Consider the following 226830-nt stretch of genomic DNA (forward strand, 5'->3'; position numbering starts at 1 on the left):
GCTGACGCCCGGCAGTCACGACCACGGGCACCCCATCCGACCCGCCCCATGCGACAACCCCGCAACACCGTCGCATCCGCACTCCTCTTCAACGCGCCCCGAAACCCGCTATCCAGTTACGACCAGCGGTCCCATGACTAGCTATGACTGCCTCCATGTCGAAGACCTGACGGCGGGCTACGGTGGACCGCCGGTCATCCAGGACGTCTGCCTAGGCGTCGACAAGGGCCAGATCGCCGTGGTTGCGGGCCCCAATGGAGCCGGCAAGAGTACTCTCGTCAAGACGATTGTTGGTCACCTGCGTTGCACCGGTGGCCAGGTCAGGGTAGGCGGGGAGGACGTCACAAACCACAGCCCGGAGCGGATCGCCCGGGGACGGGTCGGTTACGTCCCGCAGAACCAAGACGTCTTCGGGACCATGTCGGTAGTGGAGAACCTCGAAATCGGTGGCTACCTGCTGAAGAAGCGGGAGGTGGCCGGCCGCATTGAGGAGGTTCTCGGATTGTTTCCTGCTCTGGCCGCCATGCGACACCGCACGGTCGGCCGACTCTCCGGAGGCGAGCGAAAGATGGTGGCCATTGGCCGGGTGCTGATGCTCCGCCCCGCCGTACTGGTCCTAGACGAGCCCACCGCCGGACTGTCGGTCGCGCTCACCGTGGACCTATTTGAGAAGTACCTTCCAGAGCTTGCTGCGACAGGGGTAGGGATCCTCCTGGTCGAGCAGAAAGCCACTGAGGCCCTGCGCAATGCCGACTGGGGCTACATCCTTGTCTCCGGGCAGGTCCACGTATCCGAGTCGGCGGCCACCATCTTAAGCCGTCCGGACCTGGGCGAGGTGTTCCTCGGTGGTTCCGCATCCCTTTCGGCTGATGCCGATCTGACTAATTGAGTGACCCCAGAGCACTGGCTCGACGGATGATGCGGCGACGACCACCTTCCTCACGTCGCCCCTGCGCATAATTGCACTTATCCGCGGCCAGCTGTCATGACAGCTCATGTCGGGACGGATCTCAAGGTTTGAGCGCCCGTCCCAAGCGCCCTGGGTCGATGGATGCGGTTAGCCGGTTGAGGGCTCATCGGTTAGAGCCTTGATGATTTCTGGGGCTAGCCACCGGAGTTGTCAGCGAACGCCGCCTGGCGCCTCGCGGAGGATGCCGAGTTGTTCGAGTTGGCGTAGGGCGCTGAGGGCAGCGGGGCGGGTCACTCGGAGCCGGCTCTCCACGACTCGAGCGGTGAGGATTGGCTGGGCGAAGGCGAGGCCGACGAGCTGATTGGCGATGCTGCGGGTATGGACCCCGACAGCCCGCCGGTACTGCTCTTGGAGGTCGGTGAGCTGCTCAGCCCGATGGATCCAGACCGCTACGCCGACAGTGTCTTCGGGGCCGCTCGGCGCTGTTCCAGCCCGGCGGAGTAGATGGGCTCTGGGAGCGATTGCCAATTTCCGACGAAGACGACGCGCTCGCCCAGGCTCGGCTGGCCGGACGAAGTGCGTCGAGGTTGACCAGGTGTGCCGCCATCTCGGGCCCGGCGGCTCTCCCTACCCAGCCTTGGCAGCTGAACCGCGTGAGGTTGGTAGCAGGGCGTGCGTGAAGTTGGTAGCGTGGTTGGCGTGAAATTGGTAGCGGATGACCGGTAGCGCTGAGCCAGGTGGTGGCGCCGGATACCGGCCCAGGCTCGTTGACGGCTATCTCGCAGAGCTGTGTGCCGACTTCCCGGCGGTCATGGTCACCGGGGCGCGTGCGTCGGGGAAGACGACCACCGCCGCTCAGCACGTCGAGCAGGTCGTCCGGCTGGACGAGCCGGGTACCGCTGCGGCGTACCGAGCAGATCCTGACGCAGCGCTGCGTCGAACGGCCCGGCCGGTCCTCTTGGACGAGTGGCAGGAGGTGCCTGAGGTGCTCGCGGCTGTGAAGCGGTCCGTTGATCAGGATGCAACCCCCGGACAGTTCGTCTTGACTGGAAGCGTCCGTGCTGAACTGACCAACGAGACGTGGGCTGGCACGGGTCGGATTGTCCGGATGAGCATGTACCCCGTCGTGGAGCGGGAGCGAAGAGATGTCCCCGACTTCGCCCGGTCGTCGTTCCTGGACCGGCTTGCAACCTCGGGCCTCGACGACATGACGCTTCCCGCAGCGCCGCCGACCATCGACGACTACGTGCACCTGGCGCTGCGAGGTGGCTTTCCCGAGGTCGCCTATCGGCAACGGAGCGACCGTGCCCGGACGACATGGCTGGCCAGCTATCTCGATGACCTGGTCACGCGGGACGCGGCGATCGTCGACACGATGAAGGATCCAGCCAAGCTTCGTCGTTACCTGACGGTTCTAGCCCTGAACAACGCCGGCATGCCGTCTGACGCCACCCTGTATCGAGCTGCAGGCGTCAACGCCAAGACGGCCGCCGGCTACGACCAACTCCTCACGAACTTGTATGTCCTCGACGTGGTCCCCGCTTGGACGAACAACAGGCTCAGCCGACTTGTGCGGCACGGCAAGCGTTACCTCGTCGACTCTGGCCTCGCCGCGGCAGCCGCAGGCCTCGATGCCATGACGATCCTTAACGATGCCGAACTTGTCGGCCGCATGTTCGACGCGTTCGCGACCTCGCAACTTCGACCTGAGATCGCTGTTCGCTCGCCCCGGGCGACACTGCACCATCTCCGTCTCGAGGCGGGGCGCCGAGAGGTAGATCTCGTTGCGGAGGTGGGCGCTGGTCGGGTGGTGGCCTTGGAGTTTAAGGCCGGTGTAGCGCCCGACCAAGCGGACGCAAAGCATCTGTACTGGCTCCGCGAGCGACTCGGGCGTGACTTCGCAGCGGGTGCGGTCGTGCATACGGGGCCGGGCCTCTACGAAATGGGGGACCGGGTGTATGCCATCCCGCTCTGTGCCGTCTGGTCATAGACTCCTCTCCGGCCCTGACGCCCGGGCTATGAACATTGACAATGGCGTATCGTGTCGAGCCTATATCCAGTTCCACCAGTCGTTCTCAGACTCGTTATTTAGCCCGTCCATGGCGCATCCATGGCGCAGCTCCTGACTTCCGCCACTGTCCGTGGAAGTTTCAGAACCCTCCTGAGCAGGTAATACGACTCTCCGTGGACGCCCAAAAGCCGCAAATGGGTGCTTCCCAAGCTGAGAACGCGGGTTCGATTCCCAGCCACCTGTGGTGCCGGGATGCTTGACCTGGACGCGTCGCCGCTTTCTGGCTGTTGCGGAGTGGGATCACCGGGTGAAGGTGAGGTGGGTGACTCCGCTTGACGTCGTGACCGCCTCCACGTCGTATTGCTCCTCTAAGGCTTCCAGGTTGTCCCACAACCGGACACCGCGACCAAGCAGGATCGGCACCAGCACGATGTGGAGGTGGTCGACGAGACCGGCGGCGATGAAGGCGCGAGTGATGGTGGGGCCCCCGCCGATGCGGACGTCCTGACCGGCGGCTGCGTCCCGGGCCGCCTTGAGTGCGTCGGCTGGCGTGGCGTCGAGGAAGTGGAAGGTGGTGCCGCCTTGCATTTCGAGCGATGGGCGCGGACGGTGGGTTAGAACGTAGGTCGGTGTGTGGAATGGTGGGTTCTCTCCCCACCAGCCGCTCCACTCCGGGTCGTCCTGCCAGTTGGGCGGCCCGAACTTGCCCGCTCCCATGATCTCGGCACCGATGCCGGGCCCCCAGTTGCTCGCGAACGCGTCGTCGCTTCCTGTGGTCCCTCCTGGCTGCCCCAGCATCTGCTGGAACGAGCGAGTGGCGAAAAACCATTCGTTGAGTCGGGTCCCGGCGTGACCGAAGGGGGTTTCGAGGCTCTGGCCTTCGCCGGTGGCGAAGCCGTCCAGCGAGACCGAAAAGTTGTGGATGCGGACGCGGGACATGGAGGCTCTTTCGGTGGTTGGCGGTAGGTCAGCCTGTTTCATGTATCTGGCGGAGATCCCATCCGTGGAGGGAGTCACGTGGCACCGAGATGGTTGGCGAGCTTCTGCATCGTCTGAAGTCCGAGCTCGACGGCGCCGAAGCCGAGTTTTTCGTTTCGCTGTTCCGCGGTTGGGTGGAGCTTTCGCAGGGTTAGGACCGTCTTTCCGTCGGCCTGTTCGTCGAGGGAGACCGTTACCCGGAAGCGGGCTGGGTCAGCGTCGACGTCGGAGCCGTGGTCCATTACCAGCCTTTCGCTTGGGACGACCTCGAGGTAGTCGAAGCGATTCGTGAACACGGTGCCGTCTGGGGCGGCCATGTCGAAGCAGGCCCGGCCTCCAGGGCGCACGTCCATCTTTTTGACGGTGCAGATGAACCCGTCGGGCCCGAACCATTGACAGAAGGCTTCGGGGTCGGTCCACGCCGCGAACACCGCGTCGCGGGGAGCGTCGAGGACTCGAACGAGGACGATCTCTCGCTCGAGAGCCGACGCTGTCTGGTCTGGGATGCGCGGGGTCGTGGTCACCTGGTCTCCGATGTCGGGCGGGGTGCTGTTCGCTCCGACGCTCGGCGGAGGTGCGCGTCGAGGCGATCGAGACGCTGCTCCCACACGGCTCGGGTGTGCTCTGCCCACGTGGCGATATCGACTAGCGGCTCCGGCCGCAGCTGGCACGGCCGTCGTTGGCCATCTCGGCTGCGACTGATCAGACCAGCCTCCTCGAGGACTTTCAGGTGGCGGGAGATGGCCGGGAGGCTGATCGGGAACGGTTGAGCCAACTCGAGCACCGTTGCCTCTCCATCGGCCAGGCGACGCACGATCGAGCGTCGCGTCGGGTCCGAGAGGGCGGCGAAGACCATATCGATCCGGTCTGGGTCCCTGACGGTCATCGTGGCCGGCGCTGCCGCGGATACTTCACAGATAGGTTATTTAACACAGTGGCTACATGTGGTCAAGGGACTTGGCCCGGCGGTCGGCCTCAACGAGGTCGGGGACTTCTCACGGCCACAGGTGGGGACTTCTCACGGCCACAAGTGCGGACATCCGGTGGCCACCAGCGGGGACTTCCGCCTGGCCACGGACATAGGTATGGGGTCCTGGCTGAGGTTCACCTGCGGGGCCCATGGCCTCGCCAGCCTGAGCGCCGTCGATGGCAACAGGTCGTTGGTGTTACAGATGGCACCCGGACGCTCCCACACGGCCTGTGCAATATCTGGGCCCGGGGGAGCCATCAGTGCTCGAGGATCGCCCAGCGATGGTCCGCTGATCCAAGCCATCAGGTCTTGGCGTCCTGCGACATTCTCGGAGGCGCCGAACTCCATCGACCCCTTTTGCTGGCCGACCTGGTGCGCGTGACGGCAGGTCGGGGTCGAGGCTGCAGGGGCGGAGGGCAGGTTGGTGCGTGGGCCGGTGGTGAAGCCGGTGAGCTCTCCCGTCCCGAGGAGCGCAACTACTGGCATAGCGTGGGGTCCGATGGGTCTCTTCGCACGCCGCCAGGAGCAGGACGCCGTTCCGGCGACGGTTAGCGCTGGCGGGGGTCCTCGCGGGTCCGACGCTGCGCTGCCGGCCCGGTTTCAGGTGGTGTCGGTCGCGCCCGGTCGCTCCGACGGCGAGGCGTCGATAACGGGTGTCGTGCTCAGCGCCCTGCCCCCCCGGGTCGGCCAGCTCGCGGTGCAGTTGAGCCGGCCGAACTGGCCAGACGCCGCCCAGGAGCTCCCGGCGGTCGTGGATCCCGCTGCACCCGGTCGATTCGCCGTGAGCTGGGCGGTTGTCGCGGTGGTGGGCGGGTCGGAGCGGACCATCACCGCCACCCAGTGGAACGACCCGGACCGGGCGTGGGACCCAGGTCCCGACGGCGCCCATGACCGAGCCCTGGCAGGCTGGCTGACCGAGCACGCCCACGGGCCCGGCGGCCTCGTCGGTACCCTGGAGCCGGCCTTATTGGCGCGGCTAGCTGCGCAGGGCTTGGATCTGTAACCCGATTGTCGCCGGCGGAGCGAGATCGGCGGCGCCGTCGGAACTCGTCGTGGCCGCCGGCTGGGGGGTCCTCGGCATCGTCGCCTCCACCAGGTCCGCCACACGATCAAACGGGTCGCCGAGACGGACCCAGCAGCGCAGGTCCAAGACGACCTGAAACGCCCTGCCGCCTACAGGGCGGCAAGACCACGCAGAACGGCACGCATGGTGTCTCCTGGTGATGCCCGGTAGGGGTCCGTGTCGGCAGCCGACGTCGGTGTGCGGGCAGTTCGGCTGGCCGCCAGCGCCCGCGAGATCAGAGTCGACGTATTTCGAAGCGTCCGAGTTGAGCGGCGAGGGTCGCCATGTCGCCCGGGTCCGAGGTAAGGATCTCGAGCGGACCTCGCTGGGCGGCTCGGCCAGCAGGCCGTTCCCCGGTGTCGCCTTGGACGGCGGCGTGACGAGCAGACGATGGTGTGGAAGCTCGAGGAAGCTGCCGGTGGAAGCGACCTCGGCAACGGGGGACGTCGAGTTCGCCTCGCGTGGTGTGCGCTCCAGTCGCCCGCGTCGTGGTACCGGCGGTCCCGGCCCGCGCCGACACCCGACGCCCGCGCCCGGTGTCGGAGGCGGGGCCCCGGGGGCACGCCCGGGTCGGGGCCGCGAAACGCCGGCCGATCGGCCGCCGCCAGGCGTCATCTGTCAGCAGTTCCGGCGGCTCGCCGCCCTTGTACGGGCAACGTCGCCAGCGGATGACACCAGCTTCGCCCGACGAATGGGGGAGGGGACTCCGCGCGTGGGGCACCATGACGTCGTGGTGCGCCCGCTAGTAGTCTCCGGTCATGAGCGGCCGTTCGGAACGGTTGAGCGAGGCTTACGAGGCGCTGGGCCGTGGCGATCTGAGCCCCTGGGTGCGATTGCTCGACCCGCGGGTGGTGTGGCGTGCCATCGACCTTCCGGAGGTCCCGGACACCCCCACTTGAGGCAACCGGCAGGCGGTCGTGAACCGCCTCTCGATGCTGCAGGAGAACGGACGGCGCTTCGAGGTGATCGAGGCTGTCGAGCGGGGGTCAGCGGTCGCGCTCGGTCTGCGGGTATCTGAGCCCGGATGGTCGGGAACGGCGGAGGTGTTCAAGGTATTCACTTTCGACGTGGCTGGCGCCAGCGTCGTTGGCATGCAGGACTGCGACTCCCGGCGGTCCGCGTTGGCCGTGCTCGAGGATCGCTAGGCCGGGGCCGAGGGCCGTGTAGCACCATGAGGTGGGAGGGTTGCCCGTGATCTGCGACATCGCGGTCCCGGCGGGCTTGGTGGTCGCGTTGGCTTTCCTGTGGTTGATCAGCCGCCGGTGGTCGTCGCTATCCACGCTTCGCGATAACCGTCGAGACGCGCGAGCAATGGGTTCTCAGGGGCGTTTGTCAACCAGGACCTTTCATGGACCAGGCGCCGGCAACAGTCCGGCTCCCAGCCGGACGGCGACAACCCTCGATAGTCAGACCGCGCGCCACCGGTCCTCGCGTAAAGGTGCCGCGGTCGTACGTGCGGGCCGGCGCTTCCCGGAGGCGGCGTGGTCGGGCCCAGCGGCGGTGACCGCGTCCCCGAGGCCGGCAGCCACCTGCTCACCCAGGCCCTCCCTCGGTGGAGGAACCACGGGCGAACCTCGACCCGAGCCGGACACCCGCAGCTTCGTGTCATACTGAGTGACGCCAATTGACCGGCTCTCGCCGGCGGGCGCGCAGGGGGAGGACGGCTCATGCCCACGACCGAGGCCGCCGGGGTCTACTACGACCCCTACGACGTCGACATAAACCTGGACCCGTACCCGGTGTACGCCCGCCTCCGCGAGGAGGCGCCGATCTACCGCAACCAGGCTCACAACTTCTACGCCTTGTCCCGCCACGCCGACGTGGAGCGGGCCCTCCACGACCGGGACACCTACATCTCGGGGCGGGGTGCCATCCTCGAACTGATCACCGCCGACATCGAGTTCCCGCCCGGAGTGATCATCTTCGAGGACCCCCCGATCCACACCCGTCACCGCAGCCTGCTGTCCCGGGTGTTCACCCCCAAGAAGATGAACGCCCTGGAGCCGCAGATCCGCGCCTACTGCGCCCAGAGCCTGGACCCGCTGGTCGGGGGCGGCAGGCTGGACTTCATCGCCGATCTCGGCTCCCAGATGCCGATGCGGGTCATCGGCATGCTGCTAGGCATCCCCGAGGCCGACCAGGAGGCCATCAGGGATCAGGTTGACGCAGGCCTTCGCACCGAGCCGGGCCAGCCGATGGCACAGCGCGCCGACAGCTTCTCCTTCGAGGCGTTCGAGCAGTACATCGACTGGCGGGCCGACCACCCCTCCGACGACTTGATGACCGAGCTGCTCACCGCCGAGTTCGACGACGAGCACGGCGAGCGCCGAACCCTTCGGCGCGACGAGGTGCGCACCATGGTCACCGTCATCGCCGGGGCCGGCAACGAGACCACCACCCGTCTGATCGGCTGGGCCGGCAAGCTGCTCAGTGACCATCCCGACCAGCGCCGGGAGCTAGCCGCGGACCTGGCGCTGGTCCCCAACGCCATCGAGGAGATCCTGCGCTTCGAGCCGCCCGGCCCTCACGTGGCTCGCTGCGTGGCCCGGGACGTGGAGCACTACGGCACGACGGTCCCGGCCGGCAGCGCCATGCTGCTCATTGTCGGGTCGGCCAACCGCGACCCCCGCCGCTACCCAGACGGGGACCGCTTCGACATCCACCGCAAGCCCGGGGCTCACCTGACCTTCGGCTACGGAGCCCACTTTTGCCTCGGGGCGGCGCTGGCGCGCGTCGAGGGGCGCATCGCCTTGGAGGAGGTCCTCCGCCGCTTCCCGGACTGGGAGGTCGACCTGGGGCAGGCCCGGCTGTCGCCGACCTCCACCGTGCGAGGGTGGGAGACCCTGCCGGCCCGCCTGCTTTGATGCGGCCCTGAGCGGGGTGACCGGGCCGGCGAACGCGGCGAACGGTGCGGGCCACGGCACGGCGCGCCGCTACGACAGCCCGGTGCGCCGCCTGCAGATGGCCGAGACCCGGGAGCGGATCGTGGCCGCCGGGGCGGCGCTGCTCCACGAGCACCCCATCTGGGACTGGCGGGTCCTCACCGCCCGCGCGGTCGCGGCGAGCGCCGGCGTCAGCGAGCGCACCGTCTACCGCCACTTCTCCACCGAGCGCGCGCTGCGTGACACCGTCCTCGAGCGGCTCCGCGAGGAGGCCGGCATAGACATCGGGGACATGTCCCTCCACGACGTCGCCGGTGTCACCGACCGGATGCTGCGCTTCGTCGCCGGCTTCCCGATCGAGGCCCGCACCCCCGGGGATCCCACGCTGGCGGCCGCCAACGAGGCGCAGCGCTCCGCGCTGCTGGCGGCGGTCACGGGGTCCGCAGACCGCTGGACCCCCGAGGATCGGGCCGAGGCGGCGGCCGTGCTGGACGCCCTGTGGAGCGTCGTGACCTACGAGCGGCTGGTGGCCGGCTGGGAGCTCCAGCCGGATGCCGCCATCCGGGCGATCACGTGGGCCATCGGGCTGGTCGTCGACGCCATCGACGGAGGGAACCGGCCCGGCCCGGGGTAGGACCGGGGCATGCCCAGCGTCCACGTGCAGCAGATCCCCGAGACCGGTGCCGACCTGGAGGCCGCCGAGCGGGACATCCGGGATCCCGGCCGCGGTGAGGTGCGGGTCCGGGTCGAGGCGTGCGGGGTGTGCCACAGCGACGTCCTTTCGGCGCAGCTGGCCGCCAGCTACCCGATCGTCCCCGGCCACGAGATCGCCGGGGTCATCGACGCGGTCGGCGACGGCGTCGACGCCTGGGCACCGGGCCAGCGCGTTGGGGTCGGCTGGTACGGCGGGATCGACGGGACCTGCCCGGCCTGCCGGGCCGGGGACTTCATCGACTGCGCCAACCTGCGCACTCCCGGGCTGGCCTACGACGGCGGCTACGCCGACGCCGTGGTGGTACCGGTGGAGGCGCTGGCGGCCATCCCCGACGCCCTCAGCGCCGTCGACGCCGCCCCGCTGATGTGCGCCGGCGTCACCACCTTCAACGCCCTGCGCCGCAGCCCGGCGCGCGCCGGGGACCTGGTGGCGGTGCTCGGCGTCGGTGGCCTCGGCCACCTGGGCGTGCAGTTCGCCGCCCGGATGGGCTACGAGACAGTCGCCATCGCCCGGGGCGCCGACAAGGAGAGCGCCGCCCGGGAGCTGGGGGCCCACCACTACATCGACAGCACCGCCACCGACGTCAGCGAGCGGCTCCAGGCCCTCGGCGGCGCCACCGTGGTGCTCTCCACGGTGACCAACTCAGCGGCCATGGCCGCCACCATCGGCGGCCTCGGACCCCGCGGGCAGCTGGTGGTCCTCGGTGTAGACCAGGCCAGCATCGACGTGGCTCCCTTCGCTTTGGTGAGCCAGACCCGCTCGGTGGCCGGTCATCCTTCGGGTACCTCGAAGGACTCCGAGGACACCCTGCGCTTCGCCGCCCTCACCGGCATCCGGCCTGTGGTGGAGACCATGCCGATGGCCGACGCCGCCAAGGCGTGGCAGCGGGTCCTGGCCGGCCACGCCCGCTTCCGCATCGTCCTCGAGAACGCCTGATTCCCTATGGGAGATCGGTTGTCAAGGATCCGCGGCCGCCTCCGCCACCGTCGCCCGCCTGACACAAGGGAGATCGGCGCTGCTCCCGGGGCCCGGTCGGCAATACTGGCGGCATGGACCGCCCGATCCATCCTGACGTCGAGCCTCTGGGGTTCCTGCTCGGCACGTGGAGCGGCGAAGGCCAGGGCCAGTACCCGACCATCTCGCCTTTCGGTTACCGCGAGACGGTGACGTTCGCACACGTCGGCAAGCCGTTCATCTCCTACACGCAGCGGACGGTCGCGGTCGATGACGGCAGGCCTCTGCATGGCGAGGCCGGGTACCTGCGTTCACCCCGGCCCGGATGGGTGGAGTTCGTGGTGGCCCACCCGACCGGAGTGGTGGAGGTGGAGGAAGGCCCGTTCAGCGGGCCTTCGCTGCGGCTGCGCTCGATCGTGGCTGCCGGCACGGGCTCCGCCAAGGACGTCACTGCCATCGAGAGGGATTTCGACTTCGAGCCAGGACTCATCACCTACTCGTTGCGGATGGCCGCCGTTGGCCAGTCGCTTACTCACCACCTCCAGGCTCGGCTGCAACTGGAGGGATGAGCTGGCCGGCGGGCAGCGGGGAGTGTGAGGATCGACAGGCGGTCGCCCGCCGGCACGACCGCCGATGGTTGCCCGGTCGATGTCTACGCCGCGCTGCCCGATGACCCCATCGCCGAGGTGATCGCCGGCCGGTTGACTCCTGGCGCCACTGTTCTTGACCTGGGAGCTGGGACGGGTCGTATCGCCGATCCTCTGGCCCGGGCACCACCTACCGGGGTGTGCTCGGTCGAGTCGAGACCGAGCTTCATGTGCACGAGCGCGACGGCGGTCTACTCCGCGCCACAGTGAGGTACCGGGCCGACGGGCAGGCATGGGACCACCATTTCTCCACCCTCCTCCTCCCGACGCGGAGTTCACCGCCGCCTTGGGTGACGCCGGCCTCGTGCTCGAGGCAGCGTTGACCGGCGGCCGCGGCGGATGGCTCATAGCTCGTGGGAGAAACCGTCGCGCCGGGCAGGAGGCGCGGCGGTCGGCACCGAACAACCGATCGTGCGTACTGCGGGGGAGCAGAAGTTGGGGGTAACGGCGCGTCGGCGGCTTGTGACTGGTGCCGGGGCGGCCGCGCTGGTTGGCTCGGCCCTGGCCATGACCGGCATGGGGGCCGCCGGAGCTGCCACGCAGCCGGCGTGGCTGCAGGCCAAGCAGGCCGCGCTGGCCTCGTTCCGGCCGCCCCCGCCGGCGAGCGTGGTGGCCACGCCCGGGCCGTCCGCCAGCTACTACACCAGCGAGCTGATCACCGCCACGGTCCGCAACCTCGGCCCGGCGCACACCGCCACCTGCACGATCAAAGGCGAGCTGCTCACTCCCACCGGCGTCAATGCCGCCCATCCGGCCCCAGCAGTGGTTACGACCAACGGCTTCGGCGGATCGTACGACGACAGCACCACCCTCGGGTCGGCGCAGAACGCCGCCTACGACGGCTACGTGGCGCTCACTTACTCGGGCTTGGGTTTCGGCGGCAGCAGCTGCGCGATCGAGCTCGACTCGCCGGCTTGGGACGGCGCGGCCGCTTCGCAGCTGATCTCGTGGTTGGGCACCCTCCCGCAGGTGACCAAGGACGACCCCTCGAAGGACGATCCCCGCGTCGGGATGATCGGCGGCTCCTACGGCGGCTCGATCCAGTTCGCCACCGCGTCCATCGATCCGCGGGTCGACGCGCTGGTGCCGATCATCACCTGGAACGACCTGGCCTATTCCCTCGCGCCGAACAACGCCACCGACGGGACGACGACGACTTCGCGCACCGACGCCGAGCCCGGCGCGCTGAAGTATCAGTGGACCGGGTTGTTCTTCGGCGACGGCATCGTGTCCTCCGCGAAGTACGCCATGCTGGCCCAGCAGTTGGCTACCGGCTGCCCCGGCTTCGACCCGGCCATCTGCTCGGCGTTCGCCCGCACCGTGGCGGCGGGCTACCCCGACCCGACCACGACCGCCTTGCTCCACGGCGACTCGATGGTGTCGTACTACCGGACCGTCCACATCCCGGTGCTCTTGGCTCAGGGCGAGGACGACAGCCTCTTCAACATCCAAGAAGCGGTCCGCAACCTGCGGGAGCTGCAGGCCAACGGCGACCCGGCGCAGCTGGTGCTGCAGAGCTGGGGTCACAGCAGCCTGACCCCGGCGCCGGGGGAGCTGACATACGCCCCGCCGTTCGACGGGTACGAGAACGTGTTGATCAAGCACTTCTACGACCGGTGGCTGCGCGCCACGCCCGGGGTGTCGACCGGTCCCGCCGTGCAGTACTTCCGGCCGTGGGTGTCCTACACCGGGAGCGCGGCTGCGGCCTACGGAACTGCGCCATCGTGGCCGGTCGGCACCTCCCGCTCGCTGTACCTCTCCGGCGGTTCGCCCGCCGCCGCTGGCGCCTTGGTGCCCTCGAGCGAAGCGGTCGTGGCCGGCAGCCAGACGTTCCTCAACACCGGGCCGACCGGGACCAGCTACTCCGAGACCAGCGCGGTGCAAGACACCCAGCCGTTCTCGTCGATACCGCCGAGTGACACGCCTGGGACCTTCGCGGCGTACTCGAGCGCGCCGCTGCCGAGCCCCGTCGACGTCGTAGGCATCCCGAAGCTGACGGTGCGCCTGACCTCCTCGGTCGGCACCGGCACGCCGACGTCGCCCGCGACCGACCCGGTCGTCTACGCCAAGCTCTACGACGTGGCCCCCGACGGGACCCGGACCCTCGCCGACCGCCTCGTCGCCCCGGTGCGCGTCACCGACACCTCGAGGCCGGTGACCATCACCCTCCCCGGGGTCTCCGCCCAGTACGCCGCCGGGCACCGGATCGAGCTGGTGATCGCCTCCGGCGACGACGCCTACTTCGGCAACCGGACACCGGAGGCCTACACGGTCAGCGTGGCGCCCGGCACGCCCGGCTCGCTGACCCTTCCGGTCGTGCCCCAGTCGGCGCAGCGCAGCGGCGGGGAGCCGGTCAGCGCGCCGTAGTCAGCGGTCAGCGGTCAGCGTCGCCGGTCAGCGGCCCAAGGAGCTAGAGGCCAGGTAGGCGTCAGCGCTAAGCGCCGTCAGTCTCGTGGTGGCCGGCGGCAGCGTCGACGGGCACGGGCGCGGCCTCGTCTAGGTGTTCGAAACCGCCTTTCGGTTTGGCCGGCCCGAACAGCAACCCGTACAGCCCGGCGTTCGCCAACTGGAACACCGCGGATAGTTCGAAGGGGGCGGCCAACCCGACCTCGTCGAAGAGGTAGCCGGCGAGCACCTGGCTGGCTGCCATGGTGCCCTGGGCCGGCAGGAGCGACAGGGCGGCGACGCTGGAGCGCTCGTCGGGGTGCGCCAGATCCTGGGTGAACGACTGGCGAAGCGGCATGCCGGTGCGCTGCGCCATCATGCGCACGAAAAATATGGCGCCGGCCAGCCAAAATGTCGGGGCGAGCACCATCGGGATGGTGAGAGCCCCGCCGATGGCCCGTACCGCCACGATGGCCCGCACGGTGCCCAGCCGGCGACCGACGCCCGCCGCGGTCAACGTCGTCACCAGCGACCCCAGATTGACGAGCGCGAACAGCAGCCCGATGGTCCCCGGGCCGGCCCCGTAACGGCGGGCCAGCCAATAGCTCAAGAACGGTCCGAGCAGGCCAATGCCCAGGCCGTTAACGCCGTTGGTCACCCAGAGCCGCCACAGCGCCGGCCACGACCGGCGAGGCCACGAGATCAAACTGCGCCGCGCCGGGCCGGGCGGCACCGGCCCGGCTAGAACAGCCTCATTCTCGGGGCTGGGCGAGTTCGTAACCGACGCGGGTCGGCCCGCCTTCTCGGCCCTAGCCGGGCCCGGCGCTGGCACCGCCGCGGATCGGTTGGCGGGCCGGCCTGGCGCCATCGGGGCCGGGAGGGGACGCCACCTCCAACGCCCGCTTGGCTCGCGCAGCCACAAGGCGGCGACGGCCGCCACGGCCGCGAGCGCTCCGGCGGCGATGAAGGCGGGACGGTAAGAGGCCATCGCCGCAGCGGCCGACATGCGCCGATGGTCACGGGCCAGGCCGGCAAGCAGGCTGCCGACCACCGCTCCGGCCGATGCCACAAACGCCAGCCGACCGAAAGCCGCAGGGCGGGCCGAGGACGGCACGGTCTCGGCCACGAAGGCCGATTCGGCTGGCTGGTAAGGGCCGACCGTGCCGCCGCCTGCGCCCTGTCCGCGACCGAAGCTCCCCAGCGCGGCGAAGACGAAGAGCAATACCGGGTTTCGCGACAGGGCAAAAACGCCGGCCGATACCGCTGCTAGCAGGGGCACACCCACCAGATACGGCTTGCGGCCCACCCGATCTGACGTCATACCGACGGCGGTTGAGATGACGGCCGACACGACCGTTACCACCAAGAACAGTGTGCCGATCTCCAACGCCGAGAACCCGACGGCGGCCAAATACAGGGCGGTCACCACGCCCGCTATCGCCCGGGCCACGCTCACGGCGCTGCGACCGATCAGGATGATGCGTAGGTTGCGGTCCACCCAGTCCGGCCATAGACGCCTCCACCAGCGGCCGATCACCGGTTGCTGCCGACCAATTGGGCCAGCGCCTCCAGCGCCGGCAGCGCCGCGCTGATGGCCCGCTGCTGGGCTCGCGGGAGCTGATCGAGGTGCTGGCGCAGCGCGGCCGCTCGCGCTGCTTGCAGCTGCTGGTGCAACTCGCGCCCCCGAGGGGTCGCCGACACCAACGCCACCCGCCCGTCATTCGGATCCTCGTGTCTGGTCACCGTGCCGTTCTCCACCAGACGCCCCAACAACCTGGACAGCATGGTCGGGTTGAGCGCCTGATGGCGGGCGAGATCCGACGGCCGGAGAGGACCGTAGCGGTCAACCGCGGCCAGGACGCCCAGTTCCGAAGGCGTCAACCCCGAGCCGGCATCGATGCTCCTCAGCAGACGCCCCAAGCGCAGCAAGGCGACCCGCAAACGGGCCGCTTCATCGAAGGCGGCGTTGCCGCCCGGCTCGCCGGCCGGGGGCCGCGCAGCTGGCGCTTGTGGGCTACCCATCCCGCCACTATATATGCCTGCCGTGAAGCAACTATATGGCGCCGGTTTCGCCCTTTGCGCAACGCCGAGCCGCATGGTGAACGCCGTCCACGCCGTCCACGCCGCCACGCCGTCAACGGGGTGGCGGTGGCGGAGGCGGCCTGCAGTAGGGTCCGGCCTCATGAAGTCCCTGATACTGGCCGCTGGTCTGGCCTGCACGTCACTACTAGCTGCGTGCGGAGGGTCGGTGAGCGTGGGCAGCGGGCAGGTGGCGCAGAGCGACGTGGAGTCCACCGTCGCCAAGCAGCTGGCGTCGACGACCAACCAACCGGTGCCTTCGGTCGCCTGCCCGGGCGGTCTCGACGCGAAGGTCGGAGCGTCGATCGACTGCACGCTCACCCCGCAGGGCGGAGGAGCGACGTTGCCGGTGCACGTGACGGTGAACTCGGTCACCAACGGCACCGCGCACTACACGGCGCAGGTCGGCCAGGCGGCTGGTGGTGGCAACAAGACGACGTTTTGCAACGACAACGCCACGCTGGACAAGGCGACCGCGGCCGCCACCCAGCCGTCGGACCTGGTGCAGATCTTCAAGGACAACTCCAGCGTTGTCAGCGACTTCGAAGCCGAAGCGCCCGCCGACATCATCAGCGATGCCAGCACCCTGGCCAACGCAGCCAAGGCCGCTATCAGCTCCGGTGACGCCACCACGTTCACCAACCAGTCGCTCGTCGACGCCGGCAAGAAGGTCGACGCCTACTGCGGTCAGAACTCCGATGGCTCCCCGCTGACTGGCGACACCAGCTCCACCACCGCCGGCTCCTGACGGGCCCGCCCGCACAAGCGAAGCGTCAGCCTCGCCTCGGCGCTACCGTTCGGGAGGGCGCCGTCACGAGACACGACGCCCCCGAGGTGGGGGGAGGGGCGATGTATCCAGCGGACTGGTTTGTTGACCCGAGCGACAGCCGCCAGCTCAGATACTGGGACGGCCAGACCTGGACCGCCTACACCCAGCCGCGGGTGCCCGGCGCTCCCGTGCCCGGCTCTCGCGCGCCCGGCCCCTTTCTTCCCGGCGTTCCACCGCAGTACCCCGGCAATGGGTACCCGGGTTTGCCTCCTGTGGGCGTGGCTGCGAAGAACCCGGCGTTGTCCATGCTGGTGTCGTTCTTCCTGCCCGGGGTGGGTTCCATGATCAACGGTGACGTCGGCACCGGCATCGCCATCCTGGCTATTTGGCTGATCAGCTTCCCGCTGATGTTCGTGTTCGTCGGCTTCTTCACCGGGGTGGTCGCGTTCGTCTGGGGACTGGTCGACGCCTTCCAGGGCGCTCGTCGCTGGAACGCCCGCCACGGGATCGTCTCCTGAGCTTCTCCCTTAATGCGACGGTAGTTGCTATAAGCGGCCGACTCGGGTAATTTCGGGACGTGGGCGACCCGGGCGATGCGCCGCGACGCCGCAGCCGACCGGACAGCGAGGAGGTTTTCGGTGGTCGATCTGACCGGCAGGGTCGCTATGGTCACCGGGGCCGCCCGAGGCATGGGCCGAACCCACGCAGTGGCCCTGGCCGAAGCCGGCGCCGATGTCGTGCTCTGCGACAGGTGCGCTGACCTACCGACCGTCGCCTACCCATTGGCCGACGAGCAAGACCTGGCCGAGACCGCCCGGCTGGTTGCCGCCGCCGGGCGAAGCGCCCTGTCCATGGTCTTCGACGTGCGCGACCGAACCGCCGTGGCGACCGCGGTGGCCGACGCGGTAGGGCGGCTGGGTCGTCTCGACATCCTCGTCGCCAACGCCGGGGTGAGCGCCCTCACGCCCATCCAGGGAGGGGACCCTGCGGTGTGGGACGACGTGCTCTCCACCAACCTGACGGGCGTCTACAACTGCATCAGCGCGGTCGCTCCGATACTGGCCGAGCAGCGCTGGGGGCGTATCGTGGCCACCGCCTCCATGCTGGGACGGTCCGCCGCTCCGGCCCAGGCCGCCTACGTTGCCTCCAAGTGGGGCGTGATCGGCCTGGTCAAGTCGGCCGCGCAAGACCTGGCTTCCGCGGGGGTCACGGTCAACGCCTTGGCCCCCGGCAACGTCGACACCCCGATGGTCCGCAATGATGCCCTGTTCCGGCTGGTGCGCCCCGATCTCGAACATCCCACGGCCGATGACGCCGCGGTGGTCCTCCAAAGCCTCCACCTCCAGCCGATTCCTTGGATCGACCCAGCCGAGGTGACCGAAGCGCTCATGTTCCTCGTCGGGGCCGCCCACATCACCGGCTCCGTCATCGACATCAACGCCGGGGCGTCGGCCCGCTTCAGCGCCTGATCGGAACGTCCAGTGGGCGACGACGACACGCCGGCGTCCCTAGCCGGCGGTCACCGAACGCAGTTCTTGCAGCGACTCGTTGATCAACCGTCGGAACGCCGTCGGGTCATCCTGGTGCACCCAGCGGGCGAAGGCGACGTGGAACACCGTCACGCCCGCCTGTGCTGCCAGCACCGCGGCGTTGGCGGAGTATCCCCGGCTGAGCAGCATCGCCTCGATCGAGGCAGCCAGATTCTGCAGCTTGATGAGCTCGCGCTCGCGAAGCTCGGAGTTGGCCTGGATGATCCCGGCCCGCACCCCCGCGAAGTGGTGGCGTTCGGTGAACATCTCGGCGACAGGACCCAGCCCTGCGATCACCGCCCCGAGCGGGGTAGCCCCCGCTGGCGCGGCGGCTACCCCGTCCAGCCACACCCGCTCGAGTTCTGCTGAACCGCTGAAGAGCACCTCGCGCTTGTCGGAGAAGTAGCGAAAAAACGTGCGCTTGGTCAGGCCGGCGCGCGCCGCGATCTCGGCCACGGTGGTCGCCTCGTACCCCTGCTCTGCGAACAGGGTGATGGCGGCTTTCGTGAGGCGGCCCGCTGGGTCCGGTTGCCAACGTGACATCTGCGGGGAGCGTAATCCATGACACCGAGTGCCATGATTGGTGGTACGGTGATGGCACCAAGTGACATACCGTCTAGATGGGAGCTCCACATGCGCATCTTCGTCACCGGCGCGTCAGGCCACATCGCCTCCGCCGTCATCCCCGAACTGCTCGGGCACGGTCACCAAGTCCTCGGCCTGGCCCGCTCCGACGCCGCCGCGAAAGCGGTCGGCGCGCTGGGTGCCGATGTCCGCCGCGGCGACCTCGACGACCTCGAAGGTCTCAGGGTCGCCGCCGAGGAGGCCGACGGCGTGATCCACCTGGCGTTCAAGCACGAGGCCATGCGCACCGGGGAGTTCATGAGCGCGGTCGACTCCGATCTGGCAGCCACCCGGGCGCTCGGCGACGCCCTGGTGGGCACCGACAAGCCCTTCGTGACCACGAGCGGCACCCTGATGCTGGCCATGGCCGGGGTCAGCGGCCGCCCGGGCACCGAGGATGACCAGTCAGAGGGCGGTCCCCGGGTGGACGCCGCCAACTACACCCTGGCGCTGGCCCGCCAGGGGGTGCGCTCGTCGGTCGTGCGCCTTGCACCCATGGTCCACAGCGACCTCGACCATCACGGCTTCACCTCCGCCTTGATCGGCTTCGCCCGGGACAACAAAGCCGCGGCCTATATCGCCGACGGCGCCAACCGCTGGCCGGCCGCCAACTCCTACGACATCGGCGTCTTGTACCGCCTGGCGGTGGAGAAGGGGCTGGCCGGCTCGACGTATCACGGCGTGGGCGACCTCGGCATCCCTTTCAAGGTGATCGCCGAGACGATCGCCGGCGCCCTCGGGGTGGAGACCAAGAGCGTGGCGTTGGACGAGGCGCCGCAGTACCTCGGCTTCCTCGCCGGCTTCGCTCACCTGCACAACCCGGTCACCAACGACAAGACCCGCCAGGCGCTCGGGTGGGAGCCGACCCATCCCGGCTGGGTCGAGGACGTCCAGACCGGCCACTACATCGGCTGAGGCCCCCTCGGGCGCGGAAATGACCTTGCGGCGCCCGCCGCCACCGACCACGATCGGCCATGGTCCTGGTGCGCCGGATTCGCCCCGGCGAAGCGAGATCCGGATGATCGCGTGCCTGCACGATCCGGGGTCTAGCGGCGGCGCCCCCGGCGGACCGGACGGCACCCAGCGCGACGCAGCCGGTCTCCGGGATCAGCCGGCCTGACGGCGCTGTTGGAGCACCGCGTCGGCGATCTCCACCTTCACTGCGTCTTCGACCAGTTCGGCGCGCAGCCCGAGCGCTTGCAGGGCGTGGCGGACCGGCCCGTCGCCAGAGACCGTCCCGATCAGGAGATGTTCGGTCCCTATGTAGGTGTGACCGAGGCGCAGCGCCGCCTTCAGCGCCTGGCCGAACGCCTCCCGGCACGCAGCTGTGTAGTCCAGCCCTCGCAGCTCGGCGGGGTCGGGATCCGGCCCGGCGGTCGGGCGCCCCACCCCCAGCGCGTCTTGGGCCCGGTCGGCGCCGACCCCGAGGCGGGTGACCGCCCGCGCCGCGATACCGGCGGCGTCGAGCAACGTCGCCGCCGCCAGGTGCGACACGTCCACGGCCTCGCCCCCGCCCTCCGCGGCCAGCCGGGCGGCCGCGGCGACGGCGACGAGGGCCCGTGGCGTGAAGCGGTTGAACGCTTTCGCCTCCGGCAACAAGGGCTCGTCCTTGGCGGTGAACCGCTTCTGCGCCGCCTGCTTGGTCACGCCCATGGCGCCGCCGATCTGGCTCCACGACGCCCCAGACACCCGTGCCTGGTCGACGAAGTGACCGATCAGGGCATCCGCCTGATCGTTGAGCTCTTGGGCGGTGACCACGGCATCGGAGAGGTGCTCGAGCGGGCCGCCTTCTGGGTGGAGGGACCGCACGAACCCGATGAGGTTGTCGAGGGTGATCGGCATCGGCGCCATTCGTCAATCGTAGGTTGTCGGGTCTCTGCCGTCAATGCCAGGTTGACGTTGAGGGGTCGGTTGCCAGGCGGAGCGCAGCGTTTTCGGCCCGCCCAGCCGAATAGTCCTTTAGGCGGGGTCCGGGCCCGCCGATCTTCCCCCCAGACACCGATTCCGCTACCTGTTCGAGGGCGGCGGCCGGCCGGCCGTTAGGGCCGTTAGAGGAGATCCCGTGAAGACCTTTGCTTGTGGGGACGTGGTCCCGGGCTGCACCGCCTCTTGGAGCTGCGAGACGGAAGAGGAGATCCTCCTCGGGGTGGCCGAGCACGCCGCCGTGGCCCACGGGATGCGCACCATCCCCGCGGGCGTCGTCGCCGAGGTCCGGCAGCACATCTTCGCGGGGTGACCGCCGTCCCCGCTGCGACGGCGCCCTCCGGCCCGGACCGCTCGCAGTCGGCGTGGCGGCGCCGCATCTCCGGGGTGCTCAACGAGAAGGCGGTGCGGATCGTCTACCAGCCGATCATGGACGTCCGGGCCGGCACCGTCGCCGGGTACGAAGCCTTGGCCCGCTTCGACGAGCCGGGCCTGTCGGTAGAGGAGTGGTTCGCCGCGGCCCGGGCCGCGGGGATGGCGGCCCAACTCGAGGCGGCGGCCATCAGCCTGGCGTTGGCCGCCCGCCCGTCGCTGCCAAACAACTGCTTTCTCACCGTGAACGTCTCACCAGCGGAGCTATCCGAGCCGCTGGTCCAGCAGGCGCTGGCCGCGGCCGGTGACCTCGCCGGGGTGGTTCTCGAGGTCACCGAGCAGACGGTGGTCGAGTCGTACCCCGAACTCGAACGCCAGCTGCGGCGCTGGCGCAACTCCGGCGCCCTGGTCGCAGTCGACGACGCCGGAGCCGGCTACGCCGGGCTCCGCCACCTCCTCGAGCTGCGTCCATCGATCATCAAGCTCGACCGTCACCTGGTCGACCGGATCGACCGGGACCCGGCCAAACGGGTGCTCGCCGAGATGATCGGAACCTTCGCCGATCGGACCGACGCGTGGGTGCTGGCGGAGGGGATCGAGCGCCGGCCCGAGCTCGACGTAATCGCCGAGCTCGGCATCCCGCTGGCGCAGGGCTACTTCGTCGGCCGGCCCGCGCCGGGGTGGTCCGGTCTCGGCGAGGCGTCGACCTGGGCCGCCTACCGGGAGGCGCCGGTCCGGGCCGCCAGGCCGGGGACCGTGGCCGCCCACCTGGTCGCGTGTCCCATGGCGGCGGACCTGGCCGCGGCCTCGGCGCTCCTCGGCGCCGACGACGACCTCGACTGGGTGGTCGTCGCCGACCGCCTGGGCCGGCCTTCCGCCGTGGTCAGCCCCGATGACCTGGTGGCGAACGGCCCGGGCGCCGGTCAACAGGTCAACGCCGGGACGCCGGCGGCCCAAGCCCTGCGCCGGGCCATGGCCAGGAGCGCCGGCCAGCGCTTCGCCCCGTTGATCGTCATCGACGAGGTCGGCCGCTACCTCGGTATCGCGCCCATCGACCGCCTCGTAGACGGGGTCGCCGCCCAGGCCTGAGCGACACCGCCGACGCGGCCGACCAAGACGTCAGCCGCCCGCCGCCTCGTGGCTCAACCATTCGTCGAACGTGGTCGGCATGATCCGGGCTCCCGGGCCGGGCAGCAAGACGTTGCCGGCCATCGTCACGTCGAAGGGGCCGTCCCACGTCGGCACCAGCCGCACCTGTCGGTCGCGGGCGGCGAGCGTCCGACGGGCCATGTCGACGAGATCTTGGGTTTCGGGTCCGGCGACGTCGAGGCGCCGGTGCTGGGGCGCGCCGAGTCCGACCTCGGCGAGGACGGCTGCCACGTCGGTAGGAGCGATCGGCTGGACGAGCAGCGGAGGGACGGCAGCCACCCCGTCGCTCTCGCTCCAGCCCACGACGGTGGCCGCGAAGTCGTGGAACTGGGTCGAACGCACGATCGTCCAAGGCACAGGACCTCCGACGACCGCGGCCTCCTGGGCCAGCTTGCCCGCGTAGTGGGGGTTGCGGGCCGGCTCGGCGGGCCCGACGATCGACAGCACGACGTGGTGGCCGACGCCGGCGCGCCGCTCCGCCTCAAGGAGGTTCGCGGTCGTGGTGGAGAAGAACTCCACCGTCGCGTCGCGGTCCCGGGTGGCGGCGTTGGTGGCGTCGATGACCGCCTCCACCCCGGCGAGGACGCCCTCCAAACCGGCGCCGGAACGCAGGTCGACGCCCCGAGCCCGGCTGATCTCGACCACGTCGTGGCCGCCGGCGCGCAGCGCGGCGGCGGTCAGGGACCCGATGTGGCCGGTGGCTCCGGCGACGGCGACCGTCCTCGGCGCGGGGGGCACCCCTAAACGATACGGGCCGGCCACCGGCGTCCCCAAAACTTCATTCGCAGCGCCGAGCGACCCGCAGGACGGCGAGGTAGCGCCGGGGCACCCGGTCGCCCATTCGGGTGCGGATCCGCTCGGCGATGGCGCCGAGCAGCGCGCCTCGGGCATCCGGGTCGAGCGAGCGGTAGATCGAGACGGACAGGAGCAGATCGGCGAACCCCTCCCCGTTGAACCACTGGACGTGGGGATAGAACCGCACGGTTGGTGCCTCGAACAGGGGGCCGGGGTCCTCGATGCGCTCGAGCGTCCCCCAGCCGGGGCCTGCGGCGCGGACCTCCTCCTCGAGCGGCGGGTGCCCCCAGTTGGGGTTGCCGGGGCAGTACCGGTCGTGGAGGTCGGCGGTCGCGGCGTAGACCTCCGGCTCGCCGGGCCGGCGGGTCACCACGTTCGAGAGCAGCGCGACCGACCCTCCGGGGCGGAGGAGGTCACGGGCCCGGGCCCAGCCGACCGAGGGGTCGACCCAATGCCACGCCGACGCCGCGACCAGCGCGTCGAAGCGCCTGGCGCGCTCGTCCCACTCCTCGAACGTCGAGGTCTCGACCTCGACGTTGGGCCGGCCGGCGACGTTACGCCGGGCGAGCGAGGCCATCCCCGGGCCTGGCTCCACGGCGGTGACCGAGCATCCCAGGTCGGCCAGCGGGCGGGTCGCCTGGCCGGTGCCGCAGCCCACCTCGAGCACCGAAGACCCGGCGCCGATGCCGGCGAGGGCGGCCAAATCCTCGAACAGCTCCGCGGGGTAGGAGGGCCGCACGCGGTCGTAGAGATCGGGTGCCTCGTCGAAGATCCGGCCGAGGCGCCGGTCGGGTCCGGTCATCCCGCCATGGTGCCCTACCGGGCGGCGGGCGGCGGGCGGTGGAAGCGGCGGGGTTGCTCCGGCTTGCGGCGTGTCAGCCGGGCGGCCGAACCGGGTAGCGCAGGTGCAACGCGCGGGCGCCTTGGACCACGACCGGGTCGTCGAGGAGGACGTGGCCGCCGGTCAGCTCGGCGAAGTAGCGGACACCGGCCCCGAACAGGACCGGGACCAGGCTGACGCAGATCTCGTCGACGAGGCCGAGGTTGAGGGCCTGCTGGATGATGTCGGCGCTGGCGATGGTCACGAACTTGGCTCCGGCCACGGACTTGGCGGCGGTGACCCCATCGGCGACGGAGCCGGTGAAGGTCGTGCGGGGGAACCGCTCGGCCGCGTCGGGCGGCGGCGGGCGGTGGGTGACGACGACGACCGGGGCGCCGGCAGGGTGGTTGTCGCCCCACCCGTCGGTCTGGTCGAAGAGCCGGCGGCCGGAGACGATGGCGCCGCAACCCGACGTGAGCTCCTGGAGCATCGGCGCGCTGGCGGCGTCGGTGGAGAAGCTCATGGTGTCCTGGGCGCTCGGCACCGTGACGTCGCCGCCCCAGTACCACTCGAACAGCTCGCCGGGGTTGTCGTCGGGTTGGGCGACGAACCCGTCCAGCGACATGCACATGTGGGTCAGCACTTTGGTCATGCCTTGATGACTGCGCCGGCCCCGTAAATCATCGGCGGGCGGCCAGCTGGGGGTGGGCGGCCAGGTAGCCGCTGAAGCGGTCGTCGACCTCCTCGGGGCGCAAGCCGAACTCCTCCAGGGTGTAGCGGTGCGCCGGGCGCCCGGCGCCGGCGTGCAACAGGCCGTCCATCGCGGCGCGAGCCCCCGGGAGCAGCGGCTGGCCGACACGGTCGTAGATGGTCTCGACGGTCCGGAGCGGGTCGGCGACGAACTCGTCGTAGTAGACGTCGAGGAACCGGTCCGGGTCGTGGCCCTCCCGGTCCCGCTGGAACGTGTCGGCGCCGCGCCCCCACAGCTCCAGTTGGGCGGCGCCTACCGTCGGGCCGGCGAACACCGACGACCAGCCGTCGGACGCTTGGGCGTTGAGGCTGCACACCGAGGCGATGACCGAGCGGGGCGCCCGGTGGGTCTGGACGACGAGGGCGTCGGGGTACACCGCCATCAGCGCGTCCAGCGCGAACAGATGGCTGGGGTTCTTGAGCACCCAACGCCGCCCGGCGTCGGGCAGGCCGATCAGCTGCAGGTTGCGCCGGTGGCGGGCGTACGCCGCGGTCCAGTCCTGGCGTTCCAGCCACGCCGAGTAGGTCGGGATGTACGCCAGGCACTCGTAGGAGATCGACATCGCCGACTGGCGGAGCAGCTGCCAGCACTCCTCGACTTGCTCCGCGGACATTTCGTGGGCGCCGAGGAACTCGGGGTGCGCGACCTTGTGCTGCTCGTAGCCGGCCTGGATCTGCTGGAACACCGGGTCGTCGGCCCACCTCTCCCGGGGTGGGCGGGGCTGGGGAACGTCGGTCAGCCACACCTCGAGGCCTTGGTTGGCCGGGTCGGCGGCCAGCAGGCGGTGCAAGGCGGTGGTCCCCGTGCGCGGCAGCCCAGTCACCAACACCGGCCGGTCGATCGCCACGTCGGCGTGCTGCGGATGGCGCCTCCACCCGTCCTGGCTGAGCAGGCGGGCGGCCAGCGCGCCGCGGAGGAACGCCCGCTTCACCTTCCGTCCGAGCGGGGTGAGGGCGGCGTCGCGGTGATAGGAGTCGAGCAGCACCCCGAGCCCCTCCCCGTAGTCGCGGTCCCCGAAGTCGTCGAGGCCGGTAACCCGCGTCGCCGCCTGCTCCAGGTCCTCGACGGTACCGACGTCGTCTCGCATCGCTGTCCCCTCCAGTGGTGGTACTGGTTCAGTGGTGGTATTCGCCGCAGTTGACGTCCAGGCACTGGCCGGTGACCGCCCGGGCCAGGTCCGAGAGCAAGAACACCACGGCGTCGGCGACCTCGTCGGGCTCCGGTAGCCGCCGCAGGTCGGTCGACGACGCCGCCTCCTCGTACACCTGCTCGGGGGTTGTCCCTTGCCGCTCGGCCAGATGGGAGAACCACCACTTGAGGTTGTCGCCCCAGATGTAGCCCGGCGCCACCGAGTTGACCCGCACCTGGCGCGGCCCGAGCTCGGTGGCGAGGGCCTGGGTGGCGGCGAGCAGCGCGGCCTTGGTCACCTTGTAGGGGCCGAACCCCCGCTGGGAGTGGCGCAGGACCGCGGAGTTGATCATCACCGCGGCGCCGCGGGCGTCTTCTAGCGCCGGCGCCAGCTGACGGGTCACGCGCAGCGCGCCGAGGACGTTGGTCTCGAACGCGCCTCGCAGCTCGACTGGGTCGACTTTCCCCAACTCCCTGATGGGCGGCATCGCGAACGCGTTGTTGACCAGCCCGTCGACGCGCCCGAACCCCTCGAGCGCCTGAGCGGCCAGGCGGGCGGGGGCGGTCTCCTCGTTGATGTCCGACGGCACCGCCAGCGCCCGCCGGCCGAACCCGGCGACCTCCTTGGCGACCGCGTCGAGGCGGTCCGCGGTGCGCGCCGCTAGGACCACGTCGGCACCGGCCCGGGCGCACTGCAAAGCCAGCGACCGGCCGAGGCCCGACCCCACCCCGGAGATCACCACCACCTTCCCCTCCAGGAGCATCAGCCGAGCATCCGGGCGCCGACCGCCGCCCGCCGGGCTTCGATCCGGGCCGCGAAGTCGTCGGGGCCGATCGTGGCCTGGTCGTAAAACGCCAGCACCTTCGGCAGCTCGTCGATCCGGCACAGCTCCACCGCCGGGCCGTCGCCCGGCCCCAGGTCCCGGGACAAGCGCTGCCAGCGGATCTGCACGTACCCCCGGCGGTGCCCGGTCCGCTCCAACCAGTTGGCCACGCCGGGGTCGCGCTCGCTGATCACGAAGCGGATGTTGCCGTCGGGGTCGACCCGGGCCTGGTCCGCGGTGAGGCTGGTCTGGTGGTTGATGTAGTCCAGCGAGACGTACCACATGGTGCCCAGCTGGATCCCCTGGTACGGCGCGTCGGACTTGGGCACGGTGACGACCATCACCTGGTCGTAGTCGAGGTCGTAGTGACCGACCGACGAGAACTGCGTGCTCAGCCCTCCGGGGGTGCGCCGAGGCTCGGTCAAGGTGTTCACCGGCAGTTCCAGGTAGAACCATTTCGGGAACTCGAGGAACGTCCGCAACCTAGACAGCAGCATCTTGCCGGCGACGCGGTAGCGCTTTTCCATGTCCGGCATCGACAGCGGAGCCGGCACCCGGCCGGCGCTGCCGACCCTACGGATCCGGATCGTGCCGCGCTGCTCGGTCGCCCAGTCGCTGTACACCTCCCGCACGACGAGCATCGCGGAGCCCGGCCCGAGCGTGAAGCGGTTGTCGCCCGCTGGGCCTGGCCCGAAGCGGATCTCGTAGCGCCCGTCGTCGTCGACGCGGATCGCCCGGTCGTCGAAGGCCGTCAGGCTGTCGGGCACCTCGACGGGGGAGTAGTCGCCGCCGAGGACCTGGAAGCTGAGGTCGCGGGTCGTGCCTCGCCGGCCGGTGACGACGTACTCGCTGTCGTCTCGGACGTAGGAGTGGAAGTACAGCGTGTCGGGGTTGTCTAGGCCCATCTTGGCGTAGGGGCCGGTGGACTGCACGAAGAACGGGAAGTCCCGCTCATGGGCCCACGCCATGTGCAGCGACGCCTTGATGCTGCCGGCCAGGTAGTCGTAGCCCTCGACCAGGTCCTGCTCGTCGCGCACGTGCGGAGCGTCCTTGATGATCTGCTCCGCCTCCCGCAGCGCCCCCGCCAGGGAGTCGGTGAGCATGTCGCCTGACCTCCAGTCCATGCCCCGCAGCATGCCCCGAAAAGGCGACCCGAATCAAGAACAAGTTCTAATCATCTGGGATCCGGGTCCACGCCTCGGCTATGTCGGCCAGCGCCCGAGCCGTGGCCAGCGAGTCGTCGGTCGCCAGGTGACGGGGCGCCTCGTCGCCGCGGACCGCCGCGGAGATGTGGCGGAGCGCGCCGGTGAAGCTCCACCGGTCCAGGCTCGGACGCTCCACTATCGGGTCCTGACCGGGCCGGCGAATGGTGATGGAATCGGACGGCCGGGCGTGGTACGGGTTGGTGAGGACGATGGTGCCGGCGTCGCCGAGCAGCCTGGCGAAGATGTCCGTGGCGCGGCGGAAACCGCAGGACAGCTCCAGGCGCCGTTCGCCCGGGTAGTCGAGGATGGCCGCGGCCTCGACGTCCACGCCGAGCTCGGCGGGGACGACGGCGCTGGCCACGGCCCGGGTGGCCGGCGCCTCGAACAGCAGTTGGGCGAAGCGGACCGGGTAGCAGCCGACGTCGGCCAGGCTGCCGCCGCCGAGCCCGGGCTGGAGGCGGATGTCGCCGGTGTCCATGGGAAGGGGAAAGTGGAACGCGGCGCTGATCTCCCGCAGCTCGCCGATGGCCCCGTCGGCGAGCAGCGAGGCGAGCCGGTCCCACTGGGCTTGGAACGGGAACACGAACGCCTCCCAGAGGAGGGCGCCGCCGGCGCTGGCGTCGGTCAGCAGACGCTGCGCTTCGGGGACCGAGGTGCAAAGCGGCTTCTCGCAGAGGACCGCTTTGCCCGCTGCCAGCGCCGCCGCCGACCACTCGGCGTGCAGCGAGTTGGGCAGCGCCACGTAGACCGCGTCCACGCCGGGATGGGCGATGGCCTCCTGGTAGCTGCCGACCCCAGCAGCGATGCCCGTCTCCGCGGCGAACGCCGCGGCCCGCCCGGCGTCGCGCGAGCCGACCACGAGCGGGGCGCCGCCGGCTTCGGCGAGAGCCGGGAGGAACGCGGAGCGGACGATGTTGGCCGTCCCGAGGACGGCCCAGCCGGGCGATCTGGCGGCCGACTGGTCCTCGGGCATGGGCGCTCTCCTCGCCGGGCGCCCCTGCTCGTCGGGCGCCACCTGGCGGGCACCCTACGCCGGTCTGCGTCAGGTGAAGATGATCTCCCCGCCGGCGGCCTTCTCGTAGAACTCGCCGACGGTGATGATGTCGCAGACCTGCGGGATGAAGTCGCCCTTGTCCAGCCCGAACAGGTCGACCGACGCCTTGCAGGCGTACAGGGCGGCGCCGGTGTCGGCGATCATCTCGACGAACTCCGGGATGGGGGGGATGTCGAGCTTCTCCATCTTGCGGGCCATGTAGGTGGTCATGACCGACGACACCCCCGGCAGGCCGCCGAGCAGCGTGGCGAAATGAAGACCCGGGTTGCCCACGGTGGCCAGCTTGATGTGGTCGTGGCGTTCCTTGTGGATGACGTCGAGACCGAAGAACGTGAAGAACAAGTTGGCCTCGATCCCCTCGGCCCGGGCGCCGTTGGCCATGATCAGGCCGGGATACACCCCCTCCAGGGAGCCCTTGGACACGATGATCGAAACCTTCTCAATTGCGTCGGGCATCGAAGGATCCTTCCGTTTCTAAGTGCAGCTTCTATATGCAGCCACGCGGCTTGGGGATCCCGGCGATCTTGGCCGCCAGCTTGGCGGGACCCTTGGGGAACAGCTGGTAGAGCTCCTTGATGCTCACGCCGGAGGTCTTGCCGAGGGCCCGGACGCTCGGTCCGCTGCCCTTCTCCTCGTACTCGTGGCGCATGAACTTGATGACCTGCCAGTGCCGGTCAGTGAGCTCACCGACTCCTTCCTCGGCTGCGATCTCAGACGCCATCGGCTCCCGCCACTGAGACGGGTCGGTGAAGAACCCCTGCTCGTCGACCGAGACGTCAACGCCGTCATAGCTCTTCGTGGGCATGTGCGCTCCTTTCAGCCCGCGCCGGAGAGCACTTCGAGGTGCTTTCCGGCGTGGGGCATGTCCGTGCCGATACCGGGAATGTCGAGACCGGGGAGCAGGCCGTGCCAGTACAGCTGCTGGAACGCCAGCTTCCCCATGTGGTTGAGGCGGGACTCTCTGAGCAGCGGCAGGCCCACGCGGCTCGGGTACCGGCCCGGGACCGGCTCGATCTCGTAGTTGTAGTCGATGAGCAGGGCCTTGCCGTGGCCGCTCTCGATGAAGCAGTTGGTGTGGCCGTCGAAGCGCGCCGCGAGGGGCTGGCCGGCGAGGAAGCTGCACACGTTGCGGGCGACGATGTCACCCTCGAAGTGGGCGACGGAGCCGGCCTTCGAGACGGGGATGTCCGCGGCGTCTCCGACGACGAACACGTTCGGTCGGGCTCGGCTCTGCAGCGTCGCCTCGTCGGCCGGGACGAAGCCGAACTCGCTGCCGAGGCCCTCGGAGCGATCCACATAGGAGGCTCCTCCGTGCAGGGGGACGACCACCGCGAGGTCGAAGGGGATCTCCCGCCCGTCGTAGGACACCAGCCGCCGCCCCGGTCCGTCCACCTCGCCGGTGTTGAACTCGGTGACGACCTCGATGCCTTTCCCTTCGAGCAGGCCGGACAGCTCCCGGTTGCACACCTGCTTGGTGAACGCTCCGTCCAGGGGGGTGGCGAAGACGATGGTCACCTGCTTGCGGATGCCCCGCTGGCGGAAATACCAGTCGGCCAGGAACGAAAACTCGATCGGGGCGACCGGGCACTTGATCGGCATGTCGACCACGTTGACCACTAGCCGGCCACCGTCGAAACCGGCCAAGGCGGCGGACAGGGCGGCGGAGCCCTCCAGGGTGTAGAAGGAGTGGGCGCCGCGGCCGGCCAGCGCCTCGCTCAACCCTTCGGTCTCGTCGGGTCGGAGGCTGGCGCCGCTGGCCACGATCAGGGCGTCGTAGCCGAGCGGGTCGCCGTCGTCTAGGACCACGCGGTCCTCGTCGAGCTCGACCCTTTCGATCCCGGCCCGGCGGAACTCGATCCCGGCCCGGAGCTGGCGAGACCGCGACCGGACCAGGTCCGCGGCGGCCGCCGCGCCGAAGGGGACGAACAGCAACCCGGGCTGGTAGACGTGGCGGTCGTCGCGGTCGACCACGACGATGTCGACGCTGGCGTCGAGCGCCCGCCGCAAGCGGTTGGCCACCAAGGTTCCGCCGGTACCTCCACCCAACACCACGATCCGCTTCTTCACGCCTCAAGCCTCCTCCCGCGGCCGGGGGCAGCCCAGGGCCGGAGGTCACCACTTGGCCGGGATCCCGGCCGTGCCGGGCGGTGCCGGCCGCGAGGAGGGGGCTGGCAGACTGGTGGCCGTGGCGACTATCGCGGACGAAGAGCAGCGGGCCGTCGCGGTGTCCGCCCGGGGACTGGTCAAGTCCTACGGCGATATCCAAGCGGTGCGGGGCATCGACCTCGACGTGTTCAGCGGGGAGACCTTCGGGTTCCTCGGGCCCAACGGCGCCGGGAAGTCGACGACGATCTCGATGCTTTGCACCCTGCTCACGCCGAGCGCGGGCAGCGCGCAGGTCGCCGGCTTCGACGTGGTCCGCCAGCGCGACGACGTGCGCCGCCACATCGGGTTGGTGTTCCAGGACCAGACCCTCGACGGCTACCTGAGCGCGCAGATGAACCTGCGCCTCCACGGCGAGCTCTACGGCGTGCCCGCGTCGGTGCTCCCGGAGCGCACCGAGCGCATCTTGAAGATGGTGGGCCTGTGGGATCGTCGAAAGAGCAAAGTCAACACCTTCTCCGGCGGGATGCGCCGGCGCTTGGAGATCGGCCGGGGGCTGCTGCACTCGCCGAGGGTGCTGTTCCTCGACGAGCCCACCGTCGGCCTGGACCCTCAGACCAGGGCGTCGATCTGGTCCTACATCCAAGAGCTGAAGGCGACCGAGGACATCACCATGTTCATGACCACCCACTACATGGACGAGGCCGAGTACTGCGACCGCATCGCCATCATGGACGACGGCCGGATCATCGCCCTCGAGACCCCAGAGGCCCTCAAGGCCAGCGTCGGCAAGGACCGCATCCGCATCACCACCGACGACGACGCCAAGGCCATCGGCCTGCTCGGCGAGCGCTTCGGTCTCGAGGCGAACATGTCGGAGGGAGAGGTCACCTTCTCCGTCGAGGAGGGCGAGCACTTCGTGCCCCGGCTGTTCTCCGAGCTCCCCGTCGCCATCCGGTCGGTCAGCGTCGCCCGCCCGACCCTCGACGACGTGTTCATGGCCTACACCGGACGCACGATCCGCGACGCGGAGGCCAGCGCCAGCGACATCAACAAGCAGATGATGGCCCGCATGGGCAGGAGGCCCCGATGACTGTCACCCTAGAGCCGCCCACACCAGCCCGCCCGCCCGCCTCGGTCGCCGCGGTGCGGGTCCCCAACCGCACCACCGGCGGCGAGCTGCGGGCGATCAAGATCGTCTTCTACCGGGAGCTGCTGCGCTTCCTCAGCGACCGGATCCGGATCGTCACCGCGCTGGTCCAGCCGGTGCTGTTCCTCTTCGTGCTCGGCAGCGGGCTCGGCACCCTGGTCAACCTCGGTCCCGGCTTGTCGCTGCGGACCTTCTTCTACCCCGGCATCCTCGGCATGTCGGTCCTGATGACCGCCATGATGGCCGCGGCGTCGGTCGTGTGGGACCGGGAGTACGGGTTCTTGCGGGAGATGCTCGTCGCCCCGGTCCGGCGCGGGTCGCTGGTGCTCGGCAAGTGCCTGGGCGGCGCGGTGATCGCCGGCTTCGAGGGCCTGGTGGTCATCGCCATCGCCGGGCTGGTCCAGGTGCCCTACAGCCCGACGCTGATGATCGAGGTGTTCGGGATCCAGCTGCTGCTGGCGTTCACCATCTGCGCGTTCGGGATGATGATGGCGGCGCGGATCCAGCAGATGCAGTCGTTCATGGCGCTGAACATGCTGCTGATCATGCCGATGTACTTCCTGTCCGGATCGATGTTCCCGTCCCGGCACCTGCCGACGTGGCTCACCGTCCTCAACCGGATCGACCCGCTGACCTACGCCGTCGACCCGCTGCGGCGACTGGTCTTCGACCACCTGCACGTCACCGCGGCGACCCGCGCCAGCCTCGACGCCGGGGTGAGCTGGGACGGGTGGCACGTCCCGACCCTGCTCGAGGTGGGCGTCGTCGCGGTGATGGGCGTCTTCATGCTGGCCGTGGCGATCGCCGCGTTCAGCCGCAGCGAGTAGCGCCCGCCGGGGTCACAGCGTGGCGAGGTAGTCCGACGCCAGCCGGCCCGCCGCGGCCACGTCGAGCGGTCGGGCCAGGAGGAATCCCTGGGCCGAGTCGCAACCCAAGCTGATCAGGCGCTCCTGCTGGTCGGCGTATTCCAGGCCCTCGGCCACGGTGGCCAGCCCCAGGCTGTGGGCCAGGCTGACGATCGTGGCGATGAACGCGGTGCCCTCGCCGCCGGGGTCGACGAGGGGGTCAACGAAGGACTTGTCGATCTTCAGCAGGTCGAAGGGGAACTGGCGCAGGTAGTTGAGCGACGAGTAGCCGGTCCCGAAGTCGTCGATGGCCAGGCGGACACCGGTCGCTTTCAAGTCGGCCAGGACCCGCAGGCTCTCCTCGCCGTCGACCATGAGCACGCTCTCGGTGATCTCCAGCACCAGCTGGGAGGGCGGCAGCCCGCTCATGGACAGCGCGGTGCGCAGGTCGTCGACCAGGTTGGCGTCGGTGAGCTGACGTCCCGACAGGTTGACCGACATCGTGAGGGTCGAGCCGTCCGCCGACCACGCCGCGCCCTGGCGGCACGCCTGCTCGATCACCCACCGCCCGATCGGCACGATGTGTCCGGTCTCCTCTGCCAGGTGAATGAACCGGTCCGGCGCGACCAGGCCGAGGGCCGGGTGGCGCCACCGGAGGAGAGCCTCGAAGCCCTCCAGCTTGCGGTCCTGCAGGGAGAACTGAGGCTGGTAGTCGAGGTAGAACTCGCCTCGCTGCAAGGCACCGGCGAAGGCGTTGGTCAGCTCGAGGCGCTCCAGGATCCTCGAGTGCATCGCCTCCTCGAACACCGTGAAGCGGTTACGGCCCGACGCCTTGGCCTCGTACATCGCCGAGTCGGCCTCGCTCAGCAGCTGCTCGGCGGTGGAGCCGACGTCCGCCACCGCCACGCCGACGCTGACCGACAGGCTGATCTGGCGGCCGTTGAGGTCCACCGGCTGGCGCAGCACCGACACGATCCGCTCCGCGACCGCGGTGGCCGCGCTCGGGTCGGTGATCCCCTCCATCAGCACAGCGAACTCGTCTCCGCCCAGGCGGGCCGCGGTGTCACCCGGACGCACCACCGACGCCAGGCGCTTGCCGGCGGCGACAAGGAGCTGGTCGCCGGCCAGGTGGCCGAGGCTGTCGTTGACGGTCTTGAAGCCGTCCAGGTCACAGAAGCACACCGCCACGGTGCTCCTGGTGCGCACCGCCCCGGCCAGGGCGTGCTCGACGCGGTCTTGGAGCAGCGTCCGGTTGGCCAGCCCGGTCAGCCCGTCGTGGAGGGCCTGGTGGCGCAGCTCCGCCTCGAGGTCGTCGCGGTCGCTAAGCGACCGGCGCAGCGACGCGGTCTGGCGGGTGATCCGCCCGAGCATCCAGCGCATCCGCTGCACGACCAGGGCGAAGAGAGCCATGGCGAGCACGGCCATCACCGCGACGTCCGACTGGCTGCTGCGCACCCCGCTGACGAGGAGGATGACCGGCGCGACGAACCCGGCCAGGGCGATCACCGGCAGGCGCCGGCCGCCGTCGCGCTCGCCGCTGGCCCCCCCCGGGGCGAGGGCCATGTCCGGGTGCAGGGCGGCCACGCCGACGAGCACGTAGTTGAGCAGCCAGCCGGCGTCGATCGGGTTCCCGGTCGAGTACGTGTTGTGTAGGACCAGCACGTCGTAGGTGAAGTCGGCCACGATCATCGACACCATCGCGGCGGCCAGCAGGGAGTGCACCGACCGGCGGGCCGCCCCGGAGAACAGGCCCTGGGCCAGGATGAACAACACCCCGAGATCCATCACCGGGTAGGCCAGCTCCACCGCCCGCCCGAACGCGTCGATACTCGGATCTTGGGCGTAGGAGCCCATCAGCAGATGCCAGAACAGCGCCAGGGCCGCGATCGAGACGATCCCGGCGTCGGCCAGCCCCTCCCGGACCCCGTTGCGGTCGTCGCGACCCCGCTGCGTGAGGCGGAGGATGCCGTAGATCAAGAACGGGTAGCCCGCCAGGTAGAACGCGTCGGCGACCGAAGGGAACGGGGCGGCGTGATGGAACAGCGACGGGTAAAGCGACAGCACCCCGTCGCCGACGACGAACAGCAGGTTGCCCGTCGCGATGGGGTACCACCCGGATCGGGGGGCCGGGCGGTGCATCCGCATCCCCGCCGCCACGCAGCACACCGACGCCACGCCGATCATCGAGTACCCGACGTTCTTGGCGTCGGTGCCGGGCAGCACGAAGTAGCTGGCGACCGCGACCAGCCCGACCCCGAGCGCGACCTTCCACGCCGCGGGCGTCGTGGCCTTCGTCTTTCTCGCCATCGTCTGCTTTATCGGCAGGGAGCCCACCCGACTTGACCTGTAGGGTCGTCGGCCGGCGCGGGCGGGTTCCGGAGGCCGCGGGCGCGCGCGACAATCGAGCCCGGACGATTTCGACGAGGCGAGGGGGTGAGCGGCTGGTGCGACGTGCAGCGAGACGATCGGGGCGGCGGCTGATGCTGCGGCGCATCGGATGATCGGCGCCGGCGAGGTGGAGCTTCCTGGGGCGGGAGCCCTTGACGTTGTGGCCTCGGTCACCCCCGACGGTCTGGTGGTCTGCGACCCCGACGGCACGGTCACCTACGTCAACCCCATCGGCGCGGCGATGGCCGGACGGAGCGTGGAGGACTGCATCGGCCTGCACGCGTCCGAGGTGGTGCACCCCGACGACCTGGCGCTGACCCTGTCCTCCCTAGAGGCGTGCGCTGGCAAGAACCGCGGTACCCCCGTCGAGATCCGGTTGTGCCGCCCCGACGGGACCCTGCGCTGGGTGGAGATCGTCGGCCGGGACTGCCGGGACGTCCCCGGCGTCGGCGGGATCGTCTGCACCGCCCGGGACCTCACCGAGCGGAGGATGTGGGAGGTCGCGGGCAGCGACGTCACCCGTTTCCAGCAGATCGTCCAGCACGCCGCGGCCATCGTGATGTGCCTCGGGCCGGGCGGGGTGGTGACCAGCGTCAACGGTGCTTTCGGGCGAATTCTCGGGCACGACCCGTCGGTGGTCGTCGGCGCTCCCCTCGCCCGCTTCGCCGCCGCGGGCTACGAGGCGGTGGTCCAAGGCTCCCTGGACGGGACGCCGGCGGGGGCGGGGGTGACCATCGACATCCCGATGCGCCACGCCCGGCGCCCCGAGGCGGTACCGGTCCGCCTGGAGCTGGTGGACCTGAGCGACGACCCGGTCGTGGCCGGTGTCGTGGTGACCGGCCAGGACATCACCGAGCTGCACCAGACCCGCCTCGACCTGGAGCACCTCGCCACCCACGACCCGCTCACCGACCTGGCCAACCGGGCGCTGCTCGACACCCACCTGCGTCTCTTGCTGAAGGGGGACCGGCCGGTGAGCGTGACCTACTTGGACCTCGACGGGTTCAAGGCGGTCAATGACACCCTCGGCCATCACGCTGGCGACGAGCTGCTGTGCGCGGTCGCCGCCCGGCTGCGAGGCGAGGCCGTCGGCGGCGTGGTGGCCCGGCGGGGCGGCGACGAGTTCGTCGTGGTCGCAGAGGGGATCCCGACGCGCGCCGGGGCCGCGGCGCTCACCGAGCGGCTCACCGCAGTCATCGGCTCGCCTTACCAGCTGGCGGCGGGACCGGCCCGGATCCAGGCCAGCGCCGGCACCGCATGGTGGGACCCCACGGCCGAGCCGGCGCCGACGGCGGCCGCCATCCTCGCCCGGGCCGACGCCGCGATGTACAGCGCCAAGGCCCGCCGGCGGGGCTAACCCTCGGGGGCCGCCGAGCCGAGCAGCTCGGAGCGGGCCTGCTCCTCCACCCGCTTCTGCTCGGGCGTCACGGTGGGGTAGTGGGGGTCGATCTGCATCAGGGTGTGGGCCAGGATGTGGGACACGCAGATGCGGGCGAACCACTTCCGGTCGGCGGGGACCACGTACCACGGGGCGTGGTCGGTGCTGGTGTGAGAAAGCATCTCGGAGAAGGCGTGCTGGTAGCGGTCCCAGTAGCGCCGTTCCTGGACGTCGTTCACCGAGAACTTCCAGTTGTGAGCCGCCAGGTCCAGCCGGCGCAGGAACCGCAGCCGCTGCTCCTCCTTGGACAGGTTCAAAAACAGCTTGAGCACCGTGATGCCGTTGTCGGTCAGGTAGCGCTCCCAGTCGTTGATCTCCCGGAACCGCCGCTCCCACACCGACGTGCCCTTGGCCGCGGCCGGGAGCCGCTGGCGTTCCAGCAGCTCGGGGTGAACCCTGACGACCAGGACCTCCTCGTAGTGGGACCGGTTGAAGATGCCGATCTCGCCCCTGGCCGGCAGGCGGCGGGCGTAGCGCCACAAGAAGTCGTGGGACAGCTCCTCGGCGGAGGGCACCTTGAAGCTGCTGACGTGAACGCCCTGGGGGTTGACGCCGCTCATGACGTGGCGGATCGCTCCGTCCTTGCCGGCCGCGTCGAGAGCCTGGAGGCAGACCAGGAGGCCTGTGGTGTCCTGCGCGGCGAGGCGATCCTGGTAGGCGGAGAGGATGGCGACGCCCCGCTGAAGGACCTCCTCGGACTTCTCTTTGGTGACCAGCCCCGCCTTGTACGCCGGGTCGAAGTCCCTCGTCAGGTCGACGTCGGAGCCGGGCTTGACCCGCAGCGGCTCGATGAACTTGGCGATCTGCTTGGCGTCGCTGTCGGCCACCGCTCGGACGCTAACAGGAGACCCGGGCGGCGAACGGCTAGGAGCCTCCGGAGCGGGGCCTGACCAAAGCGGTGCGCTTGTAGGTCTTGACGATCGGCACCGATTCGATGGCCCGCACCGCGGGGATCTGCCCGAGCTGCTCGGTCAGGTACCGGTAAAGGTGCGAGGCGTCGCGGCACGTCACGCTGACCAGGAGGTTGGCCGGTCCGGTGATGGCGGCGACAAAAGGCGCCTGGTGGTGGCGGGCGATCTGGCGTCCGGTGGCGTCGAGGGCACCCGGGTCGACGCTCAGCCACAGGTAGGCGGTGGCCTCGATGCCGATCGCCTCCTCGTCCAGGTCGACATCGAACTGCAACGCACCCGACGACGTCAGCTGCGCGATCCGCCGGCGCACGGTCGACTCGTGCCATCCCGTCGCCGCGGCCAGGCTGGCCGCGCTGGCCCGGCCGTCGGCACGCAGCAATCCGACCAGGGCCTCGTCGGCCTCGCTCAGGCGGGCCCGGCCCGCCGCCGGGTGGCCCGGGTGGTCGGGGTGGTCAGGGTGGTCGGGGTGGCCGGGGGCGTGGCGGGCCAGCGCGGCGACCTCCTCGTCGCTCAGCGCCGAGGACAGCCACGACCAGGCGTCCGGGCTGAACACGTTGAGCATCAGGTTGGCGCTGATCCCGACGACCCGCCGGCCGGTGCGGAGCCGGTCGAGGAGCAAGCCGGTGCGGTCGAGCAGCGCAGAGCGGTCCTCGGGGGTTCGGGTCTGCATCGCGCAGAGGACCTGGGTCCCGCCCGACGCCAAGCGGACCCACGAGGTGTCGCGCCGGGCGGCCAGCGTCTCCGCCAGCGGGACGGCCGCGTCGGGGGTGGCGGTCACCCGCACGGTCCACCTGTCCCACCCGAGGCGGGTCTCGCGAAGCGATCCACTGACCCGCAGGTCCAGCTCGGCCTGCATGGTCCGGTAGCGGCGGGCGACGGTCTGGTCCGACGTGCCGAGCACCGCCGCCAGGTCCCGGAACGACGCCCGCGGCGCGACCAGCAGCGCGTGCACGATCCGGCGATCCAAAGGGTCCATGAACTGTGGTTCCACGGCGACAAGCGTAGATCTTGTCGAGATCAGGCGAATCTCGGCGGGGACGTGGCAGTGGACCGGCTCCTTTCCCCATCCTTGGGGCATGGAAAAGAAGTGGTGGACCCTCATCGCCGTTTGCGCCGGCACGTTCATGTTGCTGCTCGACGTGACCATCGTGAACGTGGCGCTGCCGAGCATCCAAGGCGCGCTTCGCGCCGGGTTCGGGGACCTGCAGTGGGTGGTCGACGCCTACGCCCTCAGTCTGGCGTCGCTGCTGCTGACGGCCGGGGCGCTCGCCGACCGCTTCGGGCGGCGGCTGCTGTTCGGGATCGGCCTGGTGGTCTTCACGGCCGGGTCGCTCCTGTGCGGGCTGGCGCAGAGCCCCGAGATGCTGATCATCTCCAGAGGCGGGCAGGGGATCGGCGGGGCGATCGTGTTCGCCACCTCGCTGGCGTTGCTGGCGCAGAGCTTCCACGGCCGGGAGCGGGGGACCGCGTTCGGGCTGTGGGGCGCGGTGACCGGAGTCGCGGTGGCCCTCGGTCCGATCCTCGGCGGGGCCATCACCAGCGGCCTCTCGTGGCGGGGGATCTTCCTCGTCAACGTGCCGATCGGCGTCGGCGCGGTGTTGGTAACCGCGTACAAGGTCGAGGAGAGCAAGTCGCCCCACGCCCACCGCCCGGACTTCGCCGGGTTCGTCCTTTTGACCTTCGGGCTGGCCGCTTTGGTCTACGGCATGATCCGGGCCGGAGAGATCTCCTGGGGTGACCCCGGCGTGTGGGTGTCACTGGCGCTGGCCGTGGTCTTCCTCGTCGGGTTCGTTTTCACCGAAGCCGTCGTCGCTCACCCGCTGTTCGACCTGTCGCTGTTCAAGATCCCGACCTTCGTCGGCGGTTCGCTGGCCGCGCTGGCGATGAACGGGTCGCTGTTCGCCATGCTCCTCTACATCACCTTGTACCTGCAGGACCTCCTCGGGTTCTCCGCCCTCGGCACCGGCGTCCGGCTGCTGGTCCTGTCGGGGATCACCCTGGTGGTGTCCACGGTGGCCGGTCGGCTGAGCGCCCACGTGCCGGTGCGGTGGCTGATCGGCCCCGGCCTGGGGCTGGTCGGGGCCGGGCTGCTGCTGATGTCGGGCGTCGACGCCGGGACGGCCTGGACCCACCTGATCCCCGGGCTGCTCGTCGCCGGCGCCGGGTCCGGGATGGTCAACGCGCCGCTGGCCTCCACCGCAGTCGGCGTCGTCCACCCGATGCGCTCGGGCATGGCGTCGGGGATCAACACCACCTTCCGCCAGGTGGGCATCGCCGCGAGCATCGCGGCGCTCGGGTCGGTGTTCTCGGCCCGGCTCAGCCACCTGATCAGCTCCGGGGTCGGCGACCCGGCGGTGGCCGCCCGGACGCTGGCGGCGGTGCGCAACGGCCAGGTCGGGCAGGCCATCGCCTCGGTGCCGGGCCCGCAGCGGGGCCACCTGGGCGCGGTGATCCACAGCAGCTTCGCCTCCGGGATCAACGAGCTGTTCGTGATCACCGGCATCGTGGCCCTCGCCGGCGGCGTCGCCTCCGTGGCCCTGATCCGCTCCCGGGACTTCGTCCACTTCGTCCCTGAGCCGGCGCTCGCACCGAGTCTTCATCCTCAGGCTGCCGGGGGGACCGGCGCCGTTCACGTCCCGAGGCCAGCCTGACCGGCGCAGCGCAGCGTCCCGCCGAGCTGACCACCAAGGAGTCGTCCATGACCCAACCGCGCCGTAATCGCCGCGTTCCCCGCCGCGTCCTCGCCCTGCCCGCCGCGGTCCTGGCCGCCGTCCCGCTCGTCGCCACCGGGGCGGCCAGCGCCGGCCCCCACCCGGCCAAGGCGCCGGCCAGCGCCAAGCTGATCCCCGGCGACCTGCTCGTCGCCACCAGCGACTACCAGTACGACCCGAGCATCGTCGCCGGCCAGACCCAGCTGCCCCCCGGCTGCCAGGCCGGCTCCACCACCAACCCGTGCTCGCCGGCGCTGACCGACGGCGGCTTCCCCGAGGTGTTCAACAACTCCAGCGCCGACGGCAGCTTCGGCATCACCTCCAAGATCGTCCTCGACGAGATGTCCCCGACCGGCAGGCTGGTCGGCACCGTCGAGGTGCCCAACAGCACCCAGCCCGGCTACACGCCCGGCGCCGACCAGATGGTCACCAGCTACTCGTCGAAGTCGGAGCTGGCCCTCAACCTGTCGCCCGACGGCAAGCACCTCACGTTCATGGGCTACGACTCGCCGGTCGACGTGCTCGACGTCTCCAACTCCAACACCCCCGGCGTCGACGCGCCCGGCACCAACCCGGCCGCCGCGCCCCACTACCGGGTGGTCGGCGAGGTCGGCACCGACGGCAAGTTCCACTTCACCCTGACCAACGCCTTCTCCGGCGACAACGGCCGGGCCGCGATCCTCAACCCCGCTGCCGGCCAGCTGTACATGGCCGGCAACGCCAACGACAGCGCCGGCGACGCATTTATCACCAGCGCCGGCGCTCAGATCACGCCGTTCCTGCAAGCGTCGGAGGCCAAGCAGGCGCCGGGCGCCCCGACCCCGGTCGCCAGCTTCGGGGTGAACGAGCTCGGCCTGAGCGAGAAGGGCGACGTGGCCAAGGAGAACAACTACCGCGCCGTCGCCATCGAGAACAACGTCCTCTACTACGTGAAGGGCAGCGGCGGGAAGGGCATCAACACCGTCTACTTCGTGGATACCACCGGCAAGGCATGCCCCAACGGTTACGGGGTGCCCCAGGCCGGAGCGGCGCTGCCGACCACCGCGTTGGCGGGCGGCAACTTCAGCGTCCAGGGCGGCCGGCTGACCCCGTTCAACATGTGCGTGCTGGCCGGGTTCCCCCAGATCCTCAACGGCTCCAACCCCCTCGCCGGCTACCCCTTCGGGATCTGGTTCGCCAACCCCGACACGATGTACGTGGCCGACGAGGGCAACGGCAACGGGCCGGTCAAGGGCAGCTACAGCGCCACCGACCCCACCAACAACCCGACTGCCGGGCTGCAGAAGTGGGTGTTCGACCCCTCCGCCCAGGCCTGGCACCTGGCCTACACCGTCCGCGACGGGCTGGACCTGGGCCAGCCCTACGCCGTGGCCGGCTACCCGAAGGGTGACAACAACCTCCCCGGCGGCACCGGCGAGCCGTGGGCGCCGGCCACCGACGGCATCCGCCAGCTGACCGGCCGGGTCAACCCCAACGGGTCGGTCACCCTCTACGCCACCACTTCCACCGTCAGCGGCTCGGGCGACCAGGGCGCCGACCCCAACCGGCTGGTGTCGGTCACCGATCAGGTCGCGGCGCTCACCCCCCGCCCCGACGAGGAGTTCAAGACCCTGGCCACCGCCGCCGACGGGACCCTGTTCCGGGGCGTGTCGTTCGCGCCGGGGACCGCCAGGTAGCGGGGTTCCCCCGAGCCGGCCCCGGCGCGACGGCGCGCCGGGGCCGGCAGCGGCATCGCTTATCGGCGGGCCCGCCGGTTCAGAGGGTGACGAGCACCTCGTCGCCGAACGCGGGTGCACCCGATGACACCGTGGCGGCCGGCGCCTTGTGGAACCGGCCTCCTTTCATCACCACCTTGATCCGGTCGGCGTCTTGGAGCAGGGCGATGTCCGCCAGCGGGTCGCCCTCGACCAGGAGCAAATCGGCGAGGTAGCCGGGGCTGACCAGCCCCAGGTCGTTGGGCTGGCCCATGATCTCGCCGCCCTGCCTGGTCGCCGCCACGATCGCCTCCATCGGGGTGAACCCGAACAGCTTGACGAAGTGCACGAGGTCGCGGGCGTAGGTGCCGTGCGGGGTCCACGCGAACCCGTAGTCGCCGCCGGGCAGCACCCGGATCCCCCGCCGGTGGGCTTCGCGCATGCCCTCGACGGCGATCTCCAGCTCCCGCTTGTAGCCGACCTGCTCGGCCAGGTCCGGGGTGAACCCCCACGGGCCGGCGTCCTCCAGCGTGGCGATGATCCAGTTGATCCCGGGGGCGACGAACACCCGGTCCTTCTGGCGTTCCAGCTCGTCCATGCCCTCCTCGTCGATGAACGACGCGTGGTAGATGATGTCCACGCCGGCGCGCAGGCACATCTTCACCGACTCGGCGCTGCGGGCGTGCGCGCAGACCCGTACCCCCCGGTTGTGAGCCTCCCGGACGGCCATCTCGACCTCCGCGTCGGTGAAATAGGTGTCCTCGGCGCGCTGCGAGCCGGTGATCTCCTCGCCGGAGAGGATGAGCTTGATCAAGTCGACGCCGAGACCGATCAGGGTCCGCACGGTTCGGCGCATCTCGTCGGGGCCGTCCACGAAGTTGGTGATGCCCGGCACCAGCGCCCCGCCCGTCGACGCGATCTCCTTGGCGTTGGCCAGGTAGCGGGGGCCGGGGATGTCACCGGCGTTGATGGCGTCGCGGATGACCACGTCGATGCGCTGCTTGGCCGACGCCGCCCCGACACAGGACGTGTAGCCGCAGTCCAGGTAGGTCTTGGCTGAGCGGGCCGCGAGGAGGGTGTGCTCCTCGACGCCCATGTCGGCCAGCGCGTCGAGGCTGGCCCCGTTGTTCCAGGTGAAGTGGGCGTGGGCGTCGCAGAGGCCCGGCATCACCGTGCCCCCGCCGCCGTCGACGACGTGCACGCCCGACGGCCGGCGGGTGATGCCGGTGCGCCCGACCGCGGCGATGCGCTCGCCCTCGACTAGCACCTCCCCCCGGTAAGGGTCGGCGCCGGTGCCGTCGAGCACGGTGACATTGGTGAAAAGGACCTGATCGTCGCTGTTCATGGTTCCCCCCCAGGGAGTGCGGTGAATGTTTGGTCAGTTGAAGAAATCACGCAGCGCGTCGGTGACCCGTTGCGGCGCCTCCAGGGCCGTCCAGTGGCCGATCCCCTCGATCACCTCGTAGCTGGCGTTGGGGAACTCCTCGAACATGGCCTTGGCGCTGTCGGGCGAGCCGACCTTGTCGTCGCTGCCGGTGAGCAGCAACGTCGGTGCTTCGATCTTGGCGATCTCCACCGCGGTGGCCGCGGCCAGCGCCTCGCAGTGCGACGCGTACCCCTGCGGGTCCTGGCCCATCAGCAGCTCACGAACGAACGCGGCGACGACCGGCCGTTCCTTTCGGGTCCGTTCGGAGGTGGCGGCGCCGACGATGGCGTCGGCCACCGCGATCATGCCCTCGGCCCGGACGGTCGCGGCCCGTGACCTGGTGGCCTGCTTGGCCGCCTCCGGCTGCTCGCGCACCGGGCCGAGCAGGGCCAGCCGGCGGACCCGTTCGGGCCGGGTACGGGCGAAGTGCGCGACCGCGATGGTGCCCATGGAGTGCCCGACGATGTCGGCCCGCTCGACGCCGGCGCGTTCGAGGACCGCTTCCATGTCGTCGGCGAAGCTTTCGATGGACACCGAAGGGCGGGTGGGGGAGCGCCCGGCGCCGGGAAGGTCGAAGCGGATGACCCGGTGGTGGGCGCTCAGCGCGACGGCCTGGGGCTGATAGAAGTTGGTGGTACCGCCCAGGCCGTGCACCATCAGGATCGGGTCTCCCGACCCCTCGATCTCGACGAAGAGGTCCGTGCTGCTGCTCATTAGGTTGGTCCTTTCTCTGCGGGGCCGGCCACCCGGTTGTGGAGGGTGCCGAGCCCGGTGATGGAGATCTCCACCTCGTCGCCGCTGTCTAGGAACCGGGGCGGGGTGAACCCGATCCCGACCCCCGCCGGCGTGCCGGTGGCGATGACGTCGCCGGGCTCGAGGGTCAGCCCGGAGGAGATCTCGGCGATGAGGGTGGGGATGTCGAAGATCAGGTCAAGGGTGCTGGCCTTCTGGCGCAGCTCCCCGTTGACCCGGCAGGTCACTTCCAGGTCGGGCCGGCCCCGACCTTCGGGGTCGACCTCGTCGGCGGTGACCGCCCACGGGCCCATCGGGCAGAACGTGTCGAGGCCCTTGCCGAGGAACCACTGCTTGTGGTCCCGCTGGCGGTCCCGGGCGGTGACGTCGTTGACGATGGTGTAGCCCCAGATGTGGGCGGGGGCGTCCTCCGGACGGATGTCACGGCCGGGCCGGCCGATCATCACGGCCAGCTCCGCCTCGTAGTCCAGCTCGTCGGTCACCGCCCGGTGCCGGTCGATCTCGGCCCCGTCGCCGATGACCGAGCTGGGCGGCTTGGTGAAGACCACCGGCGCGTCGGGCTCCTCGGCCCCGCCTGAGCTGCGGTCGTAGCCGCTGGCCGCGAACTCCCGGGCGTGGTCCCGGTAGTTCTTGCCGACGCAGAACACGTTGCGCGCCGGGCGCACGATCGGCGCCAGCAGCTCCACCCCGTCCACGGCGAGCGCCGGGCCGACCGCTTCGAGGGGGGCGGTACCCGCCGCCGCGGCGATGACGTCCGCGACGCTGCGGGCCGCCAGGGGCTGCACCCGCCCCTGCTCGTCGAGAATCCCCGCCCTGGTGCCGGCGCCGTCCCGGTACGTCACGTACTTCATCGCCGCAGCCTCATTGGTGGACCAATCTCCCGCTTGGTTTGCCGTTGGTCGCGACGGTATGCCAGGTTCGCAGGGGCGTCAAGGGCAGGTCCGGCTATCATTGGGCGACCATTCCTCTTTCCCTCGCTGGTGACCGCCCGATGACCACCCCCACCCCCACCCTCACCCTCACCCCCACCCGTACTCTGCCGGCCGAGCTGGCCCTGGCCGGCGAGCTCGACGCGGCCCGCCAACGCGACGACGGCCGCCTGCCCCCGGAGCGAGAGCTGGCCGCCCGCCACGGGCTGAGCCGCACCGCGGTGCGGGCGTGGCTGGACCGTCTGGAGCACTCGGGGGCGGTGGTCCGCCACGTCGGGCGGGGCACGTTCGTGGCCCCCGCAGTGACCCAGGACCTGAGCCCGGCCCAGATCATGGCCGTCCGGCTCCTCCTCGAACCGCAGATGCTGGGACTGGCCGTGGCCCACGCCACCGCCAGCGACATCGCCGAGATGCGCCGGTGCCTGGCCGAGGGACGCGCCGCGCCGGGCTTCGACGAGTTCGAGGTGTGGGACGCCCGGCTCCACGCCGCCATCGCCGCGTCGACGGCCAACCCGCTGCTGGTGCAGCTGTTCGAGGTGTCCAACGCGGCACGCGACAGCCCGGTGTGGGGCAACGCCAAGCGGAGGGCGTTCACCGCGGCCCGCCGCGACGACTACCAGCGCGACCACGAGGCGCTGGTCGAGGCGATCGCCGACCGGGACGCCCCCCAAGCCGCTGAGGTGATGCGCCAGCACCTCCTCCGGATCCGCACCAGCCTGCTCGGCGATCCCGGCTGAGCCGTCCGTCGGCCATGCTGTGGGGATGGCAGGGTTCGACGGCAAGGCCTACCAGGAGCGCTTCGACGAGCTGGCGGCGCGCGGCGTGGACGTGCACGGCGAGGCCCGCCTGGTCCTGTCCCTGTCGCCGGCCTCGGTCCTCGACGCCGGCTGCGGGACCGGGCGGGTGGCCATCGAGCTGGCCGGCCGCGGCGTAGACGTCGTCGGCGTGGACGTCGACGAGTCGATGATCGCGGAGGCCCGCCGGCGGGCCCCGGGCTTGGCGTGGCGGCACGCCGACCTGGCCACCCTCGACCTGGGCCGGACCTTCGAGGTGGTGGTGCTGGCCGGCAACGTGCCGCTGTTCTGCCCGCCGGAGGACCGCCCGGCGCTGGTCGCGGGGTGCGCGTCGCACGTGGCCCCCGGCGGGGCGATGGTCGCCGGCTTCCAGCTCGATGGCCGGTACCGCCTGGACGAGTGGGACCAGTCGTGCGCCTCGACCGGCCTGACCCTCGAGCAGCGGTGGTCTACCTGGGAGCGGAACCCGTTCGGACCGGACGCCGGCTACGCCGTGTCCCTCCACCGCCGCCCTTCAGCGCAGGGCTAGACCGCTGGCCGCGGCCATCGCCGCCATCCCGAGCACCGCCCAGGTCAGCTGATCGCCTAGGTGGCCGCGGTGCAGGTCCCGCAGCCACCCGGTCCCCCGGCCCAGCACCGGCGCGATCCGCCGGCGGGACACGAGCGCCGCGGCGGCGAGGACCGACGCCGCGGCCTCCGCCCCGTCGATCACCAGCGGCTCGACGCCCCCGCCGCCCGTCCCGGGACGGGCCACGGCGCGGCGTGCCGCGCCGTACACCGCGGCGTGGTAGCCGGGACGGTCGGCGAAGGACGCGGCCGCGCTCGCCGCGTGGTCGGCCAGGTGGGGCACCAAACCCAACCCCAAAGCGGCGGCGAGCAGCACCACGGGCGGCGCGAGGAGGGTGACGTTGCCCCACCCCGCGGCGGTCTCCGCGGCGTCCTCCGACGGCGAAGGGTTGTCGACTGCGTGCCCCTGCCACACCTGGACCGCGCTGGCAAGGATGGCCGCCCCCGAACCGACGACGGTCACCGCGATCACCGCCTCGACCAACGGGCCGGCCGACCCGGCCGTGGCCACGAGGAGGTCCTTGCCGACCGAGGAAGAAAACGGCGGCAGGTCCGACAGGCACAGCACGCCGAGGACGATGACCCCGGCTGCGATAGTGATCGCCGGCCCCTCCCCTCGCAACGCCCGGGCGCCGGTCGCGCGGCGGTGCCGGCGGATGATCCCGACCGCCAGGAACAACGCCCCCTTGACGAAGCCGTCGCCGGCGGCGAGGAGGGCGACGCCGCCGAGCGCCGCGGTGCGAAGCAACGAGAAGCCCAGCAGGTACACGCCCAGGTGGGCGATGACCACGAACGCCAGCAGCCGGCGGGGATGGTCCTCCGCCAGCGCCATGGCGGTGCCGACCAGCGCGGTGAGGACCCCCAAGGCGCCGAGGACCAGCCGGATCCGCTGCTCCGCGGACCCCGCGACCGCCCCGGAGAACACCGTCTCCCAGGTCCGGGCCAGACCGAAGAGACCCAGCTCGCTGGTCACCCCGGCGATGAGGATGCTCGCCGGGGCCGGCGCGGTGCCGTAGGCGTCGGGGAGCCAGAAGTGCCACGGCACCGACCCGGCCTTGACCAAGAACCCCGATGCCAGGAGAGCGAAGGCCACCACCACCAGCCCCCCGGGGCGGTGACCGGCGAGGGTCTGGCCCATCTGCGCCAGGTTGAGGGTCCCGGTGTGCCCGTAGAGCAGCGCGACGCCGGTCAGCACCACCAGGCCGCCGACGGTGTTGAGCACCGCGAAGTTGATCGCGCCCTGCAGCGGCGCCTCCTCCTCGGCGTAGAAGCCGGTGAGGATGAAGCCGGTGACCGCGACCAGCTCGAACGCCACGAACATGTTGAACAGGTCACCGGTCCACGCGAAGTCGATGCTCGCGGCGGTGAACACCAGCACCAGCGCCGGGTACCGGCCGCCGGTCTCGCCGAAGAACCGCCGGGAGTAGACCAGCGCGGCGAGGGCCAGCACCCCGGCCAGCACCGCCAGCGCGCCGCCCATCGGGTCGACGGCGTAGTCCACGCCGATGACGGTGCCGTGCACCGGGCGCCACCCGCCGAACCAGTACACCACCCGCCGGTGCGCGGCTTGGGACAGGACCACGCCGGCCAGCACCGTCGCCGTCGCGGCGGCCGCGGAGCCGAGCAGGTCACGCCACAACGCCGGGATGCGCTGGTTGGCGCCGGCCAGCACCGCGGCCGCGGCCAGCGGGACGGCCACCGCCAGGGGGGCCAGCACCGTGCCCGGCGCCGGGTGCGCCACGGCGGGGATCACGACCGGTTGGGCTCGACGGTGCGCAGCTCGTCGGGGTCGAGGGTCCCGGTCCGCTTGTGGACTTGCACGCTCAGCGCCAGCAGCAGCGCCGACACCGCGGCGCCGAGCACCACGTCGGTGAGCGACAGGGCTTGCATGATGGAGTCGACCGTCGGACCGGGATGCTTGGGCAGGTCGACGAACACCGGGGCGTGGCCGTGGCCCACGTAGCCGATCTCCAACAGCAGCAGATCGGTCGCGGACTGCGCCACCGACAGGCACACGACCAGGTGGATCAGGTTGCGGCTGGTGACCATCCCGTAGAGGCCGACGACGAACAGCCACACGACGACCGCGAAGGCCAGGACGGTCACGACCTTCGCCCGCCGCGGTCCTGGCGGATCACCGCGGTTTGGTCCAGGAACTCCTTGGCCAGCAGCACGAAGCCGCCGGCGACCTCCACGGCGACCACCGCGTTGAGGATCGGGATGGTCCCGCCGGAGATCAGGTTGCCGGGCTGGCCGAGGCTGACGGTGTTGGACAAGAACGCCGCGCCGGCGAGCAGTCCGACGACACCGACGATCACGTAGCCGCCGGCGCCGGCGCCGTCGGACGCCTCGAGCAGGCCGCCGGGCTGGAAGCGCTCCGCCCTCGAGTAGCTGGTTGCCAGGTACACGACGAACAGCGCACTGGCCAGGACCACGCCGCCTTGGAAACCGCCTCCGGGCGACACCTGGCCGTGGGTGACCGTCTCCAGGCCGGCCACGACCAGCAGCGGGGCGAGGATCGTGCCGAGCAGGCCGACCGCCGGCGACGGCGGCGGTACCCGCCGGTCCGGGGCCTGGTCCTCGGGCATCTCCCCGATCTCGTCGCTGAGCGGGCGCAGCAGGATGGAGACCCCGGCCACCGCCGCGAAGAGGATGAACTCCTCGAAGAGCGTGTCGATCCCCCGGAAGTCCAAGGTGACCGCCGACACCGCGTCGGTGGAGCGGCGCAGCGGGACCGCCAACGCGTTGATGACGTCGGCGTAGGTGGACGCCGGCGACCCGAAGCGGGGCAGGCCGGCGAGGCCGACGCCGAGGGCCACGGCCAGCCCGGCCGCGGCGACGAGGAACACCCGGAGGCGGGTGCGGTCGGTCACTCCGGCTTTCTGACCTTGGCCAGGCTGAGGAGGATGACGAACGGCAGCGCCACCGCCCCGACCACCAGCTGGGAGAGGGCCACGTCGGCGGCCTGCATGGCCAGGTACAGCGACGCCAGGCACAGCCCGAAGAAGCCGGCGACGAACGCCTGGTGCAGCGGGTCGCGGGTCAGCACCACCGCCGTACCCGACGCCGCGACCCACACCAACGCCAACGCGATGACCGCGTCTCTCACTGCTCCTCCTGGCGGCGCACCGCGATGGACCGGGCGGTGGCGTGGCTGACGAGCGGGCTGGTGGCGGCCAGCACCGCGGCCAGAAGGATCGCGGAGAGGCCCGACGCGTCCAGCCCCTCGTGGACCACCACCGCCGCGCACACCGCCCCGACGCCGAGGGTCGACGCCGGCGTGACCAGATGCACGCGGTCCATCGGGTCGGTCAGGACGGCCATGCCGACGCAGGACACCACGATCACCAGCAGACCGAGAGCGAGCAGGGCAATGGCGAACCCGTCGCGCACCGCCTAAACCCACCGCTCGAGGAACCGGGCGAAGAGCAGGGTCCCGGCGCTCGACATGACGGCCAGCACCGCGCCGAGCGACGCCAGCGCCGGCTCGGCGAACCCGACGGCGAGGGACAGCAGCACCAGCGCCTGGACCGTCCCGGCCATCCCGAGCGCGACGAGGCGGTCCTCCGGGCTGCCGCGCCAGCACACCCAGGCGCACGGGCCGAGCGCCCCCATGAGGACCAGCGCGGCGACGAGGAAAGCGGTCACCCGTCGCCTCCCCTGGTGACGAAGTCGTGGACGGCAGCCGTGCCGGTCTCCGCGTCGATGTCGACCACCACCGTGGCGGGGGTGAACGAGAGCAGCGCGGCCTCCACCGCGCTGCGCCGAGACGAGCGCCACCCGCCGCCCCCGGCGTCGGTCGGTACCGTCCGGTAGCCGCCCGGCTCGCCTCGCCCGCGGGCCCGCCGCCACGTGGCGCGGTACACCGCGACGGTCTGGGCGACCAGCTGCGGGCCGAGCAGGACCAGCCGGCGAAGATCGCCGGCCCGCAGCTGCGGGACCGCCCGCCCCCGCGCCGCGACCAGCCACCCGAAGAGCGCGCCGGCGCCGGAGACGCACAGCCCGGCCAGGTTGTCCTGGAGGTCGGCCTGCCCGACCAGGGCGATCCAGACGCCGAACATCAACCCGCCCGACACCAACGTGACCGCGACCAGGTACGCGACCCGAGGCCGTTCGTCGCGGTCGCCGCCCGCCGGGGCTTCGTGCGCCATGCCCCGAACGTATCTACAGGCTCCGCCGGGGTGGGGGATGCGCCGGCCGGCGGGGGAGCCGGCCGGCGCCGGCCTCAGGGCGAGTCGCTGGCCACGACCCGCTGCAGCAGGCTGCGGGCCGCGGCCATGACCGTGTCGTGGTCGTGGGTCACTGCGTACGCGAATCGACGGTGAAGGTCAGGGCCGGTGTCACCGAGATCCTGGGAGATCAACGCGCCGGCGTAGTGGTCGCCGACCACCACCACCGTCCACTCGTCACGGAGGGCGTCGTCGGGCTCGAGGTCGGCGCCGCGCACGCCTGGCGCGGGGGCGGCGGCCAGGCCGGCGCCGATCACCGCCACCAGCGGGCAGTGGGCCGCCAGACGCCGGTAGCGCACCTCGGTGAAGGGGGTGAAGTGCCTCGCCTCCTGGAAGGTCGACAGCACCACGGGCGGCGGGTCGAGGGCCAGGACCCGGTTCTCGAGGTGGTGGGAGATGGCCAGCAGGAGCCCCTTGGGGGCCACCCGCAGCGGGCGGTCCTCGACCAGCGAGAACGGCGTCGGCGCGGAAGGGGGCGGGGGCCCGGCAGCCGACAGCCCCGAACCGGCCACGACCGGGCGCCCCGACGGTCCCGCCGGCCGGCCCAGCAGCCATCCCTGCCCGAGGGAGGCGCCGAGGGCCAGCGCCTGCTCCCTGTGGGCCTCGGTCTCGATGCCTTCGGCCAGCACCACCGCCCCCGACCGCTCGGCCTGCGCGGCGACCGCAGTGAGGATGGCGGCCTGCTCCGGGCCGGGCCAACGCTGGATCAGCGACAGGTCGAGCTTGATGACGTCGGGCCGGACGAAGGGGAGCAGGGTGAGCGACTCCGGAGCCGCCCCGACGTCGTCGAGGGCGATCCCGCAGCCCGCGGCCCGCAGCTGACCGACGGTGCGCAGCAGCTCGGCGGGCCGGCGCAGCAACGCCCGCTCGGTGATCTCAGCCACCAGACGCAGCCGGCCGCCGGCGAGGGCCAGGATCTCGGCCGCGTCGCGGCTGGTGAGCGCCGAGGGCTCGATGTTGACAAACAGCGTCACCTCCGCGGCGAGCGTGTCGACCGCGCCGGTGATGGCGGCCGCCCGGCACGCCCGGTCCAGCTCGGCAACGCCACCGACCCGGGCCGCCCACTCGAACGCCTCGCTCGGATCGATGCCGAGGGCCGGCCAGCGGGCCAGCGCCTCGTAGCCGACCGTCTCGCCGCTCATCAGGTCGACGACGGGCTGGTAGGCCGGCGTGAGGTTGCGCCGGTCGAGCACGTCTTCGAACGAGATGGTGGAAAGCCCTGATGCCACTGTGATCCGCCTTCTGGGCGCGCCATGCCGCGCCGCCGCCGACAACTGTCCTGCCTCTCTGTCGGCCGGTACCGGTCCCTCCTTGAGCGGCCGGCGCTTCCGGAGCAATGCCGCCGGCGCGAGGGATGACGCCGCCGGGGGTGGGTACCTCTCGACCATGCCCGACTACAAGGTCAACGACGCCGCCGTGAAGAAGGCCCGGCAGCTCATCGCCGACGGGAAGGTCGACACCGACACGTCGTGGTCTGACGACTCGCCCTCCACCGACGAGCAGAACGCGATGGTGGACCAGCACGGCTACGACGCCTTCGGCGAGTGGCACCTGGCGATCGACCCCGACGCAGGGGAGGAGACCAAGAGCCGGTACCGGTTTCCCTACGGCGACTTCACCAACGTCAGCCGGGCCGGGGTGATCCACGCCAAGCAGCGAGCCTCCCAGAACGGCCACCGCCAGGTGGCCGAGGCCGCCGCCGACCTGCTCCGGCGGATCGACGACCGCGGCGGCGCCTAACCCGAGGTGGCCGACATGAAGGCGATGGCCACCGTGGAGCCGGCGCCGGGGTCGAGGGTGGCGATGCGCCGGCCGGCCTGCACCGCGTCCTTCGCCGGTCGCAGCGCCGAGCCGAGGTAGCGGCCGGTCGCGTCCAGGTCGGAGACGGTGAACGCCAGACCGTAGAAGCCGGCGGGCCCGGGTCGGGAGTCGCGCAACGCCCCGACCACCTCGATCACGATGTCGCCGAGCTTGAAGAACGCCTGGGCTCGGGGACGCTCAGCGGGACCTAGCTCCCGGATGCGCCGCAGGGCGACGCCTGCCGCCTCGAACGCTTGGACCGTGCGGTCGAGGTCCGGTGTGCTCACCACGACGTGGTCCAGGGCGATCACCCCGTTGGGGTGAGCCGGCAGCGACCCGCCGGGCCCGCCGGGCGGCGCTGCCCCGCCCGGGTCGGGATCCTCCCCGACCGGCAGCTCGATGAGGTCCGGGGCGCCGTCGATCGTCCAACCGGTGATCCCGGCGCCCGACCCCCCGAGCCTGATGGCCGCGTCGCTGACCCAGCACACCCCGCCGGCGACGGCGAAGCCCATCGCCTCCCACACGTCGGGCCGGTCGGCGACATCGAGGGAACGCAGCGTCGCCACGGCGCGCAGCCTACCGGCGCGGTCGCGACGCCCGCCGGGTGCTCAGCGGGTCGTCTTGCGCCGCCGGCCCCGCAGCCGAGCGCCGAGAAAGATGAAGTCCAGCAGGAACACCACGATCCCGATGAACAGCAAGAACAGCAGCCCCTTGACGACGACGCCGATCAGGCCCAAGGCGATGGCGACGATGACGATGAGAAGAAAGAGAGCCATGATCGTCAGCGCCGGGCCAGCCGGCGCTCGCCGCTGGCGCCCGGTGCGTAGTCGAGGGCGTAGTGCTCGAACACCTCCGGCTCGTCGGTGGCGGCCAGCTCCCCGTCGGTGTCGATGCTGAAAGCGTCTTTGACCAGCTTCTTCGGGTAGCGGACCCGGACGTGACCGGGCGCCACCGTCGCCCCGAGGAGCGGGACGAACGTCAGGCGGTGCCGGCCGGGGAACCCGACCCGGACGGTGGCGAACGCCGGCTCGTCGGTCGCGGTGTCGACGTAGACGGCCTCCAGCTCGCCGATCTTGTCGCCGTCTTGATCGACCACGTCGTGGGAACGCCAGTCTCTGATGTCATCGGCGGGGAACATGCGACCTCCTGGAAGCGTGCCGTTGCTGTACCCGCATACGCAACGACGTACTCCGGGCACCCCCGACGCGAACACCGTCGCGAGGAACATCGTCGCGAGGAACACCCTGGCGCGGATCCGTGTTCACTGGTGGCAGACAAGACACGAGGAGGTCAGCACGTGACAACCGAGCGAGCAATCCTGGCCGGCGGCTGCTTTTGGGGGGCTCAGGACCTGCTGCGCAAGCGGCCGGGCGTGATCTCCACCCAGGTCGGCTACTCCGGAGGCGACACCCCCAACGCGACGTACCGCAACCACGGCGACCACGCCGAGGCGGTCGAGATCATCTTCGACCCTGAGGTCATCTCCTACCGGGATCTGCTGGAGTTTTTCTTCCAGATCCACGACCCGACGACCAAGAACCGCCAGGGCAACGACGTCGGCCGCAGCTACCGCTCGGCCATCTACTACACCACCGACGATCAGAAGGCCGTCGCCCTCGACACCATCGCCGACGTCGACGCGTCGGGGCTGTGGCCGGGGAAGGTCGTGACCGAGGTCGAGGCGGCCGGCGACTTCTGGCGGGCCGAGGAGGACCACCAGGACTACCTGCAGAAGTACCCGCACGGCTACACCTGCCATTTCGTCCGCCCGGACTGGAAGCTCCCGCACCGCCAGGCGCCCGCCGCGTCGTGATCGCCGCCCCGTACGGCACCTGGCCGTCGCCGATCACCCCGGCGCTGCTCACCGAGCGAGCCGTCGGGCTCAGCCAGGTGGGCGTTCTCGGCGACCGGGTGGTGTGGAACGAGGCCCGCCCGAGCGAGGCCGGCCGCCAGGTCCTCGTCGCCGCCCGGCCAGGGGAGCCAGGCGAGGACCTGACCCCGGCTGGGTTCTCGGCGCGCACCCAGGTGCACGAGTACGGCGGCCGCTGCTGGACCGTTGCCGGCGACGCGGTGGTGGCGTCCAACTGGGACGACCAGCGGCTGTGGCGCTTCGCTCCCGGCGCGCCCCCCGAACCGCTGACCGAGGAGCCGCCCCAGCCCCGGGCGTTCCGCTACGCCGACCCGGTCGCCACCCCCGACGGACGCTGGGTCATCGCGGTACGGGAACGCCACCACGACGGAGCGGTCGACAACGACTTGGTAGCCGTCGCCCTCGACCGGCCCGCCACGGTGGTCGTGCTGGCCGACGGCCACGACTTCTTCTCGGCGCCGGCGCTGTCCCCCGACGGCCGGCGCCTGGCCTGGCTGAGCTGGGATCACCCCAACATGCCCTGGGACGACACCGAGCTTTGGGCCGCCGACCTCGACGCCGACGCCCACCTCTCCGCGCCGCGACGCGTCGCCGGCTCCGCCGGAGAGTCTGTGCAGCAGCCGCGCTGGTCGGGGTCGGGGGTGCTGCACTGGGTTTCGGACCGCTCCGGCTGGTGGAACCTCTACGCCGACGGGGCGCCGCTGTGCCCGGCGGACGCGGAGTTCGGCGAGCCCGGGTGGGTGTTCGGCACCTCCACCTACACCTTCACCAGCGACGGGCGCCTCATCGCGGCGTGGTCGGGTCCCGACGGTTCGGGGATCGGCGAGGTCCGGGACGGGAAAGTCGACGCATGGGACCTGCCCTACGCCGGCTACTCCGATCTGCGAGCGTTCGGCGACGGCGTCGTCTGCCTGGCCGCGTCCCCGACCTCACCCCCGGCGGTGATCCGGATTGACCGGGCCGGACGCCACCAAGTGCTGCGCGCCAGCCGCGTCGTCGACGTCGACCCCGCGTTCTTGTCCCGGCCCGAACGGCTCACTTTCCCCACCTCCGGCGGGGAGCGGGCCTGGGCGCTGGTGTACCGGCCTGCCAGCGCGACCCATGAGGGCCCGCCCGCCGAGCGCCCGCCCCTGGTGGTGATGTCCCACGGCGGCCCGACCTCGGCGGCCAGCTCGTCGCTCAACCTGGGCGTCCAGTACTGGACCAGCCGAGGCTTCGCGGTCGCCGACGTCGACTACCGGGGCAGCACCGGCTACGGCCGGGAGTACCGCAACCGCCTCCGCGGCGACTGGGGGGTGTGCGACGTCGAGGACTGCGCGGCTGTAGCCCGGTGGCTGGGAGAGCAGGGGAGCGTCGACCCGGCCCGCTGCGTGATCCGCGGTGGCAGCGCAGGGGGTTTCACCACCCTCGCCGCGTTGGCGTTCAGCGACGTGTTCGCCGCCGGCGCCAGCCTCTACGGCGTGGCCGACCTGGCCGCGCTGGCCCGCGACACCCACAAGTTCGAGTCCCGTTACCTGGACCGGATGGTCGGTCCGTGGCCGGAGGCGGAGGCCGTCTACCGGGCTCGTTCTCCGATCCACCACGTCGAGGGCTTCGACCGGCCGCTGATCCTGTTCCAGGGGCTCGAGGACATGGTGGTCCCGCCCGCGCAGTCCGAGATTATCTACCACGCCTTGCGGGACAAGGGGATTCCCGTCGCTTACCTGGCCTTCGAAGGCGAGCAGCACGGTTTCCGGAAGGCCGAGACCATCCAGGCGGTCGCCGCCGCGGAGCTCAGCTTCTACGGGCGGGTCCTCGGATTCGAGCCGGTCGGCCGGGTCGACGTGGAGATCGACAACCTGCCCTGACCCGCCGGGGTACGGTGCAGCCGACACGTAGCCGGACCGGGGGAGGGTCGTCGTGACAGATGCAGCGCTGCGCACGGTTCTAGACCAGAGGAGCTTCCTGGAGTGCCCCCGATGGCACGAGGACCGGGTGTGGGCGGTGGACTTCTACACCCACCAGGTGCTCTCGGCGCGCGAGGACGGCAGCGACCTGCGCGTCGAAGCCGAGGTCCCCGAGCAGCCGTCCGGTCTCGGCTGGCTCCCCGACGGGCGGCTCCTCGTCGTGTCGATGCGCGACGCCACCCTCCGCCGGCGCGAGCCCGACGGCACCCTGGCCGTGCACGCCGACCTCCGCCCCTACGTCGGCGGCCATCCCAACGACATGGTCGTCGACGCGGCGGGCCGGGCGTATGTCGGCAACTTCGGCTTCGACCTCATGGCCAGCGCGGACCTCGAGCCGACGGTGCTCCTCCGGGTCGACCCCGACGGCGCGGTGAGCGTCGTGGCCGACGACCTGTGGTTCCCGAACGGGAGCGTCATCACCCCCGACGGGGTGCTGCTCGTCGACGAGACCTTCGGCAACCGGGTCACCGCGTTCGACATCGGACCCGACGGGACCCTCGGCAACCGGCGGACGTGGGCCCAGTTCGGGGAGCTGCCGACCACCCGGGCGGTCGCCGACGCGTTGGGGCAGCTCGTCGTCGCGCCCGACGGATGCGGGCTCGACGCCGAAGGGGCGATGTGGATCGCGGACGCAGCCCACGGGCGGGCCATCCGGGTGGTGGAGGGCGGCGCGATCGTCGACGAGGTCCGGGCCGGGACCGGAGTCTTCGCGTGCATGCTGGGCGGGAGCGACGGACGGACCCTGTTCCTGTGCGCGGCTCCCGACTTCGACGAGCACGCCCGCAGCACGCATAGAGAAGGCCAGCTCCTCGCCGCACAAGTGGACGTCCCCCACGGCGGCCTGCCGTGACCCCCCTCAGATGGTGAAGGCCAGCGACCCCGCCACCTTGGCCCCGAGCCCCTCGTCGCCGGTGTAGGAGACCGGGACGTCGCCGTCGCGGGCCCGGCCGCAGGCCAGGGCGACGAAATCGGTGCTGCCCAGGTGGATGGTCACGTCGGCGGGACGGTCCAGCTCGGCGACGACCCCGGCCCGCTCGTCGACCGCCACGTGGAGACGGCGGGGCGCGGCCCCGGTCAGGTCGAAGGTGATCCGGCTGCCGGCCGGCGCCTTCGCCTTCTTGCCGACGATGTAGCCCAAAGACCGCTCGATCTCGTCCAGTGACGCCTCGGCGGCCGGGCCGCTGGCGTGACCGGGCTGATCGACGGCGCGGCGGATGTCCTGCTCGTGGACCCAGCAGTCGAACACCCGGATCTGCATGAAGCGGCGGTAGGTGGCGTTGCCGACCGGGGTCCAACTCGGAGCGTCGAACTCCTCGGCTGTCATCGCGGTGAGCATCTCGAGCCGCTCGGCGGTGATCGCCCGCCACTCCTCGAGCATCTCCGCCGGGGACCGGTCGCGCCGGGAGTCCGCCCACGCCTCGTTGAGGGCGCCGATGTCGTTTTTCACGTGCTCGCCCCACGCCCGTCCGGGAGCCGACGGGGTGTCGCGCCCCGCCAGCATCGACTCGGTGCCGATCATGTGGGCGACGATGTCTTGCACGCTCCAGCCCGGCAGGTCGGTGGGGCGGGCCCACCCGGCCGGCTCGAGGCTGGCCAGCAGGGACGTCGTGGCCCCCCACGTGTCGCGGAACTGCTCGATCAGGTCGTCTCGGGTGTCGCCGGCGGTGGTCATGCGACGGGATTCTGCACGCTGCGCCAGTCGCGCGCCTGCAGGTACGGCGAGAAGAGACCCTCGATGTGCTCCCAGTCGGCCGGGGTCTTCGGCCGGCGCAGCTCGTAGAGGTGCGGGTACTCAGCCCACCCGGCGACCAGGTCCCACAGTCGGCCGGCGGCTTCGCCCGTCGGTGCCGGCGCCACCACCGGCCCGAACAGCGGGGTTGTCCCGTCGAGCACCATCGTCGGCACGCCGTAGCCGCCCAGGTCGACGACCCGCTGGTGGTCGGCGCGCACCTCGTCGTCGACGCTGCGGTCGCGGACGCTCTCCTCCACCGCGCCCACGTCCAGCCCGGCTTCTCGCATGACCGCTTCGAGGGTGTCGCGCTCTTGGACCCGCCGGCCCTCCACGTGCAGCGCCCGACCGGCGGCTTCGTAGAACCGGCCGACGTCGTCGTTGCCTCGTCGCCGGAGGACCGCCGCGACCCGCAGCATCGACCAGCCGTAGGACCACGGCCGCTCCCACGGGTGCTTCTTGCCTTCCTCCCGGTTGACCTCCTCGAGGGAGAACAGCCGCCAGGTCACGTGCAGGTCACGCTGCTTCTCGGCTTCCCTGATCCACACGCTGGTCTGGTACGCCCACGGGCACATCACGTCGAAGTAGAACTCCACCTCGGTCACGACTGAAACCGTAACCTCTAGGCTCGGGCCGTGACTGACAAGGGCATCGACATCGGCATCATCGTCCGCGACTCCGACGCCGCCCTGGCCTTCTACCGCGACACGTTGGGCTTGGAGCACGTGGCCGACGTCCGGTCGTTGACCGGCATGATGCACCGCCTCCAGTGGGGGACGTCGCTGGTCAAGCTGACCAGGCCCGACGAGCTGCCGGACGCGGCCAACCCGCCTGGCGGGCTGTACACCGCTTCGGGGATCCGGTACCTGACGCTGACGGTGCCCGACCTCGACGCCCTCGTGGCGCGCACCGAGGCGGCCGGCTACCCGACGGCGGTCCCCCGCAAGGAGGTCCGGCCCGGGGTGTTCATCGCTATCGTCGAGGACCCCGACGGCAACTGGGTCGAGTTCCTACAGGCGTCCTGACCGCCGGGTCAGGCTGGCGGGCGGTCAGGGTGGCGGCCTAGAGCCGGTTGACCACGGTGAACGACACCAGGAGCTGCCCGTCGTCCCCCATGAGCACGCACTCCAAGCCCTTCGGGAGCATGGCGATGAGATGGCGGTTGGGTTCGTTCAGGTCGTCCTCGTAGGGCGAGAACGCGCCGACGGCCGGAGGTCCGGGGATCACCGTGACGCTGTAGGTGACCGCGCCGGCGTCTTGGATGACCGTCGACTTGGCCAGCTTCTCCACCTGGTGCAGGTGCTCGGAGTTGGCCGTCTTGGAGATCGGAGCCAGGTTGCGCAGATCGTTGCCGGGGCCGCCGAGGTTGTCGTTTAGCAAGTGGCCCTGCACCATGTACTTCGTCCACCAAGGGTCCCCGGTCGGCCACCAGGACGGCTTCACGCTCGGAGAAGTGCCGTTGGGGGTGTGGTTCCAGTCGAGGATGTCCACCGCCATGCCGGTGGCGTAGCCGCTCACCGGGTCGATCGGGCTGAACTCCGACTGCCCGTAGAGCGGGGTGCCCCCGCGCGACTGGAGCTGGCCGACCACCGAGAAGTCAGGCTTTTTGCCCTTCTTACCGGAGATCACCGCCACCATCGCCCGCGAGCTGGGCGCCTTGGCCTTCTTCTTGGTCACGCCCTTCGAGGCGGTCTTCTTCTTCGTGGTAGCCGCGGGGTTCGACTTGGCCCGCTGCACGAGCAGACCGGCCGGCGGGCCCTGGCCCTCGGCGAGCAGCCGGTTGGCGACCCGGTTACCGGCGAGGCGCTGGAGCTGGAGCAGGGGCGCGGCACCTTCCCAGGGGCGACGCGCCGCGACCTCCGCTTTCCCCGCCGGGGTGGTCGACGGACTTGCGCTCTGACGCTGTTCGTGAGTCGCGATGCGCCGGAGCGTACCTGTCCTCAGCCTCGGCCGGGCGGGCGAATCTCCACGGTGTCGGGGTTGGTGCCCGACACTTCCACGCCCTTCCAGAACGCGACGTAGTCCTTGATCGGGGCCGCCGCCTCGAACGGCTCGGGGTAGTACCACGCGGCGTCGGGGTTGGTGTCACCGCCGGCGACGACGCTGTAGTAGCTGGCGTCTCCCTTCCAGGGGCAGTGGGTGTGGGTGTCGCTCGGCTTGAGGACCCCCTCGGCGACGTCCGACGCCGGGAAGTACTGGTTGCCCTCCACCAGGATCGTGTGGTCGCTCTCGGCCAGGGTGGCGCCGTTCCATGTGGCCCGTACTGTCATGCCCAGTACAACGCCGGGCCGGACCGGCCATTCCCTCGGGCCGGCCATTCCCTCGAGGCCGCCATCTCACGGCGGCCATTCCGGTGGTGCCGCTGTAGCGTCGGCTCCGTGATGGAGTATGCGGTGGCAGGGGTCGAAGGGGCGTTGGCGGCCGGAGCCCGGTACGCCGACGCCCGGGTGATGATCCGCCGGAGCGAGTCGATGTCGGCGCAGAACGGCCACATCGAAGGCCTCGACCAGCGCGAGCAGGCCGGTGTCGGCGTCCGGGCCCTGATCGGCTCGTCGTGGGGGTTCTTCGCCACTGCCGAGCTGACCGCCGCCGCGGCCCGGGCGGCGGGGACCGTCGCCGCGGAGACGGCGAAGGCGTCGGCTCTGGTGCCGGGCCCCCCTCTGGAGCTGGCACCGGTAGAGGCGGTGCAGGCCCACTGGGAGAGTGTGTGCGTGGAGGACCCGCTGTCGGTGCCGCTGTCGGAGAAGGGCGACCTGCTCGTGACCGTGACCGCAGTCGGCCGCCACGCCGGCGCGCAGCTGGCCCAGGCCCACTACGAGGTGTGGGACACCGAGAAGTGGTTCGCCTCCAGCGAGGGGGCCCGCATCTCGCAGCGCATCCGCGAGTGCGGCACCGGGATGTCGGTCACCGCGATCGGTGACGGGGAGACCCAACGCCGCTCCTACCCGGGCATCCGGGGACAGGTCGGGACGCGGGGATGGGAGCTGATCCGGGAGATCGACCTGGTGGGAAACGCGGCGCGCATCGGCGAGGAAGCCGTCGCGCTGCTCTCCGCTCCGGTGTGCCCGGAGGTCACCACCGACCTCATCCTCGGTTCCGAGCAGATGGCTCTGCAGATCCACGAGTCGGTCGGCCACGCCACCGAGCTGGACCGGATCCTCGGCTGGGAAGCCGCCTTCGCCGGGACGTCATGGCTAGACCTGGCCCAGATGGGCTCGCTGCGGTTCGGCTCGGAGCTGATGAATATCACCGCCGACGCCACCATCCCCGGCGCCCTCGGTTCCTTCGGCTACGACGACGAGGGCACTCCGGCCCGAAGCGTTGACATCGTCAAGGACGGCATCTGGGTGGGCGTCCTCTCCGGGCGGGACTCCGCCGCGCTGGCCGGGATCCCCTGCGGCGGGATGGTGCGCGCCGACGGCCACGACCGGATCCCGATGGTGCGCATGACCAACATCGGCCTGCTGCCCGGCCCCCACTCGCTCGAGCAGATGATCGCGGAGACCGCCGACGGGGTGATGATGGACACCAACCGTTCGTGGTCGATCGACGACCGGCGCCTCAACTTCCAGTTCGGCTGCGAGATCGGCTGGGAGATCAAGGACGGCCGCCGGGGACGCATGCTGCGCAACCCGACCTACACCGGTATCAGCCCGCAGTTCTGGGGGTCGATGGACATGGTCGGCGGCCCCTCCGAGCTGGTCGCCTGGGGAACGCCCAACTGCGGGAAGGGCCAACCCATGCAGGTAGGCCACACCGGCCATCCGGCGGTACCTTGCCGGTTCCGGGGTGTGCGCGTCGGCGTGCGCGGCTAGGCCGAGCTGGCATCATGGGGTCGTGGCCCGGGGGCTCCAGCTCACCTTCGACTGCACCGACCCGCACCGCCTCGCCGGCTGGTGGGCGGCGCTGCTCGGCGGGAAGGTCGAGGACAACCATTCGAATCGACGGCGGCTGTTCTTCGCCGGAGCGGGTGGTCGAGGCCGGCGGGACCTTCGTCAGGTTCGCCAGCCATCCCGGTCACCGCTGGGCGGTCATGCAGGACCCCGAAGGCAACGAGTTCTGTCTGCACTAGGCGGACCGCCAGTTTTCATGTGAAAACTGGCGGGGTCGGCGTCGCCGCCGGTGCCGGTGCCGGTCGGACTGTCACAGGGGGATCATAGAATTGGGGAAGTGATCGGCCCCGGCGGGCCCTTGCATCCGAACGGTGTGGAGGGTCGCGGGATGGTCGAGGTGGTGGGATCGGGGGAGTGGCTGGTCGAGGGCCGCCGCCGGCTGGATGTGGGCGAGGCGGCATGGCTGTCGGGGCTGGCGGTGTTCGACCGCGAGGAGGGCTGGGCGCTCGACGGGTACGCCTCCTGCCCGGATTGGCTGGTGGCCCGGGCCGGGATGGGTCGGAGCGTCGCCTACGAGAAGTGCCGGGTGGCGCGGGAGCTGGCCCGTCGCCCGGTGCTGGCGGCGGCGTTCGAGGAGGGGAGTGTGTCGTATTGCGCGGTGCGGGCGATGACTAGGGCGGAAGGTACCAGCACGGAGGTGGACGAGGCGCTGGTGGACGTCGCGGTGGCGGGCACTGTGGCGGACGTCGAGGCGACGGTGAGGACCTACAAGCTGTACCAGTCGCAGGAGAAGCGCCCGGGGGCGGCACGCCGGCCGTCGCGGGGGCTGAAGATCCGGCCGCTGCCCGACGGGATGGCCCGCATCGAGATCGTCGTTTCGGAGGTGGAGGCGGCGGAGGTGGAGGCGGCGCTCAGGGCGATTACGGAGCGCCCCGGCGCCGACGGCGGTGAGACCGGTGAGACCCGTGAGACCGGTGAGGAGTTTTCACGTGAAGACTCGACGGCGGGGCACGAGGAGAGGCCGTCGTGGTTCGAGCTGCGGGCGGACGGGTTCATGGAACTGGTCCGCGGCGGCCTCGGGGATTGGGCCAGTGGCGCCGACCGTCACATGGTGCACCTAGTGGTGCGGGAAGGGGTCTGCCGGGTGTTGGGCGGCGCCCCTGTGGGGCCGGCGGAGACGGCCAGGATCATGTGCGACTGTTCGCATGTCACCCATGTGGAGTCGCCCGCCGGCGAGCCCCTAGCGCTGGGCCGAAGGCAGCGGGTGTGGAGCGTCGCGCAGCGCCGGGCGGTGACGGTGCGCGACTCCGGGAGGTGCCGGTGGCCCGGATGCGACCGGACCCGTGTCGACATCCACCATCTGCTCCCCTGGGACGACGGCGGGGTGACCGACGTCGGCAACGGTGTGGCGCTGTGCCCCCAGCGCCACACCTGCCTGCACTCGGGGTTCTACGCGACCGGCGACCCCAACGGGACCCTGGCGTTCCACCGGCGCTCCGGTCTGGCTATTGGCACCAGCACCGCCGGTATTGCCGGTAGGGTCCCGGCATGGCTGCCGTGAGGCGGAGAGCCGGCGGGTGATCAGGCACGCCGACGAGGAACGACTCCGACGCCTGGTCGGGGCGGCCACGATGGTCCGAGGGCTGCGCTACGCGGCGACGGGCCGGGTGACCCGCTGCGAGTGGGACGCATCTGGGCTGTCCGCGGTCGGGGAGGTGACCGGCACGTCGTCGTCGCCTTACAAGGTGTCGGTGCAGCTCACCCGCCGCAGCGACTCGACGCTGGCCGATGTCGAGGCCCGCTGCACCTGCCCGGTCGGGTTCAACTGCAAGCACGCAGTGGCGATCATGCTGGCGGACCTCCCCAAGCACGCCGCCGCCGACCGGCCCCCGGCCCCTTCCTCCCCGCCAGCCCCTTCCTTCCCGCCAGCCCTGCGCCTGCTCCCGCGCGACGCCAGCCCGGCGCCGGCGCGGGAGTCGGGGTGGGACGAGCCGCTCCGGGCGCTCCTCGCCTCCGACCGGGAGCCACCCGTCGGCCAAGACGCCGACGGGGAGGGCGCCGGCGAGCTGGCGATCCAGTTCGAGCTGGTCAGCGCCAGGCCGTCCTACGGGTACCGCCAGGCGGGGCGGGGGCCGGGCATCCGGCTCCGGCCGGTGGTGCGCAGCCACGCCGGCAACTGGGTGCGCACCGGGATCTCCTGGGGGCGCCTCGACTACTACGGTTACGCGGAGTTCCCCTCGCCGGCACGGGCCGCGCAGCTGGCGCTGCTGCGGGAACTGCGGGCCCTGCACCACGCCGTAGGCGGCGGCTCTCCCTGGGCGGGGGCCGGTGACGAGGTGGTGTGGCTGGAGTCGGTCAACAGCCGGCGGCTGTGGGACCTGCTGCGCCAGGCCGGCGAGGCCGGGATCCCGCTGCTGCGAGCCGGGCGCGACGCCGGCCCGGTCGACCTGCGCACCAGGGCCGTCGACGCGGTCCTCGACGTGACCGCCAGCGACGAGGACACGACCGGGCTGACGGTCCGACCGGTGCTGGTCGACGGCGACGCCATGGTCGACCCGGCGCGCAGCTTGCTGATCGGCGCGCCGGCCCACGGGGTGGTGTGGTGGGGCGCCGGCGGCGACGCCAACCGGACGCCGGAGCTGCATCTGGCGCCGCTGTCGCGCCCGGTGGCCCCGGAGGTGGCCGGCTTGTTGCACGCCGGCACCCTGCGGATACCGGCCCGGGACGTCGAGCGGTTCCGCGGCGAGCTGTACCCGCAGGTCCGCCGGTGGATACCGGTGCGCTCCAGCGACGGGTCGGTGGACCTGCCGGAGCCGGCGCCCGACGCCGTCCGTCTGCGGGTGCGCGCCGTGCCCGGCCCGACCCTCGACCTTATGTGGGCGCTGGTCGGGACGGGGGGCGCAGCGCGGGACCTGAGCGCCCAGCCCGACGAGGGCGCGGCCAGGACCCTCGACTCGCTCTCCGCGCTGGTGGCGGGCGGCCACCAGGAGCTGGTGGTGCAGGCGCCGGCCGGTCCCCGCCTGGCGCCCTCCGCCCGCCTGGTCGGGCTGGACGCGGCCCGCTTCGTGACGACCCTCCTGCCGGGCATCGAGGCGGTCGAAGGCGTGATCGTCGAACGGCTCGGCGAGATCCCCGACTTCCGGGAGGTCACCGAGGCTCCGGTGGTCCGCCTCGGCGGCGAGGCGTCGGGGCAGGGCGACTGGTTCGACCTGCAGGTGGAGGTCACCGTCGGCGGGGAAGAGGTCCCCTTCACCGCCCTGTTCTTGGCGCTGGCCGAGGGAGCAGCCCACCTGCTCCTGCCCTCCGGCGCCTACTTCGAGCTGGACCGCCCCGAGCTGCGGCGCCTGGCGGAGCTCATCGCCGAGGCCCGCGCCCTGCACGAGTCGCACGGGCCGCCCGGCTCGGCGATCAGGTTGAGCCGGTTCCAGGCCAGCCTGTGGGAGGACCTGCAGGAGCTGGGCGCCGCCGACGAGACCGCCCGGATCGGAGCGTGGGCCGAGGCGGTGGAGGCCCTCCGGGACTTCACCGACAGCGACGCGCGGAGCCGCCGGCGGCCCCTCCCCGCCGGGCTGCGCGCCACGCTGCGGCCGTACCAGGAGGACGGCTTCCAGTGGCTGGCGTCGCGCTACGAACACAACCTGGGCGGGATCCTGGCCGACGACATGGGGCTCGGCAAGACCCTCAGCGCCCTGGCCCTGGTGTGCCACAGCAGGGAGACCGGGCTGGCCGCCCGGACCGCCCCCGAGCCGGGCGTGCTGCAGCCGTGGCTGGTCGTCGCCCCGACCAGCGTGGTCGGCAACTGGGCGGCCGAAGCGGCCCGCTTCGCCCCCGACGTGCCGGTCGTCGCGGTCACCGAGACCACCCGCCGGCGGGGCGTGAGCCTGGCCGAGGTGGCCGCCGGCGCCGGCGTCGTGATCACCTCCTACGCCCTGTTCCGCCTGGACTACGACGAGTACGAGGGTGTGCCGTGGGCCGGGCTGGTGCTCGACGAGGCCCAGTTCGCCAAGAACCCGGCGTCGCACAGCAACCAGCGGGCCCGGCGGCTGCCGGTCCCGTTCAAGCTGGCCATGACCGGCACGCCGCTCGAGAACTCGCTGGCCGAGCTGTGGGCCCTCACCACCATCGTCGCCCCCGGGCTGTTCTCCCGCCAGGACCGCTTCGCCGAGACCTACCGCACGCCGATCGAGCGCCACGGCGACGGCGAGCGCCTCGACCAGCTGCGCCGCCGAATCCGCCCGATCATGCTGCGGCGGACCAAGGAGCAGGTCGCCGCCGACCTGCCCGACAAGCAAGAGCAGGTCCTCGAGCTGGACCTGCACCCCCGCCACGAGAAGCTGTACCAGACCTACCTGCAACGTGAACGCCAGAAGATCCTCGGCCTGCTCGGCGACGTCGACGGAAACCGCTTCGAGATCTTCCGCAGCCTCACCCTGCTGCGCCAGGCCGCCCTCGACGTGGCGCTGGTCGACGACAAGCACCGGGGGGTCCCCTCCACCAAGCTCGACGCGCTCGGCGAGATGCTCGGCGACATCGTCGCCGACGGCCACCGGGTGCTGGTGTTCAGCCAGTTCACCCGGTTCCTGACCGCGGCGCGCGTCCGGGTCGAGGAGGCCGGGATCGAGTGCTGCTACCTGGACGGCAAGACGACCAAGCGGACCAAGGTAATCGACCAGTTCCGCAACGGCGACGCGCCGGTGTTCTTGATCAGCCTCAAAGCCGGCGGGTTCGGGCTGAACCTGACCGAGGCCGACTACTGCGTCCTGCTCGACCCGTGGTGGAACCCGGCCACCGAGGCCCAAGCCGTGGACCGCACCCACCGCATCGGCCAGACCCGCAAGGTGATGGTCTACCGCCTGGTCGCCCGCAACACCATCGAGGAGAAGGTGATGGCCCTCAAGGCCCGCAAGGCCAAGCTGTTCGACAGCGTCGTCGGCGGCGGCGGGTTCGAGTCGGGGGCGCTGACCGCCGCCGACATCCGGGACCTGCTCGGCTGAGCTAGGCCGGCACGGGGCGTAACGTCGGCGGCGATGAGCACGGAACTGACGGAGCTGGACGCCATCGGGACGAAGGTGGTGGAAATGGTCGGCGGGCGGGCCGACGCGGTGGTGACCGTCACGTCCCGCCGGCAAGGACTGACCCGTTTCGCCAACTCCTTCATCCACCAAAACGTCGGCGACGAGCACGTCTCGGTGGACCTGCGGGTCACCGCCGGCGGGCGCAGCGCCGGGGCCTCAACCACCGGCGTGGACGACGCCGCCCTGCGCCGCCTGGTGGGATCCGCCCTCGACGCCGCAGCCGTGCAGCCGGTCGACGACGACTGGCCCGGACTGGCCCCGCCGTCACCGCTGCTGGTCGACGGCGCCCTCGACTTCGACCCGGCCACCGCCGCGGCCGGGCCCGGCGCCAGGGCCGACGTGGTCGACAACTTCGTGGCCGCCGGCGGAGGAGCCGAGACGGCAGGGTTTTGCGAGACCGCCGCCACCGACGCGGTGCTGGTCAACTCGGCGGGGCAGCGGGTGGCGTCCTCCGCGACCAGCGCCGCGATCGACGGGATCGTCCGCAGCCGGCGGGCCGACGGGGTGGGATCCACCTACTCGTCTCGGCTGGCCGACCTCGACGGCGCAGCGTGCGGGGCCGCGGCCGCGTCGACGGCGTTGACCGTCGGAGAGCCGGTGGACCTGGCGCCGGGCCGCTACGAGGTGGTCCTGTCGCCCCGCTGCGTCGCGTACATGCTCGATTTCTTCACCATCTACGGGTTCAACGCCCGCGCCGTGCAGGAGGGCCGGTCGTTCGCGTCGGTCGGCGAGGTGCAGCTCGACTCGCTCCTGTCGCTCTGGGACGACGCGACCGACCCCCGCCACGTCGGGCTCGGGTTCGACGCCGAGGGCACACCGAAACGGCGGCTCGACCTGGTGGAGTCAGGGAAGGTCGTCGGGCTGGCCCACGACCGGCGGACCGCGGCCAAAGACGGCGTCGCCAGCACCGGCCACGCCGTCCCCGGCGGCGCCGCGATCGGGGCGGTGGCCACCAACCTGTTCCTCGCCGGCGGCCGGGCCACCCCCGTCGAGGACATGGTGCGGTCGGTGCGGCGAGGGCTGCTGGTGAAGGACTTCTGGTACACCCGGGTCCTCGACCCGCGGACGCTGGTGGTGACCGGGCTGACCAGGAACGGCGTGTTCCTCATCGAGGACGGCGCGGTAGGACCGCCGGTCGCCAACCTGCGCTTCACCCAGTCGCCGGTCGCGGCGTTCGGTCCCGGGCAGGTGCTCGGCGTCGGCGACGACGCGGTGCTGGCCCCCGGAGGGCTGCACACTGCGTGGCACCACGCCCCGAGCCTCCACCTGGCGGCCTGGAACTTCACGGGAGGGGCGTCGGGCTGATGGCCGCGGCCAGCGGCGACCCGCCGGGTGGGTGAGGCGCAGTTGCGGATCGGCCTGGTCTGTCCCTACAGCCTGACTGTCGCCGGGGGGGTGCAGGGCCAGGTGCTCGGGCTGGCCCGGGCGCTGCGCCAGATCGGCGTGGAAGCGCGGGTGCTAGGACCTTCCGACGGGCCGCCACCGCACCCGTTCGTCACCCCTCTCGGCAACTCGCTGCGCCAGTCCGCCAACGGGTCGATCGCCCCGCTGGCCCCCGACATTCCCGCCACGCTGCGGACGATCACCGCGCTGCGAGACGAAGAGTTCGACGTGGTGCACCTCCACGAGCCGATCGTGCCCGGCCCGGCGCTCACCGCGTTGCTCTTCTGCGACCAGCCGCTGGTGGGGACCTTCCACCGGGCCGGGCTCGGCCGCTGGTACAGCGTGGCCCGGGTCTTCCGGCCCTTCACCACGGTCCGGCTCTCGGCCCGGGTGGCGGTGTCGGAGCAGGCGGCGCTGACCGCCAAAGCGGTGTTCGGCGACGACGGCTACCAGGTCCTCTGGAACGGGATCGACGTCGCCGCCGCCCAGGCCGCCGAACCCGAGCCGACGCGGGGTCCCACGGTGCTGTTCCTCGGACGCCACGAGGAGCGCAAAGGCCTGGACGTCTTGCTCGACGCGTTCGACCTCCTGCCCCCCGACGTGCGGCTGTGGGTCGCGGGGGAAGGCCCCGAGACCGCCCGGCTGGTCGCCAGGACCGAGGGGGTGGAGCGAATCGAGTGGCTGGGCACCATCGCCGAGGACGACAAGCGCCGCCGGCTGCGGGGGGCGGACGTCGTGTGCGCACCGTCCAAGGAAGGGGAGAGCTTCGGGGTGGTGCTGCTCGAGGCGCTGGCCGCGGGGACGCCGGTGGTCGCGAGCGACATCGACGGCTACCGCAACGTCATGCAAGGCGGCGTCGACGGCCTGCTGGTCCCGCCCGGCGACGCGCCGGCGCTGGCCGCCGGCCTGGCGCGGGCTTTGCAGGGCGGCCCGGCCGTGCAGCGGATGACCGACCACGGCCTCGAGCGGGCCCACCAGTTCTCCATGCCCCGGCTCGCCGAGCGCTACCTGTCGATCTACGAGGCGCTGGCCGGCTCGGGCCGGGCGATCACAGCCAGTCGCGGCGCTTGAACACGATGCCGAGCCCGACCACCGCCGCCGCCAGCAGCGCGCCCATCACGAACAGGCCGCTCGAGGACTGAAAGCCGGGGTAGGGCAGGTTCTGGCCGAAAAAGCCGGTGATCGCTGCCACCGCGCCGAAGATGGCGGCGTACGCGGTGAGCTTCTTCATGACCTCGTTCAGCCGGTTGGACTGGACCTGCAGGTTGCTGTCTTGGATGGTGGTCACCAGGTCCCGCAGCGACTCGGTCCACTCCGTCGCCCGCAAGACGTGGTCGTAGACGTCCTGGTAGTAGGGCATCATGTCCTCGTCGACGAAGCCCATGTCCCGGCGCATCAGCGTGTTGAGGACCTCCCGCATCGGCAGGCTGACCCGGCGCAGGTCGACCAGGGCCTTGCGCATCTGGAACGACCGCTTCTGCACGCTGAGCGGCTCGGGTCGTTCCTCGAACAGCCGGGCCTCGATCGCCTCCACCGCCTCGTCGAGCTCCTGGACGGTGGCGAAGTGACCGTCAACGACGTGGTCGAGCAGCCCGTGGAGGAGGAACCCGACGCCGTGCTTGGCCAGGTCCGGGTTGGCGTCCCACCGGTCCTCCACGTGCCCCATGTCGAAACCACCGGACTTGCGCACGGTGATCAGCCACGACTTGGACGCGAACACCGCCAGCTCGCTGGTGGCGAGGACTCCGCTGTCGCCGTCTAGGTGCACCGCGTACAGGCTCATGAAGATGTGGCTGCGGTAGCGGTCGACCTTCGGGCGCTGATGCTCGTGGGTGGCGTCCTCCACCGCCAGGCTGTTGAGACCGAACTCCTGCGCCAGGATCTGGATCCCCGCCTCGTCGGGCGACTCGAGGTCCAGCCACACGACCGTGTCGTCCTGGCAGATGTAGTCGCTGATCTCGGCGTCGGGGAAGTCCTCGGCCTCGAGGACGCCGTTGCGGTACAGCCGGTTGTGGTTCACCGGATCAGGCCATCTCCGCGCCGATCGGCGGGGTGTCGACCTGGTCGGCCGCCGAGCGCTCAGGCGCTGTGGTGCCCCGCGGCGCGGAGCCGAGCGCCGGGACGATCAACGAGCTGAGGAAGGCGACGACGCACAGCCCGGCGGCGACCACGAACGCGATGCTGTAGCCGGAGGTCAGCGCGGCGTGGTTCGCGTCGCCGTGCCTGAGCAGGGAGGAGGTCCGGTCGATGGCGACGGTCGCCAACACCGCTAGGCCGAGCGAACCGCCGACCTGGCGGGACGTGTTGAGCACCCCCGACGCCAGGCCGGCCTCCGAGTAGTGCACACCCGAGGTGGCCGCCGACGCCAAGGGGGTGAACAGCAGCCCGAGGGCCAGCGAGATGAGGCAGCCAGGCCCGAAGATGTGGCTCCAGTACCCGCTGTGCGCGTCGATCGCGGACAGCCACAGGAACCCGCCCGCGGCCAGGAGGGTGCCGGCGACCAGCCCGGGCCGGACTCCGACGCGCGACAGCATGCGAGCCGAGACCTGCGCGCCGACGATGATCGCGACGGCCATCGGTACGAAGGCCATGCCGGCCTTCAAGGCGCCGTAGCCGAGGACGTTTTGCAGGTACAGCGACATGAAGTACCAGAAGGCGAAGAACGCGGCGCCCACGAGGAACATCACCAGGTTGGCACCCGACACCGCCCGGGACCGGAACAGCCGGAACGGGACCAGCGGCGTCGCGGCCACCCGGAGCTGAATCACCGCGAACACCGCAAGCAGCACTGCGGCGACCGCCAGGATCGCAAGGGTGCGGGTCGACCCCCACGGGTGGGTGTCGGTCCCGACGATCGCGTAGATGAGCGCGCCGAGACCCGCGGTGACGGTGACTGCGCCGGCGATGTCGAGCCTGGGCTTGCGTCCGCTCTGCCCGACCGCGGCGGTCGCGCCGGCCGGGCGGCGGGCCTCGGTCAGGTAGGTCAGCGCCGCGAACATGGCCGCCGCCCCGATCGGGATGTTGACGAACAGCACCCACCGCCACGAGATCCCCGCGGTCAGCACCCCGCCGAGGATGGCCCCCGCAGCGCCGCCGGCCCCGGCCACCGCCGACCAGATGCCGAGGGCCTTGGCCATCCGGGCCCCGGAGAAGGTGGTCACGATGATCGTCAGCGTCGCCGGCGACAGGAACGCCCCGCCGACCCCCTGCGCGGCCCGGGCCGCGGTCAGCCAGGCCGTGGTCTGGGCGAACCCGCCGACCAGGCTGGCCAAGGTGAACAGCCCCAACCCGAACATGTACACCCGTCTCCGCCCGAACAGGTCGGCGGCCCGGCCGCCGAGCAGCAGGAACCCGGCGAAGGTCAGGACGTACGCGTTGACCACCCACTGCAGGCCCGTCGGGCTGTAGTGCAGGTCCCGACCGATCGACGGGAGGGCCACGTTGACGATCGACACGTCCAGCACGACCATGAACTGCGCGACGCACGCGATCGCCAGGATCACCCAGTCCGGGACCTTCCGGCCGGTGGGCGTGGGGGCGTCTGCGGTGTGCGGGTCGGTCATGGCGGCGGGGGCCCCTCGGTGGTCGTCGGCTGATGATCGGTGCCGGGTGTGCAACCGCGGCGGGTCGCGAATTCTTCCTGACCCGCTCAGCGGGACGGCTGCGCCCGCCCGGTCCCCGCGCTCGGAAACGGGGGAGGGACAGGCCGGGAGCCCGGCGAACAGTAGGCCCAGACAGTAGGTCGGACGGTCCGTGCGACGCACGGGAATTGAGCTCAGGAGACGGTGATGATCGCGAAGCACCTCGGGCCGGTACTCGGAGCGTCGATGCTCGGCGCGCTGCTGGTCCCCGCCCTGGCGGGGACCGCCGCCGCGTCGGCGACCGGATGGGTGGCGACGGCCACGCAGGCCCTGCCGACGGCCGGGCTGACCGACCTGGGCCCGCTGGCGGGGTCGACTCCGATGACTGTCACCGTGGCCCTCGACCTACGCGACCGGCCGGCGCTGGACTCCGACATCGCCCGGGGCACGATCCTCACCTCCGACCAGTTCGACCAGCAGTTCGCCCCGACCGCCGGCGAGGTGTCCCAGGTCGAGGGGTACCTGCAGCACGCCGGCTTGAACCCAACGTCTGTCAGCGCCAACAACGTCTTGATCACCGCGTCGGGGACCGCGGGCGCGGTCGAGGCCGCGTTCGACACCGCCATCCACTCCTTCGCCGGCGCCGGCCACGCCGGCTACGCCAACACCGCCCCGGCGAGCGTCCCCTCCACTCTGGGGGGAGTCGTGGGATCCGTGCTCGGACTCGACACGCTGACGGTGATGGTCCCGACCACCCGGCACGCGGCGGCCGCCAACCCGCCATCCAGCTGCGCCGTTCCCGGCGTCGGATATCCCTGCACCTACAACCCGCAGGGGCTCCAGGCGGCCTACGACGCCACCACCGCTCCCACCGGCGCCAAGTCGTCGATCGCCATCTTCGCCGAAGGCGACCTGTCCCAGGTGGTCAAGGATCTGCGCCAGGAGGAGACGGCCAACGGGCTGCCCCAAGTGCCGGTGTCGATCGTCCCCACCGGGATCGCCAGCTCCGACACCTCCGGCGCGGACGAGTGGGACCTCGACACGCAGTACTCGACGGGGATGGCCCAGACGGTCAAGCGCCTCTACATCTACGACGCCACCAGCCTCACCGACGCGGACACCGCCAGGGAGTTCAACGCCTTCGTCACCCAGCACGTCGCGCAGGCCGCCAGCGCCAGCTTCGGTGAATGCGAGTACGGCGCCTACCTGGACGGGGCGATGCTCGCCGACGACGAGACCTTCGCTCAAGCGGCGGTGCAAGGCCAGACGGTGTTCGCCTCCGCCGGGGACACCGGCGGGTTCTGTCCGGTAGCCCCGAACAACGGGGTACCCGTCGGCGTGCCCGACGTCAACTACCCGGCGTCGTCGCCCTACGTCGCGTCGGTCGGAGGAACCACCCTGGTCACCAACAGCGACGGGAGCTACAACACCGAGGCGGCCTGGGTCGGCGGCGGCGGCGGGGTCAGCCTGTTCGAGTCGGCGCCGGCGTGGCAGGGCAGCGACGGCGTGACCGGGGCGGTGCTGCCGACGGCCTGCGCGGTGCAGGGATGCGGCCGCACCGTGCCCGACGTCGCCAACGACGCCGACCCCAACAGCGGCGCCAACGTCTACGTCGCCGGCACGCCGACCGCGGTGGGAGGCACCAGCCTGTCGTCGCCTCTCACCCTCGGGGTGTGGGCCCGTATGGAGTCGGCCAAGGGCAACGGCCTCGGGTTCGCGTCCCCGCTGCTCTACAAGGCCAACGGGACCGCGGCGTTCCACGACGTGACCCTGGGAGACACCGGCCCGTACCCGGCCACGCCCGGCTACGACCTGGCGACGGGGATCGGCTCCTTCGACGTGGCCCAGGCGGTCAAGGTCATCGGCTGACCGCCCGGCGGAGGGCGTCGGCCATGGCCGCCACGTCCCCCTCGGTGGTGTCGAACGAGCACACCCAGCGCACCTCGCCTCGGGCGTGGTCCCAGTCGTAGAACGCGAACGTCTTGCGCAGCCGGTCCGCCACGCCCGGCTCGAGGACGACGAATACGGCGTTGGCCTCGACCGGCTGAGTGATCTGGACGCCCGGCAGGTCGCGCACCCCCGCCGCCAGCCGGGCCGCCATGTCGTTGGCGTGGCCGGCGGAACGCAGCCACAAGTCGCCCTCGAAGAGGGCCAGGAGCTGCGCCGAGACGAAACGCATCTTCGACGCCAACTGCATGTCCATCTTGCGCAGGTAGTCCAGACCCCGGATCGTCGGGTCCAGCACGACGATGGCCTCGGCGCCGAGCAACCCGTTCTTCGTGCCGCCGAGCGAGACGATGTCCACTCCGGCGTCGGTGGTGGCCTCCCGCAGCCCGACGCCCAGCGCGGCGCACCCGTTGGACAGGCGGGCGCCGTCCATGTGGACCTTCAGGCCGAGGCTGTGCGCGTGGTCGCAGACCGCCCGCAGCTCCTCCAGGCTGTACACGGTGCCCAGCTCCGTCGACTGGGTCAGCGAGACGACCGCCGGCTGCGCCCGGTGCTCGTCGCCGAACCCCCAGGCCTGGCGGTCGATCAGCTCGGGGGTCAGCTTGCCGCCGGGCGCGTCGACGGTGAGCAGCTTGATTCCTGCCACCCGCTCCGGGGCGCCGTTCTCGTCGGTGTTGATGTGAGCCGACGCGGCGCACACCACCGCGCCCCAGCGGGGAATGGAGGCCTGCAGGCTGAGCACGTTGGCGCCGGTGCCGTTGAACACCGGGAAGGTCTCGGCGTGGTCGCCGAAGAGACCCCTGACCACCTCGCGGAACCGGTCAGTGTAGGGGTCGGCGCCGTAGCTGGTGACGTGGCCGCCGTTGGCGCCGGCCAGGGCGTCGAGGACCTCGGGGTGCGCCCCCGCGTAGTTGTCGGACGCGAAGGTCCGCCGGCTTCGATCGTGGAGCGCCATGCAGGCAGTATGGCCGAGGCGGCGGCGGCCGCCCCATCCACCGAGGCAGGTACCAGTTCCACCGTCCGAGCAGCGCCATGGACGATGGGAGCAGCACGAGGCGCACGACCGTCGCGTCGATGAGCACGGCCGCGGCCAGAGCCACCCCCAGCTGCTTGAAGATGATCTCGTTCAAGGTGGCGAACACCGAGAACACCGCGACCATCACCACCGCCGCGCTGGTGATCACCCCCGCCGTCGACGTGACCCCGGCGCTCACCGCGTCCCTGGTCGGCAGGCCCCGATCGTGACCCTCCCTGATGCGGCTCAGGATCAAGACGTGGTAGTCCATCGACAGCCCGAACAACACGACGAAGAGGAACAGCGGGAGCCAGTCGATGACCCCGCCCACGTCCTGGGCGTCTAGCAGCGAGCGCAGGTGACCGTCTTGGAAGATGAACACGGTGACCCCGTAGGCGGCTCCGACTGACAAGACGTTCAACGCGATGGTCAACAACGGGATGACCAGCGAACGGAACGTCACGAGCAGCAGGACGAAGGCCAAGCCGAGCACGAACGCGAACACCAGCACCAGATGGGACTTCATCACCTGGTTGAAGTCCACCGACGCGGCGGTGGTCCCCATCACGTACGCCTTCGCCCCGGGGGCCGCCCCGATCGTCGAGGGGAGGACCTGGCCCCGCAAGGTCGCCAGCGCCGCGGTGGACGGCCGGTCGGTGCCGCTGCCGGCCAGCGAGATGGTCACCGCCGCCACCGTGCGGTCGGGGCTGACGACCTCCACGATCGGCCCGGCCATCTGCCCGGACGCCAGCGCCGCCTTGGTCATCGCCGAGATCCCGGCCTGCACATCGGCGCCGGTCACGTCCCGGGCTTTGACCACCACCACCGCCGAGGTGGGGGCGCCGGGGAACGCGGCCTGGATCCGGTCGAAGGTGGCCATGATCGGGAGGTTGCGGGGAAGGCCGACCGTGCCGGGGTCGACGGTGCGCATCCCAAGCGCCGGCACCGCGATCACGAGCAGCAGCCCGCAGGACAGCGCAGCGGACCACACCGGTCGGCTGAGCACCCGGCCGACCACGGCCCTCCACAACCGCGACTGGCCTTCCCGGCGCCGGCGGGCGATGACCGGCACCCCGCCCCGCTCGACGCCGTCGCCGAGCTTCGACATCACCGCCGGCAACACCGTGACCGAGCCGATGATGGCCACCGCCACCACCAGCATGGTCCCCACCGCCAGCGAGGTGAACACCGCATTGCCGGCGAGCAGCATCCCCGCCATCGCGGTCATCACGGTCAGCCCGGAGACCAGCACCGCCCGCCCGGAGGTCGCCGCGGCGCGAGCCAGCGCGCTGGCGCTGTCCAGGCCGGCGTGGCGCTCCTCGAGCTTGCGGCGCAGGTAGAACATCGAATAGTCCACCCCGACGGCGAGCCCGATCAGCAACACCACCGGCCGGATGGTGCCTTGGGCCATCGGGACCAGATGCGACACCGGGCCGATCAGGCCCAGCGCGCCGAGCACCGCGGTCAGGCCGAGGAGCAACGGGACGCCAGCGGCGACGACCGCGCCGAACGCCACGAGCAGCACCAGCAGGGTGATCGGCAGCGACGTGTGCTCGGCGCGGGTGAAGTCGCCGTCGAACGCCTTGAGCAGCGCCTTGTTGGCGCTCGCGGCGCCGAACTCCTCGATCCGCAGCTGCGGGTAGGCCGACGCGGTGGCCGCGGTGGCGGCCAGCGCGCCTTGGACGTTGGTGACGGCCTGGTTGCTGTCGCCCGCCACCTGGAAGGTGACCAGCATGGAGCGGTCGTCGGCGGAGCGCAGGCCGGCGCCGGCCGCGGTGAGCGGCGACTGGATCGCCCCGACGGTCGGGACCCGCTGCAGCCGGGCGATCAGCGCGGCGATGGCCTGCTCGTAGACCGGGTCGCCGATTCGCACCGCGCCCCGCCCCTGCACCAGCACCTGCTCGGTGGAGTGGTACGGGAACGCCTGCTCGTAGACGCGGGCCGCGGTGGCGGAGGACCCGTTGCCCATCTGGACGTCGGTGAGGCTGCGCTGACCGACGACCCCCCCGAGCAGGTAGGCGCCGACCACGAACGCCAGCCAGCCGAGGATCGCCCACCGCCGGTGACGGGCGCTCCACCCGGCCGACGACGCAGCCAGGTTGGTCCGTGTCGAGGGGGAATGGGACCCGCTCATGCCACCAGGCTGCGCCGGGCCGGGGGTGCGGGGAAGGGCCGAAGGTCCCGTCGATGGTCAGTCGGGCAGGCAGCCGCCCGAGCGCGCGTCGTAGCGGACCCGGGCCGCGTCGATGTCGCCCAGGTGAGCGTCGGCCCATTCGACCAGCGGGGTCACCGCCTCCAGCAGGGTCCGTCCGGTGGCGGTCAGGTCGTAGTCGACCCGGGGCGGCACCACCGGGTGGACGGTACGGGTGACCAGCCCGTCGCGCTCCAGGCTGCGCACCGTCACGGTCAGCATCCTGGGGGTGATCCCGTCGATGGCCCGCTGCAGTTCACCGAAGCGCATGGTGCCCCCGCCGAGGAGCGAGACGACATAGAGCGACCACTTGTCGCCCACTCGGTCGAGGATCTCCCGGGCCCGGCATCCGGAATTGGCGGTAGCGGCGTTGGGGGCTCGTGGCGTCGGCACGGGTGGCTCCAAGCAGGCGAGGCGGGCACGGATTTCCGGCGTCGCTCAAGGTTACGTAAGGTAATCCAGTTACTCTAAGGAAGTATAACGGTAAGCCAAGTGAAAGGGGCCCTCCTGTGGCCGTCTCCCGCAACCTCGTCCTCCTCGCGGCCCGCTCGGTCGTAGGCGGCTACCTGGCCGCTCACGGCGCCCAGAAACTGTTCGGTTCCTTCGACGGCCCGGGCATCGACGCCGCCGCCGGCGGGTTCGAGCACCTCGGGCTCAAGCCCGGCAAGGTGTTCGCCCGCCTGGCCGCCGTCTCCGAGCTCGCCGGTGGCGCGCTCACCGCGGCCGGCGCGGCGGCGCCGCTAGGCCCGGTCGTCCTGGCCGGCACCATGGCAGTGGCGTCGGCCACCCACCGGGCCAACGGCCCCTTCGCCGCTAAAGGCGGTTACGAGCTCGCGCTGACCGACTTCGCGGCAGCGGCGGCGCTCGGTGTCGCCGGCCCGGGGCGCTTCTCGGTCGACGGGCTGCTCGGCCGGCGGCTGCCGGCCTCGCTGCGACGCCTGGTCGTCGCCGGGGCGGTGGCCGTGAGCGGCGCCAGCCTGGCGATGGTGCTTCGGGCCAAGCCGCCCGCAGCCCCCGCGGCCTCCGACGCGGTACCCGAGCCCGAGCCCGCACCCCCGGTCGGTGCCAGCAGCGAAGCCGGGAAGTAGCGAGGGCGCAAAGTGGAGGCCGAGCGTCACTCCTCGAGCGGCGCCCGGCTCCGGGCGTACACGGCGTGGACCTCCGGGCGCAGCCGTCCCCGGTCGGGGACCTGCAGGCCGTTGGCGCGCGCCCAGGCCCGGACCTCGGCGGTTGTCGCCTCCGGCGCGGCCGGCCCGGTCGCCGTCTCGGGGCTCGGGCCGAGACCGATCGCGGCGAGCGCCGGCGCTTCGCTGTCAGCCCACGCGTACGCCGCAGCGAGGAACCGGTAGGTCCACTCTTCCGCCATCCTCCGGTTCTCGGCGAACACGATCGGGACGTTCGGCCAGCGGACCTGAAGTTCGGCTACGGCGTCGGCGATCACCGCCGGGCGTACCTGGGTCAGGGCGAAGATGGCGGCGTAACGGTCCTCGACGATCACCGCGGCCCGCGGTAGCGCAGCCAGCTCCCCGAGCGCGAACCGCAGCCGCCCGCTCGTCACGCTCGACGCCAGGTCGGGCATTGATTTGCGCTCGACGGAGGCCACGAGGGTCCCGCCGTGCGCCACGCCGTAGTCGCCGCAGGGGAGCGCCCGCTTGACCACCGTCGCCTGCTGCGCGCTGAAGCGGTAGGGGTAGCGCTCGTGGGCGTCGGCCAGGATCTCCAGCCCGGCCACGCCGGCCGCTCGTGCGGTGGGCAGCCGCACGTCGGGCCGGGCCTGCTTGCGGGTCCGGGGAGACTGCCAGAAGACGACGTCGCGGCCGCGGGCCCGGGTGAAGACGATCTGCGATCGCTGCTCGCGGCCCCGGTCGGCCACCACGTCGATCGCGGCCCCCCGGCGGGCCAAGGCCCGCAACGCGATCCGCTCCACCAGCTCGGGCTCCTGCGGCCACTCCGAGCGGGCCACCGGGTGGCAGTAGACGGCCGTGGTCCTCGGCCAGGTGTCTTTGACCCGGAACACCAGGCCGTCCCCGAGCGGCACCAGCAACAGGTACGGGAGCGTCGACGCGGCGTCGGGGTTCCTGGCGAGGAGCAACTCGTCCATCGAGTCCATTGTGCCGGAGTTAGCGTCGGGCCATCGTCCAACGAGGGAGCCCCATGTCACTGTCACCAGTACCCACCCACGCGCTGCAGCTGCGGTCGCTGGTGAGCGACGCGGGAGCCGTCGAGCTGTCGCTCGAGGAGGTGGAGGTCCCGACCCCCCGCGACGGGCAGGTCCTGATCCGGGTCGAGGCCACGCCCATCAACCCCTCCGATCTGGGCCTGCTCCTCGCCGGCGCGGACATGACCCAGGCCACCTCCGGCGGCACCCCGGAGCGCCCGGTGGTCACCGCTGCGCTGTCCCCGGGCGCGCAGCGCGCCGCTCGGGCCCGGGTCGGCCAGTCGCTGCCGGTCGGCAACGAGGGGGCCGGCACCGTCGTCGCGGCCGGTGCGTCCGACGCGGCCCAGGCGCTGGTCGGCAGGGTGGTGGCCGTCGCCGGCGGGGCGATGTACTCGCAGTACCGCTGCGTCGACGCCGCCGCGTGCCTGCCGCTGCCCGAAGGGGCGCAGGCCAGGGACGGCGCGGCGTCGTTCGTCAACCCGATGACCGTCCTGGCCATGGTCGAGACCATGCGAGGCGAGGGTCACCGGGCGCTGGTGCACACCGCGGCGGCCTCCAACCTGGGCCAGATGCTCAACCGGGTGTGCATCGAAGACGGCATCCCGCTGGTCAACATCGTCCGCTCCGACGCCCAGGCCGCGCTGCTGCGCGACCAGGGGGCGACCTACGTGTGCGACTCGACGTCGCAGGCGTTCATGGACGAGCTGACCGCCGCGCTGGCCGAGACCGGCGCCACCATCGCGTTCGACGCGGTCGGCGGCGGGTCGCTGGCCAGCCGCATCCTGGCGTGCATGGAGGCCGCCGCCAGCGCCGGGAAGGAGTTCAGCCGTTACGGGTCCGATGTCCACAAGCAGGTGTACATCTACGGCGGCCTGGACCGCCGGCCCACCGAACTGACCCGCAGCTTCGGGATGGCGTGGGGGGTGGGTGGCTGGCTGCTCACACCGTTTTTGATGAAGGCAGGGTCGGAGAAAGTGGCGGAGATGCGCGGGCGGGTGGGCGCCGAGCTGACCACCACCTTCGCCAGCAGCTACACCGACGAGGTGAGCCTGGCCGGGGCACTGCAGCTCGACGCCATCGCGGTCTACGGCCTTCAGGCCACCGGGAAGAAGTACCTGATCAACCCGAACGCCTGACGGTCAGGGAGCGGGGCGCTCGGCGTAGAGGGCGTAGCCGGCGCCGGTCGCCCCGATCCCGACGAAGGTGTCGGCGCCGGTCTGGGCTCCCCGGCTCCCGTAGAACGGCGCGTCGAACGTGAACACGCCGCCGTCCGCGGCGGCCATCGCGTACCCGTCGCCGTCGGCGGCCATCCCGACGACCGGCTTGTTCAGCGCGACGCTGCCGAGCGAACCCCGGAACGGGGCGTCGCCGAACTGGAAGATCCCGCCGTCGGCGGCGACCAGCCAGTAGCCGTGCCCGGAGGGGGTGGACGCGACGCCGACCACCGGCTTGTTGAGGTGCACGTTGCCGGTGCTGCCGTAGAACGCGGCGTCGCCGAAGTCGAACACGCCGCCGTCGGACGCGACGAGCCAGTAGCCGTGCCCGGAGGGGGTGGACGCGATGCCGACGATCGGCTTGTTGAGGTGCACGTTGCCGGTGCTGCCGTAGAACGCGGCGTCGCCGAAGTCGAACACGCCGCCGTCGGACGCCACGAGCCAGTAGCCGCCGCCGTCGGGTGTCGCCGCCATGGCGACCACCGGCTTGTTGAGCGCCCGGCCGGCGAGGGAGCCGTAGTCGGGCGCGTCGCCGGTCGTGAACACCGCCCCCGCCGAGGTCACCAGCCAGCCGCCCTGACCGTTCCCGGCGGTGGCGCCGCCGACGGTCCGGTACGGGCCGGGCGCTACCGTGCCTCCCGCCGCGGTGTCACTGCCGAAGCCGTACGCCGCCCCCTGGTGGTTGTCGGACCCGCAGATCGACACGAGGGTGTAGCCGGCGGCCCGCAGGCCGGTGATGATCTGGGGTAGCGCGGCGACGGTGTTCGACCGGTCGCCTCCCCCGTCGTGCAAGTCGACGACCGCACCCGGGAACGCGGCGCCGACCACCGAGCGGACGATCGCCCCGGCGTTCGGGGCGGACCAGTCGCGGGGGTCGACCGAGTACGACATGGGCTCCAGCCCCAAGCCGGCGACGGTGCGCACCACTGTCGGGTTCCACGCGTTGTAAGGCGGGCGGAGGCAGCTGGGCGCGTGGCCGGTGGCGGCGATGATCGCCGACTGCGTGGCGGTGGCCTGGGCTGAAACCTGACCGGCGGTGAGGGTGGCCAGGTCCGGGTGGCTCCAGGTGTGGTTCTCGACCGGGTACCCGCCAGCGGCCTCCGCGGCGGCGTACTGCGGGTATCTGGCTACGTTCTCGCCGATGTCGAAGAACGTGGCCGGCGCGTGGTACTGCTCGAGCACGCTCAGCACCTGCGGGGTGGACGGCCCGGGGCCGTCGTCGAAGCTGAGCGCCACCACCCGCTGGCCGGCGTAGCCGGCGTCGCCGGGGGCGTCCGCCACCAGCGCCCCGACGCCTGCCGCCTCGGCGCCGGCGAAGCCCCGCGCCGGGCCGGCTGCCGCGCCCGCCGGTGCGGCGGCGAGCAGCAGCGCCGTGATCCCCAATGTTGCCCCTGTCCGCGACACGCCCCGAGTATGGGCTGGCGCCAGCCGCCGCCGCCAAAGCGGCAGGTCACCGGCCGGCGGTGGGCTCCTCGGCGGGGTCGCCCGGCGCGGCGATCAGCAGCCGGCGCCACCGGTCGGCGTCGACCGCGGCCGGGTCGGTGGTGGCCAGGAAGTCCTCGATGACCTCGGCGAGGCGGTCGGGGGCCTCCACCGGGAGGAAGTGGCCGACCCCCTCGAAGATCTCCAGCCGGCTGCCCGGGACGAGCTCGTGGGCGGAGCGGGCGTGGGCCACCGGGATGACGGTGTCGCGCTCCCCCCACACGATCATGGTCGGGATCTCACCGGCCAGGTACAGCCTGTCGCGGGCGCTCACCCGCTGCCCCGCCACGTCGATCACCGAGCGGACGGTGTGCAGGAACGCTCGCTGCGCCTCGGCGTCGGTGAGGCCCCGGTAGGTGGACCAGATCTCGGCCAGGATCGGGTCGGGGCGCACCCCGAACCGCCCGAGCCAGCGAGCGGCCCGGTCCAGCGGGCCGTGGATGTGGCGGGTCAACACCACCGGCAGCAGGTACTCCGCCCCCGGGCCGGCGATCAGCCGCAGCCACGGGCTGACCTCCTTGCCGAGGCCGCCGCTCGATATGAGCACCAGCCGTTCGCAGCGGTCCGGGAACTGGTAGGCGAACTGCATCGCCACCCCGCCGCCGAGGGAGTGGCCGACGATCGTCGCGGCGGGGATGTCGAGGGCGGTCATCAGGTCCCTGACGCCGCTGGCGTAGGCGCCCAGGCTGTAGTCGCCGCGGGGTTTGGCCGACCCGCCGTGGCCGAGCAGGTCGACGGCGATGACCAGATGGTGCTCGGCCAGGGCGGGGACCACCGACGCGAACGTGGCCGAGCTCTCGGCGATCCCGTGGATCATCACCACCGCCGGGCCCGACCCGGCCCGCCGGTACGCCACCTGGTGGCCGTGGATCGAGATGTGCTGCAACTGCGCGTGTCGGTCCTGGGGCACGTGCTCCTCCTACCCGGCGCGGGCCAGGATGGCCCGGTAGACCGCGAGGTACCCGTCTACCATGCGCCGCCGGCCGAAGCGGGCCACCGCCCGGCGGCGGATGGCGGGCCGGTCGAGAGCGGCGACGGAGTCCACCGCCCGCACCGCCTCGTCGGCGTCGCCGACGAGGAACCCGTCTCGGCCGTGCCCGATCAGCTCCGGCATCGATCCTCGCCGGTAGGCGACCACCGGGGTGCCGCTGGCCATGGCCTCCACCACGCTGAACCCGAACGGCTCCTCGAAGTCGATCAGGTGGAGCAGGGCGTGGGCCTCGCCGAGCAGCTCGCGGCGGGCGTCGGGACCGACCGGCCCGAGGTAGGACACGTTGACCCCGTCCACGTGGGGCGCGACCTCGGTTTCGAAGTACTCCCGGTCGGCGACGATCCCGGCGATGGTCAGCGGTCGCCCGGACCGGCGGGCGACGTCGATCGCCGCGGCGGTCCCTTTCTCCGGGTGGATCCGCCCGAAGAACAAAAGCCCTTCGCCCGGCGCCGGGTGGAGGGCGAAGGCGTCGGTGTCGATGCCGTGGTGGATCGTCGCCGCGTAGTCCAGCTTCGGGTGGCGATCCGAGTCGCTGATGGCCACGTAGTCGGTCCCGCGGTTGTACTTCTCGTAGACCGGAAGGATCCCTTCGCTGGAGAAGCCGTGCACGGTCGTGACCACCGGGGTCGACACCAGCGAGCTGTAGGTGAGCGGCAAGAAGTCGAAGCTGTTGTGGATGATGTCGAACTCGCCGGCCCGTTCGAACACCTCGCTCACGTGGAGGCACTCCCACACCTTGGCGTCGACGGGCGGTCCCGGTTCCTCGTAGCCGCGGGGCATCACCGAGGCCAGGCGCCCGGTAGTGAGCGAATCCCCGGACGCGAACAGGGTCACGTCGACCTCGGCCTCTACCAGCCCCTCGGTCAAAAGCGAAGCGAACTGCTCCCACGGACCGTAGTGACGCGGCGGGACCCGCCACGCCACGGGGGCCAGGACCGCGACTCGCATCATCGCAGGGCGGCCAGCAGATCGGGCAGGTGTACCGTCCCGACGGTGGTGACCCGGTCCCCGTAGGCGTACGGCAGGACCAGCGTCTCGCCGTGGAGCAACGCCCCGCAGGTGTACACGACGTTGGGCACGTAGCCCTCCCGTTCGGCCTGGTCGGCCGCCAGAAGCGGGTGGGGCAGCGAGGCGAGGACCCGGGAAGGGTCGTCCAAGTCGAGCAGCAGCGCCCCGAGCGAGTAGGCCCGCATCGGGCCCACACCGTGGGTCAGCGCCAGCCAGCCGTGGGGGGTCTCGATCGGGGACCCGCAGTTGCCGACTTGGACCAGCTCCCACGGTTGCTCGGCGCGATGCACCGGCCGGGGCGGGTCCCAGCGCCGGAGGTCGGACGAGGTGGCGACGGCGATGCTCTCCCTGTCCCAGCGCGACAGGGCGACGAACCGGCCGTGGACGCGCCGGGGGAACAGCGCCATCCCCTTGTCGGTGGCGGCTTTCCCCTCCAGCGCCACGACCTCGAAGGTGGCGAAGTCCGCGGTGGCGATGAGCTGAGGGGCGATCCGGGTGCCGTCGTAGGCGGTGTAGGTGGCGAAGTAGGTGACGGTCCCGTCGTCGTCGGCGAAGCGCACGAACCTGGCGTCTTCCATGCCCTGGGACTCCGCCCGCCCGTGGGGCTGGATGACCCTCTGGTCGATGGTCGTCGACGACGGGAACGTCCGGGTGTAGCCGGAGGCCGCGTCGCGGTCGTCGGCCGCCACCCGCCCGGTAGCGAGCGGTCCCTGCGGCGGGTCGACGCAGACCGAGCCGTCGGCGTGCACGGCACCGGTGCGGAACTCGATGGAGGAGATGTGACCCTCTCCGATCGCCCGCAAGCTGAGCACGACGCGCAGACCGCCGGCCGGCGCCCCCCGCTGGTCGGGGTGGGCGACCACGGACGGGTTGCAGAGGGCCGCGGCCTCCACGGCGTACTCCTTGGTCGCGTAGGCCCCGAGCAACATCCGCTGTCCGGACGTGAGGTCGCCGCCCGCGCCCCGGCGGTACCCGGCCCGTTCGAAGTGGTCGAGGAGGATCGCGGGCAGGTCGTGGTGGCGGCCGCCGAACCCGGCGAGCGTCTGGGCCAAGAGGGCCTCCGCGGCGGCGTCGCCCATGGCCAGGACCCGCTCCATGATCGGGTCGGCGCGGGAGTCGCCGCGGGTAAGTTCCTCGCCGGCGAGGAACAGCTGGGTGACGACCCGGCTCGGGTCCGGGCCCAGGCGCAGGCCGGAGCGCCGGACCAGGCCCGCCCCGGCGCCGGGGTCAGGGCCGGTCATCGGTTGGCGAGCTGGACCATCAGCCACGCGAGCGTCGACTCGGCCCCCTGGTTGCGGTTGGCCCCGCCGGCCTCCAAGCCGTCGAGACCGCCGCCCGTCGCCGGGTCGTGCATCGGCGTCGCGGCGTCGTTGTCGCCGAGGAACCAGGCCATGCAGCCGGCGCTGACCTGCAGCCACCCGCCGTCGCCGGTGACGGCGTGGGCGCGGACGCAGGCGTCGGCCAGCGCGGCGACCTCGATGGGCTGCTGATCGAACCCGGGGCGGGGCTCGCCGGGCCCCCACCCGCAGTGGGGGACGGGGGAGAGGTGCCCGCCGTCGGTCTGCGCGTCTACCAGCCAGCCGAGGAGGCGCAGCCCGTCCGCGACCGCGTCGCCGTCGTCGAGCGCGGCGCCGGCCGCGATGAGGGCTTCCGCCCACGCCGCGTTGGCGTAGCTCAAGCGGGCCTCCGGCCACGGCCACCCGTCGGCCGGCCCTGGGCGCCCGAGGGTCAAAGCGGCCCGGAGCACGGTGGTGGCGGCCGGGTCGCCGGGAACGGCGCGCAGCACCTGAGCGGCGCCGAGCGCGCCGAACGCGGTGGCTCTGGGCCACAGCGACCGGGCCCCGGCGGCGAGGGTGAAGCGGTCGAGGGCTTCGTCGCGCTGCCGTCGGGCGCCGCTGCCGGCGACGACCGATCCCAGGCCCCACAGGGCCCGCCCCCACCAGTCGCCGGTGCCTCGCTGATCCTCCCAGCGCCGGTCGTAGCCGAGGCGGTTGTGGCACGTGCCGTCCGGGCCCAACGCGTGGCTGACGAACGCCAGGTACCGGTCGGCGAGGGCCGCCAGGGCCGGTGACGGGTCCGGTGCCCGGCTGATGACGACCAGGCCCCGGGCGACGTCGTCCACGCAGTATCCGTGCTCCCGGCGGGGCAGGCAGCCGCGGGCGTGCTCGAAGAGGCCGGTGTCGTCGCTCAGCCGGAACAGATGCTCGAACGACACCGGCTCCCCCGGCTCGGGGGTGGGGGTCACGCGGGGACCGCCGCCGCGGCCTCCTGGAGTCGGGCGCTCAAGTCCCGGTAGCGCTCCGCTACCGCGGTCCAGGCCAGGTCGGAGGTCAACCCCTCGGCGGCCGCCCGCATGGAGGCGGCGACCCCCGGCCCGGTGAGGATGTGGCGGACCGCCGCCGAGATGGCCGCCGGGTCCCGGTGCCCGACGATCGTGCCGGCCCCGCCGGAGAGCAGCTCGACGGCGTGGGAGAAGCCGGTGGCCACCACCGGCCGTCGGGCGCTGACCGCCTCGATCAGCACGCCGGAGGTCACCTGGTCGGTGGAGTCGTAGGGGAGCACGACGACATCGGCGTCCCGGACCAGGGCGCCGAGGGTCGCCTGGTCGAGGTAGCGGTTGTCGAAGCGCAGCATGTGGCCGACGCCGAGGCGGTCGGCTCGGGCCTGGAGCATCTCCCGGTAGGACTCCCCCTGGCGCTCGACCACGTTGGGGTGGGTCTCCCCGGCGACGGTGTATTGCACCAGCGGCTCGATGTCGCGCAGCGTCGCGAGGGCGTCGATGACCCACTCGATCCCCTTGCCCGGCCCGAGCAGCCCCCACGTCAGGAGGGCCGACGCGCCACGCGCCGGGGCCGGCCCGGCCCGAACCCATTCGGTCGGGGCGCCGTGGGCGATCACCGTCACCTTGCCGGCGTCGACCAGGTAGCCGGCGAGCAGCCGGGCCCGGGCCGTTTCGGTCATGACCACAACGGCCGACGCGGCGCGCGCGACGTGCTCGAGGACCGTGCGCTGGTGGGCGGTCGGCTCCGACAAGACGGTGTGCAAAACGACGACCGACGGCACCCGCAGCCGGCGGATGACCTCGATGACCGACTCCCCGTCGTGACCTCCGTAGATGCCGTACTCGTGCTGGACGACGGCGACGCTGAAACGGTTGAGGGCCTCCGCGGCGGCGGCCTCGCCGGCTGTGTCGGTGGTCAAAAGCTCGCCGACGACCAACGGGGAAGCGGGGCTGCCGGCTCGCTCCGCGACGCGGACCACCCCGACCTCAGGCCGGTCGTCGCCGGCGGCGAGGGCGGCCATGAGCGACGCGCTGAAGCTGGCCAGGCCACACTGCGTGGGCGGAAAGGTGCTCAAGAAGCCGTAGGACTCTGCGGTCGGCAAGGCACATCCTCTTCGTTGGTGGATGTAGCCGCAGGGTCTGGGCGGCAGTGGTCGACGGCCACGGCCGGCTCGGGGAGGCGGCACGGCCGCGCGGGGCGGCCGGCATGGGCGTCTGCGACGTGTTGGTCGGGAGCAGCTGGGGCGGCAGAGCCTCGAAGACGAGGGCCGGGGGGCTTCCGAGTGGGAGCCCTACGCTACCACTCCCCGGGCGGCTGACCGCCCGGCCGGGCCGCTCGGGTCGAGCTGGTCCACACCCGGGCAGCCGCCGGCCCCGCCGGCCAGCCACTCCCGCAACGCCAGCGTGGCGGCCACGTCGCTGCCGTTGTACGCCAGCAGCCACTCTTGCGCGCCGATCGCGTCGGGGCCTTGCGCCGGGTCGGACGCGACGTCGTATTTGAGCATCGACTGGGCGCCGCCGGGGTCGTCCACGTCCCAGGAGAACTGGCACAGCGGCGCCACCGTCTTGAGCCCGGCCGAGGACCCGGTCAGCAGCTGGTCGTTGAACACCTTGAGCAAGTCGACCCACTCCTCCGACGCCAAGAAGGCGTCCACCTCCTCGGTCACGCCGAGGGCGGCGGCCAGCCGCCGCATCTGGCCGGTTTCCGCTGCCGCGTTGTAGCAGTACGCCCGGAAGCTCACGCCGCCGGCCACGGCGCGGGCCCGGACGTCCGACAGCCACGACCAGAAGTCGGCGAACAACGCGGTCTCGCTGCCCTCGTCGAGCCCCTGCCAGAGGGCGAAACCCCGGTAGCCGCAGGGGACCCCGGCCCGCCCGGTGCGGTCGGTGACCAGCGCTCCCCACAGGTACACGCCGTCTTCGACGTTTTCCATGTCGACGTCCACCTCGACGTCGCCTCTCGGGACCACGATCCCCGTCACCCCTCTGCGCCGGTACACCGGCCAGTCGCCGAGGGCCGCCCGGGCTCGGTCGATCTGCTCGGGGAGGTTGGGTGGCGGCTCGTCGCTGTACGCGGCGGTGCGGGTCGACAGGCCGCGGGCGTCGCCGACGGTCGACACGCCCGCGGCTCGCAGCGCGGCGGCCTGCGCGGGGCGCCGCCCGCCGATCGCCTGGTCGACGGGAGTGTCGTCGGGCAGCACGTCTATGGCCGCCATGAGCGGGGCCAGGTCGACCTTGCCGGCGACCAGCGTCGCGGTGCGATGGTCGAGGGCGGCCAGCGCGGCCCGGTCGGTGACGCCGTGAGCCCGGTGGATCCTCCACGACCGCCACCCGGTGTTGGGGAGCAGGCTGACGTCGCCGGCGCCGGCCTCGAGGACCTCCCCGCAGTGGACCCACCACGGGCAGGTGGCGCACTCGCCGATGCGCACCGGGAGCACCAGCGGCTCGACGAGCGGGTCGGCGCGGTGCTCGGCGGCCACCGCCATGATGTCGAGGCGGAAGTCGAACTCGAAGTCGTAGACCTCCATGGTCGTCCTGGTCTTCTGCTTGCCGGTCGACGACGGGGTCTTCCACAGCGCCTCGTCCAGGTCGTGCCACACCACGAACCCCTCGGTGCCGATGATCCCGCCGTGGCGGCCGTCGGCGGCGGCAACGCCGGCCGCTTCGAGCATCCGCTGGTAGTGGGCCAGCTGCAGCATGTCCGCCTTGTGCCGGCGGCCGGCGTGCTGCGTCAGCTCGCCGGCGGTCTCGTAGCCGGGGCGCTCGAGCGGGGCCCACCGGGCCCGGCGCGACCCGGCCGGCGCCTCCAGGCTGCGGTGACGCTTGATGTCGACGGCCCGGTAGCCGCCGCACCCGGCCCGGACCAGTAGGTCGGGCTCCCCGACCCGCCGGCCCGCCAGGTCGGTCGGCAGCCGGCCGCCGAGGATCAGCGCCGCCCCGGACGCCATGGCCGCGGAGGTGGCCGCCTCCCGCTCGTCGCGCGGCTGCGAGCTCAACACGACCGCGGCGGGGACCGCGGCCCTGATGGCGGCGGTGATCGAAGCCTCGTGGTCGGCGCCTAGATCGACGCGGCGCTGCGCCACCGGTGACAGCTCGAGGGGCGGGCAGGGCCGCAGCACGTCGAGCTGGGCCCGCACCGGGCAGCGCCGGGCCAGGTAGCCGCCCTGCGGGGGGACGAGCGACACGTCGCGCCTGGTTGCCACGACCTGATCCTACGAACTCCCCGCGCCACCTCCCGGCGGGAGGCGCTCGACGGTGATCGACACCGGCTGCTCGCCGTCGCTGAGCGCGACCTCGGCGACGATGTCGGTCGCTTCGCCCTCGATCGGCCGGGGCAAGCCGAGGTGGCTCGGGGACGGGAGGAGGGCTTTGATGTTGCCGCCGATGATGTTGGCCAGCTCGCCGATGGCGTCGGCGATGAGCTCGTCGTCGATCTCGTCTTCGGGGAGCCCGAACAGCGCCGCGGTGGCCTCCCGGGCGAGGGCCTGGGACGTCTCGATGCGGATCCTCCCGTCCCACGCCCCGCCGATGACCACCTCCGCGCCCGCCGGCAGGGCGGCGCTGATGGTCGCGGCGTGGACCAGGTCCCGGTCGAGCAGCGACGACCATGCTTCGGTCGCGATCTCCTCGAGGTGGTGCTCTTTGATCGTCATCCGGCTGCCTTCCGCTGGTACCACCCGCACGTCCCCTTCTGGACCCGGGTGTACTCGTCGGTCAGGTTGAGGGTGGTCTCGGCCCCGCCGAGGATCAGCACGCCGTCTGGGCGCAACACGTCGGTGGCGATTTTGTGGAGGATCTGGGTCTTGGTGGCGGGATCGAAGTAGATCATCACGTTGCGCAGCAGAACCAGATCCGATCTCGGCACTCCGGTCCACGGGCCGACGAGGTTGAGCTCCCGGAACTCGACCATGCTGCGGATCTTGTTGTCGAGGCGGAACTTGGTGCCGTCCCGCTGGAAGTAGCGGGAAATGTACGAGGCGTGCATCCCCCGGTTGATCTCGATCTGCCCGTAGAGCCCGGAGCGGGCCTGCTCCAGCGCGGTGCGGGAGATGTCGGTGGCGACGATGCGCACGTTCCACGACGACAGCTCGGGGAAGTGCTCCCGGATGAGGATAGCCAGGCTGAAGGGCTCCTGACCGGTCGACGCCGCGCCGCACCAGACGGTAAGGGTTCGGTTGGCCCGCCGGGCGTCGATGAGCGGCGGGAGCACGTGGTGCTGCAACGCGTCGAAGGGGTGGCGGTCCCTGAACCACGACGTCTCGTTGGTGGTCAGCGCGTCCACGACCAGGTCCCGCAACTGCGGGCGGGGGCTGGAGCGCAGCGACGCCACCAGCTCGCTGACGCTGCCCGCCCCGGTGTCTCGGGCGACGGGCGCCAAGCGGCGCTCGATCAGGTAGGACTTGCTCTCGTCGAGGACGATGGCGGCGTGGGCCCGCACCAACGTGCGCACGAAGGCGGCCTCGGCGTGGGTCAGCGTCGCCAGGTCATCTCCCCGGGCCGCGAGGGCGCCGACGGCGACCTCACTCATCGATGCCTTCGCCCAGGCAGCCGAGCAACACCAGCTTCTCGGCCAGCGCCTCCTTGTCGAACGGCTTCATCAGGTACTCGTCGGCGCCGCTGACGAGCGCCTCCTCGATCCGGTCGATTTCGGACTCCGAGGTGACCATCAAGATGCGCACACCGTCGAGGCGGGCGTCCGCCCTCAGGTGACGGACCAGCTCGAGGCCGTTCATCTCCGGCATGTTCCAGTCGGCCATCACCACGTCGGGCGGCCCCGACTCGATGGCGGCCTCGATCACGTCCAAAGCGTGCTGCCCGTTGTCGGCCTCGAGCGTCGAGAAGCCCATGGACCCGATCATCCGGGTCATCAGCTTGCGCATGGCCCGGGAGTCGTCGACCACGACCACCTGGCGGGGGCTGATCATTGCTCGTCTCGCGGCGCGGCCCACAGCCGGGCGCTGTCGATGGCCGCGGCCGCGTCGAGCTTGAGCAGGAGGCGGTCGTCGAGTTGGTGCACGCCGGCGACGAGGTGGCGGACCTCCGGGGCCAGCGTGTCGGGGACCGCGTCCGCCGGTGCGGTGGTGGTCACGACGTCGCCGATCCGGTCGGCGAGGACGCTGACGGCGCGCCCGTCGATGCGGATGACGACGTGCACCGGCTGGTGCCCTTCGGGCGCCGGCTCGAGGCCCAGCCGGCGGCGCAGGTCGATCGCGGTGACTATCTGGCCCCGCAGGTTGATGAGGCCGACCACCGCCGGCGGTGACAGCGGCACCGGCGTCATGTCCATGTGCCGGACGATCTCTTGCACCAGGCCGATCTCCACGCCGAGGGCCAGGTCCCCGACGAACATCGTGCAGTACTGGTGGATGTCGGTGCTGAGCACCGTGGTCGCGGTCATCGTGACGATCCGATCTGGGCGAGCGCCCGCTTGGTGCCGGCGGCGGAGGTGTCGGCGCTGGCCAGGAGGTCGGGTGCCACCGCCGCGATGAGGTCACCGACGTCGAGCAGCTCGGTCGCCCGGCCGGCGATGATGGCCGAGCCGTCCAGGCCGGCCCGGGTCGAGCCCCGCTCCACCTGGACGTGCTCGTCGACGATGTCGATGATGCGGCTGGCGACCAGCCCGACCTGGCGGCCGGTGATCGTGGTGACGATGACCCGCATCATCCCTTCGAACCCCTCGTTCTCGCCGAACAGGCCGGGCAGCGACACGAGCGGGAGCATCTGGCCGCGGTACTGCACGATGGCCCCGTTGGTGGTGCGCTCCACGTCGGCGGCGCTGAGCTGCTCGAGGCGTTCCACGTCGTCGAGCGGCAGTGCGACGCGGTGGGTGGCACCGGCGGCCAGGATCAGCAGGGAACGGCGAGACTCGGAGTCGGCCTGGTAGCCGCCGGCTTTGTGGTCGTCGACCGGTTCGCCGGTCAGAACGCCGGCGCGGGCCGCGACGCCGTTGACCTCCAGGATCAGCGCGACGCCGCCGTCGCCCATGATCGTGGCCCCGGAGAACACCCCGATGTTGGCCGCCACCTGATCGAGCGGCTTGACCACGATCTCCTGGGTGTCGCTCAGCCCGCTCACGATCAGCCCGAACTGCTGGCCGTCGATGTGGACCACGACGATGGTCACCGGGCCGCCCTCGGTTCGCGGTGACGGCAGGCCGAGGAGGAGGCCGAGGTCGACGAGGGGAAGGAGACGGCCCCGCAGGCGGTACACCTGGGCGCCGGCGACGACTTCGATCGCGGTGGCGACCTTCGCGGCGTCCACCCGGACCAGCTCGACGACGTTGCCGTGGGGGATGGCGTAGCGCTGCCCGCCGGCGTTGACGACCAGCGCCGGGATGATGGCCAGGGTCAGCGGCAGGCGGATCTTGAACGTCGTGCCCACCCCGGCCGCGGTGGTCACCTCGATGGTGCCCCCGATCCGGTCGACGTGGGTCCGCACTACGTCCATCCCGACCCCGCGGCCCGACACGTTGGTGACCTCGGTCGCGGTGGACAGCCCGGGGGAGAAGATCAAGTCGACGACGTCCCGGTTGGACATCGTGCGCAGCTCGGCGATCCGGTCGGGGTCGCGCTCGCCGGCGATGGCCTTCGCCCGCACCCGCTCGACGTCGATGCCGCCGCCGTCGTCGACGATCTCGATCGACACGTGACCGGCTTCGTGACGGGCCCGCAGCACGAGGAGGCCCTCGGCCGGCTTGCCGGCCGCGACGCGGACGTCGGCCGGTTCGATCCCGTGGTCCACCGAGTTGCGCAGGAGGTGCAGCATCGGGTCCCTGACCGCCTCGAGGATGGTGCGGTCCAGCTCGGTGTCGGTGCCTTCCATCTCCAGGCGGACCTGCTTGCCGCAGGTGACCGCCAGGTCCCGCACGACGCGGGGGAAGCGGGTCCACACCGTGCCGATCGCCTGCATCCGGGTCTTCATGACCTCGCCCTGCAGCTCGCTGATCAGCAGGTCCAGGCGCTGCGCGGTCGCCACCTGCTCGGCGCTCGAGTTGTCGCTGGTGGTGTGCTGGACGATCTGGTTGCGGGCCAGGACCAGCTCGCCGACCAGGTTGACCAGCCGGTCGAGCACGGTGACGTCGACCCTGACGCTCGAGTCGGCCACCCCGCCGCGCACCTCGGCGCCGTCGGCTCCCGCCGCCGGCTTGCGCACGGCGTGCTGGTTCTCGGCGTGCTGGTTCTCGGCGTGCTGGTGCTCGGCGTGGTCCTCCGCGGGCCCGGCGTCAGCCGCGGCGGGCGCGACGGGAACCTCGACGGGAACCTCGACGGCCGGGGCGGCAGCCTCGGGGGGGGCACCCTCGGGGGCCGCAGCCGCGGGGGCCGCCGGCGTGGTCTCGTCGCCGGCCCCGGAAGCTGCGGGGGTGGCAGCCGGCCAGGCGGCCGACAGCTCGGTGGTCGACGCCGGCCAGGGCGCCGGCGCCTCGGTGACGGGGGAGGTCCACGCAGCCGACGGCCCGGCGGGGCCGGACTCCGGGGGCGGCGTGCCCTCCGTGAGAGCGACCAGCCTGGCGATCAGCGCCGAGTCGTCCCGGTCGCCTTCCTCGCCATGGGCCTCGATGGCCGCGAGCATCTCCCGCACCGCGTCCACCGCAGCCAGGAGCCCGCTGGTGATCGACGCGTCGAGCACCAGCTCTCCGGAGCGCAACCGGGCGAGGAGGCTCTCCGCGGCGTGGGACGCGGCCTGCAGCTTGGGGTAGCCGAGAAAGCCGCTGGTGCCCTTGATCGTGTGCAGAGCCCGGAACACCGACGCCAGCCGTTCGCCGTCGGTGGGATCCCGCTCGAGGTCGACGAGGTCCCGATCGAGCTGGTCGAGGTTCTCGTGACTTTCGATCAGGAAGTCGTTGACGATCTCATCCATCTCATTGTCGCGGGCGGTATCAGTCACTCTCCGGCTATCGGTGCGACGACCGCGAACCTGAGCCGGGAGCGCGGCGTCCCAACGGCAATTTCTCGCTTCGCGCCTCTGGCCAGGTAGCGCAGCCGGGCCCGGTTGCCGGCTGGCGGTTCAGCCCACCCCGTACTGGTCGATCAGCAGCTTCCCGGATCCGGGGGCGGGGGTGATGCTCAAACGGGTCGGTTCGGTCGTCGTGGTCCCGTCGACCTTCACGTAGTGCAAGGTCACCGTCACCTGCCCGGCTCCCGGCGCGACCTGGAGGACATCCACCCGCGACACCGAGTCCCAGAACTGCTGGTAGTACGCGTAGCCGATGCGCTGCTGGAACGCCGGGGTCAGCCACTGGAAGGCCTGGCTCAGCTGGTGACGGTCGACCATGGCGTAGTACCGGTCGACGGTCGACACCAGCTCGGCGGGGGTCGGGCTCGACACCGTCGACGGCTGGCTGGTCACCGGAACGCTCCGGGACTGACCGGGGGTCGTGGTCGACGCCGTCGGGCTGGTCGAGGGCGGCACGGAGCGGGCCGCCGGCGGCGCCGCCCCGGCGCTGCGGCGCGGGGCGTGGCTCCCCGACCCGGTCAGCGCCAGCCCCAGCCCGGTGCCGACCACGGCCAAGAAGGCCACCGCGGCGGCCCCCGCCAGCACCCCGGAGCGGCTGAGCGCGAAGCGGTGGGGCGGGGGCCGGTTCGGCGTCGGGCTGCCCCGGCCGGCGGGCGGTGCTGGCATGCGAGGCGGGCGCAGGTCGGCGCCGCGGAGGTCATCGGCGAGGGCCGCCGCGGAGGGGTAGCGGGCGGTGGGGTCCTTGGCCATCGCCCGCTCCACCACCGCGGCCAGCCCGGGGGCCACGCCGTGGTCGCGCAGGCTGGGAGGCTGCTCGTTGATGACCCGCACCGCGAACGCGATGACCGACTCGTCGGGGTGCGAGCAAAACGCCGGCGCGCCGCGCAACGCGGCGTACAGCGTCGCGCCGAGCGAGTAGATGTCGCTGGCCGGGGTGGAAGCCTCGCCGGCCAGCACCTCGGGAGCGGCGTAGGCGACGGTGGCGTTGAGCTGCCCGTGGGTCGCGGTGCTGTCCACGAAGTGGGCGATCCCGAAGTCGGCCAGCTGAGGCTCGCCGAACGCGGTCGCCAAGATGTTGGCCGGCTTGATGTCGCGATGCAGCACCCCGACCCGGTGGGCGGCGCTGACCGCGTCGGCCACCGCGCAGCCGAGCCGCACCGCCGCGTCGGCGGGGAGCGGACCCTGGCGGATCCGGTCGTCGAGGCTTCCGCCGCTCAGGTACGGCATCACCAGATACGGGCGGCCTCCGGTCTCGCCGGCGTCGTAGACCGGCACCACGTGCGGGTGCCCCGATAGCGACCCGAGCGCCCGCAGCTCCTTCTCGAAGTGGGACGGGCTCGGCGTGCCCGGCGTGGTGTCGAGAACCTTGACCGCCACCCGGCGGTGCAACGCCGGCTGCCACCCCCGGTAGACCGTCGCCGATCCTCCCCGGCCGATCGGCACCAGGTCGGAGATCCCCGGCAGGGACGGCGCGTCGGGACGGCCCGCCAACTCTTCCACCTCGCGGCCCTACCCGCTGGCGGCCCCTGGAAACCCTCCGCGGGGGGCGTAGCCTGGCCGGGGGCCACCCGGCCCAGCACATCGAGAGGTGACCATGGGACTGATCGTCAGGGACCGGATCTTCATCAACGGCGAGTGGGTGCCAAGCGCCGGCACCGAGGCGCTCGAGGTGACCAACTCGACCACCGAGGAGGTCATGGGCACCATCCCCGCCGGCACCGCGGCCGACGTGGACGCCGCGGTGGCGGCCGCGAAGGCCGCCTTCCCCGGGTGGGCGGCGACACCGGCGGAGGAGCGGGCCAAGTACTGCGCCCGCATCGCCGACGGGCTGGCGGCCAGGATGGACGAGGTCGCCACGCTGGTCAGCCAGGAGGTGGGGATGGTCAAGTCGCTCAGCAAGATCATCCAGGCCGGGCTGCCCTACAACTCCTTCAACGTGATCCCTCAGGTGGTCGCCGAGTTCCCGTGGGAGGAGCGTTCCGGCAACTCGCTGATCGTGCGCGAGCCGGTCGGCGTCGTCGGCGCCATCACGCCGTGGAACTACCCGCTGCACCAGATCGCGGCCAAGGTCGCCTACGCGCTGGCCGCGGGCTGCACGGTGGTCCTCAAGCCTTCCGAGATCGCCCCGCTCAACGCCTTCGTCCTCGGCGACATCATCGCCGAGGTGGGCCTCCCCGCCGGGGTGTTCAACCTGGTCTCGGGCACCGGCGCCGCGGTCGGCGAGGCCATCGCGTCGCATCCCGACGTCGACATGGTGTCCTTCACCGGCTCCACCCGGGCCGGCAAGCGGGTCGGGGAGCTGTGCATGCAGCGGGTGGCCAAGGTGGCGCTGGAGCTCGGCGGCAAGAGCGCCAACGTCATCCTCCCCGACGCGGACATCCCCAAGGCGGTGCGCGACGGCGTCGGCAAGGCGTTCCTCAACTCCGGCCAGACCTGCTCGGCGCTCACCCGCATGGTCGTCCCCCGCGAGCGTCTAGCCGAGGTCGAGCAGCTCGCGGCGCAAGCCGCCGACGCGATGACACCCGGCGACCCCTTCGCCGAGGGCTCCAAGCTGGGCCCGCTGGTCTCCCAGGCGCAGTGGGACCGGGTGCAGGGCTATATCAACGCCGGCATCGACGAGGGCGCCAAGCTCGTCGCCGGCGGGACCGGCAAACCGGATGGCCTGGAGACCGGCTACTTCGTCAAGCCGACGGTGCTCTCCGAGGTCACCCGCGGCATGCGCATCGCCCAGGAGGAGATCTTCGGCCCGGTGCTGTCGATCCTCCCCTACGACACCGAGGACGAGGCAGTCGAGATCGCCAACGACTCCGACTACGGCCTCGCCGGCGGGGTCTGGGCCGGTGACCAGGAGCACGCGGTCGCGGTGGCCCGCCGCATCCGTACCGGGCAGGTCGAGGTCAACGGCGGGGCGTTCAACCCCAACGCCCCCTTCGGCGGGTACAAGCAGTCAGGGATCGGCCGGGAGTACGGCCGCTTCGGCCTCGAGGAGTTCCTCGAGGTCAAGTCCCTCCAGCTCTAGACCGGCCGGCTCCCGACCGGCGCGGTTGGGGCTTGCGGAGCGGGTCTCGGTACGCTCGGCGGCGTGTCTACTCCCGACGACTTCGCCGACGTCCTCGAGGCCAACGCCGCCTACGCCAAGTCCTTCGTGTTCAACGGCCTGGAGGCCCGCGCCGCGAAGGGCCTCGGCGTCCTCACCTGCATGGACTCCCGTCTCGACCCGCTGAACATGCTGGGCCTGGCCCCCGGCGACGCCAAGATCCTGCGCAACGCCGGCGCCCGGGTCACCGAGGACGTGCTGCGCACCGTGGTCCTCGCCCACTACCTGCTGAGCGTGGACCGGCTGATGGTGGTGGGCCACACCAGCTGCCGGATGGCGTCGGGCCCCGAGTCCGCGGTGCACGACGCCATCCGCGAAGCCGGCGGCCCCGACACCCGCAGCCTGTCGTTCCTCACCACCGACGACCAGAAGGCGTCGATCGCCGAGGACGTGCAGCGGGTCCGGTCGTACCCGTACCTGGCCGGGTTGCAGGTCGGCGGGTTCCTATACAACCTGCACACCGGGGTCCTCGAGCCGGTCTGCTGACCGGCCGGCTCGTCACCCCCGGCCCATCCCCCGGGCCAGGCCGACCGCGACGGTCACCGCGGAGCGGATCGTCTCGTAGGTGAGGTGCTCGGGCAGGTCGCTCATCAGGTGGTAGTTGGTGAGCAGCTTGGTGACCGGGTCGAACGACGTGAGGGTGGCGGTCGGGTACCCGGCCCGGCTGGTCACCACGCTGTCGGTCGAGGACCGGGACCGCTGCCCCCGGATGAGCGCGACGCCCGCCTCGGCGGCGGTCGCCGCGACCCGGTCCCGCCATGACGGGTCGGTGTAGTCCTCCATCCGGGTCACCCCTTCCCCCTCCAGCATCACCAGGTGCGGGGAGCCGACGGTCTCCAGGTTGAGCACCCATGTCCGCCGGCGGTCCAGCCGCGCCAGGTGCTTCTCGACGAAGGGGTAGACCCCCCCTTGGAGGACCTCCTCGGCGCCCAGCGACACGAGGAGCACCGCGACGCCCGGCGGCGCCGGGGCGACGCGGAGCGCCTCCGCCACCCCCACCAACGCGGCCACCCCGGACAGGTTGTCGTTGGCCCCCGGGACTACCGGGCTGCGGGCGATGTCCACCCCGACGAGACCGACCACCGCGGTGGCGGCCATCCCGGCGGCGGTCACCGCCCGCCGGCCGGTGAGCGCCCCCAGGGCGACCACCGCCGGGGCGGCGATGACCGGCCAGAACAGCGGGATCGACGTGTTGATCCGCTGCAGCAGACCCGGCGCCAGGCGAGCCACGGCTTGTTGCAGGCGCGGGTCGAAGGCGTGACCGGTCGGGGCCGCGTCATGGTGGGCCAGGACCACCAGGGTGTCGGCGGCGGTGGCCGGGTCCCCGATCGCGGCGACCACGTTGGTCGTCGTCTTGCGCCGGTTGAGGAGCCGGCGCCACGGCCGCCGCCCGTTGGCGACGTCGTCGGCGATCGCCGCCGACGCGACACCGGCGAGGGTCGCGGCCAGCAGCGACCGCCGGACGGTGAGGGCGTAGGCGCCGCACGCCAGGCCGATCCCGGCGAGGGGCAGCAGCTCCCCGGCGTAGCCGTCGTAGAAGCCGACGGCTTCCACCTGAGCGTCGGCACCGGCGCGGCGCAGCCGCTCCGCTAGCCACTCCGCGGCGCGGCGCTCGTCGGCTGACCCGGCCCGCCGCTTCAGCGGGGACAGCGTCTCGGTGACCTCCCGAAGCTGGTCGGTGTCCGTGGGGCGAAGCTCGTCGGTGTCCGTGAGGCGAGTATCGCTCATGGCCGCAGGCCGGGCCAACAAGCGACCGGGTCGCCGGCGCGGATGGGGGTGTTTCTGTCGCCGCGTTCACATTGTCGTAGGGACCAAAGACCCTTTGTCGCCGGCGGGTTGGCTTTCCAACGCCGGTTCCAGCGACGATGCTCGAATGGCTGCAGCGCAGGTCCGTCACGGTTCGATCGTGGCCTTCGGGGGAGCGTCGTGACGATCATCCAGGAGCGGTCGCCGGAGCAACCACCGGCCGAGGAGCCCCGCCTCACGGAGTACGTCGGCGGTCCCCGCCCCCGGGGGTGGGTGAAGTTCGTCACCAGCACCGATCACAAGCAGATCGGGCTCAACTACATGGTGACCGCCATCGTCGGGTTCGTCGTCGCGGGCGTGATGGCCGAGGCCATGCGCACCCAGCTGATCGCCCCCAACAACCACTTCGTTTCGCTGGACGTCTACAACCAGCTGCTCACCATGCACGGCACGATCATGCTGTTCGTCGTCGCCGGGCCGTTCGCGTTCGGGCTGGCCAACTACATCGTCCCGCTGCAGATCGGCGCGCCGGACATGGCGTTCCCCCGGTTCAACAACCTGTCCTACTGGCTGTATTTGGGCGGGTTCGTGGTCCTCACCGGCGGGTTTCTGACCAACAACGGTGCCGCCAACTTCGGCTGGTTCGGCTACTCGCCGCTCACCGACGCCGTGCATTCGCCGGGCCCGGGCGCCGACATGTGGATCGTCGGGATCGCCCTCACCGGCTTCTCCGGCATCTTCACCGCCATCAACTTGATCACCACCGTCTTCTGCCTGCGGGCGCCGGGCATGGTGATGTTCCGGATGCCGATCCTTACCTGGAACATGTTGGTGACCATGTTCCTGGTGCTCCTGGCGTTCCCGGTCCTGACCTCCGCCATGGCGCTGCTGTGGGCCGACCGGCACCTCAACACCCACTTCTACGACCCCTCCGGCGGCGGGCAGCCGATCCTGTGGCAACACCTGTTCTGGTTCTTCGGGCACCCGGAGGTGTACATCCTGGCCTTGCCGTACTTCGGGGTCACGACCGAGGTGCTGGCCACGATGTCGAAGAAGCCGGTGTTCGGCTACAAGGGCATGGTCGGCGCGACGCTGGCCATCGGCGGCCTGTCGATGGGGGTGTGGGCCCACCACATGTTCACCACCGGCGCGGTGCTGCTGCCGTTCTTCGCGGCGCTGTCGCTGCTCATCGCCGTGCCGACCGGCATCAAGTTCTTCAACTGGATCGGCACCATGTGGCGGGGCACGCTCACGTTGAACACCGCGATGCTCTTCTCCGTCGGGTTCCTCGGGCTGTTCCTCTTCGGCGGGTTCACCGGCGTCGTCTTGGCCCAACCGCCGCTCGACTTCCAGACCCACAACACCTACTTCGTCATCGGTCACTTCCACTACATCGTGGCGGCGCTGGTCCTCGGGATCTTCTCGTCGATCTACTACTGGTTCCCGAAGTACACCGGCCGGATGCTCGACGAGCGCCTCGGCAAGGTGAACTTCGTGCTGATGTTCATCGGGTTCAACCTGGCGTTCTTCCCGATGCACGACCTGGGCCTGCGGGGCATGTCCCGGCGGATCGCGACCTACGACTCCAACCTGGGCTTCAACTTCCTCAACCTGCTTTCGACCATCGGGGCCTACATCACCGCGCTCGGGGTCATCCCGCTGGTGGTGAACATCTTCATTTCGCTGCGTAAGGGGACCGTCGCCGGCGACAACCCGTGGGACGCCCAGACCCTCGAGTGGGCTACGTCGTCGCCGCCGCCGGACCACAACTTCGAGTCGCTGCCCCCGATCCGCTCCGAGCGGCCGCTGTGGGACGCCAACCACCCCGACCAGCGCACGCGCGTCGGGCACTGACCGCCCCCGGTCAGTCTCCGGTCCTGCGCCGGTCATTGGCCCGGATGCGAGCCCGCCGTCCCGCCGCGGCCCGCTGCGCCCTGGCGTCGACCCGAGCCTGGTTGCGGTCCTCGGTCTCGGCTGCCTCCTGGGACAGCGCCCGGTAGCGGGCCAGACGGGCCGGGTCCAAGGCGCCCGCTTGGATCGCGGCCCGCACCGCGCAGCCCGGCTCGGTGGTGTGGGCGCAGTCGGAGAACCGGCACGACGCGGCCAGCTCGGTGATGTCGGAAAACGCCGCCGCCAGGCCGCCCTCGTCGATCCACAGCCCCACCCCCCGAAGCCCGGGGGTGTCGATCAGCGCCCCACCGCCGGGAACGACTACCAGCTCCCGCCAGTTGGTCGTGTGCCGGCCCTTGCCGTCCCGGGCCCGGACCTCCCCGACCGCGACCGCGGTGCCGGCCAAGGCGTTGACCAGCGTGGACTTCCCGGCACCGGACCGCCCGAGCAGGGCCGCGCTGCGGCCCGGGCCGAGCCGTTCGCTGAGCAGGGCCAAGCCGTCGCCGGTGACCGACGACACCGCCACCGCGGGGATGCCCGGCCCGACCTGTTCGAGCACGGCGGCGACCGCGTCGAGCGCGGCGTGCTCCACCCGGTCGGTCTTGGTCAGCACCGCCACCGGTTGGGCGCCGCTGTCCCAGGCCAGCACCAGGGTCCGTTCGAGCCGGGCCGGGGAGAGCGGCTCGTCGGCGGCCACCACGATCCAGATCTCGTCGATGTTGGCGGCCAGCACCTGGGGCTGGTCGGAGTCCGCCGAGCGGCGGACGAACGCGCTGTGCCGGGGCGCCAGCCACGTGATCCGACCGGCGATACCCGACCGGGGTGGGCCGTCGGCGCCGGGATCGGGGCGGGCCAGCACCCAGTCTCCGGTGCACACCGGCTCGTCCCACCCGGCGAGGAAGACGCCCTCGGGGGTCGCCACCTCCGCGGCGATGCGCTCGGCGCGCACCACCCGCCCGGGGAGCGGGCCTCCAGCCACGGCGTTGGCGAGGAGGCCCGCCACCGTGTCGTCGTCCCCGCCGAGGTGGCGGAGGAAGGCCTCGACGTCCGCCGCGTCAGCCACGAGCAGCGGCCGTCACGAGAGGTGATCTTGAGCGGTCATCGTCGCAGTGATCTTCGCAGCTGGCGGGCCGGGAGCGGGACTTTTCTGGCGCTGCCCGCGCGGGAGCCCACTTTCCCCCTACTCTGTTGTTCATCTCCGGCGGTGGTGTCGGTGCGCCCTTGCCCTCAGGCACCCGGCGCGGCTACCCCCCAACACGCGTCGCCACCCCCACTACCAGGAAGATCTTCACGAATGAGTACCGCCTTTTCACCGCGCCGGTCCCGGCGCGGTCAACGCCCCGCCGACACTGAGCGGGGCGTCGAGACCGCTGCCGCCGACGGCCGCCACACGCCTCCCGCCGCTGCTGGCCCCGCGCCCGCCCCGACCGCGGCCCCCTCGGCTGATGCCGAGAGCACCCCGACCTTCGCCGAGCTCGGCGTCCCCGCCCCGAGCGTCAAGGCCCTTGCCGCCCAAGGCATCGACCGTCCTTTCCCCATCCAGGTGGCGACGCTCCCCGACACCCTCGCCGGCCGCGACGTTCTCGGCCGGGGCCGGACCGGGAGCGGCAAGACCCTGGCGTTCAGCCTTCCCCTCGTCGCCCGCCTGGCCGGCGGCACCCGCCGAGCCCGCCAGGCCCGGGGCCTGGTCCTCGTGCCGACCCGTGAGCTGGCCAACCAGGTCCTCGCCGTCGTCGAGCCGCTGGCCGCCGCGGCCGGGCTGACCTCGACGGTCGTGTTCGGCGGTGTCGGCCAGGGGCCCCAGGTCAAGGCCCTGTCGCGAGGCGTCGACATCCTCATCGCCTGCCCGGGCCGCCTGGAGGACCTGATCGGCCAGGGCTTCTGCGATCTGTCCGGCGTGGAGATCACCGTCCTCGACGAGGCCGATCACATGGCCGACCTCGGGTTCCTGCCCGGGGTCAAGCGGATCTTGGACCGCACCCCAAGGAACGGGCAGCGGTTGCTCTTCTCCGCAACGCTGGACAACGGCGTCGACGTCTTGGTGAAGCGCTACCTCACCAACCCCACCACCCACTCGGTCGACCCCGCCGTGGCTCCGGTCGAGACCATGACCCACCACGTCTTCTCGGTCTCCGCGGCGGACAAGGCCAGCGTCATCCACGAGCTGGCCTCCGGCATGCAGCGCAGCTTGCTGTTCATGCGGACCAAGCACACCGCCAAGCGCCTGGCCAAGCAGCTGTCGGCGGCGGGCATCCCCGCCGTAGAGCTCCACGGCAACTTGAGCCAGAACGCCCGTGAGCGCAACCTCGCGGCGTTCACGGACGGATCGACGCGGGTGCTGGTCGCCACCGACATCGCGGCTCGGGGCATCCACGTCGACGACGTGGCCATCGTCGTGCACGTCGACCCGCCCAACGAGCACAAGGCCTACCTCCACCGCAGCGGTCGCACCGCCCGCGCCGGGGCCGGCGGCACCGTAGTCACCTTGGCGCTGCCCGACCAGGAGCGCGACGTGAAGGTCCTGGCCCGCCAGGCCGGGATCAGGCCGACGACGGTGTCGGTGCGGCCCGGCTCAGAGGAGATCACCCGCCTGGTCGGCCCGCCGGCCCCGAAGGTGGAGTACGTGCCCTCCCGCGACGCCGACCAGCCTCGCCAGCCGGGCAACCGGCCCCGCTCCAAGGTCGCCGGGCGCTCAAGCGCACCCCGCCAGGGTGCCGCCCCCGGCGCCCGCTCCGGTGCCGCCGCCGGACGCGGCGGCAGCGGCGGTGGTCGCAGCGGCGGGAGCCGCAGCGGCGCGGCCGGCCCGGCCCGCACCCGTTCGGAGCTGGCGGCTCGCGCCGGGCAGCCGCCCGCCGGCCGCCGCCGGGCCCGCTGAGGAAGATCCGATGAGCGAGCAGACCCTCACCGACGAACGCCTCCTCACCGACTCCGTCGAGCAGGATGTAGCCATGCCCGAGCAGCACGGGAGCGACCCCGAGCGCCAAGACCCGCCCGCGCCGACGGAGGCCGAGACCGAACCCGAGAGCGAAGCCGAGCGGGGAGTGACCTTCGCCGGTTTGGAGCTGCGCCCCGAGCTGGTGGCTGCGCTGTCGCACCTCGGCTACGAGGAGCCGACCCCGATCCAGCGGGAGGCCATCCCGGTCCTGCTGGCCGGGCGCGACGTCCTCGGCCAGGCGGCGACCGGCACCGGGAAGACCGCGGCGTTCGCCCTCCCGATCCTCGAGCGCCTCGCGCCCGGCAAGCGGGACCGGGACCCGGTGGCGCTGATCCTCGTCCCCACCCGCGAGCTGGCCATGCAGGTGTCCGAAGCCCTGCACCGCTACGGGCGCGACCTCGGGGTGCGGGTGCTGCCGATCTACGGCGGTCAGCCCATCGGCCGGCAGCTGCAGTCCCTCGACCGCGGGGTGGACGTCGTCGTCGCCACCCCCGGCCGGGCCATCGACCACCTCAACCGCCGCACCCTGCGGCTGGGCGCCCTCCAGGTCATGGTCCTCGACGAGGCCGACGAGATGCTCGACATGGGTTTCGCCGAGGACCTCGAGGCCATCTTCGCGGCGACCCCCGAATCCCGCCAGACCGTGCTGTTCTCCGCCACGCTGCCGTCGCGCATCGACGCCATCGCCCGGACCCACCTGCACGACCCGGTCCGCATCCGCATCGCCGAGTCGTCGACCGCGGAAGGCGAAGCGCCCCGCGTCCGCCACAGCGCCTACGTCGTGCAGCGCCCCTACAAGGCGGCCGCGCTCGGGCGCATCCTCGACGTGGAGGCCCCGACCGCCGCTTTGGTGTTCTGCCGTACCCGCGACCAGGTCGATCACCTGACCGAGACGCTCAACGGTCGGGGCTACCGGGCCGAGGCGCTCCACGGCGGGATGAGCCAGGAGCAGCGCGACCGGGTCATGCAGCGGCTGCGTAACGGCACCGCCGACCTGCTCATCGCCACCGACGTCGCGGCCCGGGGCCTCGACATCGACCTCCTGTCCCACGTCGTCAACTACGACGTGCCAGCCTCGGTCGAGTCCTACGTCCACCGCATGGGACGCGTCGGGCGGGCCGGCCGGGAAGGCGTGGCGATCACCCTGGCCGAGCCCAGGGAGCACCGGATGCTCAAGACCATCGAGCGTGCGACGAAGCGGCGGATCGAGATCGAGAAGGTCCCCACCGTCGCCGACCTCCAGGCCCGCCGCCTCGAGCTGACCCGCGCCGCGCTGCAAGAGAGCATCCTCGGCGAGGACCTCGACCACTTCCGGGTGGTCGTCGAGTCCCTGGCCAGCGAGTTCGACGTCATGGAGATCGCCCTGGCCGCGGTGAAGCTGGCCCACGAAGCGTCGGGGGCGCCGGCCGACGAGCAGGACATCCCCGACGTCACCCCGTTCAACAAGCCCGACCGGGGCGCCCGCTTCGAGCGCGACGAGCGCCCCGAGCGGGCCGGTCAGGGCGGCTCGGGCGGTCGGGGCGCCAACCGGCGGGAGCCGGCCAGCGGTATGACCCGCTTGTTCGTCGGCATCGGCCGGGACGCCGGAATGCGCCCGCAGGACCTAGTCGGCGCGATCACCGGCGAGACCCAGCTGCAGGGGAAGCAGATCGGGGCGATCGACATCGCCCCCCGGTTCTCCCTCGTGGAGGTCCCCGACGCCGTCGCCGACGACGTCATCAACGCGCTGCGGGACTCCAAGATCCGGGGCAAGAAAGCCACGGTCCGCCGGGAGCGTTTCTGACCCCGGAACGCTGAGCGGTGCCCGCCGGCCGCGGCGGCCGCCCGCCGGTGCACCATGATGGAAGGGTGACGACGCGAGGAGCGACGGCGCCGGCCGACGACGACCTGCACGAGCTGGCGGCGGCGCGGCTGCGCACCGTCGACCAGCGCTACACGTCGGGTCGGCGGGCGATCGTCGACCTGCTGGCCGGCGCCGGCCGGCCGGTGAGCATCGCCGACATCGCGGAGCTGCGCCCCGACCTGGCCCGCAGCTCCGCGTACCGGCACCTGATGGACCTGCAGGTGGCCGGCGTGGTGCGCAAACTGGCCGCCGACGACGAGTTCGCCCGTTTCGAGCTGGCCGAGGACCTCACCGAGCACCACCACCACCTCCTCTGCGTCAGCTGCGGGGCGGTCACCGACGTCAGTCCCTCCGCGACGTTGGAGAAGGCGATCGGCCGGGCACTGTGCGACCTGGCCGCGGCCGAGGGGTTCGAGATCTCCAGCCACCGGCTCGATGCCGTCGGGGTGTGCCGCGACTGCCGCTGAAGTCGTTTTTGATACTTGGACTCAGTCTCATTTACGATGGGGGTATGCGAACCGCCCGGCGCCTTCTTTGGGCAGTGGCCGTGGTCGGGCTGGTCGCCGGGTGCGCCTCGGCGCCGGCGCCCGCCGGCCGGGCCGCCCAGGCCGGGCGGGTCCTGCAGGTGGTCGCCGCGGAGAACGAGTGGGGGTCCATCGCGGCCCAGGTCGGCGGCGCCCACGTGCAGGTCACCTCGATCATCACCAACCCCAACGCCGACCCCCACGCCTACGAGCCGACCGCGGCCGACGCCCGAGCCGTCGCCGCCGCCGACCTGGTCTGGTACAACGGCATCGGCTACGACGGGTGGATGCCCAAGCTGCTGGCCGCCGACACGGCCAGCTCCGCGCCCGACCCGGCGCGGGTGCTCGACGTGGGGCGGGTGGTCGGCGCGGCCAGCAGCGCCAACCCTCACCGCTGGTACAACCCGGCCGACGTCCACACCGTCATCGGGGCCTACGTCGGGGACCTCTCCCGCCTGGACCCGGCCGACGCCGACTACTTCAAGGCCAGCGCCGCGACCTTCGAGGACCACGGACTGGCCGCCTACCACCAGCTGATCGGGCAGATCAAGGCTCGCTTCGCCGGCACCCCGGTCGGCGCGTCGGAGTCGATCTTCTCGATGCTGGCGCCGGCCCTCGGGCTGGACCTGATCACCCCGCCGTCGTTCCTCCGGGCCATCAGCGAGGGCAGCGACGTGTCAGCCGCCGACAAGGCCACCATCGACCGCCAGATATCCGGTCGCCGCATCAAGGCCTACATCTACAACAGCCAGAACACCACCCCCGACGTCCGGGCCCAGATCAACGAATGCCGGGCCGCCGGCATCCCCACCGCCACCATCACCGAGACGCTCGCCCCGCCGGGCGCGACCTACCAGCAGTGGCAGGTCGCGCAGCTGCGGGGCATCCAGGCCGCCCTGGTCGAGGGAACCCGCCGATGACCGGGCCTCCCGCGGTGTGGGCCGAGGCTGCGGCGGTCGCGGTCAGTCGCCGAACGCTTTGGAGCGGCGTCGATCTCGACATCGCCGCCGGTGAATTCGTCGCGGTGCTCGGCCCCAACGGCGTCGGCAAGTCGACGCTGGTGAAGGTCCTCCTCGGGTCGCTGCCGCTCTCCGCCGGCCGGGTCCGGGTCCTCGGACGGGAGCCCGGCGGCGCCAGCCAGGAGATCGGCTACCTCCCCCAGCGGCGCAGCTTCGACCCGAGTCTGCGGGTCCGCGGCGTCGACGTGGTGCGCCTAGGCCTCGACGGGGACCGGTGGGGCGCGCCGATCCCCGGGCTGGCGCGGGTGTCGGCCGCCGCTCGGCGGGCGTCGGCGCGGGTGGCGGAGGTGATCGACCTGGTCGGCGCCTCGGCCTACGCCGACCGGCCGATCGGGCGCCTCTCCGGTGGCGAGCAGCAGCGTCTGCTCATCGCCCAGGCCCTGGTCCGCCGGCCCCGGCTGCTGATCCTCGACGAGCCGCTCGACAGCCTGGACCTGCCCAACCAGTCGTCGGTCGCGGCGCTTATCGCCCGCATCAGCCGAGAGGAGGGGGTCACCGTGTTGATGGTCGCCCATGACGTCAACCCGATCCTCCCCTACCTGGACCGGGTGGTGTACATCGCGGCGGGCGGCGCGGTAGCCGGCACCCCCGCGGAGGTGATCACCGGCCCGATCCTCAGCCGCCTGTACGGGACCGCCATCGAGGTGCTGGCCACCTCCGACGGCCGCCTGGTCGTCATCGGGGAGCCGGAGGCCCCCGCCCACCACACCGACCGCCACAGCGGCCATCCCCACGCCGATCCGCTCTGATGGCCCTTCTCGCCGTCGCCGCCCCGCGCCTCGGGTGGAACCCGGTCTCCGACATCGACCAGCTCCTGCGCTACCACTTCATGCTCAACGCGTTGCGGGCCGGGACCATCGTGGCGGTGGCCGCCGGGGCCATCGGCTGGTTCATGATCCTGCGCCGCCAGAGCTTCGTCGGCCACACCCTGGCCACCGTCGGCTTCCCCGGCGCCTCCGGGGCGGTGTGGCTCGGGCTGCCCGCCACGTGGGGGTACTTCGGGTTCTGCTTGGCGGCCGCGATGGTTGTGGGCCTCTTGCCCCGGCGGGCTCTCGGGGCGGCGTCCTCCGGGCTGTCAGAGGAGTCCGCGGTCATCGGCACGGTGCAGGCGATGGCGCTGGGGGCGGGCTTCCTCTTCACCAGCCTCTACCACGGGTTCCTGAGCGGCACCACCGGCCTGCTGTTCGGATCGTTCCTCGGCGTCACCGACGCGCAGGTGTGGACCCTCCTGGCGGTGGGCCTCGCCGCCCTGGCCGTCCTGGTCGTCATCGGCCGGCCGCTGCTGTTCGCGTCGGTCGACCCAGACGTGGCCCGGGCTCGGGGCGTGCCGGTCGGGGCCCTGTCGTTCCTGTTCGTACTGCTCCTAGGGGCGGCCGCCGCGGAGGTCAGCCAGATCACCGGAACCCTGTTGATCTTCGCTCTGCTCGTGATGCCCGCGGCGGCCGCCCAGCAGCTGACCACCCGCACCGGCCGCAGCCTGGCGCTGACGGTGCTCATCGCCGTGGCGGCCACCTGGCTGGGACTGGCCGCCGCCTACTTCTCGGCGTACCCGGTCGGCTTCTACATCACGACGTTCGGGTTCGCCGCGTACCTCCTGGCCGCGTCGACTCGCCTGGTCGGCGGCCGGCCGCGGCGCGCCGGGCGATGACCGTCCTCGGGCTGGCCGTCGCCGACCCGTTCGCGGGGGTGGCCCACATGCTCGGCCACCCCTTCGAGGTGCGAGCCGTCATCGCCGGCTCGCTCATCGCCGCGGCGGCCGCCCTGGTCGGGTGGTTCGTGGTGCTGCGCAGCCAGGTCTTCACCGGCGACGCGCTGTCCCACGTGGCCTTCACCGGTGCCCTGGCCGCCCTGGCCGCCGGGATCGACCTGCGCATCGGGCTGTTCGTCGGCTGCGTCGTGTTCGGGCTGGCGATGGCCGTCCTGGGACGCAACGGCAGGGCCGACGACGTGGTGATCGGCAGCGTGTTCGCCTGGGTGCTCGGCTTGGGCGTCCTTCTGCTCACCGTCTACACCACCGGGTCCGGGGCGACGGACGCGTCGGCGGGCATCAACGTCCTGTTCGGGTCGATCTTCGGGCTGAGCGCCAGCCAGTCCACCCTCGCCGCGCTGATCGCCGTCGGGGTGATCGTGGTGATGATCGCCATCGCCCGGCCGCTGCTGTTCGCCTCCCTCGACCCGGCCGTGGCGTCGGCCCGGGGGGTGCCGGTTCGGGTCCTCGGCGTGGTGTTCCTCGCGCTGGTCGGCGTCACCGCCGGAGAGGCCACCCAGGCCGTGGGCAGCCTGCTACTGCTCGGGCTGCTGTCGGCCCCCGCCGGTGCGGCGGCTCGCCTCACCGACCGTCCCTTCGTTGCCATGTGGGTGGCGGTCGGGCTCGGCGTCGTCTCGGTGTGGGGGGGTCTGGCCATCTCCTACGCGGCGTCGCGGGTCCCGCCCTCTTTCGCCATCATGGCCGTGGCGACGGGGATCTACCTGCTGGCGGCGCTGGCCGGCCCCCGCCCCCGCCCCGGCTAGGTCGTCTCATGCAGTGGTAATTGGATCACATGGCGAGATCGAGGTTCTACGGTGGTGGGCATGAGCGAGGCGCCGCGGCCGAGAGCCGTATACACCCACGGCCACCACGAGTCGGTGCTGCGCTCGCATCGGTGGCGCAGCGCGGCGAACTCCGCGGCCTACCTCCTCCCGCACCTCCGGCCCGGCCTGCGGGTGCTCGACATCGGCGCCGGCCCGGGCACGATCACCGCGGACCTGGCCTCGGCGGTGGCCCCCGGCCAGGTGACGGCCGTCGAGACGTCGGAGGAGGTCCTCGACCTGGCCAGGGCGGAGGCCGCCCGCCGGGGGACAGGGGGGATCGAGTTCCTGGTCGGCGACGTCCACCAGCTGGACGTTCCCGACGACAGCTTCGATGTGGTGCACGCCCACCAGGTGCTCCAGCACGTCGGGGACCCGGTGCAGGCGCTGCGGGAGATGCGTCGGGTGTGCGCGCCGGGAGGGATCGTGGCGGCGCGCGACAGCGACTACGCCGCCTTCACCTGGTTCCCTGACATCCCCGAACTGGACGAGTGGCTGGCGCTGTACCGGGACGCCGCGCTGGCCAACGGCGGTCAGCCCGACGCCGGCCGCCGGCTGCTGGCCTGGGCCCGCCAAGCGGGCTTCGGCTCGGTCACTGCGTCCTCCAGCACCTGGTGCTTCGCCACACCGGAGGACCGGGCGTACTGGGGCGGGATGTGGGCGCGCCGGATTCTCGCCTCGGACCTGGCCACCCAGCTGGTGGAGCGCGCCGCGGCGACCCAAGCCGACTTGCAGCGGATCTCGGCGGCCTGGTTGCGGTGGGCCGAGCACCCCGACGGGTGGTTCTCGATCCTCCACGGAGAGATTCTCTGCGCCCCCTAGTACAGTTGCTGCGTGCCTACGCAGGTAGTTGTCGAGCCGGATGACGCACAGTTCTCGGTGGCGGTCGAAACGTTCAAGTTGCTGGCCGACAACACCCGGCTGCGCATCTTGTGGGCCCTCCTCCACGGCGAGCACTCCGTCGGCGAGTTGGCGTCCCACGTCGGGGCTCAGCCGCCGGCGGTGTCCCAGCATCTGGCCAAGCTGCGGATGTCGCGCCTGGTGCGGGTCCGGCGGGAAGGCAACCGGCTGTTCTACGCGGCCGACGACGCCCACGTCGGGAGGCTGGTCGAGGAGGCGCTGTTCCACTCCGACCACGTGGTGGCCGCGAGCCGGCCCCACGGCGCCGACGCCCGCCGGCGGCGGTCATGAGCAGCGCCGGGGCGAGCGACCAGCGCCACGAGCACCACGACGACCACGATCACCAGCCCGGCCACGAGCACCACGACGACCACGATCACGGGCACGGGCACGAGCATCCCGGTGGGGTCAGGGGAGCGGTCCTGTCGCTGCTCAAGCCCCACAGCCACGACGCGGCCGACTCCTTCGACTCCGCGCTAGAAGCCAGCGCCGAGGGGATGCGGGCCCTCAAGGTGTCCCTCGCCGGCCTGGCGGTCACCGCCGTCATCCAGGTGGTGATCTTCTCGATCAGCGCGTCGGTGGCCCTGCTCGCCGACACCATCCACAACTTCGCCGACGCCCTCACCGCGATCCCGCTGGCCGCCGCGTTCATCCTCAGCCGGAGGGCGCCGACCTCCCGCTACACCTACGGTTACGGCCGCTCCGAGGACCTGGCCGGCGTGGCCATCGTCGTCACCATCGCCGCGTCGTCGATCGTGGCCGCGTTCGAGGCGGTGGACCGCCTGGTGCACCCTCGCTCCGTCCACCAGCTGGGCTGGGTGGCGGCCGCAGGGGTGGTGGGCTTCCTCGGCAACGAGGCGGTGGCCCGCTACCGGATCCGGGTCGGGCGGCGGATCGGCTCCGCCGCGCTCGAAGCCGACGGGTACCACGCCCGCACCGACGGGTTCACCAGCCTGGCGGTGGTGGTCGGCGCCGGCGGGGTGGCAGCCGGATGGAGGCTGGCCGACCCGATCGTCGGCCTGCTGATCACCGTCGCCATCCTCTTCGTGGTCAAAAACGCCGGCCGGGACATCTACCGTCGTCTCATGGACGCGGTGGACCCGGCCCTAGTCGAGCAGGTCCGTCGGGTGCTGGCCGGCGTCGAGGGCATCGTGACCGTCGACTCGGTGCGGATCCGTTGGGTCGGCCACGAGCTGCACGCCGTCGCGGAGGTGTCCTCGGACGGCTCCTTGTCCCTGGCCCAGGCCCACGACATCGCCGAGCACGCCCACCACCACCTCCTCCACGAGGTCCCCCGGCTGCGGGAGGCCACCATCCACTCGAGCCCCGCGGTGCAAGGCGGCGAGGACCCCCACGCCCGCACCGCCCACCACCGCCCGGCCCCGGGGTGATCGCCGCTCGGGGGTGATCACGGCTCCGGCCACGCCCTGCGGCGCAGCAACCGGAGGCCGTTGAGGCCGATCACCACCGTCGACCCCTCGTGTCCCGCGACGCCGAGCGGCAGCGGCAGGTGGCCGGCGACGTCGAGCCCGACGAGGACCACGATCACCGCCGACGCTAAGGCCAGGTGCTGGTGGACCATCCGCCGGGCCCGGCGAGCCACCGTCATCAGGGCGGGCAGTGTCGACAGCGCGTCCCGCATGATCACCCCGTCGGCGACTTGCAAGGTGACGTCCGAACCCGACTTTCCCATGGCCATCCCGAGGTTGGCCGCGGCCAACGCCGGCGCGTCGTTGACCCCGTCGCCGACGACCATCACCACCTCGCCGGCGGCCTGGCGGGCTACGACCGCCGCCACCTTGTCCTCCGGCAGCAGACCCGCCGCCACGTCGGTGATCCCGACCTGCTCGGCGACCTGGCGGGCGGCGGCCAGGTTGTCACCGGTGAGCAGCACCGGCCGCCTCCCGGTCAGCTCCGCCAGGCGCGCCACCGCGTCCGGCGCGTCGAGGCGCACCCGGTCCCGCATGGCGATCACGCCCACCGGGGTGCCGTCGGCCAGCACCACCACCGCCGTGCCGCCCTCCGCCTCGGCGTCCCCGACCACCGGCCGCCACCATGCCCCCGCGTCGGAGGCTGCCTCGCCGGCGGTCGCCTCCGACGCGGCGCGGGGGCTGAGGACCTCGACGTAGGCGCCGGCGACCACCGCCTCCACCCCCCGGCCGGGAAGGGCCCGAAACGTGCCGGCCTGCGCCTCGACGGCGCCGGCCGCCGCCGCCCCGGCTCCCGACCCCGACCCCGGCTCCGGCTTCGACCGTCGGGCCGCGGCGGCGATGGCCCGCCCCAACGCGTGCTCGGAGGGCGCCTCGGCGGCCGCGGCGAGGCGCACCACCTCGTCGCGGCCCCAGCCCGCCGCGGCCACCACCGAGGTCACCTCCGGACGCCCGGCGGTCAGGGTGCCGGTCTTGTCGAACGCGACCGTGGTGATGCCGGCCAGCTGCTCGAGGACCACGGTGCTTTTGACCAGCACGCCGTGGCGGCCGGCCAGGGCAACCGCCGACAGCAGCGGCGGCATGGTGGCCAGCACCACCGCGCACGGAGAAGCCACGATCATGAACGTCATCGCCTCGAGCAGCACCCGCCGGAACGACCAGTCCGTGACCAGCAGGGGCACCACCACGAACGCCACCGTCGCGGCCACGACCGTCACCGAGTAGCGCTGCTCCAGCCGCTCGATGAACAACTGGGTGCGGGCCTTGGTCGCGCTGGCCGCCTCCACCAGCGCCACGATGCGGGCCACGACCGACTCCGACGCCGGCCTGGCGACCTCCACTCGCAGCAGCCCGCTGCCGTTGACCGAACCGGAGTAAACCTCGTCGCCCGGGCCTTTGACCGCCGGTGTGCTCTCGCCGGTGATCGACGCCTGGTCGACCTCGCTGGCCCCGGCGCGCACCGTCCCGTCCGCTCCGACACGCTCACCGGGGCGGACCACGACGGTGTCGCCGGGCTTCAAGTCGCCGGTCGCCACCTCCCGCTCGTGCCCGGCGTCGTCGAGCACCGTCGCGGTCTCCGGGGCCAGGTCGAGGAGGGCCCGGACGCTCTGTTCGGTCCGGTGGGTCGCCACCGCTTCGAGGGCGCCCGACGTGGCGAAGATGACGATCAGCAGGCCACCGTCGAAGCGCTGGCCGATGGCCGCCGCCGCGACCGCCGCCACGACCATCAGCAGGTCCACGTCGAGGACCCGGGCCCGCAACGCCCGTAGCCCGGCCGCGCCCGGCTCCCACCCGCCCGAGGCGTAGCACGCCGCCCACAGCACCCACTGCAGCGGCGGCGGGCCGCCGGCAGCGCCGAGGAGCGCGGCGAGGGCGAAGCAGGCGAGCGAACCGGCCGCCCACCGCACCTCTCGCAGGCCGGCGAGGCCCGAAGCGGGCCGGCCCGGCCGCGGGGCCCTCCCCGGTCCTTCGGCGCGCCGCACGACCGGGCGGACGGCGGCGGTCACGGGCCCGTGGACCTCACGGCGCTGGCTGACCTCATGCGCTGTCTAACCTCATGGGTTCGCACCTTCGCATAGTCGCATGTAATGGGGCAAGCGCAGCGGTAGGATCGCCCGGTCATGCACGACGCCATCGACGACTTCACGCTGCCCGACGACGACGACGTCGAGCGCGTCGTCGACACCCTGCGCATGCTCTCCGACCCGACACGGCTGCGGATCCTGTGGGCCATGCTCCAGGGGGAGTCGTCGGTGGCGTGCCTGGCCGAGGTGGCGACGGTGTCGCCGACGGTCGTGAGCCAGCACCTCGCCAAGCTGCGCCTCGCCGGCGTGGTCCGGGCCCGCCAGGAGGGCACCTACCGGTACTACACGGTGGTCAGCGACGACGTCGCCGACCTCCTTCGCACGCTGTTGTCGCCGGCGGCGGAGCGAGCCGGCCGGCCGGCCGGCCTGGCTTCACCCCGCTGAGCCGTCGGCCTGCGGCGGTGACGCCGGCCTCCTCGGCGCGACCGAGCCGTCTCGCCGACGGGGCGGTGGTCGCCGCGTCGACGGTGGTGGCGGTCGCGGTGACGGCCCTGCGCTTGCCTGTCGCCTACTGGGCCGACGAGGGGATCTCGGTCGGGATAGCCGCCCAGCCCGCAGCGCGCATCCCCAGGCTGCTGGCCCGGGACGGCTCACCCCCGCTGTACTACGAGGTGCTCCACTTCTGGATGGCGGTGGCGGGGCGCAGCGAGACCGCCACCCACCTGCTGTCGCTGATCGCGGTGGCGTTGACCGTGCCGGCGCTTTGGTGGACCGCCCGCTACGCCGCCGGGCGGCGCGCCGCGCTGGCCGCGGTGGTCATGGCAGCGGGCAGCCCGCTGCTTCTCTGGTACGGGGCGGAGACCCGCATGTACGCCATAGTGGCGCTGGCCGCGACCCTGACCACCGGCGCCTACCTGAGGGCGCTGGAGGGAGAGGGACGGCGGTGGCTGGTCGCGGCGGTCGCCGGTGCCATCGCCGTCACCTGGCTCCACGACTGGGGCGTCTACCTGGTCGCGGCGCTGGCCGGCGCCGGGTGGATCCTCGCCGCGCACCGCCGGGACCGGCGCGCCGGCGCGGTCGCCACCGTCTTCGCCGCCGCCACCGCATTGGTGTACCTGCCGTGGGTGCCGACCCTGCTGCACCAGATCGGCCACACCGGGGCGCCGTGGGCCGCCGCGCCGTCGCTCGGGGCGGCGCTGCGCGACCCGCTGTACGCCACCTTCGGCTCTCCGTGGCCGCCGCTCGCCGCCGCCGCGGTCGCCGTCGCGGGGGGCGCCGTGCGTCGCGGTGGGGCGCCCCGGGCGGCGCCGGTGACCGGGGCCGGCGCCTACCCGGGTCGCCTGGCGGTCGTGGCGACGGCCGTGGCGCTTACCGTGGCGGTCGGGTGGGCGGCCGGCCAGGCCGGCGGGTCGTGGACGGCGCGCTACTTGACCGTGGTCGCCGGGCCGCTGCTGGTCCTCGGCGGGGCCGCTTTGCTCCAAGCCGCCGCCGGCGTGGCGGGCGCGGCCGCCAGGCTGGCCCCCAGGTCGGCGCCGGGCGCCCGGCGGGCGCTCCCGGCCGGGCTGGCCGCGGCCGGGGCGCTCGGGGTGATGCTCGCTGGCGCCCTCCCGGTGCTGGCCCCCTCCGGGCACGCCATCGACATGAAAAGCGACGTGGCCGGCCTGGCCGGTGTGCTGCGGCCCGGGCTGCGCCCAGGCGACGTGATCGTCGTCGACCAGGCCAGCATCGTGGCGGTGGTGTCGCACTACCTGGGGCCCGGCTACCGCTACGCCGACCCGACCGGCCCGGTCACCGCCCCCTACATGGTCGACTGGGACGACCTGACCGCCCGGCTGCGCGCCGCGGACCCCGCAGCCCTCATCGCCTCGCTGGCCGCCGGCGTCGCCCCGGGCGGCCACCTGGTGGTCGTCGGGCCGCTGCAATGGCCGTCGCGGGCGCCGACGGCCTACGGCGACCTGGTCGCCCGGCGGGCCCGGGAAGTGATCGCCGCGGCCACGACCGACCCGCTGCTGGGCGCCGGGCGCGTCGTCGGGGCCCGACTGGCGGGCGGCCCCTACGCGGTCAGGGCGGTGGAGCTCTCCAGGTCCTGATCGTCGCCGGCGGGCTTGGCCTCGGCTGCGACGGGCGCCGCGACCGCCACCGCTGCCGGCTCCTCGCCCGCCGCCGGGACCGGGTCGCTTTGGAGGGGATCGGCGACGACCGCTTCGCCGCGGAGGGCCCCGGCGGCCGCGACCGGGACGCTGGCCGCGGCCGGGGCGCGGGTCACGCCGGGTATCAGGCCGCAGAGGCGGCGCCAGTACGGGACCAGCTGGCCCGCCGCCACGCCCGCCCGGCGCCGGTCGGCCGTCCCGACCACCACCGCCGCGCCCACCGTGAGGACCGCACCGCTGACGCAGTCGATGATGTAGTGGTTGCCCGTCGCCACCACCGCGATGACCGTCAGCGCCAGGTAGCTGCCCATCAGGGCCCGGATCCAGCGTCGCTGGGTCATCGCGGCCACCGCGATCACGCACCAGGCGGCCCACGCCACGTGGATGCTCGGGAACGAAGCGAACGGGTCCGACAGCCGCTCGATCTCCGGCGGCGTGCGGGCTGCGATGCCGCCCAGGGTGGCCCAGGTGTCGACCATCCCGTACGAGGCGGGCAGCAGCCGGGGCGGGACGGTCGGATCCAGCGCGAACGTAGCGATGGCCACCGCGGTCGACAGCGCGAAGACGCTGCGCAGCCGGCGGTACAGCTGGGGGCGCTGGCACAGCGCGGCGACGACCACGGCCACGGTGACCACCAGGTACCCGTACGACCAGAACGAGTCCAACGCCCGCACGGCCACCGGCCAGTGCAAGAAGACCTCCTGGAAACCCCGCTCCCAGGCCATGCCGACGTGGCTCTCCAGGTGGACCAGCGCCTCGCCGTGGACCTGGGCCCGGGCGAAGTCCAGCGGGCGCTGGGCCCGCCCCTCGCGGTCCCGGACCAGCGCGTAGATCCAGTAGCCGGCGGGCAGGAGGAGGAGCTCGGCGAAGCGCAACCGCCAGTTCCAACGCGTGGCCTCTCGGTCCCGAGAGCGGCGCCCAAGATGCACGTGTGTTGGTCTCCTCGCCCTCAGACGGCTGGCACCCCCAGATACTACCGGGGGTTAACCATCCCGTCGCCCGAAGGTCAGGAGAGCGACATTTGCGAACCGGTCGCTGCGCGCCCTGCATGTCGCCTGGCTTTCGGTCCATCCGCGGTGTGGCCCATCCCGACGGACTCCGGCCCGCGGCGGGTAGACATCACCGCGTGGACACCTTCCAAGCAATGGTGGCGTCGGGCAGCGGCCCGGCCTCGATCGTCGAGCTGAGCGACGCGGACCTCCCCGCCGGCGACGTCGTGGTCGACGTCGCCTACTCCTCCCTCAACTACAAAGACGGGCTGGCGGTCACCGGCAAAGGCAAGATCGCCCGCAGCTTCCCGATGGTCTGCGGCATCGACCTGGCGGGGACGGTGGCGAGCAGCGACAGCCCCGACTGGGCGCCCGGCGACGAGGTGGTGGTGACCGGGTGGGGGCTGTCGGAGACCCATCCGGGAGGCTACAGCCGACGTCAGGCGCTGCGCTCCGGGTGGCTGGTCCGCCGGCCGGAGCGCCTGTCGCTGGCCCAGACCATGGCGGTGGGCACCGCCGGCTTGACCGCGATGCTTTGCGTCATGGCCCTCGAGCACCACGGCGTCACCCCGGAGCTGGCGGCGGACGGGGAGGTCCTGGTCACCGGCGCGGCCGGCGGGGTCGGCAGCGTGGCGGTGGCCCTCCTGGCCCGTCTGGGCTACAGCGTGGCGGCGTCGACCGGGCGGCCGGCGGAGGCCGGCTACCTGACGTCGCTCGGCGCCACGACGATCGTCGAGCGGTCGGCGCTCGAAGCCCAGGGCCGCCCGCTCGACAAGGAGCGCTGGAGCGCGGCGATCGACACCGTCGGGTCCTCCACCCTGGCGACGGTGCTGAGCCAGACCCGCTATCGGGGGGCGGTCGCGGCGTGCGGGCTGGCCGGAGGCAACGACTTGCCGGTCACCGTGCTCCCCTTCATCCTCCGCAACGTCGCTCTGCTCGGCGTCGACTCGGTGCAGTGCCCGGCCGCGATCCGAGCCGAGGCGTGGCAGCGCCTAGCCACCGACCTGCCGCTCGAGCACCTCGACGCCATGACCACCGTAGAGCCCTTCGCCAAGCTCCCGGAGCTGGCCGAGGCGATCCTGGCGGGGAAGACCCGCGGCCGGGTCGTCATCGACGTCGCCGGCGGTTCCTGAGCGCGAATCACCCCGGGTTGACGGGTATCGCCGCCGGCTCCCGCTCTGAGCTATTTGCCGAATATCGCCGGGAAGTCCCCGCCCGAATTGTCGGGTGCCGGGCCCACGAAGCGCGGGCGCGGCGCTACATATAGTTGCTGACTGCGCGGTAGCGTCGGGCCTCGGCCCGGTCGAGGAACGGTCCGCTGCCAGGAGAGGGGGCGTGCTCGTGTCGGAGGTTGTTGGGAAGGCGCCGTGCGAAACTGTCCCCTCCGGAGATCCGTCCGCTCTGGGAGGTGAGCGGATCAGGCTGCTGTGGAAGCTGTTCAACCGGCTGCCGGCGATGGTGGCGTATTGGGACGGAAACGGACATAACGTATTGGCGAACAATGCGTATATCGAGTGGTTCGGGTGTGACCCGGCCGCCATGGCCGGCGTCCACATCAGCGCCGTCTTGGGTGAGGAGCTCTACGCCCAGAACCTGCCCTACATCACCGCGGCGCTCGAGGGGGAGGAGCAGCACTTCGAGCGGAAGCTGATCGACGCCTCCGGCCGGGAGCGCCACACCCAAGCGTCCTACATCCCCGACGTGGTGGGCGGGCGCACCGTCGGGTTCTTCGTGCTGGTCACCGAGGTCACCGACCGGGTCGCGGCCGAGCGGGCCGTGGCCCGCAGCGTGGAGGAGCACCGGGCCCTGGCCCGCAACCTGCCCCACGCGTTCGTGCTGCTCTTCGACACCGATCTCCGCTACCGCGTCGCGGAGGGCCCGGTGCTGGCGGAGTTCGCCTTGAGCTCCGCCGACTTGGAGGGGTGGACCATCGACGAGGTCGGGATCCCCGAACTGGCCGCCGAGATGCGGCCCCGCTACCTCGCCGCACTCCGCGGCGAGACGGTCTCGTGGGACAGCTCCCTGCGAGGCCGGATCGTCTCTTTCACCGTCGGCCCGGTGCGCGACAGCGCCGGCGAGGTGTTCGCCGGGCTGGTCATCGGCTCCGACGTCACCGCCGGGCGCCAGCAGGAGGCCGCCGACGTCGCGCTCCGCCAGATCGCGGTGGCCACCGCCGCCGGCGCCGCGGTGGGCCTCGTCGCCGAGCGGGTGGCCCGGTCGGTGCAGGAGCTGTTCGAGGCCGAGGTCGCCGCGGTGGCCCGCTTCGACGGCGAGACCGTCGAGGTGGTCGCCAGCTACCCGCCCCTCCCGGAGCGTTCCGCCTGGCTGCAAGACACCGGTGCCGAGCCCGGGTCGGTGCTGCTGGCGCTGCGCAGCGGCGGGGCGCCCCGCTACCTGCCGATCGACGCGGCCGGCGAGCGGGAGGAAGGCGAGCGGGAGGAAGGCCAGGCGCCGGAGGCCGGCGGGCGGGCGGTGGCCGCCGCGCCGATCCTCGTCAACGGCGAGCAGTGGGGGGCGCTCGGCCTGGCCCTCGGGCACGGCCGGGAGACCACGCCCGACATCCTCGAGTGCCTCGCCGAGTTCGCCGGGGCGGTGGCCATGGGCGTCGCCAGCGCGGCGGCGTGGGACGCCCTCGCAGAGCGGGCCACCACCGACCCGCTGACTCACCTGGCCAACCGGCGGACCTTCGAGGAGGAGCTGGCCCGGGCGTCGACGGTCGCCAGCCGGCTCGGCAACCCGGTGAGCGTGGTCCTGCTCGACCTGGACCACTTCAAGGCGGTCAACGACACCTACGGCCACCCGGCCGGCGACGCGGTGCTCCTGGCGGCCGCGGCGCGCATGCGCGCGGTGAGCCGGGAGTACGAGCTGCTGGCCCGGGTCGGCGGCGAGGAGTTCGCCCTGCTGCTCCCGAACGGCGACCGTGGCGAGGCGGTGGCGGCGGCCGAACGGCTCCGCGACGCCCTCTCGCGCGAGCCGATCCGCGGCATGCGGCTCACCGCGTCGGCCGGCACCGCCACGATGTCGGGGTCCGCGGCCACGCCGAGCGCGCTGGTGGCCGCCGCCGACGCCGCGCTCTACGCCTCCAAACGGGCCGGGCGCGACACCGTCACCCCGTCGCCCCTGCGGTGACCGTCAGCGGCTGACCGCGGCCTCGGTCCCGCCGTAGGCGGCCCGCAGCTGGGTCTTGAGCACCTTGCCGGTGGCGTTGCGGGGCAGCTCGTCGAGCAGCTCGACGCGGGTCGGGGCCTTGAAGTGGGCCATCCGCTCGCGCGCCCAGACGATCAGGTCCTCGGCGCTGACCTGCTCCGACACCGACACCGCAGCGACGACCGTCTCGCCCCACCGGCCGTCGGGGACCCCGAACACCGCCACCTCGACCACCGCCGGGTGGCGGACCAGGATCTGCTCCACCTCGACGGGGTACACGTTCTCGCCGCCGGTGATGATCATGTCCTTCTTCCGGTCGACCAGGGTGATGAACCCCTCTTCGTCGACCCGGCCCAGGTCGCCGGTGTGGAACCAGCCGCCCCGGAAGGCCTCCTCGGTGGCCCGCGGCAGCATCCAGTAGCCGGCGAAGATGTTGTCGCCCTGCAACACCAGCTCCCCGACTGTGCCGGGGGGGACCTCCCTGTCGTACTCGTCGACCAGGCGGGCCTCCACCGCCGGGAGCGGCCGACCGATCGACCCGGCCCGCTCCCGGACGCTGTCCGCGTCGAGGACCGACACCGAAGGCGAGGTCTCGGTCATCCCGAAGCCCTCCTGGAACGGCACGCCCCGCTCGGCGAAGAAGTCGAGGACCGGCAGCGGCGTCGGCGCGCCGCCCGACAGGCACAGCTCCAGGCTGGAGAGGTCGTAGCGGTCGAAGTCCGCGACCCGGGTGATCGCCGCCCACATGGCCGGCACCAAGAACTGCACCGAGGCCCGGACCTCCGCCATGGCGGCCAGGCACCGCTCCGGGACGAACGCCGCTTGGATCACCGTGGTGCCCCCGACGAACACCAGCGGCATGGTGTGCACGCCCAGACCGCCGATGTGGAACATCGGCGCCGCGGTGACCGTCACGTCGCCCTGGCGCAAACCCCGCCCGTAGGTCGCGTTGTTGATGGCGTTGGCGATGGCGTTGGCGTGGGTCAACATCGCGCCCTTGGGCCGGCCGGTGGTGCCGGAGGTGTACATGATCCCGTGGACGTCGCGCTGGTCCACGTCCATGGCGACGGGCCGCAGCGGCCCGTCTTGCAGCACCGCCTCGTAGGGCAGCTCGCCGGTGTCGGGGCGCCACCCGTCGCCGCCGAGAGGCCCGGGGTCGACCAGGCGGTGGCGTACCCTGACTCCCTCCTCGGCCACCGCCCGGCGGGCCAGGTCGGCGAGGCCGCCGTGGTGGACCAAGACGTCGGCGCCGGAGTCAGCCAGGATGTAGCCGACCTCCGGCGGGGCCAGGCGGAAGTTGACGGGGACCGCGATCGCCCCCAGCTTGGCCACCGCGAACAGGGTCTCCATGAACGCCGCGGAGTTGTACATGAGCAGCGCCACCCGGTCGCCCCGGCGGACCCCGAGGCGCAGCAACGACTGGCTCAGCCGGTCGGTGCGCTGATCGAAGTCGTCGTAGGTGCAGGCCCGCTCGCCTTCCACCAGCGCCACCCGGTCCCCGTCGTTCCAGGCCCGCTTGGTCACCCAGCTGCCGATGCCCCGGTCCATCCTGCCTCCCCCATGCCCGACGTGCGATTCAACCGACCCCAAGGTTGCACCCGCCCCGCGAGGAGGGCGGCGCACACGCTACTGCGGCACCCACGGTGGCGTCTCCTTGCGGGCGAAGGCGGCCATCCCGGCCCGGGCCTCCTCCCCCTCGAAGAGCGAGGCGGACAGGCGGGCGGTCGCGGCGAAGGCGTCGGCGCGCTCCATGCCGCCCACGTCGTAGACCAGCGACTTGGCCGCCGCCAGGGCGCCCGGCGCGCCGGCCAGGAGGGCGCGCACCACGCCTGCCACCGCGGCGTCCAGTTCGTCGTCGGGCACCGCCCGGTTGATCAGCCCGACCTCGGCCGCCCGCGCCGCGCTGATCCGCTCGCCGGTGAGGAACAGCTCGAGGGCGTCAGCCCGGCGCAGCTTGGGCAGGCACACCACCGAGATGATCGCGGGGGCCACGCCGATGCGGACCTCGCTGAACGCGAAGCGGGCCCCGGCCGCGGCGATCGAGATGTCCGCCGCGGCGGCCAGCCCGACGCCGCCGCCCGCGCAGTGACCGGCGATGCGGGCCACGACCGGTTTGGGGCTGTCCATGACCGCGCTGAGCACCCCGGCCATGTCGTGGGGCGCCGCGGCGTGCGACCGAGCCCCGGCGCGCTTCAAGTCGGCGCCCGCGCAAAACGCCGGCCCGGTGTGGGTCAGCACCACCACCCGCACCGCCGGGTCGGCTCCGGCGTCGGCCAGCGCCGCGCCGACCTCGGCCAGCAGCTCGGGGGTGATGGCGTTGCGGTTCTCGGGATGGTCCATGGTGATGGTGGCCACCCCGCCCGAAACCGAGAAGCTCACAGCAGGCTCTCGGGGACCGCGACGACCTTGGCCCGCAGGTACTCCCCGAGGGACTTGGCTTGCGGGTCCACCCGGCTGGAGGCCGCCACCCCCTCGCCGAGGAGGCCGACGATCACGAAGTTGAGCGCCCACAGGTTCGCCAGGTCGTGACGGACGACGGTCAGCTCGGCGGTGTCGGGCAGCAGCGCTTGGAGGCGCTCGACGGTCAGCGCCTCCGACAGCCACGCGAACGCCGCCGCGGAGCGGGCCCACACGCCGACGTTGGCGTTGCCGCCCTTGTCGCCGCTGCGGGCGCCGAACAGCCGGCCGAGGGGCACGTCGACGGTCGGGCCGCCCGGCCAGCCCCCGAGCGCGACCGGCTCGACGTCGGCGACGACGGGCGGGTCGGGGGGCAGCACCGCCTCGACCACCCGGCGGGTCCCGTCGACGTCGACGACCGCGGCCACCATCGGCGCCGGGACCAGCGCCGGCCAGTAGACGCCGTAGCTGGCGGTCTGCGACGGGCCGGCGAACAGGCCGGGGTAGCTGGAGAGCGCCAGCTCGGTGACCGCCGCCGTCAACGCCCTGCCGACCTTGCGCTCGTCTGGGTCGCGCACCGTGATGCGCAGCTCGGCCATGGCCGCCTCGTTGGTGGCCGGGTCGGGGTGGTCGGTGCGCAGCAGGGCCACGTCGACCTCGGCGAAAGCCGCCGCCCCGCCGGGGATGGCCGCCCACAGGCTGCGGGTCACCAGCTCCGCTTTGGGTTCGATGTCCAAACCGGTGAGCACCAAGCTGACGGTGGTCCGGTAGCCGCCCAGGTAGTTGAGCGCCACCTTGGTGGTCGCCGGCGGCGAGTCGCCGCGTACCCCGGTGATGGCGACGCGGTCGCGCTCGAGCTGGGTCAAGGTGATGCTGTCGAAGCGGGCGGTGACGTCGGGGTTGGCGTACGCCGGGCCGCCGATCTCGTAGAGGAGCTGCGCGGTGACGGTCCCCACCGACACCATCCCGCCGTGGCCCGGGTGCTTGGTGATGACCGAGCTGCCGTCCGCCGCGATTTCGGCGATCGGGAACCCCGGGTGCTCCAGGCCGGGCACCTCGGCGAAGAACGCGTAGTTGCCGCCCGTGGCCTGGGCTCCGCACTCGATGACGTGCCCGGCGACGCACGCACCGGCCAAGGCGTCCCAGTCGTCGCGGGCCCAGCCGTGGTGCCACGCGGCGGGGCCCATCGCCAGGGCGGCGTCGGTGACCCGGCCGGTGATCACGATGTCGGCGCCGCGGGCCAGCGCGTCGGCGATGCCCCAGCAGCCGAGGTAGGCGTTGGCGGTCAGGACCTGACGGTCCCCGAGGGCCTCACCGGTGTCGAGGTTGTCGAGGGTGACGCCCGCGGCGCGCAGCTCCGGGAGCCGGCCGACCAGGTCGTCGCCGGTGACGGTGGCGATCACCGGCCGGCGCCCGAGGCGCTTTGCCACCGCCCGCACCGCCTGCGCGCAGCTGTCTGGGGCCAGCCCGCCGGCGTTGGCCACCACCTTGACGCCCCGGTCCAAGCAGTCGGCCATCACGTCGTGCATCTGGGTGACGAAGGTGCGGGCGTAGCCGGCGGAGGGGTCGCGGAGGCGGTTCTTGGCCAGGATCAGCATGGTCAGCTCGGCCAGCCAGTCGCCGGAGAGGACGTCGATGGGTCCGCCGTCGACCATCTCGCGGGCCGCGGCCACCCGGTCGCCGTAGAACCCGCTGCAGTTGGCGACGCGCAGCGCCGCCCCGGTCACCGGGCGTTCCCGTCGAGGGGGGCGGTGTCGGCGGCCGGCGCGTCGAGCACGACGAGCACGTCACCCGCCGAGACCTGGTCGCCGGCGGCGACGGGCACCGCGGCCACCGTGCCGTCGTGGGGAGCGTTGACCCGGTGCTCCATCTTCATGGCCTCCATCACCACCAGCGCGCTGCCCGCGGCGACGACGTCGCCCGGCTCGACGTGAACGGCCAGCACCCGCCCGGGCATCGGGGCGTTGAGGGCCCCTCCGGCCTCGTCGGCGCGCCGGTCGGGGAAGCGGGGGGCGACTCGAAGCTCGACGTCGCCGGCCGGGCCCTGCACGAAGCAGCGGCCGGTCCCGGTGTCGAGCACGTCGAAGCGGCGCTGCACGCCGTCGACCACCAGGTCCAGCTGACGGCCGTCGAGCCCGGCGATCAGCGCGGTGCGCGCCGCGGGCTCGCCGGCCCCCGCCACCACCACGTCGAAGGCGCCGTCGCGCCGGCGCCGGTAGGAGACGGTCACCGCCCGGGACGGGTCGGTGCCGAGCGAGAACCCGGCCCGTTCCGGCGGCATGTCGCTGTTGCGCCAACCCGACGGCAGCGAGCGAAGCACCGGGGCCGCGGCCGCTCGCCGGGCTTGCGCGGCCAGGGCGGCGGCCAGCGCGCACAGCCCCAGGGTGGCGTCGTCGACGTCGCGCCGGCGGGGCAGCGCGACGCGCTCCACGAACGACGTCGTGGTGTGCCCGGCGAGGAACTCGGCGCTGCGCAGCACCGCCACCAGGTAGTCGCGGTTGGTGGTGACGCCCCGCACCCGGAGCCGTTCGAGGGCGAGGGCCAACGAAAGCGCGGCCTCCTCCCGGGTCGGGGCGTGGGCGACGACCTTCGCCAGCATCGGGTCCCATTCGACTCCGACCGCGGTGCCGGTCTCCACCCCGCTGTCGACGCGGACCGCGGGGGAGGCGGCCACCGCCCACTCCACCAGCGTCCCCGTCGCGGGCAGGAACCCGGCCGCGGGGTCCTCGGCGTACACCCGGGCCTCGATGGCGTGGCCGTCGAGGCGGAGGTCGGCCTGCCCGAACGACAGCGGGTGGCCGGCCGCGACCCGAAGCTGCTCGCGGACCAAGTCGAGCCCGGTGACCGCTTCGGTGACCGGGTGCTCCACCTGGAGGCGGGTGTTGACCTCCAGGAAGTAGAACGCCCCGCCCGCCGACGGCGACGCGTCGAGGACGAACTCCACCGTCCCGGCGCTGCGGTAGCCGACGGCGCGGGCCGCGTCCACCGCCGCCGCGCAGATCAAGGAGCGCAACGCCGGGTCCACCGCCGGCGACGGCGCTTCCTCGATGATCTTCTGGTGGCGGCGCTGGATGGAGCACTCCCGCTCGAAGACGTGCACGACGGTGCCGTGCCCGTCGGCGAGGATCTGCACCTCGACGTGGCGGGCGTCGGGCAGGTAGCGCTCGACGAACACGGTCGGGTCGCCGAACGCCCGCAGCGCCTCGCGCTGGGCGGCCTCGACCGCCCCGGCCAGGTCGCCGGGGCCGGCCACGACGCGCATGCCCTTGCCGCCGCCGCCAGCGGCGGCCTTGACCAGCACCGGGAACTCCGCGGCGGGGATGGCCGGCAGCGCGCCGTCCCCGACCCGGTGCGAGGCGAGGACCGGGACCCCCGCCGCGGCCATCAGGTCCTTGGCCGCCAGCTTGTCGCCCATCGCCGCGATGGCCGCCGGCGGCGGACCGACCCACGTCAGGCCGGCGTCGATGACCGCCTGCGCGAACGACGCCCGCTCGGAGAGGAACCCGTAGCCGGGGTGGACGGCGTCGGCTCCGGCGGCGTCCGCCGCGGCCAGCAGCTGCTCGGCGTCGAGGTAGGTCTCCGCCGGGCTCGAACCGCGAAGCGCCACCGCCGTGTCGGCCTCCGCTACGAACGGGGCCGCCGCGTCGCTCGGGGCGTACACCGCGACGGTCGCAATCCCCATCTGGGCGGCGCTGCGCATGACCCGCCGGGCGATCTCCCCCCGGTTGGCGATCAGCAGCCGGCGGATCGGGGTCGGGGTCACAGCCGAAAAACCCCGTAGCCGGCGGCTCCCTCGACCGGCCCGCTGTGGCAGGCGGACAGGGCCATGCCGACCGCGTCGCGGGTGTCGCGGGGGTCGATGATCCCGTCGTCGACCACCCGGCCGGTGGCGTACAACCCGAGCGACATGGCCTCCGCGTACGCTTCGACGCCGGCGGTCATCGCGGCCTCCGCTTCCTCGTCGACCGCCTCTCCCCGCCGGGCGGCCTGGCCCCGGCGGACCAGGGACATCACCCCGGCCATCTGCTTGGGTCCCATGACCGCGATCTTGGCGGTGGGCCAGAGGAACACGAAGCGGGTGTCGAACGCCCGGCCGCCCATCCCGTAGTTGCCGGCCCCGTAGCTGGCGCCGAGGATCACGGTGATGTGGGGGACCTTGGAGTTGGACAGGGCGTTGATCATCTGGCTGCCGTGCTTGACGATGCCGCCCCGCTCGTAGTCCTGCCCGACCATGTAGCCGGTGATGTTTTGGAGGAACAGCAACGGGGTCCCGGTCTGGTTGCACAGCTGCATGAACTGCGCCGCCTTTTGGGAGGAGTCGGAGAAAAGGACGCCGTTGTTGGCCAAAATCCCCACCGCGAAGCCGTGCACCGTCGCCCAGCCGCACACCAGCGTCGGCCCGTAGCGAGCCTTGAACTCCTCGAACTCGGAGCCGTCCACGATCCTGGCGATGACCTCGCGGACCTCGAGCGGGCTGCGCAGGTCGGGGGCCAGCAGACCGAGCAGGTCGTCGGGGTCGTGGACCGGCGGGGCCGGGTCGGCGACGGCCGGTCCCGGGCCGGCCTTACGCCAGTGGAGGTGGGCCACCACGTCGCGACACATCCGGATGGCGTCGGGCTCGTCCTCGGCCAGGAAGTCGGCCAGCCCCGACACCGTGGCGTGCATCCGGGCGCCGCCCAGCGACTCGTCGTCGGCGTCCTCGCCGGTGGCCATCTTGACCAGCGGGGGACCGCCGAGGAACACCTTGGCGCCGCCCTCCACGAAGATCGTGTAATCCGACAGGCCGGGCTGGTACGCGCCGCCGGCGGTCGAGGAGCCGAACACGACGGAGATGGTCGGGATCCCCATGCCCGACAGCTCGGTGATGTCGTGGAACATCCGGCCCGAGTCGGCGAAGTGGGTGAGGTTGCGGCGCAGCTCGGCCGCCGGGTCACCCGAGGGGCCCCGCAGGTCGCCGCCGGCGGACTCGACGAACTGGATGTAGGGGAGCCGGTTGTCTCTGGCCACCTCGAGGGCCCGCAGGAGCTTGCGGATCGAGATCGCGGTCATGGCCCCGCCGAGGACGGTCGGGTCGTTGGCGCACACGACGCACTCGGTGCCCGACACCACGCCGATGCCGACGAGCATCCCGCCGCCGACCGCGTACTCGCTGCCCGCCCCGGCCAGCGGGCTCAGCTCCAGGAACGGGCTGTCGGGGTCGAGCAGGAGAGCCACCCGGTCCCTCACGGTGAGCTTCCCGCGGGAGCGGTGACGGCCGACCGCTTTGGGGCCGCCCCCGCCGGCGGCCTCCGCCTGCAGGCGGGTCACCTCGGAGAGGAGCGCCTCCATGCCGGCCCGGTTGTCCAGGTGGGCCGGGTCGCGCCGGTTGACCGCGGTGGGCAGCACCGGGGCCATCAGCGGGCCGCCCCGAGCGGCGGGCGGCCGGGGCCCGGCCCGCCGGCGAAGGCCTGGGCGATGGCCAGCCAGGCGGTGGCTGCCGGCCCCTCCGCCACCACCGCGGTGTCGTCGGGATGGCGCCGCCGGGTGAACACCAGCGCCAGGTCGAGCGCGGGGCCGGTGATCCGCTCCCGGGCGGAGCGCTCGCCCCACACCCACCGGGAGCCGTCGGGGGCGGTCGCCTCCACCGCGACGGGGGTGCCGGGGTCCTCGACGTGGCGGACCGCGAACGCGTAGGGTCGGGCCCGCCAGCCGAGGAAGATCACGTGGCGGAGCCGGTCGCTGACCACCGGCGCCAGCCCGAGGGCGTCGGCGACGTCTTGGCCGTGGGCCCAGGTCTCCATGATCCGCGCCGTGACGAAGCTGGCCGGGGACATGGCCGGCCCGTACCAGGGAACCCTCCCGGCGGGGTCGACGCCGCCCAAAGCGTCGAGTAGCGCGATCCGCCCGGCGCGCCAGTCCGCCAGGAGCTCCGCGGGCGGCACCGTGCGGCCCAGGGTCACGTCGGGGGTGTCGGCGGCGGCGCCGGCCGAGAGGGCGTCGGCGTCGGCGTCGACGTGGGCGGCGAAGGCGTCGGGGTTGGTGAGGGCCAGCACTGCTTTGCCGTCGAAGTACGCCAGGTGGCTGATCTGGTCGCGCACGGCCCACCCCTCGGCCGGGGTCGGGATGCTCCACCCGTCGGGTTCGATGCCCGCGACGCGCTCGTCGAGGGCGGCGCATTCCGCCGCCAGGTCCGCGGCGATCTCTGGGAGGGCGACCACCGGGTCAGGCCGTGAAACCGTCGAGGACCGACATCACCCGCAGCATGACCTCGTCGGCGCCCCCGCCGATCGACAACAAGCGCCCGTCGCGAAAGAACCGCGACACCCAGGTCTCCTCCATGTAGCCGGCGCCGCCGTGGAACTGCAGGCAGGTGTCGGCCACCTTGCGGTGCAAGCGCCCGGCCTTGAGCTTGGCGATGGTCGCGAAGCGGGTGGTGTCCTCGCCGCGCAGGTAGGCGTCAGCGCACGCGTAGTTGTAGTGGCGGAGCATGTCCACCTCGGCGGACAGCTCGGCCAGGCTGTATTGCAGGTACTGGTTGGCGAGCAGCGGCTGCCCGAACGCCTTGCGTTCCTTCAGGTAGGCGGCGGTCTTCTCCAACGCCACGGTCATGGCGCCGACCGCGGAGTACGCGGCGATCATCCGCTCGTTTTGGAACTGGCGCATCTGCTGGCGGAACCCCTGTCCGATCTCGCCGATGGTGTTGGCGACCGGCACCCGGGCGTCCACGAACGACAGCTCGGCGGTGTCGGAGCTGCGGTTGCCGAGCTTCTTAAGCGATCGGCTGACGCTGAAACCCGGCGTCGACGTCGGGAACACGATCTGGCTCATCCCCCGGGATCCGCCCTCGTCGGAGGTCCGGGCCAGCAGGCACAGCCAGTCGGCCTGGGTGCCGTTGGTGATGTAGAGCTTGGAGCCGTTGATCACCCACTCGTCGCCGTCGCGAACCGCCCGGGTCCGCAGACCGGCGACGTCGGAGCCGGCGTCGGGCTCGGTGACCGCGATCGACGCGACCATCTCCCCCCGCAGGGCGGGGGCCAGGTAGGCGGCCTTGAGCTCGGGAGTCCCGAAGCGGGCCAGGGACGGGGTGGCCATGTCGGTCTGGACGCTGATGGCCATCGGGATCCCGCCGCAACCGACCCGCCCGAGCTCCTCGCCGAGGATCACCGTGTAGGAGTGGTCGGCGCCCTGCCCGCCGTCGGCCGGGTCGTACTCCAGACCGAACAGGCCAGCGGACCCGAGCGCCTTGAACAGCTGGTGGCCGGGGAAGATCCCGGCCGCCTCCCACTCGTCGACATGCGGCTGGACCTCCCGGTCGAGCACCCCCCGGACCGCCTGGCGGAAGCGGTCGTGATCGTCGGTCCACTGCATGCGCCGACGATAGGCGGCCCGGGGTTTGCTCTGCGGCTTGCCGCTACGAGGAGCCGGCGACCTTGCCCGGGATGACCGAACCGCACAGCGGGTCCGCTCCCGCCACCAGGTGGAAGGTGGTCCCCTCGAACTGGGTGAAGTACGAGCAGCCGTCGATGCCCCCGGCGGTGGCCTGCCGGTTGGACAGGTCCAGGGTGTGGGTGCCGAGCAGGCCGGCGCCGTCGAAGTTGGTGATGCCCGACAGCGACGCGATCAGCGAGCTTTTGGTCTCGTTGCTCCCCGCCCCGGCCAGGCCCTGCGCGAGCAGGGCGGTGGACACGTAGCCGTTGTACTCCCCGTAGGTGGCCTCGGTGGTCACGCCGACGGCTTTGAGGGCGGCCGCGAACTTCTGGGTGGCCGGCGTGTTCATCTCGATCGGCTCGAACGACGTCGTGAAGTACACCCCCTGCGCCGACTGCTCGCCGGCCGGCCCGGCTTGGAGGAGGTCGCCGCCGTAGCCGGTGGCCAGGTACGGGGCCTTCGGGCTGTCACCCAGCTGGCGGAGGGCGTTGATCAGCGCGAGGCCGGTGTTCGGGTCGACGCTGGCGTATAGGGCGTCGATACCGGCGTTTTTCATGGCTAGCGCCTCGGGGGCGATGTTGGTGCTGCCGAAGGGGAACTGCGGGTTCACGTAAGGGGCGGCCAGGCCGGCGGCCTGAGCGGAAATGGCCGCGGCGCGCGCCGAGTCGGCGGAGCTGGGCGAGATGCTGTAACCGAGCGTCCCGACCTTGGTCGCCCCGACCAGCTTGAAGAACTTCCCGGCGGTCTGGGTGACGACGGTGTCGTTTAGGAACCCGAAGTCGGAGAACATGTTCTTCGACGGCAGCCACTCGTTGGCGTCTTGGGCCACGCCGACCACCGGGATGCCCTGCTTGGTCAGGTACGGCGCGGCGCCGAACGCGACCGCCGACTGGACGAGCACCACGTCGACGTGGTCCTGGTCGACCAGCTGGTGGGCTGCGGTCAAGGCGGTGGCCGGCGAGGTGGCGGTGTCGCCGACGACGTAGTTGAACTTCCAGCCGTCCGCCTTCTCCATGCCGATGCCTGCCTGCGCGCCCTGCAGGAAGCTCTTGTTGGCCGACGCGCCCGGCCCGGTCTCGTCGGCGAGGACGCCGATGGTGTACACCTTGGCCTTGTCGGCGCCGCCCGAGCCGGCGGCCGGCCCGGCGCCGGTGGTGGCGCTCGCCGCCGTCGCGGCCGACGAGTTGGTGCTCGACGAGCTGCCGCAGCCGGCCACGACCGCCGCGGCCACCGTGAGACTGGCCACTGCCTTGTAACGCTTGAGCTTCATTCAGGTCCCCCATGTTCGGTGGCGCAAGGCTGGCAGGTTTCGACGTTGACGTCAACCAATCTGAAGTACGGTACCGGCATGACCGGCGCCGTCAGCCCCCTGCACATGAACCACATCAACCTGGTGGCCGAGGACCTGTCCGCCAGCAACGGCCAGCTGATGGACCTGCTCGGGGCCCGCTTGAACACCAACCTGCCTTCGGAGGAGTGGCTCGCCAGCCTGGTCACAATCGGCGGGACGCTCTTCGAGGTGTTCGCCCCCCGCCACTTCCTGCTCAACGCCCGCTACGGCCCGCACTACGTGGGCATCGAGTTCGAGGTGCCCGACATCGACCACGCCCGCCGGGCGGCCCGGGCGCAGGGGCTGCGGGTCATCAGGGAGCTGGGAGTGGCGTTCCACGTCCACCCGGGGGAGGCGTTCGGGATCGCGTTCGAGTTCTACGAGGGCAACTTTCACTCCTCGCCCAACCCGACGTGGATGGAGCAGCTCAAGGCGCCGGCGCACTTCGCGGCCCACCCGATCGGCTACGTGGGCCTCAAGCGGTGGTCGGTGGCGGTCGGCGACCTGGCCGCGGCCGCCGCGTTCTTCCGGGACTTCCTCGGGGCGGAGCCGGCCTACCAGGCGCAGCGGGCCGGCCCGGGTGCGTCGGTGGTGGGCCTGCACCTCGGCGGGACCGTCGTCGAGCTGCTGGCCCCGACCGGCCCCGGACGCATCGGCGACCACCTTGCCCGCTACGGCGACGGCATCCGCTCCACCGTGTTCCAGGTGCGAGACCTAGACGACGCCCGCCGGTACTTCCAGACCCGGGGGGTCGGCACCGAGGCCGGCGACGACGAGGACGCCTTCGCGCTGCCGATCGGTGCGACGCGGGGTGTCCGGTTCGAATTCTCGGAGTAGAACCTCAGGCGTGGACTTCGACTTGGCGCCCCCCGACGACCCCCGCCGCCTCGAGGTGCGGGCGTGGCTCGCCGCGCACCCCTCGCCCAGCGCCCGCCAGCTGGTCGCCGCCGGCTACGTGGTGCCGCACTGGCCGGCGCCGTGGGGCCTCGACGCCGACCCGGTGTACCAGCTGATCATCGACGAGGAGCTGGCCGGGGCCGGGGTCCGCCGGCCGCTCAACCCGATCGGGATCGGGTGGGCCGCGCCGACCATCCTGCTGGCCGGGACCGACGCCCAAAAGCAGCGGTACCTCGCCCCTGCCCTGGCCGGCGAGGAGATCTGGTGCCAGCTGTTCTCCGAGCCCGACGCCGGCTCCGACCTGGCGTCGCTGGCGACGCGCGCGGAGCGCGACGGCGACGAGTGGGTCGTCAACGGCTCGAAGATCTGGACCAGCGGCGCCCATCACTCCCGCTTCGGGATCCTGATCGCCCGGACCGATCCGGACGTGGCGAAGCACCGCGGCATCTCGTATTTCATCTGCCCGATGGACGCCCCGGGGATCTCGATGACCCCGATCATCGACATGACCACCGCGCACTCGTTCAACCAGGTGTTCTTCGACGACGTCCGCCTGCCGGCCGACGCCATCGTCGGGCAGCCCGGCGACGGGTGGAGGCTGGCCAAGGCGACGCTGGCCAACGAGCGGGTGTCGCTGTCGAGCGGGGGCGCCCTGTGGGGGATGGGCCCGACCGCGGAGGACCTCCTCCGCCTGGTCCGGGACGCGGGCGGCGTCGGTGACCCCCTCCAGCGTCAGCGCCTGGCCGCGCTGTTCGCGGAGAGCGAGGTGCTGCGCCTGATCCGCCTGCGCAGCTTGTCGGCCCGCCTGGCCGGCAAGTCCCCCGGGCCGGAGGTGTCGGTGCAAAAGCTGCTGGCCGACGAGCACGGCCAGCACCTGATGGCGGTGGCCAAGGACCTGGTGGGGGCGGCGGGGATGCTCGCCGGCAGCGGCCCGGCCGGCCGGTTGGAGGGCCGGGCGGCGGAGGGGCCGACCTCGGTCAACCCCCGGGGCCGTAGCGAGGAGATCAGCCCGATCTGGCACTACGGCTTCCTTTTCTCGCCTGCGCTGACCATCGGAGGGGGCACCTGGGCGGTGCAGCGCAACATCATCGCCGAGCGGGTCCTCGGCCTCCCTGGCGAGCCCGACCCGCAGCGGGGCGCCCCCTGGGCCACCACCCGGGCCTGACATGGCAGGATCGTCGCTTCACGACAGCACGCTTCAGGGGGATGCATGCAAGGATCGAGGCACGACCACCACCCGAGGGTGACCCGGACGCACCCGGGCGCCGGCGAGGTCGCCCGGTGAGCGACACCCTGGCCGTCTACGCCGAGACCACCCCCACCAAGCCGGCGGTCATCGACGACCGCCCCGGCCAGCCGACCGTCACCTACACCTTCGCCCAGCTCGACGCCCGCGCCAACCAGGTGGCCCACCTCCTGTCGGGCCTCGGCGCCGGCCCCGGCACCAAGGTGGTGTGGTGCGGGCAGAACTCCGCGGGCCTGCTGGTCGCGGTGCACGGCATCCGCAGGAGCGGCGCGGTCGGGGTGCCGCTCAACTACCGGTTGACCCCGGAGGAGGCGGCCTACGTCGTCGACAACAGCGACGCCGAGATCGTGTGGGTCGACGCCGAGTACCGGGCGCTGATCGACGCGATCCGGGCGCAGACGCCCAAGGTCCGCGAGGTGCTGGTGTTCGACGGTGACGGCGCCCTGGAAGCCAGGCTCGACGCCCTCCCGGTCACCGCGGCGCCCGTCGTCGCCCCCGGCGCCGGAGAGGCCGACGACGGCGAGGTCGGCGCCACCATGATCTACACGTCGGGCACCACCGGACGGCCCAAGGGGGCGGTGCGCCCCGGCGCGGCCAACCCCGAGCAGGTCGGCGGGCTGGTCGCCCTGATCGGCTACACCCCCGACGACGTCTACCTGACCACCGGGCCGCTCTACCACTCCGGCCCCGGCGGTTTCGCCATGATCGCCCACGCCCTCGGCAACACCATCGTCGTGCAGCACAAGTTCGACCCCGAGGACTGGCTGCGCCTGGTAGAGACCTACAAGGTCACCACCAGCTTCACCGCTCCCACCCCGATCCGGATGATCTGCCATCTGCCGGCGGAGGTGAAAGACCGCTACGACCGCTCCACCATCCGCCGGATGATCGCCAACGCCGCGCCGTGGACCCTGGCCCTGAAGAAGCTGTACATGGCCGACTTCCCGCCCGACTCGCTGTGGGAGGTCTACGGCTCCACCGAGCTCGGGGTGGACACCGTCCTCGGCCCCGAGGACCACCTGCGCAAGCCCGGGTCGTGCGGCAAGCCGGCGCCGGCGGTGGAGGTCAAGTTGTTCGACCCCAACGGCGTCGAGGTCACCGAGCCCCACGTGACCGGCGAGCTCTACGTCCGGGCCGCGTCGATGTTCTCGACGTACTACAAGGCCGAGGAGAAATACGAGGCCGACCGGCGAGGCGACTTTCACACCGTCGGCGACATCGCCTACTTCGACGAGGACGGCTACTTCTACATCGCCGACCGCAAGAACGACATGATCATCAGCGGGGGGATGAACATCTACCCCGCCGAGATCGAGGCCGCCATCGACCAGAGCGACGACGTGTACGAGGTGGCGGTGTTCGGTCTCCCCGACGAGGACTGGGGGGAGCGGGTTCACGCGGTGGTGGTCCCGGCCAGAGACGGCGTCACCGCGGCGGACGTCGAGGCGTTCGCCCGGGAGCACCTGGCCAGCTACAAGGTCCCTCGCAGCGTGTCGTTCGCCGACGCCCTGCCCAAGACCGGGTCGGGCAAGGTGCTCAAACGGGAGCTCAAGGTCGCCCTGGCCCCGCCGGCCCCCGACGCCGCCGACCCGACCTGACGGCCCGGGGTCGGCGGGCCCCGGCGGGGAGCTCCGCCACCCGCTCGCCATCGTCAGCAGAGATGCCAAGCATCGACGATATATGGTTGAAAGATACTGGGAGATCCGGCATACTGGGTCTTGCACAGGCCGGTATCCCCCCAACTGGACCTGATGCCACTCGCGAAGGAGCCGGTCTACCCCCCCCGGGCCGGCTCCTTCTGCGCGTCTGGGGTTCGGGGTTCGGGGGGCGGGGTGCGTGCTGGGCTGCCGGCTCAGCCGACCGCGGCCAGGCGGAGGTCGCCCGGCTCGCGGGCGGTCACGCCGGCGGGGATGATCGCGACCGGGACCGGGCAGTGGCGGGCCAGGGACTGGCTGACCGACCCGAACACCCTCCGGCGCAGGCTGCCGGGCCGGGGAGCGCCGACCACCACCAGGTCGTAGGCGGTGCTGTTGCGCAACAGGAGCGTGCCGGCGTCGCCGGTGGCCACCCGCACGTCAACCTCGTGGCGCCACGACGCCGGCAGCGCGTCGAGGGTCTGGTGCAGCTCCGGCAAGGTGGGGCGGCCGAGGGCGCCGTCGTCGACCAGCGGCTGGCGGTCGGTGACGCCCCAGACCGGCTCGGTGCTGGCGTAGAGGACGTCGAGGGTGGCGCCGGAGACCTCGGCCTCGTGGGTGGCCCACACCAACGCCGCGGCGGCCGCCGGCGAGCCGTCCACGCCGACGAGGATGCGCTGGCGGGCGCCGGTGGGGGGCAGCGGCTCGGGCCCGGGGACGATCACCAGCGGACGGCCCGGCTTGTGGGCCAGCGCGGTGCTGACCGACCCGACCAGCATCCGGCTGAAGCGCCCGGCGCCCCGCCGCCCGACCACGACCAAGGCGGCGTCGAGCCGTTCGGCTTCGGAGCGCAGGCCCGGCGCGGGCGGGGCGCACACCAGCGCGGCCCGCACCGGCAAACCGCCCGACGCGACCCGCTCGAGGGACGCTCGGAGGATCGCCTCCGCCTCGGTGACCGCGGCGGGCCCGTCGGGGGCGGCCATCGCCGGGTACACCGGAACCACGGTCAACGCGACGACCTCGACGCCCCGCCGGCGGCCCTCGTCGCACGCCCATCGCAGGGCCAGGTCGCTGTCGGGGGAGCCGTCGACGCCTACCACCACCGGCCGCCTGCCTTCGTCGTGCTCCTCGTTCATCGTCGTCGGTCCTTCGCTTCGGGATCTTTCAACGACGCCGGTCACGGGCGGGCCGGGACCCACGCCGACTCGTCCACCGGGTCGTGGCAGCCGGTCGCGTCCGGGACGGCGATCGGGGCGCCCGGCGCTCCGGAGGGCGTCTCGTCGTAGGGGTCGTGGCACTGCCCGCCGGCCCGGTCGGCCTGCGCCGCGCCCCGCCGGCCGTCAGTGGTCGGCATGGCAGCTTCGGTTCCCTCTCGCTTGGTCGCCATGACCTCGTCCTTTCCGCTTTCGTCGTGGCGACACGCTCGGTGTCGCCCTACGTCTCGATCATCGACCCCCGAGCGAAGGCCCGCGTAGGGCCGAACATCACTTGCGGGGGGTCTAACGGAACTCCAGTACCAGCTTGGCCGGGACGGTGTCAGCCTCCAGCTCGCGAAGCGCCTGGTTGATCTGGTGCAGGCCGCGGGCCTGGTGGACCAGACGGGTCCGCCCGTGGGTGTGAAGAGCGAAGGTTTCCTGCAGGTCAGCCCGGTTGCCGCCTGGAGAGCCGACCACCGCGATGCCGTCCCGCACGACGTCGTACACCGGCAGTTCGAGTGCGGTCTCCGGGGGCATGGCGACGAGGACCAGGGTCCCGCCCGCCTTGAGGGACGCCAGGGCTTGCTCGACCGCCACCGGAGACGCCGCGGTGACCACCGCCTGGTCGGCGCCGCCGAGCCGCTGGATGGCCTTCACCGGGTCGGCGTCGCCGCTGTGGACCGCGTGGCTGGCCCCCAGCTCCCGAGCCAGGGTGATCTTCGGCCCGGTGATGTCGACCGCGACGACCTCGGCGCCGGCGATGCGGGCGTACTGGATGACCAGGTGGCCGACGCCGCCAACGCCGAACACCGCCGTCAGCTGCGAGCTGGCGCTCCCGGCCACCTTGACCGCCTTGTAGGCGTTGACCCCCGCGCACGACAAGCACGCGGCGTCGAGCGGGTCGATGCCAGGCGGGACCCCGACCACGAAAGCGGCGTTGGCGGTCATGTACTGGGCGAAGCCGCCGTCGAGGTCGTAGCCGGTGTGCCGGCGTTGCCGGCAGAGGACGTCGGAGCCGGTCAGGCAGTAGTGGCAGCGCCCGCAGGCCCAGCCGAGCCACGGCACCGCCACCCGGTCGCCGACGTGGAGGTAGGTGACCTCCGGTCCTTTGGCCGCTACCCGTCCCACCGCCTCGTGGCCGGGGACGAACGGAAGCGCTGGTTGGGGCGACCACGCGCCCTGCACGGTGTGCAGGTCGGTGTGGCAGATGCCGCAGGTCTCGACCCTGATGAGCACCTCTCCGGGACCCGGGGTCGGCACCGGGCGGTCCTCGACGGTGAGGTCGGAGCCGAACTGGCGAACCAGGGCAGCCTTCATCGTCTCGGGGATCATCGCCGGCTCCTGCGTGGTGGGGTGGACATCGTCATAGACCAACAGTCGCAACCCGGAAGGGTGGCGCGCCAGGGTCCAAAGCCCCTCATCGGGCGCTGGGCGCCCGATGAGGGGACGAGGGGACCGTCAGGTCGCGGTCTCAGGCCGCGGTCAGGTCGCGGCTGGCGCCTCGGGCCCGGGTGCCTGGGTCTCGGTGGCGGGCGGCGCGACCGGGGTCCGCAGGTGACCGTCGGGACCGTCACCGTCGCCGTTGCCTCCCTCCTGGTCCTTCCAGATCAGGCGGTGCACCGGGACCAGCTCGGGGATGCGGCGCAGCCCGGGCACGAAAGGTATGGCCAGCAGCAGGATCGTCGCCGCCCCGGTCAGGTAGATGGCGATCAGGTCGATGTTGGTCGAGTTCTTGATGCCCGGCGTGTGGTACCACAGCTGGAACAGCCAGAGCCACGGCTGACCCGGGTAGTTGCCGGTCTCGTTGGTCACGCCCCACTGGTCACCGGTGAGGTGCTGCGAGGCCGCCAGGTTCGAGTAGTACTGCCCGTCGGCGAGGAACAGCAGCGGCTTGGTGTAGTTGGTGCCGTAGAACGTCTGGCCGCTGATCAAGGCGGCGTCCAGGCCGCCGCTTCGGGCCATCGCCAGCTCGCTGGTCATCATCGTCGCGACCGGCCCGTAGTTCCCGGCGGGGAGGACGGGGGTATCGCCGTTGAAGGTGACCTTGGCGACGCCAGTGATGTACGCCTGGCTCCAGTCTCCTTGCTGCTTGGCCGACGCCGAGTTCCACGTCGCCAGCGCCGCCCGGAGGGCCGGGGTGGTTGCCGACTCGGCGGTCAACGGGTTGACCACGAAGGCCGCGGCCGGGTTGATCGGGATGTGCACGCCGGCCAGCGACTGCCAGGAGATACCCAGGCGCTGCACGCCGTCGGAGCCGCTGTTGTAGGGCTGCCCGTAGGTGGAGATCGGGCTCTGCAAGCCCAGCTCCGAGGCGGCGGTGGCGAGGAAGTCGTCGGGCGCCACCTTGGCCCACGTGGCCATGGAGACCGCCGGCTCGTTGGGCGAGGACAGGAACCCGGCGAGGGCTAGCACCAGGGCCAGGCAGATCGCGGTGGCCACGGTGGCCTCCTTGACGATGTCATAACGGCGCGTCGGGCCCCGCCACTCCGCGGCGTCAGCGGCGCGGGCGGCCCGCCGGGCGGCCTTGTCGCGGATCCTGGTCGGAGGAAGGGGGTGGGCCACGCCGCGCACCCTGACCATCAGCACGTGGGCGCCGACCAGGGCGATGAGGACGAGGGGGATGAGCACGATGTGCCACATCAGCATCTGACCGAAGTTCAACAGGTTGAAGAACCCGCCGAGCCCGGTGGTGTTGATGGCGTCCTTGCCGTTGGTCGCGATCCACTGGGCGTCGAAGTTCTGCTGCGACAGGTATCCGGTGAAGCACTCGACGATCGAGGCCATGAAGGCGACGACGCCGGTGATCCACGTCAGCGCCCTGCGGCCTCGCCACGCGGCCATCCAGAACTTGCCCCACAGGTGGATGACCATGAAGGCCATGAACATCTCGACCGACCACAGATGGACGCTGTTTAGGAAGTGCCCGACCGGGTTGGTCTTCCACCAGTCCGGGCCTCCGAGAGCGATAGCCGTGCCGGAGGCGATGACCACCGCCAACGCGGCGATGGTCGCCACCCCGAAGATGTAGATCCACGACGCTACGTAGGCGGGCTGCCGGTCGGGGAGGAGCTTGCCGGGCGGGAGCACCCTCAGCGCCCGGCGCCGGATCCGGGCGGTCCACATGGCCTGGTCCTCCGGGTCGCCGGGATCGACGACGGCCCGGGCGGCGGGGGCATCGCCGTTCCCGTCGGCGCCGGGGCCCGATGCCGGGCCGGTGTGCGACGCCCGGCGGTTGTGGCCGGGGAACGGAAGGATCAGCGCCGCCCCGAAGAGCGCCATCATTATGAGGATCACCACCAAGTTGGCGACCGACACCGTGAACCACGTCCAGTGGACGAAGTGGCCTTTGCCGTTCAAGTTGAGCGCAGCGACCAGCGCCGCTCGGTCCATCATCATCGCTTTAGCCCTCCCAGGCATTGCCGGACGCTCAAGGATGGACAGGTCCGGCGTAGCTCTCCTAGGGCCGTAGGTCCCGACATTCCGGGACGACGCGACGCAGATGGGGGCCGATCAGCTCCTACGCGGGCGGGTTCGCGGCGGCCGACGGCAGCCGTCCGCAGGCTTCGTCGACGCTGGAAGACAGCGGCGCGACGTCGCACGCGCCGACCGCGAGCAGCACCTGGCGAACCTCCGGGTGCCGGGCGACGAGGGCCATCGCGCCGCCCGCGCCGGTGTGACGGGCGATCGACGACAAGACCAGGCCGGTGCCGGCCGAGTCGAGCGACTCCACCTCGCCCAGGTCGAGGACCACGTCGCTTTCGCCCCGGCAGGTGGCCAGAGCTGGGCGAAGCCGGTCGACGGTAACCCAGTCGAGGCGGCCGCGGGCGTGGATGCAGCGGGCACCCTGCTCGGTGGTGACCTCCACGGTCAGGTCGTGGGGCCGATGGCGGAGGCCGGCGCTGTCGGTGGTGGTCTCATCGGCGGTGGTCTCATCGGCGGTGGTCTCATCGGTGGTGATCATCACGTCTCCTTCGTGGATCGGTGGTCTCGGGCACGCGGCGTCCGGTGATGGACGTCCTCGTGATGCGGACCAGGTAGCTGCGGCCGGGCAGCCAGGTGGCCAGACGGCGGCTGCCGTGACTGATCGTCTCGGTGTGGTGGGCGACGCCGTGGACCACCACGCTCCAGCCGTCGTGCGCGTCGCGGTCGGCCCAGTCAACCTCGAAGGTGACCGGCCGGTTGAGCGCAGACGAAAGCTTGGTGCCGTCGGAGGTGCGAAACACGATCGCTCCGGTCGCGTCGAGGGCGTAGATGACGGGGAAGATCTCCGGCTGCCCCTGGAATACGACCGCCAAACGGCCGAGATCCTGGGACTCGAGCAGCTCGAGGCACTGGCGCTCGCTGAGCTCTTCCAGGCCGGTGGTGAGCGGCACGTCGGGGACCATCGCTATCCCCCCGAACGGCGCTGATAGCTGGCCAGCTCCCCCGAGAAGAGGTCGATTAGTTCGCTCGGGCACGACATCCACCCGTTGCCCCGGGCCAGCAGCTCCAGCTCGAGCGGCACCAGGACCTCGCGCTGCAGGCGGGCCAGGTCGGATGCCGTCGAGGCCTTCGTCGCCAGCTCGGTGGCCAGGTACGCCAAGGTGGCGCGCCAGCTCTGCGTCGGGGTCGACGGCGGCAGGGTGCGCAGCTGGGCCAGGCGGCCGAGGTCGCAGTGGGCCAAAGCCCCGACCACGGTCCACGGGCGGACGTAGCGCCCGCTGCCGAAGTTGGCGTCGTAGGTAGTCCCGTCGATCAGCCTGGCGGCCTCGGTGACAACCTCATCCTCACGGTGCTTCGCACCAACCCATCGGCGCCAGTCCATTGCGTCCTCCCTTGCGGTACTTCCATCCTGCTGGGCGCCGCCATGGGGGCGTCAGGGCCGAAGGTCCCGAGGGCGTGGGCCTGCGGGCACCTTGGACCGGGCCGGTAGCCGGCCGGCTGCTCAGACCGGCGCTCCTTGCGCCGGCGGTCGCGGGAGCTGACAGGTGATCCGGATGATCCCCTGATCCCTGGTGTAGGCCACCGGGTAGCCGAGGTCGGCGAGCAGGTGGATCATCGGGTAGTTGTCCGACAGCGTGTCGGCGATGACCTCCTGCACGCCCCGGGCCCGGGCCGCGTCGAGCAGCCTCTCAGCCAGGACCCGGCCCAGGCCGCGGTGCTGGAAGCGGTCTGTCAGGAGGAACGCGACCTCCGCCCGGGTCGGCGGATCGAGGCGTTCCATGCGCGCCACGCCGATGATCTCGCCGTCTAGGGTTGCTGCCAGCGCATACCGGTAGTAACCGTCGACCACACAGAAATGCTCGGCTTCGGACGCCGCCAGGTGCGGGTGCGGTGCGAAGTAGCGGCGGTAGATGGTGTCGGCGCTCAGATGCTCGTGGAACTCGACTAGGGCGGCGACGTCGGCGGGGGTGATGGGCCGGACGCAGACCACCGTCCCGTCGGGCAGTTCGACGGTTGCGGCGGCGTCACCGGGCTCCGCCGGACCCGACGGTGAAGGCGCTCGGGGTGCGGGCGTTGCATTAACAGGCACCGGCTCCTCCGTTTCGTCGCGCGTCGGCGTCCCCATTGGACGGTGAAGGAGCACCGGCGGGCTAGAGGCGAAGGTCGCCACCCGGTCGGGACCGGGCATTGTTTGTTGCTCCACCGCATCGGATTTAAGGTGCTGGCATGGACAGCGAGCACCTAGACCCGCGGGGGCTTCGCCGGTTGCTCGACGCGGTGACCTCGGTCACCTCGGACCTGGAGCTGGCGGTGGTCCTGCGCAAGGTGGTCGAGGCCGCCGTCGACCTCGTCGGGGCCCGTTACGGCGCGCTCGGTGTGCTCGACGAGCGGGGGGAGCAGCTGGCCGAGTTCATCACCGTCGGCCTGGACGAAGCGGACCGAAGCCGGATCGGTCACCTGCCCAAAGGGCTCGGCCTGCTCGGCTCGCTGATCCGCGACGCCAAGCCGCTGCGGCTGGCGGAGCTGACCGACCACGCCGACAGCGTCGGGTTCCCGCCCAATCACCCGCCGATGCGGTCGTTCCTCGGGGTCCCGGTCCGGGTGCGCGGCGACGTGTTCGGCAACCTGTACCTGGCGGACAAGGTGGGCTCGGGGACCTTCAGCGACTCAGACGAGGCGCTGGCCCTCAGCCTGGCGTCGGCTGCCGGTGTCGCCATCGACAACGCCCGTCTCTTCGCCCAGGTACTGCAGCGCGAAGCGGCCCTGGCCGCGATGCAGGAGGTCGCCGGGGCGGTCCTGAGCGGTCTGGGGAGGGCCCAGAGCCTGGACCTGATCGCCCGCCACGCCCGGGTGCTGCTCCACGCCGAGCTGGCCACCGTCGCCTTGCCGCAACCCGACGGGGTCAGCTTGGCCATCGAGGTGGTCGACGGTTCGCTGGCGCAAGGCGACATCGGTGACCGGTTCCCGATCGCCGGGACCATCTCCGGGGAGGTGCTCCAGCACGGAGAGACCATCGTCCTCGAGGACGCGTCGAGCGACCACCGCAGCCGCCAGCCGCAGGTCCAGGGGGGGCTGATCGGCCCCGCGGTGTGGACCCCGCTCACCGCCGGTGGCCGCCCGTTCGGGACGCTGGCGGTGTGCCGCTCGACCGGCCGGCCGCCGTTCAACGCAGCCGACTTGGACATGGTGCGCAGCTTCGCCGCGCAGGCCAGTGTGGTGCTGGACCGCGACCGGGCCCGGCGCGACCGCCAGCGTCTCGCGGTGTTGGAAGACCAGGAGCGCATCGCCCGGGACCTGCACGATTCGGTCATCCAGCGCCTCTTCGCCACCGGCATGTCGCTTCACGGGGCCAGCCGGATGATCGACGACCCGATGGCGCTGCAGCGGGTGACCGCCGCCGTCGACGACCTCGACGTCACCATCCGTCACATCCGCACGGTGATCTTCGGTCTGGAGGACGCTCGCCACGACCGGGGCTCGGGGGTGCGCTCGTCGGTCCTCGAGCTGACCCGAGAGGCGGGCCGGATCCTCGGATCCGAGCCGCAGGTGACCTTCGACGGGCCGGTCGACGCGGTGGTCGACGACACGACCGCCGAGGCGCTGCTGGCGGTGCTGCGCGAAGCCATCTCCAACGTCGTTCACCACGCCGGCGCAGGGCGGGTGTCGGTCGAGGTCGGCGTCCGGGACCGGACCTTGACCTTGCAGGTCGCCGATGACGGGGTCGGGATCACCGAAGAAGCGGCCCGCAACTCCGGCGGCCACGGCCTGCGCAACATGCGGACCCGGGCCGAGCGCCTCGGCGGCGGGCTCGAACTGGAGACCGTCCCCGAAGGGGGAGCGCTTCTCCGCTGGCACGTACCCGTCAGCGGCTGACCCCGGTTCCGGTCGCGTCCCGGCCGGCGAGGGCGGAGGAGCGGTCGGCGTCGGGCGTCACTGCGGAGGGGACAATGACCAGCGGCACGCGGCAGCCGTGCAGCACAGCCCGGCTGGTGGATCCGAGCACCCGCCGGCGCAGCGGGCCCAGTCCCCGGGTGCCCACCACGAGCAGGTCGGCGTCGCCGGCCGCGTGGCAGAGGGCGTCGGCCGGGGTGCCCTGCACTACCGCCGGGTCGACCAAGGCCCGCAGCGCGGGGTCCAGACCGGCGAGGACGGCGTCTAGTCGGGCGTCGGGCGGGGGGCGGTGGCGGTCGCCGCCGTCGCGGGCCAGCACCGCCCGGACCCGGCTGGCGGTCGCCGCGGCGCGCGTCGCCGCCCAGCGCAGCGCCGCGTCGGCGTGCGCCGACCCGTCCACCCCGACCACGGCCACCTTCGCTCGTGCCGCGTTGGCGTAGCCGGCCGGCACCACGGCCAGCGGCTGAGGAGGATCCTGCGCCAAAGCGTCGCTGACCGACCCGACGACGAGGCGCCCCAAGCCGCTGGCGCCGCCCCGCCCGACGACCAGCATCGCCGCTCCCCGCCTGACGGCCAGCATCCGCAGGACCGGGGCGGCCGGCCCGCAGCGGACCAGGCGGTGGACCACGGCGGTGGTGGTCGCGGCGCGCGCCTCCGCCAGCGCCCGATTGCCCTCGCCGGTGACCGCCGGTCCGAGGGTGTCGGGGTCCAGATCGACGTAGGCCGGCGCAACGAACACCGCGAGCACCTCCGCCGGGCGGCGGACGGCCTCGTGGCACGCCCAGCCGAGGGCGTCCTCGCTCGACGGGGAGCCGTCGACGCCCACCACCAGCGAATCGCCGCCGGTCGTCGCCGTCACGTGACGATCCGGGTCGACACGGCCCTCGCCACCGACAGTCTCCCGGAGCGTTCGATCGGCACGAAGCGGACCCACACCGGTGGCTGCTGGCCCTCGGAGGGCCGGATCTCCTCCAGGCGCCGGAGAAGCTCCGGGTCGTCGACGGCGCGAGCCCGTCCGGTGAGCAGGACGCTCCACTCCTCGGAGCGCTCGGGGGCGCCGGGATCGAGGTCGTCGACCTCGAAGCTGACGGGCGCGTCGGGCAGGTCGGCCTCGATGCTGCCGCCGCGGCGGGCCGCGAAGTACACGTCGCCGTCGACCACCACATAGTGCACCGGCAGCGCGACCGGTCCCCGCTCGGAGCTGAACACGAACCGCCCTACGCCGCTGGTGCTGATGAGATCCATGCACTCGTCAGGCCAGAGAGCGCTGATCACTGTCGTCTGCTCGTCGCCCTGAGCCATTGGTCCCTACTTTCTCCATCGTCAGGTCCCTGCAGCCATGATCTCTCCGGGGCCGGGCGCGCCGACAGGGGCGTAAGTCCCCGCGTCGGGCGGCGACGGTCGCTACGCGGTGACCGAAGGCTCTAGCGCTCCGCCCCTCCGCGTGATGAGGTCGAAGCATGAGAGCGGTCATCAGCGTCAGCGACCCGTCTCCGGGCGGGACGAGCTTGGAGCGCCGCCACGTCCTCGACGTCGCCAAGTGCCTGGCCGGCCTGGCCGGTCACCACCAGCTGGTGGTGACATATGACGGCGACCCCTATATCCGGCTGCTGACCGACCTGCAGTGGCGGGTCGGTCGCCGCCCCGCATCCGACCTGCCCCGCCTCGACGTCATCGCCGCCGACCAGCAGGCCGAGGCCGGCTACCTGTTGGCCCGGGAGCTGCACAACGAGCTCGGAGGGCAGGTAGCGGCCATCCTCACGCAGGTGCGTGTCGATCCCCTCGACGAGGCGTTCCGCAGGCCGGGCACCGAGATCGGGCCGGTGTGCGACGAGGCCGCCGCCCAGGAGCTGGCTGCCAGCGGGTGGCTGATGGAGCGGTCGGAAGGTGGGTGGCGGCGTAGCGTCGCGACCCCGACGCCTCTGGCGGTGGTCGAGGCTGGGACAATCGAACTGCTTCTCGACGCCGGGGTTGTGGTGGTGTGCGCCGCGGGTGGGATACCGGTCGTCGCCGACTTCGACGGCAGCCTGCGGGCGGTGCCCGCACTCTCGTCTCAGGAGGCGGCTGCCGCGGTGCTGGCGGAGCAGATCCACGCCGACCGTCTGGTGTTCCTCACCGTCGACCCGGACTTCCCCGAGATCGCACAGCGCAGCCTGCGCACCGTCGAGCGCAGCGACGTCCTAGCCGACCTTGGGGACTACGGACCGCCCGCGGCGCGCCGCGCCGCGTGCGACTTCGTCGAGCGCACCGGGCGTCAGGCCTCGATCGGCCCGCTGTGGGACGGGCGGTCGGTCCTCGACGGCGACGCCGGGCTGCTGGTCGTCCCCGACGGCGGACGACCGGTCACTGGGTGAGGGGGACCTCCCAGAGCAGCGAGGTGCCGACGCCTCGAGGCCCGGGCTCCAGCTCCAGGCGCCCGCCCAGCTCCTCGGCCCGCTCGGCCATGATGGCCAGGCCCCGGCCGGGACCGGGCCGGGCGCCGGCGGCCCCGACACCGTCGTCCACCACCCTGGCCCGCAGGTGGTCGTCCGCCACCGCCACGTAGACGTCGACCCGGCTGGCCTCGGCGTGGCGGACCACGTTGGTCAGCGCCTCGCGCAGCGTCCCCAGCAGGTAGTTGGCCGCGACGGGCGGCGCATGACCGCTGTCGAGCAGCTCTATCGGGCCGGCCAGGTGGAGATGAGGCTCGAAGCGGAGGTTGGCGCCGGCCTCGGCGATCAGGGAGAGGATCTCGCCTCGCGCGGTGCGCCCCGCCACGCGGGGGGCCTCGAGGGCGAAGATCGTGGTCCGGATCTGGCGGATCGTCTCGTCGAGGTCGGCGATAGCCAGGCGGATGCGTTCGGCGGCGGCCGGGGGGGACACCACCTTGACGGTCCCTTCCAGCGCCAGGCCGGTGGCGAAGATCCGCTGGATCACCGTGTCGTGAAGGTCCGCGGCGATGCGGTCCCGGTCCTCGAGCAGGGTCAGGTCCCTGACTCTGGCGTGCAGGCGGGCGTTCTCGATGGCGATGGCCGCCCCGCCGGCGAGGGCCTCCACCAGGTCCTCGTCGTCGGCGGTGAACGGGCCCCCGGTCTTCTCGGTCAGGTACAGGTTGCCGAAGACCCGGTCGCGCACCCGGATCGGGACGCCGAGGAACGACCGCATCGGCGGGTGACCCGGAGGGAAGCCGGAACTCGCCGGATGGCGCCCGAGGTCGTCGATGCGCAGTGGCTTCGGGTCGTCGATGAGCAGACCGAGGATGCCGAGCCCTCTCGGCGGGTGCTCCATCCTGGCCGCCTCCTCGTCGCTGATGCCGACGTGCACGAACTCCGCCAGCCGCAGGCCGTCGTGGGACAGCACGCCGAGCGCCCCGTACTTGCAGCCGACGACGCGCACCGCCCCCGCCACGATGGCGTGCAGCACCCCGCGCAGCGTCAGGTCCGAGTTGATGGCCAGCACCGCGGCGAGCAGGTCGCGGAGGCGTTCGGGGTCGCGCACCCCCTCGGCGGGGTCGCTCAAGCCGGGTTGCGCCGCGCGTCGAGGCGGGCCGCGAAGGCGGCAGCCTCGCTGCGGCGCTCCATCCCCAGCTTGGAGAGCAGGCGAGACACGTAGTTTTTGACGGTCTTCTCCGCCAGGTACATCTCCGCCGCGATCTGCCGGTTGGTCTTGCCGTCGCTGATCAGCGCCAAGATCCGCCGCTCCTGCGCGCTGAGCCCGGCGAGGGGGTCAGCGTCGGGCTGGGGATGGCGGAGCCGTTCGAGCACCCGGGCGGTGACGGCCGGGTCGAGGAGGCTTTCGCCTTCGGCCACCCGGCGGATGGCGGTCACCAGCTCGTTGCCGTGGACCTGCTTTAGGATGTAGCCGGCCGCTCCGGCCATGATCGACGCGAAGAGGGCCTCGTCGTCGGCGAAGCTGGTCAGCATCACGCAGGCGACCTCCGGGTGGGCGGAGCGGATCTCCCGGCACGCCTCGATCCCCCCGGTGCTGTCCCCCTCGCCGAGGCGGACGTCGAGCACGGCCACGTCGGGGCGGGTGGCAGGGATGCGCTCGAGCGCCTCCTCGGCGGTGGACGCCTCGCCGACGACGGCCAGGTCGTCCTCGCCCCAAAGCAGGTCCCGGATCCCGCGGCGCACCAGCTCGTGGTCGTCAAGGAGGAAGATGCGCACAGGCATGGGTCCATCGTGCCCCAAACGGGAGGAGGAAGGGAGGCCCAGACCGGGAGGGGCCGAGGAATTGTGACCTTTGGCCCTAACCGGCGGACGGGGCGCCTGTGAGGGTGGCGCCATGGACACGCCCGCGCCCCCCGGAGGGCCCCTGTCCGACGACGAGTTGTGGCGGCTCGACGCGTACTGGCGCGCCGCCAACTACCTGTCTGTCGGCCAGATCTACCTGCTGGACAACCCGCTGCTCGCCGAGCCGCTGCGCGCTGAGCACGTCAAGCCCCGCCTGCTCGGCCACTGGGGCACCACGCCCGGGCTCAACTTGATCTACGCCCACCTCAACCGGGTCATCCAGTCCAAGGATCTCAACGTCATCTACGTGTGCGGCCCCGGGCACGGCGGACCGGGGATGGTCGCCAACTCCTACCTGGAGGGCTCCTACACGGAGCACTACTCCGACATCACCGTCGACCAGGCCGGCATGCGCCGCCTGTTCCGGCAGTTCTCGTTCCCCGGGGGCATCCCCAGCCACGCCGCGCCGGAGACGCCGGGCTCGATCCACGAGGGCGGCGAACTCGGCTACGCCCTGGCCCACGCTTTCGGCGCCGCGTTCGACAACCCCGACCTGATCGTCGCCGCGGTCGTCGGCGACGGGGAGGCCGAGACCGGGCCCCTCGCCGCCAGCTGGCACTGCAACAAGTTCCTCAACCCGGCCCAGGACGGCGCGGTGCTCCCGATCTTGCACCTGAACGGCTACAAGATCGCCAACCCCACGATCCTGGCCCGGATCCCAGAAGCGGAGCTGCTGCAGCTGTTCAGAGGCTACGGCTGGGACCCTCACCTCGTCGCCGGTGACGACCCGGCCGAGGTGCACCAGCTGATGGCCGCGACCCTCGACGCGGTCACCGACCGGATCCGCAACATCCAAGACGAGGCCCGGGAGAGCGGCGCGATGCCCCGCCCGGCGTGGCCGATGATCATCCTGCGCACCCCGAAGGGCTGGACCGGGCCGAAGACCGTCGACGGGCACCCCGCCGAAGGATCCTGGCGGTCGCACCAGGTGCCGCTGGCGGACATCCGCACCAACCCGAAGCACCTGCGCCAGCTGGAGGAGTGGATGCGGAGCTACCGCCCCGAGGAGCTCTTCGACGGCGACGGCCGGCTCCGCCCCGACGTCGCAGCCCTGGCCCCGAAAGGCGACCGGCGGATGGGCGCCAACCCGCACGCCAACGGCGGTCTGCTCCTCCACGACCTGCACCTGCCCGACTTCCGTGACTACGCGCTGGAGGTCCCCGAGCCCGGCACCACCATCGGTGAGGCCACCCGGGTCCTCGGTCGGTACCTCCGGGATGTCATGGAGGCCAACGCCACCGCGGCCAACTTCCGGGTGTTCGGGCCCGACGAGACCGCGTCGAACCGCCTCGACGCAGTGCTGGAGGCGACCGGCCGGACGTGGATGGGCGTCACCCGGCCCGGCGACGACGAGCAGCTGAGCCCGGAAGGGCGGGTGACAGAGGTGCTCTCCGAACACCTCTGCCAGGGGATGCTCGAGGGTTACCTGCTGACCGGCCGGCACGGCCTGTTCTCCTGCTACGAGGCGTTCATCCACATCGTCGACTCGATGTTCAACCAGCACGCCAAGTGGCTGAAGAGCTGCAACCGCATCCCGTGGCGTCAGGACGTCGCGTCCCTCAACTACCTGCTCACCTCGCACGTGTGGCGCCAGGATCACAACGGCTCGTCGCACCAAGATCCCGGTTTCATCGACCACGTCGTCAACAAGAAGTCCGACGTGATCCGCATCTATCTGCCGCCGGACGCCAACTGCCTGCTCTCCGTCGCCGATCACTGCCTGCGCAGCCGCAACTATGTCAACGTGGTCGTGGCCGGAAAGCAGCCGGGCCTGCAGTTCCTGACCATGGACGAGGCGGTGGTGCACTGCACCAAGGGGCTCGGGATGTGGGGCTGGGCCGGCACCGACGACGACAGCGATCCCGACGTGGTCCTCGGCTGCGCCGGTGACGTCCCGACCCTGGAGGTCCTCGGCGCCGCCGCGCTGCTGCGCGAGCACCTGCCGCATCTGAAGGTCCGGGTGGTCAACGTCGTGGACCTGATGACCCTCCAACCCCAGTCCGAGCACCCCCACGGGGTGCCCGACGCGGAGTTCGACGCGCTCTTCACCGTCGACAAGCCGGTGATCTTCGCGTACCACGGGTACCCGTGGCTGATCCACCGCCTGACCTATCGCCGCCACAACCACGCCAACCTGCACGTGCGGGGGTTCAAGGAGGAGGGCACGACCACCACCCCCTTCGACATGACGATGATGAACGACATCGACCGATACCACCTGGTCATCGATGTCATCGACCGGGTGCCGGGCCTCGGCCACCGGGCCGCCGCTGTCCGCCAGGAAATGCAGGACCGGCTGATCAGGACCTGGAACTACACCCTTGAGCACGGCGAGGACCCCCCGGAGATCCGCGACTGGGTGTGGCCTGGCTGAGCCTGAGCGGCGCCCCGGAGGACCCCGCCCAGCGGCGGGGTCCTCCGGCCCTAACGGCGGGGTACTCCGGCCGTGGGGACGGCCGGGGGAGGGGAGGTAGACACGGCACGAGAACCGCCGGCAGGTACCTCAGGCGGTGAGGGAGATGATCATGAGCAGCGATGGCAGCCACGTCACGTCCGACACCGACGAGCGGCTCGAGACCCTCTCCTACGAGGAATGCTTGCGCCTGCTCGCCACCAAGGATGTCGGGCATCTCGCGGTCATGATCGGCTACTACCCGCAGGTCTTCACGGTCAACTACCGCCTCGACGACTTCGTCGTGGTCTTCCGGACCCACGCCGGCACGAAGCTGTCGGCGGCCCACCACCACAACGTCGGCTTCCACGTCGACCACGTCGACCCGGTCACCCGCACAGGTTGGAGCGTCCTCGTGCAGGGCATGGCGGAGAGCGTGAGTAGCAGGGAGGGCGACGCCGCGACCGAGCGGGCCCACGCCCTCGGCGTCGAACCGTGGGCCGGCGGTGACCGCGACGAGTTGGTGCGCATCATCCCGGCGCACGTCACCGGCCGCCGCCTGGAGCGGGCCCAGGTCGTGTGGCCCGACTCCGACATCGGCTACCTGTAGCGGCCGCGGTCAGTCGCCAGCGGTCAGCGGAGCGCTGCCGCCGGGGTCGGGGTCAGCGGAGCGCTGCCGCCGGGGTCGGGGTCAGCGGAGTGCTGCCGCCGGGGTCGGGGTCAGCGGAGTGCTGCCGCCGGGGTGGGGGCGGGACGGCGCCGGTCGGGGTGCAGGCCCAACCGGTCGAGGTGGAGCCGCTGGTCGAAATCGCCGAGCAGCTCCGCGTGATGGGTCGAAAGCAGCAGCGTGCGCCCCTGCGTGGCCGCCACCACATCGGCCATCACCAGCGCTTCGGCCGCCGCGTCGAGGTGAGCGGTGGGCTCGTCGAGGACCAGGACCTGAGGGTCGGCGAGCAGAGCTCGGGCCACCAGGAGCCGCTGGCGCTGCCCGCCCGAGAGGTTGCAGCCGTCGGCGCCGGCCTGGGTGGACCACGACTCGGGTAGCGCCCGGATCCAACCGCCGAGCCCGACCCGCTCGGCTACCGCGTCTAGGTCCCCGTCGGTAGCCGCGGGGGCCACCAGGCGGAGGTTGTCGCGAAGGGTCGTGGCGAAGACGTGGTCGCCTTGAAGGGAGCCGGCGACGAGCGGCGGCACGTCGCTCGCCCGCAGGTCGGCGAGTGCCACCTCCCGGCCGTCGCCGCTGATGGTGAGTTCGCCTTCGGTGAGGGGCAGCAGCCGCAGGACCGCGGTGAGGGCGCTGCTCTTGCCCGACCCGCTCGGTCCGAGCAGCGCGACGCGCTGACCGGTGCGGATCTGCATGGACGCGCCGGCCAGGACCGGCGGGGCGCCGGGGGCGGGGGCGAGGGTGGCGTCGCGTAGGGCCAGCCCGCTCACAACTGCCGGCGGGGTCGCCCCGACGGCGGGGTCGGGGACCGGGACGTCCGCGGAGATCACCTCGTTGACCCGGCCCAGCGCAGCCCGGCACCGTCCCAGCGCCGCGAAGGCAGCCGGGAGGGTGCTGACGCTGTCGAACGCGACCAGCGCGGAGGCGCCGAGCACCCCGAGCAGCATCGGCGTCGCCCCGGCCGCGCCGGCGGCCACGAGGGCGGGGACCGTCACCGCGGCCAGCATGCCGGCCGCCGCGGCCCCGATCGCGCCGGCCCGGCCGGCGGGGCGGGTGGCGGCGCGTGCCAGGTCCTCGGAGTGGCGGATCTGGGCCAGGCGCCGGCGGGTCCCGTCGTAGACGGTCAGCTCCTCCAGCCCGTCGAGCAGCCCGTTCACCAGCGCCTCCCTCCGGCCGCCGGCGACCGCGGCGGGTTCGGCCGCGGCGCCGGCCCGGCGGGTGGCGCCGGGCACGACGACCGCCGCGAGCCCGACCCCGGCGGCCAGGATGAAACCGGACAGCGGATCGATGAGCGCGGCCAGGGCGATAGCGGCCAGCGCGCTGGCCGCGGCCCCGGCGAGGGGGACGACGGCCCGGATGAGCGCCTCTTGGGCTGCGTCGACGTCGCTGGTGAACCGTCGGAGCAGGTCGCCGCGCCGGTACCGGCCCAACCCCGAAGGGGCTAGCGGCTCCAACGCCGCGAACACTTGGGCCCTGACCCGGGCCAGGAGGCGCAGAGCCCCGTCGTGGGCGGTGAGCCGCTCGCCGTAGCGGAGCACCGCTTTCGACAGGGCGAAGGTGCGCACCCCGACCACCGCGACGGCGAGCGCCTGCACGTTGGGGTGCTGTGCGGCCCGGCAGATCAACCACACCGACGTCGCGGTCAGGGCCAGGCCGCTGATGCCGGCCAGGGCACCGAGCGCGCAGGCGATGACCAGGGCCCGCAGGGCGCCGGGCGCTTCCCTAGTCGCCGCCCACAGGCGCAGCGCCTGCGCCGGCCGGCGGGTGTCGTGGCGATGGAAGCTGGTGTGCACCATGGCCTCCGCGGCGGGCGCCGGCCGCCGGACGCGACAGGTCGCCGGGGCCTGCGGGCGCTCGTCGAGCTCGGCCCGGCCGCCGCCGACGTGCACGACGCGGGTCGCGGCGGCGAGAAGCAGCGGGTCGTGGGTGGCGACGATCACCGAGGCGATCCGGGCCATCCCGTCGACGATGGCGTGGACGACGTCGCGGGTGACGGGATCGAGGTCCTCGCTCGGCTCGTCGAGCAAGACCAGCGGCAGGGCGCCGGAGCGGGCAACCCGCCGGCACCGGGCCAGGGCCCGGGCTAGCACGACCCGCCGGCGCTGGCCGGCGGAGATGGCGGTGCCGTCCTCGCCGAGCACGGTGGCCGGGCCGGGAGCGGCGCACTCGGCCAGGATGTCCGCCAGGTCGGTGGCGGTCAGGTCGGGGTCGCCGAGACGGACCTCGTCGGCGACGGTGTCTTGAGTGGGGCGGGGCCGCTGCGGCACCCACGCCAGGCTGGCGTACCAAGACGGCGTCGGGCGAAGCGGGCCGCCGGCGGTGCTGATCGTGCCGGCGCTCGGCGCGATCTGGCCGAGCAGCAGCGCCAGGAGCGTCGACTTGCCGGCGCCGCTCGGTCCCGACAACACGGTCAGTCCCGGGGCACCGAGCTGGAGGTCGATGTGGTCGAGGACGGGCACCACCCGACCGGGATAGGAGTAGCTCACCCGCTCGAAGCGGACGGCGCCGCCCGGCACCTCCAGTGCCTGGCCGCCGGCGGACGCCTCCGGGTGCCTCGCGGGCCGCGGGTCGGGGGTCGGACGGTCAGCGGGAACGCCTCGTTGGGCGTCCTCGATGATCGTGAGCGCAGAGGAGATCACCACCCGGGCGTCCTCGGTGGCGTGGTGCTGGGCGCCGACGGCCCGCAGGGGGGAGAACACCTCGGGGGCGAGCAGCAGCACGACCAGCGCCGACTGCAGCGACAGGCTGCCGTGGTCCAGGCGCAACCCCACCGCTACTGCGACCAGCGCCACCGACAGCGTGGCCAGCAGGTCCAGCACCAAGCCGGAGAGGAAGGCCACCCTCAGCGTGGACAGGGTCTCGCGCCGGTAGCGGTCGGCCCCGTCCTCCACCGCCCGGATCTGCGCCCGGGACCGGCCGTAGACCTTGAGGGTGGTCAGGCCCTCCACCAGGTCCAGGAACTGCCCTGAGAGCTTCGCCAGCGTCCGCCACTGGCGGTCCATGTGGCGTTTGGTGGTCATGCCGATCAAGGCCAGGAACACCGGGACCAGCGGGAGGGTCACGCAGAGGATGAGCAGCGACGGCCAGTCGTAGGCGCCGATGGCCGCCAGCGCGACCGGCGGCACGACACCCGCTGCGATCAGCGCCGGGAGGGCCCTGGTGGCGTACCCGTCCAGACCCTCGATCCCGGTGCCGGCGATGCTCACGACCCGCCCCCGGTCGGTGCCGCCCAGCCACCGGGCGCCGAGGCGGACCACGCCGTCGAGCAGCTTGGCCCGGAGCGCGGCGCGCAGCTTCGCCGACAGGTGCTGGGCGACCAGCTCGGTGGCGCCCGCCGAGAGGGCCTTGACGCCCATGGCCGCGGCCAGGCCGGCCAGCCAGGCGGCTTCCTGGCCGACGAGGTGGTGGTGGATGAAAACCCCGGTCACGATCTGGGCCAGGCAGATCGCCTGGGCGACGATGGCGGCCGCGCCGAGCGCCGCAGCGGCGGCCAGTCCGGCCAGCGACGCCCGCAGCGAGGGGACAGCCCGAAGCAGGCGAGGATCGATCGGGGCTCGGTTGGAGGCCGCGCTCCCTCCCGGTTCAGTCACCTTGGCTGGCGGTGTCGGGGTCGGGGGCTGGCTGGCCGCTGGCGCCTTCCGGGCTGCCGGCATCTTCCGGGCTGCCGGCGCCTTCCGGGCTGCCGGCATCTTCTGGCTGGCCGACATCTTCTGGCTGGTGGGAACCTTGCCGCCCGGCCGCGCCTTGCGGGCTGCCGGCGCCGGTCGGGCGGTAAGCGGCCGCCGCGCTGACCGTCGGGCGCAGCTTCGAGGGCAGAGCCACCGTGGCGTCGGTGACCCGGGCCCGGAACACCCAGTACGTCCACGCCTGGTAGGCCAGCACCACCGGAGTGAAGATCAGCGCCACCACGGTCATGACCACCAGCGTGTAGTGGCTGGAGCTGGCGTTGTGCACGGTGAGCGACCACGCCGAGTTGTTGCGGGCCGGGATCACGTCGGGCCACAAAGACGCAAAGACGAAGACGGGCAGACCGAGCGCGGCCACCGCGCTGGCCGCGAACGCCCATCCCTCCATCCGCCGCTGGTTGGCGACCACCGACGCCAGCACCGCTACCGCCAGAACGAGGGCGACCGCGACGCTGACCGCGGTCGAGCGGGTCGAGGAGCTCCAGGCCAGGAACACCACCGCCACCGCGACCAGAGGAGCGGCGAGCCTGGTGGCCAGCTTGTGCCCACGGTCCCGGACCGGGCCCTCGGTGCGAAGCGCCAGGAACACCGCTCCGTGGTAGGCGAAGAAGAGCAGCGTGACGACCCCGCCGAGGAGCCCGAAGGGTGTCACCAGGTCCCAGAAGCTCCCGTTGACGACGTGCCCGGCGGTCATGTGCAGCCCCCGGATCAAGTCGGCGAAGGCAACGCCGAACAGCAGCGCCGGAAGGACGCTGCCGACGATCACGCCCCGGTCGCACCACGCCCGGCCGGCCGCGGTGTGGACCTTGCCCCGGTACTCGATGCCGATGCCGCGCACGATCAGACCGGCCAGCACGACGGCGAAGGGGATGTACAGCCCGGAGAACATGCTGGCGTACCACTCGGGGAACGCCGCGAACGTCGCCCCGCCGGCGGTCAGCAACCACACCTCGTTGCCGTCCCACACCGGGCCGATCGCCCGCAGAGCGACCCGCCGCTCGCCGTCGGTGCGACCGACGATCGGGAGCAGCATCCCGACGCCGAAGTCGAAGCCATCGAGAAGGAAGAAGCCCGCCCACAACACGGCGAGCACACCGAACCAGAATCCAGGAAGCACAGCAGTCACGCTTTCTCTGCGAAGGTCGTCAAGGGGGGTTCGCTCGACACGGGCGGTTCAGTCGGCCAGTGACAAGACGCCGTCGGATGACAGGGGGGCGCCGGGCGGCAGGAGGGTCTCCACGTCGGTGTCAGGCCCCTGTCGGGCGGCCTTGGCGAAGAGCCGGGCGGCGATGACACCGAGCACCCCGTAGAGGACCACGAACCCGACCAGGCTGAAAGCGACGACGGTGTTGGACACGTTGGGGCTGACGCCATCCGCGGTCTTAAGCACCCCGAAGACCAGCCACGGCTGGCGGGCGGTCTCGGTGAAGAGCCACCCGGCGGTGTTGGCCAGCAGCGGCAGGCTGATCGCCCACACCGCGGCCCGCAGGAGGCGGGGGCTCGCCAGCAGCCGGCCGCGGCGCCATTGCACGGCGAGGCCCGCGGCGACCAGCCCGGCCAGGGCCCCGAACCCGATCATCAAGCGGAAGCACCAGTACGCCAGCCCGACCACGGGCACGTAGTTGCCGTTGCCGTACTTGGCCTGCTCCTCGGCCTGGATCTGGTTGATGCCCTGCACCGTCCCGCTCGGGCGGTTGGTGGCCAGGATCGACAGCCCGTCAGGAACGGTCAGGTCGATCTTGTTGCGACCCTTCGACACGTCGCCGTAGGCGAACAGCGAGAACGGCGCGCTCGACTTGGTGTTCCAAAGGGCCTCGGCGGCGGCCATCTTCATCGGCTGCTGCTTGGTCATGATCTGCCCTTGCACGTGGCCGGCGAGCGACACGCCGACGGCGGCGACGATCGCGATCGGCACGGCCAGATGCAAAACCCTGGTGTGCACGACGTCCGCGGCGGTGCCGTCGCGGCGCAGGTGCCACGCGGACACGCCGATGAGCAGCACCGCACCGGTGAGGATCGCGGCCAGCAGCGTGTGGGGGAAGGTGACGAGTTGCGTCGAGTTCGTCAGCACCTTCCAGATGCTGGTGAGCTCCGCCCGGTGCGTCACCGGGTTGATCCGGTAACCGACGGGATGCTGCATGAACGAGTTGGCGGCCAGGATGAAGTAGGCGCTGATGGCGGATCCGATCGCCGCGCACCAGATGGCCAGCAGGTGAAGCTTCGGTCCGAGCAGGTCCCGCCCGAAAATCCAAAGCCCGAGGAACGTCGACTCCAAGAAGAACGCGATCAGCGCCTCCATGGCCAGCGGGGCCCCGAAGATGTCACCGACGAAGCGGGAGTACGCCGACCAGTTCATCCCGAACTGGAACTCCTGCACGATGCCGGTCACCACGCCGATGGCGAAAGAGATGAGCAGCAGCTTGCCCCAGAAGCGGGCCGCCCGGTCCCATTCGTGCCCGCTGGCAGTGCCCCGCCTCCGGTAGGCCAGGGTCTGCATGGTGGCGACCAGCAACCCGAGACCGATCGAGACCGGGACGATGATGAAGTGATAGATGGTGGTCGAGGCGAACTGCCACCTCGCCAGGGAGTCGGGGCTCATCGGCGGTGGCCCTCCTGCGTGGAACCGACGGTTTGGGGGGATGGCGGTCTCTCGGTCCAAATTCGCACGGGTCGATCCTCCCTGCTCGTCCCCTTTCCGATCCGGAGGCATCCGTCCCGACTGTCCGGGGTCGAACGGCCCTACTGCCCCGCCCCTTCCCCGGTCAGACTCCACAGCTATCTGCGGCTGTGTCCGCAACGCCACCGACGAGTGACGCGGGGCACTGGAAGGAGCATCACATGGCAGAGGAGGGTCCCTTCATCACCGTCGGAGTCGACGGATCGGCGGCGTCGGACGAGGCTCTGCGCTGGGCGGTCCGCCAGGCGGAGCTGACCGGAGCGCGGGTCAAGGCGGTCGTGGCCTGGCAGGTGCCCGCCTCGGTCTACGGGCCGGTGCCGGTCCTGGGCGGCTACGACTACCCGGGCAACGCCAAGCGGGTGCTCGACGCCGCGCTCGATCGGGTGGTCGGGGAGACGGCTAGGGTCGAGGTCGTGCCGGTCGTTGTCGAGGGCCCGCCAGGCAAGGAGCTGCTCCTGGCCGCCGAGGGCGGCGACTTGCTTGTGGTCGGCAGCCGGGGCCACGGAGCGTTCGCGGGGATGCTGCTCGGATCCGTCAGCGAGCAGTGCGTGAGCCACGCCCACTGCCCGGTCGTCGTCGTCCACCACAGCCAACCCGGTCGGCGCGCGGGGTGATACTGCCACCGGTCGACCCCCAACTGGTATGCCTGGTGGGTCGGTCAGGTTGGGATTCGCTGCAGCGCTTCTGGGGCGGCCACTACCGGGCCATCCCCCCGACGATCCTGGACGTGACAGAGATGCGCGACCTGGGGCGGGCCAACTCCCGGTCGTTGGCGGCCGCAGTGGCGTTGGTCGAGCGCCGCCCGGTGAAGGTGGTGGTCGTGGCCGTGCGCCCCGCGGCCGTGGAAGCCCTGCTCGCCTCCGCCGGCGGCCCGGGAGTTCCGGTGGTCAGGTCGGTCGCCAAGGCGAGGGAACTGCTGTCGAGTCCGTCGGCGAGTGCCGTCCCGGTCAGCATGGTTGCCGGCGTCGGGGCGCTGGCGGGGGTCGGAGCGCCCTAGGCCCCGATGGCCTGGAGCAGCTCGAGGCCACGGATGCTCTTCGGGATGACCGCCTCCGCTCCGGCCGCTCGCGCCTCGCGCTCGTCGTCGACGGTCACGACGCCGGTGTGCAACAGCAGCCTCACGCCGGGCGCGGCCGCGGTCAACGCCCGACACAGGTCGATGCCCCGACCGTCGGGCAGTTGGTTGTCGATGACCGCCACCGTCGGGAGATGGTGACACACCGCCTTGCTGCCCTCCGCCACCGACCCGACCGCCGCCAGCACCTCCACTCCTGCGGACGCCAACAGGGCGACGATCTGCTCGCGCAGCTGCACGTGGTCCTCGACCACGCAGGCGGTCACGGGCGGCGTCTGCCGGGCGGACGAAACGGTCACGCCTCCATTTTCGCCGGGCCCCTGGCGGCGCGCGTAGGGGCAAACGTCCCCTCCTGCAAGACCTGAGCACCCGCGTCGGGCATGATGTGTTGTGTCAGGCATTCTCCGTGATGTTTCCGAACGGGGACCGGGTCGCATGTCCAGGTTGAGCCCAAACGAGACCGACGTCACAGCCACGCCGGAGGATGTCGTCGCGTGGGAGCTGATCGAGGCGGCTCCGGACGGGATCGTGGTGGTCGACGCCGACGGCTTGATGGCGTACGTCAACCGGCAGATGGAGGGTCTCACCGGCTGCGCTCGCGCCGACCTCCTGGGGCGCCCTGTGGACCTCCTCGTCCCCGACGCGCACCGTTCCCGCCACCGGTCCCTGGAGCAGCAGTACCGGGCGACGCCCCGGGTGCGGATGATGGGCAGCGGCGCGATGCTCGAGCTGCGCCGGGCCGACGGCTCGACGTTGCCGGTGGAGATCAGCCTGGCACCGGTGCGCATCGGCGGGTCGACCATGACCGCGGCGAGCGTCAGGGACGTCAGCCAGCTGCGCCAAGCCGACCGGGCCCGTCGCCGGCTGCTGCACGTCCTGGACCTCGACCCGGACGCGGTGTTCGTACTCGACGCGGGCACCCTGCGCATCGAGTACGCCAACTCCAGCGCGTCCGCGCTCTACGGGTACGTCGGCGACGAGCTGGCGTCGCTCACCCTGTTCGACCTGGTGCCCGGCCTCAGCGAGGGCGACCGGCGCCGGTGGGTGGCGGCCCGCTTCGACGACGGACCCGAACACCACGGCACCGCGGTCGTGGTCGGGCGGGCCAAAGACGGAGCGGAGATCCCCTGCGACGAGAAGAGCCAGCTGGTCGTGGACCCCAACGACGGGTCGGCTCGGATGATCGTCGTGCACCGCGACGCGCGCGACCGCCTGGCGGCCGAGCTGCTTCGCGATCGCAACGACCGGCTCAACAAGCTGGTCACCGAGGTGACCACGGCCGTGCTGTCTGACGCCCCGCCCGCGGACGTGTACCGCCGCGTCGTCGAACACACCGCCGAACTGCTCGGCGCCGACAACGCCAGCCTCCTCCTGCACGACCCGACAACCGGCGAGTTCGTCGCAGCCGGGGCTCACGGCCCGGCCGCGACGGGCTACGTCACCGGCGAGCGGCAGTTGGACCAGGCCCGGTTGCGCGGGTGGAAGGCCCAGGACCGTGCGTTCGCGGTGCCCAAGGCGGTAGACCCCCTCCCCGCTGCCGGCGAAGCCAGCCCAGGGGTCGGCCCAGGGGTCGGCCCAGGGGTCGTGGCCCCCTTCCCCGGTCCGCAACCGGTCAGGGGGCTGCTCACCGCCTTCCGGTCGCCGGGCGGCGAACCCTTCGGCCCGAGCGACGTCGAACTGCTGGAGCGGCTCGCCAACCAGGCGGCGACCGTGGTCGAGCTTGGCCACGCCCGGGCCGCCGGCCACCGGGTCGCGCTCCTCGAGGACCGCCAGCGCATCGCCCGGGACCTCCACGACACCATCATCCAAGACGTCCTCGGTGTCGGCATGCAGCTCAACCGGGAGTCGGTCGGCGCCGAGCCTGCCGCCAAGGCCAGGATCGACGAGCTGGTCGACCGCCTCGATGCGGTCGTGCGCCACCTGCGCACCGTCGTGTTCGAGGCCCGCCAGCAACCGGTGGCCGGCAGCGTCACCGACACCGTGCTGGCGACGCTGGCCGAGGCGGCCAGAGCCCTCGGGTATGTCCCGCAGCTGTCGGTCGAAGGGCACCTCGACGGTCTCGACGTCGAGGTGGTCGCCCACCTGGTGCCGGCGCTGCGCGAAGGGCTGTCCAACGTGGCCCGCCACGCCGCGGCCTCCTCGACGGTGGTCGCCATAGCGGTCGACGACGAAGAGGTGACCGTGGTGCTAGAAGACGACGGCCGGGGAATGGGACCCGGTACCCCCGCCGGCACAGGAGTGCACAACCTGCAGCAGCGGGCCGCGCTGCTGGCCGGGCGGTGCAGCTTCGAGCCCCGGCCCGGCGGCGGTACCCGGATGACGTGGACGGCGAGGACCTCCGTCACCCGCTAGAACGGCGAAGCCGCTCAGGAGACGGTGACCAGGACCTGGCTGCGCTCGGCGGCGACGCTGGTCAAGCGCAGGGCCCGCAACACCTGGATGACCCGCCAGCCCAGGTCCCATCGCCGGCTGATCTGGGCCAGCTGCGGGTGCAGGTGGTGGGTGAGATGCTCCCCCTCACCGAAGATCAGAAACGACAGCCGCCCGACGTTCAAGGCGAACCCGGCGCCGGGCGTCGACTCCTTGCCCTTGTGGCAGTCCGAGTTGATCGCACCACCAAACCGGAGGACCAGGCCGATGTGCACGGCGAGAGCGACGACGCCGCCGAGCAGGCAGAGGGCCTCGAAGCCAGCGCTGCGATGCCGCCCGAGGATCAGAGGTACCAGCACCGCCAGCCCCACCGCGTACACGACGCCGGCGGTCACCGCGCCGAGCACCGGACGGTTGAACAGTGTCATGTCCAACCGGTCGAGCGGCCGGTCGGTGGGCAGCTCGTAGGTGCCGTCCACCACGTCAGGTAGTCGGGCCTCGGCGTGGAAGATCCCGGCCATGTGCCACGCCACCCGGCGGAAGCCGTTGATGCCCTCCCGCTGGCTGATCACGATCGGCGAATGAGGATCGTGGCGCACGTCGTCGATCCACGTGTCGACGTAGAGATGGTGCTTGCGGTGCACCCGTCGCCACTCCCAATGCCGCATGAACGTCGTACTCCAGGTCATCCACCGCCCGAAGGAGTAGACCGGCCCCGGCAGGGTGATGGCGCCGTGGGTGAGTCCCCGGTGGAGGAAGACGGTGATGGTGATGCCGGCCAGCCCCGCCCCGACGAACCCGACGAGGACGACCGAAACGATGAGGAGGAGCACCCGCCCATTGTCGCCTGTCCGGCGGCGCGGCCCGAAGGGCCGAAGGTCCCGATATGCCCACCGCGACGTTCGAAACGGGACCTTCGCCCCTGGCGTCACCCGCCGAAGCCTGGAAGCCTCATCGCATGCTGCTGATCGGCGCGCACCCCGAGCTCGATCGCCATGACACCGGCCCTGAGCACCCGGAGAGCCGCGAACGCCTCGACGGGGCGGTCGCCGCGCTGGACCGCCCAGCGGTGGCCGAGGCCAGCGTCTGCCTCACCCCTCGGAGAGCCACCAACCAAGAGCTGAGCCGCGCCCACGACGAGCGCTACCTCGACTCCGTCGCCGACTTTTGCGCCGCCGGAGGCGGGCCCCTCGATCCCGACACCGTCTTGAGCAGCGGGTCCTGGACCACCGCGTGCTACACCGCCGGCTCCGGGCTGGCGGCCGTCGACGCCCTGGCCGCCGGGCAGGGCGACGCCGCGTTTGTGCTCGGCCGCCCGCCGGGCCACCACGCCACCCGCGACAGCGGGATGGGCTTCTGCCTGGTCAACAACGTGGCGGTCGCCGCGGCCGCGCTCGCGGAGAGAGGCGAACGAGTAGCGATCGTCGACTGGGACGTCCACCACGGCAACGGCACCCAGGACATCTTCTGGGAGCACCCGTCGGTGCTCTACATCTCCATCCACCAGTGGCCCCTCTACCCCGGCAGCGGGCGCTTCGAGGAACGAGGCCACGGCCCGGGCGCCGGCACCACCCTCAACCTCCCGCTGCCGCCCCGCTCGTGCGCCCCGGCCTACCTCGGCCTCTTCGACGAGGTCGTCGCCCCCGAGGTCGAGCGCTTCGCCCCGGACTGGCTGCTCGTCTCCGCCGGCTTCGACGCGCACCGAGACGACCTGCTCGGCAACATGGGGCTCACCGCCGCGGACTTCGCCGACCTGACCGGGCGGGTCATGGACATGGCGCCCGCCCGCCGCCTCGTGCTGTTCCTCGAAGGCGGCTACAACCCCCACGCGGTGCAGCTGTCTGTCGGCGCGTGCGCAGCCCGCCTGGTAGGCGAGGACTACCGCCCGGAGCCGGCGTCGTCGGGAGGCGCAGGAACCGACCGCATCGAGCGGTACCGCAGCGGCCTGACCAAGGAGGCACCGGCATCATGACCCTGAAGATGGAGAGGATCCTCGTCGCCGTCGACGGTTCCGCGAACGGCCAGCGAGCCTTGGACTGGGGCATCTTGCTGGCCCGCCAGTTCGGCGCCGAGGTCGTCGCGGTCCACGCGGTCGGGTTGCTGACCCACCTCGGCGGCGGTGCCCCCATGCCGAGCCAGGGCCATCGCGACGAGATCCGCAAGGCGTTCGAGACCGAATGGTGCCAGTCGCTGGCCGAGGCCGGCGTCCCCCACCGGACGGTTCTGGCCGACGGGGCGCCGGTGCCGGTGATACTCGGCACTGCGGAGAACGAGGAGGTCGATGTCATCGTCATCGGCAGCCGCGGCGTCGGAGGCTTCCCTGAGCTGCTCCTCGGCAGCACCAGCCACCAGGTGGCGGAACACACCCATCGCCCGGTGCTGATCGTGCCCCCGACGAGCTGAGGACCGCCGCGGCGGCCGCCGGCGGGCCGGCCGCCGCTGGCTTTCCCCGCTCGACGTCCAGTTGTCCACGGCCCTCAGTGGTCAAGTGGACCTCGAAGCGCCGCCCGCCCCGCCGGGCCCCCGGCCTGCCGGGGCCGAGCGGTCAGTCCCGCCCCGCGAGCGCCGCGACCTGCCCGAGGCGGTTGGCGTAGCCCCACTCGTTGTCATACCAGCCGAACACCTTGACCAACCGGTCCGACGCCATGGTCAGCTCGGAGTCGAACACGCACGACGCGTCGGCGCCGACGATGTCGGAGGACACCAGCGGCTCGTCGCTGTACTCGATGATGCCCGCCAGCGGTCCGGCCGCGGCGGCCGCGAAGGCCTGGTTGATCTCCTCGACGGTCACCGGCCTCGACACCAACGCGACCAGGTCGGTGAGCGACCCGTCGGCCACCGGCACCCGCACCGCCTTGCCGTCCAGGCGTCCCTTCATGGCAGGGAGGACCAGCCCCGTGGCGCGCGCCGCTCCGGTCGAGGTGGGCACGATGTTGAGCGCGGCGGCCCGGGCCCGGCGGGGGTCCTTGTGCGGCCCGTCGACCAGGTTTTGGTCGCCGGTGTAGGCGTGGATGGTGGTGATCAGGCCCTGCTCGACCCCGAAGGACTCCGAGAGCACCTTCATCATCGGGGCCAGGCAGTTGGTGGTGCACGATGCGTTGGAGATCACCTGGTGCCGGCCGGGGTCCAGCTGGTCGTCGTTGACGCCGAGGACGACGGTCAAGTCGGCGTCGCTGCAGGGGGCTGACACCACGACCCGCTTCACGCCGGGGCGCAGGTGGGCGGCCGCGGCGTCGCGGGTGTGGAAGTGGCCGGTGGACTCGACCACCACGTCCACGCCGTCCCAGTCGATGGCCGCGGGGTCCTTCTCGCTGCTCCATCGCACCGCCGCCTTGTCCACCTCGAAGCCGCCGTCGGTCACCACGACCTGGCGGTCGAGGCGGCCGTAGACGGTGTCGCGGCGGAGCAGGCCGACCATCGTCGGCAGCGAGCCCAGCTCGTTGACCGCGACCACGTCGATCCCCAGATCCCGTTGCAGGGAGGCGCGCAGCAGCGCCCGTCCCATTCGGCCGAAACCGTTGATGCCAACCCGTACCGTCATGGTCACGCGCTCACTTTCCAGAGGAACCCTCTGATCGACTCTTGTCGCCATCAGCGTCCCGCCTGGCGGACCCGTCCGACAGGAGGCGAAGGTCCCTGGATGTGCGCAGGTGGCCCTCTCCTCGCCGTCGAGGCCGGGGGGAGGTCAGTGGGCCAGGTCGGAGCCGGCCAACGCGCCGGGCTCGCCGAGGGCGTCAGTCCCCGCGTGCTCGCCGGCATCGACGTGCTCGCCGGAGGGGATGACCGCCAGCGCCGCCTTGCAGTGGTGCAACACGGCGTTGCTGGTCGAGCCCAGCACGTGCTGGCGGACGAATCCCTGCCCTCTCGTGCCGACGACGACCAGGTCGGCCTTGCTGGCGAGGCGCAGCAGCACCTCGGCGGCATCACCCTTGCGCAGCCTGGGCTCCACCCGCTCCCGGTACCGCGGCGGCAGCTCGGCCAGCTCGTGGGCGAGGGCCTCCTTGGCTCGGGCGTGCAGGACCGTCACGTTGTCGTGGGTCGGGGGCAGCAGCGGCAGCAGGTCGAGGTGGGGGAACGACCACGCGTAGACCGCCTCGGCGGTGGTGTCGCGCCGTTCGGCCTCCTCGGCCGCCCATCGGAGGGCCACCAGCGACGGGGCCGACCCGTCGACGCCGACCAGGATGCGGCTGGAGGGCCCCAGCGGTGCGGGCGGCTGCCCGTCGATGCTCGGCACGATGATCAGCGGACGCACCGGGTTCTGGGCCAGCCCGGCGCTCACCGAGCCGATAACGAGGCGGCGCAGACGGCCGGCGCCTCGCCGGCCGACGACCAGCAGCGACGCGTCGTGGCGGACCGCCTCGGCGCGCAGCGAGAGCACCGGAGGCGCGACCCGGACGACCCGGTGGACGGTGACGCCGTCGTGAGGGACCCGCCGGACCATGTCCTCGAGCATCCGTTGGCCCTCCGCCTCCGGCGGCGCCACCACGTTGCCCCACTCGCTCGGCACGAAGACCGGGGCGACGAATACCGCGACGACGTCCACCTTCCGGCGGGCCGCCTCGTCACACGCCCAGCGCAGCGCAGCCTCGCTCGGCGCCGAGCCGTCGACACCGACAACCACGGCCCCCTTCATGGCGGTCCTTGTCATCTCGCCCTCCTGAGTCGAGTCCTGCTCCATGATCCGTTACCGCCCGCAACCTGCCGGAGGGCCGAAGGTCCCCGCCGGCCCGCTGATCGTCCTGAACCGGCGAGACCGGCCGATGGCGGGGCCGGCCCGGCGAGACCGGTCGACCGGGCCGGGTGAGCGGCCGGGTCGGGCGCCGGGCTGCGTAGTCTCGGCGGGATGGATCCACTCGTGCCTTCGGGCCGCCAGGTCGTGCTGGTCCATGGTGACCAGCGTGCCGTCGTCGTCGAGGTCGGAGGCGGGTTGCGCAGCTACGAGGTGGCCGGTGTGCCGGTCATCGACGGCTACTCCGAGCCCGAGATGTGCTCCGGCGGCCGCGGCCAGCCTCTGCTGCCGTGGCCCAACCGCCTGGCCGACGGCCGCTACGACTGGGAGGGGCAGACCCACCAGGTGGCGATCAGCGAGCCGGCGACGGGCACGGCGATCCACGGGCTGGCGCGCTGGTCGGCGTGGCAGGCGGCCGACGCCGGCACGTCGTGGGCGACGATGGCCCACCGTCTCGCCGCGGAGCCCGGCTACCCGTGGACCCTCGACGTGACCATCACCTACCGCCTGGACGACGACGGCCTCAGCGTGGCCACCGCCGTGACCAACCGATCGAGCGGGGACGCCCCGTTCGGGATCGGGTTCCACCCGTACCTGCACGCCTTCGGAGGCCTGGTCGACGATTGCCGCTTGACGCTGCCCGCGACGCAGGCCTACGACGTCGACGGGCGGGGCTTGCCGACCGGCCGCCACCCCGTCGACAGCGGCCCCGACGACTACCGCTCCGGGCGGGCGGTCGGCGACCGCCACCTCGACCTGCCGCTCACCGGCCTCACCAGGGACGGCGACGGCCGGGCCCGCGTCGTGCTCCAGGGGCCGGCCGGGACCGGCCGGCGGGTGACGTTGTGGGTGGACGAGGCGTTCACCCACCTGCAGGTCTACAGCGGCGACACCCTGGGAGACGCCGCCCGGCGCCGGCGGGGTCTCGCGGTCGAACCGATGACCGGTCCGGCCAACCTGCTGGCGAGCGGGGACGGCCGCCGGATCCTCGAACCGGGCCGGCCGCTCCTCGCAACCTGGGGCGTGCAAGCCGGCTGACCGCTGCCCGGCCGGGCATCCACCACCGGTTCGGGGCTCGCTGGCACACTTCGGGGCATCACCCTCGGGCCGCCACCGCAAATTTGTGGTCAACCTTCTGCCGGCAATGCCGATGCATCACTCAACGCCGGTGAAGCGAAGGCCCGCAATGGACAGAGAAGGGAGGCGTTCATGACTATCGCAGCGCCACCGTCGTTGAAGGTCCGAGAGGACCTCGTCGTTGCCGGGCTTCGCGCTGCTGTGGCCGACGATCACACCAAGCGCTACTTGGTCCTCGCCCTTCCCGGCCGGACCGGTCCATGCTGGGTGTGCGCCCCGGCCACCGACACCGCGCTCGCAGCGGTGCGCGACGGGCGCACCTCTCCGTGGGCCGTCGTCCACCACAGTGCCACCGGCACGGTGGACATCTACCGCACCATGCTCGACGGCTCGCTGCGCGAGTCGGTCGTGCTGTGCGCCAATCTCCCCTTGGGAGACACGCTGCTTTCTGCGGCATAGGCAACGGCGCCTGTGCCGCAGAACGCGCCGCGCTGCCCGCGCGGGCGCCGGCGTCAGCGGTGCCGAGCGGCCCGAAGCTGAGCCGCCGCGTCCTCCGGGGCGACGTCGGTCAGGAACGCCCCGCCGGCCAGCTCGCTGCCGGCCAGATGCTTGAGCTTGGTCGCGCTGCGGTGCGGCGGGCTGAGCTCGACGTGCAGGTGGCTCACCGTTTCCCAGTCGCCGCCGTCGGTCGGGCGCTGGTGCAGCGCCATGACATAGGGCAGCGGGAAATCCCACAGCCTGTCGTAGGCCTCGAGCACCTCCACCAGCAGCCGGGCCAGGCCGGCTCGCTCGGTCGGGGTCAGATCGACCACGTCCGTGGCGTGACGGCGGGGCCACAGCTCCACCTGGTACGGGAAGCGGGCCCAAAACGGGACCACCGCCAGCCACTCTCCTCCCGCCGCGACCTGGCGGGGGCCGCCGGCCTCCTGCGCGACCAGGTCGCACCACACGCAGCTCCCGTGCTTTTGGTGGTGGCGCCGGGCGGTTCGCAGCTCGAGCGCCGGGCGGGGCGGGATGTCGGGGTAGGCGTAGATCTGGCCGTGCGGGTGGGACAGGGTGACGCCCACTTCGGCGCCGCGGTTCTCGAAGGGCATCACGTAGGCGACCTCCGGCCGCTCTCGGAGCGCTGCGGTGCGCGCCGCCCACACCTCCACGAGAGTCCGGGCCCGGGGCGCGCCTAGCGACGCCAGGGAGGCGTCGTGGTCGTCGCTGTAGACCACCACCTCGCACGCGCCGGCGGCGGGGGCGACCGGCGTCAACGCGCTGCCCGGCACCGACGGCCGCGGCGGGTCGCGGGTGAGAGCAGGGAAGCGGTTGTCGAAAACCGCCATCTCGAAGCGGGACCGGGGGATCTCCGTGACCGGACCGCCGGGGCGGGTCGGGCACAGCGGGCAGGCCGCGCCATCGGGGAGGCCGCCCGGCAGGTAGGTGCGGTCCTGGCGGTTGGTGGAGACGACCACCCACTCGCCGGTGGTGGGGTCGTAGCGCCGTTCGGTCACCGCCCGGCCGGCTCGTCGTCGGGCGGCTCGTCGCCGGGGGGTTCGGGAGTGGGCGCCCGGGAATAGAAGGTGATGCGACGGCCGTCGGGGAGGGTCTCCTCCTCGACGCGGAGAGGCCAATTGTCGGGATCCGGCGCAGCCGGCGGACCGCTCATTTCCCCAACCATAGACAGCACAGGGGCGGGGCCGTGGTGGCCCCGCCCCTGCCCGCCTCGAGCGTCAGGTGCTACTTGCTGGCTTCGAACTGCGCCTCTTCGGTGGAACCGGTGAGGGCGAGGGTGCTGGACGCTCCGGCGGTGATGGTGGACAGGACGTCGTCGAAGTAGCCGGCGCCGACCTCCCGCTGGTGGCGGGTGGCGGTGTAGCCGTCGGCCTCCATCGAGAACTCCCGCTGCTGCAGCTCGACGTAGGCGGTCATCCCGCTGGCCGCGTAACCCCGGGCCAGCTCGAACATCGACTCGTTGAGGGCGTGCCAGCCGGCGAGGGTGATGAACTGGAACCGGTAGCCCATGGCCCCGAGCTCCTTTTGGAACCGGGCGATGGTCTCGTCGTCGAGGTGACGCTTCCAGTTGAACGACGGCGAGCAGTTGTACGCCAGCATCTTGTCGGGGAACTCGGCGCGGATGGCCTCGGCGAAGCGGCGGGCCTCGTCGAGGTCGGGCGTCGAGGTCTCGCACCAGATGAGGTCCGAGAACGGCGCGTAGGCCAAGCCCCGGGCGATGGCCGCGTCGAGCGACGGGGTCACCCGGTAGAAGCCCTCCGCCGAACGCTCGCCGGTGGTGAACGCCTGATCCCGGGGGTCGACGTCGCTGGTCAGCAGGTTGGCGCCCAGGGAGTCGGTGCGGGCCACGACCAGGGTCGGCACCCCGGCCACATCCGCGGCCAGGCGGGCGGCGACGAGGGTCCGGACGTGCTGGGCGGTGGGGATCAGGACCTTGCCGCCCATGTGCCCGCACTTCTTCTCGGAGGACAGCTGATCCTCGAAGTGCACGCCGGCCGCGCCGGCCTCGATCATGCCCTTCATGAGCTCGTAGGCGTTGAGGGCGCCGCCGAAGCCGGCCTCGGCGTCGGCGACGATCGGGACCATCCACTCGCGGTGCTCGCCGTCGTGGCTGTCCTTGGACGCCGCGTGGGCCTCGGCCCACTCGATCTGGTCGGCGCGTCGCAGCGCGTTGTTGATCCGGCGGACCACGGTCGGCACGCTGTTCGCGGCGTACAGGCTCTGGTCGGGGTACACCTGCTCCGACAGGTTGGCGTCCGCCGCGACCTGCCAGCCCGAGAGGTAGATCGCCTTCAGCCCGGCCTTGACCTGCTCGACGGCCTGGCCGCCGGTCATGGCGCCGAGGGCGTTGACGTAGTCCTCGGACCCGAGCAGCTGCCACAGGCGCTCGGCGCCATGACGGGCCACGGTGTGCTCGACGTTGAGCGAGCCGCGGAGGCGCACGACGTCCGCGGCGCTGTAGGGGCGCTCGATACCGTTCCAGCGGGGGTTGGTGGCCCAGTCTTTCTCCAGCTCGGCGACGGCGGCGTCGAAGGCGGAGGAGTTGGAAGTGGGAGGCGTGCTCATTGCTCGGGTGCTTCCTTTCGGGTGCTGCTCGGGGTCGGGTGACTACTCGGTGGTGCTCGGGAAACGGCGGACGGTGAACGGTGCGGCTAGGGGAGGAGCTGGTAGGCGGGCAGCGTGAGGAACGTCTCGAACCGCTCGGCCAGCGCTACCTGCTCGAACACCCCCCGGGCCTTGGCCAGGAGGTCGGGGTCGCCCATCGGCCCTCCGGCGCTGATCAAGCCGTCGATCAAGCCGTCGAGCTGGGAGCGGACCAACTCCGCGGTTACCGGAGTGCCGTCCTCGAGGCGGCGGTGGTGGTGAATCCACTGCCACACCTGGGCCCGGGAGATCTCCGCGGTGGCGGCGTCCTCCATCAAGTCGTCGATGCCGGCCGCGCCCGTGCCCGACAACCACGACGCCAGGTACCGGATGCCGACCGACAAGTTGGTGTGCAAGCCGGCATTGGTGATCGAACCGTCGGGCGCGTCGACGGTGAGAAGGTCGGCGGCGGTGACCTCCACCTCCGGGCGTTGGCGGTCCAGCTGGTTGGGGGCGGTTCCGAGGACCGCATCGAACTCTGCCATCGCGGTGGCCACCATGCCCGGATGCGCCACCCAGGTGCCGTCGAAGCCGTCGCCGGCCTCGCGCTTTTTGTCGTCGGTGACCTTGGCCAGCGCCGCTTCGGTGACGTCGGGCTTGCGGCTGTTGGGGATGAACGCCGACATGCCCCCGATGGCGTGGGCGCCGCGAGCGTGGCAGGTCTTCACCAGCAGCTCGGTGTAGGCCCGCATGAACGGGGTGGTCATGGTCACCTGCGACCGGTCCGGCAGGACGAACGCCGGGTCCTGGTTGAAGCGCTTGGCGACGCTGAAGATGTAGTCCCACCGGCCGGCGTTGAGGCCGGTGATGTGGTCGCGCAGCTCGTAGAGGATCTCGTCCATCTCGAACGCCGCGGTGATGGTCTCGATCAGCACCGTCGCCCGGATCGATCCCCGGTCCAGGCCGAGGGCGTCTTCGGCCGCGAACATGACGTCGTTCCAGAGCCGGGCCTCGAGGTGGCCCTCGAGCTTGGGCAGGTAGAAGAACGGCCCCTCACCCCGCGACAGCGACTCCCGCCCGTTGTGGAACACGTGCAGTCCGAAGTCGAACAGGGAAGCGGAGACGGGCTCGCCGTCGACGAGGAAGTGCCGCTCCGGCAGGTGCCAGCCGCGAGGCCGCACCAGCAGGGTGGCGATGTCGGGGTTGAGGCGGTACTCCTTCTCCCCGCCGGTGATCTCGATGGTCCGGCGGACCGCGTCTTGCAGGTTGACCTGGCCGGTGACCACGTTGTCCCACGTCGGGGAGTTGGCGTCCTCGAGGTCGGCCATGAACACCTTGGCTCCCGAGTTGAGGGCGTTGATCATCATCTTGCGCTCGACCGGGCCGGTGATCTCCACCCGCCGGTCGGCGAGGGCCTTGGGCGCCTCGGGGACCTGCCAGTCGCCGGAGCGGATGGCGGCGGTCTCCGCCAGGAAGTCGGGGCGCTCCCCGGCGTCGAAGCGAGCCTGGAGCTCCGCCCGGGCCGCCAGCAGCTCACGGCGTCGGCCGTCGAAGCGGTCGTGGAGGTCGACCAAGAAGCCCACCGCCTCCGGGGTGAGGACCCGCTCGGCGAGGGGGTGGGGGGTGATGGCAGTGCGGTTGTCGGAAGCGGTGGTGTCGGGCATCAGATCCTCTACAGGAGCGAACTACTGTCAAGTATGGAGAAATTTCGAGGAGCTGGTCAACAAAACAGTGCCTGACATTGCGTCTGGTGTAAAGAATCGCTAATATTTCGGCCATGGGCACCGCATCTCTCGACTCTCTGGTGTTCGGGCACCGGCTCCGGCACTTCCGCCGGCAGGCCGATCTGACCCTCGACGCCCTCGGCGCGGCGATCGGCCGGCCGCCGTCGTACCTGTCGCAGCTGGAGAACGGTCACCGCGAGCCGCGCCTGTCGACGGTCCACCAGCTGGCGGAAGCCCTCGGCTGCAGGGCGTCGGACCTGCTCGACACCAGCCCCCCCAACCGGCGCGCCGAGCTGGAGATCACCCTGGCCCACATGCAGGAGGACCCCCGCTACGCCGAACTGCGCCTGCCCCACCTGCGGCCGTCGGCCAAGATCGACGACGCCACCCTCGAGCACCTCGTCACCCTCTTCGACCGGGTCCGGGCGCTTTCCGCCGCGGTGGCGGCCGGGGCAGGGGGAGCCTCAGGCGTCGCGGCGCCCCCACCCGGCCTCGGCGCCCGGGCCGCCAACGCCGCCATGCGCCACGAGATGCGCCGGCGCGACAACTACTTCGAGGAGATCGAGAAGGAGACCACCGCCGCGCTTGAGGCGGTCGGCTACACCGGGCCGGGCACCGTGTCGGAGCGCAACCTGACCGACGTGGCCGCCTACTACGGCTTCACCATCGCCCGGGTGCAAGACGTGCCGCCCTCGGCCCGGTCGGTGACCGATGTGCGCAACCGGGTCATCTACGTCCCGCAACGCAACAACGCCAGCAACCGCACCGCCCGCTCGGTGATCGCCCAGACCCTCGGCCACTTCGCCCTCGGTCACAAAGACCCGGCCGACTTCGAGGGCTACGTCCGCCAGCGGGTCGAGGCGAACTACTACGCCGGCGCCCTCCTCGCCCCTGAACCGGCCGCGGTGTCGCTGCTCGGCGACGCCAAGCGCCGGGAGGACATCTCCGTCGAGGACCTGAGCGAGGTCTTCTACATCTCCTACGAGATGGCCGCCCACCGCTTGACCAACCTGATCACCCGCCACTTCGAGATCCCCATCCACTTCCAGCGCTCCGACCCCGAAGGCGTTCTGTGGAAGGCGTACGAAAACGACGGTGTCCTGCTCCCCGCCGACGCCGACGGCACCATCGAAGGGCAGCGGGTGTGCCGGTGGTGGAGCGCCCGCCAGGCCTTCGAGTCCGAGGACTCCTACTCCCTGCACTACCAGTGGACCGACACCGCGGTGGGCGCCTTTTGGTGCGTCACCCACATCGAGGTCGACCCCGGCCGGGGAGACGCGGTCACCGTCGGCACCACCGCCGAGCACGCCCACTGGTTCCGCGGCTCGGACACCACCCGCCGGCAGGTGTCGCGCTGCCCGGACCCCAGCTGCTGTCGAGCGCCGTCGCCCGACGCGGTACGCCGGTGGTCCGGCGCGGCGTGGCCCTCCGCCCGGGACCACAGCCACTTCGTGTCGGGGCTGCCGACCGACACCGTCACCTTCAACCCGTTCCCGGGCGTGGAGCTGACCGACGTGTACTCGTTCCTGGACCGCCACGCCCCGCCGGGGCGGTAACGACTGCTCCCCGCCGGGGCGGTAACGGCGACCCGCCGGGGCGGTTACGACTGCGCCCCGCCGGGGCGGTAACGGCGACCCGCCGGGGCGGTTACGACTGCGCCCCGCCGGGGCGGTGATCTCTCAGCGGTCGGTGGTGAACAGGGCGCAGCCGCCGGGGACCCCGCCGCCGGTCGCGACGAGCGCCACCTCCGCCCCACGGACCTGCCGCTCGCCGCCGTCGCCGCGTAGCTGTACGACCGCCTCGTGCACGAAGCCGTAGCCGTGGAGGCGGCCACCCGACAGCTGCCCGCCGTTGGGGTTGAGGGGCAGCTCGCCGTCGAGGGCGATGCGCCGGCCGCCCTCGACGAACGGGCCTCCCTCCCCGATCCCGCAGAACCCGAACGCCTCGATCCAGCTCAGGCAGTTGAAGCTGAAACCGTCGTAGAGCAGTGCGACGTCGACATCGGCCTTCGTGAGCTCGGTGCGGTTCCACAGGTGGCGGGCCGGGCCGACCACCTGCGGTTCGTGGGTCAGCGTCCCCTGATCCCACGACACCCGGTCTGCGATCTGGGTGCCGACCGCGTCGACGAGCACCGCCGGCCGGCGCAGGTCGCGTGCGGCGTCGCGGGCCGAAACCACCACCGCCACTGCTCCGTCGCAGGGCACGTCGCAGTCGTAGAGGCCGAAGGGAGTGCTCACCATGCGGGCCGAGAGGTACTCCTCCATGGTCAGCGGGTCCTTGTACACCGCCGCCGGGTTGAGCGCCGCGTTGCGCCGGGCGTTGAGGGCGATGGCCCCGAGCTGTTCCCTGGTCGTGCCGAAACGAGCGAAGTGCTGGGACGCGGCGATGGCGATCCAGTTGGCCGCGGAGAACGCGCCGTAAGGCAGCCGGCCCTCCATGAACCCCGACGCCCGCCCGGGTTCGGGGGCGAACGCGCCGCTACGCAGCATCGCCGCGTGGGTGGCCTCCCACACCGTCCGGAACACCAGCACATGGCGGCACAGGCCCGACCCCACCGCCATCATCGCCGCGATCAGCGCCCCGATCTGGCCGGGCGTCTCGCCGCCGCCGTTGATCCACGTCGGCTGCAGGCGCAGCGCCTCGATGAGCGGTGTCGTGCCGCCCTCGCTGTGACCTCCCATCCCCGGCCCTCCGGGATAGGTGCTCAGCCCGTCGATGTCCTCCAGCCCCAAGCCGGCGTCCTCGACGGCGGCCAGCGCCGCCTCGACGGTCAGCGCCAGCGGTGGGCGCATCAGGCGGCGCCCGACTTGTGACATCCCGATGCCGGTGATGGCCGCCTTGGCCTCGAAACGCTCGCCGGTGCCCCGCCCGCCGCGCGCCGGCGCCTCCTCTGGTTCTGGGACGTGCCAGTCACCGTCGGCGTCGCCGGTCGGGGAGAACAGCGGCAGCCACACGCCGTCCTCGAGCTGCTCGAAGTGGACCGCCACCCGCAGGCCCAGGCGGACCTCGTCGGGTGGGCAGCCGGTGATGTTGGTGGTGAGGCGGATCCGCGGGTCGTCCTCGAGGGCGACCACCGCGATGGAGTACGGGGGGACCAGCGCCGGGCTCCACTGCTGATGGTTGACGGTGCTGCCCACCACCGTGGCCCGTCCTGACAGCTCGGCGATCTCGGTGACCGTCGAGTGGCAGTACGGGCAGATCGGGGCGACCGGGAAACGGAGCTGGCCGCAGTCACCGCAGCGCTGCAGCCGCAACCTCCCGTCGCTCCCCGACGCCCAGAAGAAGGCGTTGTCGATGGTGAGCAGCGGAAGCGGGCGGCCGGCGGCGTCGGGCATGGTGCGGGCTCCCTGCTCAGTCGGAGGACGGCAACGGTTTGGCGTCTTTGAGGGCCAGGGCGACGCCGTCGACCGCCAGGCTGCCCGCCCCGCCCTTTGTGCAGAGCAGCTCGAGGGTGCCAGAAGGATCCGTGTAGCGTTTGCCGAGCACCGTCCGGTTGCTCCACGCCCCGTCGAGCAGCGCTCCCGCCGGAGCCTCCGCCCCGTGGGCCGCCATCTCCGCCCCGCCGCAGGACAACGTCACCGGCCCGCTCGGGGCCCGCACCGCGATCACCTCAGTGTCACACACTGCGCTGCGCCAGCGCGATCCTGCTTTGAGCTCCACCCGTGTCTCCCTCCCTGGACGTACCAACGGCAACCGCCGCCGGTGGACCGTACCCGATCGCCTCAGTCTGGCCTGACGTTGACTTCGACGTCAATGTTCGATAGCTTGGCACGGGAGTCGGTCGCGGATGGGCACTCGTGCTCGGAGTGTGAATATGACCACCGAGGCCCGCACTTGCGGGATGGGGGAGGAATGACGATGCAGCTCGACGACATGATCTTGGTGAGCATCGACGACCACATGATCGAGCCGCCGGACATGTACAAAAACCATGTCCCGGCCAAGTGGGCCGACCGGGTGCCCAAGGTGGTGCACAACGCCAGCGGCGTCGACGAGTGGGTCTTCGAGGGGGAGTCGACCCGCACCCCATTCGGGATGGCGGCCACCGTCGGGTGGCCCAAGTCGCAGTGGGGCTTCAACCCCGGCAGCTACACCGAGCTGCGGCCCGGGTGCTTCGACGTCCACGAGCGGGTCAAGGACATGAACGCCAACGGCGTGCTCGGGTCGATGAACTTCCCGACCATGGCCGGCTTCAACGCCCGGACGTTCTCCGAGGCGTCCGACAAGGAAGTGTCGCTGGTCATGCTCCGGGCGTACAACGACTGGGCCATCGACGAGTGGGCCGGCGCCTACCCCGGCCGGTTCATCCCGCAAGGCATCGTCCCCATGTGGGACATCGACCTCGCCGTCGACGAGGTCAATCGACTGGCCAAGAAGGGTTGCCGCTCGATCAGCTTCCTCGAGACCCCCCACGTGCAGGGGTTCCCGAGCTTCCTGTCCGGCCACTGGGACCCGATGCTGTCGGCCATCGTCGACCACAACATGGTGCTGTCGCTGCACATCGGGGCCGGTTTCGCGGTGATCCAGAGTCCCAAGGAGGCACCGATCGACCACTTGATGGTGCTGGCCTGCCAGATCAGCGCGATCACCGCCCAGGACCTACTGTTCGGGCCGACGCTGCGCAAGTTCCCGGCTCTCAAGGTGGCCCTCTCCGAAGGCGGTATCGGCTGGATCCCCTTCTACCTGGACCGCATCGACCGGCACTACCAAAACCAGGAGTGGCTGCACGGCGGCAAGGACTTCGGGGACAAGCTGCCCTCGGAGGTGTTCCGCGAGCACATCCTGGCCTGCTTCATCACCGACCCTTCCGGGCTGCTGCTGCGGGACCGCATCGGGCTCGACATCATCGCCTGGGAGTGCGACTACCCCCACACCGACACCACCTGGCCGGAGTCGCCGGAGTACGCCTGGAAGGAGTTCCAAGACGCCGGCTGCGACCCCGACGAGATCCACAAGATGACCTGGGAGAACGCCTGCCGGTTCTTCGACTGGGACCCGTTCAAGCACACTCCGAGGGACCAGGCGACGGTGGGCGCCCTGCGGGCGCTGGCCAAGGACGTCGACGTCACCCGCATGCCCAAGGAGGAGTGGCGCAAGCGCAATGAGGCGGCCGGTATCGGCACGTTCTGACCGGCGGCGCGGGGACCCGTGACCCTCTACCGGCTCGGTGACGAGCGTCCGAGGATCCACCCCACCGCCTTCGTCCATCCCGACGCGGTCCTCATCGGCGAGGTCCGCGTCGGGCCCGACGCCAGCATCTGGCCCGGCGCGGTGATCCGAGCCGACAACGGGCCGATCGTCATCGGAGCCCGCTCGTCGGTGCAGGACGGGTCGGTGCTGCACACCCAGCCCCACAACACGACGACCGTCGGCGCGGACTGCGTGATCGGCCACCTGGTCCACTTGGAAGGCTGCGTCCTCGAGGACTTCGTCTTGGTCGGCTCCGGCGCGGTTGTGCTCGAGGAGGTCGTCTGCCGGTCGCCGTCACTGGTGGCCGCCGGGGCGGTAGTCGTCGCCGGCACCGAGGTCCCGAGCGGCGCCATGGCCATCGGCGTGCCGGCCCGCATCCGCCCCGGCGCGGTCACCCGGGACCGGGTGGCGGCCAACGTGGAGGGATACCGCCGTCACGTCCTCCAGCACCGGAGCCTAGAGCAGGCCGTCGCCCTCGGCGACTGCCTGGAGGGTTAGGGCGCACGCCGGGCCACGGACGTCCGGCAGAGGATTGACTATGACGTCGAAGTCTGCGAAGGTCTGAGCGTCGTCCCTTCTACCGGGGCGTGCTTCAGGGGGAGGCCGAGCGTCACCACGTCGCTCGGGTCGCACAACGCCGTTTCGTCTTCAGGGGGAGCCAGAATGTCCAAGGCAGGCAGTCGTTCCAGGAAGGTCGCGGCGGTCGGGGCGGTCGTCGCCTTGGTGGCGGGGTGCGGGAGCTCGAAGGGCACCGCCAACTCGACGCCGGCGTCCGCCGGTTCGTCGGGCACCTCGGCGGGTGCCTCTTCGAGCGGCAAGACCATCACCATCGGGGTGCTCGAGGACAAGACCGGGCTCGGCTCGTCGGGCAACGGCACCATGGACCTCGGGGTCGCTGCCGGCAAGGCCCTGGCCACCGCCGCCGGCTTCAACGTCAAGGTCGTCATCGGGGACACGCAGACCTCGCCGGCGGCGACCCTGGCCGCCGCCCACAAGCTGGTCGACCAGGACCACGTCGATGTCGTCCTCGCCGAATCGGCGGTCACCTTCGCGGCCGCGCCGTACCTAACCCAGCAGGGGATCCCCGTCGTCGGCGTGGCTCAAGACGCCGGCGAGTGGATCACCTCCCCCAACATGTTCCCCGACGTCGGCTACCTCGACGTCACCAAGGTGTCCACCACCACCGGGTTGTTCATGAAGAGCCAGGGTGTCACCACCGTCGGCTCGATCGGCTACTCGATCTCGCCCAGCTCGGCCGACGCCGCCCGGGCGACCGGGATCTCCGCGCAGGCGGTCGGTCTGAAGGTCGGCACCATCGAGTCCAGCTTCCCCTTCGGGGGCACCAACGTCCAGCCCGTCGCGCTGGCCATGAAAAACAGCGGCACCGACGGGTTCACCGCCGAGGTCGACCCCAACACCGGCTTCGCCCTGGTCGCCGCTCTGCGCCAGCTCAACGCCACCCCCAAGGTGGCCCTCCTGGCCACCGGGTACGGCGGTGACCTCCTGCAGGCCGGACCCGCCGCGCTGCAGGACGCGCAGGGGCTGTACTTCACGACGTCGTTCCAGCCCGTCGAGATGCACACGGCCGCGACCCAGAAGTTCGAGGCCGCGCTCAAGGCCGCCGGGGTCAGCGGCGAGCCGACCTACGCCGAGTACAACGGCTACGCGTCGATGGCCCTCCTGGTCCAGGGGCTGCAGGGCGACGGCGGCAGCCTCTCCCACGCCGCCCTGATCGCCTCGCTCGGCAAGATCACCAACTTCGATGCCGCAGGCCTGCTCGGCTCCCACACCTTGAACCTGAACGACCGGGCCGCCTCGGCGGTGGGAATCGACGGAGGGTGCACCTACATCACCAAGCTGCAGGGCAAGACCTTCAACCTGGTCCCCGGCGCCGAGCCGATCTGCGGCCAGGAGATCCCCGGCAAGAGCGCCGCCGCGTGATCCGGTGAGCCGGTCGGGGCCGCCGACACGCCGGAACGGCGAGCGCCGGTGAGCGCGATGTTCGGATTGCGCTTCGACTTCCGCAACCCGGCCTTCGCCGGCACCACCGCCGCGGACCGCTACGAGTCGGCCATCACGATGGCCGAGTGGGCCGACCGACTCGGGTGCGTCAGCATCACCCTGTCGGAGCACCACGGGTCGCCTGACGGCTACCTCCCGAGCCCGTTGCCGGTCCTGGCCGCAATGGCGGCCAGGACCACCGCGGTGAACTTCACCGTCGCTGCGCTCATCGCCCCGTTCTACGACCCGCTGCGCCTGGCCGAGGACATGGTCGTGCTCGACCACCTCAGCCGCGGCCGGGTCGATCTAATCGTGGCGGCCGGCTACGTCGCCGAGGAGTTCGCGATGTACGGCGTCGCGACCAGCGAGCGGGGTCAGCGGGTGACCGAGGTGGTGACCACTCTCAAAGCCGCGTTCAGCGGCGAGCCGTTCGAGTACCGGGGCCGCCGGGTGAAAGTCACACCCGCGCCGTACCGCCCGGGAGGCCCGGCAGTCATGCTCGGGGGGAGCAGCCAGGCCGCGGCCCGCCGGGCGGCGCGCATCGCCGACGGGTTCCTCCCATCGGTCCCGGAGGTGTGGGAGTTCTACCAAGACGAGCGGCGCATCCTCGGCCTGCGCGACCCCGGTCCCTGCCCCATCCCGCCCGGCCCGCAGACCCTGGCGCTGGCGGAGGACGTCGAGGCCGGGTGGGAGCAGATGGGTCCCTACTTCCTGCACGAGACCAACGCCTACGGGCAGTGGCTGGACCAGAGCGACGGCGCCGGCCCCTACCAGCAGGCCGGCAGCCTCGACGACCTCAAAGCCGGCGGGCAATACCTGATCGTCACCCCCGAGGAGCACGTCGAGATGCTCAGGGCTGCTCCATTCCCCTTCGCCATGTTCCACCCGCTGTGTGGGGGCATACCGCCGGAGCTGGCCTGGTCCAGTCTCCGGCTCTTCGAGCAGCACGTCCTGCCAGCCTTCGCCTGACGGGCCTTCCTGCCTGAGCGGCCACCCCGCACGCAGGCCGGGCTGTTCAGCGGCGGGAGGTGGCGCTGCGGGGGACGTCGCGGTAGGGGAGGTCGCGCCCGACGGCCGGCTCTCTCGGCATGCCTAGGACCCGCTCGCTGATCACGTTGCGGGCCATCTCCGTGGTCCCCCCGCCGATGCACGCAGTCTGGCGCATCAAGAAGTCGACGCCCGCGTCGGCCGACGCGCCGTCACCGTCAGCCCACACGCCGCCGGCCGCCCCGGCGATCTCATAGCCGAGGGTACGGGTCCGGGCCGCGGAGATCCCCTTGAACAGCCGAACGATGGCCGCCGCCTGGTCCGACATCTGCCGGGAGCGCACCGCGGCGCCGACCCGGTCCTGCAGGCAGTTGCCGACCACGTCGAGGACCCGGCCCTCGCCGACGCGCTCGCGCATCGCGACATCGCCGAGCACCCCGGCGCTGCGGGCGATGCCGAGGAGGTCGGGGCCGCCCGCAGCGTTGCCGGCCCCGGCCGGGAACGACACCAGCGGCGAGTTGTACAGCATCCGCTCGTGGAACATCCAACGGGTGCCGACGGTCCAGCCGTCGTCGACGTCGCCCACCCGGTCGGTGTCGGGAACCCGCACGTCGCTCAGGAACTCCTGGCAGAACTCCCGGGAGCCGTTGAGCATCTCGATACGGTGGACGTCCAGCCCGGGCTGGCGCAGCGGCAGGATGAACACCGTGAGACCGCGGTGCTTGGGCAGGTCCCAGTTGGTCCGGGTCAGGCACAGGCCCCAGTCCGACCACCAGGCCCCGGTCGTCCAGATCTTGGACCCGTTGAGGATCCACTCCTCCCCGTCGCGCATGGCCGTGGTCGTCGCGCCGGCCACGTCGGATCCTCCGCCGGGCTCGGAGAGCAGCTGCATCCACAGCTCCTCGCCTTTGAGCATCGCTGGGATGTGCTGGCGCTTCTGTTCCTCGGTGCCGAACTCGAGGAGGACCGCGGCGCACGGCGACAAGGTCGGCACCTGGAGGCGGCCCGGGTACTCGTAGCCGGCCAGCGCTTCGTTGAAAGCCCCCTGATAGGCGGGGGGCAGGCCCTGCCCGCCGTACTCCTTGGGGAAGCAGATCCCCGCGAAGCCGGCGTCGAACATGGCTCGCTGCACCTCCCGCTCGCGAGCCACCGCAGCCAGCTCCGCCTCCTCGTCGGTGCTGCCCCGTAGTCCGGCGCGCTCCGCACCGCCGGGCCGCAGGTTGGCGGTTACCCACTTGCGGGCCCGCTCCCGGAAGTCGTCGAGGTCCTCTGCCTCCGTCGTTGCCATCAGGCGTCCCCTCGTTGCTCGAGCAATGTGGTGATGCGCCGCTTGTGCTCGGCCGGCGTGCCCCAAAGGGCCCGCTGCAGGCTGACGCGGCGAAGGTACAGGTGAAGATCGTGGTCGAAGGTCACGCCGACACCGCCGTGCATCTGCACGCAGTCCTGCAGCAGCTCGGCGCCGTAGTCGCCGACGAAGGACTTGGCCACGCTGGCCAGCTCCGCCGCGTCGGGCGCGGCGGTGGCCAGCGCCCGAGCCGCCGCGTCGGTCACCGCGTGGGCCCCCTCCAGCCAGGACTTCATGTCCGCGCAGCGGTGCTTGAGCGCCTGGTAGGACGCCAGGGGACGCCCGAAGGAGTAGCGGTCGAAGGTCCACGCCAGGGTCATGTCAAACGCGGCCTGCATCGCCCCGACCGCCTCCGCGCAGGCCAGGACCACCGCCTGCTCGAACTGCCGCTCGACCTGCGCGCCGGCCCCGCCCACCGACCCGACCGCCGCGCTTGACGGAACCCGGACACCGCGCAGCTCCACCCGGGCGAAGCGACGGGTCAGGTCGACGCTGTGCATCGCTTCGACCGACAGCCCTGGGGTGCCGGCGGCCACCAGAACCTGGGTCAACCCGTCGCCGGTGCGACCGGTGACGAGGAGATGGTCGGACTGGGCGGCGGCCTCGACCGGTCGCTTGACCCCGTCGATGACCAGCTCGTCGCCTTCCGCTCGCACCTGGCAGGCCATGGCCGCGGGTTCGGTGGCCGCGACCGCCTCCTCGGCGTAGGCCCACGACGCCACCGAGGCCCCGGACAGGAGGCCGGCCACCACCTCGGAGTGGTCGCCGGCGCCCTCCGCGCTGAGGGCGCCGGCAACGATGTTGGCCGGCAGCAGCGGCCCCGGCGCGGCGCGCAGCCCGAACTCGTGGGCGATCAGGGTCAAGTCGACCAGCCCGTGCTCGCTCACGCTGCCGCCGCCCTGGGCCTCCCCGACGAGAAGCGACGTCCAGCCCAGCTCCGCCCCCTGACGCCAGTATCCAGGAGCGAAGCCGGCGGCGTCGTCACGCAACCGGCGGACCTGCTCCGAAGACATCACGTCGGCCAGGTACTTGGCCGTGGTGTCCCGGAGGGATTCCTGGTCGGGGAGTGGTTCAAGTAGCACGAGACCTCGCTCCGTCGTCCGGATGACCGGGACGCGCCGATGATGTTTGCCCGCCGAAAGTAACAACATTCGACGTCAATGTCAAAGTTGCGGGCGCGTGCTAAGTCCTTGAAGTGCCGTCCCCGGCGGCGGGGGTCAGTGGGCCGGGCGGCGGGCCTGGGTGTCGGAGAGACCGAGGGCGTTGATGAAGATCCGGTACAGCTGGTCGGCGCCCTTGTCGAAGTCACAGTCGATCTCGCCCTCGATCAGCCACGCCTCGGGGAAGCGGTTCATCATCGCCCCCAGCACGCTGATGGCGACCCGGACGTCGAGCTTGCGGTCGATCATCCCCCGCTTTTGCAGCTGGGTCAGCGAGTCGATGATCAGCTCGTTGGCCACCTTGTGGCGGGCGGCGCGCATCTGCAGCAGCTCCGCGTCATAGCGCGACACCTGCTCGATCACCCGCATGATCCTGGCCTCCTTCTGGTAGCTCGCCAGCGTGGCCCGGATCCCCTTGCGTATGCGCTGGTGGGGCTGGGCGGTGGAGGTCGGGTCGAAGATGATGCTGCCGAGCGGCGCGGCCAGCTCGTCTTCCACCATGCCGGCCACCTCCCGGAAGATCTCGTCCTTCGAGTCGAAGTAGTGGTAGAAGGACCCGTGGGAGAGCTGGGCCCGAGTCGATATGTCGGAGATGCGGGCGTCGAAGAAGCCGTCCTCCTCGAAGATCTCCTTGGCGGCCTTCAGCAGGCGGGCCCGGGTCTCGGCGCCCTTCCTCGACCGTGGCCCCGCCACCCGCTCTCCGTTGCCGCCTGGCTGCTCCCCGGTCCTGCCGGCCGGCTCGAGGACCTCGGATGCCGTCGATTGCTTCGCCATGCCCGTCAGCTCCCAGTCCGTGAGGGCGGAACGGCCGCTGCCCGGCGCAACGCGTCGTGCGCAGCTCGCCCGCGAGCTCGAAGGTCCGTCATTGGGGGACAGAGGCTAGCCCAGCGAGGCAGCGTTTTCGCCGTTGCTCCCCCCGGTGAACCTGTTAGGAACATTGACGTCATTGTCAATGCACGCTAGCGTCCCGGGCCTGCGTCAGGCTGGACTACCTCGGGGGAATCGATGAAGCTGGACAACCAGGTGGCGATCGTCACCGGCGGAGCAGGCGGCCTCGGGTCGGCGGTGGTCCGCCACCTGTCGTCGGTCGGGATGCGCGTCGTCGTGTTCGACCGGGAGGCCGACGCGGCCAAAGCCGTCGCGGCCAGCCTGCCCACCCCCGGCGTGGCCGTCGCCGGCGACGTGACCGACGACGACGACGTGCAGGCGGCGGTGGCCGCCGCGACAGCCGAAGGATCGCCGCGCCTGCTGGTCAACGTGGCCGGCGGCGGGGTCGGCGGGGGCCGGCTGGTCGCCCGGGACGGCAAACCGCACGACAAGCAGGCCTTCACCGGCACCATGGAGATGAACGCGGTGGGGACCTTTAACACGAGCCGGTTCGTGGCCGCGGCCATGGCCGCCAACGAGCCCGATCAGTTCGGCCAGCGGGGCGTGATCGTCAACACCGCGTCCATCGCCGGGATGGAAGGCCAGACCGGGCAGCTGGCCTACGCCGCGGCGAAGGCCGCCATCTTGGGCATGACGCTGCCCATGGCTCGGGATCTGGCACCGATCGGCGTCCGGGTGTGCGCCATCGCCCCCGGCACCATGGGCACCCCAGTCATGCTGGGCGTGCGGGCCGAGGTCCGCGAGGCGCTGGAGAAGGACATCGTGTTCCCCAAGCGCCTGGGCCGCCCGGAGGAGTTCGCCCTGCTCGTCGAGTCGATCGCCACCAACCCGTACCTCAACGGAGAGAACATCCGCCTCGACGGTGCGCTGCGCTTCGGCCCCCGATGAGCCACCAGCGACGAGCGACGAGCAACGGAGGCAGACCATGGGCACGGTGACCGACAAGATCGTGGTGGTAACCGGCGCGTCGAGCGGGTCGGGGCTGGGCATCTCGAGGCGCTTCTTGCAAGAGGGCGCCTCGGTGGTGATGATGGCCCGGGGCAAGGAACGCCTGGAGCAGGCAGCCGAGGAGCTGGGGGCGAAGGCCTATCCGATCCAGGTCGACGTCGGCGACCCCGACAGCGTCGCGGCCGCCTTCGAGCAGGTCTCCTTGCAGTTCGGCCAGGTCGACGTGCTGATCAACAACGCCGCGGTCTACCGGCCCTGCGCCGTCGAGCTGCTGAGCAACCTCGACATCACCCAGCAGGTGACCACCAACCTCCTCGGCCCGATCTACACCTCCCGCGCGGTCATCCCCTTGATGCGCGCCGCAGGCGCCGGCGACATCATCAACACCTCCAGCGAGTCCACCCTGCACCCCTTCCCCCACCTCTCGATGTACGTCGCCACCAAGGCGGCGCTCGAGGCGTTCGGGAAGGTCCTGGCGATGGAGGTCGCCCCGATCGACATCCGGGTGACCACGGTGATCCAGGGCACGGCCAAGGGGGCCGGCGTCGGGTCCACCGACTGGGAGTGGGATCCTGACCACGCCGCTGCCGCCGGCGCGCTGTGGGACAAGCTCGGGCTCATCCCCGCGGTCATGGGCGTGCGCGAAGGCCAAGACGTCGACGACATCGGCGACATCCACCTGTTCATCGTCACCCGGCCCCGTACCCAGAAGCTCGACACCGTCCACGCCAGGAGCTTCTGATGACGGCCCTGCCGATGGCCGGTGTCCGGGTCCTCGAGGTGGCCCAGTACACCTACACCCCCTCCGCCGGCGCGGTCCTGGCCGACTGGGGCGCGGAGGTCATCAAGGTCGAGCACGCGGTGACCGGCGACGCCCAACGGGGCTTGAAGATCGGCACCGGCGGCGTCGCCGCCGGCCGGTTCCAGCCGCTGATGGAGCACCCCAACCGGGGCAAGCGCAGCATCGGCCTGGCCCTCGAGCACCCAGACGCCCGCGACCTGCTCCTGGAGCTGGCCCGAAGCTGCGACGTGTTCCTCACCAACTTCCTGCCGCCCGCCCGCCGCAAGCTGCGCATCGAGGTCGAGGACCTGCGAGCCGCCAACCCCAAGATCATCTACGTCCGAGGCAGCGCCCACGGCCAGCGGGGGCCCGACGCCGACAAGGGCGGCTTCGACGGCAGCACGTTTTGGTCCCGCTCCGGCAGCGCCATGGGATGCACGCCGCCCGACTCCCCGAAGGTCATCAACCAGCCGGCCGGCGCGTACGGCGACTCGATGGGTGGCATGACCATCGCCGGCGGCATCGCCGCCGCTCTCTTCGCGAGAGAGCGCACCGGGGAGCCGAGCGTGGTGGACGTGTCGCTCCTCAGCCTCGGTACCTGGGCGACGGCGCTGTCGGTCAGCAACGCACTGCTCACCGGCGAGGTCCCCCCGGTCGCCCCCCTGTCGGCGCCCAACCTCAACCCGTTCAACCCGACGATCGGTAACTTCCGCACCGCGGACGGCAGGTGGGTCAACCTGATGATCCTCCAGCCGGGCCGCTACTGGGCCGACCTGTGCCGGCACCTGGAGCGGGAGGACCTGATCACCGACGAGCGCTTCGACAGCGGCGAGAAGCTCATCGCCAACGCCGCCGCCGCCGGCGCGCTGGTCGCGGAAGCCATCGAGGCCAAGCCTTACGCCCACTGGATCAAGACGTTCCAGACCTTGGAAGGGCAGTGGGCGCCCAACAACAACGCCCTCGAGCTGGGCCACGACCCGCAGGTCCGGGCCAACGGCTACATCGTCTCGGTGGTCGACGCCGACGGCAACGAGCGCGAGCTGGTGGCCAACCCGGTGCAGTTCGACGAGACCCCGCCCACGCTGACCCGGGCGCCGCAGCTCGCCGAGCACACCGACACCATCCTCGAAGAGCTGGGGCGCACCCAGGAGCAGATCATCGACTTGAAGATCGCCGGCGCCGTCACCTGACGCCGGGCTTTAGTACTTGGCCCGCTCCCCGGGCGCCGGGCGCTGGTCTTGCGCCAGGGCCCGGACGATGTTGTCCTGCGCGAACGACGCCACCAGTGACCCGTGGCGCGAGTACACGTGGGCCCGCCCGTAGGAGCGCCCCCTGCCCGCGTACGGGCTCTCGTGGACTATCAGGTGCCAGTCGCAGGCGTCGAAGGGCTCGTGGAAGCTGATGGTCTGGGTCAACACGCTGGTGGAGACCGTCACGTGGGCCTGGGCCTGCCCGACGCCGGCGTGGGGCCGCATGGCGGTGGCGATGAGGAAGCCGTCCGACGCGTACCCGAGCATCGCCTGGTTGGCCGCCTCGCCGTCGGGCACTCCCCGAAAGCGGCTCCAGATCGACAGCTCTGCGGGCCCCACCGCGTCGGGGTCGGCCAGGTCCACGTCGTCGACGATCGAAACGTCCCACCAGTCGTGGGCGCCGCTCGCCGTGGTGGCCGCCGGCACCTCGAGGCGGTCCGGGGATGCGCCGTGGCGGATCAAGTCGGCCTCCGGCGCGTGCAGCAAGGCGGTGATCGTCGCACAGACCCGCGCCCCCTGGCGGACGGTGACGGTGCGGCAGGCCATCGTGCGGCCATCGCTGATCGGGGCCACTTCGAGCTCCAGCGGCTGGTTCGGTGACGCCCCCCGCTCGAACACGGTGTGGAGGCTTAGCACCACCTTGCCGGGGGCGGACTTGCTGGCCGCGGTCAACGCCTGAGCCAGGATCTGGCCGCCGAAAACGACCGGGGACGGCGACTCGAGGTTGGCGGCCAGGTAGGTGTGCTCGCCGGTCTGCTCCAAAGCGAGCATCCCTGCGGGGTCGTGGACGGTGCTCACTTTGCCTCCTCCTCGGCGCCGGTGAGGGTCACGACTGCGGTGGCGGGGCAGAGCCGGGCGCCGGTCTGATCCTCGGTCCACACCTCGAGGTGCACCGACCAGCCGTCGGGCCTGGGGTGGACCTCGGTTACGGTGCCTTTGGCCGTGACCGTCTGGTCCTTCAAGTTGGGCGAGCGGAACTGGCACGCCAGCGATTCGATCCGCCCGGCGTCACCCACCCACTGCCGCAGGAGGTTGTGGAGGTAGCTCCACTGGAGGTTGCCCATGCCGAACGCGGTCGGGTAGCCCGCCGCCTGCCCGGCGGCGTCGTCCATGTGGATCGGCACGAACTCGTCGTTGACCGCCGCGAAGCGGTTCCAGTTGTCCAGGCCGGTGGCGCGCGAGAAGCTCGGCAGCGCGTCGCCGACCTGGGGCGGGGCTGTGGTCATGCGGTCTCCTCGGACGGTTCAGTAGCGGATCAGGGTCATGCGGGCGCGCTTGACCGTGGCGGCGGCCTGGTTGACCCAGTGATCCTCGGTGGTGGTGAACAGCATGGGGCCGAGACGCCCGGCGCGCTCTTGGTAGTCGGCCAGCGTGGTCGTGGAGGTGATCACGTCACCCGGCCGCATCCGCTCCTTGTAGGCGGCCTCCAGGCCGCCGTTTAACTGGAAGGACAGATCGGGGCCGGGGATGCCGAGGGCCCGTTCCAGCCGGTTGACGTCGGCACCGCCGGCCCGGTCGAGGGCGCCCCCCTCGCGGGCGGCCAGCCAAGCGAAGGGATTGAACTCCTCGGGCGCGACCAGGCCGCGGTGCGGCGACGCTCGAGCCGCCTCCTCGTCGACGAACGCGGAGGGGGGAGGGTCGGGCCAGTAGACCGCGATGGCCCACCGCCTGATGTCGGAAGGGTCGATCGGGAACGAGGTCCGCTCCGAGACCGTGGTCCCGATCGCGGCGCGCATCTGAGCGGTTATGAGTGTCAAGCAGCGGCATCGTAACGCGGGTCACCTACAATTTCTACATGGAGTCAAGAATGTTCTCGCCGATGGAAGGAGGGCGCAGCGGGCGGGGGCTGGTGGACCCCGACGCGGTCGCGGCCTTCGCCGCCGCCGTCAACGACTCGAACGTCCGCTACCAGGAAGGGACCGCGACCCCGCTGCTGTTCACGACTGGCCTGGTGCTGGCGGACTACCACCAAGTGCACGGCGGCCTGGCCGCGGCGGCGGGGGTGAGCGACTGGTCCCTGTCGGTCCACGGCCAGCACGACGTCTCGTACCTCGAGCCGGTCGTGCCCGGGACGCACTGCCGGTGGCTGGTGTCGGGTCGAAGCGCCCTGCGGAGCAAAGGTGGGGTGCTGGTGACCGTCAGCGCCCGGATCTCCGACGACGCGGGCGACCTCTTGGTGGAGCACCTCTGGACGACCTACTACCGCGGCGGCACGGTCCCCGCCGAGATCGGGGCTCCGCTCCCGGACCACGAGCTCCCGGAGGAGGTCCGCTCGACGCCCCCATCGACGACCGCCACCTTGCGAGTAGACCGGGACCAGGCGTTCCGCTACGGCGGGGCCACCGGCGACCGGGCCACCCACGCCATCGACGACGACCAAGCCAGGGCTGAGGGGTTCCCCCGCAAGATCCTCCAGGGGATGTGCACGTTCAGCATGGCCGCCGGCGCCCTGGTCGACTCGCTGGCCGGCGGCGACCCGACCCGGGTCCGACGACTGGCGGTCCGCTTCTCGGCCCCGACCCACCCAGCCGGCGAACTGACCGTCAACGCGTGGCACCTCGGAGGCCCGGCAGCGAGCGGCGTGCACGGCTTCGAGGCGGTGCAGGCGGGGACGACGGTCCTCAAGCACGGCCGCTTCGAGCTGCGCCTGCCCGGGCTATGAGTTTGACGTCGACGTCAGGTCGTGGTAGCTTGCCGACCCGGGGGACAGGGGCGGTTCCGGTATCCGGGAGCGTCGCGCCGACCCTGACATCCGGCTTCGGTCCACCTCTGGTGCAGGAGATTCAGGTGAGAGTTCACGTCGACGAGACCAAGTGCCAGGGTCACACCCTGTGCGCCATGGCGGCGCCCGACATCTTCGAGTTGAGCGACTTTGACGGGCACGCCCAGGCGGTCGCGGGCGACGTCCCGCCGCACCTGGAGGACGCCGTGAAGGCCGCCGCCAGCACCTGCCCCGAGCAGGCGATCGTCATCACCGGCTGAGGAACCGCCAGCCGCTCACCCGGCCGGCCCGCGACGCCGGCCGCTACACCAGACGCGCACCAGGGGAGGACACATTGGCCATCGAGGGCGACAAGGATGCACCGGTCCACTTCGACCGTCACGCTCCCGGCTACATCCACGAGTTCGAGAGCACCACCCACGAGCTTCACGGCAAGTGCCCGATCGCGTGGTCCGACACCTACGGCGGGCACTGGGTGGCGAGCGGGTACAAAGAAGTCTTCGAGATCGCCCGCAACCGGACGCTGCTTTCCAACCACCACGACCTCGAGGACGAGACCAGCCCTTACCGGGGCATCTCGATTCCCCGACCCGACAGCGGCCAGAAGACCCGCGGCGGGTTCTTGGAGATGGACCCGCCCGAGCAGCAGGACTACCGCCGGATCCTCGACCCCTACCTGTCCCCGGCCGCGGTCGCCCGCTGGAAGCCGATGGCCGAGGACCTCACCCGCGCCGCCCTCGACGCCCGGATCGAGGAGGGCAGCATCGACTTCGTCGACGACCTGGCCAACATCGTCCCGGCGGTGCTGACCCTGGCGTTGATGGGGCTGCCGCTCACCGACTGGGAGATCTACTGCGAGCCGGCTCACGCCGGGGTGTACACGCCGCCGGACTCGCCCGACATCGTGCGGGTCGGGCAGCTCGGCATGGCCATGGGAATGCGGATGACCGAATCGATCATGGCCCTCAGGGCCCACCCTCGCCCCGGCATGGTCGACGCCCTCATCCAGGGGCGCGTGTGCGGGCAGCCGCTGTCCGACGCCGACATCCGCGACACGTTGATGCTGCTCATCGGCGGCGGGTTCGACACCACCACCGCCCTGACCGCGCACAGCCTCGAGTGGCTGAGCGAGCACCCCGGCGAGCGGGACCGGCTGCGCAACGACCTGGGAGGCCTGCTCGACAGCGCCACCGAGGAGTTCCTCCGCTTCTACACCCCCGCTCCCGGCGACGGTCGGACCGTAGCCGCCGACTACGAGCTGTCCGGGCGCCAGTTGCAGGAGGGCGACCGGTTGTGGCTGTCGTGGGCGATGGCCAACCGGGATCCTTCCGTTTTCCCCGACCCCGACGCGGTATGCCTCGACCGTGGCGCCAACCGCCACACCAGCTTCGGGCTCGGCCTACACCGCTGCATCGGGTCCAACGTGGCACGCGCGACGTTCAAGACGATGGTCACCGGCGTCCTCCAGCGGATGCCTGACTACGTCTGCGACCCGGCCGGGTCGGTGCACTACGACACCATCGGTGTCATCAACGGCATGAAGCACCTGCCGGCGACGTTCACGCCCGGCCCCCGCCTCGGCGCCGGTTTCGACGAGACCCTCGCCTGGTGGCAGGAGCGGATCGACGAGCAGCAGATGGCCGCTCCGGTCACCCGAGCCTCCGCCGGGACACGCCAGCAATGACCAGCCGGGCAGCACAGCCGGCCACGACAGCAGCACTCACAAGGAGGATCAACGATGGGCAGGGTTGAGGGCAAGGTCGCATTCATCACCGGAGCGGCCCGCGGGCAGGGCCGGTCCCACGCCATCCGGCTGGCGTCGGAGGGGGCGTCGATCATCGCCGTCGACATCTGCGAGCCGATCGCCACGATGAACTACCCGCTGGCATCCGAGGAGGACCTGCAGCAGACCGTGAAGGAGGTCGAGGCGGTCGGCGGGTCCATCCTGGCCAGCAAAGCCGACGTCCGGCACCGGGAAGAGCTGGTCGACGTCGTGGCCCGGGGGTTGGAGGCCTTCGGCCGGTTGGACGTCGTGTGCGCCAACGCCGGTATCTGCCCCTCGCTCGACAGCACACCGCTGTCGGGGTTCATCGACGCGACCGACGTGGACCTCATCGGGGCGATGAACACCGTGGCGGCGACCGTCCCCCACCTCCAAAGCGGCGCCTCGATCATCATTACCGGCTCCACCGCGGGCCTGATGAACGGGACGACGGAGAACATCGGAGCATCCGGTGGCCACGGGTACATGTTCGCCAAGCGCACCGTCTTCCAGTACCTGGAGTCGATCGCCCTGCTGCTGGCGCCGCACATGATCCGGGCCAACGCCATCCACCCGACCAACTGCGATACCGACCTCCTGCACAACGAGGACGTCTACCGGGCGTTCCGTCCGGACCTGGAACACCCGACGAGGGAGGACGCCATGGTCGCCCTCCCCTACATGCAGGCCATGCCGATCCCCTACATCGACCCCGGAGACGTCAGCGCTTTGGTCCTGTTCCTCGCCAGTGACGAGTCGCGGTACCTGACCGGGATGAACATCCGCCTCGACGCCGGGGCGATGCTCAAAAAGCCCCCGATGTGAGCCAGGCGGCTATGCGACGCGACGCCCCACCCGATCAGCCACCCTGCGGAGGCGCAGATGCCTAGAACTGCTGTCGACTTCCCGATCTTCGACGCGGACAACCACATGTACGAGTCGACCGACGCATTCACCAAGTTCCTGCCCGCCGGCTACAAGGGCCTGATCAAGTACGTGAAGGTCGAGGGCCGTGACAAGATCGCGGTCCGCAACGTCATCTCCGACTACATCCCCAACCCGACCTTCTCCGTCGTCGCCCGGCCCGGGGCGCAGGAGGAGTACTTCAAGTCGGGCAACAAGGAGGGGAAGTCGCGTCGGGAGATCATGGGCGAGCCCATGCGCTCGCCTGACGCGTTCTTCGCGCCAGAGCCCCGCCTGGCGCTGATGGACGAGCTGGGTCTCGACCGGGCCTTGATGTGGCCGACCCTGGCCAGCTTGCTGGAGGAGCGCCTGCGCGACGACCCCCAAGCCAGCCACGTGGTCGTGCACGCCCTCAACCAGTGGATGCTCGAGCAGTGGACCTTCAACTTCAAGGATCGGATCTTCCCGACGCCGGTGATCACCCTGCCGATCGTGGGCGAAGCCATCCGCGAGTTGGAGTGGGTGGCCGAGCGAGGCGCCAAGGTGGTGCTCATCCGGCCCGCGCCGGTGCCCGGCTATGAGCGGGTCCGGTCATTCGCCCTGCCCGAGTTCGACCCGTTCTGGGCCAAGGTGCACGAGTTCGACCTCGCGGTCGGCATGCACGCATCCGACGACGGGCTGACCCGGTACTACAACACCTGGGAGGGACGCGGCAGCGGCGAGCACCTGCCGTTCGCACAGCCCAGCGCGTTCATGGACATCATGCACCTCCAGGGTCGCGGGATCTTCGACACCGTCTCGTCGCTGATCGGCCACGGGCTCCTCAGCCGGTTCCCCGGCCTGCGCATCCTGCCCGTCGAGAACGGCTCGGGCTGGGTCCGCCCCCTGGTGGAGTCGCTGCGCACCTCCTACGACAAGAACCCCCACCTCTACGACGAGGACCCGATGACGGTCCTCCAGCGCAACATCTGGATCCACCCGTTCCACGAGGAAGACCCCCGCGGCCTGATCAAGCTGCTCGGTGCCGACCGGGTGGTGTTCGGTTCCGACTACCCCCACCCCGAGGGGATGGTCAACCCGGTCGACTACGTCGACGAGCTCGAAGGGCTGCCGAGGGAGGACATCGCCAAGGTCATGGGAGGCAACCTGGCCGAGGTGGTCAAGATCGGTACGGCGGTCTGATGCCCAAGGGGATCTTGGTGGTGGAGTCCAGCCCGGAAGGCGCCGACCGTGACCGCGAGTACAACGAGTGGTACGACGGCACCCACATAGGGGAGATCTGCGCCATCCCCGGCGTGACCGGCGCCCGCCGCTACCGGTTGCACGGAACTGAGGGCGACGTGCCGACCTACCTGGCCGTCTACGACCTCGAGGCGGACGACCTGGGAGCGCCGCTGGTGGAGATGGCGCAGCGCTCCGCCGACGGACGTCTTTCGCCGCCGAAAGCGTTGCGCCTCGACCCGCCGCCTGTCGTGAAGATCTTCGAGCTGCTCGACTAGCCCAGGAGCGCCCGCTCGTGGCCGCTCGCGCCATGTTGTATTGTTGACATCAAAATCAGCTTTGCGGGCACCACGAGTGCCTGTCTGGCAGTTGGGGGCGACACCCCCGGGGGAGGAAGACACGTGAGCGACAATCACGAGCCGCGGATGTTGATCGGCGGGGAGCTGGTCCACGCCGACTCCGGCAAGACCTTCGACAACGTCAACCCGACGACCGAGGAGGTCATCGGGCAGGTGGCCGACGCCGGCAACGCCGAGATGCACCGGGCCATCGACGCGGCCCGGGCCGCGTTCGACGACACCGACTGGTCCACCAACCGGGCGCTGCGCAAGCGGTGCTTGGAGCAGCTCCAGGCTGCGCTGGAGGGCGAGCGGGAGGAGCTGCGCGAGGAGCTCATCGCCGAGGTCGGCTTGCCGCGGATGGCGACCCACGGGCCCGGCCTCGACGCCCCGCTCCAAGATGCGCTGAGCTACCCGGCCAAGCTGATCGAGGAGTTCGGCTGGGAGACCGCCCTCCCCGACGCGCCGGGGTTGATGGGCGGAATCCAGGCCCGCCGGATCATCAAGGAGCCCGTCGGTGTCGTCGGCGCCATCGTGCCGTGGAACTTCCCCTTCGAGGTAACCATGCAGAAGCTCGGCCAGGTGCTGGCGACGGGCAACACCATGGTCCTCAAGCCGGCCCCCGACACGCCGTGGAACGCCACCCGAATCGGGCGGCTGGCCGCAGAGGCGACCGACATACCGCCCGGCGTGCTCAACGTGGTGACCTCCTCGGACCACCTCGTCGGGGAGGAGCTGACCCTCTCGCCCAAAGTCGACCTGATCTCCTTCACCGGCTCGACCGTCGTCGGCCAGCGCATCATGGAGAAGGGCGCGGCGACCATGAAGCGGGTCTTCCTCGAGCTCGGAGGCAAGTCCGCGACGATTGTCCTCGACGACGCCGACCTGCCCGCGGCGATCCTGTCCGGTCTCGGGGTGTGCTTCCATGCCGGGCAGGGCTGCGCCATCCAGACCAGGATGCTCCTGCCCCGCTCCCGCTACGACGAGGGCGTCGAGCTGTTGAAGGGCGCCTTCGCAAACGTGCCCTACGGCGACCCGAGCCGCCCCGACGTGATGATGGGCCCGCTCATCTCGGCCAAGCAGCGGGCCAGGGTGGAGGGCTACATCCAAAAGGGGGTGGAGGAGGGCGCCACCCTGGCTCTCGGCGGCGGCCGCCCCTCGCACCTCCCGAAGGGATGGTTCCTCGAGCCGACCCTCTTCGTGGACGTCGACAACTCGATGACCATCGCCCAGGAGGAGATCTTCGGCCCGGTGCTGGTAGTCATCCCCTTCGAGGACGACAACGACGCGGTGCGCATCGCCAACGACAGCAAATACGGCCTGTCCGGCGGCGTGTTCTCGGCCACCCTGGAGCGCTCGATGGCGGTCGCCCGGAGGATCCGCACCGGCGGCGTGTCGGTCAACGGCGGCGCTCCCTACGGACCGGACGTCCCCTTCGGCGGTTACAAGCACAGCGGTATCGGGCGCCAAAACGGGCTCCAGGGCTTCGACCAGTACCTAGAGGTCAAGTCCGTCGCCTGGCCGGTCGGCTGACTGCGATGACCGCGACCGAGGTCTACTACGACCCCTACGACTTCCAGATCGACGCCGACCCGTACCCGGTGTGGAAGCGGATGCGCGACGAGGCGCCGCTCTACTACAACCCGGAGCACGACTTCTACGCCCTCAGCCGCTTCGACGATGTCGAGCGGGCGATCCAGGACTGGAAGACCTACATCTCCGGTCGGGGATCGGTGCTCGAGCTGATCCGGGCCAACCTCGAGCTCCCGGCGGGCCTGATCCTCTTCGAGGACCCGCCGGTGCACGACGTGCACCGCAGCCTCCTCGCCCGGGTCTTCACCCCTAAGAAGATGGCGGCCATCGAGCCCAAGGTGCGGGAGTTCTGCGCCCGCACCCTCGACCCCCTGGTGGGATCGGGAAGCTTCGACTTCATCCGGGACCTGGGGGCGTACATGCCGATGCGGACCATCGGCTACCTCCTCGGCATACCCGAGTCGGACCAGGAGGCGATCAGGGACCGCGTCGATGCCAGCCTCCGCTTGGAGGAGGGCACGACCGGCAACGTCACCGACAACTACGACAGCGGTGCCGCGCAAAACGAGATGTTCGAGGACTACATCGACTGGCGCGCCGAGCACCCCTCCGACGATCTGATGACCGAGTTGCTCACCGTCGAGTTCGACGACGAGACCGGCACCCGCCGCCGCCTCCGGCGCGACGAGGTGCTGACCTACGTCGGTCTCCTGGCCGCCGCCGGCAACGAGACCACCACCAGACTCATCGGCTGGACCGGCAAGACGCTCGCCGAGCACCCCGACCAGCGCCGGGAGATCGCCGCCGATCGCAGTCTCATCCCCAACGCCATCGAGGAGATCCTGCGCTACGAGGCGCCCTCCCCCGTCCAGGCCCGCTACGTGGCCGCCGGCGTCGAGCACTACGGCACTCCGGTGCCGGAGGGGTCGATCATGGTCCTGCTGAACGGGTCGGCCAACCGCGACGAGCGGCGCTTCCCTGACGCCGACCGCTTCGACATCCACCGCAAGATCGGTCACCACCTGAGCTTCGGGTACGGGCTGCACTTCTGCCTTGGCGCGTCGCTGGCCCGCCTCGAGGGACGCGTCGCGCTCGATGAGGTCCTAAGCCGGTTCCCGGACTGGGAGGTCGACTACGACAACGCTCAGCAGGCCCGAACCTCCACGGTCCGGGGCTGGGAGCGACTACCGGTCCATATCGCAGGGGGGAAATGAAGTCATGAGTACAACACTGTCCGATCTGTTCGTGGTCGACGCCGACTCGCACTGGTCCGAGCCGGCCGACCTGTTCACCCGCCTGGCGCCTGCCGCGTTGAAGGACCGGGTACCCCACCACGAGGTCGTGGACGGCCAGCGGATGTGGGTGATGGACGGCGTGGCCATCGGCCAGGCCGGCGCCGGGGCGGTGATCGGCGCCGACGGCAAGAAGGCCAAGGCCGTCGACTCCCTCATGGTGTGGCAGGTCGAGGACGCCCATGCTGGCGCGTCCGACCCGAAGGCTCGCATCGGGGTGCTCGACGAGTTCGGCATCAACGCCCAGGTCATCTTCCCGAGCACCATCGGGCTCGGCGGTCAGGACCTCGGCAAGGTCGCCGACCAGGACCTGTGCCGGATCTCCGTGGAGATCTACAACGACGGGATGGCCGAGATCCAAGAGCAGTCAGCCAACCGCCTGCTGCCGATGCCGCTGATGCCGGCATGGGACGTCGACCTGTGCGTCGCCGAGGCCCGCCGGGTGGGGGCGATGGGGGCCCGGGGGGTCAACATGACCTCCGATCCCCAGGACCTTGGCGCCCCCGACCTGGCCAGCCCGGCGTGGGACCCGTTCTGGGCCGCCTGCGCGGAGCTGCGCCTCCCGGTCCACTTCCACATCGGCGCCAGCATCACCGGCATGACCTTCTACGGCAAGTACTTCTGGCCGTCGCAGGCGGACGGCACCAAGCTGGCGATCGGCGGGTCGCTGCTGTTCATCGGCAACGCCCGGGTGGTCACCAACTTGATCTTGGCGGGGATCTTCGACCGCCATCCCGATCTGCAGTGCGTCTCGGTGGAGAGCGGCGTCGGATGGATCCCCTTCATCCTAGAGACGCTCGACTACGAGATGTTCGAGAACGCCCCCGACGAGCTGGCCAAGCTTCGCAAGCCTCCGTCGGAGTACTTCCGCTCGAACCTGTACGCGACGTTCTGGTTCGAGAACAACCGCAACCGGCTGCCCGACCTGGTCGAAGCCGTCGGTGAGGACCGCATCCTCTTCGAGACCGACTTCCCGCATCCGACGTGCCTGTACCCCGACCCGCTGCAGGGCGTCGAGGCCAAGATGTCGACGCTCGAACCGGCCGTTCGGGCCAAGATCATGGGCGAGAACGCCCGGACCCTCTACCGGCTCTGAGGATCCGATGTCCGAAGATGTCATCGAGGTAAAAGGCGGCAAGGTCGTCTACGAGTTCGTCGGGCCCGAGGACGGCGAGGTGGTCGTCGTCACGCCCGGAGGCCGGTTCAGCAAGGACGTCGGCGGCGTGCACGAGCTAGCCGACGCTCTGGCGGCGGGCGGCAAGCGGGTGCTGCTTTGGGACCGCCCGAACTGCGGACGCTCCGAGGTGCAGGTGTTCGGCAAGTCAGAGTCGCACATGCGCGCCGAGATCCTCGGGTTGCTGCTCCGCCAGCTGGGCATCGACCGGGTCGTGGCCGCCGGCGGTTCGGGAGGGGCCAGGGACTCGATCGTGTTCACCATGATGTGGCCCGAGATGGTCCGCAAGCTCGTGGTGTGGGCCATCGTCGGCGGTACGTACAGCACGATGTCACTGGCCGGCGTCTACGTGCTGAACGAGCTGCGGACGGTGCGGGCCAAGGGGATCGAGGGCATACTCGAGCTGTCGGGGCCCGCCGGCGGCTTCGCCGACATGATCGCCGCCAACCCCGCGAACCGCGACCGTCTCCTGGCCATCGGCAGCGAGGAGTTCGAGCGGGTGATGAACCGCTGGCTCGATGCCTACATCCCCAAACCCAACGAGGCCATCCCCGGGGTGGCGGACTGGGAGTTCGCCGAGATCGACGTCCCGACCCTGATCGTGCGGGGCGGCGAGCGCGACTTCGACCACCCGCCGCGCACCTCCCGGGAGGTGCACAGCCTCATCCGCGGGTCGCGCCTGGTCGAGCCGCCGTGGCCGGAGGACGCATGGGAGCGGTCCTCCGAGGCGCGCAACGCCGGGACCGGGGCCCTCTTCGGCTTCTGGGTGCAAGGTGCCCAGGTGATGCTCGACTTCATAGACGAGCCGTGACCGGGCGGGCCGACGCCGTCACCGACGCCGGGCCTGGTCCGGTTCCGACCGACAACTTCGTCTCCGATCTCGACATCACCGAGCTGCTGGTGTCCGAGCAGCGCTGCCTCGTGATGGCTCCCGCCACCGAGGAGCTCCGGCGCGGTGGGGCGGCGCTGCTCGGGGCGGTCGCGACGATGGTCGATGTCGGGGCGTCGCACCCGGCGATGATCGCCAGCCGTCCGGGATGGATCACGACGCAGGACCTCTCGGTGCACTCGACGGGCATCGCCGTCGAGGGGCCCATCGTCGTCGACTGCCGCCTGGCCCGCGCCGGATCGAAGGTGGTAACCGTCTCAGCCGCCGGCTACGACTGCCGAGGGTTGAGCGACGTCGAGGCGGTCCTGGGCGCCCTGGACGAAGCGGCGTCCCTGACCGCCCTGGCCAAGAGCCTGATCACCTTCGCCCGGATCCCCCGCTCGGCTGCGCCCGGCATGGACGGCTACGACCCGCGGCAGTGGATCGGAGAGGTCCGGCGGATGCCGGCGGTGGCGTCCCCCGCGACGGTCGGGCAGCGGATGGGCGTCGAGGTGATCGACGCCGGCAGCGGCCGGCTGCAGCTGCAGCGCCGCCCCTACCTGACCAACTCCATCGGGACGATCCTCGGTGGGGCGCAGTTCATGCTGGCGGCCCTGGCCGCGGAGCGAGCCCAGCCGGGTCGGCAGACGCTCGACTTGCAAATGCACTTCCTGGCCCAGGTGAAGGTCGGGCCGGCCCACACCAGGGTGGAGGTGGTCCGCGCCGGGGTGGACCACCGGGTGCTCAGCGTCGAGGTCCTAGACGCCGGCGATGGGGGTCGGGTCCTGTCGATGGCGACGGTCACCCTCACCTGAATGACGCGCCGCCGATCGCCCGGCCCGTGTCGAACCGCACCGCATCGTATTTCGACGTCGACGTCGATCTACGCTGTGAACCGACGAAGCGTCGGTTCACCGACCAGGAGGCATTCCTTTGACTGCAGTGATGAACGGCGTCCGCATCCTCGAGGTCGCCGAGCACACCTTCGTACCCGCGTCTTCCGCCCTGCTGGCTGATTGGGGTGCCGAGGTCATAAAGATCGAGCACGTCGAGCGGGGCGACGCCATGAGGGGCTTGGCTGCGTCCGGGACCATGCCGATCACCGGCGACATCCACGCCCTGTTGGAGCACTCCAACCGGGGGAAGAAGAGCCTAGGGCTCGATCTCAAGTCCGCCGAGGGGCTCGAGATCCTCTACAAGCTGGCGGAGACCGCCGATGTGTTCCTCACCAACAAGCTCCCGGCTGTTCGTCAGAGCCTGAAGATAGGCCTGGAAGAGATCCGTCGCCACAACCCGAACATCATCTACGTGAGCGGTACCGGCCAGGGGGAGCGGGGACCGGACGCGGACAAGGGGTCGTACGACTCGCTGGCGTTTTGGTGCCGATCCGGTACGGCGGTGGCCATGACCCGGCCGGAGTACGGGCATGTGGCTGGCCCTCCCGGACCCGGCTACGGCGACTCGATCGGAGCGATGACCATCGCCGGCGGGATCATGGGAGCGCTGTTCCACCGTCTCAACACCGGCGAGGCGACCACGGTCGACGTTTCCCTCCTGGCCTCGGGCATGTGGGCCATGGGGCAGGGGATCGCGCTTTCGCTGCTCCTCGACAGGCCGTTCACGCCCCCTCCGACCGACATGCCCAAAGCCAACCCCCTGGTGGCCAACTACATGACCAAGGACGGGCGGTGGATCTCGCTTTGCTGCCTGCAGGCCGGCCGGTACTGGATGCCGCTGTGCGAGGCCATCGGCAAGCCGGAGCTGGGTTCCGACCGCCGCTTCGCTGACCACGGCGCGCTCATGGCCAACAGCGCCGAAGCGGCGGCCATCTTGCGCGACACCTTCGCAGAGCGTCCCGTCGCGGAGTGGAGGGAGCAGCTCGACGGTTTCGTGGGCCAGTGGACCGTGGTGCAAGACACCCTCGAGGCGGCCGCCGATCGTCAGTCGGTAGCCAACGGGTACATGCAGGACTGCCAGACCGCCAGCGGCTCCACGTTCAAGTTGGTCGCCGCGCCGGTGCAGTTTGGAGGGCAGCCGGCCAAGGCGGGGAGGGCCCCCGAGTTCAACGAGCACGGTGACGAGATCCTCGCCTCGGTCGGCCTCGACTGGGACACGATCGTCGACTTGAAGGTAAAAGGGGTCGTGGCCTGACCGCCCGGTCAGCTGTCGAGCAGCGCGGCGGAGGGCGGGTCCAAGTCGGTGATGGACGTCGCGGCCGGTGACTGCCGGGGGATCATGGTGACCGTCGGTATCGCGGCGCTGGCGCCGCAGCGCAGGACGGACTCGACGACATGGACCAGCTCCTCTTGGTCGAAGACCGTGCCGCTGAGCAGGCCGCGGCTCATCCACGTCGGGAACAGCTCCCCAAGCAGATCCATGTCCCACCCGGTCATGAACTGGGAGCTGGCGATGCCCTCGCCGCCGGCGCAGTCGCCGACGACCAGACGTGTGAAACCGACCTCTGGGTGCTCGACGCGCCACGCCTCGACCAGCTTGTCCATGGCCGCTTTGGTCACGGTGTAGGAGGCCAGGCCCGGCCAGGGATGGGTGAAAGACGCGCTGATGCTGGAGAGGTACACCGCGGTGCCGTTGGAGGCGGCGAGGTGGGGGAGGACGGCCGCTGTGAATAGGGAAGCGCCGACCACGTTGGTGTCGAAGGTCCGCCGCCAGGCGGCCGCGTCGAGGTGCTCGATCCGGCTGAGGACGCCCACTCCGGGGCAGTAGACGACCCCGTCGACGCCGCCGAGATGCTGGGCCGCCTCCTCCACCGCGTCGCGGCAGGCGTCCTGGTCGGTGACGTCACACGTGATCGCCCGGGCGCTCGGCCCTGCCTCGGTTGCCGCGTCGCTCAGCAGCTCCCGGCGGCGGGCCAGCAGCGCGACCTGGGCGCCGCGCCTGCTAAGACCGATACCCAGGCACCGCCCAAGGCCGGTCGACGCACCGACGACGATTATGCGCATGCCGCGGTTGGTGCTGGGCGTCGTCACCTTCAGGCCTGGGGCCCGTTGGGCCACCGCAGCAGCGATCCGGCGTCGACGCGCAGCTGCTGGCCGGTGACGTATCGAGACTCCTCGGACGCGATGTACAGCACCGCGTTGGAGATGTCGAGCGGCTCGACGTAGGGGACCGGCATGGCCTGGAAGTAGGTGAAGGCCGGCATCACGTCCTCCTCGGTGGGGTTGTCGAGGTCGGGCCGGAACACCTTGTACACCTCGTCGTTGTGGAGGAGGTGGGTGTTGCAGTTGGTGGGGTGTACGGCATTGACCCGGATCTTCTTCGGGGCCAGCACCAGTGCCATCTTCTCGGTGTAGCCGACAAGGGTCTTCTTCGCCCACGAGTAGCCCATGCCGCCCCAGCCCATCGTCCCGGTGTCGGTAGCCCCTTCCATCAGCCCTGCGGTGGACCCGGTGATGACGACCGACGCCCCGTCGGGGAGGTGGGGGATTGCAACGGGCACCGTGTTCATGACGCCGATGAGGTCCACATCTGTCGCGTCAACGAAGTCCATCGGGTTGCCTGTCCCCATCGGGCAGATGCCGGCGATGGCGACGACGACATCGAGATGGCCCAGCTCCCGGAGGCCCGCTTCCAAAGCGTTGCGCAGCGACTCCCGGTCGCGCACCTCTGCCTGCCGGGCGAACACTCGCTGGCCGGCCGCCTCCAGATCCTGTGGCCTGGCGTGAATCGACGTCAAAGTCAAGGATCCGGCGGTCTGATACCGTCCGCAGAAGGTGAGATCAGCGCCAGGGGAGGCTCGGAGTGGACACCGCGACGGACAGCTACAGGTTCATCGAGTACGAGTTGCTCGAGGGGGGAGTGATCGCTCGTATCACGCTGAACCGGCCCAAGCAGCGCAACGCCCAGAACCGGGGACTCCTCGTCGAGCTGGACGATGCGTTCCGCCGGGCAGAGGAAGACGACGCCGTCCGGGTGGTCATCCTGGCGGGAGCCGGGACGATGTTTTCCTCCGGGCACGACATGGGGTCGGCGGACGCACGGGAGGAGTCAGCCCCTGGACCCAACCAGCACCGCACCTGGACCATCAACGGCGGGACGCGGGAGGGTGCGGAGCGGCTGATGCTGCAGGAGTGGCACTACTTCTTCGATAACACCCGCCGCTGGCGGAACCTTCGCAAGATCACCATCGCCTCGGTGCACGGACCAGTGTTCTCCGCCGGGTTGATGATCATGTGGGCCTGCGATTTGATCGTCGCGTCCGACGACACGGTCTTCGCTGACGTGGTGGGGACCCGCCTCGGCATGTGCGGGGTCGAGTACTTCGGCCACCCCTGGGAGTTTGGCCCCAGAAAGGCCAAGGAGCTGCTGCTGACCGGGGACTCCCTCGACGTCGAGGAGGCGCACCGCCTCGGGATGGTCTCGAAGATCTTCCCCCGAGAGGAGCTCGCGGAGCGCACCATCGCTTGGGCCAAGCGGATCGCTGCCACCCCCACCTTCGCCGCCTTGCTAATCAAGGAGTCGGTGAACCAGACGGTGGACAGCATGGGCTTCTACAACGCCTTGAACTCGTGTTTCACCCTCCACGAGCTGAACCACTCGCACTGGGCCCAGGTTCACGAAAACGGGTATCCCGTCGCCCTGCCCGAAGACGGCATCCCGGATTGGCGCAGCGCACCTCCGGTGCTCCCAGCCCTGAAGGACGAGGTGGAGGCTCCTCACCCGCAGACCTGACACCGGGAACGGCGTGGGCCGACCCAGGCGATCCGGTCAATTTGAACATTGACATCACTGTCAATGACCAGTAGCGTCCCGGGCCGTACTGAAGTGCGAGGTCGGGGGAGCTAGTGCTGCAATACATCCTGTCGGGCTTGGCCCTCGGGGCGATCTACGCCATTGCGTCTTCGAGCCTCGTCGTCACGTTCGTCTCGGCCGGCATCCTCAACTTTGCGTTCGGCTCGATGGCCTACGTCATCGCCCGGATCTACTACTGGCTCAACTCGCAGCAGGGATGGCCCACCGACGTGGCCGGCGCAGTGTCGCTGCTCGTGGTCGCTCCGCTGGTGGGCATCCTCTTGTACTTCCTGTTGTTCCGGTTCCTAAGCGGCAAGTCCACCCTGGTGAAGATGGTGGCGACCATCGGCTTGTCGGTGGCCCTTCCGCCCGTGACCGACCTGGTCTTTGGTACCCAGACCATCACCTCGGCGCCGGGGCTGGCGTCGCTGTCGGACCCGCCGTACCACTTCCTCGGGACGCCGGTCACCACCAACCAGGTCATCACCTACGGCTTCCTCCTGTTCGTCCTCGTCGCCGGCACCGGGATCTTGAGGTTCACCGACGTCGGCTTGCGGGTGCGGGCGATGGTCGACTCCGAAGCGATGGCTTCCCTGTCGGGGAGCAACCCGAGCCGGGTCGCCCTCGGTGTGTGGGCGATGAGCGCCATGCTCGCCGGGGTCGCCGGGATCCTGGTCGCGCCGACCAACGGGTTGACCACGACGGGCATGACGGAGCTGATGGCCGCGGCGTTCGCCGCGGTGGTGGCGGCCCGGCTCCGTTCGCTGCCCGGGGCGATCGCCGTCTCCCTGGCCATGGGGGTGGTCACCGACGTCATCCAGAAGTACCTGCCCGCGAACAGCTCCTTCACCGCGGCGATCATCCCGAGCATCCCGTTCGGGTTCATCCTGGTGTTCCTGATCATCTACCTGGTCCGCTCCGGCTCCCTCCGGGAGAGCGGCGACGAGGGAGGTCCCCTCGACGCGGCGATCCGGCCGGCCAACGCGGATGGGGGCGGCGCGGCGCGGGCGGCGGTGGGCGGCCGGCAAGGCGCGGTGACCGGCGTGGTGTTCGTCGCCCTCCTCGCTTTGCTGCCACTCCTCTTCCACGGGTCCGGCTACTGGCTGGGGCTGGTCGCCCTCGGCGTGTCTTACGCCATCACCTTCCTGACCTTCACGCTGGTCACCGGAGAGGGGGGCATGCTGTGGCTGTCGCAGATCATCTTCGCTGGGGTCGGTGCGCTGGCGACGGCTCAATTCGTCGTCGAGCTGCACGTGCCGGTGCTCGTCGCGGTGGTGCTCGCCGGGGTGGTAGCCGCAGCGGCCGGGGCGATCATCGGCGTGCTCACCATCCGCCTCGGCGATCTGTACGTGGCGCTGGTCACCCTCACGTTCGGGTTGCTGGTCGAGACCCTGGTGTTCACCATGAGCCGGTTCCTGCAGGGCGGGGTGGGGGTGCCTGTAAACCGGCCGAGCTTCGCGACCAGCGACATGACTTTCTCCTACCTCGGCATCGGGGTGTTCTTGGTATTGGCCCTCCTGATCGTCAATCTGCGGCGCTCCACGAGCGGGATGGCGCTGCGGGCGGTCCGCGACAGCGAATCGGCGTCCCGGACCATCGGCCTCAGCGTGCTGCAGGTGAAGGTGATCACCGGCGCGCTGGCGGCGTTCGTCGCCGCGGTGGGCGGCGGGTTCCTGGCCATGGACGCAGGCGTCGCCCAACCGCAGTCATACGCCACCTTCCTCGGCCTGATATGGCTGGCCGTGGTCGTCACCCTGGGCGCCCGGTCGATCATCGGGGCTGCCCTCGCCGGGCTGTCGTTCTCGCTGCTCCCAGGCGTATTTTCTACCTATCTGCCCACGCGGTGGGCTGAGGTGCCGTCGATCTTGTTCGGACTCGGGGCGATCAGCGTCGCCCGCAACCCGGAGGGAGCGGTCGCCCAGAACGCCGCTCAGATCCGCGCTCTCCTGTCGAGGAGACGGCCCCGTCCCCGCGGGGGTGCCGGTCAGGCCGGCCAGCCGGCCGGCCCGGCGGTCGTCGTTGAGCATCCCGGAGCGGAGAGCTTGTACCACCCGACCAACTCGACTGTGACCACGAAGGCGTTACCGTGACCGACACCACCTCACCGCCGGCGACGGGACAGGGTCGCCCCAACGGCGCGGCTGCGGGCGGCGGGTCCCTCGAGTGCAGCGGCGTCACCGTGCGCTTCGGGGGCCTGGTGGCCCTCGACAACGTCGACCTAGCCGTGCCTCCCGGGACGATCGTCGGGCTGGTCGGCCCTAACGGGGCCGGCAAGAGCACGCTGTTCGGGGTGCTCTCGGGGCTGCTGCGGCCCAGCGCGGGGAGCGTCCACCTCGGCCTCGACGACGTCACCGACGATCGTCCCCAGGCCCGGTCGATGCGCGGACTGGCCCGCACGTTCCAGCACCCCGAGCTGTTCACGGGCCTGACGGTGCGCGACCACCTGGTCCTCGCCCATCGGGCCCGTCACGCCAAACGCCGGGTCTGGACCGACCTGCTCAGCTTCGGGAGCCTGCGGGGCGCTGACCCGGCCGAGACCGCCGAGATCGACGGGCTAGTGCGCCTGCTCGGGATGGAGGGCATCGCCGACCGGCCGGCTCTCGGCCTGCCCCTAGGGTCCGCTCGTCTCGTCGAGTTGGGCCGGGCGCTGGCGACCACCCCGAGCATCCTCCTGCTCGACGAGCCGTCCTCCGGCCTGGACTCGTCGGAGACGGAGCAGTTCGAGGCGGTGCTCCTCGACGTCGCTCGCAGCCGCGGCATCTCGGTCCTGCTCGTCGAGCACGACGTCGAGATGGTGATGAGGCTCTGTGCCACGATCTACGTCCTGGACTTCGGCTCGGTCATCGCCAAAGGCGCTCCCGAGGAGATCCGGGCCAACCCGGCGGTGCGCGCCGCCTACCTCGGCGACGAGGTAACCGCCGCCACCTCCCGCAACGAGCCGACGCTCACACCCGTCGCCGAGGAGCTGCCCGCCTCCGCGGCCAGCCGGGTTGGAGCCGACGCCACCCCCGCCGCGGGAGAGGGCAGCGCGCTGCTCGAGGTGACGGACCTCGCGGTCCGCTACGGGGACGCCTTGGCGCTCCAATGCGTGTCGTTGACGGTCCACCACGGCCAGGCCCTCGCCGTGCTGGGCGTCAACGGAGCCGGGAAGAGCACCCTGGCTCGGGCCCTGTCCGGGCTGGTGCCGGCGTCGCATGGCAGCATCACCCTCGACGGGCAGGACATCACAGGATGGGCGGCGCACCGGATCCGCCGGGCCGGAATCGTGCACCTGCCGGAGGGCCGAGGCATCTTCCGTAGCCTCACCGTGCAGGAGAACCTGCGGATGGCGTCCGCGGTCGCCGGGGATCGCCGGGCCGCCAGGGACGCCTTGGACCTGGCCATGTCGATCTTCCCGATCCTCGGTCAGCGCCGGCGCCAGCTGGCCGGGCTGCTGTCGGGCGGCGAGCAGCAGATGCTGTCGCTGGCCCGGGCGCTGGCGACCTCGCCCCGGGTAGTCATCGCCGACGAGCTGTCCCTCGGCCTCGCTCCGATGATGGTCGACGTGGTGTTCGAGGGCCTGGCCCGGGCGCGCGATGAGGGCGTCACCGTGATCATGATCGAGCAGTTCATCCACCGGGCGCTCGGGTTCGCCGACCGCTGCATCGTCATGCAGCGGGGGCAGGTCTCGTGGAGCGGGCCGGCGACCAACGCCGCCAAGGAGGTGCTGCGCCGGTACCTCGGCGACTCGATGACCGCGGGCGCGTGACCGGTCCCGGGAGGTCGTCGGGCCTCCGGTCGCCCTGACGACCGGCCGAGGCCGGCGGGGACACTATCCTCGTCGACGGATGGCGACCGGAGCACGAAAGGTCGAGCGGCCCAGGACGGCGCTGGCGGTGGTGTCGCTGGTCCTCTTCCTCACGTTCCTCGACAACACCATCGTCTCGGTCGCCCTGGCCGACGTGCAGACCCGCCTGCACGCAGGGGTCACCGCGCTGCAGTGGGTGATCGGCGGGTACGCGCTGAGCTTCGCCGCGCTGATGCTCCCCTTCGGCCTCCTCGGTGACCAGGTGGGTCGCCGCCGGGTGATGGCAGGCGGCGTCGCCCTTTTTGCTGCCGGCTCGTTGCTCGGCGCGCTCGCCCCATCCGCCGGGGTGCTCATCGCGGCCCGGGTCATCATGGGCGTCGGGGCCGCCGCCTCGGAGCCAGGGACGCTGTCCATGGTCCGCCACCTCTTCCCCGACCCAGCCGAGCGGGCCACCGCGCTCGGCGCGTGGGTCGCGGTCACCGGACTGGCCCTCGCCGCCGGGCCGGTCCTCGGCGAGCTGTTGGTGGCGGTGTGGTCGTTTCGAGGGGTGTTCGTGGCCAACGTCGTGCTGGCGGCGGCGGCAATGGCCGGGATCTACCGCTGGCTGCCGGAAAACGCCGATCCCACCGGGGGGCGCCCGAAGACCGCGTCGTTGGTCCTCGGCCCCGCCGCCTTGGCCATGGCTACCGGGGCGGCGGTGGACGGCGAGTCGGCGGGGTACGGGCACTGGCTGGTGGTCGCGCTCTTCGCCGGTGCGGCGGCGGCGGGTGCGCTCTTCGTGCTTGGCGAACGAGGCGCGGCGGAGCCGATCCTCGACCTGCAGCAGTTCCGCCAGCGGGCGGTGGGCGGAGCCAACGCGATGGCCGTCGCCGCGTCGTTCGCCACCTTCGGGCTGTTTTTCTGCGTGCCCCTCTACCTGGCCGAGGTCGGCACGGCCAGCGGCTACACGCTGGCCGGCGACTTCGCCCTCCTCACGGTGGCGATGACGCTCACCTCCGGGCTCACCGGGCGGTGGGTCGCCCGGCGCGGGCCGCGGCTGCCCGCGGTGGTGGGCAGCGTCGTCGCCGCCATCGGCATCGTGGCCACGGAAATCAACCTCACTCCGCAGGCGGGCGTGACCCGCATCGGGTGGACCCTGGCCCTGGCCGGGGCCGGGCTCGGGACGGTGTTCGTCCCGGTCACGTCGGTAGCCATCGCCGCCGCGCCGGGACGCCGCTCGGGGAGGGCCGCGTCCACCATCAACACCAGCCGGGAGCTGGGCGCGTTGGCCGGCGTCGCGGTGCTCGGGGCGATCATCAACGGCCAGCTGACCGTCAGCCTGACGCGGCGCCTGACGGCGCTGCACATCCCCCCCGCCATCCGCTCGATGGTCGTCACCGGGGTGACGACCGGGCAGACCAGCGCCGGCTACGGCTCCGACCCCCGGCTGCAGGCGCTAATCGCGACCGTCGAGCGGCCCGCCTACGCCGCGTTCCGCCACGGCCTGGACCTGAGCCTCGGGGTCGGCGTCGCCTTCTTGTTGGTCGCCGCGCTCGGGGTGGCGTTCACCTTCCCCGGGTCCGGTAGGCCCTCCGCCGTTTCCGGCCCGGCTCAGTAGAGACCGGAAGCAGCGATGACCAGCGGGCTTCTCGGTGTCGGCCTGGCGTTGGCGTCGGCAGGGTGTTACGACGCCGGCTACCTGCTCGAGAAGGGAGCGATCAGCCGGGTGCCGTCGCTCACCGCCCACCGCGGGGCGACCAGGGTGCTGATCGGTTCACGCCGATGGCTGCTTGGCGCGACCGCGATGCTGTCGGGGCTGGCGCTGCGCTTCGTGGCGCTCACCGTGGCGCCGGTCGCCGTCGTGCAGCCGATCCTCGTCGGCGGAACCGTCGCCATCGTCCCTGCCGCTCGACTCATGCTCGGCGAGCGCGTCGCCGGGCGGGAAGCAGCGGCGGTCGGTGCCCTCACCGTCGGGGTTATCGCGGTGGCGCTCGGCGCAGCCCAAGCCGACGCCGGCGGGGGCCGGCCAGGGAACGGGGTGGCCCTGACGGTGATGGTCGCTGTCGCCTTGGCGCTCGTCGTCGGGATGCGAGGAGGGTTCAGCGAGACGCGCAGCCGGGCCGCCGGCGTGGTCTGCGTCGCCCTTTGCTACGGCACCGGCGCTATCGCCGAGAAGGGCGTCGCCGTGCAGGTGTCCGCCCATGGCGTGTTCCCCGGCGTCCGGGCGTCGCTGGTGACCGTCGACCCGTGGTTGTTCGTCGCCGCGACCGCGGCCGGACTGGTCCTGTTCCAAGTCGCGCTGCAACGCCAACCCGTTTCGGTCCTCGTCCCGGCGACCAACGGCCTGTCCTCCGCTTGGGCGGTCGCCGGCGCAGCCGTGGTGTTCGCCGAACGGTGGCCCCACCAAGGGCCGGCCCGCGCCGCGTTGGCGTGCGGGTACGTGGCGCTCGCCGCCGGGGTGGTGGTGCTGCACCGCGTGGGCGCCGACGACCGGGCCGCACTCGGCGGCAGGCGGCCTGCGCCCAGCCCGCCCTAAGCCGACGGTTACGCTCGGCACCCCGTGAGGCGCCGACCGGACACCCAGCGCGTCTCGATGGTCACGGCCATGGCCCTGGCGGCGTTCGTGCCGCTCCTTTTGACCAAGCCGGGGCAGGTGGCCGCCGACACCAAGCAATACCTCTACCTCGATCCCGGCCGCCTCACCGTCGGAGCAGCGTCGATGTGGGATCCCTCCACCGGCCTGGGGACCGTCACCCACCAAAACATCGGTTACCTGTGGCCGATGGGCCCCTACTACACGCTGATCGAATGGCTCGGGGTGCCGGTGTGGATCGGTCAGCGGGTCTGGATGGGCGCGCTGCTCCTGGCGGCCGGGTGGGGAGCGGCGTGGTGCGCCCAGCGGCTCGGGCTCGGTCTCCTCGGCGCGACCGTCGCCGGGTTCGCGTACATGCTCACCCCCTACATCATCGACTACATCGCCCGGACGTCCGCGCTGGTCATGCCGTGGTCGGCGCTCGGGTGGTTCATCGGTCTGACCGCCGTCGCAGCCCGAACCGGGCGATGGAAGCCGGTAGCGGTGTTCGCCTGGATCGTCGCGTTCGTCGGCGGCGTCAACGCCACGTCCATCTTCCTCGTCGGGTTGGGCCCCGTCGCGTGGCTGGTCCTCGCCGTTGTGGGGACCCGCGAGATATCCGCTCGCCGGGCCGTGCACACCGCGGCGCGCATCGCCGGGGCCAGCCTCCTGGTCAGCCTGTGGTGGATCGCCGGGCTGATCGTCGAGGGTCGTTACGGGATCAACGTCATCAAGACCACCGAAACCGTGGCCACGGTGGCCCACACGTCGTCGGCCGCGGAGGTGGCACGCGGGCTGGGCTACTGGTACTTCTACGGATGGGACAAGGTCCAACCGTGGACGCAGGCCGCGGTGCCCTACACCCAGTCGCTGTGGCTGCTCGCGGTCAGCTTCTCGGTGCCGACGTTGGCTGTCGGGCTCGGCTGGGCCGGCCGCTGGCGGTACCGTCCCTTCGCCATCGCGCTCGTCGGGCTGGGCACCGTCGTCGCGGTCGGCGCCTACCCCTACGCCCACCCGTCGGTGTTCGGGCAGGCGATCAAGTCCGCGGCCAGCGGTTCCACCCTGGCACTGGCCACCCGCTCGGTGGACCGGGTGGTGCCGCTGGTCGTGCTGGGGCTGGCGTTGCTGCTCGGGTCCGGCACCGATTGGGCCCGGTCCCACGGGTCGGCGCCGGGGCTGCTCGTCGGCGCGGCGTGCGTCGGCCTGGTCGCCGCTGACCTCCCGCCGCTTTGGACCGGTCAGCTGGTGGCCGACAACCTGGCGCGCCCGTCGTCGGTGCCCGCCTACTGGCACCAGGCCGCGGCGTACCTCGACGCGGGCGGTGACGCCACCCGGGTCCTCGGCCTGCCCGGTGAGGACTTCGCCGCCTACTCCTGGGGCGTCACCCAAGACCCGGTGGCGCCGGGGCTGATGACCCGCCCCTACGTGGCCCGGCAGGTGGTCCCGGCGGGGACGCCGGCGGCCGCTGACTTGCTGCGAGCGCTCGACGAGCCGCTCCAGGAAGGGTCGCTCGACCCGGCGTCCATCGCCCCGATCGCCCGGCTCATGAGCGTCGGTGACATCCTCGTGCAGTCCGACCTTCAGTCCGAGCGCTACGGGACACCGCTGCCCCAGGTCCTCTGGCAGCGGCTGCAGCCGACCCCGGCAGGGCTGAGCTCCCCGGTGGGCTTCGGAGCCCCCAACCCCGCCGCGCCGATCCGCTACCCCCTCGACAACGAGGAGCGCCTCGCCCTGCCGGCCGGTGCGGCCCAACCGCCGGCGCTCGCGGTGTTCGGGGTCCCCGGCGCCCGGCCGCTGGTGCGCACCGAGGCCGCGACGAGCCCGCTGCTGGTCGCGGGAGACGGGTCGGGTCTGGTCGAGGCCGCCGCGGCGGGCCTCCTCGCCACCAACGCGACGGTCCTCTACAGCGGATCGCTCGACACCGACCCGCAGCGCTTCGCCCAGGCCATGGCCGACGGGGCGCAGCTAGTGCTCACCGACACCAACCTCCGGGCCGGTCAGCGGTGGGGGACGCTGAGCGACAACATCGGCGAGGCCGAGACCCTGACGCCGCCGCTCACGACGGATCCCTCCGACTACCCGCTCCCGGTGTTCCCCGGCGCCGGCAGCGACGCCCAGACCGTGGCCCAGCTGACCGGGGCGCGCGCCGTGCGGGCTACGGCGTACGGCAACCCGGTGACCTACACGCCTGAGGACCGCCCGGCCAACGCGCTGGACGGGGACCGGGCCACGGCATGGACCTTCGGGGCTCACTCCGCGGTCGCCGGTCAGCGCATCCGCGTCGACCTAGACCACCCCGTCTCGCTCGACCACGTGACGCTCCTGCAGGCGTTGGGCACCCGCCACATCACTGCGGTCACCGTCGAGGCCGGCGGCCACCCCGTCGCCCACGCGCTGCTCGGCGCCGCCTCGCTGCACGGGGCAGGGCAAGTCGTGCGTTTCCCCACGACGACGACCGCACGCGTCGACGTAGTCGTCGACGGGGCGACCGGCGGCGCCCACCAGCGCTTCGACGGGCTCGGCCCGGTCGGGTTCAGGGAGATCTCCATCCCCGGCACCCAGCCCGTGCGCGGCGCGCTCCGGTTGCCCACCGACCTCCTCAAGAGGGCGGGGGCCGCATCCCAGTCGCACCCCTTGACCATCCTCCTGGCTCGGCGGCGGGCGCCGCAGCCGCCCCGCACCGATCCCGAACGTCGCATCGTCCGCACCTTCACCCTGCCGACGGCCCGGTCCTTTCGCGTCGGCGGCACCGCGGAGATCGCCACCACCGACCCCGACCAGCAGATCGACGGTCTCACCGGCCGGGTCTTGACCCCCGGCGGCGGAGGGCCAGTCGGTGTGCTCGAGGCGTCCTCGTCGGGGCGCCTGATCGGTGACCGGGCGTCGACGGCGATGGCCGCCGTCGACGGCAACCCGTCCACCGCGTGGGTGCCCGAGACCGGGCCTCAAGCAGGCGCCAGCCTCCACTACCAGCTGAGCGGGCCGGTGACCCTCGACCACCTCTCGATGCAGGTGATCAACGACGGCCGTCACTCCCTGCCGACCCGGGTCACGATCCAGGCCGGCGGGCAGTCCCGCACCGTCACCCTCCCCCCGCTGGCCGTCGGGCAGGGCCGCCCGCAGGGCGCAACGTCGCCGGAGGAGGTCCGCTTCGCCCCGATCGCGGGGAGCAGCGTCACCGTCACGATCGACGCGGTGAAGGAGGTCCGGGTGCCGGACTACTACTCCACCTTCGCCGGCACGACCGACGAGCTGCCCGTCGGGATAGCCGAGCTGGGCCTTCCTGTGCGGGCGCCCGCCGTGGCGACGCAGGTGCCGGTCCAGTGCCGCACCGACGTGCTGGCGGTGGACGGCACGCCGATCCCCGTCGAGGTCACCGGGTTGAGCGCGACCGCTCTCGCCGGTCAGGGCGTGGCGATCCGCGGCTGCGGCGCGGCGGCCGGCGGCGTACGGCTGTCGGCCGGGCCCCACACGGTGACCACGTCGCTGCCGGAACCGTCGGGATGGGCGGTCGATACCCTCTCGCTCAGCTCCGGGCCGGGCGGAGCGGCCTCGGCCAACCCGGCGCCGGCCAGCGCCCTGCGGACTCCCGCGGTGCAAGTGCTGCACCAGGACCGGACCTCGCTCACCGTGCGGGTCCCCAAGACGCGCGGGCCGATGTGGCTGGTCCTCGGGCAGAGTCTGAGCTCGGGCTGGCAGGCGACGCTGCCGGACGGCCGCAGCCTGGGACCGCCGGTGCTGGTCGACGGGTACGCCAACGGGTGGTACCTCCCGGGCGGCACCGCCGCCTCCACGGTGATCACCCTCCGGTGGGGCCCGCAACGACTGGTGTGGGCGGCCATCGCCGTGTCCGCCGCCGCGCTGGCGGTGTCGGGGGGTGTGGCCATCGCACCGCCATCAGCCCTGGCGTGGGTCCGCCGGACCCGGCTGCTGCCATCCGGGAAGCGCCGGGAGCGCCCGGCCCGTCGCCGGCCGCTCATGGAACGGCGCGCTGCTCCGCAACTGGCGACCGTTCTCGTCTCGGGGGTCATCGCCGCGACGTCCCGCCCCGCCATCGGCGGCGCCCTCCTCGTGGCCGCCGCGCTGGGAGGGCGGGTCCGAGCGGCGCGGGTCGCGGTGCGCGCCGGCGCGGTCATCGCGTTCGCCGCGACGGGCGCCTACATGGTCGTCGAGCAGGCCCGCTGGCGGTACTGGCCCACCATCGACTGGCCGCTCTCCTTCCCGGCGGCCAACGACCTGGCGTGGGTCGCGGTGTCGCTCGCCGTCGCCGACGTCTGTGCCGGCGGGTGGGCGCTCGATCGCCGGCGGCGAGCCGCTCGGGTCGCGCCCGCCCCGGTCGACGGTGACGCCCCCTGACCGCCGGGAGGTAGCCGAGGCCTCCGCCCCCGTCGGGTATGTTTGACATCGACATCAGCTCCACCGCCCGGACGTATGGCCGGCACGCGAGCGAGGAGCGGTGAAGCCGCCTGGGGGGAACACGGGGTGAGGCAGCCATCATGAGCGTGACAGAGATCTACTACGACCCCTACGACTTCGAGATCGACGCCGACCCGTACCCGGTGTGGAAGCGGATGCGCGACGAGGCGCCCCTGTACTACAACGCCGAGCACGACTTCTACGCCCTGAGCCGGTTCGATGACGTCGAGAAGGCCATCATCGACTGGGGCACGTACCGCTCCGGCCGGGGTTCGGTGCTGGAGCTGATCCGGGCCAACATCGAGATGCCCTCCGGCCTGATCCTCTTCGAGGACCCGCCGGTCCACGACGTGCACCGCGGCTTGATGTCGAGGGTGTTCACCCCGAAGAAGATGGCTGCCATCGAGCCCAAGGTCCGCGAGTTCTGCGCCAGGACGCTCGACCCGCTGGTCGGCTCCGGGGAGTTCGACTTCATCCGCGACCTCGGCGCGCAGATGCCGATGCGCACCATCGGCTACCTCCTCGGGATACCCGAGTCGGACCAAGAGGCGATCAGGGACCGCCTCGACGCCAGCCTCCGCCTCGAGGAGGGCACCACCGGCCAGGTGCCCGACCGCTACGAGCCCGGCAACAACGACAACGAGGAATTCGAGCACTACATCGACTGGCGTGCCGAGCACCCTTCGGACGACTTGATGACCGAACTGCTCAACGCCGAGTTCGACGACGAGACCGGCACCCGCCGCCGGCTGCGGCGCGACGAAGTGCTCACCTACGTCACCTTGTTGGCCGGCGCCGGCAACGAGACCACCACCAGGCTCATCGGGTGGACGGGCAAGACCCTGGGCGAGCACCCGGACCAGCGGCGCGAGATCGCCGCGGACCGCTCGCTGATCCCCAACGCCATCGAGGAGATCCTGCGCTTCGAGGCGCCCTCCCCCGTGCAGGCCCGCTACGTCGCCCGCGACGTCGAGCACTACGGCACCACCGTCCCTGAAGGCAGCGTCATGGTCGTGCTCAACGGGTCGGCCAACCGCGACGAGCGGCGCTTCCCCGACGGGGACCGTTTCGACATCCACCGCAAGATCGGTCACCACCTGAGCTTCGGGTACGGCCTTCACTTCTGCCTCGGAGCGGCCCTGGCCCGCCTCGAGGGACGGGTCGCGCTCGACGAGGTCCTCACCCGGTTCCCGGATTGGGAGATCGACTACGACCACGCCGTGCAGGCCCGGACGTCCACCGTCCGCGGGTGGGAGACGCTCCCGGTCCGCACCGACGTCTGAGCCGGCGGCCGCGGCCCTGAACCGGCTCCTATACAGTTGCCGCCGCTTGGTCGGTCGGCTCCGGGTTCGCGTCGGGGGGAGCGTGTCGCTGCACATGAGAGGGCACCTGACGTGACCGTGCCCAACCTCACGGGCCGCCACCCGTCACCGACAACCGACATGTCCGGACCGGGGACGCCCGAGGCGTCCGCGCCGGGCGACGCCCGCCTGTGGCGGGCCGCGCTGATCGGACTGGCGGTCCTCGGCCTGGCCATACGAGTGGCCGCGGTGCTGGCCCGCCCGCACCTGAAGGCGTCCGGCGACGCGCTGTTCTACAACGAGGAGGCCAACCTCCTCGTAGCGGGCAAGGGGTGGGTCAACCCGCTCCAGGTCCTCGCCGGCCACCGGGGGGCGCCCACCGCCGCGTTCCCGCCGCTGTTCACCCTGGTGCTGGCCGCCGCGTCGCTGGTCGGTTTCAAGTCGTTCCTGGCCCACCGGATCTGGTGCGCGGTAATCGGCGCCGCCTCGGTGGCCGTCGCCGGGGGCACCGGTCGCTGCGTCGCCGGTCGGCGCGTCGGCCTGCTGGCAGCCGGAGTGGTCGCCGTCTACCCCAACTTGTGGATGAGCGACGACCTGGCCATGTCGGAGACGCTCTCGCCGCTCCTCGTCCTGGCCGTGCTGTGGGCGGCGTACGCCCTGTGGCGGTCACCGTCGCTGCGGCGCAGCGCGCTGCTCGGGCTGCTGCTCGGGCTGGCGACCCTCGGCCGCGACGAGATGGCGGTGCTAGCTCCGCTGCTCATCGTGCCCCTCGCTGTCGGCTCCCGCCGCTCCTGGCGGCGACGGGCCGCGCTGTTCGCCGCTGCGGGCGGGGCCGGGCTGCTCGCCCTGGCGCCGTGGGTGGGCTACAACATGACCCGCTTCGACACGCCGGTGTTCGTGTCCGACGGCCTCGGAGTGACCTTGGCGTCGGCCAACTGCGACCGGACCTGGTACGGCGCCGACGCCGGCTACTGGTCGATGCCCTGCTCGGCTGCGGTGCCCTACAACCCGGCCGCCGACGAGGCGGTGCAAGGCGCCGAGGCGCAGCGCTACGCCGTCCACTACATCCGGACCCACCTCGGCGGCCTGCCGAGGATCGAAGCCATCCGCCTGGGCCGGGCCTTCGGCGCCTACCGGCCCCTGCAGCAGATCAACTTCGACACGTTCATCGAAGGGCGTCCCCACGCCTGGGCGCTCACCGGCCTCGCCATGTACTACGCCCTGGTGCCCATGGCCCTCGCCGGCGGCGTGGTGCTGCGCCGTCGGGGCGTGCCGGTGTTCCCGCTGGTGGCGGTGATCGCAGACGTCGCCATATCCGTCCTCTTGACCTTCGGGCAGACCCGGTACCGTTCGATAGCCGAGCCGGTACTGGCCCTCCTAGCGGCCGTCGCCGTCGACGGGATGCTGCGCCGGCGCAACGCCCGCCGCTCGCCGGTACCCGCCCGGGTCACGGCAACGCCCGGCGGTCGCGGTGTCGACACCAAGGACGTCTTGGTGGTCGTGCCCGCCCTCAACGAGGAGGCGTCGGTCGCGGGGGTCGTGCGGGAGATCCGAGCCGCTGTCTCCGACGTCACGGTGCTGGTAGTCAACGACGGGTCCAACGACGCCACCGCGGTGCTGGCCAGGGCGGCCGGGGCGCTCGTCGCTTCTTCCCCCTTCACCCTGGGGGTGGGCGGCGCGATGCGAATCGGGTTCCGTTACGCCCAGCTGCGCGGGTTTCGTGTGGTCGTCCAAGTCGACGCCGACGGCCAGCATGATCCCGCCGACATCCCGCGGCTGGTCGCCGCCCTGGGCGACTGGAGCGGACCCAGCGTCGTGCTCGGGACCCGCTTCGGGGTGTCGGACCATCCCAAGGTGTCACGCCCGCGTCGGGTCGCGATGCGGGCACTGGCCCGCTACGTGTCGCGCCGGACCGGCGTCGCCCTCGACGACGTCACTTCCGGGTTCCGGGCCCACAACCGCGCCGCCATCGACCTCTTCGCCCGCCTCTACCCGGCCGAGTATCTCTCCGACACCGTCGAGTCACTGGTCATCGCCCACGACGCGGGCGCCGTCATCGGGCAGGTCCCGGTCCGCATGCGCGAGCGGGCCGGGGGCTCCCCGAGCCAGAACCTCCTCCGGGCGGCGACCTACCTGGTGCGGGTAGGTTTCATACTGGGGCTGGCGAGGCTGCGCCGGGGGCCCGCAACGTCGAGCAAGGAGGAGCCGTGGCCGGTGTCCATCTGATAGCGCTGGTCGCCGCGGTGGTCACCATCGCCGCGTTGGTCGAAATGCTGCGCCGGCGCCAGATCCGCCAGAAGTACGCCATCACCTGGGTGCTGGTCGGCGTCGCGGTAGCGGTCGTGGCCGTCGACCCGGGGCTGTTCAACGGTTTGGCGCACGCGCTGGGGGTCATCAACCCGCCCGATCTGCTGGCGGTGATGGCCGCGTTGTTCCTGCTGCTCGTGACGGTTCACCTGAGCTGGGAGATCGGGCGGCTCGAGGACCGCTCCAGGCTCCTAGCCGAAGAAGTGGCGTTGCTGCGAGCCGACCTCGAGGAACGCGACGCGCGGGACCGGACCGGTCGGCGCAGCACCGACGGGAGCGGGTACGCCGACGGCGTCGTGGCCGTGGCGTCAGGTGAGGGCCGCCCCACGGTGGCGTGAGCCCGCCGCCCGCCGACGGTGGGCGTCGAGGGCCAGCATCTGCAGGGTCCCGAGCGCAGTACGGTCCCAGCTCAAAGCGCTCGCCCGCTGGGCGGCGCCTTCCTGCAGGCGGGCTCGCAGCGCCGGGCGTTCCACCAGCGCCCGCAACGCGGCTTCGAGCTGGGCCCGGTCCTCGAACAGCAGACCGCTGCGCCCGTCCCACACCGCGTCGCTGTGCCCGGCGATGGCGGAGGCGATCGCCGGGGTCCGGCACGCCGCGGCTTCGGTGAGGGTCATGCCCCATCCCTCGAACGCGGACGCCGACATCACCGCCCACGCCCGGCGGTAAGCGGCGCGGAGGCTGTCGGCGTCGATGAACCCGGGCATGCGCAGCCACTCCGCCGCGCCGTGGCTGTCGATGCGGGCCTGCAGCGCGGCTCGTTCCGGCCCGGTCCCGACGATCAGCGCCTCGAGGGTGGGGTGCGCGGCGTGGACCGCGGCCAGCGCGTCGATGAGGACGTCGTAGCGCTTGTAGGGCATGAGCCGGCCGACCGCCACGAACAGCGGATGCTCGGCTCGAGTGCCGCCCGGCGCGTAGAACGGGTCGACGCCGGGATGGATGACCCGGATCTGGTCCTTGTCGAAGCCCATCATCGATACGATCGTGTCGCGGGAGGACTCGGATAGGGTCACGATCGGGGCGTTGCGGTAGAACGGCGGCGCGACCCGCAGCTCCAAGAACCTGCCGAACGCGGCGAGGGGCGCCGGCAGCGTGAGGTCCCACATCCCGTCGTGGACGTGGTGGAGGAACACCGTCTGGGCGCAGCCCGCCCACAGCGACGAGAAGAACGGCACGCCGTTCCATATCTCCACGACGCCGTCGGGCCGGCCCCGGGAGGACCGCAGGCGGCCGCCGAGGGCCACCGCCGGGAAGACGCTGTAGCGGCCGGCGGGGCGTCGCAGCCGCACGTCGCCGTAGGTGTCGCAGGACTGGTGGCCAGGGGAGCGGGACGCCTTCATGGTCACGTCGATCCCGGCGCTCGCCCATCGTTCGGCGATGCGGGCGGCGTGCAGCTCGGAGCCGCCCGCTTCGGGATGCCCCATGTCCCGCCACGCGACCATCTCCACCCTAGACAGGCCTGCACCGGTCGCGATGACCTCCAGCGACTCGGTTTCGAGCTGCGCCAGGGAGGCGCCTGCATCGAGCAGGGCCAGGTCCGGTGCTGGCACGCCGGACTCGAGCGCGCTCATCGTTCCACCCCCAAGGCGAGCAGCTCCGCCGGGGCGGGCTCCGCTCCGGCTGGCGCCGGGCGGCGCAACCTGAGCCGGGGCCGGAGCCGCTGAGCCGGTCGTTCGACCACGAGGTAGCTGACGCCGGCGGAGGCGATGGCCAGCACGGTCACGATCGGCGCCAGCTCCCACCACGGAAAGCTGAAGAGCCGGTCGTGGCTCCAGCGCAAGAACTCCATGATCCACGCCTCGTGCCACAGGTATATGCCGTATGAGATGGCACCGAGGAGAGCCATGACCCGCAGCTGCAAGAAGCGCCTGACCACTCCGGCGTGCTGAGGGCCGAGGACCGCAGGCAGGACCAAGAAGACGCCGAACAGGCCGTAGAGACCCTGGCGCAGGAGGCTGTTGGCGACGGTCGGGGTGTAGATCGGGAGCCGGTTTAGGGCGAGGTTGGACACGGCAACGAAGCAGACGGCCGCCGCCGCCCAGCTCAGCGCCGGCATGCTCGGGTGCGAGGTCCACGCCGGAGCGACGCCCCGGGCGCTGATCCACGCGGCGGCCACGGCCAGCAGCATCCCGAGGGCGAACAAGTCGATGTAGGCCGGCAACCAGTTGGTCATGGTCCGAGCCCACGGCCCGTTGTCCTCGAGGGCCACGGCTCGAAACGTCAGGCTTTCCGCTACCAGGCAGCCCAGCCCGACCAGCTCGATGCGGGCCTGCGCGGCCAGGGTCCGGCCGCCGCCGACGAGGCGGGCCCATAAGGGGATGAACAGGTAGAAGCTGAGCTCGGTGCAAAGCGACCACGCCTGGGTCATCCCGGTGAGGATGTGGCTGGGCAGGTAGATCTGCGCGAAGCCGAGGTAGACGGGGACCGACGCCCAGCCCGGCACCACGGTGTCGGCGTGGAGGACGTAGGTGATGACGATGAACGCCGTCCAGTACGCCGGGACGATGCGCAAGAACCTCCGGCGGAGAAAGGGGCCGGTGGCGGGATTGGGTCGCTGCCCGAAATGGGCCAGCGCGAACGGACGGTAGAGGAGGAACCCGGAGATCACGAAGAACACGGCGACGCCGATCTCGAGGCGGGCGCTGTACGCGCCGAGGACCGAGTGGCGGGTCGTGAAACCGGAAACGAAGCTGGTGTGGACCCCGACCACACACAGCGCAGCGATCGCCCGTAGACCGTCGAAGCACGGTAGCCGTTGGTCGCGTGCGGCCAGCGCACCACGCGGCCGTCCCCTGCGTTCCCCCATCACATCCCTCTGGCCTCCGTCGCCCCTATGAGGCGAGACGCCCTGGTCGACGACGCCTGCTGGCTCGTTGGTAACCCATCTCCGACGGACACCTGTATAGCCGCGGCGCCCACCAGGCGCATACTTCAGCGGTCGTGCACCGCGGCGGGCGGCTGCCGCACGCCACCGGTAGAGGAGAGGTTGACATCGAAGTCAGTTACTGTATGCTCCGGCGATCCGGTCGTTCGGGGGGACGCCGCGGCCGGTCGAGGGGGGAGGCACCGGTGAGCAGTCAGATCCGAGCGCTGGGGTGGTGTGTGGCCCGTCACCTTGCGGCCAGCGCCGCGCTGTTCGGCGTGGTAGTTCCCGACGCGGAGATCCCTGCCATGCCGCTGCGACCGCCCAAAGCGGGTCAGCTGTCGCTAGCGGACGAGTGCGAGCTGTTCTTGAGCGCCCGATAGTCCAGCTGCGTCTCGCGGCTCAAAGCGTTGCGGGTGCGAGGCGGTGGATGACCCGGCACCGGGCCGCGGCCTTGCCCGACGGAAGGATCAGCTCGCCCTCCAGCGTGCAGAAGCGGCTGGTCACGGCGACGACTCGGGCGACGGCCTCCATGGGCTCGGGGAGGACCATGGCCGGTCGCACGTAGTTGATGTTGAAGGAGATCGGGACCTGCTCGACCGTCGCCGGCGACGCCGCGATCGCCGCGTAGCGCACGGCTCGGGTGATGAGCAGCCCGATGGCTCCCCCGTGCAGTGAGCCGAAGTTGGAGGCCCACCCGGAGTCGAGCTGCGAGGTGTAGATGGCCGTGGTCCCGTCCAAGCGCAGGCCGCCTCGCAGGTAGACGTCGACAGGCGCCGGCGCGATGTCGGCCTCCCACGGGAACGCCCGGTGCTCCACCTGCGGGAGCGCGCCTCGGTCATCGACCATCGGGCGCGACGGCACCGTCACGCTCGTGCACTGGGACTGGCCGAACGCGCCGCCGCCGTCGAGCATGACTCCTTGGGCGACGCCCATGGCGTCGTTGTAGGCCGAGTTGTGGCTGCGGACCTCCACCGTGCCCCGCGCCGCCCGGCAGGCCTGGTAGGCGACCTCGATCAGGATCGAGTTGGACGTCCAGTTGGCCGAGTTGATGTTGGCCATGGCGTTGTTGTTGTCGGCGATCGCCGACAAGTAGCCGAAGGGGACAGTGCCGTCGTGCTCCAGCTGCTCGTCGGAGCAGCGGATCGTCGCCGTGGAGCATCCCGAGGCGTGGTCCCAGGCGCTCTCGCCCAGCCCCAGGTTGGCGGTGAGGTCACTGGCGTGGCCGAGCGGGACGTGGGTTGTCGATGGTTCATTGATCACGTGCAGTCCTCTGAGAAGCCACCGGGACAGCCCGGCGGAAGGGGGATCGCCGGTCGGCGACCCCCAAGTTAACCTTGACGTCGAAGTTGGACAGGGGTGCTGCCACCCCGGTCCGGCGGTCGCCCCAGTTCCACGGAGACCGCTGCCTGATGATTGACGTCGACGTCAACTTCAGCTATTCTGCATGCTATCCAGCGCGGCTCGAACTCGGGGTTCGGCCTCTTGGATGCCAGCTGAGGTCTAGGGAGGAGCCCCATGCAGCATCGCCTCGACTATCCGGTGTTCGATGCCGACAACCACATGTACGAGCAGGCGGACGCGTTCACCCGCTACCTGCCCGACGAGTTCAAGCAGGTGATCCGGATCGCCAACGTCAACGGACGCGACAAGGTGGTGATCAAGGGCACGATCTCGGAGTACATCCCCAACCCGACCTTCAGCGTGGTGGCCAAGCCCGGCGCGCAGGAGGAGTACTTCAAGCACGGCAACCCCGAGGGCAAGAGCCGCAGGGAGATCCTCGGTGAGCCGATGCGCTCGCCCGACGCGTTCTTCCGGCCCGAACCCCGCTTGAAGTTGATGGACGAGCAGGGCGTCGACCGCGCCCTCATGTGGCCGACGCTGGCCAGCGTGCTCGAGGAGCGCCTGGCCAAGGACCCCGAGGCCACCCACGCCATCATCCACGGGTTCAACCGGTGGATGCACGAGGAGTGGAGCTTCAACTACCACGACCGGATCTTCGCCACCCCCGTCATCACCTTGCCCATCGTCGACGAGGCGATCAGAGAACTCGACTGGGTCGCGGAGCGGGGCGCCAAGATCATCTTGGTCCGGCCCGCCCCGGTGCCCAACTTGAAGGGCTACCGATCCTTCGCCCTCCCCGAGTTCGACCCGTTCTGGGCCAAGGTCCAAGAGTACGACCTGACCGTGGGCATGCATTCCTCCGATGACGGAATGACCCGCTACTACAACCAGTGGGAGGGTCACTACGACGAGATGCTGCCGTTTGTCAACACCACGGCATTCCAGGACGTGCAGCACTTGATGAGCCGCGGGATCTTCGACGCCATGTGCTCAGCAGTAACCCACGGGATGCTGTCGCGGTTTCCTCGCCTGCGGATCGTCCCCGTCGAGAACGGCAGCAGCTGGGTGCTCCCGCTGATCAACGCCCTCGGCCACTCCTACGCGAAGCAGCCCAAGCTGTACCAGGAGGACCCCGTCGAGGTGCTCAAGCGCAACGTCTGGATCCACCCGTTCTTCGAGGAGGACCCCGTCGGGCTGATCAAGACCATCGGCACCGACAAAGTGGTGTTCGGCTCTGACTATCCCCACCCCGAGGGGCTGGCCGACCCGGTGTCCTACGCCGACCAGCTGCGCGGCCTGCCCGACGACGACGTGAAGCGCATCATGGGCGCCAACCTGGCCGAGGCCCTGAAAGTCGCCTGAGACGGCGGGCCCCCACCCGGGCCCGCGGCCCCTACCAGCGCCTCCGCGCCCGGACATCCGGGAGCGGGGGCGCTGGTCTTTGATCGGCTCGGCGCCGGCGGTCCTAGTGGTTCCGGGGAAAGCCGAGGTCGACGGCGGAAGGGGCGGACCGCTCCGGCCAGCGCGACGTGACGACCTTGCTCCGGGTGTAGAAGTTGACGCCTTCCTGCCCGTACATGTGGCTGTCGCCGAACAGCGAGGCCTTCCAGCCGCCGAACGAGTAGTAGGCGACGGGCACCGGGATGGCGACGTTGACGCCGACCATGCCGACCTCGACTTGGGTCTGGAACCGGCGGGCGGCGCCGCCGTCGCGGGTGAAGATCGCCGTGCCGTTCGCGTACGGGTTGCGGTTGACCAGGCCCAAAGCGTCGTCCAGGCTGTCGCAGCGGACCACCGACAGCACCGGCCCAAAAATCTCGTCGGTGTAGACGGTCATGTCCTCCCCGACGTGGTCCAGCAGGGTCGCACCGAGGAAGAACCCGCATGAAGGCAACGAGGCCTCCCGGCCGTCGACCACGACCGTCGCCCCCTCGGCGGCTCCGGCATCGATGTAGCCCGCCACCCGGTCCCGGTGCTCGGCGGTGATGAGCGGCCCCATGTCGGTGGCCGCGTCGGCGCCCGGCCCGACGGTCAGCTTCGGGAGCCGCTCGGCGATGGCCTGGACCAGCTGGTCGCCGATGCCGCCGACGGCCACCACTACCGAGATGGCCATGCAGCGCTCACCCGCCGCTCCGTAGCCGGCGCTGACCGCGGCGTCCGCGGCCCAGTCGACGTCGGCGTCGGGCATGACGACCATGTGGTTCTTGGCGCCGCCGAGGGCCTGCACCCGCTTGCCGGTCGCGGTGCCGGCCTGGTGGATGTGGCGGGCCACCGGCGTCGACCCCACGAAGCTGAGGGCCGCGACATCGGGGTGGGCGATGAGGGCGTCGACGGCCTGGCGGTCACCCTGCACGACGCTGAACACGCCGTCGGGAAGCCCGGCCTGCTGCCACAGCTCTGCGAGCAGCATGGACGCCGATGGGTCGCGCTCGCTGGGCTTGAGGATGAACGCGTTGCCGCACGCCACCGCGTTGGCGCACATCCAAAGCGGCACCATCGCCGGGAAGTTGAACGGGGTGATTCCGGCCACCACGCCGAGGGGCTGACGCAACGACAGCACGTCCACGCCCGTCGAGACCTCGGCCGAGAACCCGCCCTTCAGCAAGGTAGGGATTCCGGTCGCGAACTCGACGTTCTCCAACCCTCGGGCCACCTCCCCGGCGGCGTCGGCGAGGACCTTGCCGTGCTCCGCGGTGATGACCGCGGCGAGGTCCGCGGCTCGGGCGTGGAGCAGCTCGCGGAAGGCGAAGAGGACCGCAGCCCTGCGGGCCAGCGAGGTGCCCCCCCAGCCCTTGGCGGCGCGCCGGGCCGAGTCGACGGCCGCGTCGACCTCGTCCGCTCCCGCGAGGTCGACCATCGCAGCGACGTCGCCGGTGGCCGGATCGAACACCGGCGCGCTTCGCCCCGACGTGCCGGCGGTGACACGGCCGCCGATCCAGTGGCTGATGCGCCTGGCGGCGGCCGGTGCCTCGACACCGCCTGCGTGCGGGCTGTTAGGACGGATAACTGACATCGACATCGATCGTAGTATGGGGCGGGCGGATTCGCCTCGGCGCTCGGGCGCCCCGTTCGGGTCTCGACGGCGGTGGGCGCCGGGCCGACCCCCGCGCCGGCGTGAGGCGCGTAGCGTGGCGGGCATGGCGATCTTCGGTGGTCACGCCCCCGGCCGGGGGTTGCTGGCGGCGGCCGCCGCGTGCGCGGCGTGCCTCCTGACCGGCGGGTGCGCCAGCAGCAGCTCTGGGACGTCAGCCGCCACGACCGCGCCGCCGGCGACGGCTGCCAGCTCCACGTCCTCGACCACCGCCGCGCTCCAGGTGGGCGGTCCGCAGTTCTGCCAGCAGCTGGTGTCGGCCGAGCAGAAGCTGACCGCGGCGATCCCAAGCCTGTCCAGCGCCCCGGACGCGGTGGACGGGTTGGTACCGACCTATCAGACGCTGGCGTCCGAAGCCCCCGCAGCCATCAAGTCGCCGGTCCAGGACCTGGCCACGGTCCTCAAGGATCTGGCCGGCGCGTCTGGCGACCCGACCGCCGCCCAACGCCAGATACAGGCGCTGCAGACCAAGGCCGGTCCCGACGCCGAGTCCATCGGGACGTGGCTCGGCATGCACTGCAGCGCCGGCTGATGCTCGCCGCGTTCTCCATCACCCCCCTCGGCGCCGGCGACTCCGTCGGTACGGCCGTGGCCGAGGCGGTCCGCCTGGTCCGGGCGTCGGGACTGCCCAACGAGACGACGTCGATGTTCACCACCGTGGAAGGGGAGTGGGACGAGGTGATGTCCCTGCTCAAGGCGTGCACCGACCGGGTCGGCGAGGTCGCCCTCCGGGTCAGCGTGGTAATCAAGCTCGACATCCGTCCCGGTCATCCCGACGCCCTCCACGCCAAGGTCCGAAGCATCGAGGGGCACCTGGGAGCGACCGGCTAATCGGGTCCTGACAACGGCGGCCCGGTCCGATCCCCTGCTGCCCTGTCCCATTTCGGCTGGTCGGAGTTCTACTGCGTCTGGCTCTTCCGGACTCAGGCTGCTACGTCCGGAGGGGCTGCGTTTGACGTAGGCTCGACCGGTCCCCACGGATGCCAGCCACGGCGGGTCTCACAGCGAAGCAAACGGATCGCGGCAAGGATCCCTTCGGCGGCCTCGACAGTGCGCTCCATCTCGTCGGCAGTGACTGCCCCGTGTGCGGTGGGATAGCGCCCGTCGATCGTCCAGGGGTTGAGGAGGTTCAGATCCGCTGAAGCAAGGATCCGGATGTCCTCTGCCGGGAGCTCCCGGACGAGCTGCACGAGATTGTGGATCTTTCGAACCGGGACCGCGCTTCGGAGGATGTCGACCCTCGAGGCGGCCGTCTTGCTGTTCGTCACCGGATGGCGTCGGCCACCTAGGCCGTCAAGGACTCGACGCCGAAGACCGACCACGCGCACCGCGACCTCGAAGAGCAGACCGTCGAGCACCTTCGAGCCCGCAAGGCACGACAGCAGACGGAAGCGCTGGCCTCGGGGGGTCCGGCTACCAGGCCCGCGATCTGGTGTCCCGACGCGAGGACGGCTCCCGTGTCGGCGGCCAGTAGAAACTGCCCGCAGGTGGCCAAGAGCTCGCTGGCGACTCCGACGACGCTTGGTGCGGTCCGGAAAGCCGGCAGGCGCGCCTGACGTCGATTCGGCATCTGTCAAGTCGTGGGTTCGCTCGTGCCGGCTGACGCGCCGAAACACTTGTTCTGCGCCTGTCGCCAGGGCGGTGGTGAGGAGGATCTATGCCGGCCGCCGGGTGTCGCTGACGGTGACAGTCGCCCCTCCGATGGCGAGCAAGGCGAGAAGCTGCCTGGCTGACTTGTTGTAGTTGGTTGGATCGAGGAGACGGTAGAGCTGGGCGGGACTCGTCCCCAGCTTGGCGGCCACGGTGCGGGCGGTCAGGCCGGAGGAGCTCATCCGCCGCTTTGCCTCAAGGGTGAGCTGGTACAGCTCAAGGCGGGCAAGGTAGTCAGGGTCGGAGTTGATGTCGAGCACGGAGTCGATGTGCACGCTGCCCTCGGCGCCGGATTCAAGTTGATAGGTGAACGCTTCGCGACCCAACTCGGGATCGACGTATACGTGTGCCAGCCGATCGTGCGGCCCGGGGGAGGGTTCGCACCGCTTGAAGGGGAAGCCGAAGGTGCCCTTGCGGGTGGTCACGGCGAAGGCGTGCTTGCGGCTGTCTGCGACCACTTTGGTGATCTTCATAGCTTCCCCTCCTTTTTGAGTTGGGCGATGTGTTTGAGAATGGAACGACTGATCTGGCCCTCCATCGCCGCGTCGTGGTCGAGGTCCCATTTCACGACCAGTCGCGAATCTCGATGACGTGGGCATGGCGTGGGGCATGGTCGCCGATGTAGGTGACGAACACGAAGCCACCTCTCCGGATCTTCGACACGAGTAGATGTTACCGTAGATGGTAACAGTTCGGTAGGAACTGCGTGTGGACTCCATGACTCCGACGTGGACGGAAGCGATCTACGTCCGGCCGACACGGCGATGCCCGGCCGGCCCGAGAGCGCGGATCGCCGACTATGGCGCTCCTGCCGGATACCCACCAAGACCCGCGGCTGGCGCGAGATGGAATGATCTGTCGCGGTCCGGCACGGAGCGCCAGGCGAGCAGCCCGACAGCAAGGAGCGTCCCAGAATGAGCGATGGACCGATCCTCGATCAGATCAACCTCGTCGTGTCCGACATGGAGGCGACGGTGGCGTTCTACCGTCGCCTCGGTCTCAGCATTCCCGACACGGACCCGATGTTCCAATCTCATCATCGGTCCG

The 226830-nt window shown here is 71.5% G+C and carries 209 protein-coding genes and 3 pseudogenes (1 of these 212 only partly in view); 103 read left to right on the forward strand and 109 right to left on the reverse strand.

Features of this window, described 5'->3' with window-relative positions:
- Positions 1–133: 133 nt before the first annotated feature.
- The gene (locus K6U06_RS00005) at positions 134–889 is read left to right on the forward strand and encodes an ABC transporter ATP-binding protein (RefSeq protein WP_262319824.1); all 756 of its coding nucleotides are present in this window, start codon (positions 134–136) and stop codon (positions 887–889) included.
- A gap of 231 nt (positions 890–1120) precedes the next feature.
- Here K6U06_RS00005 and K6U06_RS00010 read toward each other — a convergent pair whose 3' ends face one another.
- On the reverse strand, positions 1121–1438 hold the full coding sequence (locus K6U06_RS00010; RefSeq protein ID WP_262319825.1) for a hypothetical protein: 318 nt from the start codon (positions 1436–1438) through the stop codon (positions 1121–1123).
- A gap of 187 nt (positions 1439–1625) precedes the next feature.
- Between K6U06_RS00010 and K6U06_RS00015 the strand changes: the two genes are divergently transcribed.
- The gene (locus K6U06_RS00015) at positions 1626–2900 is read left to right on the forward strand and encodes an ATP-binding protein (RefSeq protein WP_262319826.1); all 1275 of its coding nucleotides are present in this window, start codon (positions 1626–1628) and stop codon (positions 2898–2900) included.
- A 321-nt stretch (positions 2901–3221) separates the two neighbouring features.
- Here the strand turns inward: K6U06_RS00015 and K6U06_RS00020 are convergent, their stop codons facing one another.
- From K6U06_RS00020 to K6U06_RS00030, 3 genes are all read right to left on the reverse strand, one after another.
- Positions 3222–3860: a dihydrofolate reductase family protein gene (locus tag K6U06_RS00020; protein ID WP_262319827.1), complete on the reverse strand. Its 639-nt coding sequence runs from the start codon at positions 3858–3860 to the stop codon at positions 3222–3224.
- A 74-nt stretch (positions 3861–3934) separates the two neighbouring features.
- Positions 3935–4423: an SRPBCC family protein gene (locus K6U06_RS00025; protein ID WP_262319828.1), complete on the reverse strand. Its 489-nt coding sequence runs from the start codon at positions 4421–4423 to the stop codon at positions 3935–3937.
- On the reverse strand, positions 4420–4785 hold the full coding sequence (locus K6U06_RS00030; RefSeq protein WP_262319829.1) for an ArsR/SmtB family transcription factor: 366 nt from the start codon (positions 4783–4785) through the stop codon (positions 4420–4422). Before K6U06_RS00030 ends, K6U06_RS00025 begins: the two co-directional genes overlap by 4 nt.
- Before the next feature lie 583 nt (positions 4786–5368).
- Here K6U06_RS00030 and K6U06_RS00035 point away from each other — a divergent pair.
- The 8 genes from K6U06_RS00035 (at position 5369) to K6U06_RS00070 (ending at position 13497) form a co-directional block, all read left to right on the forward strand.
- Positions 5369–5872: a hypothetical protein gene (locus K6U06_RS00035; RefSeq protein ID WP_262319830.1), complete on the forward strand. Its 504-nt coding sequence runs from the start codon at positions 5369–5371 to the stop codon at positions 5870–5872.
- Positions 5873–6690: 818 nt separating this feature from the next.
- Complete coding sequence (locus K6U06_RS00040; protein WP_262319831.1) at positions 6691–6831, forward strand: hypothetical protein; 141 nt, start codon at positions 6691–6693, stop codon at positions 6829–6831.
- An 18-nt stretch (positions 6832–6849) separates the two neighbouring features.
- Positions 6850–7077 carry a hypothetical protein gene (locus tag K6U06_RS00045; protein ID WP_262319832.1) on the forward strand — a complete coding sequence of 76 codons (228 nt, stop codon included), beginning with the start codon at positions 6850–6852 and terminating at the stop codon, positions 7075–7077.
- Between the two features lie 522 nt (positions 7078–7599).
- Positions 7600–8796 (forward strand): cytochrome P450, encoded by a 1197-nt coding sequence (locus K6U06_RS00050; RefSeq protein WP_262319833.1) that lies wholly within the window; start codon positions 7600–7602, stop codon positions 8794–8796.
- Between the two features lie 16 nt (positions 8797–8812).
- The gene (locus K6U06_RS00055) at positions 8813–9448 is read left to right on the forward strand and encodes a TetR/AcrR family transcriptional regulator (RefSeq protein ID WP_262319834.1); all 636 of its coding nucleotides are present in this window, start codon (positions 8813–8815) and stop codon (positions 9446–9448) included.
- Positions 9449–9457: 9 nt separating this feature from the next.
- Positions 9458–10465: an alcohol dehydrogenase catalytic domain-containing protein gene (locus K6U06_RS00060; protein WP_262319835.1), complete on the forward strand. Its 1008-nt coding sequence runs from the start codon at positions 9458–9460 to the stop codon at positions 10463–10465.
- Between the two features lie 113 nt (positions 10466–10578).
- Positions 10579–11052, forward strand: a complete 474-nt coding sequence (locus tag K6U06_RS00065) for an FABP family protein (protein WP_262319836.1) — start codon at positions 10579–10581, stop codon at positions 11050–11052.
- A 540-nt stretch (positions 11053–11592) separates the two neighbouring features.
- Entirely contained in the window at positions 11593–13497 is a 1905-nt protein-coding gene (locus K6U06_RS00070; protein ID WP_262319837.1) for a CocE/NonD family hydrolase, read from the forward strand.
- Positions 13498–13564: 67 nt separating this feature from the next.
- Here K6U06_RS00070 and K6U06_RS00075 read toward each other — a convergent pair whose 3' ends face one another.
- Both K6U06_RS00075 and K6U06_RS00080 read right to left on the reverse strand, forming a co-directional pair.
- Positions 13565–15013: an MFS transporter gene (locus tag K6U06_RS00075; protein ID WP_262319838.1), complete on the reverse strand. Its 1449-nt coding sequence runs from the start codon at positions 15011–15013 to the stop codon at positions 13565–13567.
- A 35-nt stretch (positions 15014–15048) separates the two neighbouring features.
- Entirely contained in the window at positions 15049–15537 is a 489-nt protein-coding gene (locus K6U06_RS00080) for a MarR family winged helix-turn-helix transcriptional regulator (RefSeq protein WP_262319839.1), read from the reverse strand.
- Between the two features lie 160 nt (positions 15538–15697).
- Between K6U06_RS00080 and K6U06_RS00085 the strand changes: the two genes are divergently transcribed.
- The 4 genes and pseudogenes from K6U06_RS00085 (at position 15698) to K6U06_RS00095 (ending at position 17832) form a co-directional block, all read left to right on the forward strand.
- Entirely contained in the window at positions 15698–16342 is a 645-nt protein-coding gene (locus tag K6U06_RS00085; protein WP_262319840.1) for a DUF4333 domain-containing protein, read from the forward strand.
- A gap of 101 nt (positions 16343–16443) precedes the next feature.
- Positions 16444–16539, forward strand: a pseudogene (locus tag K6U06_RS24565) (DUF2510 domain-containing protein); the annotation flags it as partial.
- Between the two features lie 102 nt (positions 16540–16641).
- Entirely contained in the window at positions 16642–16881 is a 240-nt protein-coding gene (locus K6U06_RS00090; protein ID WP_262319841.1) for a hypothetical protein, read from the forward strand.
- A gap of 120 nt (positions 16882–17001) precedes the next feature.
- Positions 17002–17832, forward strand: coding sequence for a mycofactocin-coupled SDR family oxidoreductase (locus K6U06_RS00095; RefSeq protein ID WP_262319842.1), 831 nt, complete (start codon positions 17002–17004; stop codon positions 17830–17832).
- Positions 17833–17871: 39 nt separating this feature from the next.
- Here K6U06_RS00095 and K6U06_RS00100 read toward each other — a convergent pair whose 3' ends face one another.
- Positions 17872–18435, reverse strand: coding sequence for a TetR/AcrR family transcriptional regulator (locus K6U06_RS00100; protein ID WP_262319843.1), 564 nt, complete (start codon positions 18433–18435; stop codon positions 17872–17874).
- A 90-nt stretch (positions 18436–18525) separates the two neighbouring features.
- Here K6U06_RS00100 and K6U06_RS00105 point away from each other — a divergent pair, with 90 nt between their 5' ends.
- Positions 18526–19431 (forward strand): SDR family oxidoreductase, encoded by a 906-nt coding sequence (locus K6U06_RS00105; RefSeq protein WP_262319844.1) that lies wholly within the window; start codon positions 18526–18528, stop codon positions 19429–19431.
- A 192-nt stretch (positions 19432–19623) separates the two neighbouring features.
- Here the strand turns inward: K6U06_RS00105 and K6U06_RS00110 are convergent, their stop codons facing one another.
- The gene (locus tag K6U06_RS00110; RefSeq protein ID WP_262319845.1) at positions 19624–20367 is read right to left on the reverse strand and encodes a Clp protease N-terminal domain-containing protein; all 744 of its coding nucleotides are present in this window, start codon (positions 20365–20367) and stop codon (positions 19624–19626) included.
- Between the two features lie 211 nt (positions 20368–20578).
- Between K6U06_RS00110 and K6U06_RS00115 the strand changes: the two genes are divergently transcribed.
- Together K6U06_RS00115 and K6U06_RS00120 are read left to right on the forward strand one after the other, a co-directional pair.
- Positions 20579–20752, forward strand: coding sequence for a DUF1059 domain-containing protein (locus K6U06_RS00115; protein ID WP_262319846.1), 174 nt, complete (start codon positions 20579–20581; stop codon positions 20750–20752).
- The gene (locus tag K6U06_RS00120; protein ID WP_262319847.1) at positions 20749–21900 is read left to right on the forward strand and encodes an EAL domain-containing protein; all 1152 of its coding nucleotides are present in this window, start codon (positions 20749–20751) and stop codon (positions 21898–21900) included. Before K6U06_RS00115 ends, K6U06_RS00120 begins: the two co-directional genes overlap by 4 nt.
- Before the next feature lie 30 nt (positions 21901–21930).
- Here the strand turns inward: K6U06_RS00120 and K6U06_RS00125 are convergent, their stop codons facing one another.
- From K6U06_RS00125 to K6U06_RS00170, 10 genes are all read right to left on the reverse strand, one after another.
- Positions 21931–22698: an SDR family oxidoreductase gene (locus K6U06_RS00125; protein WP_262319848.1), complete on the reverse strand. Its 768-nt coding sequence runs from the start codon at positions 22696–22698 to the stop codon at positions 21931–21933.
- A gap of 40 nt (positions 22699–22738) precedes the next feature.
- Positions 22739–23557, reverse strand: a complete 819-nt coding sequence (locus K6U06_RS00130; protein WP_262319849.1) for a class I SAM-dependent methyltransferase — start codon at positions 23555–23557, stop codon at positions 22739–22741.
- 73 nt (positions 23558–23630) lie between these two features.
- Positions 23631–24227 (reverse strand): dihydrofolate reductase family protein, encoded by a 597-nt coding sequence (locus K6U06_RS00135; RefSeq protein WP_262319850.1) that lies wholly within the window; start codon positions 24225–24227, stop codon positions 23631–23633.
- A gap of 28 nt (positions 24228–24255) precedes the next feature.
- Complete coding sequence (locus K6U06_RS00140) at positions 24256–25413, reverse strand: sulfotransferase family protein (RefSeq protein WP_262319851.1); 1158 nt, start codon at positions 25411–25413, stop codon at positions 24256–24258.
- Positions 25414–25441: 28 nt separating this feature from the next.
- Positions 25442–26218, reverse strand: coding sequence for an SDR family oxidoreductase (locus K6U06_RS00145; protein ID WP_262319852.1), 777 nt, complete (start codon positions 26216–26218; stop codon positions 25442–25444).
- On the reverse strand, positions 26218–27381 hold the full coding sequence (locus K6U06_RS00150; RefSeq protein WP_410050956.1) for a hypothetical protein: 1164 nt from the start codon (positions 27379–27381) through the stop codon (positions 26218–26220). The genes K6U06_RS00145 and K6U06_RS00150 overlap by 1 nt, the downstream gene beginning before the upstream one ends.
- A gap of 67 nt (positions 27382–27448) precedes the next feature.
- Positions 27449–28456: a Gfo/Idh/MocA family protein gene (locus tag K6U06_RS00155; protein ID WP_262319854.1), complete on the reverse strand. Its 1008-nt coding sequence runs from the start codon at positions 28454–28456 to the stop codon at positions 27449–27451.
- Positions 28457–28525: 69 nt separating this feature from the next.
- A complete protein-coding gene (locus K6U06_RS00160; protein ID WP_262319855.1) occupies positions 28526–28993 on the reverse strand; it encodes a DsrE/DsrF/DrsH-like family protein in 468 nt (155 codons plus the stop codon).
- A 31-nt stretch (positions 28994–29024) separates the two neighbouring features.
- Positions 29025–29342, reverse strand: a complete 318-nt coding sequence (locus K6U06_RS00165) for a TusE/DsrC/DsvC family sulfur relay protein (RefSeq protein WP_262319856.1) — start codon at positions 29340–29342, stop codon at positions 29025–29027.
- An 11-nt stretch (positions 29343–29353) separates the two neighbouring features.
- Entirely contained in the window at positions 29354–30604 is a 1251-nt protein-coding gene (locus tag K6U06_RS00170; protein ID WP_262319857.1) for an FAD/NAD(P)-binding oxidoreductase, read from the reverse strand.
- A 118-nt stretch (positions 30605–30722) separates the two neighbouring features.
- Between K6U06_RS00170 and K6U06_RS00175 the strand changes: the two genes are divergently transcribed.
- Together K6U06_RS00175 and K6U06_RS00180 are read left to right on the forward strand one after the other, a co-directional pair.
- Positions 30723–31733 carry an ATP-binding cassette domain-containing protein gene (locus K6U06_RS00175; RefSeq protein WP_262319858.1) on the forward strand — a complete coding sequence of 337 codons (1011 nt, stop codon included), beginning with the start codon at positions 30723–30725 and terminating at the stop codon, positions 31731–31733.
- Positions 31730–32617 carry an ABC transporter permease gene (locus K6U06_RS00180; protein WP_262319859.1) on the forward strand — a complete coding sequence of 296 codons (888 nt, stop codon included), beginning with the start codon at positions 31730–31732 and terminating at the stop codon, positions 32615–32617. The genes K6U06_RS00175 and K6U06_RS00180 overlap by 4 nt, the downstream gene beginning before the upstream one ends.
- A gap of 12 nt (positions 32618–32629) precedes the next feature.
- Here K6U06_RS00180 and K6U06_RS00185 read toward each other — a convergent pair whose 3' ends face one another.
- The gene (locus tag K6U06_RS00185) at positions 32630–34942 is read right to left on the reverse strand and encodes a putative bifunctional diguanylate cyclase/phosphodiesterase (protein WP_262319860.1); all 2313 of its coding nucleotides are present in this window, start codon (positions 34940–34942) and stop codon (positions 32630–32632) included.
- Positions 34943–35132: 190 nt separating this feature from the next.
- Here K6U06_RS00185 and K6U06_RS00190 point away from each other — a divergent pair, with 190 nt between their 5' ends.
- A complete protein-coding gene (locus tag K6U06_RS00190; RefSeq protein ID WP_262319861.1) occupies positions 35133–36380 on the forward strand; it encodes a diguanylate cyclase domain-containing protein in 1248 nt (415 codons plus the stop codon).
- Here K6U06_RS00190 and K6U06_RS00195 read toward each other — a convergent pair.
- Together K6U06_RS00195 and K6U06_RS00200 are read right to left on the reverse strand one after the other, a co-directional pair.
- Entirely contained in the window at positions 36377–37288 is a 912-nt protein-coding gene (locus K6U06_RS00195; RefSeq protein WP_262319862.1) for a polyphosphate kinase 2 family protein, read from the reverse strand. The genes K6U06_RS00190 and K6U06_RS00195 overlap by 4 nt on opposite strands.
- 37 nt (positions 37289–37325) lie before the next feature.
- Positions 37326–38363 (reverse strand): Lrp/AsnC family transcriptional regulator, encoded by a 1038-nt coding sequence (locus K6U06_RS00200; RefSeq protein ID WP_262319863.1) that lies wholly within the window; start codon positions 38361–38363, stop codon positions 37326–37328.
- Between the two features lie 85 nt (positions 38364–38448).
- Here K6U06_RS00200 and K6U06_RS00205 point away from each other — a divergent pair, with 85 nt between their 5' ends.
- Both K6U06_RS00205 and K6U06_RS00210 read left to right on the forward strand, forming a co-directional pair.
- Positions 38449–40023 (forward strand): MFS transporter, encoded by a 1575-nt coding sequence (locus tag K6U06_RS00205; protein ID WP_262319864.1) that lies wholly within the window; start codon positions 38449–38451, stop codon positions 40021–40023.
- Positions 40024–40070: 47 nt separating this feature from the next.
- Positions 40071–41759, forward strand: coding sequence for a hypothetical protein (locus K6U06_RS00210; RefSeq protein WP_262319865.1), 1689 nt, complete (start codon positions 40071–40073; stop codon positions 41757–41759).
- 79 nt (positions 41760–41838) lie between these two features.
- Here the strand turns inward: K6U06_RS00210 and K6U06_RS00215 are convergent, their stop codons facing one another.
- From K6U06_RS00215 to K6U06_RS00225, 3 genes are read right to left on the reverse strand one after another with little or no spacing between them, the layout of a single operon-like run.
- Positions 41839–43122 carry a metal-dependent hydrolase family protein gene (locus K6U06_RS00215; RefSeq protein WP_262319866.1) on the reverse strand — a complete coding sequence of 428 codons (1284 nt, stop codon included), beginning with the start codon at positions 43120–43122 and terminating at the stop codon, positions 41839–41841.
- A 33-nt stretch (positions 43123–43155) separates the two neighbouring features.
- Positions 43156–43917 (reverse strand): alpha/beta fold hydrolase, encoded by a 762-nt coding sequence (locus tag K6U06_RS00220; RefSeq protein ID WP_262319867.1) that lies wholly within the window; start codon positions 43915–43917, stop codon positions 43156–43158.
- Positions 43917–44807, reverse strand: a complete 891-nt coding sequence (locus K6U06_RS00225; protein ID WP_262319868.1) for a fumarylacetoacetate hydrolase family protein — start codon at positions 44805–44807, stop codon at positions 43917–43919. Before K6U06_RS00225 ends, K6U06_RS00220 begins: the two co-directional genes overlap by 1 nt.
- Before the next feature lie 140 nt (positions 44808–44947).
- On the opposite strand from K6U06_RS00225, the gene K6U06_RS00230 reads away from it, so the two are divergent.
- Together K6U06_RS00230 and K6U06_RS00235 are read left to right on the forward strand one after the other, a co-directional pair.
- The gene (locus tag K6U06_RS00230; RefSeq protein ID WP_262319869.1) at positions 44948–45622 is read left to right on the forward strand and encodes a FadR/GntR family transcriptional regulator; all 675 of its coding nucleotides are present in this window, start codon (positions 44948–44950) and stop codon (positions 45620–45622) included.
- Between the two features lie 25 nt (positions 45623–45647).
- Entirely contained in the window at positions 45648–46208 is a 561-nt protein-coding gene (locus tag K6U06_RS00235) for a class I SAM-dependent methyltransferase (RefSeq protein ID WP_262319870.1), read from the forward strand.
- Here K6U06_RS00235 and K6U06_RS00240 read toward each other — a convergent pair.
- The 8 genes from K6U06_RS00240 to K6U06_RS00275 form a co-directional block, all read right to left on the reverse strand.
- Complete coding sequence (locus K6U06_RS00240; RefSeq protein WP_262319871.1) at positions 46194–47999, reverse strand: complex I subunit 5 family protein; 1806 nt, start codon at positions 47997–47999, stop codon at positions 46194–46196. The genes K6U06_RS00235 and K6U06_RS00240 overlap by 15 nt on opposite strands.
- Positions 47996–48352, reverse strand: coding sequence for a sodium:proton antiporter (locus tag K6U06_RS00245; protein ID WP_262319872.1), 357 nt, complete (start codon positions 48350–48352; stop codon positions 47996–47998). Before K6U06_RS00245 ends, K6U06_RS00240 begins: the two co-directional genes overlap by 4 nt.
- Positions 48349–49119, reverse strand: coding sequence for an MnhB domain-containing protein (locus K6U06_RS00250; RefSeq protein ID WP_262319873.1), 771 nt, complete (start codon positions 49117–49119; stop codon positions 48349–48351). Before K6U06_RS00250 ends, K6U06_RS00245 begins: the two co-directional genes overlap by 4 nt.
- Entirely contained in the window at positions 49116–49355 is a 240-nt protein-coding gene (locus K6U06_RS00255) for a Na(+)/H(+) antiporter subunit B (protein ID WP_262319874.1), read from the reverse strand. The genes K6U06_RS00250 and K6U06_RS00255 overlap by 4 nt, the downstream gene beginning before the upstream one ends.
- Positions 49352–49639, reverse strand: a complete 288-nt coding sequence (locus K6U06_RS00260; RefSeq protein WP_262319875.1) for a monovalent cation/H(+) antiporter subunit G — start codon at positions 49637–49639, stop codon at positions 49352–49354. Before K6U06_RS00260 ends, K6U06_RS00255 begins: the two co-directional genes overlap by 4 nt.
- 3 nt (positions 49640–49642) lie before the next feature.
- Positions 49643–49894, reverse strand: coding sequence for a monovalent cation/H+ antiporter complex subunit F (locus K6U06_RS00265; protein WP_262319876.1), 252 nt, complete (start codon positions 49892–49894; stop codon positions 49643–49645).
- The gene (locus K6U06_RS00270; protein ID WP_262319877.1) at positions 49891–50397 is read right to left on the reverse strand and encodes a Na+/H+ antiporter subunit E; all 507 of its coding nucleotides are present in this window, start codon (positions 50395–50397) and stop codon (positions 49891–49893) included. The genes K6U06_RS00265 and K6U06_RS00270 overlap by 4 nt, the downstream gene beginning before the upstream one ends.
- A 74-nt stretch (positions 50398–50471) precedes the next feature.
- A complete protein-coding gene (locus tag K6U06_RS00275) occupies positions 50472–51704 on the reverse strand; it encodes an EAL domain-containing protein (protein ID WP_262319878.1) in 1233 nt (410 codons plus the stop codon).
- Positions 51705–51861: 157 nt separating this feature from the next.
- Between K6U06_RS00275 and K6U06_RS00280 the strand changes: the two genes are divergently transcribed.
- Positions 51862–52215, forward strand: coding sequence for a hypothetical protein (locus K6U06_RS00280; protein ID WP_262319879.1), 354 nt, complete (start codon positions 51862–51864; stop codon positions 52213–52215).
- Here the strand turns inward: K6U06_RS00280 and K6U06_RS00285 are convergent.
- From K6U06_RS00285 to K6U06_RS00295, 3 genes are read right to left on the reverse strand one after another with little or no spacing between them, the layout of a single operon-like run.
- Positions 52212–52841, reverse strand: coding sequence for a VOC family protein (locus tag K6U06_RS00285; protein ID WP_262319880.1), 630 nt, complete (start codon positions 52839–52841; stop codon positions 52212–52214). The genes K6U06_RS00280 and K6U06_RS00285 overlap by 4 nt on opposite strands.
- Positions 52842–52883: 42 nt before the next feature.
- The gene (locus K6U06_RS00290) at positions 52884–53051 is read right to left on the reverse strand and encodes a hypothetical protein (protein ID WP_262319881.1); all 168 of its coding nucleotides are present in this window, start codon (positions 53049–53051) and stop codon (positions 52884–52886) included.
- 5 nt (positions 53052–53056) lie between these two features.
- Positions 53057–53413, reverse strand: a complete 357-nt coding sequence (locus K6U06_RS00295; protein WP_262319882.1) for a PRC-barrel domain-containing protein — start codon at positions 53411–53413, stop codon at positions 53057–53059.
- A gap of 159 nt (positions 53414–53572) precedes the next feature.
- On the opposite strand from K6U06_RS00295, the gene msrA reads away from it, so the two are divergent.
- Genes msrA through K6U06_RS00310 form a run of 3 tightly spaced genes read left to right on the forward strand, consistent with a single transcriptional unit; the run spans position 53573 to position 56941 of the window.
- Entirely contained in the window at positions 53573–54088 is a 516-nt protein-coding gene (gene msrA / locus K6U06_RS00300; RefSeq protein ID WP_262319883.1) for a peptide-methionine (S)-S-oxide reductase MsrA, read from the forward strand.
- Positions 54085–55992, forward strand: coding sequence for a S9 family peptidase (locus K6U06_RS00305; RefSeq protein ID WP_262319884.1), 1908 nt, complete (start codon positions 54085–54087; stop codon positions 55990–55992). The genes msrA and K6U06_RS00305 overlap by 4 nt, the downstream gene beginning before the upstream one ends.
- 52 nt (positions 55993–56044) lie before the next feature.
- Positions 56045–56941 carry an SMP-30/gluconolactonase/LRE family protein gene (locus K6U06_RS00310; protein WP_262319885.1) on the forward strand — a complete coding sequence of 299 codons (897 nt, stop codon included), beginning with the start codon at positions 56045–56047 and terminating at the stop codon, positions 56939–56941.
- Positions 56942–56947: 6 nt separating this feature from the next.
- Here the strand turns inward: K6U06_RS00310 and K6U06_RS00315 are convergent, their stop codons facing one another.
- Positions 56948–57763 carry a maleylpyruvate isomerase family mycothiol-dependent enzyme gene (locus K6U06_RS00315; RefSeq protein WP_262319886.1) on the reverse strand — a complete coding sequence of 272 codons (816 nt, stop codon included), beginning with the start codon at positions 57761–57763 and terminating at the stop codon, positions 56948–56950.
- Positions 57760–58425 carry a DsbA family protein gene (locus K6U06_RS00320; protein ID WP_262319887.1) on the reverse strand — a complete coding sequence of 222 codons (666 nt, stop codon included), beginning with the start codon at positions 58423–58425 and terminating at the stop codon, positions 57760–57762. Before K6U06_RS00320 ends, K6U06_RS00315 begins: the two co-directional genes overlap by 4 nt.
- Before the next feature lie 30 nt (positions 58426–58455).
- On the opposite strand from K6U06_RS00320, the gene K6U06_RS00325 reads away from it, so the two are divergent.
- Positions 58456–58845 (forward strand): VOC family protein, encoded by a 390-nt coding sequence (locus K6U06_RS00325; protein ID WP_262319888.1) that lies wholly within the window; start codon positions 58456–58458, stop codon positions 58843–58845.
- 37 nt (positions 58846–58882) lie between these two features.
- Here K6U06_RS00325 and K6U06_RS00330 read toward each other — a convergent pair whose 3' ends face one another.
- Both K6U06_RS00330 and K6U06_RS00335 read right to left on the reverse strand, forming a co-directional pair.
- Entirely contained in the window at positions 58883–59557 is a 675-nt protein-coding gene (locus tag K6U06_RS00330) for a hypothetical protein (RefSeq protein ID WP_262319889.1), read from the reverse strand.
- Between the two features lie 203 nt (positions 59558–59760).
- Complete coding sequence (locus K6U06_RS00335; RefSeq protein ID WP_262319890.1) at positions 59761–60090, reverse strand: DUF427 domain-containing protein; 330 nt, start codon at positions 60088–60090, stop codon at positions 59761–59763.
- Between the two features lie 111 nt (positions 60091–60201).
- Between K6U06_RS00335 and K6U06_RS00340 the strand changes: the two genes are divergently transcribed.
- The 6 genes and pseudogenes from K6U06_RS00340 to K6U06_RS00360 all read left to right on the forward strand — a co-directional run bounded on the left by K6U06_RS00340 (position 60202) and on the right by K6U06_RS00360 (position 69182).
- Positions 60202–61635, forward strand: a complete 1434-nt coding sequence (locus tag K6U06_RS00340; RefSeq protein ID WP_262319891.1) for a TldD/PmbA family protein — start codon at positions 60202–60204, stop codon at positions 61633–61635.
- Between the two features lie 22 nt (positions 61636–61657).
- A pseudogene (locus K6U06_RS24570) lies at positions 61658–61892 on the forward strand (VOC family protein).
- A gap of 149 nt (positions 61893–62041) precedes the next feature.
- Positions 62042–63214 carry an HNH endonuclease signature motif containing protein gene (locus tag K6U06_RS00345; protein ID WP_262319892.1) on the forward strand — a complete coding sequence of 391 codons (1173 nt, stop codon included), beginning with the start codon at positions 62042–62044 and terminating at the stop codon, positions 63212–63214.
- Positions 63215–63230: 16 nt separating this feature from the next.
- Positions 63231–66647 carry a DEAD/DEAH box helicase gene (locus tag K6U06_RS00350; protein ID WP_262319893.1) on the forward strand — a complete coding sequence of 1139 codons (3417 nt, stop codon included), beginning with the start codon at positions 63231–63233 and terminating at the stop codon, positions 66645–66647.
- A 33-nt stretch (positions 66648–66680) separates the two neighbouring features.
- Positions 66681–68033 carry a TldD/PmbA family protein gene (locus tag K6U06_RS00355; RefSeq protein WP_262319894.1) on the forward strand — a complete coding sequence of 451 codons (1353 nt, stop codon included), beginning with the start codon at positions 66681–66683 and terminating at the stop codon, positions 68031–68033.
- 27 nt (positions 68034–68060) lie between these two features.
- Positions 68061–69182 (forward strand): glycosyltransferase family 4 protein, encoded by a 1122-nt coding sequence (locus K6U06_RS00360; RefSeq protein ID WP_262319895.1) that lies wholly within the window; start codon positions 68061–68063, stop codon positions 69180–69182.
- Here the strand turns inward: K6U06_RS00360 and K6U06_RS00365 are convergent.
- Positions 69160–70131, reverse strand: coding sequence for a magnesium transporter CorA family protein (locus K6U06_RS00365; RefSeq protein WP_262319896.1), 972 nt, complete (start codon positions 70129–70131; stop codon positions 69160–69162). The two genes, K6U06_RS00360 and K6U06_RS00365, sit on opposite strands and share 23 nt — an antisense overlap.
- Before the next feature lie 4 nt (positions 70132–70135).
- Positions 70136–71674 carry an MFS transporter gene (locus K6U06_RS00370; RefSeq protein WP_262319897.1) on the reverse strand — a complete coding sequence of 513 codons (1539 nt, stop codon included), beginning with the start codon at positions 71672–71674 and terminating at the stop codon, positions 70136–70138.
- A gap of 225 nt (positions 71675–71899) precedes the next feature.
- Here K6U06_RS00370 and K6U06_RS00375 point away from each other — a divergent pair, with 225 nt between their 5' ends.
- Positions 71900–73561 carry a protease pro-enzyme activation domain-containing protein gene (locus K6U06_RS00375; RefSeq protein WP_262319898.1) on the forward strand — a complete coding sequence of 554 codons (1662 nt, stop codon included), beginning with the start codon at positions 71900–71902 and terminating at the stop codon, positions 73559–73561.
- Here K6U06_RS00375 and K6U06_RS00380 read toward each other — a convergent pair.
- The 3 genes and pseudogenes from K6U06_RS00380 to K6U06_RS00390 all read right to left on the reverse strand — a co-directional run bounded on the left by K6U06_RS00380 (position 73551) and on the right by K6U06_RS00390 (position 77238).
- Positions 73551–74594: a threonine aldolase family protein gene (locus K6U06_RS00380; protein WP_410050940.1), complete on the reverse strand. Its 1044-nt coding sequence runs from the start codon at positions 74592–74594 to the stop codon at positions 73551–73553. The genes K6U06_RS00375 and K6U06_RS00380 overlap by 11 nt on opposite strands.
- A gap of 52 nt (positions 74595–74646) precedes the next feature.
- Positions 74647–76788, reverse strand: a pseudogene (locus tag K6U06_RS00385) (MMPL family transporter); the annotation flags it as partial.
- Positions 76789–76845: 57 nt separating this feature from the next.
- Entirely contained in the window at positions 76846–77238 is a 393-nt protein-coding gene (locus tag K6U06_RS00390; protein WP_262319900.1) for a winged helix-turn-helix transcriptional regulator, read from the reverse strand.
- Between the two features lie 116 nt (positions 77239–77354).
- On the opposite strand from K6U06_RS00390, the gene K6U06_RS00395 reads away from it, so the two are divergent.
- Complete coding sequence (locus tag K6U06_RS00395) at positions 77355–77933, forward strand: DoxX family protein (protein ID WP_262319901.1); 579 nt, start codon at positions 77355–77357, stop codon at positions 77931–77933.
- Positions 77934–77959: 26 nt separating this feature from the next.
- Here the strand turns inward: K6U06_RS00395 and K6U06_RS00400 are convergent, their stop codons facing one another.
- A complete protein-coding gene (locus tag K6U06_RS00400; RefSeq protein WP_262319902.1) occupies positions 77960–78946 on the reverse strand; it encodes an ERCC4 domain-containing protein in 987 nt (328 codons plus the stop codon).
- 53 nt (positions 78947–78999) lie between these two features.
- On the opposite strand from K6U06_RS00400, the gene K6U06_RS00405 reads away from it, so the two are divergent.
- Positions 79000–80139: a zinc-binding dehydrogenase gene (locus tag K6U06_RS00405; RefSeq protein WP_262319903.1), complete on the forward strand. Its 1140-nt coding sequence runs from the start codon at positions 79000–79002 to the stop codon at positions 80137–80139.
- 3 nt (positions 80140–80142) lie between these two features.
- On the opposite strand, the gene K6U06_RS00410 is transcribed toward K6U06_RS00405, so the two are convergent.
- The 13 genes from K6U06_RS00410 to K6U06_RS00470 all read right to left on the reverse strand — a co-directional run bounded on the left by K6U06_RS00410 (position 80143) and on the right by K6U06_RS00470 (position 95432).
- On the reverse strand, positions 80143–81621 hold the full coding sequence (locus K6U06_RS00410; RefSeq protein WP_262319904.1) for a polysaccharide deacetylase family protein: 1479 nt from the start codon (positions 81619–81621) through the stop codon (positions 80143–80145).
- A gap of 46 nt (positions 81622–81667) precedes the next feature.
- Entirely contained in the window at positions 81668–82609 is a 942-nt protein-coding gene (locus K6U06_RS00415) for an alpha/beta fold hydrolase (RefSeq protein ID WP_262319905.1), read from the reverse strand.
- 9 nt (positions 82610–82618) lie between these two features.
- Positions 82619–83638, reverse strand: coding sequence for a glycosyltransferase family 4 protein (locus K6U06_RS00420; RefSeq protein ID WP_262319906.1), 1020 nt, complete (start codon positions 83636–83638; stop codon positions 82619–82621).
- On the reverse strand, positions 83638–84939 hold the full coding sequence (locus K6U06_RS00425; protein ID WP_262319907.1) for a glycoside hydrolase family 130 protein: 1302 nt from the start codon (positions 84937–84939) through the stop codon (positions 83638–83640). The genes K6U06_RS00420 and K6U06_RS00425 overlap by 1 nt, the downstream gene beginning before the upstream one ends.
- The gene (locus K6U06_RS00430; protein ID WP_262319908.1) at positions 84936–85943 is read right to left on the reverse strand and encodes a hypothetical protein; all 1008 of its coding nucleotides are present in this window, start codon (positions 85941–85943) and stop codon (positions 84936–84938) included. Before K6U06_RS00430 ends, K6U06_RS00425 begins: the two co-directional genes overlap by 4 nt.
- Entirely contained in the window at positions 85940–87082 is a 1143-nt protein-coding gene (locus K6U06_RS00435) for a glycosyltransferase (RefSeq protein WP_262319909.1), read from the reverse strand. Before K6U06_RS00435 ends, K6U06_RS00430 begins: the two co-directional genes overlap by 4 nt.
- Positions 87083–87271: 189 nt before the next feature.
- Complete coding sequence (locus K6U06_RS00440) at positions 87272–89182, reverse strand: ribonuclease H-like domain-containing protein (protein WP_262319910.1); 1911 nt, start codon at positions 89180–89182, stop codon at positions 87272–87274.
- 9 nt (positions 89183–89191) lie between these two features.
- Positions 89192–89632, reverse strand: a complete 441-nt coding sequence (locus tag K6U06_RS00445) for a chemotaxis protein CheX (RefSeq protein ID WP_262319911.1) — start codon at positions 89630–89632, stop codon at positions 89192–89194.
- Entirely contained in the window at positions 89629–90507 is an 879-nt protein-coding gene (locus K6U06_RS00450) for a CheR family methyltransferase (protein ID WP_262319912.1), read from the reverse strand. Before K6U06_RS00450 ends, K6U06_RS00445 begins: the two co-directional genes overlap by 4 nt.
- Positions 90500–90904 carry a PleD family two-component system response regulator gene (locus tag K6U06_RS00455; RefSeq protein ID WP_262319913.1) on the reverse strand — a complete coding sequence of 135 codons (405 nt, stop codon included), beginning with the start codon at positions 90902–90904 and terminating at the stop codon, positions 90500–90502. The genes K6U06_RS00450 and K6U06_RS00455 overlap by 8 nt, the downstream gene beginning before the upstream one ends.
- The gene (locus K6U06_RS00460; protein ID WP_262319914.1) at positions 90901–91377 is read right to left on the reverse strand and encodes a chemotaxis protein CheW; all 477 of its coding nucleotides are present in this window, start codon (positions 91375–91377) and stop codon (positions 90901–90903) included. The genes K6U06_RS00455 and K6U06_RS00460 overlap by 4 nt, the downstream gene beginning before the upstream one ends.
- A complete protein-coding gene (locus K6U06_RS00465) occupies positions 91374–93863 on the reverse strand; it encodes a chemotaxis protein CheA (protein ID WP_262319915.1) in 2490 nt (829 codons plus the stop codon). Before K6U06_RS00465 ends, K6U06_RS00460 begins: the two co-directional genes overlap by 4 nt.
- A 120-nt stretch (positions 93864–93983) precedes the next feature.
- A complete protein-coding gene (locus K6U06_RS00470) occupies positions 93984–95432 on the reverse strand; it encodes a serine/threonine-protein kinase (protein ID WP_262319916.1) in 1449 nt (482 codons plus the stop codon).
- A gap of 94 nt (positions 95433–95526) precedes the next feature.
- On the opposite strand from K6U06_RS00470, the gene K6U06_RS00475 reads away from it, so the two are divergent.
- Entirely contained in the window at positions 95527–96951 is a 1425-nt protein-coding gene (locus K6U06_RS00475) for an aldehyde dehydrogenase family protein (RefSeq protein WP_262319917.1), read from the forward strand.
- A 63-nt stretch (positions 96952–97014) separates the two neighbouring features.
- Positions 97015–97515, forward strand: a complete 501-nt coding sequence (locus tag K6U06_RS00480; RefSeq protein ID WP_262319918.1) for a beta-class carbonic anhydrase — start codon at positions 97015–97017, stop codon at positions 97513–97515.
- 12 nt (positions 97516–97527) lie between these two features.
- On the opposite strand, the gene K6U06_RS00485 is transcribed toward K6U06_RS00480, so the two are convergent.
- Positions 97528–98757 carry a M28 family peptidase gene (locus tag K6U06_RS00485; protein WP_262319919.1) on the reverse strand — a complete coding sequence of 410 codons (1230 nt, stop codon included), beginning with the start codon at positions 98755–98757 and terminating at the stop codon, positions 97528–97530.
- 198 nt (positions 98758–98955) lie between these two features.
- Here K6U06_RS00485 and ctaD point away from each other — a divergent pair, with 198 nt between their 5' ends.
- Positions 98956–100629, forward strand: a complete 1674-nt coding sequence (gene ctaD, locus K6U06_RS00490) for a cytochrome c oxidase subunit I (RefSeq protein WP_262319920.1) — start codon at positions 98956–98958, stop codon at positions 100627–100629.
- A 10-nt stretch (positions 100630–100639) separates the two neighbouring features.
- Here the strand turns inward: ctaD and rsgA are convergent, their stop codons facing one another.
- The gene (gene rsgA, locus K6U06_RS00495) at positions 100640–101728 is read right to left on the reverse strand and encodes a ribosome small subunit-dependent GTPase A (protein WP_262319921.1); all 1089 of its coding nucleotides are present in this window, start codon (positions 101726–101728) and stop codon (positions 100640–100642) included.
- Positions 101729–101959: 231 nt separating this feature from the next.
- On the opposite strand from rsgA, the gene K6U06_RS00500 reads away from it, so the two are divergent.
- The 10 genes from K6U06_RS00500 (at position 101960) to K6U06_RS00545 (ending at position 111845) form a co-directional block, all read left to right on the forward strand.
- The gene (locus tag K6U06_RS00500) at positions 101960–103540 is read left to right on the forward strand and encodes a DEAD/DEAH box helicase (RefSeq protein ID WP_262319922.1); all 1581 of its coding nucleotides are present in this window, start codon (positions 101960–101962) and stop codon (positions 103538–103540) included.
- A gap of 73 nt (positions 103541–103613) precedes the next feature.
- Positions 103614–105383, forward strand: a complete 1770-nt coding sequence (locus tag K6U06_RS00505) for a DEAD/DEAH box helicase (RefSeq protein ID WP_410050957.1) — start codon at positions 103614–103616, stop codon at positions 105381–105383.
- Positions 105384–105448: 65 nt separating this feature from the next.
- Entirely contained in the window at positions 105449–105910 is a 462-nt protein-coding gene (locus K6U06_RS00510) for a Fur family transcriptional regulator (RefSeq protein ID WP_262319924.1), read from the forward strand.
- 44 nt (positions 105911–105954) lie between these two features.
- The gene (locus K6U06_RS00515; RefSeq protein ID WP_262319925.1) at positions 105955–106887 is read left to right on the forward strand and encodes a metal ABC transporter solute-binding protein, Zn/Mn family; all 933 of its coding nucleotides are present in this window, start codon (positions 105955–105957) and stop codon (positions 106885–106887) included.
- Positions 106884–107735 (forward strand): metal ABC transporter ATP-binding protein, encoded by an 852-nt coding sequence (locus K6U06_RS00520; RefSeq protein ID WP_262319926.1) that lies wholly within the window; start codon positions 106884–106886, stop codon positions 107733–107735. The genes K6U06_RS00515 and K6U06_RS00520 overlap by 4 nt, the downstream gene beginning before the upstream one ends.
- Positions 107735–108634, forward strand: coding sequence for a metal ABC transporter permease (locus tag K6U06_RS00525; RefSeq protein WP_262319927.1), 900 nt, complete (start codon positions 107735–107737; stop codon positions 108632–108634). The genes K6U06_RS00520 and K6U06_RS00525 overlap by 1 nt, the downstream gene beginning before the upstream one ends.
- Complete coding sequence (locus K6U06_RS00530; protein WP_262319928.1) at positions 108631–109497, forward strand: metal ABC transporter permease; 867 nt, start codon at positions 108631–108633, stop codon at positions 109495–109497. The genes K6U06_RS00525 and K6U06_RS00530 overlap by 4 nt, the downstream gene beginning before the upstream one ends.
- 60 nt (positions 109498–109557) lie before the next feature.
- On the forward strand, positions 109558–110376 hold the full coding sequence (locus K6U06_RS00535; protein ID WP_262319929.1) for a class I SAM-dependent methyltransferase: 819 nt from the start codon (positions 109558–109560) through the stop codon (positions 110374–110376).
- 12 nt (positions 110377–110388) lie between these two features.
- Positions 110389–110745: an ArsR/SmtB family transcription factor gene (locus K6U06_RS00540; RefSeq protein WP_262319930.1), complete on the forward strand. Its 357-nt coding sequence runs from the start codon at positions 110389–110391 to the stop codon at positions 110743–110745.
- Positions 110742–111845 (forward strand): cation diffusion facilitator family transporter, encoded by a 1104-nt coding sequence (locus tag K6U06_RS00545; protein WP_262319931.1) that lies wholly within the window; start codon positions 110742–110744, stop codon positions 111843–111845. The genes K6U06_RS00540 and K6U06_RS00545 overlap by 4 nt, the downstream gene beginning before the upstream one ends.
- Before the next feature lie 17 nt (positions 111846–111862).
- Here the strand turns inward: K6U06_RS00545 and K6U06_RS00550 are convergent, their stop codons facing one another.
- Positions 111863–113890, reverse strand: coding sequence for a heavy metal translocating P-type ATPase (locus tag K6U06_RS00550; RefSeq protein ID WP_316044678.1), 2028 nt, complete (start codon positions 113888–113890; stop codon positions 111863–111865).
- Positions 113891–114004: 114 nt separating this feature from the next.
- Here K6U06_RS00550 and K6U06_RS00555 point away from each other — a divergent pair, with 114 nt between their 5' ends.
- Complete coding sequence (locus K6U06_RS00555; RefSeq protein WP_262319932.1) at positions 114005–114352, forward strand: ArsR/SmtB family transcription factor; 348 nt, start codon at positions 114005–114007, stop codon at positions 114350–114352.
- Between the two features lie 17 nt (positions 114353–114369).
- Entirely contained in the window at positions 114370–115998 is a 1629-nt protein-coding gene (locus K6U06_RS00560; RefSeq protein ID WP_262319933.1) for a glycosyltransferase family 39 protein, read from the forward strand.
- Here the strand turns inward: K6U06_RS00560 and K6U06_RS00565 are convergent.
- Complete coding sequence (locus K6U06_RS00565; RefSeq protein ID WP_262319934.1) at positions 115962–116933, reverse strand: phosphatase PAP2 family protein; 972 nt, start codon at positions 116931–116933, stop codon at positions 115962–115964. The two genes, K6U06_RS00560 and K6U06_RS00565, sit on opposite strands and share 37 nt — an antisense overlap.
- 269 nt (positions 116934–117202) lie before the next feature.
- Between K6U06_RS00565 and K6U06_RS00570 the strand changes: the two genes are divergently transcribed.
- Positions 117203–118180, forward strand: a complete 978-nt coding sequence (locus K6U06_RS00570) for an MDR family oxidoreductase (protein WP_262320485.1) — start codon at positions 117203–117205, stop codon at positions 118178–118180.
- A 202-nt stretch (positions 118181–118382) separates the two neighbouring features.
- Positions 118383–120176, forward strand: coding sequence for a diguanylate cyclase (locus K6U06_RS00575; protein ID WP_262319935.1), 1794 nt, complete (start codon positions 118383–118385; stop codon positions 120174–120176).
- A gap of 3 nt (positions 120177–120179) precedes the next feature.
- On the opposite strand, the gene K6U06_RS00580 is transcribed toward K6U06_RS00575, so the two are convergent.
- The 8 genes from K6U06_RS00580 to K6U06_RS00615 all read right to left on the reverse strand — a co-directional run bounded on the left by K6U06_RS00580 (position 120180) and on the right by K6U06_RS00615 (position 131268).
- Positions 120180–121742, reverse strand: a complete 1563-nt coding sequence (locus tag K6U06_RS00580; RefSeq protein WP_262319936.1) for an acyl-CoA synthetase — start codon at positions 121740–121742, stop codon at positions 120180–120182.
- Positions 121743–121820: 78 nt separating this feature from the next.
- Positions 121821–122573, reverse strand: a complete 753-nt coding sequence (locus K6U06_RS00585; protein WP_262319937.1) for an enoyl-CoA hydratase-related protein — start codon at positions 122571–122573, stop codon at positions 121821–121823.
- A complete protein-coding gene (locus K6U06_RS00590; RefSeq protein ID WP_262319938.1) occupies positions 122570–124318 on the reverse strand; it encodes an acyclic terpene utilization AtuA family protein in 1749 nt (582 codons plus the stop codon). Before K6U06_RS00590 ends, K6U06_RS00585 begins: the two co-directional genes overlap by 4 nt.
- A complete protein-coding gene (locus K6U06_RS00595) occupies positions 124315–126354 on the reverse strand; it encodes an acetyl/propionyl/methylcrotonyl-CoA carboxylase subunit alpha (protein ID WP_262319939.1) in 2040 nt (679 codons plus the stop codon). Before K6U06_RS00595 ends, K6U06_RS00590 begins: the two co-directional genes overlap by 4 nt.
- Positions 126351–127985, reverse strand: a complete 1635-nt coding sequence (locus K6U06_RS00600) for an acyl-CoA carboxylase subunit beta (RefSeq protein WP_262319940.1) — start codon at positions 127983–127985, stop codon at positions 126351–126353. The genes K6U06_RS00595 and K6U06_RS00600 overlap by 4 nt, the downstream gene beginning before the upstream one ends.
- Positions 127985–128788, reverse strand: a complete 804-nt coding sequence (locus K6U06_RS00605) for a TIGR03084 family metal-binding protein (protein WP_262319941.1) — start codon at positions 128786–128788, stop codon at positions 127985–127987. Before K6U06_RS00605 ends, K6U06_RS00600 begins: the two co-directional genes overlap by 1 nt.
- 4 nt (positions 128789–128792) lie before the next feature.
- Complete coding sequence (locus tag K6U06_RS00610) at positions 128793–129938, reverse strand: acyl-CoA dehydrogenase family protein (RefSeq protein ID WP_262319942.1); 1146 nt, start codon at positions 129936–129938, stop codon at positions 128793–128795.
- Positions 129939–129981: 43 nt separating this feature from the next.
- Positions 129982–131268 (reverse strand): ABC transporter substrate-binding protein, encoded by a 1287-nt coding sequence (locus K6U06_RS00615; RefSeq protein WP_262319943.1) that lies wholly within the window; start codon positions 131266–131268, stop codon positions 129982–129984.
- A gap of 78 nt (positions 131269–131346) precedes the next feature.
- On the opposite strand from K6U06_RS00615, the gene K6U06_RS00620 reads away from it, so the two are divergent.
- The 3 genes from K6U06_RS00620 to K6U06_RS00630 all read left to right on the forward strand — a co-directional run bounded on the left by K6U06_RS00620 (position 131347) and on the right by K6U06_RS00630 (position 135069).
- The gene (locus K6U06_RS00620; RefSeq protein WP_262319944.1) at positions 131347–132165 is read left to right on the forward strand and encodes a VOC family protein; all 819 of its coding nucleotides are present in this window, start codon (positions 131347–131349) and stop codon (positions 132163–132165) included.
- A 10-nt stretch (positions 132166–132175) separates the two neighbouring features.
- Positions 132176–133390, forward strand: a complete 1215-nt coding sequence (locus tag K6U06_RS00625) for an acyl-CoA dehydrogenase family protein (RefSeq protein ID WP_262319945.1) — start codon at positions 132176–132178, stop codon at positions 133388–133390.
- A gap of 116 nt (positions 133391–133506) precedes the next feature.
- Positions 133507–135069: a class I adenylate-forming enzyme family protein gene (locus K6U06_RS00630; RefSeq protein WP_262319946.1), complete on the forward strand. Its 1563-nt coding sequence runs from the start codon at positions 133507–133509 to the stop codon at positions 135067–135069.
- Between the two features lie 254 nt (positions 135070–135323).
- On the opposite strand, the gene K6U06_RS00635 is transcribed toward K6U06_RS00630, so the two are convergent.
- The 8 genes from K6U06_RS00635 to K6U06_RS00670 all read right to left on the reverse strand — a co-directional run bounded on the left by K6U06_RS00635 (position 135324) and on the right by K6U06_RS00670 (position 141813).
- Complete coding sequence (locus tag K6U06_RS00635) at positions 135324–136241, reverse strand: universal stress protein (protein ID WP_262319947.1); 918 nt, start codon at positions 136239–136241, stop codon at positions 135324–135326.
- 41 nt (positions 136242–136282) lie between these two features.
- Positions 136283–136492, reverse strand: a complete 210-nt coding sequence (locus K6U06_RS00640; RefSeq protein WP_262319948.1) for a hypothetical protein — start codon at positions 136490–136492, stop codon at positions 136283–136285.
- Positions 136493–136604: 112 nt separating this feature from the next.
- On the reverse strand, positions 136605–137684 hold the full coding sequence (locus K6U06_RS00645; protein WP_262319949.1) for an alcohol dehydrogenase catalytic domain-containing protein: 1080 nt from the start codon (positions 137682–137684) through the stop codon (positions 136605–136607).
- 99 nt (positions 137685–137783) lie between these two features.
- Entirely contained in the window at positions 137784–139718 is a 1935-nt protein-coding gene (locus K6U06_RS00650; protein ID WP_262319950.1) for a cytochrome b, read from the reverse strand.
- A 100-nt stretch (positions 139719–139818) separates the two neighbouring features.
- A complete protein-coding gene (locus tag K6U06_RS00655) occupies positions 139819–140262 on the reverse strand; it encodes an STAS domain-containing protein (protein ID WP_262319951.1) in 444 nt (147 codons plus the stop codon).
- Positions 140246–140686: a pyridoxamine 5'-phosphate oxidase family protein gene (locus K6U06_RS00660; RefSeq protein WP_262319952.1), complete on the reverse strand. Its 441-nt coding sequence runs from the start codon at positions 140684–140686 to the stop codon at positions 140246–140248. The genes K6U06_RS00655 and K6U06_RS00660 overlap by 17 nt, the downstream gene beginning before the upstream one ends.
- Before the next feature lie 2 nt (positions 140687–140688).
- Positions 140689–141105 carry a hypothetical protein gene (locus K6U06_RS00665; RefSeq protein ID WP_262319953.1) on the reverse strand — a complete coding sequence of 139 codons (417 nt, stop codon included), beginning with the start codon at positions 141103–141105 and terminating at the stop codon, positions 140689–140691.
- A 120-nt stretch (positions 141106–141225) separates the two neighbouring features.
- Positions 141226–141813, reverse strand: a complete 588-nt coding sequence (locus K6U06_RS00670; protein ID WP_262319954.1) for a GNAT family N-acetyltransferase — start codon at positions 141811–141813, stop codon at positions 141226–141228.
- A gap of 137 nt (positions 141814–141950) precedes the next feature.
- On the opposite strand from K6U06_RS00670, the gene K6U06_RS00675 reads away from it, so the two are divergent.
- Positions 141951–143597, forward strand: a complete 1647-nt coding sequence (locus K6U06_RS00675; RefSeq protein WP_262319955.1) for a GAF domain-containing protein — start codon at positions 141951–141953, stop codon at positions 143595–143597.
- Here the strand turns inward: K6U06_RS00675 and K6U06_RS00680 are convergent.
- A complete protein-coding gene (locus tag K6U06_RS00680; protein ID WP_262319956.1) occupies positions 143587–144474 on the reverse strand; it encodes a universal stress protein in 888 nt (295 codons plus the stop codon). The genes K6U06_RS00675 and K6U06_RS00680 overlap by 11 nt on opposite strands.
- On the reverse strand, positions 144471–144917 hold the full coding sequence (locus K6U06_RS00685; RefSeq protein ID WP_262319957.1) for a pyridoxamine 5'-phosphate oxidase family protein: 447 nt from the start codon (positions 144915–144917) through the stop codon (positions 144471–144473). The genes K6U06_RS00680 and K6U06_RS00685 overlap by 4 nt, the downstream gene beginning before the upstream one ends.
- A gap of 158 nt (positions 144918–145075) precedes the next feature.
- Between K6U06_RS00685 and K6U06_RS00690 the strand changes: the two genes are divergently transcribed.
- The gene (locus tag K6U06_RS00690) at positions 145076–145969 is read left to right on the forward strand and encodes a hypothetical protein (RefSeq protein WP_262319958.1); all 894 of its coding nucleotides are present in this window, start codon (positions 145076–145078) and stop codon (positions 145967–145969) included.
- On the opposite strand, the gene K6U06_RS00695 is transcribed toward K6U06_RS00690, so the two are convergent.
- Positions 145959–147113: a GAF domain-containing protein gene (locus K6U06_RS00695; RefSeq protein ID WP_262319959.1), complete on the reverse strand. Its 1155-nt coding sequence runs from the start codon at positions 147111–147113 to the stop codon at positions 145959–145961. The genes K6U06_RS00690 and K6U06_RS00695 overlap by 11 nt on opposite strands.
- Positions 147110–147766 (reverse strand): response regulator, encoded by a 657-nt coding sequence (locus K6U06_RS00700; RefSeq protein ID WP_262319960.1) that lies wholly within the window; start codon positions 147764–147766, stop codon positions 147110–147112. The genes K6U06_RS00695 and K6U06_RS00700 overlap by 4 nt, the downstream gene beginning before the upstream one ends.
- Before the next feature lie 112 nt (positions 147767–147878).
- Here K6U06_RS00700 and K6U06_RS00705 point away from each other — a divergent pair, with 112 nt between their 5' ends.
- Positions 147879–150260, forward strand: coding sequence for a phosphoketolase (locus K6U06_RS00705; protein ID WP_262319961.1), 2382 nt, complete (start codon positions 147879–147881; stop codon positions 150258–150260).
- Between the two features lie 151 nt (positions 150261–150411).
- Positions 150412–150888 (forward strand): pyridoxamine 5'-phosphate oxidase family protein, encoded by a 477-nt coding sequence (locus K6U06_RS00710; RefSeq protein ID WP_262319962.1) that lies wholly within the window; start codon positions 150412–150414, stop codon positions 150886–150888.
- A gap of 110 nt (positions 150889–150998) precedes the next feature.
- Here K6U06_RS00710 and cydD read toward each other — a convergent pair whose 3' ends face one another.
- From cydD to K6U06_RS00725, 3 genes are read right to left on the reverse strand one after another with little or no spacing between them, the layout of a single operon-like run.
- Entirely contained in the window at positions 150999–154532 is a 3534-nt protein-coding gene (cydD, locus tag K6U06_RS00715) for a thiol reductant ABC exporter subunit CydD (protein ID WP_262319963.1), read from the reverse strand.
- Positions 154525–155754 (reverse strand): cytochrome d ubiquinol oxidase subunit II, encoded by a 1230-nt coding sequence (cydB, locus tag K6U06_RS00720; RefSeq protein ID WP_262319964.1) that lies wholly within the window; start codon positions 155752–155754, stop codon positions 154525–154527. Before cydB ends, cydD begins: the two co-directional genes overlap by 8 nt.
- A gap of 48 nt (positions 155755–155802) precedes the next feature.
- Complete coding sequence (locus K6U06_RS00725) at positions 155803–157227, reverse strand: cytochrome ubiquinol oxidase subunit I (protein WP_262319965.1); 1425 nt, start codon at positions 157225–157227, stop codon at positions 155803–155805.
- A gap of 239 nt (positions 157228–157466) precedes the next feature.
- Here K6U06_RS00725 and K6U06_RS00730 point away from each other — a divergent pair, with 239 nt between their 5' ends.
- A complete protein-coding gene (locus K6U06_RS00730; protein ID WP_262319966.1) occupies positions 157467–157919 on the forward strand; it encodes a universal stress protein in 453 nt (150 codons plus the stop codon).
- A gap of 35 nt (positions 157920–157954) precedes the next feature.
- The gene (locus tag K6U06_RS00735; protein ID WP_262319967.1) at positions 157955–158302 is read left to right on the forward strand and encodes a hypothetical protein; all 348 of its coding nucleotides are present in this window, start codon (positions 157955–157957) and stop codon (positions 158300–158302) included.
- On the opposite strand, the gene K6U06_RS00740 is transcribed toward K6U06_RS00735, so the two are convergent.
- Complete coding sequence (locus tag K6U06_RS00740; RefSeq protein ID WP_262319968.1) at positions 158299–158679, reverse strand: response regulator; 381 nt, start codon at positions 158677–158679, stop codon at positions 158299–158301. The genes K6U06_RS00735 and K6U06_RS00740 overlap by 4 nt on opposite strands.
- A gap of 145 nt (positions 158680–158824) precedes the next feature.
- Here K6U06_RS00740 and K6U06_RS00745 point away from each other — a divergent pair, with 145 nt between their 5' ends.
- Entirely contained in the window at positions 158825–160732 is a 1908-nt protein-coding gene (locus K6U06_RS00745; protein WP_262319969.1) for a PAS domain S-box protein, read from the forward strand.
- Positions 160733–160746: 14 nt separating this feature from the next.
- Here the strand turns inward: K6U06_RS00745 and K6U06_RS00750 are convergent, their stop codons facing one another.
- Positions 160747–161583: a fatty acid desaturase gene (locus K6U06_RS00750; RefSeq protein ID WP_262319970.1), complete on the reverse strand. Its 837-nt coding sequence runs from the start codon at positions 161581–161583 to the stop codon at positions 160747–160749.
- Positions 161584–161708: 125 nt separating this feature from the next.
- Here K6U06_RS00750 and K6U06_RS00755 point away from each other — a divergent pair, with 125 nt between their 5' ends.
- Both K6U06_RS00755 and K6U06_RS00760 read left to right on the forward strand, forming a co-directional pair.
- Positions 161709–162722 carry a histone deacetylase gene (locus tag K6U06_RS00755; protein WP_262319971.1) on the forward strand — a complete coding sequence of 338 codons (1014 nt, stop codon included), beginning with the start codon at positions 161709–161711 and terminating at the stop codon, positions 162720–162722.
- Positions 162719–163153, forward strand: a complete 435-nt coding sequence (locus K6U06_RS00760; protein ID WP_262319972.1) for a universal stress protein — start codon at positions 162719–162721, stop codon at positions 163151–163153. The genes K6U06_RS00755 and K6U06_RS00760 overlap by 4 nt, the downstream gene beginning before the upstream one ends.
- A 142-nt stretch (positions 163154–163295) precedes the next feature.
- Here the strand turns inward: K6U06_RS00760 and gap are convergent, their stop codons facing one another.
- The gene (gene gap / locus K6U06_RS00765) at positions 163296–164291 is read right to left on the reverse strand and encodes a type I glyceraldehyde-3-phosphate dehydrogenase (protein ID WP_262320486.1); all 996 of its coding nucleotides are present in this window, start codon (positions 164289–164291) and stop codon (positions 163296–163298) included.
- 144 nt (positions 164292–164435) lie between these two features.
- Positions 164436–165398 (reverse strand): universal stress protein, encoded by a 963-nt coding sequence (locus tag K6U06_RS00770; protein ID WP_262319973.1) that lies wholly within the window; start codon positions 165396–165398, stop codon positions 164436–164438.
- Between the two features lie 195 nt (positions 165399–165593).
- Between K6U06_RS00770 and K6U06_RS00775 the strand changes: the two genes are divergently transcribed.
- Together K6U06_RS00775 and K6U06_RS00780 are read left to right on the forward strand one after the other, a co-directional pair.
- Positions 165594–166517 carry an aldose 1-epimerase family protein gene (locus K6U06_RS00775; RefSeq protein WP_262319974.1) on the forward strand — a complete coding sequence of 308 codons (924 nt, stop codon included), beginning with the start codon at positions 165594–165596 and terminating at the stop codon, positions 166515–166517.
- A 171-nt stretch (positions 166518–166688) separates the two neighbouring features.
- On the forward strand, positions 166689–167015 hold the full coding sequence (locus K6U06_RS00780; protein ID WP_262319975.1) for a hypothetical protein: 327 nt from the start codon (positions 166689–166691) through the stop codon (positions 167013–167015).
- Positions 167016–167068: 53 nt separating this feature from the next.
- Here K6U06_RS00780 and galT read toward each other — a convergent pair whose 3' ends face one another.
- The 4 genes from galT to aceB form a co-directional block, all read right to left on the reverse strand.
- Entirely contained in the window at positions 167069–168055 is a 987-nt protein-coding gene (gene galT, locus K6U06_RS00785; protein ID WP_262319976.1) for a galactose-1-phosphate uridylyltransferase, read from the reverse strand.
- Complete coding sequence (locus tag K6U06_RS00790; protein ID WP_262319977.1) at positions 168052–168210, reverse strand: hypothetical protein; 159 nt, start codon at positions 168208–168210, stop codon at positions 168052–168054. Before K6U06_RS00790 ends, galT begins: the two co-directional genes overlap by 4 nt.
- A gap of 71 nt (positions 168211–168281) precedes the next feature.
- On the reverse strand, positions 168282–169622 hold the full coding sequence (gene aceA / locus K6U06_RS00795) for an isocitrate lyase (protein ID WP_262319978.1): 1341 nt from the start codon (positions 169620–169622) through the stop codon (positions 168282–168284).
- 86 nt (positions 169623–169708) lie between these two features.
- Positions 169709–171304, reverse strand: coding sequence for a malate synthase A (gene aceB / locus K6U06_RS00800; RefSeq protein ID WP_262319979.1), 1596 nt, complete (start codon positions 171302–171304; stop codon positions 169709–169711).
- Between the two features lie 113 nt (positions 171305–171417).
- Here aceB and K6U06_RS00805 point away from each other — a divergent pair, with 113 nt between their 5' ends.
- On the forward strand, positions 171418–172920 hold the full coding sequence (locus K6U06_RS00805) for a helix-turn-helix domain-containing protein (RefSeq protein ID WP_262319980.1): 1503 nt from the start codon (positions 171418–171420) through the stop codon (positions 172918–172920).
- 123 nt (positions 172921–173043) lie between these two features.
- Here the strand turns inward: K6U06_RS00805 and K6U06_RS00810 are convergent, their stop codons facing one another.
- Both K6U06_RS00810 and K6U06_RS00815 read right to left on the reverse strand, forming a co-directional pair.
- Entirely contained in the window at positions 173044–174699 is a 1656-nt protein-coding gene (locus K6U06_RS00810) for a thiolase C-terminal domain-containing protein (RefSeq protein ID WP_262319981.1), read from the reverse strand.
- 16 nt (positions 174700–174715) lie between these two features.
- Positions 174716–175024, reverse strand: a complete 309-nt coding sequence (locus K6U06_RS00815) for a hypothetical protein (RefSeq protein WP_262319982.1) — start codon at positions 175022–175024, stop codon at positions 174716–174718.
- Positions 175025–175222: 198 nt separating this feature from the next.
- On the opposite strand from K6U06_RS00815, the gene K6U06_RS00820 reads away from it, so the two are divergent.
- The 4 genes from K6U06_RS00820 to K6U06_RS00835 all read left to right on the forward strand — a co-directional run bounded on the left by K6U06_RS00820 (position 175223) and on the right by K6U06_RS00835 (position 179524).
- Positions 175223–176494 (forward strand): amidohydrolase family protein, encoded by a 1272-nt coding sequence (locus K6U06_RS00820; RefSeq protein WP_262319983.1) that lies wholly within the window; start codon positions 175223–175225, stop codon positions 176492–176494.
- Positions 176495–176512: 18 nt separating this feature from the next.
- A complete protein-coding gene (locus K6U06_RS00825) occupies positions 176513–177052 on the forward strand; it encodes a gamma carbonic anhydrase family protein (protein WP_262319984.1) in 540 nt (179 codons plus the stop codon).
- Positions 177053–177217: 165 nt separating this feature from the next.
- Positions 177218–178495: an ABC transporter substrate-binding protein gene (locus tag K6U06_RS00830; protein ID WP_262319985.1), complete on the forward strand. Its 1278-nt coding sequence runs from the start codon at positions 177218–177220 to the stop codon at positions 178493–178495.
- Positions 178496–178552: 57 nt separating this feature from the next.
- Complete coding sequence (locus K6U06_RS00835; RefSeq protein ID WP_262320487.1) at positions 178553–179524, forward strand: LLM class flavin-dependent oxidoreductase; 972 nt, start codon at positions 178553–178555, stop codon at positions 179522–179524.
- 46 nt (positions 179525–179570) lie between these two features.
- Here the strand turns inward: K6U06_RS00835 and K6U06_RS00840 are convergent, their stop codons facing one another.
- The 3 genes from K6U06_RS00840 to K6U06_RS00850 all read right to left on the reverse strand — a co-directional run bounded on the left by K6U06_RS00840 (position 179571) and on the right by K6U06_RS00850 (position 182821).
- Complete coding sequence (locus tag K6U06_RS00840; RefSeq protein ID WP_262319986.1) at positions 179571–180830, reverse strand: acyl-CoA dehydrogenase family protein; 1260 nt, start codon at positions 180828–180830, stop codon at positions 179571–179573.
- A complete protein-coding gene (locus K6U06_RS00845; RefSeq protein WP_262319987.1) occupies positions 180830–181969 on the reverse strand; it encodes an acyl-CoA dehydrogenase family protein in 1140 nt (379 codons plus the stop codon). The genes K6U06_RS00840 and K6U06_RS00845 overlap by 1 nt, the downstream gene beginning before the upstream one ends.
- A gap of 135 nt (positions 181970–182104) precedes the next feature.
- Positions 182105–182821, reverse strand: coding sequence for a TetR/AcrR family transcriptional regulator (locus K6U06_RS00850; RefSeq protein WP_262319988.1), 717 nt, complete (start codon positions 182819–182821; stop codon positions 182105–182107).
- Positions 182822–183052: 231 nt separating this feature from the next.
- Between K6U06_RS00850 and K6U06_RS00855 the strand changes: the two genes are divergently transcribed.
- Genes K6U06_RS00855 through K6U06_RS00865 form a run of 3 tightly spaced genes read left to right on the forward strand, consistent with a single transcriptional unit; the run spans position 183053 to position 185854 of the window.
- Positions 183053–183823 (forward strand): SDR family NAD(P)-dependent oxidoreductase, encoded by a 771-nt coding sequence (locus tag K6U06_RS00855; protein WP_262319989.1) that lies wholly within the window; start codon positions 183053–183055, stop codon positions 183821–183823.
- A 37-nt stretch (positions 183824–183860) separates the two neighbouring features.
- A complete protein-coding gene (locus tag K6U06_RS00860) occupies positions 183861–184625 on the forward strand; it encodes an SDR family oxidoreductase (protein ID WP_410050941.1) in 765 nt (254 codons plus the stop codon).
- The gene (locus tag K6U06_RS00865) at positions 184625–185854 is read left to right on the forward strand and encodes a CaiB/BaiF CoA transferase family protein (RefSeq protein ID WP_262319991.1); all 1230 of its coding nucleotides are present in this window, start codon (positions 184625–184627) and stop codon (positions 185852–185854) included. The genes K6U06_RS00860 and K6U06_RS00865 overlap by 1 nt, the downstream gene beginning before the upstream one ends.
- A 9-nt stretch (positions 185855–185863) precedes the next feature.
- On the opposite strand, the gene K6U06_RS00870 is transcribed toward K6U06_RS00865, so the two are convergent.
- Genes K6U06_RS00870 through K6U06_RS00880 form a run of 3 tightly spaced genes read right to left on the reverse strand, consistent with a single transcriptional unit; the run spans position 185864 to position 187671 of the window.
- On the reverse strand, positions 185864–186712 hold the full coding sequence (locus tag K6U06_RS00870; protein ID WP_262319992.1) for an acyl-CoA thioesterase: 849 nt from the start codon (positions 186710–186712) through the stop codon (positions 185864–185866).
- Positions 186709–187140, reverse strand: a complete 432-nt coding sequence (locus K6U06_RS00875) for a MaoC/PaaZ C-terminal domain-containing protein (protein ID WP_262319993.1) — start codon at positions 187138–187140, stop codon at positions 186709–186711. The genes K6U06_RS00870 and K6U06_RS00875 overlap by 4 nt, the downstream gene beginning before the upstream one ends.
- 18 nt (positions 187141–187158) lie before the next feature.
- Complete coding sequence (locus K6U06_RS00880) at positions 187159–187671, reverse strand: MaoC family dehydratase N-terminal domain-containing protein (protein WP_262319994.1); 513 nt, start codon at positions 187669–187671, stop codon at positions 187159–187161.
- Positions 187672–187709: 38 nt separating this feature from the next.
- On the opposite strand from K6U06_RS00880, the gene K6U06_RS00885 reads away from it, so the two are divergent.
- The 12 genes from K6U06_RS00885 to K6U06_RS00940 all read left to right on the forward strand — a co-directional run bounded on the left by K6U06_RS00885 (position 187710) and on the right by K6U06_RS00940 (position 199878).
- Positions 187710–188576 (forward strand): MaoC/PaaZ C-terminal domain-containing protein, encoded by an 867-nt coding sequence (locus K6U06_RS00885; protein WP_262319995.1) that lies wholly within the window; start codon positions 187710–187712, stop codon positions 188574–188576.
- A 125-nt stretch (positions 188577–188701) separates the two neighbouring features.
- Positions 188702–188896, forward strand: coding sequence for a ferredoxin (locus K6U06_RS00890; RefSeq protein WP_262319996.1), 195 nt, complete (start codon positions 188702–188704; stop codon positions 188894–188896).
- Between the two features lie 74 nt (positions 188897–188970).
- Positions 188971–190320 carry a cytochrome P450 gene (locus tag K6U06_RS00895; protein ID WP_262319997.1) on the forward strand — a complete coding sequence of 450 codons (1350 nt, stop codon included), beginning with the start codon at positions 188971–188973 and terminating at the stop codon, positions 190318–190320.
- Between the two features lie 54 nt (positions 190321–190374).
- Positions 190375–191223 carry a mycofactocin-coupled SDR family oxidoreductase gene (locus tag K6U06_RS00900; protein ID WP_262319998.1) on the forward strand — a complete coding sequence of 283 codons (849 nt, stop codon included), beginning with the start codon at positions 190375–190377 and terminating at the stop codon, positions 191221–191223.
- A 57-nt stretch (positions 191224–191280) separates the two neighbouring features.
- Positions 191281–192483, forward strand: coding sequence for an amidohydrolase family protein (locus K6U06_RS00905; RefSeq protein ID WP_262319999.1), 1203 nt, complete (start codon positions 191281–191283; stop codon positions 192481–192483).
- Positions 192483–192800, forward strand: coding sequence for a DUF4286 family protein (locus K6U06_RS00910; RefSeq protein WP_262320000.1), 318 nt, complete (start codon positions 192483–192485; stop codon positions 192798–192800). Before K6U06_RS00905 ends, K6U06_RS00910 begins: the two co-directional genes overlap by 1 nt.
- A 147-nt stretch (positions 192801–192947) precedes the next feature.
- The gene (locus K6U06_RS00915; RefSeq protein ID WP_410050958.1) at positions 192948–194393 is read left to right on the forward strand and encodes an aldehyde dehydrogenase family protein; all 1446 of its coding nucleotides are present in this window, start codon (positions 192948–192950) and stop codon (positions 194391–194393) included.
- Between the two features lie 5 nt (positions 194394–194398).
- A complete protein-coding gene (locus K6U06_RS00920; protein ID WP_262320002.1) occupies positions 194399–195607 on the forward strand; it encodes a cytochrome P450 in 1209 nt (402 codons plus the stop codon).
- 4 nt (positions 195608–195611) lie between these two features.
- Positions 195612–196781, forward strand: a complete 1170-nt coding sequence (locus K6U06_RS00925) for an amidohydrolase family protein (RefSeq protein ID WP_262320003.1) — start codon at positions 195612–195614, stop codon at positions 196779–196781.
- A gap of 7 nt (positions 196782–196788) precedes the next feature.
- The gene (locus K6U06_RS00930) at positions 196789–197670 is read left to right on the forward strand and encodes an alpha/beta fold hydrolase (RefSeq protein WP_262320004.1); all 882 of its coding nucleotides are present in this window, start codon (positions 196789–196791) and stop codon (positions 197668–197670) included.
- Positions 197667–198542, forward strand: coding sequence for an acyl-CoA thioesterase domain-containing protein (locus tag K6U06_RS00935; protein WP_262320005.1), 876 nt, complete (start codon positions 197667–197669; stop codon positions 198540–198542). The genes K6U06_RS00930 and K6U06_RS00935 overlap by 4 nt, the downstream gene beginning before the upstream one ends.
- A gap of 118 nt (positions 198543–198660) precedes the next feature.
- Positions 198661–199878 (forward strand): CaiB/BaiF CoA transferase family protein, encoded by a 1218-nt coding sequence (locus K6U06_RS00940; protein ID WP_410050942.1) that lies wholly within the window; start codon positions 198661–198663, stop codon positions 199876–199878.
- Positions 199879–199886: 8 nt separating this feature from the next.
- Here K6U06_RS00940 and K6U06_RS00945 read toward each other — a convergent pair whose 3' ends face one another.
- Positions 199887–200687 carry an SDR family oxidoreductase gene (locus tag K6U06_RS00945; protein WP_410050959.1) on the reverse strand — a complete coding sequence of 267 codons (801 nt, stop codon included), beginning with the start codon at positions 200685–200687 and terminating at the stop codon, positions 199887–199889.
- A 29-nt stretch (positions 200688–200716) separates the two neighbouring features.
- Entirely contained in the window at positions 200717–201412 is a 696-nt protein-coding gene (locus tag K6U06_RS00950) for an SDR family oxidoreductase (RefSeq protein ID WP_410050960.1), read from the reverse strand.
- A 74-nt stretch (positions 201413–201486) separates the two neighbouring features.
- Here K6U06_RS00950 and K6U06_RS00955 point away from each other — a divergent pair, with 74 nt between their 5' ends.
- From K6U06_RS00955 to K6U06_RS00995, 9 genes are all read left to right on the forward strand, one after another.
- On the forward strand, positions 201487–202416 hold the full coding sequence (locus K6U06_RS00955) for an enoyl-CoA hydratase (RefSeq protein ID WP_262320009.1): 930 nt from the start codon (positions 201487–201489) through the stop codon (positions 202414–202416).
- Between the two features lie 113 nt (positions 202417–202529).
- A complete protein-coding gene (locus K6U06_RS00960; RefSeq protein WP_262320010.1) occupies positions 202530–204566 on the forward strand; it encodes an ABC transporter permease in 2037 nt (678 codons plus the stop codon).
- A complete protein-coding gene (locus tag K6U06_RS00965) occupies positions 204563–206224 on the forward strand; it encodes an ATP-binding cassette domain-containing protein (protein ID WP_262320011.1) in 1662 nt (553 codons plus the stop codon). Before K6U06_RS00960 ends, K6U06_RS00965 begins: the two co-directional genes overlap by 4 nt.
- A gap of 79 nt (positions 206225–206303) precedes the next feature.
- Complete coding sequence (locus K6U06_RS00970; RefSeq protein ID WP_262320012.1) at positions 206304–207860, forward strand: MFS transporter; 1557 nt, start codon at positions 206304–206306, stop codon at positions 207858–207860.
- Between the two features lie 15 nt (positions 207861–207875).
- On the forward strand, positions 207876–208778 hold the full coding sequence (locus K6U06_RS00975; protein WP_262320013.1) for a hypothetical protein: 903 nt from the start codon (positions 207876–207878) through the stop codon (positions 208776–208778).
- A 24-nt stretch (positions 208779–208802) separates the two neighbouring features.
- Positions 208803–213170, forward strand: a complete 4368-nt coding sequence (locus tag K6U06_RS00980; RefSeq protein WP_262320014.1) for an alpha-(1->3)-arabinofuranosyltransferase — start codon at positions 208803–208805, stop codon at positions 213168–213170.
- A gap of 140 nt (positions 213171–213310) precedes the next feature.
- Entirely contained in the window at positions 213311–214513 is a 1203-nt protein-coding gene (locus K6U06_RS00985; protein WP_262320015.1) for a cytochrome P450, read from the forward strand.
- Between the two features lie 111 nt (positions 214514–214624).
- Positions 214625–216757: a glycosyltransferase family 2 protein gene (locus tag K6U06_RS00990; RefSeq protein WP_262320016.1), complete on the forward strand. Its 2133-nt coding sequence runs from the start codon at positions 214625–214627 to the stop codon at positions 216755–216757.
- Positions 216739–217176 (forward strand): DUF2304 domain-containing protein, encoded by a 438-nt coding sequence (locus K6U06_RS00995; protein ID WP_262320017.1) that lies wholly within the window; start codon positions 216739–216741, stop codon positions 217174–217176. The genes K6U06_RS00990 and K6U06_RS00995 overlap by 19 nt, the downstream gene beginning before the upstream one ends.
- Here K6U06_RS00995 and K6U06_RS01000 read toward each other — a convergent pair.
- The gene (locus K6U06_RS01000; protein WP_262320018.1) at positions 217147–218406 is read right to left on the reverse strand and encodes a glycosyltransferase family 4 protein; all 1260 of its coding nucleotides are present in this window, start codon (positions 218404–218406) and stop codon (positions 217147–217149) included. The two genes, K6U06_RS00995 and K6U06_RS01000, sit on opposite strands and share 30 nt — an antisense overlap.
- Positions 218403–219641, reverse strand: coding sequence for an acyltransferase family protein (locus tag K6U06_RS01005; protein ID WP_262320019.1), 1239 nt, complete (start codon positions 219639–219641; stop codon positions 218403–218405). Before K6U06_RS01005 ends, K6U06_RS01000 begins: the two co-directional genes overlap by 4 nt.
- A 263-nt stretch (positions 219642–219904) precedes the next feature.
- Here K6U06_RS01005 and K6U06_RS01010 point away from each other — a divergent pair, with 263 nt between their 5' ends.
- Positions 219905–220081 carry a hypothetical protein gene (locus K6U06_RS01010; RefSeq protein ID WP_262320020.1) on the forward strand — a complete coding sequence of 59 codons (177 nt, stop codon included), beginning with the start codon at positions 219905–219907 and terminating at the stop codon, positions 220079–220081.
- Between the two features lie 19 nt (positions 220082–220100).
- Here the strand turns inward: K6U06_RS01010 and K6U06_RS01015 are convergent, their stop codons facing one another.
- Positions 220101–220961, reverse strand: a complete 861-nt coding sequence (locus K6U06_RS01015) for a PaaI family thioesterase (RefSeq protein ID WP_262320021.1) — start codon at positions 220959–220961, stop codon at positions 220101–220103.
- A gap of 255 nt (positions 220962–221216) precedes the next feature.
- Here K6U06_RS01015 and K6U06_RS01020 point away from each other — a divergent pair, with 255 nt between their 5' ends.
- Complete coding sequence (locus tag K6U06_RS01020) at positions 221217–222404, forward strand: amidohydrolase family protein (RefSeq protein WP_262320022.1); 1188 nt, start codon at positions 221217–221219, stop codon at positions 222402–222404.
- A 103-nt stretch (positions 222405–222507) separates the two neighbouring features.
- Here K6U06_RS01020 and K6U06_RS01025 read toward each other — a convergent pair whose 3' ends face one another.
- Entirely contained in the window at positions 222508–224055 is a 1548-nt protein-coding gene (locus tag K6U06_RS01025) for a CoA-acylating methylmalonate-semialdehyde dehydrogenase (protein WP_262320023.1), read from the reverse strand.
- Between the two features lie 124 nt (positions 224056–224179).
- Here K6U06_RS01025 and K6U06_RS01030 point away from each other — a divergent pair, with 124 nt between their 5' ends.
- Together K6U06_RS01030 and K6U06_RS01035 are read left to right on the forward strand one after the other, a co-directional pair.
- Positions 224180–224665, forward strand: coding sequence for a hypothetical protein (locus K6U06_RS01030; RefSeq protein ID WP_262320024.1), 486 nt, complete (start codon positions 224180–224182; stop codon positions 224663–224665).
- On the forward strand, positions 224665–224964 hold the full coding sequence (locus K6U06_RS01035; RefSeq protein WP_410050961.1) for an MTH1187 family thiamine-binding protein: 300 nt from the start codon (positions 224665–224667) through the stop codon (positions 224962–224964). Before K6U06_RS01030 ends, K6U06_RS01035 begins: the two co-directional genes overlap by 1 nt.
- A 92-nt stretch (positions 224965–225056) precedes the next feature.
- On the opposite strand, the gene K6U06_RS01040 is transcribed toward K6U06_RS01035, so the two are convergent.
- Together K6U06_RS01040 and K6U06_RS01045 are read right to left on the reverse strand one after the other, a co-directional pair.
- On the reverse strand, positions 225057–225491 hold the full coding sequence (locus tag K6U06_RS01040; protein WP_262320026.1) for a HEPN domain-containing protein: 435 nt from the start codon (positions 225489–225491) through the stop codon (positions 225057–225059).
- 297 nt (positions 225492–225788) lie between these two features.
- Positions 225789–226256 (reverse strand): hypothetical protein, encoded by a 468-nt coding sequence (locus K6U06_RS01045; RefSeq protein WP_262320027.1) that lies wholly within the window; start codon positions 226254–226256, stop codon positions 225789–225791.
- 441 nt (positions 226257–226697) lie between these two features.
- On the opposite strand from K6U06_RS01045, the gene K6U06_RS01050 reads away from it, so the two are divergent.
- Positions 226698–226830 carry the start of a VOC family protein gene (locus tag K6U06_RS01050; protein ID WP_262320028.1) on the forward strand. The gene runs 290 nt beyond the window's last position, so 133 of the gene's 423 nt are visible here — the first part of the coding sequence; the start codon lies at positions 226698–226700; the stop codon falls past the right edge of the window.

This window comes from Acidiferrimicrobium sp. IK (genome assembly GCF_025499425.1).
GTDB lineage: Bacteria > Actinomycetota > Acidimicrobiia > Acidimicrobiales > Palsa-688 > Acidiferrimicrobium.

What these genes read in the sequence shown, in the direction of transcription:
- K6U06_RS00005 (WP_262319824.1), top strand. Translation starts at nt 134, where the DNA reads ATGACTAGCTATGACTGCCTCCATGTCGAAGACCTGACGGCGGGCTAC.
- K6U06_RS00015 (WP_262319826.1), top strand. Translation starts at nt 1,626, where the DNA reads ATGACCGGTAGCGCTGAGCCAGGTGGTGGCGCCGGATACCGGCCCAGG.
- K6U06_RS00020 (WP_262319827.1), bottom strand. Translation starts at nt 3,860, where the DNA reads ATGTCCCGCGTCCGCATCCACAACTTTTCGGTCTCGCTGGACGGCTTC.
- K6U06_RS00030 (WP_262319829.1), bottom strand. Translation starts at nt 4,785, where the DNA reads ATGACCGTCAGGGACCCAGACCGGATCGATATGGTCTTCGCCGCCCTC.
- K6U06_RS00035 (WP_262319830.1), top strand. Translation starts at nt 5,369, where the DNA reads ATGGGTCTCTTCGCACGCCGCCAGGAGCAGGACGCCGTTCCGGCGACG.
- K6U06_RS00040 (WP_262319831.1), top strand. Translation starts at nt 6,691, where the DNA reads ATGAGCGGCCGTTCGGAACGGTTGAGCGAGGCTTACGAGGCGCTGGGC.
- K6U06_RS00050 (WP_262319833.1), top strand. Translation starts at nt 7,600, where the DNA reads ATGCCCACGACCGAGGCCGCCGGGGTCTACTACGACCCCTACGACGTC.
- K6U06_RS00060 (WP_262319835.1), top strand. Translation starts at nt 9,458, where the DNA reads ATGCCCAGCGTCCACGTGCAGCAGATCCCCGAGACCGGTGCCGACCTG.
- K6U06_RS00065 (WP_262319836.1), top strand. Translation starts at nt 10,579, where the DNA reads ATGGACCGCCCGATCCATCCTGACGTCGAGCCTCTGGGGTTCCTGCTC.
- K6U06_RS00080 (WP_262319839.1), bottom strand. Translation starts at nt 15,537, where the DNA reads ATGGGTAGCCCACAAGCGCCAGCTGCGCGGCCCCCGGCCGGCGAGCCG.
- K6U06_RS00085 (WP_262319840.1), top strand. Translation starts at nt 15,698, where the DNA reads ATGAAGTCCCTGATACTGGCCGCTGGTCTGGCCTGCACGTCACTACTA.
- K6U06_RS00100 (WP_262319843.1), bottom strand. Translation starts at nt 18,435, where the DNA reads ATGTCACGTTGGCAACCGGACCCAGCGGGCCGCCTCACGAAAGCCGCC.
- K6U06_RS00105 (WP_262319844.1), top strand. Translation starts at nt 18,526, where the DNA reads ATGCGCATCTTCGTCACCGGCGCGTCAGGCCACATCGCCTCCGCCGTC.
- K6U06_RS00110 (WP_262319845.1), bottom strand. Translation starts at nt 20,367, where the DNA reads ATGGCGCCGATGCCGATCACCCTCGACAACCTCATCGGGTTCGTGCGG.
- K6U06_RS00130 (WP_262319849.1), bottom strand. Translation starts at nt 23,557, where the DNA reads ATGACCGGACCCGACCGGCGCCTCGGCCGGATCTTCGACGAGGCACCC.
- K6U06_RS00135 (WP_262319850.1), bottom strand. Translation starts at nt 24,227, where the DNA reads ATGACCAAAGTGCTGACCCACATGTGCATGTCGCTGGACGGGTTCGTC.
- K6U06_RS00140 (WP_262319851.1), bottom strand. Translation starts at nt 25,413, where the DNA reads ATGCGAGACGACGTCGGTACCGTCGAGGACCTGGAGCAGGCGGCGACG.
- K6U06_RS00145 (WP_262319852.1), bottom strand. Translation starts at nt 26,218, where the DNA reads ATGCTCCTGGAGGGGAAGGTGGTGGTGATCTCCGGGGTGGGGTCGGGC.
- K6U06_RS00150 (WP_410050956.1), bottom strand. Translation starts at nt 27,381, where the DNA reads ATGCTCACCGACTCCCTGGCGGGGGCGCTGCGGGAGGCGGAGCAGATC.
- K6U06_RS00155 (WP_262319854.1), bottom strand. Translation starts at nt 28,456, where the DNA reads ATGCCCGAGGACCAGTCGGCCGCCAGATCGCCCGGCTGGGCCGTCCTC.
- K6U06_RS00160 (WP_262319855.1), bottom strand. Translation starts at nt 28,993, where the DNA reads ATGCCCGACGCAATTGAGAAGGTTTCGATCATCGTGTCCAAGGGCTCC.
- K6U06_RS00165 (WP_262319856.1), bottom strand. Translation starts at nt 29,342, where the DNA reads ATGCCCACGAAGAGCTATGACGGCGTTGACGTCTCGGTCGACGAGCAG.
- K6U06_RS00180 (WP_262319859.1), top strand. Translation starts at nt 31,730, where the DNA reads ATGACTGTCACCCTAGAGCCGCCCACACCAGCCCGCCCGCCCGCCTCG.
- K6U06_RS00185 (WP_262319860.1), bottom strand. Translation starts at nt 34,942, where the DNA reads ATGGCGAGAAAGACGAAGGCCACGACGCCCGCGGCGTGGAAGGTCGCG.
- K6U06_RS00190 (WP_262319861.1), top strand. Translation starts at nt 35,133, where the DNA reads ATGATCGGCGCCGGCGAGGTGGAGCTTCCTGGGGCGGGAGCCCTTGAC.
- K6U06_RS00205 (WP_262319864.1), top strand. Translation starts at nt 38,449, where the DNA reads ATGGAAAAGAAGTGGTGGACCCTCATCGCCGTTTGCGCCGGCACGTTC.
- K6U06_RS00210 (WP_262319865.1), top strand. Translation starts at nt 40,071, where the DNA reads ATGACCCAACCGCGCCGTAATCGCCGCGTTCCCCGCCGCGTCCTCGCC.
- K6U06_RS00215 (WP_262319866.1), bottom strand. Translation starts at nt 43,122, where the DNA reads ATGAACAGCGACGATCAGGTCCTTTTCACCAATGTCACCGTGCTCGAC.
- K6U06_RS00220 (WP_262319867.1), bottom strand. Translation starts at nt 43,917, where the DNA reads ATGAGCAGCAGCACGGACCTCTTCGTCGAGATCGAGGGGTCGGGAGAC.
- K6U06_RS00225 (WP_262319868.1), bottom strand. Translation starts at nt 44,807, where the DNA reads ATGAAGTACGTGACGTACCGGGACGGCGCCGGCACCAGGGCGGGGATT.
- K6U06_RS00230 (WP_262319869.1), top strand. Translation starts at nt 44,948, where the DNA reads ATGACCACCCCCACCCCCACCCTCACCCTCACCCCCACCCGTACTCTG.
- K6U06_RS00235 (WP_262319870.1), top strand. Translation starts at nt 45,648, where the DNA reads ATGGCAGGGTTCGACGGCAAGGCCTACCAGGAGCGCTTCGACGAGCTG.
- K6U06_RS00270 (WP_262319877.1), bottom strand. Translation starts at nt 50,397, where the DNA reads ATGGCGCACGAAGCCCCGGCGGGCGGCGACCGCGACGAACGGCCTCGG.
- K6U06_RS00280 (WP_262319879.1), top strand. Translation starts at nt 51,862, where the DNA reads ATGCCCGACTACAAGGTCAACGACGCCGCCGTGAAGAAGGCCCGGCAG.
- K6U06_RS00290 (WP_262319881.1), bottom strand. Translation starts at nt 53,051, where the DNA reads ATGGCTCTCTTTCTTCTCATCGTCATCGTCGCCATCGCCTTGGGCCTG.
- K6U06_RS00295 (WP_262319882.1), bottom strand. Translation starts at nt 53,413, where the DNA reads ATGTTCCCCGCCGATGACATCAGAGACTGGCGTTCCCACGACGTGGTC.
- K6U06_RS00315 (WP_262319886.1), bottom strand. Translation starts at nt 57,763, where the DNA reads ATGACCACCGCCGGCGACACCCGAGACGACCTGATCGAGCAGTTCCGC.
- K6U06_RS00335 (WP_262319890.1), bottom strand. Translation starts at nt 60,090, where the DNA reads ATGACAGTACGGGCCACATGGAACGGCGCCACCCTGGCCGAGAGCGAC.
- K6U06_RS00340 (WP_262319891.1), top strand. Translation starts at nt 60,202, where the DNA reads ATGGAGTATGCGGTGGCAGGGGTCGAAGGGGCGTTGGCGGCCGGAGCC.
- K6U06_RS00345 (WP_262319892.1), top strand. Translation starts at nt 62,042, where the DNA reads ATGGTCGAGGTGGTGGGATCGGGGGAGTGGCTGGTCGAGGGCCGCCGC.
- K6U06_RS00355 (WP_262319894.1), top strand. Translation starts at nt 66,681, where the DNA reads ATGAGCACGGAACTGACGGAGCTGGACGCCATCGGGACGAAGGTGGTG.
- K6U06_RS00370 (WP_262319897.1), bottom strand. Translation starts at nt 71,674, where the DNA reads ATGACCGACCCGCACACCGCAGACGCCCCCACGCCCACCGGCCGGAAG.
- K6U06_RS00375 (WP_262319898.1), top strand. Translation starts at nt 71,900, where the DNA reads ATGATCGCGAAGCACCTCGGGCCGGTACTCGGAGCGTCGATGCTCGGC.
- K6U06_RS00380 (WP_410050940.1), bottom strand. Translation starts at nt 74,594, where the DNA reads ATGGCGCTCCACGATCGAAGCCGGCGGACCTTCGCGTCCGACAACTAC.
- K6U06_RS00400 (WP_262319902.1), bottom strand. Translation starts at nt 78,946, where the DNA reads ATGGACGAGTTGCTCCTCGCCAGGAACCCCGACGCCGCGTCGACGCTC.
- K6U06_RS00405 (WP_262319903.1), top strand. Translation starts at nt 79,000, where the DNA reads ATGTCACTGTCACCAGTACCCACCCACGCGCTGCAGCTGCGGTCGCTG.
- K6U06_RS00420 (WP_262319906.1), bottom strand. Translation starts at nt 83,638, where the DNA reads ATGCGAGTCGCGGTCCTGGCCCCCGTGGCGTGGCGGGTCCCGCCGCGT.
- K6U06_RS00425 (WP_262319907.1), bottom strand. Translation starts at nt 84,939, where the DNA reads ATGACCGGCCCTGACCCCGGCGCCGGGGCGGGCCTGGTCCGGCGCTCC.
- K6U06_RS00445 (WP_262319911.1), bottom strand. Translation starts at nt 89,632, where the DNA reads ATGACGATCAAAGAGCACCACCTCGAGGAGATCGCGACCGAAGCATGG.
- K6U06_RS00450 (WP_262319912.1), bottom strand. Translation starts at nt 90,507, where the DNA reads ATGAGTGAGGTCGCCGTCGGCGCCCTCGCGGCCCGGGGAGATGACCTG.
- K6U06_RS00455 (WP_262319913.1), bottom strand. Translation starts at nt 90,904, where the DNA reads ATGATCAGCCCCCGCCAGGTGGTCGTGGTCGACGACTCCCGGGCCATG.
- K6U06_RS00460 (WP_262319914.1), bottom strand. Translation starts at nt 91,377, where the DNA reads ATGACCGCGACCACGGTGCTCAGCACCGACATCCACCAGTACTGCACG.
- K6U06_RS00475 (WP_262319917.1), top strand. Translation starts at nt 95,527, where the DNA reads ATGGGACTGATCGTCAGGGACCGGATCTTCATCAACGGCGAGTGGGTG.
- K6U06_RS00485 (WP_262319919.1), bottom strand. Translation starts at nt 98,757, where the DNA reads ATGAGCGATACTCGCCTCACGGACACCGACGAGCTTCGCCCCACGGAC.
- K6U06_RS00500 (WP_262319922.1), top strand. Translation starts at nt 101,960, where the DNA reads ATGAGTACCGCCTTTTCACCGCGCCGGTCCCGGCGCGGTCAACGCCCC.
- K6U06_RS00505 (WP_410050957.1), top strand. Translation starts at nt 103,614, where the DNA reads ATGCCCGAGCAGCACGGGAGCGACCCCGAGCGCCAAGACCCGCCCGCG.
- K6U06_RS00515 (WP_262319925.1), top strand. Translation starts at nt 105,955, where the DNA reads ATGCGAACCGCCCGGCGCCTTCTTTGGGCAGTGGCCGTGGTCGGGCTG.
- K6U06_RS00520 (WP_262319926.1), top strand. Translation starts at nt 106,884, where the DNA reads ATGACCGGGCCTCCCGCGGTGTGGGCCGAGGCTGCGGCGGTCGCGGTC.
- K6U06_RS00525 (WP_262319927.1), top strand. Translation starts at nt 107,735, where the DNA reads ATGGCCCTTCTCGCCGTCGCCGCCCCGCGCCTCGGGTGGAACCCGGTC.
- K6U06_RS00530 (WP_262319928.1), top strand. Translation starts at nt 108,631, where the DNA reads ATGACCGTCCTCGGGCTGGCCGTCGCCGACCCGTTCGCGGGGGTGGCC.
- K6U06_RS00535 (WP_262319929.1), top strand. Translation starts at nt 109,558, where the DNA reads ATGAGCGAGGCGCCGCGGCCGAGAGCCGTATACACCCACGGCCACCAC.
- K6U06_RS00545 (WP_262319931.1), top strand. Translation starts at nt 110,742, where the DNA reads ATGAGCAGCGCCGGGGCGAGCGACCAGCGCCACGAGCACCACGACGAC.
- K6U06_RS00555 (WP_262319932.1), top strand. Translation starts at nt 114,005, where the DNA reads ATGCACGACGCCATCGACGACTTCACGCTGCCCGACGACGACGACGTC.
- K6U06_RS00570 (WP_262320485.1), top strand. Translation starts at nt 117,203, where the DNA reads ATGGTGGCGTCGGGCAGCGGCCCGGCCTCGATCGTCGAGCTGAGCGAC.
- K6U06_RS00580 (WP_262319936.1), bottom strand. Translation starts at nt 121,742, where the DNA reads ATGGACCGGGGCATCGGCAGCTGGGTGACCAAGCGGGCCTGGAACGAC.
- K6U06_RS00600 (WP_262319940.1), bottom strand. Translation starts at nt 127,985, where the DNA reads ATGGCCCCGGTGCTGCCCACCGCGGTCAACCGGCGCGACCCGGCCCAC.
- K6U06_RS00610 (WP_262319942.1), bottom strand. Translation starts at nt 129,938, where the DNA reads ATGCAGTGGACCGACGATCACGACCGCTTCCGCCAGGCGGTCCGGGGG.
- K6U06_RS00615 (WP_262319943.1), bottom strand. Translation starts at nt 131,268, where the DNA reads ATGAAGCTCAAGCGTTACAAGGCAGTGGCCAGTCTCACGGTGGCCGCG.
- K6U06_RS00620 (WP_262319944.1), top strand. Translation starts at nt 131,347, where the DNA reads ATGACCGGCGCCGTCAGCCCCCTGCACATGAACCACATCAACCTGGTG.
- K6U06_RS00635 (WP_262319947.1), bottom strand. Translation starts at nt 136,241, where the DNA reads ATGAACGAGGAGCACGACGAAGGCAGGCGGCCGGTGGTGGTAGGCGTC.
- K6U06_RS00640 (WP_262319948.1), bottom strand. Translation starts at nt 136,492, where the DNA reads ATGGCGACCAAGCGAGAGGGAACCGAAGCTGCCATGCCGACCACTGAC.
- K6U06_RS00650 (WP_262319950.1), bottom strand. Translation starts at nt 139,718, where the DNA reads ATGCCTGGGAGGGCTAAAGCGATGATGATGGACCGAGCGGCGCTGGTC.
- K6U06_RS00655 (WP_262319951.1), bottom strand. Translation starts at nt 140,262, where the DNA reads ATGATCACCACCGATGAGACCACCGCCGATGAGACCACCGCCGATGAG.
- K6U06_RS00660 (WP_262319952.1), bottom strand. Translation starts at nt 140,686, where the DNA reads ATGGTCCCCGACGTGCCGCTCACCACCGGCCTGGAAGAGCTCAGCGAG.
- K6U06_RS00665 (WP_262319953.1), bottom strand. Translation starts at nt 141,105, where the DNA reads ATGGACTGGCGCCGATGGGTTGGTGCGAAGCACCGTGAGGATGAGGTT.
- K6U06_RS00675 (WP_262319955.1), top strand. Translation starts at nt 141,951, where the DNA reads ATGGACAGCGAGCACCTAGACCCGCGGGGGCTTCGCCGGTTGCTCGAC.
- K6U06_RS00685 (WP_262319957.1), bottom strand. Translation starts at nt 144,917, where the DNA reads ATGGCTCAGGGCGACGAGCAGACGACAGTGATCAGCGCTCTCTGGCCT.
- K6U06_RS00690 (WP_262319958.1), top strand. Translation starts at nt 145,076, where the DNA reads ATGAGAGCGGTCATCAGCGTCAGCGACCCGTCTCCGGGCGGGACGAGC.
- K6U06_RS00700 (WP_262319960.1), bottom strand. Translation starts at nt 147,766, where the DNA reads ATGCCTGTGCGCATCTTCCTCCTTGACGACCACGAGCTGGTGCGCCGC.
- K6U06_RS00705 (WP_262319961.1), top strand. Translation starts at nt 147,879, where the DNA reads ATGGACACGCCCGCGCCCCCCGGAGGGCCCCTGTCCGACGACGAGTTG.
- K6U06_RS00710 (WP_262319962.1), top strand. Translation starts at nt 150,412, where the DNA reads ATGAGCAGCGATGGCAGCCACGTCACGTCCGACACCGACGAGCGGCTC.
- K6U06_RS00725 (WP_262319965.1), bottom strand. Translation starts at nt 157,227, where the DNA reads ATGAGCCCCGACTCCCTGGCGAGGTGGCAGTTCGCCTCGACCACCATC.
- K6U06_RS00730 (WP_262319966.1), top strand. Translation starts at nt 157,467, where the DNA reads ATGGCAGAGGAGGGTCCCTTCATCACCGTCGGAGTCGACGGATCGGCG.
- K6U06_RS00755 (WP_262319971.1), top strand. Translation starts at nt 161,709, where the DNA reads ATGCTGCTGATCGGCGCGCACCCCGAGCTCGATCGCCATGACACCGGC.
- K6U06_RS00760 (WP_262319972.1), top strand. Translation starts at nt 162,719, where the DNA reads ATGACCCTGAAGATGGAGAGGATCCTCGTCGCCGTCGACGGTTCCGCG.
- gap (WP_262320486.1), bottom strand. Translation starts at nt 164,291, where the DNA reads ATGACGGTACGGGTTGGCATCAACGGTTTCGGCCGAATGGGACGGGCG.
- K6U06_RS00770 (WP_262319973.1), bottom strand. Translation starts at nt 165,398, where the DNA reads ATGACAAGGACCGCCATGAAGGGGGCCGTGGTTGTCGGTGTCGACGGC.
- K6U06_RS00775 (WP_262319974.1), top strand. Translation starts at nt 165,594, where the DNA reads ATGGATCCACTCGTGCCTTCGGGCCGCCAGGTCGTGCTGGTCCATGGT.
- K6U06_RS00780 (WP_262319975.1), top strand. Translation starts at nt 166,689, where the DNA reads ATGACTATCGCAGCGCCACCGTCGTTGAAGGTCCGAGAGGACCTCGTC.
- K6U06_RS00790 (WP_262319977.1), bottom strand. Translation starts at nt 168,210, where the DNA reads ATGAGCGGTCCGCCGGCTGCGCCGGATCCCGACAATTGGCCTCTCCGC.
- aceA (WP_262319978.1), bottom strand. Translation starts at nt 169,622, where the DNA reads ATGAGCACGCCTCCCACTTCCAACTCCTCCGCCTTCGACGCCGCCGTC.
- aceB (WP_262319979.1), bottom strand. Translation starts at nt 171,304, where the DNA reads ATGCCCGACACCACCGCTTCCGACAACCGCACTGCCATCACCCCCCAC.
- K6U06_RS00805 (WP_262319980.1), top strand. Translation starts at nt 171,418, where the DNA reads ATGGGCACCGCATCTCTCGACTCTCTGGTGTTCGGGCACCGGCTCCGG.
- K6U06_RS00810 (WP_262319981.1), bottom strand. Translation starts at nt 174,699, where the DNA reads ATGCCCGACGCCGCCGGCCGCCCGCTTCCGCTGCTCACCATCGACAAC.
- K6U06_RS00820 (WP_262319983.1), top strand. Translation starts at nt 175,223, where the DNA reads ATGCAGCTCGACGACATGATCTTGGTGAGCATCGACGACCACATGATC.
- K6U06_RS00830 (WP_262319985.1), top strand. Translation starts at nt 177,218, where the DNA reads ATGTCCAAGGCAGGCAGTCGTTCCAGGAAGGTCGCGGCGGTCGGGGCG.
- K6U06_RS00835 (WP_262320487.1), top strand. Translation starts at nt 178,553, where the DNA reads ATGTTCGGATTGCGCTTCGACTTCCGCAACCCGGCCTTCGCCGGCACC.
- K6U06_RS00840 (WP_262319986.1), bottom strand. Translation starts at nt 180,830, where the DNA reads ATGGCAACGACGGAGGCAGAGGACCTCGACGACTTCCGGGAGCGGGCC.
- K6U06_RS00850 (WP_262319988.1), bottom strand. Translation starts at nt 182,821, where the DNA reads ATGGCGAAGCAATCGACGGCATCCGAGGTCCTCGAGCCGGCCGGCAGG.
- K6U06_RS00855 (WP_262319989.1), top strand. Translation starts at nt 183,053, where the DNA reads ATGAAGCTGGACAACCAGGTGGCGATCGTCACCGGCGGAGCAGGCGGC.
- K6U06_RS00860 (WP_410050941.1), top strand. Translation starts at nt 183,861, where the DNA reads ATGGGCACGGTGACCGACAAGATCGTGGTGGTAACCGGCGCGTCGAGC.
- K6U06_RS00865 (WP_262319991.1), top strand. Translation starts at nt 184,625, where the DNA reads ATGACGGCCCTGCCGATGGCCGGTGTCCGGGTCCTCGAGGTGGCCCAG.
- K6U06_RS00875 (WP_262319993.1), bottom strand. Translation starts at nt 187,140, where the DNA reads ATGACCACAGCCCCGCCCCAGGTCGGCGACGCGCTGCCGAGCTTCTCG.
- K6U06_RS00885 (WP_262319995.1), top strand. Translation starts at nt 187,710, where the DNA reads ATGGAGTCAAGAATGTTCTCGCCGATGGAAGGAGGGCGCAGCGGGCGG.
- K6U06_RS00900 (WP_262319998.1), top strand. Translation starts at nt 190,375, where the DNA reads ATGGGCAGGGTTGAGGGCAAGGTCGCATTCATCACCGGAGCGGCCCGC.
- K6U06_RS00905 (WP_262319999.1), top strand. Translation starts at nt 191,281, where the DNA reads ATGCCTAGAACTGCTGTCGACTTCCCGATCTTCGACGCGGACAACCAC.
- K6U06_RS00910 (WP_262320000.1), top strand. Translation starts at nt 192,483, where the DNA reads ATGCCCAAGGGGATCTTGGTGGTGGAGTCCAGCCCGGAAGGCGCCGAC.
- K6U06_RS00915 (WP_410050958.1), top strand. Translation starts at nt 192,948, where the DNA reads ATGTTGATCGGCGGGGAGCTGGTCCACGCCGACTCCGGCAAGACCTTC.
- K6U06_RS00920 (WP_262320002.1), top strand. Translation starts at nt 194,399, where the DNA reads ATGACCGCGACCGAGGTCTACTACGACCCCTACGACTTCCAGATCGAC.
- K6U06_RS00925 (WP_262320003.1), top strand. Translation starts at nt 195,612, where the DNA reads ATGAGTACAACACTGTCCGATCTGTTCGTGGTCGACGCCGACTCGCAC.
- K6U06_RS00930 (WP_262320004.1), top strand. Translation starts at nt 196,789, where the DNA reads ATGTCCGAAGATGTCATCGAGGTAAAAGGCGGCAAGGTCGTCTACGAG.
- K6U06_RS00945 (WP_410050959.1), bottom strand. Translation starts at nt 200,687, where the DNA reads ATGCGCATAATCGTCGTCGGTGCGTCGACCGGCCTTGGGCGGTGCCTG.
- K6U06_RS00970 (WP_262320012.1), top strand. Translation starts at nt 206,304, where the DNA reads ATGGCGACCGGAGCACGAAAGGTCGAGCGGCCCAGGACGGCGCTGGCG.
- K6U06_RS00975 (WP_262320013.1), top strand. Translation starts at nt 207,876, where the DNA reads ATGACCAGCGGGCTTCTCGGTGTCGGCCTGGCGTTGGCGTCGGCAGGG.
- K6U06_RS00985 (WP_262320015.1), top strand. Translation starts at nt 213,311, where the DNA reads ATGAGCGTGACAGAGATCTACTACGACCCCTACGACTTCGAGATCGAC.
- K6U06_RS01000 (WP_262320018.1), bottom strand. Translation starts at nt 218,406, where the DNA reads ATGAGCGCGCTCGAGTCCGGCGTGCCAGCACCGGACCTGGCCCTGCTC.
- K6U06_RS01005 (WP_262320019.1), bottom strand. Translation starts at nt 219,641, where the DNA reads ATGGGGGAACGCAGGGGACGGCCGCGTGGTGCGCTGGCCGCACGCGAC.
- K6U06_RS01020 (WP_262320022.1), top strand. Translation starts at nt 221,217, where the DNA reads ATGCAGCATCGCCTCGACTATCCGGTGTTCGATGCCGACAACCACATG.
- K6U06_RS01025 (WP_262320023.1), bottom strand. Translation starts at nt 224,055, where the DNA reads ATGTCAGTTATCCGTCCTAACAGCCCGCACGCAGGCGGTGTCGAGGCA.
- K6U06_RS01030 (WP_262320024.1), top strand. Translation starts at nt 224,180, where the DNA reads ATGGCGATCTTCGGTGGTCACGCCCCCGGCCGGGGGTTGCTGGCGGCG.
- K6U06_RS01035 (WP_410050961.1), top strand. Translation starts at nt 224,665, where the DNA reads ATGCTCGCCGCGTTCTCCATCACCCCCCTCGGCGCCGGCGACTCCGTC.
- K6U06_RS01045 (WP_262320027.1), bottom strand. Translation starts at nt 226,256, where the DNA reads ATGAAGATCACCAAAGTGGTCGCAGACAGCCGCAAGCACGCCTTCGCC.